This window comes from Buttiauxella agrestis ATCC 33320 (assembly GCF_000735355.1).
GTDB lineage: Bacteria > Pseudomonadota > Gammaproteobacteria > Enterobacterales > Enterobacteriaceae > Buttiauxella > Buttiauxella agrestis.
This window is the reverse complement of sequence record NZ_JMPI01000020.1, coordinates 1-230,686: the sequence shown is the minus strand read 5'-3', so window position 1 is coordinate 230,686 and position 230,686 is coordinate 1. Positions and strand designations below refer to the sequence as shown.

At 51.1% G+C, this 230,686-nt stretch carries 206 protein-coding genes, 1 other RNA gene and 1 other annotated feature; of the genes, 90 read left to right on the top strand and 117 right to left on the bottom strand.

Annotated features, from left to right (window positions below; genetic code table 11):
* Window positions 1-139: 139 nt before the first annotated feature.
* Genes entH through entC form a run of 6 tightly spaced genes read right to left on the bottom strand, consistent with a single transcriptional unit; the run spans window position 140 to window position 5,002 of the window.
* Complete coding sequence (gene entH / locus GBAG_RS04680; RefSeq protein ID WP_034493820.1) at window positions 140-556, bottom strand: proofreading thioesterase EntH; 417 nt, start codon at window positions 554-556, stop codon at window positions 140-142.
* The gene (gene dhbA, locus GBAG_RS04675; RefSeq protein WP_034493819.1) at window positions 557-1,309 is read right to left on the bottom strand and encodes a 2,3-dihydro-2,3-dihydroxybenzoate dehydrogenase; all 753 of its coding nucleotides are present in this window, start codon (window positions 1,307-1,309) and stop codon (window positions 557-559) included.
* A gap of 2 nt (window positions 1,310-1,311) precedes the next feature.
* A complete protein-coding gene (locus tag GBAG_RS04670) occupies window positions 1,312-2,166 on the bottom strand; it encodes an isochorismatase (RefSeq protein ID WP_034493818.1) in 855 nt (284 codons plus the stop codon).
* A gap of 14 nt (window positions 2,167-2,180) precedes the next feature.
* On the bottom strand, window positions 2,181-3,632 hold the full coding sequence (locus GBAG_RS04665; protein WP_425591291.1) for a (2,3-dihydroxybenzoyl)adenylate synthase: 1,452 nt from the start codon (window positions 3,630-3,632) through the stop codon (window positions 2,181-2,183).
* 38 nt (window positions 3,633-3,670) lie between these two features.
* A complete protein-coding gene (locus tag GBAG_RS23230) occupies window positions 3,671-3,796 on the bottom strand; it encodes a hypothetical protein (protein WP_425591290.1) in 126 nt (41 codons plus the stop codon).
* Window positions 3,797-5,002 (bottom strand): isochorismate synthase EntC, encoded by a 1,206-nt coding sequence (gene entC, locus GBAG_RS04660; protein ID WP_034493817.1) that lies wholly within the window; start codon window positions 5,000-5,002, stop codon window positions 3,797-3,799. It lies immediately after the preceding gene.
* 83 nt (window positions 5,003-5,085) lie between these two features.
* On the opposite strand from entC, the gene fepB reads away from it, so the two are divergent.
* Window positions 5,086-6,051 carry a Fe2+-enterobactin ABC transporter substrate-binding protein gene (gene fepB, locus GBAG_RS04655; protein ID WP_034493816.1) on the top strand — a complete coding sequence of 322 codons (966 nt, stop codon included), beginning with the start codon at window positions 5,086-5,088 and terminating at the stop codon, window positions 6,049-6,051.
* On the opposite strand, the gene entS is transcribed toward fepB, so the two are convergent.
* On the bottom strand, window positions 6,052-7,308 hold the full coding sequence (gene entS, locus GBAG_RS04650) for an enterobactin transporter EntS (protein WP_034493815.1): 1,257 nt from the start codon (window positions 7,306-7,308) through the stop codon (window positions 6,052-6,054).
* Window positions 7,309-7,420: 112 nt separating this feature from the next.
* Here entS and fepD point away from each other — a divergent pair, with 112 nt between their 5' ends.
* From fepD to GBAG_RS04625, 5 genes are all read left to right on the top strand, one after another.
* A complete protein-coding gene (fepD, locus tag GBAG_RS04645) occupies window positions 7,421-8,428 on the top strand; it encodes a Fe(3+)-siderophore ABC transporter permease (RefSeq protein ID WP_034493814.1) in 1,008 nt (335 codons plus the stop codon).
* Complete coding sequence (fepG, locus tag GBAG_RS04640; protein ID WP_034493813.1) at window positions 8,425-9,417, top strand: iron-enterobactin ABC transporter permease; 993 nt, start codon at window positions 8,425-8,427, stop codon at window positions 9,415-9,417. Before fepD ends, fepG begins: the two co-directional genes overlap by 4 nt.
* Window positions 9,414-10,214: an iron-enterobactin ABC transporter ATP-binding protein gene (gene fepC / locus GBAG_RS04635; protein ID WP_034493812.1), complete on the top strand. Its 801-nt coding sequence runs from the start codon at window positions 9,414-9,416 to the stop codon at window positions 10,212-10,214. Before fepG ends, fepC begins: the two co-directional genes overlap by 4 nt.
* Window positions 10,215-10,329: 115 nt before the next feature.
* Entirely contained in the window at window positions 10,330-10,644 is a 315-nt protein-coding gene (locus tag GBAG_RS04630) for a type II toxin-antitoxin system RelE/ParE family toxin (protein WP_034493811.1), read from the top strand.
* Between the two features lie 32 nt (window positions 10,645-10,676).
* Window positions 10,677-11,006, top strand: coding sequence for a HigA family addiction module antitoxin (locus tag GBAG_RS04625; RefSeq protein WP_034493810.1), 330 nt, complete (start codon window positions 10,677-10,679; stop codon window positions 11,004-11,006).
* Between the two features lie 70 nt (window positions 11,007-11,076).
* Here GBAG_RS04625 and GBAG_RS04620 read toward each other — a convergent pair whose 3' ends face one another.
* The 3 genes from GBAG_RS04620 to fes are packed head-to-tail and all read right to left on the bottom strand — an operon-like array spanning window position 11,077 to window position 16,470.
* Window positions 11,077-15,006, bottom strand: coding sequence for an enterobactin synthase subunit F (locus GBAG_RS04620; RefSeq protein WP_034493846.1), 3,930 nt, complete (start codon window positions 15,004-15,006; stop codon window positions 11,077-11,079).
* A 7-nt stretch (window positions 15,007-15,013) separates the two neighbouring features.
* A complete protein-coding gene (locus GBAG_RS04615; protein WP_034493809.1) occupies window positions 15,014-15,235 on the bottom strand; it encodes an MbtH family protein in 222 nt (73 codons plus the stop codon).
* A 17-nt stretch (window positions 15,236-15,252) separates the two neighbouring features.
* Window positions 15,253-16,470, bottom strand: coding sequence for an enterochelin esterase (gene fes / locus GBAG_RS04610; RefSeq protein WP_034493808.1), 1,218 nt, complete (start codon window positions 16,468-16,470; stop codon window positions 15,253-15,255).
* A gap of 280 nt (window positions 16,471-16,750) precedes the next feature.
* Between fes and GBAG_RS04605 the strand changes: the two genes are divergently transcribed.
* The 3 genes from GBAG_RS04605 (at window position 16,751) to gdhA (ending at window position 21,219) form a co-directional block, all read left to right on the top strand.
* Window positions 16,751-19,027 (top strand): TonB-dependent siderophore receptor, encoded by a 2,277-nt coding sequence (locus GBAG_RS04605; protein ID WP_034493845.1) that lies wholly within the window; start codon window positions 16,751-16,753, stop codon window positions 19,025-19,027.
* A 70-nt stretch (window positions 19,028-19,097) separates the two neighbouring features.
* Window positions 19,098-19,781 (top strand): enterobactin synthase subunit EntD, encoded by a 684-nt coding sequence (entD, locus tag GBAG_RS04600; RefSeq protein ID WP_034493807.1) that lies wholly within the window; start codon window positions 19,098-19,100, stop codon window positions 19,779-19,781.
* Window positions 19,782-19,875: 94 nt separating this feature from the next.
* Window positions 19,876-21,219, top strand: a complete 1,344-nt coding sequence (gene gdhA, locus GBAG_RS04595; protein ID WP_034493806.1) for an NADP-specific glutamate dehydrogenase — start codon at window positions 19,876-19,878, stop codon at window positions 21,217-21,219.
* An 88-nt stretch (window positions 21,220-21,307) separates the two neighbouring features.
* On the opposite strand, the gene opgB is transcribed toward gdhA, so the two are convergent.
* On the bottom strand, window positions 21,308-23,596 hold the full coding sequence (opgB, locus tag GBAG_RS04590; RefSeq protein WP_034493805.1) for a phosphatidylglycerol--membrane-oligosaccharide glycerophosphotransferase: 2,289 nt from the start codon (window positions 23,594-23,596) through the stop codon (window positions 21,308-21,310).
* A 435-nt stretch (window positions 23,597-24,031) separates the two neighbouring features.
* On the opposite strand from opgB, the gene ahpC reads away from it, so the two are divergent.
* Together ahpC and ahpF are read left to right on the top strand one after the other, a co-directional pair.
* Window positions 24,032-24,595, top strand: a complete 564-nt coding sequence (gene ahpC, locus GBAG_RS04585; RefSeq protein WP_034493804.1) for an alkyl hydroperoxide reductase subunit C — start codon at window positions 24,032-24,034, stop codon at window positions 24,593-24,595.
* A gap of 103 nt (window positions 24,596-24,698) precedes the next feature.
* Window positions 24,699-26,258 (top strand): alkyl hydroperoxide reductase subunit F, encoded by a 1,560-nt coding sequence (gene ahpF / locus GBAG_RS04580; protein ID WP_034493803.1) that lies wholly within the window; start codon window positions 24,699-24,701, stop codon window positions 26,256-26,258.
* Window positions 26,259-26,292: 34 nt separating this feature from the next.
* On the opposite strand, the gene GBAG_RS21820 is transcribed toward ahpF, so the two are convergent.
* Together GBAG_RS21820 and cysS are read right to left on the bottom strand one after the other, a co-directional pair.
* Window positions 26,293-26,955 carry a helix-turn-helix domain-containing protein gene (locus GBAG_RS21820; RefSeq protein WP_051873635.1) on the bottom strand — a complete coding sequence of 221 codons (663 nt, stop codon included), beginning with the start codon at window positions 26,953-26,955 and terminating at the stop codon, window positions 26,293-26,295.
* Between the two features lie 90 nt (window positions 26,956-27,045).
* Window positions 27,046-28,434, bottom strand: a complete 1,389-nt coding sequence (gene cysS, locus GBAG_RS04570; protein WP_034493802.1) for a cysteine--tRNA ligase — start codon at window positions 28,432-28,434, stop codon at window positions 27,046-27,048.
* A gap of 189 nt (window positions 28,435-28,623) precedes the next feature.
* Between cysS and ppiB the strand changes: the two genes are divergently transcribed.
* From ppiB to mnmH, 5 genes are all read left to right on the top strand, one after another.
* Window positions 28,624-29,118 (top strand): peptidylprolyl isomerase B, encoded by a 495-nt coding sequence (ppiB, locus tag GBAG_RS04565; RefSeq protein WP_034493843.1) that lies wholly within the window; start codon window positions 28,624-28,626, stop codon window positions 29,116-29,118.
* A gap of 14 nt (window positions 29,119-29,132) precedes the next feature.
* Entirely contained in the window at window positions 29,133-29,852 is a 720-nt protein-coding gene (gene lpxH, locus GBAG_RS04560; protein WP_034493842.1) for a UDP-2,3-diacylglucosamine diphosphatase, read from the top strand.
* Window positions 29,853-29,990: 138 nt separating this feature from the next.
* Entirely contained in the window at window positions 29,991-30,500 is a 510-nt protein-coding gene (gene purE / locus GBAG_RS04555) for a 5-(carboxyamino)imidazole ribonucleotide mutase (protein ID WP_034493801.1), read from the top strand.
* Entirely contained in the window at window positions 30,497-31,561 is a 1,065-nt protein-coding gene (gene purK / locus GBAG_RS04550; RefSeq protein WP_034493799.1) for a 5-(carboxyamino)imidazole ribonucleotide synthase, read from the top strand. The genes purE and purK overlap by 4 nt, the downstream gene beginning before the upstream one ends.
* A 123-nt stretch (window positions 31,562-31,684) precedes the next feature.
* Entirely contained in the window at window positions 31,685-32,782 is a 1,098-nt protein-coding gene (gene mnmH / locus GBAG_RS04545) for a tRNA 2-selenouridine(34) synthase MnmH (protein WP_034493798.1), read from the top strand.
* A gap of 31 nt (window positions 32,783-32,813) precedes the next feature.
* Here mnmH and GBAG_RS04540 read toward each other — a convergent pair whose 3' ends face one another.
* Genes GBAG_RS04540 through GBAG_RS04525 form a run of 4 tightly spaced genes read right to left on the bottom strand, consistent with a single transcriptional unit; the run spans window position 32,814 to window position 37,477 of the window.
* Window positions 32,814-33,716: a carbamate kinase gene (locus GBAG_RS04540; RefSeq protein ID WP_034493797.1), complete on the bottom strand. Its 903-nt coding sequence runs from the start codon at window positions 33,714-33,716 to the stop codon at window positions 32,814-32,816.
* Window positions 33,717-33,734: 18 nt separating this feature from the next.
* Window positions 33,735-34,544, bottom strand: a complete 810-nt coding sequence (locus GBAG_RS04535) for an oxamate carbamoyltransferase subunit AllH family protein (protein ID WP_034493796.1) — start codon at window positions 34,542-34,544, stop codon at window positions 33,735-33,737.
* Between the two features lie 2 nt (window positions 34,545-34,546).
* Window positions 34,547-35,806, bottom strand: a complete 1,260-nt coding sequence (locus GBAG_RS04530; protein WP_034493795.1) for a YlbE family protein — start codon at window positions 35,804-35,806, stop codon at window positions 34,547-34,549.
* Between the two features lie 9 nt (window positions 35,807-35,815).
* Complete coding sequence (locus tag GBAG_RS04525) at window positions 35,816-37,477, bottom strand: acyl-CoA synthetase FdrA (protein ID WP_034493794.1); 1,662 nt, start codon at window positions 37,475-37,477, stop codon at window positions 35,816-35,818.
* Window positions 37,478-37,772: 295 nt separating this feature from the next.
* On the opposite strand from GBAG_RS04525, the gene allD reads away from it, so the two are divergent.
* The 9 genes from allD (at window position 37,773) to GBAG_RS04480 (ending at window position 46,814) form a co-directional block, all read left to right on the top strand.
* On the top strand, window positions 37,773-38,822 hold the full coding sequence (gene allD / locus GBAG_RS04520; RefSeq protein WP_034493793.1) for an ureidoglycolate dehydrogenase: 1,050 nt from the start codon (window positions 37,773-37,775) through the stop codon (window positions 38,820-38,822).
* Window positions 38,823-38,837: 15 nt separating this feature from the next.
* The gene (gene allC / locus GBAG_RS04515) at window positions 38,838-40,070 is read left to right on the top strand and encodes an allantoate deiminase (protein WP_425591289.1); all 1,233 of its coding nucleotides are present in this window, start codon (window positions 38,838-38,840) and stop codon (window positions 40,068-40,070) included.
* 13 nt (window positions 40,071-40,083) lie between these two features.
* Window positions 40,084-40,869, top strand: a complete 786-nt coding sequence (gene allE / locus GBAG_RS04510; RefSeq protein WP_034493791.1) for a (S)-ureidoglycine aminohydrolase — start codon at window positions 40,084-40,086, stop codon at window positions 40,867-40,869.
* A gap of 339 nt (window positions 40,870-41,208) precedes the next feature.
* Window positions 41,209-41,595 carry a hypothetical protein gene (locus GBAG_RS21815; RefSeq protein ID WP_051873634.1) on the top strand — a complete coding sequence of 129 codons (387 nt, stop codon included), beginning with the start codon at window positions 41,209-41,211 and terminating at the stop codon, window positions 41,593-41,595.
* 1 nt (window position 41,596) lies between these two features.
* Complete coding sequence (locus GBAG_RS04500; RefSeq protein WP_034493790.1) at window positions 41,597-44,068, top strand: T6SS effector phospholipase Tle3 domain-containing protein; 2,472 nt, start codon at window positions 41,597-41,599, stop codon at window positions 44,066-44,068.
* Window positions 44,069-44,079: 11 nt separating this feature from the next.
* Window positions 44,080-44,838, top strand: coding sequence for a T6SS immunity protein Tli3 family protein (locus GBAG_RS04495; RefSeq protein WP_034493840.1), 759 nt, complete (start codon window positions 44,080-44,082; stop codon window positions 44,836-44,838).
* Window positions 44,835-45,590: a T6SS immunity protein Tli3 family protein gene (locus GBAG_RS04490; RefSeq protein ID WP_034493789.1), complete on the top strand. Its 756-nt coding sequence runs from the start codon at window positions 44,835-44,837 to the stop codon at window positions 45,588-45,590. Before GBAG_RS04495 ends, GBAG_RS04490 begins: the two co-directional genes overlap by 4 nt.
* A complete protein-coding gene (locus GBAG_RS04485) occupies window positions 45,587-46,336 on the top strand; it encodes a T6SS immunity protein Tli3 family protein (protein ID WP_034493788.1) in 750 nt (249 codons plus the stop codon). Before GBAG_RS04490 ends, GBAG_RS04485 begins: the two co-directional genes overlap by 4 nt.
* Before the next feature lie 10 nt (window positions 46,337-46,346).
* Window positions 46,347-46,814 carry a hypothetical protein gene (locus GBAG_RS04480; RefSeq protein WP_034493787.1) on the top strand — a complete coding sequence of 156 codons (468 nt, stop codon included), beginning with the start codon at window positions 46,347-46,349 and terminating at the stop codon, window positions 46,812-46,814.
* A 51-nt stretch (window positions 46,815-46,865) separates the two neighbouring features.
* On the opposite strand, the gene glxK is transcribed toward GBAG_RS04480, so the two are convergent.
* The 9 genes from glxK to allA all read right to left on the bottom strand — a co-directional run bounded on the left by glxK (window position 46,866) and on the right by allA (window position 57,485).
* Window positions 46,866-48,011, bottom strand: a complete 1,146-nt coding sequence (glxK, locus tag GBAG_RS04475; RefSeq protein WP_034493786.1) for a glycerate 3-kinase — start codon at window positions 48,009-48,011, stop codon at window positions 46,866-46,868.
* 26 nt (window positions 48,012-48,037) lie between these two features.
* Window positions 48,038-49,339: a uracil/xanthine transporter gene (locus GBAG_RS04470; protein ID WP_034493785.1), complete on the bottom strand. Its 1,302-nt coding sequence runs from the start codon at window positions 49,337-49,339 to the stop codon at window positions 48,038-48,040.
* 67 nt (window positions 49,340-49,406) lie between these two features.
* Window positions 49,407-50,768, bottom strand: coding sequence for an allantoinase AllB (gene allB, locus GBAG_RS04465; RefSeq protein ID WP_034493784.1), 1,362 nt, complete (start codon window positions 50,766-50,768; stop codon window positions 49,407-49,409).
* 62 nt (window positions 50,769-50,830) lie between these two features.
* A complete protein-coding gene (locus tag GBAG_RS04460) occupies window positions 50,831-52,294 on the bottom strand; it encodes an allantoin transporter (protein ID WP_034493783.1) in 1,464 nt (487 codons plus the stop codon).
* 131 nt (window positions 52,295-52,425) lie between these two features.
* On the bottom strand, window positions 52,426-53,304 hold the full coding sequence (glxR, locus tag GBAG_RS04455) for a 2-hydroxy-3-oxopropionate reductase (protein ID WP_034493782.1): 879 nt from the start codon (window positions 53,302-53,304) through the stop codon (window positions 52,426-52,428).
* An 88-nt stretch (window positions 53,305-53,392) separates the two neighbouring features.
* On the bottom strand, window positions 53,393-54,169 hold the full coding sequence (gene hyi / locus GBAG_RS04450; RefSeq protein WP_034493781.1) for a hydroxypyruvate isomerase: 777 nt from the start codon (window positions 54,167-54,169) through the stop codon (window positions 53,393-53,395).
* Window positions 54,170-54,180: 11 nt separating this feature from the next.
* Window positions 54,181-55,962, bottom strand: a complete 1,782-nt coding sequence (gcl, locus tag GBAG_RS04445; RefSeq protein ID WP_034493780.1) for a glyoxylate carboligase — start codon at window positions 55,960-55,962, stop codon at window positions 54,181-54,183.
* A gap of 96 nt (window positions 55,963-56,058) precedes the next feature.
* The gene (gene allR / locus GBAG_RS04440; protein ID WP_034493779.1) at window positions 56,059-56,877 is read right to left on the bottom strand and encodes an HTH-type transcriptional repressor AllR; all 819 of its coding nucleotides are present in this window, start codon (window positions 56,875-56,877) and stop codon (window positions 56,059-56,061) included.
* Between the two features lie 125 nt (window positions 56,878-57,002).
* Window positions 57,003-57,485: an ureidoglycolate lyase gene (gene allA, locus GBAG_RS04435; protein WP_034493778.1), complete on the bottom strand. Its 483-nt coding sequence runs from the start codon at window positions 57,483-57,485 to the stop codon at window positions 57,003-57,005.
* A gap of 197 nt (window positions 57,486-57,682) precedes the next feature.
* Here allA and allS point away from each other — a divergent pair, with 197 nt between their 5' ends.
* The gene (gene allS / locus GBAG_RS04430) at window positions 57,683-58,618 is read left to right on the top strand and encodes an HTH-type transcriptional activator AllS (RefSeq protein WP_034493777.1); all 936 of its coding nucleotides are present in this window, start codon (window positions 57,683-57,685) and stop codon (window positions 58,616-58,618) included.
* On the opposite strand, the gene ybbP is transcribed toward allS, so the two are convergent.
* A complete protein-coding gene (ybbP, locus tag GBAG_RS04425; RefSeq protein ID WP_034493776.1) occupies window positions 58,595-61,009 on the bottom strand; it encodes a putative ABC transporter permease subunit YbbP in 2,415 nt (804 codons plus the stop codon). The two genes, allS and ybbP, sit on opposite strands and share 24 nt — an antisense overlap.
* The gene (ybbA, locus tag GBAG_RS04420; RefSeq protein WP_034493775.1) at window positions 61,006-61,692 is read right to left on the bottom strand and encodes a putative ABC transporter ATP-binding protein YbbA; all 687 of its coding nucleotides are present in this window, start codon (window positions 61,690-61,692) and stop codon (window positions 61,006-61,008) included. The genes ybbP and ybbA overlap by 4 nt, the downstream gene beginning before the upstream one ends.
* Between ybbA and tesA the strand changes: the two genes are divergently transcribed.
* From tesA to GBAG_RS04395, 5 genes are all read left to right on the top strand, one after another.
* Window positions 61,660-62,289, top strand: a complete 630-nt coding sequence (tesA, locus tag GBAG_RS04415; RefSeq protein ID WP_034493774.1) for a multifunctional acyl-CoA thioesterase I/protease I/lysophospholipase L1 — start codon at window positions 61,660-61,662, stop codon at window positions 62,287-62,289. The two genes, ybbA and tesA, sit on opposite strands and share 33 nt — an antisense overlap.
* A gap of 28 nt (window positions 62,290-62,317) precedes the next feature.
* Window positions 62,318-63,088, top strand: a complete 771-nt coding sequence (locus GBAG_RS04410) for an SDR family oxidoreductase (RefSeq protein ID WP_034493773.1) — start codon at window positions 62,318-62,320, stop codon at window positions 63,086-63,088.
* A 57-nt stretch (window positions 63,089-63,145) separates the two neighbouring features.
* Window positions 63,146-63,994 carry a co-chaperone YbbN gene (locus GBAG_RS04405; RefSeq protein WP_034493772.1) on the top strand — a complete coding sequence of 283 codons (849 nt, stop codon included), beginning with the start codon at window positions 63,146-63,148 and terminating at the stop codon, window positions 63,992-63,994.
* A 111-nt stretch (window positions 63,995-64,105) separates the two neighbouring features.
* Window positions 64,106-65,020 (top strand): SPFH domain-containing protein, encoded by a 915-nt coding sequence (locus tag GBAG_RS04400; protein ID WP_034493771.1) that lies wholly within the window; start codon window positions 64,106-64,108, stop codon window positions 65,018-65,020.
* The gene (locus GBAG_RS04395) at window positions 65,017-65,463 is read left to right on the top strand and encodes an NfeD family protein (protein ID WP_034493770.1); all 447 of its coding nucleotides are present in this window, start codon (window positions 65,017-65,019) and stop codon (window positions 65,461-65,463) included. The genes GBAG_RS04400 and GBAG_RS04395 overlap by 4 nt, the downstream gene beginning before the upstream one ends.
* 64 nt (window positions 65,464-65,527) lie before the next feature.
* Here the strand turns inward: GBAG_RS04395 and cueR are convergent, their stop codons facing one another.
* Both cueR and GBAG_RS04385 read right to left on the bottom strand, forming a co-directional pair.
* On the bottom strand, window positions 65,528-65,929 hold the full coding sequence (gene cueR / locus GBAG_RS04390; protein WP_034493769.1) for a Cu(I)-responsive transcriptional regulator: 402 nt from the start codon (window positions 65,927-65,929) through the stop codon (window positions 65,528-65,530).
* A 66-nt stretch (window positions 65,930-65,995) separates the two neighbouring features.
* The gene (locus GBAG_RS04385) at window positions 65,996-75,490 is read right to left on the bottom strand and encodes an autotransporter-associated beta strand repeat-containing protein (protein ID WP_034493768.1); all 9,495 of its coding nucleotides are present in this window, start codon (window positions 75,488-75,490) and stop codon (window positions 65,996-65,998) included.
* Between the two features lie 316 nt (window positions 75,491-75,806).
* Here GBAG_RS04385 and copA point away from each other — a divergent pair, with 316 nt between their 5' ends.
* The 4 genes from copA (at window position 75,807) to GBAG_RS04365 (ending at window position 81,030) form a co-directional block, all read left to right on the top strand.
* Entirely contained in the window at window positions 75,807-78,314 is a 2,508-nt protein-coding gene (copA, locus tag GBAG_RS04380) for a copper-exporting P-type ATPase CopA (protein WP_034493767.1), read from the top strand.
* Window positions 78,315-78,445: 131 nt separating this feature from the next.
* Window positions 78,446-79,246: a TraB/GumN family protein gene (locus GBAG_RS04375; protein WP_034493766.1), complete on the top strand. Its 801-nt coding sequence runs from the start codon at window positions 78,446-78,448 to the stop codon at window positions 79,244-79,246.
* A gap of 208 nt (window positions 79,247-79,454) precedes the next feature.
* On the top strand, window positions 79,455-79,934 hold the full coding sequence (ybaK, locus tag GBAG_RS04370; RefSeq protein ID WP_034493765.1) for a Cys-tRNA(Pro)/Cys-tRNA(Cys) deacylase YbaK: 480 nt from the start codon (window positions 79,455-79,457) through the stop codon (window positions 79,932-79,934).
* Between the two features lie 208 nt (window positions 79,935-80,142).
* Window positions 80,143-81,030 carry an AraC family transcriptional regulator gene (locus GBAG_RS04365; protein ID WP_034493764.1) on the top strand — a complete coding sequence of 296 codons (888 nt, stop codon included), beginning with the start codon at window positions 80,143-80,145 and terminating at the stop codon, window positions 81,028-81,030.
* Window positions 81,031-81,117: 87 nt separating this feature from the next.
* Here GBAG_RS04365 and ushA read toward each other — a convergent pair whose 3' ends face one another.
* Window positions 81,118-82,770, bottom strand: coding sequence for a bifunctional UDP-sugar hydrolase/5'-nucleotidase UshA (gene ushA / locus GBAG_RS04360; protein WP_034493763.1), 1,653 nt, complete (start codon window positions 82,768-82,770; stop codon window positions 81,118-81,120).
* A 189-nt stretch (window positions 82,771-82,959) separates the two neighbouring features.
* On the opposite strand from ushA, the gene GBAG_RS04355 reads away from it, so the two are divergent.
* A complete protein-coding gene (locus tag GBAG_RS04355) occupies window positions 82,960-84,168 on the top strand; it encodes an MFS transporter (RefSeq protein ID WP_034493762.1) in 1,209 nt (402 codons plus the stop codon).
* A 223-nt stretch (window positions 84,169-84,391) separates the two neighbouring features.
* Window positions 84,392-86,068: a YbaL family putative K(+) efflux transporter gene (gene ybaL / locus GBAG_RS04350; protein ID WP_034493761.1), complete on the top strand. Its 1,677-nt coding sequence runs from the start codon at window positions 84,392-84,394 to the stop codon at window positions 86,066-86,068.
* Window positions 86,069-86,171: 103 nt separating this feature from the next.
* On the opposite strand, the gene GBAG_RS04345 is transcribed toward ybaL, so the two are convergent.
* From GBAG_RS04345 to GBAG_RS04315, 7 genes are all read right to left on the bottom strand, one after another.
* Window positions 86,172-87,476, bottom strand: a complete 1,305-nt coding sequence (locus GBAG_RS04345; RefSeq protein WP_034493760.1) for an inosine/guanosine kinase — start codon at window positions 87,474-87,476, stop codon at window positions 86,172-86,174.
* A gap of 62 nt (window positions 87,477-87,538) precedes the next feature.
* Entirely contained in the window at window positions 87,539-88,501 is a 963-nt protein-coding gene (hemH, locus tag GBAG_RS04340; protein ID WP_034493759.1) for a ferrochelatase, read from the bottom strand.
* 134 nt (window positions 88,502-88,635) lie between these two features.
* Complete coding sequence (gene adk, locus GBAG_RS04335; RefSeq protein WP_034458097.1) at window positions 88,636-89,280, bottom strand: adenylate kinase; 645 nt, start codon at window positions 89,278-89,280, stop codon at window positions 88,636-88,638.
* 179 nt (window positions 89,281-89,459) lie between these two features.
* On the bottom strand, window positions 89,460-91,334 hold the full coding sequence (htpG, locus tag GBAG_RS04330) for a molecular chaperone HtpG (protein WP_034493839.1): 1,875 nt from the start codon (window positions 91,332-91,334) through the stop codon (window positions 89,460-89,462).
* Window positions 91,335-91,449: 115 nt separating this feature from the next.
* A complete protein-coding gene (gene recR / locus GBAG_RS04325) occupies window positions 91,450-92,055 on the bottom strand; it encodes a recombination mediator RecR (protein ID WP_034493758.1) in 606 nt (201 codons plus the stop codon).
* Window positions 92,056-92,163: 108 nt separating this feature from the next.
* Window positions 92,164-92,841 carry an isochorismatase family protein gene (locus GBAG_RS04320; RefSeq protein WP_034493757.1) on the bottom strand — a complete coding sequence of 226 codons (678 nt, stop codon included), beginning with the start codon at window positions 92,839-92,841 and terminating at the stop codon, window positions 92,164-92,166.
* Window positions 92,842-92,912: 71 nt separating this feature from the next.
* Entirely contained in the window at window positions 92,913-93,779 is an 867-nt protein-coding gene (locus GBAG_RS04315) for a pirin family protein (RefSeq protein ID WP_034493756.1), read from the bottom strand.
* A 110-nt stretch (window positions 93,780-93,889) separates the two neighbouring features.
* Here GBAG_RS04315 and GBAG_RS04310 point away from each other — a divergent pair, with 110 nt between their 5' ends.
* Window positions 93,890-94,795: a LysR family transcriptional regulator gene (locus tag GBAG_RS04310; protein ID WP_034493755.1), complete on the top strand. Its 906-nt coding sequence runs from the start codon at window positions 93,890-93,892 to the stop codon at window positions 94,793-94,795.
* 56 nt (window positions 94,796-94,851) lie between these two features.
* On the opposite strand, the gene GBAG_RS04305 is transcribed toward GBAG_RS04310, so the two are convergent.
* The 4 genes from GBAG_RS04305 to GBAG_RS04290 all read right to left on the bottom strand — a co-directional run bounded on the left by GBAG_RS04305 (window position 94,852) and on the right by GBAG_RS04290 (window position 98,469).
* Window positions 94,852-95,181: a YbaB/EbfC family nucleoid-associated protein gene (locus tag GBAG_RS04305; protein ID WP_034458087.1), complete on the bottom strand. Its 330-nt coding sequence runs from the start codon at window positions 95,179-95,181 to the stop codon at window positions 94,852-94,854.
* 87 nt (window positions 95,182-95,268) lie between these two features.
* Window positions 95,269-97,185: a DNA polymerase III subunit gamma/tau gene (gene dnaX / locus GBAG_RS04300; protein WP_034493754.1), complete on the bottom strand. Its 1,917-nt coding sequence runs from the start codon at window positions 97,183-97,185 to the stop codon at window positions 95,269-95,271.
* Window positions 95,869-95,933 (bottom strand) — a sequence feature (DnaX frameshifting element). (Overlaps the previous gene by 65 nt.)
* A 228-nt stretch (window positions 97,186-97,413) precedes the next feature.
* The gene (apt, locus tag GBAG_RS04295; RefSeq protein ID WP_034493753.1) at window positions 97,414-97,965 is read right to left on the bottom strand and encodes an adenine phosphoribosyltransferase; all 552 of its coding nucleotides are present in this window, start codon (window positions 97,963-97,965) and stop codon (window positions 97,414-97,416) included.
* A 126-nt stretch (window positions 97,966-98,091) separates the two neighbouring features.
* On the bottom strand, window positions 98,092-98,469 hold the full coding sequence (locus GBAG_RS04290; RefSeq protein ID WP_034493752.1) for a DUF454 family protein: 378 nt from the start codon (window positions 98,467-98,469) through the stop codon (window positions 98,092-98,094).
* A 57-nt stretch (window positions 98,470-98,526) separates the two neighbouring features.
* Between GBAG_RS04290 and priC the strand changes: the two genes are divergently transcribed.
* Together priC and rsmS are read left to right on the top strand one after the other, a co-directional pair.
* Window positions 98,527-99,063: a primosomal replication protein PriC gene (gene priC, locus GBAG_RS04285; RefSeq protein ID WP_034493750.1), complete on the top strand. Its 537-nt coding sequence runs from the start codon at window positions 98,527-98,529 to the stop codon at window positions 99,061-99,063.
* A 32-nt stretch (window positions 99,064-99,095) separates the two neighbouring features.
* On the top strand, window positions 99,096-99,257 hold the full coding sequence (rsmS, locus tag GBAG_RS21985; RefSeq protein ID WP_072011137.1) for a pleiotropic regulatory protein RsmS: 162 nt from the start codon (window positions 99,096-99,098) through the stop codon (window positions 99,255-99,257).
* Between the two features lie 72 nt (window positions 99,258-99,329).
* Here the strand turns inward: rsmS and mscK are convergent, their stop codons facing one another.
* Entirely contained in the window at window positions 99,330-102,668 is a 3,339-nt protein-coding gene (gene mscK / locus GBAG_RS04280; protein WP_051873632.1) for a mechanosensitive channel MscK, read from the bottom strand.
* Window positions 102,669-102,811: 143 nt separating this feature from the next.
* The gene (gene acrR, locus GBAG_RS04275) at window positions 102,812-103,453 is read right to left on the bottom strand and encodes a multidrug efflux transporter transcriptional repressor AcrR (RefSeq protein ID WP_034493748.1); all 642 of its coding nucleotides are present in this window, start codon (window positions 103,451-103,453) and stop codon (window positions 102,812-102,814) included.
* 143 nt (window positions 103,454-103,596) lie between these two features.
* Here acrR and acrA point away from each other — a divergent pair, with 143 nt between their 5' ends.
* The 6 genes from acrA to GBAG_RS04245 all read left to right on the top strand — a co-directional run bounded on the left by acrA (window position 103,597) and on the right by GBAG_RS04245 (window position 110,588).
* Entirely contained in the window at window positions 103,597-104,796 is a 1,200-nt protein-coding gene (acrA, locus tag GBAG_RS04270) for a multidrug efflux RND transporter periplasmic adaptor subunit AcrA (RefSeq protein ID WP_034493747.1), read from the top strand.
* A gap of 22 nt (window positions 104,797-104,818) precedes the next feature.
* Window positions 104,819-107,968: a multidrug efflux RND transporter permease subunit AcrB gene (acrB, locus tag GBAG_RS04265; protein ID WP_034493746.1), complete on the top strand. Its 3,150-nt coding sequence runs from the start codon at window positions 104,819-104,821 to the stop codon at window positions 107,966-107,968.
* A 553-nt stretch (window positions 107,969-108,521) separates the two neighbouring features.
* Window positions 108,522-108,896 (top strand): Hha toxicity modulator TomB, encoded by a 375-nt coding sequence (gene tomB / locus GBAG_RS04260; RefSeq protein ID WP_034493745.1) that lies wholly within the window; start codon window positions 108,522-108,524, stop codon window positions 108,894-108,896.
* Between the two features lie 28 nt (window positions 108,897-108,924).
* Window positions 108,925-109,143 carry an HHA domain-containing protein gene (locus GBAG_RS04255; protein WP_034493744.1) on the top strand — a complete coding sequence of 73 codons (219 nt, stop codon included), beginning with the start codon at window positions 108,925-108,927 and terminating at the stop codon, window positions 109,141-109,143.
* Window positions 109,144-109,472: 329 nt separating this feature from the next.
* Window positions 109,473-110,027: a maltose O-acetyltransferase gene (gene maa, locus GBAG_RS04250; RefSeq protein WP_034493743.1), complete on the top strand. Its 555-nt coding sequence runs from the start codon at window positions 109,473-109,475 to the stop codon at window positions 110,025-110,027.
* 102 nt (window positions 110,028-110,129) lie between these two features.
* A complete protein-coding gene (locus GBAG_RS04245; RefSeq protein ID WP_034493742.1) occupies window positions 110,130-110,588 on the top strand; it encodes a YlaC family protein in 459 nt (152 codons plus the stop codon).
* 25 nt (window positions 110,589-110,613) lie between these two features.
* Here GBAG_RS04245 and ykgO read toward each other — a convergent pair whose 3' ends face one another.
* Window positions 110,614-110,754: a type B 50S ribosomal protein L36 gene (gene ykgO / locus GBAG_RS21980; protein WP_072011136.1), complete on the bottom strand. Its 141-nt coding sequence runs from the start codon at window positions 110,752-110,754 to the stop codon at window positions 110,614-110,616.
* A 296-nt stretch (window positions 110,755-111,050) separates the two neighbouring features.
* Here ykgO and GBAG_RS04240 point away from each other — a divergent pair, with 296 nt between their 5' ends.
* From GBAG_RS04240 to GBAG_RS04225, 4 genes are read left to right on the top strand one after another with little or no spacing between them, the layout of a single operon-like run.
* A complete protein-coding gene (locus tag GBAG_RS04240; RefSeq protein ID WP_034493741.1) occupies window positions 111,051-112,088 on the top strand; it encodes an isopenicillin N synthase family dioxygenase in 1,038 nt (345 codons plus the stop codon).
* 18 nt (window positions 112,089-112,106) lie between these two features.
* A complete protein-coding gene (locus GBAG_RS04235; protein WP_034493740.1) occupies window positions 112,107-112,916 on the top strand; it encodes a MetQ/NlpA family ABC transporter substrate-binding protein in 810 nt (269 codons plus the stop codon).
* Entirely contained in the window at window positions 112,913-113,704 is a 792-nt protein-coding gene (locus GBAG_RS04230) for a methionine ABC transporter ATP-binding protein (protein ID WP_081908374.1), read from the top strand. The genes GBAG_RS04235 and GBAG_RS04230 overlap by 4 nt, the downstream gene beginning before the upstream one ends.
* A complete protein-coding gene (locus GBAG_RS04225) occupies window positions 113,689-114,360 on the top strand; it encodes a methionine ABC transporter permease (RefSeq protein ID WP_034493739.1) in 672 nt (223 codons plus the stop codon). The genes GBAG_RS04230 and GBAG_RS04225 overlap by 16 nt, the downstream gene beginning before the upstream one ends.
* A gap of 68 nt (window positions 114,361-114,428) precedes the next feature.
* Here GBAG_RS04225 and GBAG_RS04220 read toward each other — a convergent pair whose 3' ends face one another.
* Window positions 114,429-115,799, bottom strand: coding sequence for a PTS transporter subunit EIIC (locus GBAG_RS04220; RefSeq protein WP_034493738.1), 1,371 nt, complete (start codon window positions 115,797-115,799; stop codon window positions 114,429-114,431).
* Window positions 115,800-116,103: 304 nt separating this feature from the next.
* Between GBAG_RS04220 and GBAG_RS04215 the strand changes: the two genes are divergently transcribed.
* Entirely contained in the window at window positions 116,104-117,303 is a 1,200-nt protein-coding gene (locus GBAG_RS04215; protein ID WP_034493737.1) for an enolase C-terminal domain-like protein, read from the top strand.
* Here the strand turns inward: GBAG_RS04215 and GBAG_RS04210 are convergent.
* The gene (locus GBAG_RS04210; protein WP_034493736.1) at window positions 117,291-118,013 is read right to left on the bottom strand and encodes a GntR family transcriptional regulator; all 723 of its coding nucleotides are present in this window, start codon (window positions 118,011-118,013) and stop codon (window positions 117,291-117,293) included. The genes GBAG_RS04215 and GBAG_RS04210 overlap by 13 nt on opposite strands.
* Window positions 118,014-118,156: 143 nt before the next feature.
* Between GBAG_RS04210 and GBAG_RS04205 the strand changes: the two genes are divergently transcribed.
* Window positions 118,157-119,722: an EAL domain-containing protein gene (locus GBAG_RS04205; protein WP_034493735.1), complete on the top strand. Its 1,566-nt coding sequence runs from the start codon at window positions 118,157-118,159 to the stop codon at window positions 119,720-119,722.
* Window positions 119,723-119,727: 5 nt separating this feature from the next.
* On the opposite strand, the gene norR is transcribed toward GBAG_RS04205, so the two are convergent.
* Window positions 119,728-121,242: a nitric oxide reductase transcriptional regulator NorR gene (gene norR / locus GBAG_RS04200; protein ID WP_034493734.1), complete on the bottom strand. Its 1,515-nt coding sequence runs from the start codon at window positions 121,240-121,242 to the stop codon at window positions 119,728-119,730.
* A 218-nt stretch (window positions 121,243-121,460) separates the two neighbouring features.
* On the opposite strand from norR, the gene norV reads away from it, so the two are divergent.
* On the top strand, window positions 121,461-122,900 hold the full coding sequence (gene norV, locus GBAG_RS04195) for an anaerobic nitric oxide reductase flavorubredoxin (protein WP_034493733.1): 1,440 nt from the start codon (window positions 121,461-121,463) through the stop codon (window positions 122,898-122,900).
* Entirely contained in the window at window positions 122,897-124,030 is a 1,134-nt protein-coding gene (gene norW / locus GBAG_RS04190) for an NADH:flavorubredoxin reductase NorW (protein ID WP_034493732.1), read from the top strand. Before norV ends, norW begins: the two co-directional genes overlap by 4 nt.
* A gap of 82 nt (window positions 124,031-124,112) precedes the next feature.
* On the opposite strand, the gene GBAG_RS04185 is transcribed toward norW, so the two are convergent.
* The 3 genes from GBAG_RS04185 to yczE form a co-directional block, all read right to left on the bottom strand.
* Window positions 124,113-124,466, bottom strand: a complete 354-nt coding sequence (locus tag GBAG_RS04185; RefSeq protein WP_034493731.1) for a DUF1428 domain-containing protein — start codon at window positions 124,464-124,466, stop codon at window positions 124,113-124,115.
* Window positions 124,467-124,574: 108 nt separating this feature from the next.
* Complete coding sequence (locus tag GBAG_RS04180) at window positions 124,575-125,396, bottom strand: GNAT family N-acetyltransferase (RefSeq protein WP_034493837.1); 822 nt, start codon at window positions 125,394-125,396, stop codon at window positions 124,575-124,577.
* A gap of 35 nt (window positions 125,397-125,431) precedes the next feature.
* Complete coding sequence (yczE, locus tag GBAG_RS04175) at window positions 125,432-126,046, bottom strand: membrane protein YczE (protein WP_034493836.1); 615 nt, start codon at window positions 126,044-126,046, stop codon at window positions 125,432-125,434.
* Window positions 126,047-126,136: 90 nt separating this feature from the next.
* Here yczE and yczR point away from each other — a divergent pair, with 90 nt between their 5' ends.
* Window positions 126,137-127,567 (top strand): MocR-like transcription factor YczR, encoded by a 1,431-nt coding sequence (gene yczR, locus GBAG_RS04170; RefSeq protein WP_034493730.1) that lies wholly within the window; start codon window positions 126,137-126,139, stop codon window positions 127,565-127,567.
* Between the two features lie 42 nt (window positions 127,568-127,609).
* Here the strand turns inward: yczR and GBAG_RS04165 are convergent, their stop codons facing one another.
* Complete coding sequence (locus GBAG_RS04165) at window positions 127,610-128,248, bottom strand: helix-turn-helix domain-containing protein (RefSeq protein ID WP_034493729.1); 639 nt, start codon at window positions 128,246-128,248, stop codon at window positions 127,610-127,612.
* 260 nt (window positions 128,249-128,508) lie between these two features.
* Here GBAG_RS04165 and GBAG_RS04160 point away from each other — a divergent pair, with 260 nt between their 5' ends.
* Window positions 128,509-130,485, top strand: coding sequence for an alkyl/aryl-sulfatase (locus tag GBAG_RS04160; RefSeq protein WP_034493728.1), 1,977 nt, complete (start codon window positions 128,509-128,511; stop codon window positions 130,483-130,485).
* Between the two features lie 170 nt (window positions 130,486-130,655).
* Here the strand turns inward: GBAG_RS04160 and ffs are convergent.
* Window positions 130,656-130,752: signal recognition particle sRNA small type (gene ffs / locus GBAG_RS21975), an RNA gene on the bottom strand.
* A gap of 172 nt (window positions 130,753-130,924) precedes the next feature.
* Between ffs and GBAG_RS04155 the strand changes: the two genes are divergently transcribed.
* Window positions 130,925-131,236 (top strand): MGMT family protein, encoded by a 312-nt coding sequence (locus GBAG_RS04155; protein ID WP_034493834.1) that lies wholly within the window; start codon window positions 130,925-130,927, stop codon window positions 131,234-131,236.
* Window positions 131,237-131,275: 39 nt separating this feature from the next.
* On the opposite strand, the gene GBAG_RS04150 is transcribed toward GBAG_RS04155, so the two are convergent.
* Window positions 131,276-131,851 carry a YbaY family lipoprotein gene (locus GBAG_RS04150; RefSeq protein ID WP_034493727.1) on the bottom strand — a complete coding sequence of 192 codons (576 nt, stop codon included), beginning with the start codon at window positions 131,849-131,851 and terminating at the stop codon, window positions 131,276-131,278.
* Between the two features lie 215 nt (window positions 131,852-132,066).
* Between GBAG_RS04150 and tesB the strand changes: the two genes are divergently transcribed.
* The gene (gene tesB, locus GBAG_RS04145) at window positions 132,067-132,927 is read left to right on the top strand and encodes an acyl-CoA thioesterase II (protein WP_034493726.1); all 861 of its coding nucleotides are present in this window, start codon (window positions 132,067-132,069) and stop codon (window positions 132,925-132,927) included.
* A 56-nt stretch (window positions 132,928-132,983) separates the two neighbouring features.
* Here tesB and amtB read toward each other — a convergent pair whose 3' ends face one another.
* From amtB to GBAG_RS04120, 5 genes are all read right to left on the bottom strand, one after another.
* Window positions 132,984-134,270, bottom strand: coding sequence for an ammonium transporter AmtB (amtB, locus tag GBAG_RS04140; protein ID WP_034493725.1), 1,287 nt, complete (start codon window positions 134,268-134,270; stop codon window positions 132,984-132,986).
* Window positions 134,271-134,302: 32 nt separating this feature from the next.
* A complete protein-coding gene (glnK, locus tag GBAG_RS04135) occupies window positions 134,303-134,641 on the bottom strand; it encodes a P-II family nitrogen regulator (protein ID WP_002891893.1) in 339 nt (112 codons plus the stop codon).
* A 243-nt stretch (window positions 134,642-134,884) separates the two neighbouring features.
* On the bottom strand, window positions 134,885-136,663 hold the full coding sequence (locus tag GBAG_RS04130) for a SmdB family multidrug efflux ABC transporter permease/ATP-binding protein (protein ID WP_034493724.1): 1,779 nt from the start codon (window positions 136,661-136,663) through the stop codon (window positions 134,885-134,887).
* Window positions 136,656-138,434, bottom strand: a complete 1,779-nt coding sequence (locus GBAG_RS04125; protein ID WP_034493723.1) for a SmdA family multidrug ABC transporter permease/ATP-binding protein — start codon at window positions 138,432-138,434, stop codon at window positions 136,656-136,658. The genes GBAG_RS04130 and GBAG_RS04125 overlap by 8 nt, the downstream gene beginning before the upstream one ends.
* Before the next feature lie 58 nt (window positions 138,435-138,492).
* A complete protein-coding gene (locus GBAG_RS04120; RefSeq protein ID WP_034493833.1) occupies window positions 138,493-138,954 on the bottom strand; it encodes an Lrp/AsnC family transcriptional regulator in 462 nt (153 codons plus the stop codon).
* Window positions 138,955-139,068: 114 nt separating this feature from the next.
* Here GBAG_RS04120 and GBAG_RS04115 point away from each other — a divergent pair, with 114 nt between their 5' ends.
* Window positions 139,069-140,115: a PLP-dependent cysteine synthase family protein gene (locus tag GBAG_RS04115; protein ID WP_034493722.1), complete on the top strand. Its 1,047-nt coding sequence runs from the start codon at window positions 139,069-139,071 to the stop codon at window positions 140,113-140,115.
* 42 nt (window positions 140,116-140,157) lie between these two features.
* Here the strand turns inward: GBAG_RS04115 and cof are convergent, their stop codons facing one another.
* Window positions 140,158-140,979 carry an HMP-PP phosphatase gene (gene cof, locus GBAG_RS04110; protein ID WP_034493832.1) on the bottom strand — a complete coding sequence of 274 codons (822 nt, stop codon included), beginning with the start codon at window positions 140,977-140,979 and terminating at the stop codon, window positions 140,158-140,160.
* Between the two features lie 102 nt (window positions 140,980-141,081).
* On the opposite strand from cof, the gene GBAG_RS04105 reads away from it, so the two are divergent.
* Entirely contained in the window at window positions 141,082-142,785 is a 1,704-nt protein-coding gene (locus tag GBAG_RS04105; RefSeq protein ID WP_034493721.1) for an SgrR family transcriptional regulator, read from the top strand.
* A 65-nt stretch (window positions 142,786-142,850) separates the two neighbouring features.
* Window positions 142,851-143,546 carry a 7-cyano-7-deazaguanine synthase QueC gene (gene queC / locus GBAG_RS04100; protein ID WP_034493720.1) on the top strand — a complete coding sequence of 232 codons (696 nt, stop codon included), beginning with the start codon at window positions 142,851-142,853 and terminating at the stop codon, window positions 143,544-143,546.
* Window positions 143,547-143,586: 40 nt separating this feature from the next.
* Here queC and GBAG_RS04095 read toward each other — a convergent pair whose 3' ends face one another.
* From GBAG_RS04095 to bolA, 9 genes are all read right to left on the bottom strand, one after another.
* Window positions 143,587-143,985 (bottom strand): YbgC/FadM family acyl-CoA thioesterase, encoded by a 399-nt coding sequence (locus GBAG_RS04095; RefSeq protein ID WP_034493719.1) that lies wholly within the window; start codon window positions 143,983-143,985, stop codon window positions 143,587-143,589.
* 122 nt (window positions 143,986-144,107) lie between these two features.
* Window positions 144,108-144,485, bottom strand: a complete 378-nt coding sequence (locus GBAG_RS04090) for a helix-hairpin-helix domain-containing protein (RefSeq protein WP_034493718.1) — start codon at window positions 144,483-144,485, stop codon at window positions 144,108-144,110.
* A gap of 151 nt (window positions 144,486-144,636) precedes the next feature.
* Window positions 144,637-146,508 (bottom strand): peptidylprolyl isomerase, encoded by a 1,872-nt coding sequence (gene ppiD / locus GBAG_RS04085; protein ID WP_034493717.1) that lies wholly within the window; start codon window positions 146,506-146,508, stop codon window positions 144,637-144,639.
* 236 nt (window positions 146,509-146,744) lie between these two features.
* On the bottom strand, window positions 146,745-147,017 hold the full coding sequence (gene hupB / locus GBAG_RS04080; RefSeq protein WP_034493716.1) for a nucleoid-associated protein HU-beta: 273 nt from the start codon (window positions 147,015-147,017) through the stop codon (window positions 146,745-146,747).
* 210 nt (window positions 147,018-147,227) lie between these two features.
* Window positions 147,228-149,582, bottom strand: coding sequence for an endopeptidase La (gene lon, locus GBAG_RS04075; RefSeq protein WP_034493715.1), 2,355 nt, complete (start codon window positions 149,580-149,582; stop codon window positions 147,228-147,230).
* A gap of 183 nt (window positions 149,583-149,765) precedes the next feature.
* Window positions 149,766-151,040, bottom strand: a complete 1,275-nt coding sequence (gene clpX, locus GBAG_RS04070) for an ATP-dependent protease ATP-binding subunit ClpX (RefSeq protein ID WP_034457994.1) — start codon at window positions 151,038-151,040, stop codon at window positions 149,766-149,768.
* Window positions 151,041-151,170: 130 nt separating this feature from the next.
* Complete coding sequence (clpP, locus tag GBAG_RS04065; protein ID WP_034457992.1) at window positions 151,171-151,794, bottom strand: ATP-dependent Clp endopeptidase proteolytic subunit ClpP; 624 nt, start codon at window positions 151,792-151,794, stop codon at window positions 151,171-151,173.
* A 338-nt stretch (window positions 151,795-152,132) separates the two neighbouring features.
* Window positions 152,133-153,431: a trigger factor gene (tig, locus tag GBAG_RS04060; RefSeq protein ID WP_034493714.1), complete on the bottom strand. Its 1,299-nt coding sequence runs from the start codon at window positions 153,429-153,431 to the stop codon at window positions 152,133-152,135.
* Between the two features lie 356 nt (window positions 153,432-153,787).
* Window positions 153,788-154,105 carry a transcriptional regulator BolA gene (gene bolA / locus GBAG_RS04055; RefSeq protein WP_034457988.1) on the bottom strand — a complete coding sequence of 106 codons (318 nt, stop codon included), beginning with the start codon at window positions 154,103-154,105 and terminating at the stop codon, window positions 153,788-153,790.
* Window positions 154,106-154,410: 305 nt separating this feature from the next.
* Between bolA and GBAG_RS04050 the strand changes: the two genes are divergently transcribed.
* From GBAG_RS04050 to GBAG_RS04015, 8 genes are all read left to right on the top strand, one after another.
* Window positions 154,411-154,989, top strand: a complete 579-nt coding sequence (locus tag GBAG_RS04050; protein WP_034457986.1) for a lipoprotein — start codon at window positions 154,411-154,413, stop codon at window positions 154,987-154,989.
* 48 nt (window positions 154,990-155,037) lie between these two features.
* Window positions 155,038-156,513, top strand: coding sequence for a muropeptide MFS transporter AmpG (ampG, locus tag GBAG_RS04045; RefSeq protein WP_034493713.1), 1,476 nt, complete (start codon window positions 155,038-155,040; stop codon window positions 156,511-156,513).
* A 474-nt stretch (window positions 156,514-156,987) separates the two neighbouring features.
* Complete coding sequence (gene cyoA, locus GBAG_RS04040) at window positions 156,988-157,935, top strand: cytochrome o ubiquinol oxidase subunit II (RefSeq protein WP_034493712.1); 948 nt, start codon at window positions 156,988-156,990, stop codon at window positions 157,933-157,935.
* 19 nt (window positions 157,936-157,954) lie between these two features.
* Window positions 157,955-159,946 (top strand): cytochrome o ubiquinol oxidase subunit I, encoded by a 1,992-nt coding sequence (gene cyoB, locus GBAG_RS04035; RefSeq protein ID WP_034493711.1) that lies wholly within the window; start codon window positions 157,955-157,957, stop codon window positions 159,944-159,946.
* Complete coding sequence (locus GBAG_RS04030) at window positions 159,936-160,550, top strand: cytochrome o ubiquinol oxidase subunit III (protein ID WP_034493710.1); 615 nt, start codon at window positions 159,936-159,938, stop codon at window positions 160,548-160,550. Before cyoB ends, GBAG_RS04030 begins: the two co-directional genes overlap by 11 nt.
* Complete coding sequence (locus GBAG_RS04025) at window positions 160,550-160,879, top strand: cytochrome o ubiquinol oxidase subunit IV (protein ID WP_034493709.1); 330 nt, start codon at window positions 160,550-160,552, stop codon at window positions 160,877-160,879. Before GBAG_RS04030 ends, GBAG_RS04025 begins: the two co-directional genes overlap by 1 nt.
* An 11-nt stretch (window positions 160,880-160,890) precedes the next feature.
* Entirely contained in the window at window positions 160,891-161,778 is an 888-nt protein-coding gene (gene cyoE / locus GBAG_RS04020; RefSeq protein ID WP_034493708.1) for a heme o synthase, read from the top strand.
* Between the two features lie 118 nt (window positions 161,779-161,896).
* Window positions 161,897-163,258: an MFS transporter gene (locus GBAG_RS04015; protein ID WP_034493707.1), complete on the top strand. Its 1,362-nt coding sequence runs from the start codon at window positions 161,897-161,899 to the stop codon at window positions 163,256-163,258.
* Window positions 163,259-163,352: 94 nt separating this feature from the next.
* Here GBAG_RS04015 and GBAG_RS04010 read toward each other — a convergent pair whose 3' ends face one another.
* Window positions 163,353-163,844 (bottom strand): YajQ family cyclic di-GMP-binding protein, encoded by a 492-nt coding sequence (locus GBAG_RS04010; RefSeq protein WP_034493706.1) that lies wholly within the window; start codon window positions 163,842-163,844, stop codon window positions 163,353-163,355.
* A 127-nt stretch (window positions 163,845-163,971) separates the two neighbouring features.
* Between GBAG_RS04010 and panE the strand changes: the two genes are divergently transcribed.
* A complete protein-coding gene (panE, locus tag GBAG_RS04005; protein ID WP_034493704.1) occupies window positions 163,972-164,886 on the top strand; it encodes a 2-dehydropantoate 2-reductase in 915 nt (304 codons plus the stop codon).
* The gene (gene yajL, locus GBAG_RS04000) at window positions 164,846-165,439 is read left to right on the top strand and encodes a protein deglycase YajL (RefSeq protein WP_034493703.1); all 594 of its coding nucleotides are present in this window, start codon (window positions 164,846-164,848) and stop codon (window positions 165,437-165,439) included. The genes panE and yajL overlap by 41 nt, the downstream gene beginning before the upstream one ends.
* Window positions 165,440-165,525: 86 nt before the next feature.
* On the opposite strand, the gene thiI is transcribed toward yajL, so the two are convergent.
* Entirely contained in the window at window positions 165,526-166,974 is a 1,449-nt protein-coding gene (gene thiI / locus GBAG_RS03995; RefSeq protein ID WP_034493702.1) for a tRNA uracil 4-sulfurtransferase ThiI, read from the bottom strand.
* A gap of 204 nt (window positions 166,975-167,178) precedes the next feature.
* Between thiI and xseB the strand changes: the two genes are divergently transcribed.
* From xseB to GBAG_RS03975, 4 genes are all read left to right on the top strand, one after another.
* Window positions 167,179-167,421 carry an exodeoxyribonuclease VII small subunit gene (xseB, locus tag GBAG_RS03990; protein WP_034493701.1) on the top strand — a complete coding sequence of 81 codons (243 nt, stop codon included), beginning with the start codon at window positions 167,179-167,181 and terminating at the stop codon, window positions 167,419-167,421.
* Complete coding sequence (gene ispA, locus GBAG_RS03985) at window positions 167,422-168,321, top strand: (2E,6E)-farnesyl diphosphate synthase (protein ID WP_034493700.1); 900 nt, start codon at window positions 167,422-167,424, stop codon at window positions 168,319-168,321.
* A gap of 71 nt (window positions 168,322-168,392) precedes the next feature.
* A complete protein-coding gene (gene dxs, locus GBAG_RS03980; protein WP_034493830.1) occupies window positions 168,393-170,255 on the top strand; it encodes a 1-deoxy-D-xylulose-5-phosphate synthase in 1,863 nt (620 codons plus the stop codon).
* 54 nt (window positions 170,256-170,309) lie between these two features.
* Window positions 170,310-171,284 (top strand): aldo/keto reductase, encoded by a 975-nt coding sequence (locus tag GBAG_RS03975; RefSeq protein ID WP_034493699.1) that lies wholly within the window; start codon window positions 170,310-170,312, stop codon window positions 171,282-171,284.
* An 83-nt stretch (window positions 171,285-171,367) separates the two neighbouring features.
* On the opposite strand, the gene pgpA is transcribed toward GBAG_RS03975, so the two are convergent.
* The 6 genes from pgpA to nrdR all read right to left on the bottom strand — a co-directional run bounded on the left by pgpA (window position 171,368) and on the right by nrdR (window position 175,461).
* Complete coding sequence (pgpA, locus tag GBAG_RS03970) at window positions 171,368-171,880, bottom strand: phosphatidylglycerophosphatase A (RefSeq protein WP_034493698.1); 513 nt, start codon at window positions 171,878-171,880, stop codon at window positions 171,368-171,370.
* On the bottom strand, window positions 171,861-172,838 hold the full coding sequence (gene thiL, locus GBAG_RS03965; protein ID WP_034493697.1) for a thiamine-phosphate kinase: 978 nt from the start codon (window positions 172,836-172,838) through the stop codon (window positions 171,861-171,863). Before thiL ends, pgpA begins: the two co-directional genes overlap by 20 nt.
* A gap of 62 nt (window positions 172,839-172,900) precedes the next feature.
* Entirely contained in the window at window positions 172,901-173,320 is a 420-nt protein-coding gene (nusB, locus tag GBAG_RS03960) for a transcription antitermination factor NusB (RefSeq protein ID WP_034457944.1), read from the bottom strand.
* 20 nt (window positions 173,321-173,340) lie between these two features.
* A complete protein-coding gene (gene ribH, locus GBAG_RS03955) occupies window positions 173,341-173,811 on the bottom strand; it encodes a 6,7-dimethyl-8-ribityllumazine synthase (protein WP_034493696.1) in 471 nt (156 codons plus the stop codon).
* A 79-nt stretch (window positions 173,812-173,890) separates the two neighbouring features.
* Window positions 173,891-175,006 carry a bifunctional diaminohydroxyphosphoribosylaminopyrimidine deaminase/5-amino-6-(5-phosphoribosylamino)uracil reductase RibD gene (ribD, locus tag GBAG_RS03950; RefSeq protein WP_034493829.1) on the bottom strand — a complete coding sequence of 372 codons (1,116 nt, stop codon included), beginning with the start codon at window positions 175,004-175,006 and terminating at the stop codon, window positions 173,891-173,893.
* A 5-nt stretch (window positions 175,007-175,011) separates the two neighbouring features.
* On the bottom strand, window positions 175,012-175,461 hold the full coding sequence (nrdR, locus tag GBAG_RS03945) for a transcriptional regulator NrdR (RefSeq protein WP_034493695.1): 450 nt from the start codon (window positions 175,459-175,461) through the stop codon (window positions 175,012-175,014).
* 151 nt (window positions 175,462-175,612) lie between these two features.
* Between nrdR and GBAG_RS03940 the strand changes: the two genes are divergently transcribed.
* Together GBAG_RS03940 and GBAG_RS03935 are read left to right on the top strand one after the other, a co-directional pair.
* A complete protein-coding gene (locus GBAG_RS03940) occupies window positions 175,613-176,173 on the top strand; it encodes a SadB/YajI family lipoprotein (protein WP_034493694.1) in 561 nt (186 codons plus the stop codon).
* Window positions 176,174-176,553: 380 nt separating this feature from the next.
* Window positions 176,554-177,447, top strand: coding sequence for a nucleoside-specific channel-forming protein Tsx (locus GBAG_RS03935; protein ID WP_034493693.1), 894 nt, complete (start codon window positions 176,554-176,556; stop codon window positions 177,445-177,447).
* 31 nt (window positions 177,448-177,478) lie between these two features.
* On the opposite strand, the gene GBAG_RS03930 is transcribed toward GBAG_RS03935, so the two are convergent.
* From GBAG_RS03930 to queA, 7 genes are all read right to left on the bottom strand, one after another.
* Window positions 177,479-178,198, bottom strand: a complete 720-nt coding sequence (locus GBAG_RS03930) for a helix-turn-helix transcriptional regulator (protein WP_051873631.1) — start codon at window positions 178,196-178,198, stop codon at window positions 177,479-177,481.
* A 68-nt stretch (window positions 178,199-178,266) separates the two neighbouring features.
* Window positions 178,267-178,632: a VOC family protein gene (locus GBAG_RS03925; RefSeq protein WP_034493827.1), complete on the bottom strand. Its 366-nt coding sequence runs from the start codon at window positions 178,630-178,632 to the stop codon at window positions 178,267-178,269.
* Between the two features lie 140 nt (window positions 178,633-178,772).
* Complete coding sequence (gene secF / locus GBAG_RS03920) at window positions 178,773-179,744, bottom strand: protein translocase subunit SecF (RefSeq protein ID WP_034493692.1); 972 nt, start codon at window positions 179,742-179,744, stop codon at window positions 178,773-178,775.
* 10 nt (window positions 179,745-179,754) lie between these two features.
* Window positions 179,755-181,602, bottom strand: coding sequence for a protein translocase subunit SecD (gene secD / locus GBAG_RS03915; RefSeq protein ID WP_072011135.1), 1,848 nt, complete (start codon window positions 181,600-181,602; stop codon window positions 179,755-179,757).
* A gap of 27 nt (window positions 181,603-181,629) precedes the next feature.
* Window positions 181,630-181,962, bottom strand: coding sequence for a preprotein translocase subunit YajC (gene yajC, locus GBAG_RS03910; RefSeq protein ID WP_034493690.1), 333 nt, complete (start codon window positions 181,960-181,962; stop codon window positions 181,630-181,632).
* A gap of 21 nt (window positions 181,963-181,983) precedes the next feature.
* Window positions 181,984-183,111, bottom strand: a complete 1,128-nt coding sequence (gene tgt, locus GBAG_RS03905) for a tRNA guanosine(34) transglycosylase Tgt (protein WP_034493689.1) — start codon at window positions 183,109-183,111, stop codon at window positions 181,984-181,986.
* An 81-nt stretch (window positions 183,112-183,192) separates the two neighbouring features.
* Window positions 183,193-184,263 carry a tRNA preQ1(34) S-adenosylmethionine ribosyltransferase-isomerase QueA gene (gene queA, locus GBAG_RS03900; protein ID WP_034493688.1) on the bottom strand — a complete coding sequence of 357 codons (1,071 nt, stop codon included), beginning with the start codon at window positions 184,261-184,263 and terminating at the stop codon, window positions 183,193-183,195.
* A gap of 104 nt (window positions 184,264-184,367) precedes the next feature.
* Between queA and acpH the strand changes: the two genes are divergently transcribed.
* Both acpH and GBAG_RS03890 read left to right on the top strand, forming a co-directional pair.
* On the top strand, window positions 184,368-184,949 hold the full coding sequence (gene acpH / locus GBAG_RS03895) for an ACP phosphodiesterase (protein ID WP_034493687.1): 582 nt from the start codon (window positions 184,368-184,370) through the stop codon (window positions 184,947-184,949).
* Between the two features lie 200 nt (window positions 184,950-185,149).
* Window positions 185,150-185,752, top strand: a complete 603-nt coding sequence (locus GBAG_RS03890; RefSeq protein WP_034457921.1) for a peroxiredoxin C — start codon at window positions 185,150-185,152, stop codon at window positions 185,750-185,752.
* A 60-nt stretch (window positions 185,753-185,812) separates the two neighbouring features.
* Here the strand turns inward: GBAG_RS03890 and GBAG_RS03885 are convergent, their stop codons facing one another.
* The 4 genes from GBAG_RS03885 to malZ form a co-directional block, all read right to left on the bottom strand.
* A complete protein-coding gene (locus GBAG_RS03885) occupies window positions 185,813-187,681 on the bottom strand; it encodes an amidohydrolase (RefSeq protein ID WP_034493686.1) in 1,869 nt (622 codons plus the stop codon).
* A 23-nt stretch (window positions 187,682-187,704) separates the two neighbouring features.
* Window positions 187,705-188,247 (bottom strand): antibiotic biosynthesis monooxygenase, encoded by a 543-nt coding sequence (locus GBAG_RS03880; RefSeq protein WP_034493685.1) that lies wholly within the window; start codon window positions 188,245-188,247, stop codon window positions 187,705-187,707.
* A 3-nt stretch (window positions 188,248-188,250) separates the two neighbouring features.
* Entirely contained in the window at window positions 188,251-188,892 is a 642-nt protein-coding gene (locus tag GBAG_RS03875; RefSeq protein ID WP_034493684.1) for a hydrolase, read from the bottom strand.
* 173 nt (window positions 188,893-189,065) lie between these two features.
* A complete protein-coding gene (gene malZ / locus GBAG_RS03870) occupies window positions 189,066-190,883 on the bottom strand; it encodes a maltodextrin glucosidase (RefSeq protein ID WP_034493682.1) in 1,818 nt (605 codons plus the stop codon).
* Window positions 190,884-191,056: 173 nt separating this feature from the next.
* Here malZ and GBAG_RS03865 point away from each other — a divergent pair, with 173 nt between their 5' ends.
* Complete coding sequence (locus tag GBAG_RS03865) at window positions 191,057-191,350, top strand: YicS family protein (protein ID WP_034493826.1); 294 nt, start codon at window positions 191,057-191,059, stop codon at window positions 191,348-191,350.
* A 51-nt stretch (window positions 191,351-191,401) separates the two neighbouring features.
* On the opposite strand, the gene proY is transcribed toward GBAG_RS03865, so the two are convergent.
* The 4 genes from proY to phoB form a co-directional block, all read right to left on the bottom strand.
* Entirely contained in the window at window positions 191,402-192,778 is a 1,377-nt protein-coding gene (gene proY, locus GBAG_RS03860) for a proline-specific permease ProY (protein ID WP_034493825.1), read from the bottom strand.
* Window positions 192,779-192,849: 71 nt separating this feature from the next.
* Window positions 192,850-194,172, bottom strand: coding sequence for a branched-chain amino acid transporter carrier protein BrnQ (gene brnQ / locus GBAG_RS03855; RefSeq protein ID WP_034493681.1), 1,323 nt, complete (start codon window positions 194,170-194,172; stop codon window positions 192,850-192,852).
* A gap of 457 nt (window positions 194,173-194,629) precedes the next feature.
* Window positions 194,630-195,922, bottom strand: a complete 1,293-nt coding sequence (gene phoR / locus GBAG_RS03850; protein ID WP_034493680.1) for a phosphate regulon sensor histidine kinase PhoR — start codon at window positions 195,920-195,922, stop codon at window positions 194,630-194,632.
* Between the two features lie 22 nt (window positions 195,923-195,944).
* Window positions 195,945-196,634 (bottom strand): phosphate response regulator transcription factor PhoB, encoded by a 690-nt coding sequence (gene phoB / locus GBAG_RS03845; RefSeq protein WP_034493679.1) that lies wholly within the window; start codon window positions 196,632-196,634, stop codon window positions 195,945-195,947.
* A 189-nt stretch (window positions 196,635-196,823) separates the two neighbouring features.
* Here phoB and sbcD point away from each other — a divergent pair, with 189 nt between their 5' ends.
* Window positions 196,824-198,041, top strand: coding sequence for an exonuclease subunit SbcD (gene sbcD / locus GBAG_RS03840; protein WP_034493678.1), 1,218 nt, complete (start codon window positions 196,824-196,826; stop codon window positions 198,039-198,041).
* Window positions 198,038-201,193 carry an exonuclease subunit SbcC gene (sbcC, locus tag GBAG_RS03835; protein ID WP_034493677.1) on the top strand — a complete coding sequence of 1,052 codons (3,156 nt, stop codon included), beginning with the start codon at window positions 198,038-198,040 and terminating at the stop codon, window positions 201,191-201,193. The genes sbcD and sbcC overlap by 4 nt, the downstream gene beginning before the upstream one ends.
* A gap of 68 nt (window positions 201,194-201,261) precedes the next feature.
* On the opposite strand, the gene GBAG_RS03830 is transcribed toward sbcC, so the two are convergent.
* From GBAG_RS03830 to mak, 7 genes are all read right to left on the bottom strand, one after another.
* Complete coding sequence (locus tag GBAG_RS03830) at window positions 201,262-201,546, bottom strand: type VI secretion system PAAR protein (protein ID WP_034493675.1); 285 nt, start codon at window positions 201,544-201,546, stop codon at window positions 201,262-201,264.
* Window positions 201,547-201,617: 71 nt separating this feature from the next.
* Entirely contained in the window at window positions 201,618-201,902 is a 285-nt protein-coding gene (locus GBAG_RS22670; RefSeq protein ID WP_156104853.1) for a hypothetical protein, read from the bottom strand.
* A gap of 319 nt (window positions 201,903-202,221) precedes the next feature.
* On the bottom strand, window positions 202,222-202,497 hold the full coding sequence (locus GBAG_RS03825) for a hypothetical protein (RefSeq protein ID WP_034493673.1): 276 nt from the start codon (window positions 202,495-202,497) through the stop codon (window positions 202,222-202,224).
* A 47-nt stretch (window positions 202,498-202,544) separates the two neighbouring features.
* Window positions 202,545-203,315, bottom strand: a complete 771-nt coding sequence (locus GBAG_RS03820; protein ID WP_034493672.1) for a M35 family metalloendopeptidase — start codon at window positions 203,313-203,315, stop codon at window positions 202,545-202,547.
* Window positions 203,308-204,309 carry a bacteriophage T4 gp5 trimerisation domain-containing protein gene (locus GBAG_RS22480; protein WP_051873630.1) on the bottom strand — a complete coding sequence of 334 codons (1,002 nt, stop codon included), beginning with the start codon at window positions 204,307-204,309 and terminating at the stop codon, window positions 203,308-203,310. The genes GBAG_RS03820 and GBAG_RS22480 overlap by 8 nt, the downstream gene beginning before the upstream one ends.
* On the bottom strand, window positions 204,284-204,832 hold the full coding sequence (locus tag GBAG_RS23225; protein WP_034493670.1) for a contractile injection system protein, VgrG/Pvc8 family: 549 nt from the start codon (window positions 204,830-204,832) through the stop codon (window positions 204,284-204,286). Before GBAG_RS23225 ends, GBAG_RS22480 begins: the two co-directional genes overlap by 26 nt.
* A 281-nt stretch (window positions 204,833-205,113) precedes the next feature.
* The gene (mak, locus tag GBAG_RS03805) at window positions 205,114-206,025 is read right to left on the bottom strand and encodes a fructokinase (protein ID WP_034493669.1); all 912 of its coding nucleotides are present in this window, start codon (window positions 206,023-206,025) and stop codon (window positions 205,114-205,116) included.
* A gap of 125 nt (window positions 206,026-206,150) precedes the next feature.
* Between mak and rdgC the strand changes: the two genes are divergently transcribed.
* Window positions 206,151-207,062: a recombination-associated protein RdgC gene (rdgC, locus tag GBAG_RS03800; RefSeq protein ID WP_034493668.1), complete on the top strand. Its 912-nt coding sequence runs from the start codon at window positions 206,151-206,153 to the stop codon at window positions 207,060-207,062.
* Between the two features lie 42 nt (window positions 207,063-207,104).
* Here the strand turns inward: rdgC and ppnP are convergent, their stop codons facing one another.
* From ppnP to GBAG_RS03775, 5 genes are all read right to left on the bottom strand, one after another.
* Window positions 207,105-207,398 carry a pyrimidine/purine nucleoside phosphorylase gene (gene ppnP, locus GBAG_RS03795; RefSeq protein ID WP_034493667.1) on the bottom strand — a complete coding sequence of 98 codons (294 nt, stop codon included), beginning with the start codon at window positions 207,396-207,398 and terminating at the stop codon, window positions 207,105-207,107.
* An 80-nt stretch (window positions 207,399-207,478) separates the two neighbouring features.
* Complete coding sequence (locus tag GBAG_RS03790) at window positions 207,479-208,156, bottom strand: AroM family protein (RefSeq protein WP_034493666.1); 678 nt, start codon at window positions 208,154-208,156, stop codon at window positions 207,479-207,481.
* A 277-nt stretch (window positions 208,157-208,433) separates the two neighbouring features.
* Complete coding sequence (locus GBAG_RS03785; RefSeq protein ID WP_034493665.1) at window positions 208,434-208,625, bottom strand: YaiA family protein; 192 nt, start codon at window positions 208,623-208,625, stop codon at window positions 208,434-208,436.
* Between the two features lie 44 nt (window positions 208,626-208,669).
* Window positions 208,670-209,194: a shikimate kinase AroL gene (gene aroL, locus GBAG_RS03780; RefSeq protein WP_034493664.1), complete on the bottom strand. Its 525-nt coding sequence runs from the start codon at window positions 209,192-209,194 to the stop codon at window positions 208,670-208,672.
* 79 nt (window positions 209,195-209,273) lie between these two features.
* The gene (locus GBAG_RS03775) at window positions 209,274-209,735 is read right to left on the bottom strand and encodes a YaiI/YqxD family protein (protein ID WP_034493662.1); all 462 of its coding nucleotides are present in this window, start codon (window positions 209,733-209,735) and stop codon (window positions 209,274-209,276) included.
* A 148-nt stretch (window positions 209,736-209,883) separates the two neighbouring features.
* Here GBAG_RS03775 and proC point away from each other — a divergent pair, with 148 nt between their 5' ends.
* A complete protein-coding gene (gene proC / locus GBAG_RS03770; RefSeq protein ID WP_034493660.1) occupies window positions 209,884-210,693 on the top strand; it encodes a pyrroline-5-carboxylate reductase in 810 nt (269 codons plus the stop codon).
* Between the two features lie 34 nt (window positions 210,694-210,727).
* Here the strand turns inward: proC and adrA are convergent, their stop codons facing one another.
* From adrA to GBAG_RS03745, 5 genes are all read right to left on the bottom strand, one after another.
* Entirely contained in the window at window positions 210,728-211,855 is a 1,128-nt protein-coding gene (gene adrA, locus GBAG_RS03765) for a diguanylate cyclase AdrA (RefSeq protein WP_410372456.1), read from the bottom strand.
* A gap of 90 nt (window positions 211,856-211,945) precedes the next feature.
* Window positions 211,946-212,263, bottom strand: coding sequence for a PsiF family protein (locus GBAG_RS03760; RefSeq protein ID WP_034493656.1), 318 nt, complete (start codon window positions 212,261-212,263; stop codon window positions 211,946-211,948).
* Between the two features lie 176 nt (window positions 212,264-212,439).
* Window positions 212,440-212,700, bottom strand: coding sequence for an anti-adapter protein IraP (iraP, locus tag GBAG_RS03755; protein WP_034493823.1), 261 nt, complete (start codon window positions 212,698-212,700; stop codon window positions 212,440-212,442).
* 158 nt (window positions 212,701-212,858) lie between these two features.
* Window positions 212,859-214,079, bottom strand: a complete 1,221-nt coding sequence (locus tag GBAG_RS03750) for a multidrug efflux MFS transporter (protein WP_034493654.1) — start codon at window positions 214,077-214,079, stop codon at window positions 212,859-212,861.
* A gap of 72 nt (window positions 214,080-214,151) precedes the next feature.
* Window positions 214,152-214,850 (bottom strand): extensin-like domain-containing protein, encoded by a 699-nt coding sequence (locus tag GBAG_RS03745; RefSeq protein WP_034493652.1) that lies wholly within the window; start codon window positions 214,848-214,850, stop codon window positions 214,152-214,154.
* Between the two features lie 133 nt (window positions 214,851-214,983).
* Between GBAG_RS03745 and ddlA the strand changes: the two genes are divergently transcribed.
* On the top strand, window positions 214,984-216,084 hold the full coding sequence (ddlA, locus tag GBAG_RS03740; protein ID WP_034493651.1) for a D-alanine--D-alanine ligase: 1,101 nt from the start codon (window positions 214,984-214,986) through the stop codon (window positions 216,082-216,084).
* 3 nt (window positions 216,085-216,087) lie between these two features.
* Here the strand turns inward: ddlA and GBAG_RS03735 are convergent, their stop codons facing one another.
* On the bottom strand, window positions 216,088-216,318 hold the full coding sequence (locus GBAG_RS03735) for a DUF2754 family protein (RefSeq protein ID WP_034493649.1): 231 nt from the start codon (window positions 216,316-216,318) through the stop codon (window positions 216,088-216,090).
* 272 nt (window positions 216,319-216,590) lie between these two features.
* Here GBAG_RS03735 and GBAG_RS03730 point away from each other — a divergent pair, with 272 nt between their 5' ends.
* Window positions 216,591-216,917, top strand: coding sequence for a DUF2755 family protein (locus GBAG_RS03730; RefSeq protein WP_034493647.1), 327 nt, complete (start codon window positions 216,591-216,593; stop codon window positions 216,915-216,917).
* Window positions 216,918-216,977: 60 nt separating this feature from the next.
* On the opposite strand, the gene GBAG_RS03725 is transcribed toward GBAG_RS03730, so the two are convergent.
* On the bottom strand, window positions 216,978-218,075 hold the full coding sequence (locus tag GBAG_RS03725; RefSeq protein WP_034493822.1) for a DUF1615 domain-containing protein: 1,098 nt from the start codon (window positions 218,073-218,075) through the stop codon (window positions 216,978-216,980).
* Between the two features lie 201 nt (window positions 218,076-218,276).
* On the opposite strand from GBAG_RS03725, the gene GBAG_RS03720 reads away from it, so the two are divergent.
* The 3 genes from GBAG_RS03720 to GBAG_RS03710 are packed head-to-tail and all read left to right on the top strand — an operon-like array spanning window position 218,277 to window position 221,492.
* Window positions 218,277-218,744 carry a MarR family transcriptional regulator gene (locus GBAG_RS03720; protein WP_034493645.1) on the top strand — a complete coding sequence of 156 codons (468 nt, stop codon included), beginning with the start codon at window positions 218,277-218,279 and terminating at the stop codon, window positions 218,742-218,744.
* 20 nt (window positions 218,745-218,764) lie between these two features.
* Window positions 218,765-219,946 carry an HlyD/EmrA/EmrK family protein gene (locus GBAG_RS03715; RefSeq protein WP_034493643.1) on the top strand — a complete coding sequence of 394 codons (1,182 nt, stop codon included), beginning with the start codon at window positions 218,765-218,767 and terminating at the stop codon, window positions 219,944-219,946.
* Window positions 219,947-219,956: 10 nt separating this feature from the next.
* On the top strand, window positions 219,957-221,492 hold the full coding sequence (locus tag GBAG_RS03710; protein ID WP_034493641.1) for a DHA2 family efflux MFS transporter permease subunit: 1,536 nt from the start codon (window positions 219,957-219,959) through the stop codon (window positions 221,490-221,492).
* Window positions 221,493-221,526: 34 nt separating this feature from the next.
* Here GBAG_RS03710 and sbmA read toward each other — a convergent pair whose 3' ends face one another.
* The 3 genes from sbmA to lpxP all read right to left on the bottom strand — a co-directional run bounded on the left by sbmA (window position 221,527) and on the right by lpxP (window position 224,346).
* On the bottom strand, window positions 221,527-222,744 hold the full coding sequence (sbmA, locus tag GBAG_RS03705; protein ID WP_034493638.1) for a peptide antibiotic transporter SbmA: 1,218 nt from the start codon (window positions 222,742-222,744) through the stop codon (window positions 221,527-221,529).
* A 98-nt stretch (window positions 222,745-222,842) separates the two neighbouring features.
* Window positions 222,843-223,364 (bottom strand): isochorismatase family protein, encoded by a 522-nt coding sequence (locus GBAG_RS03700; protein ID WP_034493635.1) that lies wholly within the window; start codon window positions 223,362-223,364, stop codon window positions 222,843-222,845.
* A gap of 55 nt (window positions 223,365-223,419) precedes the next feature.
* Complete coding sequence (lpxP, locus tag GBAG_RS03695) at window positions 223,420-224,346, bottom strand: kdo(2)-lipid IV(A) palmitoleoyltransferase (protein ID WP_034493634.1); 927 nt, start codon at window positions 224,344-224,346, stop codon at window positions 223,420-223,422.
* A gap of 431 nt (window positions 224,347-224,777) precedes the next feature.
* Between lpxP and ampH the strand changes: the two genes are divergently transcribed.
* Window positions 224,778-225,935: a D-alanyl-D-alanine-carboxypeptidase/endopeptidase AmpH gene (gene ampH, locus GBAG_RS03690; protein ID WP_034493632.1), complete on the top strand. Its 1,158-nt coding sequence runs from the start codon at window positions 224,778-224,780 to the stop codon at window positions 225,933-225,935.
* Window positions 225,936-225,968: 33 nt separating this feature from the next.
* Here ampH and GBAG_RS03685 read toward each other — a convergent pair whose 3' ends face one another.
* The 3 genes from GBAG_RS03685 to GBAG_RS03675 all read right to left on the bottom strand — a co-directional run.
* The gene (locus GBAG_RS03685) at window positions 225,969-226,589 is read right to left on the bottom strand and encodes a helix-turn-helix domain-containing protein (protein ID WP_034493630.1); all 621 of its coding nucleotides are present in this window, start codon (window positions 226,587-226,589) and stop codon (window positions 225,969-225,971) included.
* 149 nt (window positions 226,590-226,738) lie between these two features.
* Window positions 226,739-229,693, bottom strand: a complete 2,955-nt coding sequence (gene ehaB / locus GBAG_RS03680; protein WP_034493628.1) for an autotransporter adhesin EhaB — start codon at window positions 229,691-229,693, stop codon at window positions 226,739-226,741.
* 427 nt (window positions 229,694-230,120) lie between these two features.
* The coding region (locus tag GBAG_RS03675; protein ID WP_034493626.1) for an aldehyde dehydrogenase family protein at window positions 230,121-230,686 on the bottom strand (566 nt) is incomplete at its 5' end.

Sequence of the window (230,686 nt, the reverse complement as noted above, 5' to 3'; positions counted from 1 at the left end):
ACATCAGCTTGTTAAGGAGATCACGATGCGGGGTACGGCGGGGGAGAAAAGCTGCCGGATGACGCTGCGCTTATCCGACCTACGAATGACATGCGGTTTTGTAGGGTGGATAAGCCGCCAGGCGTCATCCACCACAAATTCACCCCATCGTCGCCGTCGTCAACCGACTCGTGCAACACCGCTTGCCGCGCGCGTCGAAGATGGCAATTTCCCACACCTGGGAAGTCTTCCCAAGATGCAGCGGTTTGCATACGCCGCGCACTGACCCGGATGCAACAGCGCGATGATGGCTGGCGTTTATCTCCGTTCCCACCACGCACTGCCCGTCAGTGGTCGTCAGAAATCCCGCCATCGACCCGAGGGTTTCTGCCAGCACCACCGACGCGCCGCCGTGCAGCAAACCAAACGGCTGCTGGGTGCGGTTATCGACCGGCATTTCCGCTTCCAGGCTTTCGTCGTCCATGCGTGTGTAAACAATACCGAGATGCTCAACCATCGTTCCGGCGCTGGTTTGGTTTAGCTCGTCGAGCGATAACTGCCGTTTCCAGAGACTCATTCAGGCTCCCAGCGTAGCGCCGCCGTCAATCACAATATCCTGCAATGTAATGTGGCTGGCGTGCGATGAGGCGAGGAACAGAATGGTGCTGGCAATTTCCTGCGGGCGAGCGATTTTGCCCAACGGAATGCCCAGTTTGAACTGATCCGGGAATCCCTGAATGCGCTGCTGCTCGGCATCCGGCGTTTTCCACAGCGTGCGCTGCATATCGGTATCGGTCGAACCGGGCGACACCACATTACAACGCACGCCGAACGGTGCCAGCTCCAGGCCGACCGTTAACGCCAGGCTTTTCAGCGCCGCTTTTGATGCGCCATACGCCGACATTCCGGTGCGCGGCGTATGGGCCGCGTCCGATGCGACGGTGACAATCGCGCCACTCCGCTGTTCGCGAAAACGTGGCATCACGGCGCGGAACAGATTGAACGCCCCGCCTACGTTTACGGCAAAAGTGTCCTGCCAGTCCTGCAACGCCAGCGCATCCGTTGCGCCCATGCGTAAAATACCCGCCGCATTTACCAGCACATCAAGCTGTGGCTCGTTGCTCAATAAACGCTGCGTAACGGCGGCAACCTGTTCGGCATCCGCCACGTTTAACACTTCAGTTTCAAATGGATAGACTTCCAGCGGGAAGGCCAAATCGAGGCCGACGACGGTCGCCCCGGCGTCGCTAAACGCCCTTGCGGTGTGATAGCCGATGCCTTTTCCCGCGCCAGTTACCCAAACGGTTTTGCCGCTAAAGTCGATTTTCATGCTTAGGAACCCCGCGAAAGCAGCGCCCACCAGGCGTCGATCGTCGGGTTTTTCGCCAGCATCACGAAATCAATATCCGTGTGAATTTTGCGCCAACGAGCCGCCAGCGCCATCATGCGCACCGAATCCAGACCGTAATCAATCAGGTTTTCGTCATCTTGCGGAATGTCGGATTCATCAAGCAATGGCAGCACGAGTTCACGCAGTTGCTCTTTATTCTGCGGTGCCGCTTCCGGCAATAAATCACGCGTCATCACCACGCGCCCGGAACGGCCTGCGGTGTATTTGAGCGCCATCATGTGTTCTTCGCGGCTGAAATCTGCCAGCGCATCGGCCACCATAAACGGTTTGATATCACGCATAAACGCGTCGGTTGCCGTCGTCATGCAGCCGATATGGGCGTACACGCCGCAAATAATCAGCTGATTGCGGCCCGTTTCTTTTAACACTTGCTCCAGCGGCGAGCGGACAAACGCGCTGTAGCGCCATTTGGTCAGCACCGTGTCGTGCTCGTCTGGCGCAAGTTCCGCGACCACTTTCTGACGCTCAGGATGTTTGTTTAAACCCGGTCCCCACATGTCGTTCAGCAGCGCACGATCTTCATCGCTTTGAGCGTTAGGTTGCGCGGTGTAATAGACCGGAATGTTGTGGCGTTTGCAGTAATCGCGCAGCACAGCGATGTTAGCGATAACCTGCTGGATCATCGGGCAATTATCGCCCCAGAAATCAATGAAATATTCCTGCATATCGTGAATCAGCAGCGCCGCACGCTCAGGCTCAAACGCCCAATTCACTTTGTTTTCCGGGATGTCGGCAGCCGTCGGTAAGGTGTATGCGTTCAGTTTTGGAATAGCCATAAATTCTCCGTCTATCAGGAAGCCAGTTGCTTATCAGCAATCAACTGGCGCAAACGTTTTTTGTCCACTTTGCCCACCGCAGTCAGCGGCAGGTTTTCAACGATTTCAATGCGATCGGGCAGTTTGAAGTCCGCAATGCCGAGCTCACGCAGATAACGGCGAATCTCTACGGCACGGAATGGGCGCAGGCCGACGATAAACGCGCAGCTTTTCTCGCCCAGCAGGCTGTCTTCCATCGAAACCAGCGCGGCATGAACGATCTCTTCGTGGCGCAGTAACAGGTTTTCGATCTCTTCAGCGGCGATCTTTTCTCCGCCACGGTTGATCTGATCTTTCTCGCGCCCTTGGACCGTGATGTAGCCGTCTTCGGCAATAGAAATCAGGTCGCCCGAGCAGTAGAAACCGTTGGCATCAAAGGCGCTGGCGTTGTGTTCCGGGCTGCGGTAATAGCCACGGAAGGTGTACGGCCCGCGCGTCATCAGGCGGCCCACTTCGCCGTGCGGCAATGCATTACCATTTTCATCTGCCACCCAAACTTCGTCGTCCGGGCACATCGGTACACCCTGGGTTTTGAAGATGTGCTCATTGTCGTCATCCAGGCGCGTGTAGTTCACCAGCCCTTCAGCCATGCCGAAAACTTGCTGTAGCTGGCAGCCAATTTCTGCCGGAATGCGTGCAGCCAGCGCTTCGCTTAAACGTGCGCCGCCCACTTGCAACAGTTCTAATGATTCGAGGGATTTATTGCTGCCCCACTCGCCAATCGCTTGCAGCCAGAGGCTGACAGCAGGCGGCACCAGCGCGGTGACGTTTATCTGGTGGCGTTCAATCAGCGGGAAGCAGAGCGTCGCGCTTGGGTCGTTTGCCAGCACCACGCGCCCACCGCCGTAAAATACGCCCAGCGAACCCGGTGAACTCAGCGCGTAGTTATGCGCCGCGGGAATCGCGCACAGGAAGCGGGTATTGGCATCAAAACGGCAGATTTCTACGCTGCGGCGAATGCTGTAGTAGTAATCGTTGTGCGTGCGTGGAATCAGTTTTGGCGTGCCGGTGCTGCCGCCGGAAAGCTGGAAGAAAGCCACTTCGTCAGCCGCCGATGGGGTGGCGACAAAGTTCTCTTCCGGCTCGCCGATCAATGCGCTCAGCGAACGTTCGCGATCGTTTTCATTAAGCAATACCGCCATGCGCAGCGAGGGATTTTGTTGGCACAGCGCATCAAGGAAATCATCGTGGGCGAACAAATTGTGTTTGCGATCGGCAATCACCACCGCCGGTTCAATTTGGCGGGCATATGCTTCCATTTCAGTGCGCTGATGGCTGAACAGCGCGTTCACCGGAGCCACGCCAATTTTCAGCAGCGCAAACAGCGTGATATATAACTCCGCCACGTTGCCCAACTGCACCAGCGCGGTTTCGCCATTGCTCAGGCCGCGTCGTTTTAGCGCACACGCAAGGCGAGTGGCGGCCAGTTCCAGCTCGCGGTAGCTGTAATGGCGCTCACCTTCAATTAACGCAATCGCGTCATTTTGGCCTGGCGGGTGAGAATATCGGTCAGCGGTAAATCCGCCCAGTAGCCTTTTTCGCGGTAGCGGGCAGCCAGGTCATCCGGCCAGCGGGTAAATTCGATAGCCATTTATTTAATTCCAAAAACGTTGAGCATGGTGGAAAGTTTGACGCCGGTTTCGCGCCATTCTGATTCGGGCGATGACGCCGGAACGATACCTGCGCCTGCGAACAGTCGCACTTGCTTACCGCCGACGCGCGCGCAGCGAATCGTCACCACCCACTCACCATTCCCCTCGGCGTCGCACCAGCCGACAATCCCGCCAAACAGTTCACGGTCAAACGGCTCAAGCTCGGCAATGAGTTTTTGTGCCGCTTCATGCGGGAAGCCACTTAACGCGGGCGTCGGGTGCAACAGACAAGCCAGAGAAAGTGCGTTGTCCTGGCTGTCTTTAATTTGGCCGTAAATCGGCGTGGCGAGGTGCCATAAGGTCGGCGTGGTGATTAATTCAGGCGTGTCGGAAAGCGTTAAATACTGGCTACGCGGCAGCAAAACATCATGCATCGCTTGCGTTACCAGGCCGTGTTCGTGGCGGTCTTTGGTGGAACGCAGTAACTGCGCACCAATTTCGCTGTCGCGCTGGATATTGTCTTTATCACGACGCGCCGAACCGGCGAGCGGCAAGGAGCTGAAATTCTTGCCTGATTTGCGTAACAGCAATTCCGGGCTGGCGCCCACCAGCGAGCTACCATCCGGCAACGGTACGTGGAAGTTATAGCTGGTCGGATTCTGGCTTATCAGGCGATTAAGCAGCGCGTCGAGATCAACAACCGCATCGGTTTCAATATCAATCAGGCGCGAGAGCACCACTTTATCAATATCCGGCTGGGCGGTAGCGGTGGCGGCATGGGCCACCATTTCCATAAATTTTTCTTGTTCAGGAATCGCCTGGCGCGAGGCAATATTCAGCGCCTGGCCGCCGCGTTTTTGGCAAGCCGCATCCTGATGCTGTGCGCGTGAAAACGGCTGCCAGCTTTCGGGGATGAATAATGCGGAAGGCTGGCGCGGGTCAAATGGGATAGCCCCTACGACAACAGGCTTTTCGATGCCGTGCTTGCGGGCGTTGTCGAATGCTTCGCGCAACTGAGTTTGCAGATGACCATGGGAATGTGCGCCGTCTAGCGCCGGGGTATCCAGACGGGTAAAGCAGCCGCTTGTGGAAAAACTGCGGTAAGGCGACATAAAGAAAAAGCTGTCTGCGCAATGCTTCACCGCTTGCCCTGGCGTGGATGTAAGCTGCTTTTCTTGTGGCGGCTTCGCCATTGACGTTTCCATGCATCCTCCGTAAAAACATGACAAAAGATAGTAATAATGATTATCATTTGCTTTTCGGTGTCGTAACCTAAAGAGAAAAGGACATGCTGTCAACAAAGGCTAAATTTTTTTTAACAATTCCCGCACTCGTACTATTGAGTTTGAGTCACCTCGCCCATTCCGCCGACTGGCCAAGAACCATTGCCGACAGCCACGGCTCGCACACGTTTGAACAAGCACCAGTGCGCATTGTGTCTACCAGCGTGACGTTAACCGGCTCGCTGCTGGCGATTGACGCGCCTGTGGTCGCAAGCGGTGCAACCACGCCAGGAAATCGCATGGCGGATTCACAAGGTTTCCTGCGCCAGTGGGGCGATGTCGCGAAAGCACGCAATGTTCAGCGTTTGTACATTGGTGAAGCAAGCGCCGAAGCGGTGGCCGCGCAAATGCCGGATCTGATTTTAATTAGCGCCACCGGCGGTGATTCTGCCCTCGCCCTTTACGATCAACTCTCTGCCATTGCCCCAACGCTGGTCATCAATTACGACGATAAAAGCTGGCAGGAGTTGCTCACGCAGTTGGGCGAAATCACCGGGCATGAAAAGCAAGCCGCCGCAAGAATTGCCAGTTTTGACAAGCAATTGAGCGAGTCCAAAATGCATATGGCGCTGCCACCGCAGCCCGTCACAGCACTCGTTTACACCCCAGCTTCACGCTCGGCAAACCTCTGGACGCAAGAATCTGCGCAAGGGAAATTGCTCCAACAGCTTGGCTTCACGTTATCCACTTTGCCGGTGGCGGTTCATGCCAGCCAAAGCATGGGGAAACGTCACGATATCGTGCAATTGGGTGGCGAAAATCTGGCTGCCGGTTTGAACGGTGAAAGCCTGTTCCTGTTCGCCAGCGATGAGAAAGACGCCACCGCGCTTGAAACTAACCCGCTGCTTTCACACATTCCTGCCGTGCAGAACAAGCGTGTGTATGCGCTGGGCACCGAAACCTTCCGCCTGGATTATTACAGCGCCACGCAAATTCTGGAGCGGATGAGCCAGTTGTTCGCCAGTAAGTAGCTATTTGACGGTTGCCGCTTCGGTTTGCTCCGGGGCGGCTTGCAAATAACCGCGCAATTGCACCAACACAATCGCCAATACCACGCCGCACAACGTCAATGCTAATCCGCCGTAACTCGCTGCTGCGACTGGCGTTAACGCCACCGTCATCCCGCCTAAAATCGCCGCCCCTATCGCATCGCCCGTCACATTCTGCGCCGTCCATAAACCGTTGATGCGCCCTAACATCCCGTCCGGCGTCAGCGTCTGAATTAAGGTGTATTGCAGTAATGAGCTGATAGCGCTGAGATAGCCAAACAGCGCGAGGCACGCCAGCCCAAGCCCCCAAACCGGCATCAGGCTAAAGACCCCAATGGAGATAAACGACACGATTCCCGTTCCCAGCATAATCATGCCCGGGCGAACGTGATGCGCGATACGCCCGCTGGTCAACGCGCCGATTGCCGCCCCCAGCGGAACGGCGGCGTACATCAGGCCGATTTGCGCCGCACTCATATTCCAGTGCCCGGCGAGTGCCGGATACAACACGCGCACCGCACTCGCCATCGTCAGCAGCGCGCCGACTAACGCAATGCCGCCGATAACCGGATGGCCGACCAGGAAACGCAGCCCGTTCCACAACGAGAGCAGCGGGTTTTCACGCGCCTGCGGCGGCGGTGCCAGCTTCGGCAAACTCAGCAGCGGCAATAACGTGATAAACGTGCCGACGGAGGCCAGCGCGTAGTTCCATACCACACCGCCTGACGCCAGAAGCAGTCCGCCAATCATGGGTGAAATCACTGAACCCAGGCGCACGGTGAGCATGGTTATCGCGCTCGCCTGCATTAAATTTTCACGCCCAACCAGCGCAGGAGTCGCCGCCAGAAGTGCCGTCACGCCCAGTGCGCCAAAGAATCCATCCCACACGCCAAGCAAGTAAATCGCCGCCAGCGAAGGTTCCGGCAACGCGGCGTTAATCGTCAGGCCAATAAAACCGACGCCACACGTGGAGCGGGCGAGCAAAATCAGACGGCGGCGTTCATGACGGTCAGCCAGCACCCCGCCCATCATCAGGCCGATAAACATCGCACTGCCGGTGAGCGTCACCGCGAGGCCGACTTGCAGCGAGGAGCCGGTCAGCGTCTGGATTTGTACCGGAACGGCAACACCGAGTAACCCCAGCGAAACAATGGAAATAAAGCGAGCAAGGAAGACGGCACGAAAAGCGGGATGAGTCTTGAGCAAACTGAGATTTAGCAGCAAAGAATTGCGGTTCATTACAGGGCCTTAAAGCGAATTTTTCTTTCCGGGTGCGAGGCGGCTCATGCTAACATAAACAAATAAGAGTGATAATGATAATAACTATCATTAATTTTCATGAAAGGGATTTATGTTATTTCCACGGCCATCAACACGCGTTGTGACGCTGCTGATTCTGTTTTTGCTGTTGCTCTTAATGGCGGTGATGAGTCTGCTTATTGGGGCAAAATCTCTGCCTGTTGAGGTTGTTATCAATGCGTTCAGCGGTCAATGCCGAAGTGCTGATTGCACTATCGTGCTCGACGCTCGCCTTCCGCGCACGCTGGCAGGCATTCTCGCAGGTGGCGCACTCGGCCTTGCCGGGGCGCTGATGCAAACTCTGACACGTAATCCCCTTGCCGACCCCGGCCTGCTTGGCGTCAATGCCGGGGCCAGTTTTGCCATTGTATTAGGCGCGGCGGTCTGGAGTTTTTCTTCACCGATTGCCCTGCTCGGCATGGCCTTTGCTGGTGCGCTGTGCGCAGCCCTGGTGGTGGCATTTACCGGAAGCCAGGGCGGCGGGCAACTCAGCCCGGTGCGTTTAACACTGGCGGGCGTTGCGCTTGCCGCCGTGCTGGAAGGCCTCAGCAACGGCATCGCACTGCTTAACCCGGTGGTTTACGACCAGTTACGTTTCTGGCAGGCCGGAACGCTGGATATTCGCACCCTCGAAACGCTGAAAATCATCGTGTTGCCGGTACTGGCAGGCTGCGCTATTGCCCTGTTTATAAGCCGTTCACTCAACAGCCTGAGCATGGGAACCGACACCGCCACCGCGCTGGGTAGCAAAGTTGCACGCACTCAATTGCTCGGTTTAATCGCCATCACGTTATTGTGCGGCAGCGCGACGGCAGCCGTTGGCCCGATTGCGTTTATCGGCCTGATGATGCCGCATCTTTCGCGCTGGCTGGTCGGAGCCGATCACCGCTGGTCGCTCCCTGTCACCCTGATTGCCACGCCTGCGCTATTGCTGTTCGCCGATATTGTTGGCCGCCTGCTGGTGCCAGGTGAACTGCGCGTGTCGGTGGTTAGCGCGTTTATTGGCGCGCCAATGCTGATTTATCTGGTGCGCCGCCAACGCAAAGGAGCGAATGCATGACCCGTCTCTCTCCTCGCTTACTGTTCGTCAGCCTGGCGCTATTGCTGTTCAGTTGCGCGTTAGGCGTGTGGAGCCTGGGCAGCGGCGTTTTACCGCTTTCGGTAGGCCAGGTGATTGACGCTCTGGCCGGTTCTGCACCGCGTAATGTTTCACTCGTCGTTGTCGAATGGCGCTTGCCCCGCGTGGTGATGGCGCTACTCATTGGCGCGGCATTAGGCGTGAGCGGTGCCATTTTCCAGTCGCTGATGCGCAACCCGCTCGGCAGCCCGGATGTGATGGGCTTTAACACCGGTGCCTGGAGTGGCGTGCTGGTGGCCATGGTGTTATTCGGCCAGCATCAAACCGCCATTGCTACCTCTGCGATGGTCGGCGGCGTTGTTACCGCACTGGTGGTCTGGCTGCTCGCGTGGCGAAACGGCATCGAAACTTTCCGCCTGATCATTATTGGTATCGGCGTGCGGGCGATGCTGGTCGCGTTTAATACCTGGTTACTGCTGCACGCCTCGCTTGAAACGGCGATTTCCGCCGGGCTGTGGAATGCCGGTTCGCTCAATGGGTTAACCTGGGGGAAAATCTTCCCGGCCGCACCATTAATGCTGTTGGCGTTGGTCGTTGGTGGATTGCTGGTACGGCGGATGCGCTTGTTGGAAATGGGCGATGACAGCGCCTGCGCGCTTGGCGTTTCAGTTGAGCGTTCGCGCCTGATGCTGATGTTAACCGGCGTGATTCTGACTGCCACCGCCACCGCACTTGCCGGGCCGATTTCGTTTGTCGCCCTCGTCGCGCCTCACATTGCGCGTCGCCTGAGTGGCACTTCGCGTTGGGGTTTACTGCAATCAGCGCTCTGTGGTTCGGCGTTATTACTGGCGGCAGATTTGTGCGCTCAACATCTTTTCATGCCGTATCAGCTGCCGGTTGGCGTGGTTACGGTAAGCCTCGGCGGTATCTATTTAATTGCCTTGTTGATTCAGGAGTCCCGTAAAAAATGAGCCAGATTTCCGCTCCACCGCGCCTGCATGGCGAACAGCTCACATTGGGATATGGCAATCATGTGGTCGCCGACGGTCTGACCGTTGCCATTCCTGACGGGAAATTCACCGCCATTATTGGCCCCAACGGCTGCGGGAAATCCACGCTGCTGCGCACCCTTAGCCGCCTGATGAAACCAATGCACGGCCAGGTGTGGCTCGATGGCAATGAAATCCACCGGTTTGCGACCAAAGAAGTGGCGCGCCGCGTGGGTTTGCTGGCGCAAAACTCCAGCGCACCGGGCGATATCAGCGTAGCGGAACTGGTGGCGCGTGGGCGATATCCACATCAGCCGATGTTTTCTCGCTGGCGCGAAGAAGACAAACAGGCGGTAGAACGGGCGTTAAAAGCGACGAATATTGAGGATTTGGCTGACCAACCCGTTGATACGCTTTCCGGCGGCCAGCGCCAGCGCGCCTGGATTGCGATGGTGCTGGCGCAGGAAACGTCCATTCTGTTGCTGGATGAACCTACCACCTGGCTTGATATCAGCCATCAAATTGATTTGCTTGAACTGCTGCGCGAACTGAACCAAAAGCAAGGTTTTACCCTTGCCGCAGTGCTGCATGATTTGAACCAGGCCTGCCGCTACGCGACTCACTTAATCGCGCTGCGAGATGGCAAAATTATCGCTGAGGGCGCGCCGACAGAGATTGTCACGCCCGAGCTTATCGAAGCGATTTATGGCCTGCGCTGCATGATTATCGAAGATCCGGTAGCGCATACACCGCTGGTCGTGCCGCTCGGGCGTGGGTGAAAATCAATCTAGTTAAAATGTTTGCGTAGCATCTCGCAAAGATGCACACTAGCACTGTGCAAGCATGCAATCCGTGTTTCAATGCCCCACTGATTTCTCAGATGGAATTAGCATCATGGAAAAGATGCGCACCATAGTTAGTTTCAGGGACTCGTGGCTTGAGGATTTCTTTCTTTTCACCAGGCAACACAGAAAGATTCCTCCTGATCTCGTCAGCGTTCTGGCGCGAAAACTAGATTTGATTAATGCCGCCGCGACCAGGCAGGATTTACGATCGCCTCCTGCCAACCGTTATGAAGATCTCAGGCCACCGCTCAATGGCTACTCTTCCATACGAGTCAACAACAAGTACAGACTGATCTTCATCTGGCAAGAGAGTAAAGCGCACGATATTTACCTCGATGATCACAGTTACAGATGGCACAGTTGAATCGGTCGATAACCGCACAATAAGGATTAAGTATGGTCCAGGCACAACGTAAACCAACCTCTGTCGGCGACGTGCTTCTTTATGAGTATCTCGAACCAACAGGCCTGCGAATTAACGATCTGGCTGATATGCTTCAGGTCCATCGCAACACGGTCAGTAAACTTTTAAATAACAACAGTAAACTCACCACTGACATGGCTTTCAGACTCGCAAAGGTATTTGAAACCTCAGTGGAGTTTTGGCTCAATCTGCAAACGAATGTGGATATCTGGGAGATCCAGAATGATCCCCGTACTCAGGAAGAAATCAGCCGCATCGTGACGCTCAGCGAAATGCTCAAACGTAAAACTCGTGCAGCATGAAATGAACGGTGGATGACGCTGTCGCTTATTCCCCCAACAAAATCAGGATAAGCGCAGCGTCATCCGGCGCTTACGCCAACACTCGCTGCAATACCGGCCCTATTTCCTCAAAAGATTTTGGGGAAATAATATCGACGTGGGCGCAGTCGAGACGGAAGACATCAAGCTCGGCAATCCACGGTGCCCAGGTTTTTTGCGGGTCCATTCCTTCGGGTAACGTTCTCTGGGCCACAAACAACGTCGCTTTCCCGCCAAACGGCACACTGTTTGCGGTCGTCAGCAGGCGCACCGCATCAGCGTAATTCCCTTCGATAGCCTGGAATAAAGCATCTGAAGTTTGTCCACGTTGTGCGGCGACAAAAGCCTCACGTTCGCGGTTGATTTCATCCAGCACCGCCGGATCGAGTTCGTTTGCCGCCTTTTCCGTCCAGTTCTGGGTTTCTGGTGGCCAGGTATCCAGCAGGCCGAGGAACGCGACTTCTTCCCCTGCCGCTTCGAGACGTGCCGCAATGCCTTGCGCCAGCGTGCCGCCGAGCGAATAGCCCATCAGATAATACGGGCCATGGGGTTGAAGCTCGCGCAGGGTTTGCAAGTGCGTTTCGCAAACCTGCGCCAGGTTTTCAGCTTGCTGCATCGGGCCATTCGGGCGCGGAGATTGAATGCCCGTAATCGACCAACGCGGGTCGAGATAACGCTGTAATACGCTAAATTGCCAGGCAAAGCCCGACGCTGGATGGAAGCAATAGAGCGTCGGCCCACTGCCTTTACGCAACGGCAGCACCGTATCAAAACCCGCGCGGCTGGCTTCTTCTTCGCTCTGAAGCTGCCCCAGAATTTCCGCAAGTTGGCCGACGGTTGACGCCACCATCACCTGCCCGACCGTGACTGGCCTTGCGAGTTTTTCGCGTAACTGTGCCGCCAGGCGCATCGCCAGCAGCGAGTGCCCGCCGAGGGCAAAGAAGTCATCATTAACCGAGTGAATATCGCAGTTTAAAAGCTGTGAAAATGCGTCGGCGATGGCGATTTCCAGACTCGATTCAGGAGCACGCCCGCTGCCGCGTAGCGCCAGTTCCGGCAAAGGCAGCGCTTTTCTGTCCAGCTTGCCATTCGCGCTGAGGGGGAAATCATCCAGCTGAATTAACGCCACCGGAACCATGTGTGCAGGCAGCAGGGCAGCCAGGCGTTCGCGCAGGGTGTCGAGAGCCAAAGCCTCGCCGGAGGCTGACACCAGATACCCCACCAGTTGACGGGCATCGCCGCCACTGACGGCATCTTTATTCAACACGCAAGCGTGCGTCACCGCCTGAGCAACGCCCGGCAGCGCCAGCATCGCCCGGTCGATATCACCCAGTTCGATACGCTGGCCGCGAATTTTCAGCTGATCGTCACTGCGCCCGAGATATTCCACAGCCCCGTCATCCAGCCAACGCGCGACATCACCTGTGCGATACATACGTTCACCTGCATCAAAAGGATCGGCCACAAAGCGGCTGGCGGTGAGATCCGGGCGCGATAAATAACCCTGCGCCAACTGGATTCCGGTGAGATACAGATCGCCTGCGATCCCCGGAGGTACGGGGCGCATCGCTGAGTCCAGAATGCGTAATCCGGTATTCCATACCGGCCAGCCAATCGGCACGCTGCTGCCTGAAACCCGCGCCAGCTCTTCGCCAAACGCCGGATACCAGCTGACATCAACGGCGGCTTCGGTTGGGCCATAGAGATTATGCAATGGTGCGTGAGTGAGTTGTTCCCACTGGCGGCAAAGTTCGGCCGGTAGCGCTTCCCCGCTACAAAACACCCGGCGCAGAGTGGCACATTTTGCTCTCGCGTCATCATTGGTTAGTGCCGCGACAAACGCCGCTAACATCGACGGTACAAAGTGCGTGGTGGTCACGCGGTAGCAGGCAAAAAGCTGCTGTAACGCTTCCGGGTCACGATGCGCTTCTGGCGGAGCCATCACCAGCTGCGCGCCAACGATATACGGCCAGAAAAATTCCCACACGGAGACGTCAAAACTGCACGGCGTTTTCTGTAAAACCACGTCCTCGCCATTGAGCGGATAGTGATTTTGCATCCACAAAAGACGGTTAACGATAGCCTGCTGCCCGACCATGACCCCTTTTGGTCGCCCTGTCGAACCGGAGGTGAAGATTACATACGCGGTGTGTTCCGGGCGTGAGAGATGAAGGATTTCCGGCACATTAGCCGTATCCATAATGCTTTGATAGCAGAAGGTTTTCAGACCATTTATGGCACTAAACCGCGGTAATTGAGAGTCAGAAGTCAGCAGTAGACGCGGAGCGGCATCTTCAAGCATCATCTGCAAACGATCGTCGGGATAACCGGTATCAAGCGGCAGCCAGGCCGCCCCGACTTCAACAATCGCCTGCAATGCGAGCGATAAAAACACCGAGCGCGACAGCGCGACAGCCACGACATCCCCCGGTTTCACGCCGCGTGAAATGAGTTCTGCGGCCAGCGCCTGCACTTGTTCGCGCATCTGGCGATAGTCGAACTGAGTGTTTTCGTCAGCCAGCGCGGGCGCATGGGGAGTTCTTGCGGCCTGCTCAGCAATTAACTGGCTTAACGTCGTGACCGGAACTGCCGTTTGCGTCGCGTTAACGCTTTCCAGCCGTTCGATTTCGCAAGGGTGCAGCAATTGCACATCCACACAACGTAATGCGGGACTGGCCGCAAACTGGCGTAAAAGAAGCGGTAAGCGGGCGATGTGCTGTTGCAACGTGGCAGCATCGTAGCGCTGCGCATTTGCCAGCAGTTCGAGGGAGAACTCACCCTGTTCGCTGATATACAGCGCAATTTCTAAATCACGCACCGGGCCGGAAGCTAATTGATGCGTAATGCCTTCGATGCCGTTGAAATCAAGGCGGTAATCGAACATTTTCAGGTTCAGCACCGGGCCATACAACGGCTCACCGTTGGTCACTTTCCCTGAATCACGCAGGATTTGTTCAGCATCGTAGCGCTGATAACGACGCAGGCTTTTGAGTTCTTTAGCAAGGTTTGCGGCGAATTCCGGCAGGGTAAAATCGGGTTCGATGCGTACACCAAACGGCAACACATTCAGCACTGGCCCGGTTGCACACAAAGCAGCAGACCCCATACGGCGCATAAAGATAAAGCCCGCGGAGTAATCAGCCCGCCCGCTTAAACGCCCGAGCCACAGCGCCACCAGCCCTAATGCCATATCGGCGGCCGTCAGGTTTTTCTGGCGGGCGTTATCCATCAGCAGGTGGAAATCTGCGCTCTCAAAACTCAGCGACTGGCGAATCAGTTGGGTGGAGGAGCCCAAATCTGTGAGTGGTTTTGCCGAAAGCGTGGCAGGCGGCGGTAGCTGGCGAGTTTTATCAGCCCAAAATGCCGCATCACGCATTCTGGCGTCGGTTTTGCGGTAATGCTCGTATTCTGCAACAACATCACTAAACGGGGTAAATGGGCTGGGTTCAGGATTTTGATTTTTACAATACGCACTGTAAATATTGGCAATACGGCGGGTAATTGCGGTGAAACTGAAGCCATCAACCACCAAATGGTGAAAACGTTGATACCAGAACCAGCGCGTTTCGCTGATACGCATGAGCTGATGATGATAAAGCGGTTTACCGCTGCTGATACGCAAATCCTGCTCAAGATCCTCACGCATCAGTGCCAGAGCAGCCGTTTCAGGTTCAGCGACGCCGCGTAAATCACGGCAAAACGGGGCTGTAAATGTTGCATCAGGATCGACCCACTGACGCGCCTCGCCGTCCACTTCACTAAAACGCATTTTCAGCGTATCCGCCTCGCTCATGCCCGCCACTATCGCCTTGCACAGCAGCGCTTCATTAAGCTCACCGTTAAGTTCGTCCCCGCAGTTTAATTCAATATAGTGCGCAACGCTCCACGCGTTGGCCTGGGGCGAAAGCTGATCGGCCATCCAGATGCCGGGTTGCGCCGCCACCAGCGGCAGGGTTTCGGTGGGTGCGAGTATCGGCGCCATGATTAATTCACTCACCTTTCACCTCTGCTTTCGCAAAGTTTGCCGGTTGTAATTGGGTCCAGTTAGCGAGCAGCCACTGATTGCACTCTTCATTTGATGCCGGTTCACAAACCACCTGCCAGCCATCGGGCAAGGCACAATGTTCGGGCCATAAGCTGAACTGGCTCACGGCATTTTCAAGGATGAAAAAACGACTCTGTGGCGAGTCGAAGGGGTTACTGAATTCCATACTTCATTCCACTCCTGTCAAAGAGACGCTTTCCAGAGCCAGGCTAAGCCGTTGATCAGCCCGCCCCGCCAGCAAAGCGCATCGTGTCCACCGTCAACCTGACGGTAGAAAACTGCTCGCTGTGTTTGTTGTAGTAAGGGATAAATTCGTTGATTAACCTGATGGATAAGAGGTTCTCTGACCCCTGCCTCAAGGTAAATTCGCAGCGGTTTGTCACAGACCAGCCCACCTTCGAGTCGCTGAATTAACTGCCCGCCCTGCGGGTTGCTTCCTCGGTTAGGCCACCAGTACGACCCGGATTGGCTCAACACGCAGCCAAATTGTTCTGGCCAGTGAAGTGCCGCATAAAGCGAGGAAAGCCCGCCAAAACTTTGCCCAGCCACCACGGTGGTTTCGGGGTTTTCATTCCAGCGAGTGAGGGTGCGCAGATGCGGTAATAACTCTTCCTGCAACGCCTGCCAAAACTGCGCATTGCACGGCAGTTCGTTGCTGCGGGTGTTGTTGTCGATAACATCAATCAGCACGTAAACCGCAGGCGGCAGCACTCCGGCGTCAGTTTGTGCCTGAAGCGCAGGCCACACCGGCATGCTTTCGGCCCAGAATTGGCCGTCGAGCAAAATCGCCAGTGGGCGCTCTTCGGGTTGTGCGTCACCGGTCGCAAAAATCCACACTTTGCGCTGATTTTTCAGACGCGGGCTGTCCCAGGTGATGCATTGCACTGCGCAATGCGGCGTGTTGGGCTTATCCCAACCAGGCTGCGGCGGCGCGTCAGGAAGATGGAGTGCGGACATCGGATGCCCGCGCCCGCCCAGCCAACTTTCCGGGTTCAGCGGATCGGCAATGGCTCGCGGCAGCAGTTTGCGCCAGCCTTCACGCAGCGCCATACGCGCCGGTTCGATACCCTCGAACGCTTGCGCGGGGAAATCCTCTTCGCAGACCGACGGGATAAAACAATAACTTCCGCGCCATGTGCTGCCGAGGCGAGTTTGCCACTGCCAGACATCCGTCCCCGGCACGCGTTCCAGAGTTTGCGGGCGAGATTTTTGGTGATGGTCGGTCACGCCGGTGATGTAAATCCAGACTCGCTTTATCGGTGAGGTTTTCTCGCAGCCTTGCGGATCACGCCACAAAAAACGCACCTCACACTGATTGTCACTTTTACAGGTAACGGCGGGGATCCCTTGCGCCTGTTTTTCCTGCCACCAGCACTCACTTCCTGTCAGCAAATTTGTCACTCGAGCATAACCTTATGAAATTATTGATAACGGTCAACAATCCTGAAATATATTGATAATACTATTGATAATTATTTTCATTTGCAATAGCGTATTTCCGCGCTTTGAGCTACCAGCTTCCGGGTGCAAAAACAATAAATTGCCGAACTTGAACGCACGATTCCCTCATTTCAGGGCGAATGCTGGATAGATCCCGGTATGACTAAGTGAAAACCATGCTGCGCCCGATCCCTATGGGAATGGAATGACACCGGGCGAAGCGGAAAAGCAGGCCGCCATAATGAATAATAAAATTAACTATTCCCTCGCGATGCTGATCAATCTGGGGATTTACGGGGTCGCCCAACCTGCCTTTGCGGCAGATCAAGCGGCACCGGCAACGGCGCAAGCCGCTGCATCCAGCAACGACGACTCGCTCACTCATGAAGACACTTTGGTTGTTACCGCTGCCGAGCAAAATTTGCAGGCGCCAGGCGTTTCGACCATCACAGCAGAAGAACTCAAAAAGCGCCCACCGGCGCGTGATATTTCCGAAATCGTTCGTACTATGCCGGGCGTTAACCTGACGGGTAACTCCACCAGCGGCCAGCGCGGCAACGGTCGCCAGATTGATATTCGCGGTATGGGCCCGGAAAACACGCTGATTCTTATTGATGGTAAACCCGTGACCAGCCGTAACTCTGTGCGTCTGGGCTGGCGTGGCGAGCGTGATACACGCGGCGATGCAAGCTGGGTTCCGCCAGAAATGGTTGAACGTATTGAAGTTATTCGTGGCCCAGCCGCCGCACGTTACGGCAACGGCGCGGCTGGCGGCGTGGTGAATATCATCACCAAAAAAGGCACCAACGAATGGCACGGTTCCTGGAACACCTATCTGAATGCGCCGGAACACAAAGACGAAGGTTCCACCAAGCGCACCAACTTTAGTCTGAATGGCCCGCTGGGCGGGGATTTCAGCTTCCGCCTGTACGGCAACCTCGATAAAACCCAGGCCGATGCATGGGATATCAACCAGGGTCACCAGTCTGAACGTACTGGTATTTACGCCGATACGCTGCCCGCCGGGCGCGAGGGTGTGATTAACAAAGACATCAACGGCGTGGTGCGTTGGGACTTTGCGCCAATGCAATCTTTGGAACTGGAAGCGGGCTACAGCCGCCAGGGCAACCTGTATTCCGGCGATACCCAAAACACCAACACCAACAAAATCGTTAAAGATAACTATGGCGAAGAGACAAACCGTCTGTACCGCCAGAGCTACTCTTTGACCTGGAATGGCGGTTGGGATAACGGCCTGACCACCAGCAACTGGGTGCAGTACGAACATACGCGCAACTCGCGTATGCAAGAAGGCCTGGCCGGTGGCACCGAAGGGATTTTCTCCAGCGATCAATTCAGCGATATCGATTTGAGCGACGTGCTGCTGCACAGCGATGTGAATATCCCGATTGATTTTATCGTGAATCAGAACCTGACGCTGGGCACCGAATGGAACCAGCAGAAGATGAAAGATTTGTCTTCAAACAACCAGACCTTCATGGGCGGGCCGGTTCCAGGTTCATCCAGCACTGGTCGTAGCCCGTATTCCCAGGCTGAAATCTTCTCGCTGTTTGCCGAAGACAATATGGAGCTGACGGACAGCACCATGCTGACGCCGGGCGTGCGTTTTGATCACCACAGCATTGTTGGCAGCAACTGGAGTCCGTCACTCAACCTGTCGCAAGGTTTAGGGGATTATTTCACGCTGAAAATGGGTATCGCCCAGGCGTATAAAGCGCCGAGTCTGTATCAAACTAACCCGAACTACATTTTGTACAGTAAGGGACAGGGTTGCTACGCAAGCAGCACTGGCGTGGGCTGTTACATGATGGGTAACGAAGACCTTAAGGCTGAAACCAGCGTTAACAAAGAGATTGGCCTTGAGTTCAAAAAAGACGGCTGGCTCGCAGGTGTGACCTGGTTCCGTAACGATTACAAAGACAAAATCGAAGCGGGCTATGCTCCTATCGGCCAGACCTCTTCCGGCAAAACCAAGACCGATATTTACCAGTGGGAAAACATTCCTAAAGCACTGGTAGAAGGGCTTGAAGGAACGTTAAACGTTCCAGTTTCCACCACGGTAAGCTGGACGAACAACGTCACCTATATGCTGGAAAGTAAGAACAAAGAAACCGGCGAGCGTCTTTCTGTTATCCCGGAATACACGCTCAACTCAACGCTGAGCTGGCAGATTCGCCAGGACGTTTCTGTGCAATCCACCTTTACGTGGTACGGCAAACAACAGCCGAAGAAATACAACTACAAAGGCCAGCCAGCAACGGGCCCAGAAACTAACGAAGTTAGCCCTTACAGCATCGTTGGCCTGAGCGGAACCTGGGATGCGACGAAGAATGTGAGCCTGACGGCGGGTATCGACAACCTGTTCGACGAGCGCCACTGGCGTGCGGGCAATGCCCAGACAACGGGTGGTGACAATGGTTATATGTACGGCGCAGGTGCCGCGACCTATAACGAGTCTGGCCGTACTTACTACGTCAGTTTGAACACGCACTTCTAATTACCTCACCCTAACCCTCTCCCTCAGGGAGAGGGTTAGGGTGAGGGTGAGGGTGAGGGAGAAACATCTCATGAAAACCCAGCTCACAAATTTCAGCTTCCCCAATACTGGGCAACGAATCGTCCGCGTGGATTTTGACGCCACAACCTTTCAGCCCGACGACCTGTTATGGCTGCCGCACCACCCTCGCTTATCCAACGCCGTTATTAAGCGCAAAGCCGAGCATCTGGCCGGAAGGATTGCGGCATCTGAAGCACTACGTTTTCATGGCGTAAATGACTATGTGCCGGGAATTGGCTTGCACCGTGAACCCTGCTGGCCGCCCGGATTCACCGGCAGCATTACGCACAGCGGCAATGTGGCATTCGCGACGGTGGTGGCTGATTCTGCGGATATGCGCGAAGGCATCGGTATCGATTATGAAGAAATTATTGCCCCAAACATCGCCGAAGAAATTCATGGCGGGATTATAGATTGCGCAGAAAAAGAACTGTTGCGCCAATCCCCTTACCCTTTCCATTACGCATTAACCATGGCCTTTTGCGCAAAAGAAAGTTTATTCAAAGCTATGTTCCGCCATGTGGGTCGTTACTTTGATTTCTCTTATGCATCAATAAGTAAAATAGATGACACGCAATTGATTCTGACCCTCAACCATTCACTTGGGCCATACAAAAAAGGAAATAAATTCATGATTATATGGAATAATGACGCAGGGAAATTAATAACACTAATACAGCTCGGGCGGCAATAAAAAGAAATCGCTTGCGGTTCAGTAATAAGTGAATGTTATATTCGAAGAACACAACGCATATATAACATCTATTATTACAAGGACTTTTTGGACTATGGAAAACACGCTTTCCCTCGAATCATTCCTGACCTCTGTTCAACAACGCGATCCAAACCAACCCGAATTTGCCCAGGCAGTACGTGAAGTCATGACCACGCTCTGGCCGTTCCTGGAGCAAAATCCGCAATACCGCCATTCGGCACTTTTAGAGCGCCTTGTGGAACCTGAACGCGTGATTCAGTTCCGCGTGACCTGGGTTGATGATAAGAATCAAGTGCAGGTAAACCGCGCCTGGCGCGTGCAGTTCAGCTCCGCCATTGGCCCATTTAAAGGAGGAATGCGTTTCCATCCCTCCGTTAACCTTTCGATTCTGAAATTCTTAGGCTTTGAGCAAACCTTCAAAAATGCCCTGACCACGCTGCCAATGGGCGGCGGTAAAGGCGGCAGCGACTTTAACCCGAAAGGCAAAAGCGAAGGCGAAGTGATGCGTTTTTGCCAGGCACTGATGATGGAGTTGTATCGCCATCTGGGGCCAGACACTGACGTACCGGCAGGCGATATCGGCGTTGGCGGGCGTGAAGTGGGCTTTATGGCGGGAATGATGAAAAAGCTCTCCAACAATACTGCCTGCGTGTTTACCGGCAAGGGTTTGTCATTCGGCGGCAGCCTGATTCGCCCGGAAGCCACCGGTTACGGGCTGATTTATTTCACTGATGCAATGCTGCAACGCCACGGGCTGGGCTTTGAAGGCATGCGCGTGGCGGTTTCCGGCTCCGGCAACGTTGCGCAATACGCCATCGAAAAAGCGCTGTCATTGGGCGCTCGGGTCGTAACGGCGTCTGACTCCAACGGTACCGTCGTCGATGAAGCGGGCTTTACCACCGAAAAACTGGCGCGTTTGACAGAGATTAAATCCAGCCGCGACGGACGCGTGGCCGATTACGCCCGCGAATTTGGTCTGAAATATCTCGAAGGCCAGCAACCGTGGAGCGTTCCGGTTGATATCGCGCTGCCATGTGCCACGCAAAATGAGCTGGATACCGAAGCGGCACGCACGCTTATCGCCAACGGCGTGAAAGCGGTGGCTGAAGGGGCAAATATGCCCACCACTATTGAGGCGACGAATCTGTTCCTTGATGCGGGCGTATTGTTTGCACCGGGTAAAGCAGCCAACGCCGGTGGTGTGGCGACATCTGGCCTGGAAATGGCGCAGAATGCGGCACGCCTGGGCTGGAAAGCGGAGAAAGTGGATATTCGCCTGCACCACATCATGCTTGATATTCACGAAGCCTGCGTGAACTACGGCGGCGAAGAAAAACAAACGCATTATGTTCGCGGCGCGAATATTGCGGGCTTTGTAAAAGTGGCCGACGCGATGTTAGGCCAGGGCGTTCTGTAAGTATTTGATGTAAATGGTGGATGACGCTGCGCTTATCCACCCTACGTTTCTTTGCGTAGGTCGGATAAGCGCAAGCGTCATCCGACAACTACGTGGCGGGCACGACTTTAATATCTTCCATACCAATCCCCAGCTTACGCGGCTCATGGCCAAGAATATTGCCTTCATTGGATAACTTCGGCTGCGGCGGGATAATTTCCAGCAGATGACTGCGCTCCGGGTTATCAAAATGCAAGGTAGTGGTACTTAATTCTTCGCCAAGCGTGAGTGTCTGCTGCTGGTTTCCGACTTTCACCGGCACTGGCTGGCCAATATTCGGGCCGAACGCTTTAGCCGTAATCACCAGGTCAAATTTCTCTGGCAGCGGTTCGGCATATTCAATTTTCACTTCCGGTGCCAGATTAGCATTTGACCAGCGCCCCCACTCTTCCGGGCGTGAGATCCCGCTAAACTCTTTGACGTTATCTGGCGCGCCCGGCACGTTGAAAATAAAGCTATCGGCCTGATAGCGAATGGCATTTTCATCCACTTTGAGTAACGCGACATTCTTTTTAAAGCGCGTTTTGTCGATATCCTGTCTGGCGAATTCAACCGCATGTTGTTCCTGCTGCTGTTCGATTAAACGCACCGTGGGTTGACCGCCCATTTGCCCCTGAGCCACGCACAGCCCGGTGGAAAGTGCCAGTTTTGAATCCCACAGACGCGCCATTTTAAAACAGCGATCGACCCAAATGAATTTATCGTTTTCTTTAAAGTCAGCCAGTTGATAACGCAGCGGCGCGGAATATTCGCTTTCAGGCAACGGCTCGATTTTTTTATCCAGAATACGCAGCAACAAAGGCATTTTGAAATGTGCGCCAGAGTAGCTGAAGGTATTTTTCTTCTGGTCAATTTCATACTGAGTAATGGTTTTCGGGAAATTCCACAGATCGATAACGTCTGGTTTCCACTCCATCACTTTTTCTTTGACGTTAAGGAAGACAGATGCAATCGACTGCCCGGATAAACTGCTGCGCCCTAACCCAAGGTAATTATCACCGCCCAGAACATCCAGCACCGTCGCTCCGTTATCCAGAGTGCTGCGTTTAACGGGCACCAAATCAGCCTGCGGTTTATCACCACGGAGAATAAAGAACAGGTTATTACGCTCGTGCTGATTGAGGTATTTATATGCAGTATTGTTCATTGCCAGATGGTCAGAACTCACCACAATCACGGTATTTTTAAAATATGGTGAGGCCTTTATTTTTTCGATAAGAGCGGCAATATGTTCCTGGCTACAGGCCACTGCGCTAAATGACTGGTTTTCTTTGCCGTCAAAATTATAGCTGCGGCGTTTACAGGTTTTTGAGATAAAACCGTCCGGGTGATGAGTATCAACCGTGAGCGTAAACAGCGAGAAACGCTTATTCGCTTTCGACAATTCCACATATTTCTCAAAGACTTCATCCAGTACTGTATCGTCATAAAAACCCCAGTTGTTGCGGTACTGCGGGTCAGCAACCATGGTTTTCAGCTCTTGCGCGCCGTACATGTGGTCAAAGCCGTGAGATTGTAAAAAGACGTCTTTGCCTGCAAAGCGTAAATCTGCGCCCTGCATAAAATAGTTTTCATAACCAGACGCTTTCAGGATATCGCCCAGGCAAATATTCTTCGGGAAGAAACTCGATAACGAAGCGGATGAATTCCCTTCGAATGGCGCAAATAATGGAATGCCGCATTGCGAAGCGACCATTCCGGCAATTGTGTAATCGGTGCCCGGTAATTGCATGGTATGGCTGAAATCTATTCCTTCATTTTTAAGCCCGGTTAATTCCGGTGCTAAATCAGGGAATAATTCAGGTTCGAAATAGGTGCGTTCAAGACTTTCGCCATAAATATAAACCAGGTTGAGTTTTGGATTTTTAATCCCCCCCTGCGGAACCTGATAATACACAGCGAAGTCGGAATCACCCGAACGCGTTTGTGATTTCACCAGCTCAGCCACCTGACGAAAAGCCGGCGACGCATCCACCGAGGCCAGCGCCAAAACCAGCGCCAGCAAGCTGTAGCCAAAATGATGCGGATAACCTTTTCGGCGGCGTAAAACCCAGGTCAACGCGCCAAAAACCGCCACCAGCGCAACAAATACCCCCACGCCCGGCAGGATGTATTTACCAATTCCGGCTCCGGTCATGCTGCTGGTCAGCGTGTACAGTACTGCGTCGTTAATCCCTTCACCGGTAAAGTAATTACTGGCAACAAAAGTGACGTTCAGGACAATATACAGACCCAAAATAAAAAGGATGACGCTAAACCACCAGATATTGCGTCCAGCTTTAGCGGCATACACGGCGATGGCTGCAACAAACAACACAATTGAAAGCATTTCCGACAACGCCTGACCCTCGAAATAAACGCGCTCACTGGCGCAAAGCTGTATTCAGTCATTTCTGAAGGCTAAATCTAACGTTGTTGTCACGTTCCTGCAATTTCCATGACATGAAAGTGTGCTGCATTTCGGAATTGTTCGGGTTCTGTTGGCAAGATGAGTCAATGATCAATAGCTGGCAGCTATTACAATCATCGTTAATACAACGATTAGGTCGATTGACCGATACGCGGCATCAATGATTTAATCCCGCCGCTGTTATGATTTTTTAAAGTGGAATTGTAACGCGCAACAAATATAGGCCACCCGGCAACGGGTGGTTTTTTTTTGCCTGTCGCTCAGGTTGTTAGGTTATACCTTTTGATTCGATACAGCCTACCCATTAGAACCAAATGCTTATATTCGGTACCTTTCTCCCATCGCAAAACGGAGGAAGTACAGATGTCTTTAATTAATACAAAAATCAAACCATTCAAAAACAGCGCTTTTAAAAACGGTGAATTCGTTGAAGTTACCGAGCAGGATGTAGAAGGTCGCTGGAGCGTTTTCTTCTTCTATCCAGCTGACTTTACTTTTGTTTGCCCAACTGAATTGGGTGATGTTGCTGACCACTATGAAGAATTCCAGAAACTGGGCGTGGATATCTACTCTGTTTCCACCGACACCCATTTCACTCACAAAGCATGGCACAGCAGCTCTGACACTATCGCGAAAATCAAATACGCGATGATCGGCGACCCAACTGGCGCACTGACTCGTAACTTCGAAATCATGCGTGAAGACCAGGGTCTGGCTGACCGCGGCACCTTTATTGTGGACCCACAGGGCATCATTCAGGCTATCGAAGTGACTGCGGAAGGCATTGGCCGTGACGCATCTGACCTACTGCGCAAAGTGAAAGCCGCTCAGTATGTGGCTTCTCACCCAGGTGAAGTTTGCCCGGCCAAATGGAAAGAAGGCGAAGCGACTCTGTCTCCGTCCTTAGATCTGGTCGGTAAGATCTAAAAAATAATAAGACAATAAACACCTGCAATAAGCAACTTAGTGGTGGGCAGCGCGCAAGCCTGTCCACCCTGCTTTTTCTCGCCAATACAACAGGGAGACACACATGCTCGATATTAATATGAAAACTCAACTCAAAACTTATCTTGAGAAGCTCACCAAACCTGTTGAGTTGATTGCAACACTTGATAACAGCGTCAAGTCTTCTGAATTAGGCGCTCTGTTGGCGGATATTGCGGGATTATCCGACAAGATTACGTTCACCATTAATAACGATTTGCCGGTGCGCAAACCGTCATTTTTGATTACCAATCCAGGCTCCGATAAAGGCCCGCGTTTTGCCGGTTCCCCACTCGGCCACGAATTTACTTCTCTGGTTTTAGCTTTGCTGCAAACCGGGGGACACCCGTCGAAAGAGTCGCAGGATTTGCTGGAGCAAATTCGTGAAATCGACGGCGATTTCCATTTTGAAACCTATTACTCGCTCTCCTGCCACAACTGCCCGGACGTGGTGCAAGCGCTTAACCTGATGAGCGTGTTGAACCCGCGTATCAGCCACACGGCGATTGATGGCGGCGTTTACCAGAATGAGATTACGGATCGCAATGTCATGGGCGTACCCGCGGTATTCCTGAACGGTAAAGAGTTCGGACAGGGGCGCATGACGCTGGCTGAAATCGTCAGCAAAATTGATACCGGGGCTGAAAAACGTGCTGCCGAAGCGTTGAATAAACGCGAGGCCTACGATGTGCTGATCGTCGGCAGTGGCCCGGCAGGTGCGGCGGCGGCAGTGTACTCCGCGCGTAAAGGCATTCGCACCGGTCTGATGGGCGAGCGTTTCGGCGGCCAGGTTTTAGATACCGTTGATATTGAAAACTACATTTCAGTGCCAAAAACTGAAGGCCAGAAACTGGCTGGCGCACTGAAAGCGCACGTTGATGATTACGACGTTGACGTTATCGACACGCAAAGCGCCAGCAAACTGATCCCGGCGCAAACCGAAGGCGGATTACACCAGATTCAAACGGCCTCGGGCGCCACACTGAGCGCACGCAGCATCATCATTGCGACGGGTGCAAAATGGCGCAACATGAATGTGCCGGGCGAAGAACAGTACCGCACCAAAGGCGTGACGTACTGTCCGCACTGCGACGGCCCGCTGTTTAAAGGCAAACGCGTGGCGGTGATTGGCGGCGGCAACTCCGGCGTGGAAGCGGCGATTGACCTGGCGGGTCTTGTTGAACACGTTACGCTGTTGGAATTTGCCCCGGAAATGAAGGCCGACCAGGTCTTGCAGAAGAAACTTCGTAGCCTGAAAAACGTCGATATTATTTTGAATGCCCAAACGCTGGAAGTGAAAGGCGACGGCAGCAAAGTGACTGGACTGAAGTATCAGGATCGTGTGACACAAGAAGTGCATGATATTGAGCTGGCAGGTATTTTCGTGCAAATCGGTCTGTTGCCAAACACCAACTGGCTGGAAGGCAGCGTTGAACGTAACCGCATGGGTGAAATCATCACTGATGCTAAGTGCGAAACCACGGTGAAAGGCGTATTTGCGGCGGGTGACTGCACCACCGTCCCATACAAACAGATTATTATCGCCACCGGCGAAGGTGCCAAAGCCTCTCTAAGCGCGTTTGATTATCTGATTCGCCATTCATAATAAAAAGCGGCTCATCATTCGATGGGCCGCTTTTTTAATATTCTTTTGGCAAATATTTTACCGTCACCAGCTTTCCGCGCTTTATCTCAACATAATCCCCACGGCGTAACTCACCCAGAATCGCCATGATGGTGCTTCGGGCAAGTTGCGTACGTTCCTGAATAAAGTCCGCCACATTAATATTGCAGCGCATCTCAGGCGCCAGGGTTTGAAGTTCAATTAATTTATTGCGCACCATGACATACGCCGACACACCTACCAAATGCTCTTCACGCAGGGAGTAAATCTGCAAAAACCATGAAAGAATGCTCGCGACCGGTTCCCATAACTGTTGTTGCGTAAAAATGGCAAATGCCTGATCGGCTGGCACAACGCGCGCCGTACACGTTTCTTCAACCTTTAAAAACCAGCCACCCCGTGGCCTCATACATTCTGCAATGCCAAAAATCAGCTCTCCGCGAACCGAAGAAAGCACCAAACCGTCAACGCTACGAATAGCGCTGAAATGCCCGTCGGCAAATAAATAGAGGGATTTTTCATTTTCCCGAATAGCGTAAATCTCATCCCGAGAATGAAAAATTTGATCGGTTCCCACCGCGCTAAGCGCCTGACGCAACAACGCTATTTCAGTGACTGGACGAGGGGGATAAAACGATGGATAGCTGTGGCCGCTGTTTTGATTATTTACCGTATCCATGAATAGACCTTTTTTAATTCTTATCTCCAATATAATAGCTGATAAAAAAAGCGGCCTAAGCCGCTTTCTGTATTATTGAGGGAATAAAAATTACTTGCGACGCCAGGTGGTACCCTGCGCACCGTCTTCCAGCACGATACCCATTTCATTGAGGCGGTCACGAGCCTGGTCTGCCAGCGCCCAGTCTTTAGATTGACGCGCATCGTTACGCTGTTTGATAAGCGCTTCGATTTCAGCCACTTCGCTGTCATCGGACTGCGCCCCGCCTTGCAGGAACGTTTCTGGATCTTGCTCAAGCAAGCCCAGCACGCCCGAAAGCTGGCGTAACGCCGCCGCCAGGCCATTTGCCGCAGCCAAATCTTCTGTTTTCAAGCGGTTCACTTCACGCGCCATATCAAACAGTACGGAATAGGCTTCCGGCGTATTAAAGTCATCATCCATCGCTTCACGGAAACGTGCTTCAAACGCTTCGCCACCGGCAGGCTGAACATTTGAATCTGTGCCGCGCAGTGCAGTGTACAAACGCTCCAGAGAAGTACGCGCCTGTTTCAGGTTTTCTTCGCTGTAGTTCAACTGGCTACGATAGTGGCCGGACATCAGGAAGTAGCGAATGGTTTCCGCGTCGTAATATTTCAGCACGTCGCGCACGGTAAAGAAGTTGCCCAGTGATTTGGACATTTTCTCGCGATCGACCATCACCATGCCTGAGTGCATCCAGGTATTAACGTATTCGCCGCCGTGCGCACAGGTGGACTGCGCGATTTCGTTTTCGTGGTGCGGGAACATCAAATCTGAACCACCACCGTGGATATCAAAATGGTTGCCGAGCTGTTTGCAGTTCATCGCCGAACATTCGATGTGCCAGCCTGGACGGCCCTCGCCCCACGGCGACTGCCAGCTTGGCTCGCCCGGTTTAGACATCTTCCACAGCACGAAATCCATTGGGCTGCGCTTAACGTTCGCTTCGACTTCAACACGAGCGCCAGCTTGCAGTTGATCCAGATCCTGACGCGAAAGCTTGCCGTAATCCGCGTCAGTTTCCACGGAGAACATCACGTCGCCATTGCTGGCAACATAGGCGTGATTACGCTCGATAAGCTGTTCAACAATTTCGATGATGTCTGGGATATGTTTAGTGGCGCGAGGCTCGCTGTCCGGGCGCAAAATGTTCAGCGCGTCGAAATCGGTATGCATTTCAGCCACCATACGATCAACCAGCGCCACAAAATCTTCGCCGTTTTCGTTAGCGCGTTTGATAATTTTGTCGTCGATATCAGTAATGTTGCGCACGTATTTCAGCTTATAGCCGATAAAACGCAGGTAACGCGCAACCACATCGAAGGCAACAAAAGTACGACCATGTCCGATATGACACAAATCGTAAACGGTGATACCACACACGTACATGCCAACCTCTCCGGCATGAATAGGTTTGAATTCCTCTTTTTGGCGACTCATTGTATTGAAGATTTTTAACATCAGGGGATTCCATGTAAGTGTGTCGAAACGGTGCAATTGGCTATATTAAACCATAATTTTACCCAGAGGCAGTGTGCTTTGCGAGGATATAGCTTACTGACTCACAGTGTACAGTTATGCTATAACAACCACCTTGTGTGGCGGCACCGTCTGCCGGAACACTGTCTGACTAAATATAGGATGCACAGCATGGTTACTTTTCATACTAATCACGGCGATATCGTAATCAAAACTTTTGATGATAAAGCGCCTGAAACTGTTAAAAACTTCCTCGAGTACTGCCGCGAAGGTTTCTACGCCAACACCATTTTCCACCGTGTGATCAACGGTTTTATGATCCAGGGCGGCGGTTTTGAACCGGGTATGAAGCAGAAAGAAACCAAAGACACCATTCAAAACGAAGCGAATAACGGCCTGAAAAATACCAAGGGCACGCTGGCAATGGCTCGTACCCAGGCGCCACATTCTGCAAGCTCCCAGTTCTTCATTAACGTAGCGGATAACGATTTCCTGAACTTCAGCAGCGAAAGCATGCAAGGTTGGGGTTATTGCGTGTTTGCCGAAGTCGTTGAAGGCATGGACGTAGTAGAGAAAATCAAAGGCGTGTCCACGGGTCGCAGCGGTATGCACCAGGACGTTCCTAAAGAAGACGTGGTTATCACTAGCGTAACCGTAAGCGAATAATTCGCCCGATGGCGATGACGCTTTTTATCGCAGATTTACATCTGTGTTCAGAAGAACCGGCGATCACCGCCGGTTTTCTGCGTTTTCTGGCAGGCCGCGCTCGGGAAGCAGACGCGCTTTATATCCTTGGCGATCTCTTTGAAGCCTGGATTGGCGACGACGATCCGGAGCTGCTGCACCGCCAAATCGCGCTAGCCATCAAAGACCTGGTGGATTCTGGCGTGCCTTGCTTCTTTATTCATGGCAACCGGGATTTCCTACTTGGCAAACGTTTTGCCCGCTTAAGCGGTATGACGCTGCTGCCAGAAGAAAAAATCGTTGAACTGTATGGCCGCAAAATATTGCTGCTGCACGGCGACACGCTATGTACTGACGACCACGGTTATCAGGCGTTCCGCAAAAAAGTCCACCAGCCCTGGCTGCAATGGTTATTCCTCGCCCTACCGCTGTTTATCCGCAAACGCGTCGCCGCCAAAATGCGTGCTGACAGCAAAGCCTCAAATAGCAGTAAATCCATGGCGATTATGGATGTGAACCCGCACGCGGTTATCGACGCCCTCGAACGCCATCAGGTGCAATGGATGATCCACGGTCATACCCATCGCCCGGAAATTCATCCGATTTCAGCCAATGGTAAACCCGCGTTTCGCTGCGTGCTTGGCGCATGGCACACGCAGGGATCGATGATTAAAGTCACAGCCGAAGACGTAGAGTTAATTCCTTTCTCCTTTTAAATAAAATCACCTCTTTTTGCCGTTTTGTTAACCACGCAACCGTTTTCCTTGCTCTATGTTCATGGTATTCTCTGAGCCCTTCTGACCGACCGAGCCACGTTCGGTGATGTTTGCATACCCACAGGAGTTTTGAGACGCATGTCCTCCAACCAGACCCCAGCGCGTATCGCCATTGTCATGGGTTCCAAAAGTGACTGGGCTACCATGCAGTTTGCCGCAGAAATCCTCACCGCCCTTGAAGTCCCGCACCATGTAGAAGTGGTTTCCGCACACCGCACTCCCGATAAACTGTTCAGTTTTGCCGAACAAGCAAGCGACAACGGTTTGCAGGTGATTATTGCGGGTGCAGGCGGAGCGGCACATTTGCCGGGCATGATTGCGGCGAAAACTCTGGTCCCCGTGCTGGGCGTGCCCGTTCAAAGTGCGGCATTAAGCGGCGTAGACAGTCTCTATTCTATTGTGCAAATGCCGCGTGGTATTCCCGTCGGCACGCTGGCGATTGGCAAAGCAGGTGCTGCGAATGCCGCGCTGCTGGCCGCTCAAATTCTTGCCCTGCATGACAGCGGCTTGCATCAGCGCCTGCAAGCGTGGCGTCAAAGTCAGACTGACGAAGTGCTGGAAAACCCGGATCCACGGGGTGACGCATGAAACGCGTCTGCGTATTAGGTAATGGTCAGTTAGGCAGAATGCTGCGCCAGGCGGGTGAACCGCTGGGCATCGCCGTTTATCCGGTTGGCCTTGATGCCGAACCTGAAGCTGTGCCATTTGCACAAAGTGTTATTACCGCAGAAATTGAGCGCTGGCCTGAAACCGCCCTCACCCGCGAATTAGCGCGTCATAACGCGTTTGTGAATCGCGATGTTTTCCCGATTATCGCCGACCGTCTGACACAAAAGCAGCTATTCGATAAGCTCGAACTGGCTACCGCACCGTGGCAACTGCTCTCTGGCCGTGATGAATGGACGAGTGTTTTCCAAAATCTGGGTGAATTAGCCATTGTGAAACGCCGCGTTGGCGGTTACGACGGGCGCGGGCAGTGGCGTTTACACAGCCATGAAACCGATCAGTTGCCTGACGATTGCTATGGCGAGTGCATCGTTGAGCAAGGGATTAACTTCTCGGGTGAAGTTTCGTTAGTAGGCGCTCGCGGTCACGATGGCACAACCGTGTTCTATCCGCTGACGCACAATCTGCATCAGGACGGCATTCTGCGCACCAGCGTGGTGTTCCCACAGGCCAACATTGAGCAGCAGCAACAGGCTGAAGCCATGCTTTCGGCGATTTTGCACGAGCTGAATTATGTTGGCGTGATGGCGATGGAGTGCTTTATCACTCCCGCCGGGTTGCTGATTAACGAGCTTGCGCCGCGCGTACATAACAGCGGGCACTGGACGCAAAATGGCGCATCCATCAGCCAGTTTGAACTGCATCTGCGGGCGATTGTGGAACTGCCACTGCCGCAACCTGTGGTGAACTCGCCTTCAGTGATGGTCAATCTTATCGGCACCGACCTGAATTACGACTGGCTGAAACTGCCGCTGGTCCATTTACACTGGTACGATAAAGAAGTGCGCGAGGGCCGCAAAGTCGGCCATCTTAACCTGAACGACAGCGATACCGGCAGACTGAGCGCTTCTCTCGAGGCACTGGTACCTTTGCTTCCAGCGGAATACGCCAGCGGCATTGCCTGGGCGCAAAGTAAGTTCTAATCACAGTAGCGGGTGGCATTTTTGCTCACCCGCTCTGCCCCTCAATTTCCCCAGCCTTTCTTTTCTATACGCGAAAGCGCACAATCCACGGCGTTTCTGGCCTCACTCGCTCTAAGGTTTTATATGCAAAACGCTCGTCCTGATACTCAAAATTATGACCATCTGCTGCGCAACGGTACGGCGCTTATCGACGTGCGCGCGCCGGTTGAATTCAGCCAGGGGGCGATGCCTGGCGCGCTGAATTTACCGCTGATGACCGATGAAGAGCGAGCAGCCGTAGGCACTTGCTACAAGCAGCATGGGCAGCAGGCGGCGGTGAAATTAGGGCATAGTCTGGTTCATGGCAAAATCCGTGAGGCGCGTTTGCAAAAGTGGCTTGCCGCATGCCGCGAAAATCCGCAGGGTTATCTGTGTTGCGCACGCGGCGGGATGCGTTCGCATCTGGTTCAGCAATGGTTACGCGAAGCGGGTGTTGACTATCCGCTGGTCGAGGGCGGTTATAAAGCACTGCGCCATTACGCAATGGACGTGATTGAAACCCGCTCGCGCTGGCCGATGATTTTGGTCAGCGGTAACACTGGCGGGGGCAAAACCATTCTGATTCGCTCATTGCCAACCGGCGTTGACCTTGAAGGGTTGGCGCACCATCGTGGTTCCTCATTTGGCCGCACGATTGTGGAACAGCCCTCGCAAACGAACTTTGAAAATAACCTTGCTGTTACCCTGCTGAAGAAAAGTGACGGTGGCGAAGTCACCTGGGTTATCGAAGATGAAGGCCGCATGATTGGCTCGCGCCATATTCCGGAATGCTTCAGAGAGCAGATGCTACGCTCACCGATTGTGGTGATTGAAGACCCGTTTGAGCAGCGTTTAGAGCGCCTGAAAACCGAATATTTCCAGCAAATGAGCAGTGCGTTTTTGTCGATTCATGACGAAGAAACGGCCTGGCAAAACTATGCCGAATATTTGCATCATGGCCTGTTTGCTATACGCCGTCGTTTGGGGCTGGAGCGTTTTGCTCAGTTCAGCAAACATCTGGATAACGCGCTGGAATTGCAACGTAAAACCGGTTCCGTTGAGGGGCATCTGGCCTGGCTTGCGCCACTGCTCGAAGAGTATTACGACCCGATGTATCGTTACCAGCTCAGCAAAAAAGCGGGAAATATTGTGTTTCGTGGCGACTACAGCCAGGTCGAATCCTGGCTGCGCAGCCGGACGTAACGCGGACAACTTGCGTCATCCGCCATAAAACTTACATTGCGATGCAGGTTCCGGCTTCACCCGCCAGAATCTGTTCAATCTGATCCAACGCCCCAATCCATGCTGGTTTGTTGTGCTGGCGAACAAAACTGCTGACCGCCGCCACTTTTGGCCCCATTGAACCATCCGATTTAGCAAACGGTGCCAGCGCGTCGGGTGTTGCCCGGCGAATTGCCCGTTGCTGTGGCGTACCCCAGTTTTCATACACCGCATCGGCATCAGTCAGAATCAGTAGCCCGTCCGCGTCAATCTGTTGCGCCAGTAACGCCGCCGCCAGATCTTTATCAATCACCGCTTCCACACCTTCCAGCCCATTTTTGCCTTCGACCATCGCCACCCCGCCGCCACCGCTGCACACCACCATATGGTTATGTTTTAACAGCAGCTCGATGGCTTCGCTGTCGATAATTTTAAGCGGCGCTGGTGACGCCACGACGCGGCGAATATAACGGCCATCGGCTTTCATCAGCCAACCGTGTTGCGCTTCAAGGACGGGTTGTTGCTCCGGGGAATAAACCGGGCCGATGAACTTTTCGGGTGATGTAAACGCCGGATCATGGCGGTCCACCAGCATACGCGTCAACACGGCGGTAACTGGCGGCATATGCGGTTGCTGCGCCATACGCTGCGCCAGCATATAGCCAATCATGCCCTGGCTTTCGGCCACCAGCACATCGAGCGGATAAGCCGCGACCTCTTTATACGCCTGGTTTTGCAGTGCCAGCAGCCCTACCTGCGGGCCGTTGCCATGCACCACTGCGACGCGAAAATCTTTCGCCAGCCGCGCCAGCGCACTCGCCACTTTATCAATATTGCGGTACTGATTTTCCACGCTCAGCGCTTCACCACGCTGTAGCAACGCGTTCCCGCCAAGAGCTACGACTAAAGTTTTCATCACATATCCTTGTAAACGTTACAGTACGACCCGCTGCCCTAACCAAAAACCCAGCAAAGTATCCGCGCCCGAAGTGTGTCCCAGCGATAACAATTGCCGGGTGGCAAACGGCAGGCGAGCCGGTGAAGTTAATGAATGTGCAAAATGCAGTAATGGCGAGGAGAACACGCCCTGTGCGGCAAAGCGCAGATAGTTAACGCTCACTTGCGTTGTCGTCGCGCGTAAATCAACGGAGGCGTCAAAAAAATGCGCGCCGCATTCTGCACTTAACCGGCGGTGATACCACCCTGCCAGCAACATGCCGACCAGAATATCGTCGTGGGTCGGCGTCAAACCTGGCCCTTTCCCGAGCATCCGACACCAGTTCACCACCTTGCCTGCAAGCGACGCGCGGAAACTACGTTGAAACTGGCGTAACTCCACGGGTAACGGCTGGCTGGCAATCGTAGAAAGCGGGCCATAAAGCCCGGTTTCCGCATTGCAATACAACAGCGAGGTTTGCAAACAGGGTACAGCCGGGTTATCCGGCAGGCGAAGCGAGCACTCACGTTGCGGCGCAACCAGATGATATCCGGCTAAATTCAGCCCCTTTTCGGTAACGCTGATTGGGGTATCACGCTTGAGTGCCAGTCGCAGGCGCTGATGATCGTCATGGCGCAGCACCCATCCCATCGGGCTGACACCTTCACCGGCGCGGTGCAGCGTTAATAATGCGCCGTCGTTGGCGGCCAGATTAATGGTGCGCGGGTAGACCCCCGTGACCCGCCAAAGCTGGCGGAATGCGGGAGCCTGACGACTCCGCAGCAACGGTAATAAGCACTCGCTCACTTTTATTCCACACCCAAAGCTTCAGCCAACGCCTCAAGCGCCTGCTCAAAACAGGCCAGCGGCGCACGCACCGTACCCGCGCCAATCTGCCCGACTCCCGCGTCTTTATGGGCGATACCGGTGTTGATTAGCGGCGTAATCCCCGTTTCGACGATGCGACGAATATCCAGCCCCAGACACGCGCCCTGGAAATCCCAGCCTGGAATCGTGAGTTGCATATTGCGCTCGAGGAAAATCTCCGCCATTTCTTCGGATACGGTCTGCGCCGCGTCCATACCGCCCGCGCCCACAAAGCGCGTCACGCCGGGTGCTGCAATCATTGCCGCGCCGCCGATGCCGAAGGTTTCGGTAATGGCACTATCACCCATATCCGGGTTGGCCTGCTCCTGGGAATAACCGGTGAAGAACAACCCCTGCGGCGTATTGACGGGAGCCGTGAACCAGCGGTCGCCCAGGCCGCTAACGCGAATACCGAACTCATGCCCGTTGCGCGTCATCGCAGTCACAATGCTGCCCGCTTTTATTTCCGCTCCGGCGTCCATTGCCGCTTTGCAGTACGCCATCGCCAGGTTCAGGAAGAACTGATCGGTAACGCTAAGGAAATCCATCACTTGCGCAAGCTCGGTTTTATCGTGATTCAGGCGGATAATGTGCGGTGCCAGCGTGCGCATCAGCAATGCGGAGGTCGCGATATTACGCTGGTGAAACTCATCGCCCATCGTGATGCCCTGCGCCATCATGGCGGTGAGGTCAATCCCACGTTCCATTTGCGAAAGTGCGGCGCTCAATACCGGAGCCAGCACATCACGCATCCAGCGATGGCGCGCCTGTACGTCTTCTCCATAGGCACCAAAACGCATTACTTTGCCGATACCTTCGTTGAGATTGCAGTAGGCGCGATTGCCGTCAGTGATATTTTCCACCACCAGCATCGGCATATGTGCCGAAGTAATCCCGCCCATCGGGCCAACGGCATTAACGTGGTGGCAAGGCACAAAAGTGACATCACCCCCCTCCAGTAGTTGCAGCGCCTGCACCTCATCTTTTGCCCAGCCTTCGAACAGGCATGCGCCGATGCAGGCCCCTTTCATTGGCCCGGTCATGTTTTCCCATACCATGGGCGGCCCGGCGTGCAGCAGCGTCATGCCGCGATTTAGCACGCTAATCAGCGATGCGGCAGGTTTAACATCCAGCCAGTGTGGGCGGGCTTTGCGAATACGTTCAATCACTGCGGTGTTGGCTTGCGCCACAGATGTCGTCATAACAACCTCTTAGTGTAAACGAGCTAATAAACGGGCCAGATGAGGATTGCCACCGGCAATCGGCGCCCACTGGAAATGCACCACGGCGGTAGATGTCGCCTGTAAATCCTGAGCAAAGCTGCGCAGCCCGGCATTGATCACCGCCACGCCATCGAGCAGTGAAGGTGCGGATTGCTCGGCTTGCGCGGGAGCGGAAGCGATAAGCGAACTCGCAAGCTGCGTGGCCTGCGGCAAGGTGTCCATCACCATCACGCCCGCATCACGCAAAATTGCGCGTTGTTGCGAGCGGCACTGTGGGTCTTGTTCCGTTCCCGTGACGGTAGCGATAATCGCCAGTGGCGTAGCGCGTTTGGCTTTCAGCGCACAAATCGCTTCGGCAAGCGTAGCGGCGGGGTTTTCCTGAGCGCCGTAACCGATCACCACATCAAGCAATAACACGCCGACTTCCGGCTGGTTCGCCAGGTCTTTGATCATCTGATTGCGCGTTGACGGGTCAATCATCGGGTGCGGCTTACCGACGGTGTAGAAATCATCCCCCAGATCGATGACCCGGTGGCCGTCAGCATCAAGCATGGTGCCGTGATGGTGCGCGTCGTCGGCCTCCACACCCAGCTGTTCGGCCAGCAACATCGCGGTTTCCGCAGCCAGCGTGCCGCCGGTAAACAAGCCGCTGATTTTGCCGCCGACCACATTGGGTGAAAGCGCCCGCGCACGTTCAACGCTGCCGAGCAAGCATGCAATACGCGCTGCTTCGTCAATGGTGTCAGCAAACCAGATATTGCCATCACGCTTGAGCGCTGATTTATGGCCGAGGAACAGCGCTACCACCGGCTTGCTTTGCGCCTGCATCGCCGCAATGACCTTTTTACGAATCGCTTCTGCAGGGGGTTTTGAGACAAAGGCCAGCACCTGACTTTGCGCATCGTGACTCAGCATCTCTAACGCTGTTAACGCGCTAATGCCGCCCACCTGTGCCGATAAATCTCGCCCGCCCAGTCCTAGGGCGTGGGTGATCCCTTCGCCGCCGAGTGCAATCTGCGAAATCAGCTCCTGAATACCGGTACCGGATGCGCCAATCACGCCGATGTTGCCCTGCGGCATCACGTTGGCGAACGCCAACGGCGTACCCGCCACAATGGTGGTGCCACAATCTGGCCCCATCACAATCAAACCTTTCTCGCGGGCTTTGGTTTTCAGCGCGATTTCATCTTCAAGCGAGACGTTATCGGAGAAGATCATCACGTTCTTGTCGCTGTCCAACGCCTGGTTTGCGAGTTGTGCCGCATATTCCCCGGCGATAGAAATCAGTGCCAGATTGGCTTTAGGCAGCTTCTGGCAGGCACTTTCCCAACGCCTTGCCTGCACCAGTTTTTGCCCGTTGCCGCCAGCCTGCCCGGCGCTTTCCAGAGCAGAATCAAGCTGCTGGCAAATGAGTTGCACAATCGCAGCATCTTCATTCTCACTGCGAATGGCCACACAAATATCGTTAGGCGTTGCTCCAGTAAAATCTTTATGCCAGAAGCCTGTGTTTTCGAGCAGCGTCTTATTAGCAGGCGTGCCCATCATTACCGAAACATCATCGACACCTTCGGTTTCGCTCAGCTTGCGGGAAATAAGCATTAAGCTGACCGAATCCTGAAAACATCCTTTCTTAATAAAGGCGTGAATCATTGATAATTCCTCATCACCGAAAAGCCTGTTGAATGGCTTGCAGGTTATTTCCTCAATGAATTAATTAAGGTGACAAATATCACAACAAATTTATTAGCAAAGTTATTCAAATAGTCATACGGGAATTGTTTAATATTATCTGCATATCTATTAATTAAAATTAATTACAGAAAACACAGCCATCTTCAAATTAATTCTAACAATAAAAATAACCCTATTGAGATCACAATTTTTATCATTCCAGCGGGTATGTTATGGCGGAATTAAGCTCTATGGGTAACAGAAAGGAAGACAGATGAAAATCAGTCGGGAAACACTCCAGCATCTCATCATAAACAAATTATCCGCGGCCGGACTCAAGAAAGACCATGCGGCTACCGTGGCAGAAGTGCTGGTCTATGCCGATGCTCGTGGGATTCACTCTCACGGGGCGGTACGTGTTGAATACTACGCACAGCGCATCTCGCAGGGTGGAACAAACTGTAATCCGCAGATCCGCTTTGAACAGACTGGCCCATGCTCCGCCATTTTGCATGGTGACAACGGTGCCGGCCAGGTGATAGCAAAACTGGGTATGGAACACGCCATCAGCATGGCGAAAGAGAACGGCGTGGCGGTGGTTGGTATTCGTAGTATGGGCCACAGCGGGGCGCTTTCGTACTTTGTGCAACAGGCTGCAAAAGCCGGTCTGGTCGGGGTTTCAGTTTGTCAGTCCGACCCGATGGTGGTGCCGTTTGGTGGCGCAGAAATCTATTACGGGACGAATCCTCTGGCGTTTGCGGCCCCCGGTGAAAACGATGATGTTGTCACGTTTGATATGGCAACGACCGTGCAGGCATGGGGCAAAATTCTGGACTCGCGGGCGCGTAATACGCCAATTCCGGACAGCTGGGCGGTGGATAAAAATGGCCAGCCGACCACCGATCCGTTTGCCGTTCATGCTTTACTGCCAGCCGCTGGGCCGAAGGGCTACGGGCTAATGATGATGATTGATGTGCTTTCCGGCATTTTGCTTGGCCTGCCGTTTGGCAAACAGGTCAGCTCAATGTATGACGATTTAAGTGCCGGGCGTAATCTTGGTCAATTACATATTGTGATTAACCCTGACTATTTTGGCGGCAGTGATTATTTCCGCAGAGCAATAACGCAAACCATGCAGCAATTAAATGCGGTTAAACCCGCTCCGGGATTCTCACAAGTTTATTATCCTGGTCAAAACCTGGATATTTACGAGAAAACGACAGCGCGTGAAGGCATCGAGATCGTTGAAGAAATTTACGAGTATTTAATTTCCGATGCGTTATATACCCGTTCTTATGAAACCAAAAATCCTTTCGCGCAATAATTAAGGATAATCATCATGACTTCGTTTCAGTCTGACATAGAAGAAACATTGCCCTGGCTTTCGTCTTTTGGTGCCGCACCTGACGGCGGAATAACGCGTTTGCTTTATTCCCCGCAGTGGCTTGAAGCGCAACAGCAGTTTAAATCGCGCATGCAGCAAGATGGTCTGCAAACTCGCTTTGATGAAGTCGGCAATTTATATGGCCGCATCAATGGCACGCGTTACCCCGAAGAGGTGATTCTGAGCGGTTCGCATATTGACTCCGTGGTTAACGGCGGCAATCTGGATGGGCAGTTTGGTGCTTTAGCGGCGTGGCTTGCGATTCGCAGGCTTTATAAAACCTACGGCGCACCGCTACGCACCCTGGAAATGGTGGCGCTGGCAGAAGAAGAAGGGAGCCGTTTCCCTTATGTATTCTGGGGCAGTAAAAATATCTTCGGCCAGGCCGATCCTGAAGATGTGCGCCACATTGCAGACGCCAAAGGTATTCCTTTCACTCAGGCGATGAGTGAATGCGGCTTCACCCTTGCCGCCGCCCCACTAAAACCACGGGCTGATATCAAAACCTTTGTGGAATTGCATATTGAGCAAGGGCGTATTCTGGAAACCCATCAACAAGAGATTGGTGTAGTTACCGCGATTGTCGGCCAACGTCGCTACACCGTGATGTTGAGCGGTGAGTCAAACCACGCGGGCAGTACGCCGATGAGTTATCGCCGCGACACGGTTCATGCCTTTAGCCGCATCTGTTGCGAGAGCATTGCAAAAGCACAAGCGATGGGCGACCCGCTGGTGCTGACCTTCGGCAAAGTGGAACCGCAGCCCAATACCGTGAACGTAGTGCCAGGAAAAACCTGTTTCACCATTGATTGCCGCCATACCGATGCCGCCCTGCTCAAAGCCTTTACCGGGGAGCTTGAGGCCGATATGCGCCGTATTTGTGATGAGATGAATATCGGTATTGATATTGATTTGTGGATGGACGAAGCCCCGGTGCCAATGGATACGCATTTGGTGGATAAACTGGAAACCATTTGCCAGTCCGAAAAGCTGAATTATCGCCTGATGCACAGCGGAGCCGGGCACGATTCACAAATTTTCGCCCCACAGGTACCGACCTGTTTAATTTTCATGCCGAGCATTGGCGGTATTAGCCATAACCCCGCAGAAGCAACACATATAAAAGATTTGGCCGCAGGGGTGAAAACCCTGGCGTTAATGCTTTACGAACTGGCTTATAAAGAATAAGGAAGAAAAAGAAATGGGTTATCTTAATAACAACACGGGTTACATCAGCGATTTACTGGCTTCGCGCTCCATTATTAAACGTGGCAACTACGCGTTAATTACGCCCGACGGTTTGGTGAAAAATATTATTCCCGGTTTTGAAAACTGCGACGTAACCATTTTATCAACGCCTAAACTGGGTGCGACCTTTGTCGATTACCTGGTGACGCTACATCAGGATGGCGGGAACAATATCGGCTTTGGCGGCGACGGCGTTGAAACCTTTGTTTATGTTATCGACGGCGCTATCAAAGCCCGCGCTGGCGAACAGAGCTTCACACTCACACAAGGGGGTTATTTATATTGCCCGCCTGATACCGCAATGACTTTTATTAATAATCACTCGCAAGACAGTCGCCTGTTTTTATATAAACGCCGCTATATTCCAGCTAACGGGCACAAAGCTCATATCGTCAGCGGGAATGTGAATCAGCTTGAGCGTATTGAATATGAAGGCATGAGCGACGTGATTTTGCAGGATCTGCTGCCGAAAGATCTCGGCTTCGATATGAACATGCACATTCTGTCATTTACTCCGGGCGCATCCCACGGCTATATCGAAACCCACGTTCAGGAACACGGTGCCTATATCCTCAGCGGTCAGGGCGTTTACAACCTCGATAACGAATGGATACCGGTAAAACAGGGCGATTACATTTTTATGGGCGCTTATTCATTGCAGGCGGGTTATGGCGTGGGACGCGGTGAAGCATTTAGTTATATCTATTCAAAAGACTGTAACCGTGATGTAGAGATTTAAGGTTTTTGTCGGATTTGAATGTCGGATGACGCTGCGCTTATCCGACCTACGAAAAACTGATTTTATATGATTTTTCTTAGCTTGTCGGTTTGGCCACGGATAATACCGTGGCCTTTTTTTATGCCGCGAATAGAAACAATTATTTATCCTGTATGTTTTCCTACCCAACAAAATCAATCGTCGTGACACTCGTCACAGTTATTGTTTACCTTCAGCTCTACGTTTACCTACTTCTTAAATTCATATCATTTTGATTTTATTATATTTATTAAAGTTATGAGTGATATGAAATTAACTAGCCAGCTCAATGAATCCATGTTTTGTTGAAGGAATAACTTGATGGCAACTGATGGCACCCGCTTTACCTTCACCGTGGGGCGCACTCCGGCGAACACCTTTGCGGTGGTGGGCTTTAAATTAAAGCAGTCTCTCTCTTCGCTATTCACTCTGGATATCACCGTCGCCTGCAACGATCCGGCTATTGGCTTTAAAGCCATTCTCGATGAATTCGCGCTGCTCTCCATCTGGCAGGCACAGTACAAGGAAGAAGGTGCCGACCTGTCGTATCAGCATCCGGACTGTGCAAGCCTTGTGATGCATCTCGCGCAAACAGCATGGCGGCATATGAATACAAAAGAAAACACGACGGTTTTAGTCTTAAGCAGTTCGGATGACAGCCAGCGACATGCAGTCGTTCTTAGCCCAGTAAACCAGGGAAGGAATTAGCATGATTACGATTAATATCAATGGACTGACACTGTGTCATAAAGGTAGCGGCGGGGTAACGCACAATACCTTGCCTGATGTCTGTAAAACGCCCCCACTTGCTATTCCTGTACCTTTCGAAAACGAAGCGTACTCACGCGACCTGATTAAAGGCACCAGCAGCGTTTTTGCCGATGGCGGCAATATGATTGCAAATTTTGGTTCGTGCTTTGCGAAAAGTGTATTTGATGAACCTGGTAGTATGGGTGGCGTAAAGTCCGGCACTAATCTGGCAGAGGCTGACTGGATAAGCCACTCATTTGATGTGTTTTTTGAAGGCAAACCAGCCTGCCGCCTGACAGATAAAATGTTTATGAATCATCGTAATACGGTGAATATGGCGGGTCTGATGCAAGACTCACTTCCTGAAGTAGATATGGACAGCGAGGTTCTTATCAACTCAGATGGGAATGACAACGCGACTGACGATAAAGACAAACCTCAGCCTATGCCCTGCATTGTTATTCTGATTCACGGTGTTAATGATGTGGGCGAAGCCTACCAGAACCAGGACGAAGGGATTTGCGCCGGGTTAAATGCCCGACTCGGACGTGATGATTTACATCCGCATGACTGGATCCCGGATAAGTTTAAAATTTCAGATACCGATGGCAACGCGGAAAGTAAAAACGATGCTGTGCTGCAGAAAACATGTGCAGGCGAAATCAACCGCTCACCTATTATTCCGTTTTACTGGGGATATCGCCCTGTCAATCATAATACCTGGAAAGCAGATCAGCTGCGCTATCGCGAAGACCTTAAAAACAAAGGGAATGATGCTGATATCCCATACGACACCTATCTTAACGATGATGGAAGGATAAAAGAACAACATAATAATGAGCAAACCGATAACCTGTTTAATTGGTTAGACCGTACAAATGCAAAAAATGGCGGCACTTTTGCCAACGCCACTACCAACATTCCCGATATGTTTGGCCCAGGTGCGACGGGTAAAATTTTGGAAATAGTGGGCGAGCTCAATTCCCGCGGAGGGCCGTTTGGGGATGGCGACTGGAGCCACCCGATTTATCAGAACCCCCATCGAATCTATCAGGCTTATGCAGCACGCCGTCTGGCGGATTTGATTATTGATATTAGACGTAACCCGGGTACTGAAAAAGATACTATAAATATTGTGGCGCATAGCCAGGGCACTATTATCACCATGCTGGCGAATATGTGGGTCAATACTGAAGGCCTTGCTCCGGCAGACTGTGTCGTCCTCAACCATTCACCTTATGCACTGGAAAACCGTTGGCTTGAAAACGCCCTACCGGGTAACCAGCAAACCAGTAATGGCCGCCTGAATACGCTGGCTCATTTTTGTAAATTAATGGCGAAAAACCCCCACTATAAAATGGGAAATATCCCGCACACCCCAGATTATAAGCAAAAACTAAAAGATAGCGGATGCCTGCCAGAAGCGTCTTACCAGTCACTGTGGAATAATCCACAATACAGCCGCAATAATTTTGGCATGGTCTACAACTATTTTTGCCCAAACGACCAGATTGTTTCCATGAAACCGATTCAAGGTTTTGGCTGGCGCGGTATACCTGATGAAATGAAATCTCAACTCGGCAATAACCTTTGGCAAAGAGTATTCTGTCGGGGAGAGACTGTGGGTGATAAGACCGGGTTTCATTTTCAAATGCCAGCTCCGAAGTCAGATGATTCAAAATATACCGGTTTTACCTTTCGTGATATCACCATCAATGCCCCTCTGCTCCCCAAGCCTTTCGTCTTTAAATTGATGGGTGAAGGGCATGAATATAAAGCTCCGCTCAGTGGAAATGATCCGGCCATTGCTAAAGCGGCTATGAAAGCGGAAAGATTTATCTCGCAAACGGTGGAAGCCCCGAACACCCGTAACTTCTATTATTTAAATAATCATCAATATCTTAATGAAGTTCAATGTAAAGAAATCGGCAAAATACACGATTGGGATGTAGTGAAGGGCATCGTTAACGGCCAGAATGGTTCTACACAGAAGCTTGTTGTGAAACGCAGAATGACAGAGGAAGAACTGAAGGCAGCGGTAAATATGGATTCTATATATAGTCAGCACTCATCTATTGTTGCCAATGATAAAGTGCCTGCCCATTCAATGACCTACGATTTAGCGATAGGAGAATGTAAAGCATTTGAACAGAAGGAATTCTGGAAAAGATTGTTGCTCCGTGCTGACTGGCGCAGAGAAGAAAATCCTATAGCAGATGAACGTAAATATTATCAGGATGGTATTTTGCCTTTCGAACACATGAAAAAATTCATGAATAAACCTGAGCTTCCTAAGGGAATTCCACTAGGTGATGCAGGTGTTGATAATGACTACGGCCCAAGAGAAGTGCCTAAGATCAAAGACAAACATTCAACGGAAAATACAACGAACGAAATATTACAATGGGATATGCCTGAAGCGCAGGAATGAAAAGGAAATATATGCAACAGGGAAAGCTAGTAATACTTGTGATGGTAGCCTTAATTACGGCATGTCATGCAAAACAAAAATCACCACCTACTCAGGTAGTGTACCGATTTGACGATCATCGTTATCTGGAATTAACCGGTTATCACTGTGAGGGTGGCTTACGTTATATCGATACCGAGCGTAATATTCAGCACCAGATTTACGACGTATCCGATGGATATCGTATTTTTACAAAGACATTTATTCATCCTTCAGAGCGTTACATTGCAATTACTTCCTATGAGGGGGGGGGATTCGCTATATCAAAAGATTATGGAAAAACCTGGGATGGAGCGAGCTACTCTCCTGGTGGCGGAGCTATAAAATATGGTGATGACCGCCCCCAACGAGAAGAAATTGAATCATTCACCGTCGTCAACGATCAAGGTTTTATGCTGACAAAAAAAGGTGATCTCTATCTGAGTTCAAAACCCTTTGATGACCCCAGGCTGGAACCTGGTGGGAGTGGTATTGATTACACATACACCTACAGAGGAGACACTTCAAAACACCACCTGGAACCAATCAATTCATCAGTTGGTAGTCTCTGGGGAAAGAACTACGTCTCCTGGATATCAATACAACTCCAGGACCCGTGGCAAACCTTCGCATATCAAACCAATTTCCAGAACATCCCCAATAAAGTCCCCGAAGTCAAAAACTACAAGGGCTGGGACCATATGCGCTGCAATCCGGATTTAGGTCTTGAAGCGTCGGAACAACAAAAATGAAACCGATTAAAAACACGTTGCTAATTGTGGGAATAGTATTACTTACGGCCTGTCATGCGAAACCCAAATCACCACCTACTCAGGTAGTGTACCGATTTGACGATCATCGTTATCTGGAATTAACCGGTTATCACTGTGAGGGTGGCTTACGTTATATCGATACCGAGCGTAATATTCAGCACCAGATTTACGACGTATCCGATGGATATCGTATTTTTACAAAGACATTTATTCATCCTTCAGAGCGTTACATTGCAATTACTTCCTATGAGGGGGGGGGATTCGCTATATCAAAAGATTATGGAAAAACCTGGGATGGAGCGAGCTACTCTCCTGGTGGCGGAGCTATAAAATATGGTGATGACCGCCCCCAACGAGAAGAAATTGAATCATTCACCGTCGTCAACGATCAAGGTTTTATGCTGACAAAAAAAGGTGATCTCTATCTAAGTTCAAAACCCTTTGATGATCCAAGGCTTAGAGAAGGTGGTGGAGGTATTGAATACAGTCGTTACTATCATGGCGTATTAAAACATGATCGCTTAATGCCTGGCCGTTCAGGCCTGGGCTGGGGGCGTGAATATTTATCCTGGAATTCAGTCAATAGTCCTGAACCATGGGTCATTGACGCCTACAAACCTAACTGGCAGAACATCCCCAATAAGGTCCCCGAAGTCAAAAACTACAAGGGGTGGGACCATATGCGCTGCGACCCGGATTTAGGTCTTGAAGTGTCGGAACAACAAAAATGAAACCGATTAAAAACACCTTGCTATTTGTGGGAATAGTATTACTTACGGCCTGTCATGCAAAACCCAAACCCCCACCCACTCAGGTAGTATACCGATTTGATGATCATCGTTATCTGGAATTAACCGGTTATCACTGTGAGGGTGGCTTACGTTATATCGATACCGAGCGCAATATTCAGCACCAGATTTACGACGTCTCCGATGGATATCGTATTTTTACAAAGACATTTATTCATCCTTCAGAGCGTTACATTGCAATTACTTCTTATGAGGGGGGGGGATTCGCTATTTCAAAAGATTATGGAAAATCCTGGGATGGAGCGAGCTACTCTCCTGGTGGCGGAGCTATAAAATATGGTGCTTCTTATCCTATACGCGAAGAAATTGAATCATTCACCGTCGTCAACGATCAAGGTTTTATGCTGACAAAAAAAGGTGAACTCTATCTGAGTTCAAAACCCTTTGATGATCCCCGGCTGGAACCTGGTGGGAGTGGTATTGAGTACACAATCACAACAGGCAAAGGAAAAACACAAAAAGAGTTAATTCGTCCGGGGGAAGGTGGTGGTGCGTGGGGGGAAAACTACCTATCGTGGAACTCCATTTTAGGGCCAGACTCCTGGACAATTTATGCTTACAGATCCAATTTCCAGAACATCCCCAATAAGGTCCCCAAAGTCAAAAACTACAAGGGCTGGGACCATATGCGCTGCAATCCGGATTTAGGGCTTGAAAAACAACAGTAAGGATACAAAGATGTTAGGGATTATTAAGAAAGTAAACATAATATTATTCTCAGGATTACCAGTAATATCCTCTCCGTTGCTGGCATGTCCAGATATGCAGGGCAGTTACAACACGGAAAATAATGGCACACAGATTTATCTGCATAATAATGGACTTCAAAAATTAAACGCGGTGATTGATATCCCTGGTCATCCTCTGCAGGCTAAAACAGCAGTATTCGTTAGCGAAGAAGATCGCAATGCGCAGCCTTATCAGGCATTACCGGAATGTACGCTTTCAATTGATGGATTCGGTTATCTTCTTCCACATATGAAAGGAAAAATATTTCGGTTACACTTTGACTCACAGGATTATGAGAAAGTATTTAACACCGATTATATTTTAAAGTTAAGTGATATTCCTGCCGAAAATATCGGAGTCAATAAAACTGCATCAACCATCCCCGACAAGGCGCTTACCGCATTAAATAAACATTGATTACATCGATAGCGATAAAATCCTGGCCACGGATAATACCGTGGCCTTTTTTTATGCCGGAATCGCCTGCCCCAACTTCATCGCCTGAGCGATATTCCGCGCGCAATGTTGCAGGTTAATTTCCCCCTGCAATAACACGGTGGCTAGCGGAGCAAGGCGCGGGAGGATGCTGAATACAGCGTCGATACCATGCTGATGCACCACTTCTACACCTTCCCCAAGTACACCGGCCATGCCGATAACGGGTACACCGAGGCGGTGAGCCACTCGCGCAACACCGATTGGCGCTTTGCCGCCGACGGTCTGGCTGTCGATGCGCCCTTCGCCGGTGATCACTAAATCAGCGCCTTCGAGTACCTGTTCAAGGTTGACCGCATTCATAATGATGTCGATGCCCGGTTTCAATTTGCCGCCGAGGAAAATCTCTGCCGCAACGCCCATGCCGCCAGCCGCTCCGCCGCCGACAATCGCGTTAATATCACGCCCCGTCTGCGCTCCCAGAATTTCAGCCAGATTTGCCAGCCCATTATCAAGCTGGATGACCATTTCCGGCGTCGCCCCTTTTTGTGGGCCGAAGACCGTAGCCGCCCCTCGCGGCCCGGTGAGCGGGTTATCCACATCGCAGGCAATTTCGAAATGACATTCTTTGACTCGTGGGTCTATTTGCTGCTGGTCGATGCGGGAAAGTGAATTCAACGCCCCGCCGCCCGCGGCCAGTTCGTTGCCATCAGCATCGTAAAAATGCACACCCAACGCCTGCGCCATGCCGATACCGCCGTCAACGGTCGCGCTGCCGCCGATACCGAGAATAATGTGGCGGATACCCGCATTGAGCGCGTGTTTGATAAGCTCCCCGGTGCCAAAACTGGTGGCAGACATCGGGTTACGCAGTTCGGGTTCCACCAGCATTAATCCACTGGCCGCCGCCATTTCAATCACCGCCGTGCGCCCGTCCCCGGTGACGCCATAGAATGCCTCTACCGGTTGGCTCATTGGCCCGCTCACGGTCAGCGTCACAAGTTTGCCGCGAGTGGCCGCAATCATCGCTTCTACCGTCCCCTCCCCGCCGTCGGCAATGGGTAGGCAGACGTATTGGGCCTCCGGGAAGATTTCCTCAAACCCTTTTTTAATGGCCTGCGCCGTGCGTTCCGCGCTCAGGCTTTCTTTAAATGAATCCGGTGCAATCACAATTTTCATTATTTATTCCTTAACAATGTGGGGCGTTATTTCACGCGATCCCAGGGAAAGAGGTTTTCCAGCACCACAGCAAGCAGCACCCCCATCAACAGGCCGTTGCTGAGTAACGGACGCACCAATAACGGAAGCTGCTGCAAATACGCCCCCGGGACGCCCATCAAAAACACGCCGCAGAACAGCGGAATAGCGATGCGATAAATGTTGCGTGAGTTCAGCGTGGTGAGATTTACAAACAGCAACGACGACCACAGCAACGGCAGGTACGCTACCAACATCACGGCACTGCTAATCGTGAGCGGAATAGCGCAGAAAAAACGCGTCAGCGGTGGAAAAAGACCAATCAACAAAAACAGCAGGCTGCCAACAACAAATGCGCGGCGCGTCGCATCCTGGGTTTGAGTAATCAGGCCAATTGAGGAGACGAACGGCGAGAAAGGAATCACACCCAGCGGTGCACCCATTAATGTCATCGCGCCAGAAACAACAAAACTGCGCCGGTATAGCGCAGGCATGGCAGGCGTGTTGCCATAGAAAGTGTCGCTGCCACGGATCGCGCCAAACGTGTTGGAGATATTCACCAGCCCCGTCAGCACAGCGGTGATCACAATGCCGGGTTTGATATCCAGCGAATGCCCGAGCGGGAACCATTGCCAGCTCTGGTTTTGTGTGATGACGTGAGTATTCCCAAACCAGCAAACGTAAATGCCCCAGCCCAGAATGGTGCCGAGCAAAACGGCAAATTTCCCGATGCGCTGCGGGAGAATCACAATAAAGGTGACGATAAAAATCACCACCGCCACGGCGAGGGAAAATGCCGCTCCGTTGAGATCAACCGGCCCGTTCACCGCACCAAACGGCAGCCCAAGCATGCCTTTAAAAAAGATGGTGGTAAGCTGCGCGCCGAGTAAAAACATAAACACAATCATTACGGCCGGGCGAAAAAGCCTGGCAAGCCACGGCCCTAATCCGCTAAACCCAATCACCATCGTCAGAACACCCGCCAGCGCAATGCCCAAAGCGAGGCTGCCGCCAATCGAAGCCAGCGGCGTTCCTTGCGCGGACTCAGCCAGCGTGAGAGTTAAAATCGTGCCCCACCACAGGCCACCCGGCCCTTCCATCAATGCACGACGATGGCCAAAAAAAGCCTGAAGCAGGCAAGCCAGCGCGGTCGTCAAAAAAGAATACTGCGTCAGCACAAATGTCGTGGCGGAAGTGAGATGAAATGCGGATTGCAACGTCGGCGGGATAACCACCGTATTGCAGAAAATAAAGAAGAACCACTGAAAACCAGACAGCCAGGTGTCCCGGCTAAGACGCACAGCTTCCATAATTCCACCCTGTAAAATGACAAAAAAGCCGCGCCCGGGATCAACGAGCGCAGCTGCAAGTAAACGATTACTGCTGGTGTTTCAGAATGAATTTACCGATTGGTTTCGCGCCAAATCCGCTTTCAATGTCGTAAATCACCTCACCACGCAGAATAGTTTTCAGGATACGTGCGCCGATGGTGCGACCGACGTAAGGGCTAACTTTGTGGCGATATTCCAGATCTTCGTTTTTCAGCACGTAAGACGAGTTCGGCTGGATGAACACCAGATCCGCATCTTTGCCCGGCGCGATATGGCCTTTATGTTGCAAACCAAAGATATCTGCCGCATTGCCGGACATCAGTTTGGCGAACGTTGGCAGCGACATGCCGCGCTTTTGCACCGCTTCATCAAACATCACATCCATACAGCTTTGTAGGCCAGCAATGCCGCCCCAGGCCTGCATGATGTTGCCTGCTTTCATATCCGGCGGGCATGGTGAGTGGTCAGAAACCAGGCAGTCGATTTCACCGTTGAACAGTTTTTCCCACATCCCTTTCTGGTTTTGCGCATCGCGAATTGGCGGCGAGCATTTTGCCAGGGTGCCGATTTCTTCAAACTGATCGGTATCGAGCACAAAGTAATGCGGGCAGGATTCGCAGGTAACATCCTGGCCTTCCTGACGTGCGCGAGTCACTTCAGCCACGCCTTCCGGGCTGCTGACGTGGCAAACGTGCAGGCGGCAACCGGCAACTTTTGCCAGGTACAAAATGCGGCGAATCGCTTCGACTTCGGTGAAGACCGGGCGTGAGGCCACATAGTCATGGGCAGTAACACGGCCTTCGCGTTTTGCTTCGTCACCCAATTCATCACAAATCAGCGCGTTTTCGCAGTGCACTAATACTGGCTGACCCAATTTTCCGAGCTTCTGAGCGCCTTTGAAGAACTGGAAGTCGTTCACGTCGCGGAAGTCGTTGTCGATACCGCGATCGCCACAGGTTGCCACGAAGCATTTGAAGCCAACCACGCCGACTTCGTCCAGTTCATGCAGACGGTCGATGTTGTAAGAAACCAGGCCACCGAGCTGCGCAGCATCAATGGTCAATTTGCCTGCGGCGGCATCGAATTTCATTTCAATGCTGGCGCGGTCAACCGTAGCAGGGAGCTGGTTGAGCGGCATTTCGATCATTGTGGTGATGCCGCCTTTAGCCGCAGCACGTGTGCCAGTGGCGTAGCCTTCCCAATGGCTGCGGCCTGGTTCAGAAATATGGGTGTGAGCATCGACCATGCCAGGCGCAACTATCAGACCGGTAGCATCCATCACCTTCGCTGCGCCGTTCAGACCATTGCCGATGGCGGCTATTTTGCCGTCTTTAACGGCAATATCGGTAACTAATGCTTCGTTGTCTAAAATGACGGTGCCGTTTTTAATAATCAGATCGTAAGACATATACTTCTCCTTGTAAGGGTACGTATTTTTATTAAGTACAGGGGTAAGACGTTATTTTTATATCAAGCTGCTTTATGTTCGGTAGATATTCCTGGTGCGTCGCGTTTTTTCAGCAATACGTATAAAACGAAAGCGGTAATCACACCCACAAACCATGACACGCGTGACAATGGCTCAAACAGGGGAATAAATTTCCCGCCTAACGAAAGCACAACCGCAATTAAAGTGACGGAGAACGCCGTGACGTTAAAACCATTATCGTAAAACTTATAATCACCGGCTTTGGTATATAAAGTATCCAGATCAATTTGCGAACGCATGACAATAAAGTAATGTGCCATCATCACGCCGATTACCGGCCCTAACATTCCACCGATAATATCGAGGAATAAATAGATGCTGCTTTGGTTTTCCATTAACTTCCATGGGCAAATCAGCAGGCTGATAATACTGGCAATGAGCACACCATTTTTATAGGTCAGTTTGGTTGGAGCAATGGCCGCAATCTGGTATCCCGCAGGGATGATATTACCCGTGGCATTGGTTGAAATCGTGGTCATCAGAATGACTAACACCGCGAAGAATGAGGCAAACAGGCTGTCCCACTTCTGTACGATATCCAGCACGTTCCATGTGTCTTCGCCGTAGTGAATACTGGCCCCAGCGATAATACACACACCGGCCACCGCGAACAGAATGTAGGCCACCAATAATCCTAAAGTTTGCCCTAGTGCCTGCTGACGGAAGCTTTGCGCATTCTGGGTAAAGTCAGATGCACTCACTGCCGGTGCCGCCCAAACCGCCACTACGGCGTTAATCACCACCAGGAACAGGAAGCCACTATTTTCTGCTTTCTGAACACCTGCGGGGACGTAGTCCAGAATAGGTTGAATCCCCACCAGGGAAATAGCCCAAATAGCCATGCCGCCGAAGACGATGTAAATACAAGGGTTGAGAACCGCAGTGAATTTATTGAGCACTCCACCACCACCAAAACCAATGGCGACGTTGATTGCCCAGAAGAACAGGAAGGCAATCAGGCCCGGCAAATTAAGACCCAGGATATTGAAATCGCCACCGAGGGAGAGGAAGCCTGGCCAGATTTTGCCAATCAGAATTAAGAAGGCGAGCGAACCGGCATAGCATTGCAGGCCGAACCACATAATCGCTGCAATCCCACCACGTAAAATGCCGGGGAACAGTGAACCGCGCACGCCATAGGAAGCACGTAAAATCATGGCAAACGGCACGCCGTATTTGGTTCCTGCTGCGCCGTTCATTACCATGACAAAAGCAATAAAAAACGCGCTCAGAATAATTGCCAACATAATACTTAATGTGGATAACCCTAATATAAAGAAGCCGCCGACCATGACATAGTTTGGAACGTTATGAACTGACCCCATCCATAGGGTGAAATAGTTAAATGCTTTCCAGGTTTGTTTCTCTTTTTCTTTTGGAAGAAGATCGTCACTATAACCCCTGGCCCGATAAAGCTCTCTTTGCTGCTGTTCCTGTCTTTCCATATATCCCTCTACTAATCACGTAATAAAAACGCTATGGGCTTAGCTTTTCGGAAACACATATAAAACAAAAAGAAAAAAGTTAACTCTATTGGCACTGCGCCTCTTTGTGCGCAGTGCTTATATTTCAACAATCAGGAAATTTTGTGATTCGCCATTAATTCCAACGACTCAATTAATGCAGAATGGTCTAGCTGGCTACCGCCATTCGCCGCACAGGTATTAAATAATTCCTGGCAGGTGGCTGTATTTGGCAATGTAATCGCCAGGGCTTTGGCACTTTGTAGCGCCAGATTTAAATCTTTCTGGTGTAGTGCAATTTTAAAACCAGGCGCAAACGTCCGTTTGATCATGCGCTCGCCGTGAACTTCGAGAATACGTGAAGACGCAAATCCACCCATTAATGCCTGGCGAACGCGTGCAGGGTCAGCTCCGGCTTTAGAGGCAAACAGTAAGGCTTCAGAAACCGCTTCAATATTTAACGCCACGATAATCTGGTTTGCCACTTTGCAGGTTTGACCGTCGCCATTCCCACCCACCAACGTAATGTTTTTGCCCATCACTTCGAACAACGGCTGCACACGTTCAAACACTTCTGGCTTGCCACCCACCATGATGGAAAGCGTGCCTTCTTTAGCTCCCACCTCGCCGCCAGAAACCGGTGCATCAAGGTATTCGCCACCGCGTTCAATCACCTTTTGAGCAAAGCGTTTGGTTTCGATAGGCGAAATTGAACTCATATCAACAATGGTTTTGCCCTTCAGTGAAGCCTGGGCACAACCTTCAGGCCCAAACAGCACCTCTTCGACCTGCGGTGTATCTGGCACCATGATAAAAATGATGTCTGATTTTTCTGTTACGTTGCGCGCCGTTTCGCAGTTTTCAGCCCCTAATGAATAGAGTTTGTCTGAAACGGGGCCAATAGTGCAAACGCGAAGCTTATGCCCCACTTGCGCCAGGCGCTGTGCCATCGGCGTGCCCATAATACCCAGACCAATAAAACCAAGATTCATTGTTTCATTCCTTTCAGGTTATTTCAGGCAATAAGTTTCCCTGCCACAAAAGTGGTCATATTCTTATTGCCTGTTTATTTAATTAGGACTAACGGTACAGATTAATCCAGGACATCCCTTCTTCGGTGGTGGTTTTCGGTTTATATTCACAACCCACCCAACCGTCATATTCTAATTTATTAATTAGCGAAAAAAGATAATCATAATTAATTTCACCGGTTCCTGGCTCACCACGCCCAGGATTATCTGCTAATTGTATATGGCCAATTTTTGCTGATTTCCCCGTTAGCGTATTGGCTAACTCCCCTTCCATACGTTGCATATGATAAATGTCATATTGCACGCGTATGTTATCGCAACCAATTTCATCAATCAGGTCGATAGCCTGCTGGGTTCCGGTGAGGTAAAAACCTGGCATATCGAAATGATTGAGCGGTTCAATCACTAACAGAATGCCTTCTTTTGCCAGTTCACTTCCGGCGTAACGCAGATTTTCAACCAGAGTCTCGCGGACTTTTTCAGCACTTACCCCTGCTGGCGTTTTCCCGACCAGGCAATTGATTTTGCTGTTGCCCAGCGCTTTGGCATACAAGATTGCAGCTTGTACACCACTGCGAAACTCAGCTTCACGCCCCGGAATACAAGCAATACCACGCTCTCCTTTATCCCAGTCACCCGCCGGTAAGTTATGTAGCGTGTGCTCAAGTCCGTTAGATTTTAACTTTTCCTGCAACACCGCAACGCTGTATCCATACGGGAACATAAATTCTACGGCTTTAAACCCTGCCGCTGCGGCGCGTTCAAAACGGTCAAGAAAATCATATTCCAGAAACAGCATCGATAAATTAGCCGAAAAACGTAGCATGATATTCTCCGTTATTCATATTTCATAAAGCAGGTTTCAGTCGGTGCGTCCGCGGCACTTTCAGCAGTGGCTTCAAATTCATTAACGTTATCCAACTCGCTTCCCATTGAAATATTGGTGACGCGCTCAAGAATAACTTCCACCACAACTGGCACGCTGTATTTCGCCATTAACTCTTTTGCCTGCTCAAATGCCGGAGCAATATCTTCCGGTTTAAATACGCGAATCGCTTTACAACCTAAACCTTCAGCGACTTTGACGTGGTCAACACCGTATCCATTAACTTCTTCAGAGTTAATATTTTCGAAGGCTAACTGGACGCAATAATCCATATCGAAGGCGCGCTGTGACTGGCGAATAAGACCTAAATAGGCGTTATTCACCACAACATGGATATACGGAATATTGAATTGCGCGCCGACAGCCAACTCTTCAATTAAGAACTGGAAGTCATAATCGCCGGAAAGTGCAACGACACTACGTTTTGGATCGGCGACACAAACACCGAGCGCGGCCGGAATTGTCCAACCCAGCGGACCTGCCTGCCCGGCATTAATCCAGTGGCGATCGTGGAAAACATGCAGCATCTGCGCCGCGGCAATTTGCGACAGGCCGATGGTGGTGACGTAGCACGCCTCGCGGCCAAATGCTTTGTTCATCTCTTCATAAACGCGCTGCGGTTTGACCGGCACATTGTCGAAGTGAGTCTTGCGCAGCAGGGTACGTTTGCGCTGCTGGCAATCGGCAATCCATGCTTTGCGATCCGGTAAGCGCCCTGCTTTTTTCAGCTCTTCTGCGACGTCGACCAACAAGGTGAGAGCCGCTTTTGCGTCAGAAACAATGCCGAGATCCGGGCATAACACGCGGCCAATTTGCGTTGGCTCAATGTCGATATGCACGATTTTGCGACCGGCAGTGTATTTCTCAACCGAGCCGGTGTGACGGTTCGCAAAGCGGTTGCCGATACCAAACACCAGGTCAGAAGCCAGCAGAGTGGCGTTGCCATAACGGTGCGCAGTTTGCAGCCCAACCATGCCCGCCATCAGTTCGTGATCGTCCGGAATCGTGCCCCAGCCCATCAGCGTAGGAATGACCGGAACCTGGGTAATCTCCGCAAACCGTTGCAACAATGCCGCCGCATCCGCATTGATAACGCCACCACCAGAAACGATAACCGGGCGTTCGGCCTGCATCAGCATCTCAAGTGCTTTGACGATTTGCTTGCGCGAAGCTTCAGGTTTGTAAACTGGCAGCGGCTCATAGGAATCTGGATCGAATTCGATTTCCGCAACCTGCACGTCAAACGGTAAGTCCACCAGCACAGGGCCTGGACGACCAGAGCGCATTAAGTGGAACGCCTGTTGCAATACACGTGGCACCAGCGCAGGTTCCAGAACCGTCACGGCCATTTTGGTGACAGGCTTGGCGATAGATTCGATATCCACCGCCTGGAAATCCTCTTTGTGCAAACGTGCACGCGGAGCCTGGCCGGTGATGCAAAGAATTGGAATAGAGTCAGCAGAAGCGGAATAAAGTGCGGTAATCATATCCGTACCCGCCGGGCCTGAAGTACCAAGGCACACGCCAATGTTACCGGCTTTAGCGCGGGTATACCCTTCCGCCATATGGGATGCCCCTTCAACATGGCGAGCAAGGACATGGCGAATGCCGCCATGCTGACGCATTGCCGAATAGAATGGGTTAATCGCCGCACCGGGTACGCCAAATGCGGTATTCACACCTTCTTTTTCCAGGACATACATTGCCGCATCGACGGCTTTCATTCGGGCCATGGTACTTTTCCTTTTTTGATTTCATTGTTGGAAACTTTTTCCAACTTGAAGTGAGTTCAAAAAAATCCCGCACACAGACTGACGGGAATTTTGTTTCTAGCGTGCCGGAGTATTCAGACCCAGCGCCGCACTAATATCAGTTGCCGTATCGCGAACTAATTCGCCCAGGTTTAAAAATCTTTCCGGCGTTAATCTGGAGCTTGGGCCAGAGATGGAAATGGCCGCGACTACGTTGCCGGTACTGTCGTATATCGGTGAGGCTATGCAATTTAGCCCCAGAACATGCTCTTCTTTATCAACGACATAACCACGTTCACTGGAAAGCTGCAAATCCTTCTTCAGCTGATGCAGGTCTGCAAGCGTTCCCGGCGTAAAACTCTTAAGCCCGGTTTTCACTATCAGGTCCATCAGCTCATCTTCCATCAGTGGATAGAGTAATGCTTTACCCGCACCGGACGCATGAAGCGGCAGGCGGCTACCCAGTGGCGCACACATGCGCACCATTGACTGGCATTCGAGTTGGCCAATCAGCACCGCTTCGCCACCGTTACGAATCGCAACGTTGACCGTCTCCCCTGAATGCACCATCAGGCGGCGCATGAAAGGTGCCGCAACGGATAACACATCCCGGTTGTGGATATAGGCCGAACCGACGTTAAACACGCCAAGACCGATATGCCACCAGCCTAACTGGCTGTCCTGATAGATAAAATCGGCATTCTCCAGCACTTTAAGTAAGCGAAAAGTGGTGGATAGAGGCAATTCGAGGTTTTCGGCAATATCAGTAACCGAAGAGCTGCCACCCGCCTGCGCCAGATACTGCAAAATGGCGATGCCGCGTTCCAGTGCCTGCGCGCCTTTCTGCGAGCCGGACTCCGGTTGGCTTGGTCGTCCGCGACGTCTTAATTCAGTCATTCTTCTATTATCTCCCACCCCAGAAACTTTACGGGAAGCGTGCTACGTCAATGAATTTAACGCGCCATCTTATGAAAGATACTTTGAAGCGTCACGGGATTTATCCTAAATAAAACGGGATAAAATCAGCTCAATACCAGTTCTTTTGGCGCAACATTCACTAAATCGCAATTATCGCTACCGCCGCGATCCACCGTTAAAAAATCCGTCACTTTTTGCCATGCAAACAACGGGTGATGCCAGACGTTACGATGATAGTTCACACCCTGACGGCCATCGGTGATAAATCCGAGCATAGTTTCAGGATCTGGCTGCTCATCTCCCAGTGCTACCACCACGATAAAACGCTCGCCGTTAAGGGGAATAAACGCCTGCGAGCCAAGTGGATGGCGTTCGAGCTGCGTGACGGTTATTGGCATTTCCAGCGGCTGGGCGCGGTTGATGCTGACGAGGGCACGATCCTGATGGAGGATCTCAACCAACGCCAAATCGTGATAGCGCTCGGTTTGCCCGTTATTGATATGGAAAAATTCCTTTCCTTCGGTTCCGATAACGTCGCCATAAGGCGAAAAAGCCTCTTGAGTCAGAGGTAACAACTTGAGTTTCATTCCGTGTTCCTGCTCCTGTTGATCCTTTTGCCATTTATGTTGATCAAAATGGCACCGCTGACAGCAATCTAAAACCTAACCTCGCTTGATGCAATATTAAATTGGAATATTTTTCCAACAATGAGATTTACACCACATCATTTTTAAGGTCAATATGCAAATATCATTAAAAATCATTGATATATAAAGGTCTGATAATGCTTGACCAGGAAACCATCCGCACCTTTCTCACCGTGGCCGAAACCGCCAGCTTCTCTAAAGCGGCTGAGCGTTTACACAAAACCACGGCGACGATCAGCTATCGCATTAAGTTGCTTGAAGAAAGTACGGGTGTGCCGTTGTTTCAGCGAACGACGCGCAGCGTTCTGCTGACCACGGCGGGCATTCACTTGCTGGAGCGTTCGAAAGAGTGGCTGGCGTGGCTCGATGCCATGCCCGGTGAGCTTAAGCAAATCAATGATGGCGTAGAACGTCAGGTCAATATTGTTATCAATAACTTACTGTATGAACCTGCGGCGATTGCTACTCTGCTTGCACATTTAGTAGCGCGTTTTCCGCTGACGCAATTCACCCTTTCACGCCAGATTTATATGGGTGTCTGGGATGCGTTATTGCATGGAGATTTTTCGCTGGCGATCGGCGTGTCGGGAACTGAAACGCTGTCCGAAACCATCAGCCTGCTGCCGCTTGGGGAGATCGACTGGGTGTTTGTGCTGGCGGCACACCATCCGTTAGCTCACGAAACAGGGCCGTTAAACGAGGCTAAACTGCGCCAGTATCCGGCGATTAATATTGAAGACAGTGCCCGTCACATCACCAAACGCGTGGCATGGCGACTGACCGGGCAAAAAGAGATTCAGGTTTCAGATTTGAGCACTAAAATTGCCGCGCACGTGGCGGGTGTGGGAATTGGATTTTTGCCCAGAAAATTGTGCCAGCGCTATCTGGATAGCGGCGAACTGGTGACGCGCACCATTCCGGCGATGCGCCAGCCTTCCCCGCTCGGCCTGGCCTGGCATCATGCGCAGGCCGGGAAAGCGGCGCTGGAAATTGTCCGTTTGTTTGAGGAAAACGCCAGCACCATTCAGGGCTTTTTAACGCCATTAAACTCAGGCAACAAACTGGCGGAATAACGCTTTGCCTTTTAGCAATCGCACGCCCAGCCAGCCGCCACACACCGAAAGTAACAGCGCACCGGTCAGAGGCAGAATGACCCACAACCGCCAGTCCGGTTCCCATGGGAAATCAAACACGCGGGTTTGCAGCAGGCCGAGCGCGGTTTCAGCGCCAATGGCGGCCACCAGCCCGGAAACCAGTCCTAATACCGCAAATTCACACCATAACGTGGTGCGCAGCAGGCGTTTCCCCGCCCCTAACGTGCGATAAACCACCAGTTCCTGATGCCGCTGGCGCATTCCCACCTGCACTTGCGCGAGCAACAGCAGCACGCCACAAGCCGTCACCAGCACCACCATCACTTCCAGCGCCCGACTCACCTGTTCCAGCACTTGCCCAACCTGGCGCAGAATCGCCCCGATATCCAGCAAACTGAGCGTCGGGAACTCACGGTTGAGCTGGGTTAGCACGCCATTTTTACCCTCCAGACGGAAGCTGGTCAGCCAGCTTTGCGGCTGGTTATCTAACGCACCCGGCGGGAAGATAAAGTAGAAGTTAGGCCGCAGGCTTTCCCAGTCAACTTTACGCAGGCTGGAAACTTTGGCGGAGAAATCCTGGGTATCGCCCATAAAGGTGACGGTATCGCCAAGTTTGATCTTCAGGCGTTTAGCCACGCCTTCATCCATGGAAACTTCGCCCGCTTTTGGCGGCCAACTCCCCGCAAGAATTGGGTTATGCGTCGGCTTCTGGCTTTGCCACGTCAGGTTTAGCTCGCGGTTAAGCGCTTCGTCAGGGTTGCCTTCGGTGGATTTACCGTTAATTGCCGTCATGCGCACGCGCACAATCGGGTAGAACGACTCGGGGATAATCTGGTGTTCAGCCAAAAATTCTTTCACCGGCTGCACCTGCTCGGTGGCGATGTTGAGCAGGAAATAGTTCGGGCTTTCCGGCGGCAGTTGTTGCTGCCAGCGATCGAGCAGATCGCCTCGTAGCACCAACAGTAACGCCAGCAACATAAACGACAGTGAGAACGCCGCCAGTTGGCTGAGTGTCGCCCACGGCTGGCGCAGCAATCGGTTCACAGCCAGGCGCAGCGCGAGATTTTTTAGCGTCAGCTTTTTGAGCAGGCGCAGCACGCCCCAACCGACAATACCGCATAGCGCCGCCAGAACGACCGTACCCGCCAGCACCGCCCACAAAAGCGTGCTGCCGCCCATCAGCAATGCCAGTAACGCCACCACCACGAGAGTGATAATCGGCAGGTAGATTTTCAGCGGCCAGACATTTGCCACGGCATCCCGGCGCAAAACCCGCAGCGGCTGTGTTGCCAGCAACAGGCGATAAGGACGCAAACCTACGAGCAACGAAATAACCACCATCGAACCGATTGCCCACACCCACGGCCAGAGGCTCGCTGGCGGTAATGCCGCCGGTAAAACAGGTTTAAGCAGGCGCATCAGCACCGCTTCAAACACTAATCCAGCCGCGCCTCCGGCAATCGCCGCCAACGCCAGAACCATTAACCACTGGCCGATAATCAACTTGCGCAGCGCCGCACGCCCTGCCCCAAGCGTTTTCAGGATAGCGACTAAATCGTAACGGCTGCGGCAGTAATGGTTCATCGCCACAGCGACAGCAGCCACCGCCAGCAGCAGCGTCAGGAGTGCGGAGAGCAGCAAGAATTGTTGTGAGCGCTCAAGGGATTTGCCCAGCGCTCCGTCATCTTGCTCCATGCCGTACCAACGCTGTTCCGGTTTCAGGAGCGGCACAACAAACTTTTCAAACTTATCGAGTTGCTGCGGCGTGCCACCAAATTTATAGCGCCAGGTGATGCGGCTTCCCGGCTGAACCGCGCCGGTTTTTTCCACATCCGCGAGGTTCATCATTAAACGCGGTGCCATCTGGAACGGATTAAAGCCCGAGTCCGGCTCCTGAATCACTTCGCCCGCAATAAGCAAAGTGGTGTCGCCGACCTCCAGTGAATCACCAACTTTGAGATTGAGCAATGCCATCAGACGCGGCGCCAGCAGCACGCTTCCCGGCTCGGGTTTCAGCCCAGGCGGATTGGTATCCAGCTCGCCATACATCGGATAAACATCATCGACGGCTTTAACAGATGCCAGTTGCGGTGTGTCTTTGGCAAACGTCATGGTCGCAAAAGTCAGCTGCTTGCCAACTTTCAGCCCCTCTTTTTGCGCCCTTTCCAGCCATTCTTGCGGCACTTCACGTGCGCTACGCAATGCGCGGTCGCCCGCCATAAAGTCACGGCTTTGCTGGTTTAGCCCTTGCTCCATGCGGTCGCTGATATTGCCCAGCGCCAGCACACACGCCACCGCGAGGCTTAAAGCCAGCCAGACAATCAGTAGTGATGGCGAACGCCATTCACGCCAGAACCAACGGGCAATCATGCCTCCTCCCACAATTTACCTTCGCGCAGGCGCAAACGGCGGTCGCAACGGGCTGCAAGTTGTTCATCGTGGGTGACCAGAATCAGCGTGGTGGCGAAATCTCGATTCAGTGAAAAGAGGAGATCAGCAATTCTGTCGCCGGTCTGGCGGTCAAGGTTGCCGGTCGGTTCATCGGCAAACAACACCGCAGGCCGCCCGTTAAAGGCGCGAGCCAAAGCCACGCGCTGTTGCTCGCCACCGGAAAGCTGTGCCGGAAGGTGATCAAGACGTTTGCCAAGACCAAGTTGTTCGAGCAATGCTTTCGCCTGCGCGCGGCTGGAAGAATCTTTTTCACCGCGTAGCAGCCCCGGGAGTTCGACGTTTTCCAGCGCGTTGAGGGTCGGCACTAACATGAATGACTGGAAGACAAAGCCGACGTTTTTCGCCCGCAGCGCCGCGCGTGCTTCTTCATCCATGCTGTGTAACGGCTGGCCACACAGGTGAACTTCCCCTTCGCTGCCATCATCAAGCCCGGCGAGAATCGCCAGTAGTGTAGACTTCCCGGAACCTGACTCACCAATTAAGGCAATGGTCTGCGCCGGTTTGACAACCAGCTCAACTCCGGTAAGGATGGAAAGCTGATGCTCCCCCAGACCTACGGACTTACTAAGATGATGAACTTCAACAATGTTTTCCGCTGGCATTTGCCCTTCCTGTTTCTGGCTTTGATGGCCTTTCGCGCCGCGCATGCGGACACGTTGTTGATATTAGGTGATAGCCTGAGCGCGGGTTACCGGATGTCGGCGACGGCGGCCTGGCCTGCCTTGCTGGATAAGAAATGGAACCAGCAAAATACTAAAGTCGTGAATGCCAGTATCAGTGGCGACACCGCGCCACAAGGGCTGGCACGATTACCGGCACTGCTGAAGCAACATCAGCCTCGCTGGGTATTAATCGAACTGGGCGGCAACGATGGTTTGCGCGGTTTTCAACCGCAAGCCATCGAAAAAAGTCTGCGCCAGATTATCAACGATGTAAAAGCGGCGAACGCTCAACCATTGCTGATGCAAATACGTCTGCCGGCAAACTACGGTCGTCGTTATAATGAGTCGTTTAGCGCTATTTATCCGCAACTTGCCAAAGAGTTTTCGATTCCTCTGCTGCCATTTTTTATGGAGGAGGTCTATCTGAAACCGCAATGGATGCAGGATGACGGTATTCACCCGAATAGCGATGCGCAGCCGTTTATCGCCGACTGGATGTCTTCTCGTCTGGCACCTTTAGTTAACCACGACTCATAAACAATCGGGACGTTCATCGGGTAAAGTTATGCAAAAATCAGTTTTAATTACAGGTTGTTCCAGCGGAATTGGCCTCGCTTGCGCCCATGAATTGCACAAGCAGGGGTTTCGCATTCTGGCCGCCTGCCGAAAACCCGAAGATGTTGAGCGCATGAACCAGGCTGGGTTTACCGGCGTGCAGCTCGATCTCGACTCGCCTGAAAGTGTGCAAGCAGCGGCGGCTAAGGTTATTGAACTCACCGGGAATCGTCTGTACGGGCTGTTTAATAATGGCGGTTACGGCGTTTACGGCCCGCTACAAACCCTTTCCCGCGAACAGCTTGAGCAACAGTTTTCGACCAACTTTTTTGGCACCCATCAGCTCACCATGCTGCTGCTTCCGGCGATGTTGCCGCACCGTGAAGGGCGCATTGTGATGACCAGTTCGGTGATGGGGCTGGTTGCAACGCCTGGGCGTGGTGCCTACGCTGCCAGCAAATACGCGCTGGAAGCCTGGTCTGACGCGCTGCGAATGGAACTGCATCACAGCGGCATTAAAGTCAGTTTGATTGAACCTGGCCCTATCCGCACTCAGTTCACGCAAAATGTGAATCAAACGCAATCTGACCACCCGGTAGAAAACCCTGGGATTGCCGCACGCTTTACGCTCGGCCCGGAAGCGGTAGTGGAAAAAGTGCGCCATGCTTTTGAAAACCCGAAGCCGAAATTGCGCTATCCGGTGACGCTGGTCGCCCACGCTTTAACGTGGTTGCGCCGCCTGTTGCCGGCCCGCATGTTAGATAAAATTTTACGTGGTTAGTTGAAGCGTTTGCCGCCAACCCCCATGTAAAAGCAAATCTTTATAAGGAATTGATTTATGTCTTACAACGTCGACATTACCGAAGCGAACATGCACCAGGTGCTGGAACAGTCTGTTACTACGCCTGTTCTTTTCTATTTCTGGTCTGCTCGTAGTCAGCATTGTGAACAGCTCACGCCGGTTCTGGATAAACTTGCCGCACAGTATCAGGGCCAGTTTATTCTTGCCAAAGTGGACTGCGATGCCGAGCAAATGGTCGCTTCACAGTTTGGTTTGCGCAGCATTCCAACCGTTTATCTGTTCCAGAATGGCCAGCCGGTAGACGGTTTCCAGGGGCCACAGCCAGAAGAAGCGATTCGTGCGTTGCTGGAAAAGGTTCTGCCGCGTGAAGAAGAGCTGAAAGCGCAAGAAGCGATGTTGTTGATGCAAGAAGGCAAACACGCCGAAGCGCTGCCGCTACTGAAAGATGCGTGGCAGCTCTCAAATCAGAACAGTGAAATTGGCTTGATGCTGGCGGAAGTGCAGATTGCGCTGAACCGTAGCGAAGACGCAGAAGCGGTGCTGAAAACTATTCCGTTGCAGGATCAAGACACGCGTTATCAGGGCCTGGTCGCGCAGATTGATTTGATGAAACAAGCGGCTGACACGCCGGAAATTCAGTTGTTGCAGCAGCAAGTGGATCAAGATCCTGAAAACGCACATCTTGCCAGCCAACTGGCGTTGCAACTGCATCAGGTTGGGCGTAACGAAGAAGCGCTGGAATTGTTGTATACCCATCTGAAGAAAGATTTAGGTGCGGCCGATGGGCAAGTACGCAAAATGCTGATGGAGATTCTGGCGGCATTAGGCACCGGTGATGCGCTGGCATCAAAATATCGCCGCCAGATGTATTCGCTGCTGTATTAATTAGTCGGAAGACGCTGAAAAAACCGTTGGGTTAATTCAGACCAGGAAGTCGCTGAATGTTTCTGCGTTAGGGGTTAGACTTACATCAAATAAACAATGGAGGTTTTTTTGATGTTAATCGTCATTCCCGTACTGATCCTCGTCGCGCTGATTATCGTCGGCGCCGGGGTAAAAATCGTGCCGCAGGGCTACCAATGGACCGTAGAACGCTTTGGCCGTTATACCAAAACTCTGATGCCAGGCTTAAGCCTTGTGGTGCCGTTTATGGACCGCATTGGCCGCAAAATCAATATGATGGAGCAAGTGCTGGATATCCCTTCCCAGGAAATCATTTCCAAAGATAACGCCAACGTCGCCATTGACGCGGTGTGCTTTATTCAGGTTGTCGATGCCCCGCGCGCGGCGTATGAAGTCAGTAATCTTGAGCTGGCAATCATGAACCTCACCATGACTAACATTCGTACCGTGCTGGGTTCGATGGAACTGGACGAAATGCTGTCGCAGCGCGACAACATCAACACCCGTCTGCTGCATATCGTGGATGAAGCGACCAATCCATGGGGCATCAAAATCACCCGTATCGAGATTCGCGATGTTCGCCCACCGGCTGAATTGATTGATGCGATGAATGCGCAGATGAAAGCCGAACGAACCAAGCGTGCTTATATTCTGGAAGCCGAAGGGATCCGTCAGGCTGAAATCGTGAAGGCCGAAGGTGATAAGCAGTCGAAGATCCTGAAAGCTGAAGGTGAACGCCAGTCCGCGTTCTTGCAGGCGGAAGCCCGTGAGCGTAGTGCTGAAGCAGAAGCAGCGGCGACGAAAATGGTTTCTGAAGCTATTGCTGCTGGTGATATTCAGGCGATTAACTACTTCGTCGCCCAGAAATATACCGACGCGCTGCAACAGATTGGTTCGGCCAATAACAGCAAAGTGGTGTTGATGCCGCTCGACGCCACCAGCCTGATGGGCTCAATTGCCGGTATCAGCGAACTTATCGCACAAAGCGGTACCGAGCGTAAAAAATGATAGCCCTGCTGTTTACCCACTCGCATATCTTCTGGCTCACGCTGGGCGGCTTGCTGCTGGCGGCTGAAATGCTCGGCGCCAGCGGTTATTTGCTGTGGAGCGGAGTGGCGGCTGTACTCACCGGTTTACTGGTGTGGATTGTGCCGCTCGGTTGGGAATGGCAAGGCGTGTGCTTTGCGATTCTCACACTGGTTGCGGCCTTTCTGTGGTGGCGCTGGCTCTCGACGCGTAAACAGCAAGAACCCGGCGAAGTGCTCAATCAGCGCGGCCATCAGTTGGTTGGCCGCCGTTTGCGGCTGGAAAATACGCTGGTGAATGGCCGCGGCCATATCCGCGTTGCAGATAGCTCATGGCCAGTCATGGCAGACAGCGATTTAACGGCAGGCACAGAAGTGATTGTGACCGCAGTTGAAGGTATTACGTTGAAAATACAGGCGCTTTAGGTCGGGCTTTGTCGGATGACGCTACGCTTATCCGACCTACAACTGCTACACCGCCTACAACCATCTATTGTTTATGGCAGCAGCCCGCAAGATTATTAATAATCGGGCAATCCGCGCTGTCGTCTCCAGGGCATGAATCCGCCAGCGCCATCAACTGTTGGCGCATTCCCTGAAGCTCCGAAATCACCTTTTCGATGTCTGCGACTTTCTGCAAAGTGCGCGCTTTCACGTCAGCACTATGGCGGGCCGGATCGTTGAACAGATTCACCAGTTCACGGCATTCTTCAAGATTAAAGCCCACCTGGCGGGCCTGGCGCAGTAACGTCAGCTCATCCAGATGCTTTTGCGTATAGCTCCGGTAGCCGTTGTCAGAACGCAGCGGCGCTGTAACCAGACCTTTCTCTTCGTAAAAACGAATCGCTTTGCTGGTTAAGCCGGTTTTTTTCGCAACATCACTGATGTTCATGTTTCCTCCTGAATTTCCGTCGACGGAAGTATAACCCCTGCCCTCGGTTGGGCGCAGGGGGTTTTATCAGAAGCGAATTTTTATACCAACCGATGCGGAGATATCAGAGTCCACTTGAGTATCGCCGCCGTTATCCCAGGTTTTGCCCACTTCAGTATAAGTCTGCACTTCTGCGGTCACGGCCCAGGTCGCTCCCACTGCGGCTTCGGTGGTCTGGAAGCGCTGATTGGCATCAATTTTCGTGGCCCCGGCGCTGTTTGCCGTATTGCGGTACGTCACGCTATCTTGTCCGTCCGACAATTCCTGCCAGTAGTTAACCCGAATATACGGTTTTACTTTGCCGTAATCGGTGTCGTAATCCGCCGCCAGACGCACGCCGAGACGACCGATCACCGCACCGTCAGCCTCAACCGACACTTTAGTTCTTGCCGGGTCTTTTAGCGTCACGTCATCAAAGTCGCTGTATTGATAGATGAGCTGCGCCTGCGGTTCAATCAGCCAGTTACTGTTCCAAAGCTGCCACGGTTTGCCGACCTCGACCGACGCCACAAACGAGTTGCCGTCAGGGTTGTAAGTCTCCCGGTCGTTCATATTTTTCAGGTCAACGGAGTGATAACCATACTGCAAGACGTTATCGACATAGAAACCGTTGGTGTCCGTCCAGGTACCGTAACCACCCAAATAAGACGAGAAGGTCGAGTTGTACGCCGCACCGCCGCTCATCCCGGTAATGCCATTGATGGAGCTGTCGATATCCATAAAGGTGGTGTACAAACCGGCACGCCATTTATCGTCCTGATAGAGATCCAGCCCCATTTGCATACCGTTATAGTTAGTGCTGCTCTGGGATTGGGTCGGATCGTCATGTTTCTGATCGACCGATTTCACGATGTAACGCGCCCAGAATCGGCCGTCCTGATCTTCAGGGACTCCTGCCTGCCACGGTTGCTCGTCGCCAACTCGCTGGTGAAGTGTGCCAAGCACGGCCAAATCGGCCTGGCGGATAATCGCCCCGAGCGTGTCGAATCCAGGAACATCCGGGCGATAACCTGCGCGTAAGAACCAGTCTTCACCTGCGCCCTGTTGGTTTCCGGCAAACAGCTGGTATTCCCAGGCTCCGGCGGTGAGCACATCGCCGCCGATATTAAAGGCATCTTTGGTGGTTTGCGCCGTCGTCGTCGCACCATTCACCGCTTCGACCACCAGGATACCGTCGCCCGTGGTCGGTTCGCCGAGCTGACTGACGTCAATATCCAGCAGCGTGCTGCCTGTAGCCGTACCGCCGTTGATCACCAGATGGTCGGCAACGCCAGGGCTGTGTTGCTGTGCGGCAATTTTCAACGTGCCATTCAGCCCGACGTAATCGCCGTTGACGGTCAATGTTGAACCGACATCACCGCCACGCAGATTTACCGTGCCCTGGTTCACCAGATTAGCCACGGTCTGGTTGTGGCCGCCGGTATCAAGCGTCGCCCCGCTGCTGACAATATGTGCTGATTGACGGCTGAAGCTATTGCGGCTCGCTGCCGCTAATGTGCCTTTCTCCACAAGTGTAATGCCGCTCCAGGTATTTCTGCCATTGAGGAAAGTGGTGCCGCTGCCTTGCTGCAAGACTTGCCCGCTGCCAGAAATATTGCCGTTGAGGGTTACGTTATCAGAGCGGTTAATCGCCAAAGTCGCGTCATCGACAATATCGCCGCCGACGCTGCCCCCGGTTCCGCCGTTGCCCAATTGCAATGTGCCGTTGCGGATAGTCGTTTGCCCGTCAAATGTGCTGTCTTGCGTCAGCGTCAGTTTACCGTCGCCCTGTTTGGTTAAGGTGCCGCTGCCGGTGACTGCACTGAGCAGCGAAACTGAATTACCGTTGGTATCAACCGCCCCGCCACCGTTTGAAAGCGTGACCACCCGCGCGGTATCGAACGCCGCGCCGTAGCGTAATGTCCCGCCGCTCAGGCCAATTCCCGTTCCCGCGGCCCCCAGATTATTGTCGGCAGAAACTTGCAGTACCCCGCCGCTGACTTGTGTTCCGCCCTGGTATTGGTTGTTGCCACCCAGGATTAACGTACCGAGATCGGCTTTATTGATACCGCCTTCTCCGTCGATAACGGAGTTAATGGTCGCGGTGTAACGCGCACCCAGAAGAGTACCGTCGCCAACGCGAATCACCGTGTCGGCGGTATGCGTGGTGATGTTATCGCCACCAATCACATAGCCGTTGGTGGTAAATTGCGCCCCGCTGATGGCCACTTCACCAAGGCTGGTGTCAACCGTGACATTCCCCGCCTCGCCGCCAAACACGGCAAACGATCCGTTGCTGTATGGCGTATTAAAGCGGCCATCTGGCGTGGTGACATCGGTGGTCCAGTTGTCGTTGCCGGTGTTGTTTTGCCAGATGCCATCGCCGCCGTTAATCACGCCGTTGTTTTTAAGCGATCCCCCCGTGCCACCCGCCCCGTCCCAGAAGCGCATGACCGCTCCCGTACGGTTCACCAGGTTAACCTGGCCATCAATGGACGTTTGCACGTAGAGATCGTCTGCCGCCGCAGGCGCTGTGCCAATATCCAGGATGTTGTCGGTCAGCGCGCCGGTGTAGTTGAAGACGCGATAAACGCCGACATCAAAGGATCCGCCCGGTGTCTGGGTAATATTCAGTTTGCCGTTAAGGTTAAGGTCGCCATTGATATTAATCAGATCGTTAAGTGAGCCGCCGACGGTAAACGGCCTGCCGAACTGGAAGTCGACCTGCGAATCCTGGTTGAGCGTTAATGCGCCCATCTCCAGTACGCCAACGCTTGCAAGATCCTGGCCCGCCGCCAGATGACCGCCGTTATCAACTTCTACGCTGCCACCCAGCACGCCCGCACCGCCGAGAGTTGCGCCACTGTTGACGGTAGTTTTTCCGGTTGCTGCGGCTTGATTACCGTTTATCAGCAGTACGCCCTGTTGTGCGTTGGCGGTGCCAGTCCAAGTATTGTCGGCGGTGAGATTTAGCGTGCCGCTGCCGGTTTTCACCAGATTTCCGCTGCCGCTGATAATGCCGCTGATGGTGTCGTTACGACTTAACGCCCCTTCGACCAGTGTTGCCGCGCCAAGAACCACGTTACCCGCACCCGATAACGAACCGACCGAGGTGCTTGCCAGCGCCGCGCTGATGTCCACCAGCCCGCCAGCAAGGTTGGAGATCACCGCCCCTGCGCCCTGGGCGCTGTCAGCAAACGTGACTTGTCCGCTGTTGGTGACGGTCGCGGAACCTGCGTCTGCGTTTTCGTTCAGCGCCAGGCGTGAAGTGGCATCGACCGTGACGTTGGTATTGTTGCCCTGGCTGTTGCCGTTAAATTCCGCGTTACCGCTGTTGGTCAGATTAATAGTGCTTTGCCCCGCTCCTGCGATGTCATTAAACGCCAGAGTGGAATTGTTGACTGCAAAGGTGTGCGTCTGTCCAGAAGCGGAGTTGTTGAGGTTTACGAGCGCAAGATTGGTCATTGAGATCTGGCTGTCAGCTTTACCAAATGCACCCGTGGTATTGGCGTTAACCGTCAACTGCCCGTTACCATTTTTGCCAATAATGGTGGTGTTACCCTGATAGGTGTTCGCCACCCCGAGCTCCAGTAGGCCATTGTTGGCACCGCCGAAGGTGTCTTTGATGGTCAATGGGCCATCGCCACCAATCACGCCGCCGGGTGTGAACGTGTTGGCGAATACATCCAACGCACCGCCATACGTACCGTCGACGAAGAACAATCGCGGGGTACTCAGGGTGGCCCCCGCCTGGAAAGTCGCCCCATTTTTCAATAGCACTGAATTGCTGGTCGCGCCCAGGGCGCTGTCATTGGTGATGTTGAGCGTACCGTTCCACACTTCAACCCCGCCGGTAAACAGGTTATCCCCCGTCAGGATAAGACGACCAGGATCTGTTTTTAACAAACGGATATTGCCATCAGCCAGATCATTCTGAACCAGGTCGACATTAATGACGGTGGTGATATTTGCCCCTGTCGCGCCATCCCCTACTCGTATCGCAAAATAGCTGTCAGCATGTGTGGCACCTTGCGCTTCGTAACTATTATCCGGCGGGAAGTCGCCAGGAGGATTGGTGGCAGTAAATTGCAGTTGCGAATCTGGCCGAGCCGGGTCGGCGTTGAGAATGTAGCCATTGGAGGTAAATTGCATGCCAGAGGTAAGAACCGTACCGAAGGCGTTACTCACGCGGACTTCGTTAGCTTGCCCCTGGAAGACCGCAAACGCATCCTGCGCCCACGGCGCATTACCGTCCCCATCACTTTGCGTCCAGTTATTGCTGGTACCCGAAATCTGTCTTGTCCAATAACCAAAACCACCATCGACCTTATTATTACCCGAGGTTCCGTCACCATGGTTTTCGGCGACTGCATCGTTATCGCCATCCCAGTACTGTAGCTGGCGGCTAGGATCAACGAAGTTAAGCACCAGGTTGACCTGTTTGGCGATGTTGGTCTGAATCGCGTAATTATTCGCGTCATTTGGCGGGAGTGAGCCAATCGTCATCACATTGTTGAGCAGCGTGCCGCCATAATTAAACAGGCGATACACACCTGGCAGGAAGTCGCCACCATCCGTCAGTGCAACATCCAGCACCCCATCGAGGGTCAAATTCCCTTTGACCTCAACCAAATCGTTGAGCGAACCGCCGGGCACGTAAGGCTGGCCGAGTTCAAACTGGCTGTTCGTCGTGTTTGATAATGTGAGATTTTTATTGATGGTTAAGGTGCCGACGCCGCCATCCCCCGGAGTCAGCCGGGTAAGCGCATCAAAGACGACATCGCCGCCGATAGTTCCCGTCCCGCCTAATGCCGCATTGGTATGAACGGTTGTCAGGCCAGTTGCCAGGCTTTGATTGCCCTTAACCAACAACGTGCCCTGGTTTACTTCAGTAGCGCCCGTCCAGGCATTGGCTCCACCAAGACGCGTCGTGCCTGCTCCATCCTGATGGAACGCACCACTACCCGAAATCACACCGTTAAGAAGAATATCGTCAGAACGATCAATAGTCAGAATACCGTCGTCGGTGATGTTAGTTGTTTGGGACAAACTCCCCACCGTTCCGCCGTCACCGAGCGCCAATTCTGCCCCTGCGCCGATCCAGGTATTTCCGGTGTAAGTGTTCTCGCCAAGCAGCGTGGTTTTACCCGCGCCGATGCGTTCCATTCCGCCGCTGCCGCTGATAATACCGCTGTAAATCTGGTCGCCAGCGCCATCAAAAGAGAGCAGGCTCGTCGCGCCGGAAGTAGAAACATTGTAGTTATGCAGGGTAGCATCACCGGGTGTCGACGCGCTGTCGCCCGAGCGCAGCGTTGCGCCGTTGTTGATGTTGATTGCCTGAGCGCCCGAGAGCGTCAGGTCATCAACAATACGCGCATCGGTGGCATCGCCATCCAGGGTCAAGGTGCTCCAGCCGGTGCCAATATTGGTGCCTTTTACCAGGTCGTCCGCGGTAAAACTTCCCAATAACGCAGGGGCGGTTCCCTGATGCGTCCCGTTGAGCGTCAACGTATTATTGGTGCCGCCTTCGCTGAGAATGTGCGTGACGTTTGCCAGGGACACATCGCCAAGCGTGGCGCTGTCGTTACCATCCCCACCGGTAAAGGTGACGCCGCCGGTATACGCGCCCGCCGTCCAGCTAAACTGGTCGTTACCGCTGCCTAACACAATTTCGCCACGGGTATTCGCACCCGCACCGCTCAATGCCACTACGTCGTTGCCATCCCCGGTCAAAATCGCCTGCGCCGTGGCATCAGCCGCCAACAACGAGCCGCTGTTATTCACGGTGGTATTGCCGCTGCCTGACGCATCAATGACAGGGGCGCCCGCGCCCAGACTGGTAATATTACCGGTGTTCGTGATGGTACGGCTGGCGCCCGCCACACCATCGGTTGCGACAATTGCTGACCCTGCGCCCGCCGCCATATTGATGGTCGCGCCAGACGTCACGTTATCTGATGTTCTTGCCAGAATCCCGACGCTGCCCGCGCCATCACCGTTGATGGTGTAGCCGTTATCAATGGTGAGATTCCCGGTCGTTGGGTCGCCGTTCGCATTCATAAAGGCAAAGCCCTGGCCGTTTCCGGAAACGTTTAGCGTGTTACCGGCACCCGCCGCACTAAACGTGACCGCCGTGCGGATCGCCGGGCCATTGGAGGCGTTAATCGTTACGCCATTAAGGTTGATGTTCGAGGTGTCAGCGTTGTTATTAATCCCGGCACCGCTGCCAGAAATATCAATAACCGTATCGGTCGCGGTAAATGATGTCGCGCCGGAGTCCATTCTCACGCCATCGGCGCCACCGGAGGCGGTGATATGATTGCCCGTTCCGTTGACCGTCAGATTCGCACCCGTACCAATTAACTGTACTGCCGCCAACCCGCCAGTGGCATTAACGGTGCCAAGACGGTTCACCACCGCATTCGCCCCACCGACGCGCAACCCAACATTGCCGCTACCGGTCGCGCCGCTCACGCTAATCGTATTGTTATTGGTCAGCACTCCGTTGTTCTGGATATTGACGCCAATATTATTGGTACCCAAAACGCTGACCGGCGCGTTCACAATCGCCGAGCCATTATCGTGCAGAAGGATCCCGGTACTGTTCGTTCCATTTAACGCAATCCCCGTGCCATTAAGAGTTAATTGCCCGAGGTGCGAAACGTTGTAACCGGTAATACCGCTTTGCGAAGAAAGCGTTGTCGTCGCCGCATTCGATGTAACGAGCGTAATTAATTCTTCGGGGTCGATGGTACTGTCGATATTGTAATTACGCCCATCAAGCACAACGGCTGTGGTGTTATTCCCACCTAATACAATGCCGCCATCACTAATTGTCCCTTGCGCGCCACCGGTGACTTTTACCCCGATGGCACCATTACCATTGACGTTAATTTTCGCCGTACCGGTATCGAGTGTCGTTTTAGTCCCGCTGTTTTCATCCAGACCGTTGGCGAATATCCCGGTCGCATTTTCGCCGGAAACAGTCAGTTGATAACCCGCCGCCGACCCGCTGCCAGCAAACGTCGCGCCATGGTCTACCGCGAATAATATCGAATCTTTCTGGCCGTTATCATTGATAGCCGCGCTGCCGATATTAATTTGCGCTTCATTGCCCCAGGCGTAGTAGCCCATCTGTTGGGTGTTTTCAAAGGTGAGCGTTGAGTCAGCATTAATATCAATTTGCGCATCTCCGCGCGCGTGAACACCAATTGCCCCGGCCGATAACAAACGAATGGTGGAGTTCAGGTTAACCTGGGCATGTTGTGTATTCAGCCCTTCGGCGTAAACCGCATAATTGCGATAAGTATACGGTTGCCCGTCGCTACCCCCGGTATCCCCGGCGGTCCCTACAGTAATAGTGCTGCCATCCGTCGAACTGACTGTCGCCCCTGCTTTTTGCGCCAGCACGTTAATGGCGATGTTGTTATCACCATCAACGTTAATATCGCCGTTGTGCGTCACGGTGCCGGTGTTGTCGGCAACATTCAGGCCATAGTTTGCCGCCGCCGAACCGTTAGTCAGCTTCCCTAAAACATTAATTGTGCCGTTGTTGGTTATCGCCCCGGTCGCACCCTGCACGGAAATCCCGGCAGCGTTACGGATATTTTCTTCCAGCGTGATAGTGCCGGTGTTATTTACCGCCCCGGAACTTTGCGTGTGAATACCCGCAGAAAGATCGCCGCCCGTCATCGGAACTGGCGTTGGCGCGGTGGCATCGAAAACAGGCGTCACGCCGAGGTAGATATTCCCCGCGTTCGTCAATGTCGCGCCATCTTGCAGGAAGATACCGTACCCGCCCGCTCTCCCGCCTGCATTCTTGCTATTGCCCACCAGCGCAATGGTGGCGTCGGCAGCGTTGGTGACAGCCGTCGTACCCGATGCGCTGATCCCGCGCGCATTGTTGGTGGTGGTATCTGTTATCGCGACATTAATATGACCATTGTTGGTTAATGTACTGGTGCCGCTACCCTGCATCCCCACGCTGCCCGCGTTAGAGACATTTTGATTGTTGCCGTCCTTTTCAATAAACAACCCGGCGTTCAATGTGCCGTTGTTGATTGCGCGGGCGTTAGTGGTCAACATGCCGACTGACGTTGGGCTGCTGCCGCTGCTACGCCATGCGTTGATCGCACCGTCGTTAGTGATAATCGCGTTCGTATCGGCGCGCATGACCGCTGAGGCACCATCCACGGCGAGGCTGCCATCAGCCATGACCAGCCCTGAAGCATTGCCTCCGGTGGCATAAATTACGTTTAAATCCCCGGAGCCAAGCGTTGCGTTATTGGTGTGCCCGCTTTTGTCATCCCAAACGTGATAGGTCAGATTGATGCTGGTGTTTTCCTCTTGCGCCAGCATTCCGGTAATAATCGCGTCGTAGGTATTTTGCGCTTCAACCGTTGAGTCAATGACTTCGCCGTTGACCGAGGCCCCCGCCGTCAGCCAGTACTGGATTTGCGGCTTGCCGGCATAATCCCCCTGGCCTACCAGGAAATCATTAACCTCTGCGATATCAGACGATGAGTTAATGGTGAATGTTTTATTTCCCAGCAAAACTACTCGCGGCCCAATTTGCTCGTAGTTGGGCAGCGTGATAGTGAAATCGTATTTTGCACTTTGCGCACCAAGCTGTTGTGTATCGCTTTGAAGCACAATCGCCGGACGGAAAACAATATAGTTATCCGAAAGCCACTGCGTGCTGCTGGCAACACCCGCGCTGCCATCAGCTTTCGCCAGCACAGAGTTTTTGGTCAGTAAATTAATGGTATTGGCAGCGGCTGAAATAGGCGTGGTGGTATCGCTCGAACCGACATTGATATTGGCCTGTCCACCCGTTGACGCCACTGAGGCAATACCAAAATTATTAAAGATACGAATAGAATTATGATCATAAACGGGTAAAACCATTGCGCTTACGGCGGTGTCATCGGCGGAAATAAAAGTCGATGAATCATAAACACTGACCACCTGGTAGCTGCCGTCCAGGCCCGGAACTTCAACATTCAGTTCCTGACTTTCTTGTGGAACAGCCGGAGATGGGGAATAGGTGTACTGGCTAATATTGGCTTCAGTTATCGTGGTGGCGGCACCTGTCGAATCTGTTGCCTCAATAACGGTGATGCGGTCAGGGTCAGTCCCTGAGCCGCCCGGCAGCGCATTGAGCACGGTGACGCCAGTGCTCGCACCGTTAGAACCGGCGGCAATAAACGGTATTGGGCCATTGATATTCAGGACGGTACCTGGAATATAGTGGTTTGGCTGAACTTGATTATCAATCGTGAAGGCAAATCCGGTATCACGAACGGTATCGTAATTAATCCCCTGATTTTCCGGGAATAAATAAGTGGGATACGCGGTTATCCATGTCACATCGTCCGCAATGGCGTAGCTTGTATAACTCCCGGTTAGCACGAGCGCCGCTGCTAATAACTTTTTCCCACCCCGCCCCGTTTTGCTCCCTTTTTTCCCACCCCGGGATATTTCTGCAACGGCAATATAGCTGTTGGCAACATGGCTCCAGACTAATCGATATATATTATTCATAAGCAATCTCTGCATGGCCACAAAAGTAATAACGCGCTGAAACATAAAGACAACGACAAACACGTGTCGAAATACTTTAAGTAACAGTAGTACATGGCGGTGCAATGAAAAGCTGGCAGGAGAAAAAGTATTACTTAACTCATACTGCCTCACATAATGCTTTGAAAATATGATGCAAATAGATGTCCGAAAGCGGGTAACGGTTATTTATCAAGGCATGACACGGGAAATAACCAGAAATATTAAACTGCATCGCTTGACCTTCCCCTGAGGGGAAGGTTTACGCTTACCTTACTTTCAAAAAAGGAGTCTGAAAATGTCTCATGTTATCGATCTAAACCTTGATGGTTTGACCTGTGGCCACTGCGTCAAACGCGTTAAAGAAAGCCTGGAGCAGCGCCCTGACGTTGAGCAGGCTGATGTCACACAAACTCACGCCAGCGTGACCGGAACGGCATCCGTTGATGAGCTTATCAACACCGTGAAACAAGCCGGGTACGAAGCGACAGCGGCCAGCCACCCAAAGTCTGATCCGCTGACAGAGTCATCAATCCCGTCGGAAGCACTGACAGCGGCTAATCCCTCGCTTCCGGCAGCCACCGAAGATAACGACGATAGCCAACAGTTGTTGATCAACGGGATGAGCTGTGCAAGTTGCGTGACCCGGGTACAAAGTGCGTTGCAAAACGTCCCTGGTGTCAGCCTTGCGCGGGTAAACCTTGCCGAGCGCAGCGCCCTGATTATGGGCACTGCCTCCGCCGAATCTTTAGTTAAAGCGGTAGAAAGTGTTGGCTATGGCGCTGAAGCCATCGAAGACGATGCGAAACGCCGCGAACGCCAGCAAGAAACCGCCAACGCTGCCGTTAAACGCTTCCGCTGGCAGGCGATTCTGGCGCTGGCCGTCGGCATCCCGGTCATGATTTGGGGAATGTTTGGCGACAACATGATGGTCACCGATGACAATCGTTCAATATGGTTGGCAATCGGCCTGGTCACTTTAGGCGTGATGGTCTTCGCTGGTGGGCACTTCTACCGCAGCGCATGGCGCAGTTTGCTCAATAAAACCGCCACCATGGACACGCTGGTAGCCCTGGGAACCGGCGCGGCATGGATTTATTCCATTACCGTGAATATCTGGCCGCAGCACTTCCCGATGGAAGCTCGCCACCTTTATTACGAAGCCAGCGCCATGATTATCGGCCTGATAAACCTCGGGCATATGCTGGAGCAACGCGCACGCCAACGCTCATCTAAAGCGCTGGAACGCCTGCTGGATTTAACCCCGCCGACGGCGCGCGTCGTCACCGAAGAAGGCGAAAAGACGCTGCCGCTGGCAGAAGTGACCGCAGGCATGATTCTGCGTTTAACCACGGGTGATCGCGTGCCGGTTGATGGGGAAATCACCCAGGGCGAGGCGTGGTTTGATGAAGCGATGCTGACCGGCGAGCCGGTGCCGCAGCAAAAATCGAACGACGAACCGATTCATGCGGGCACGGTGGTGCAAGACGGCAGCGTATTGTTCCGCGCCACCGCCACCGGCAACCATACAACGCTTTCACGCATCATTCGTATGGTGCGCCAGGCGCAAAGCAGCAAGCCGGAAATCGGCCAACTGGCGGATAAAATCTCGGCGGTATTTGTTCCGGTTGTGGTACTGATTGCGCTGTTTAGCGCCGCCATCTGGTACTTCTTCGGCCCGGCTCCGCAAATTGTTTATACGCTGGTGATTGCCACGACGGTGCTGATTATTGCCTGTCCTTGTGCGCTCGGCCTGGCAACGCCGATGTCGATTATTTCTGGTGTGGGTCGTGCCGCGGAGTTTGGCGTGTTGGTACGTGATGCCGATGCCCTGCAACGCGCCAGCACGCTCGATACCATCGTGTTTGACAAAACCGGTACGCTGACCGAAGGCAAGCCGCAGGTTGTCGCGATGAGCAATGACAACGGCTGGTCAGAGAGTGAGGCATTAAGGCTGGCAGGCGCACTGGAACAAGGCTCAAGCCACCCGCTGGCACGTGCGATTCTCGATAAAACCGCAGGCGTGGAATTGCCGCAGGTGAATGCGTTCCGCACTTTGCGCGGGCTGGGTGTTAGCGGTGAAATCGAAGGGCGTCAGTTATTACTCGGGAACAAAGCGCTGCTGGTTGAACAAAACGTCGATACCACAGCTTTGGACGCAGAGATTGAAGCCCAGGCAAGCCGTGGCGCCACACCGGTTCTGTTGGCAGTCGACGGCAAACTCGCGGCACTGTTTGCGATTCGTGACCCGCTTCGTGCCGATAGCGTCAGCGCGCTGCAACGCTTACATCGTAACGGTTATCGCCTGGTGATGTTGACTGGCGATAACCCAACGACCGCTAACGCCATCGCTAAAGAAGCAGGCATCGACGAAGTGATTGCAGGTGTATTGCCGGATGGCAAAGCCGAAGCGATTAAAAAGCTGCAACAACAGGGCCGCCAGGTCGCTATGGTCGGTGACGGGATAAACGATGCGCCTGCGCTTGCGCAAGCCGAAGTGGGGATTGCCATGGGCGGCGGCAGCGATGTGGCTATCGAAACCGCTGCAATCACGCTGATGCGCCACAGCCTGGTGGGTGTCGCCGATGCGCTGGCGATTTCCAAAGCCACGCTGCGCAACATGAAGCAGAATCTGGTAGGCGCGTTTATCTACAACACGCTGGGGATCCCAATTGCCGCCGGGATTTTGTATCCGCTGACCGGAACGTTGCTCAACCCGGTAGTGGCAGGCGCGGCGATGGCACTGTCGTCGATTACGGTAGTCAGTAACGCTAACCGCCTGCTGCGCTTTAAGCCGAAGGACTGAATGTCGGATGGCGCTACGCCTATCCGGACGACGAAAACACAACGACCTTCCCCACGGTGTAAAAACCGTGGGGAAATTTGCACCCGACTCATCGCAGCGGTAGCATGACTTTTTAGCCAGGGAATCTGCAAATGGGTCTGCTATCGCGAATTACCGCATTGTTTTCAAGCCTTTCAACTCCCCACTATCCCTGGCCTGCTCTGGATATTGTTCTGCCCGGCGATCGCCATCTGCATCTGGTTGGCAGTATTCACATGGGCACGCGCGATATGTCGCCGCTGTCCGAAAAGCTCATCGACAAGCTCAGAGACGCGGATGCGCTGATTGTCGAAGCAGATATCACCCAAAGTGGTTCTCCTTTCCCGCAACAATCCAACGAGCTTCCTCTCGAACAGCGCTTGTCTGCCGAAAACTGGGCGCAAGTCGTGTCGTTAATTCAGGAACTGGATATCCCCCTGAGCCAGATTGAAACCCAGCCCGCCTGGCAAATTGCGCTGGTGCTGCAAGCTCATCAGGCGCAGCGACTGGGGTTACGGGCGAATTACGGGATAGATTTTCAGATGCTGGAAGCGGCAAAAACCATGGCGATCCCAGTTATCGAGCTTGAGGGCGCTGAACATCAGATTGATATTCTCACCCGTTTACCCAATGGCGGAATGCCGCTGCTAACCGATACGTTGACCCACTGGCACACCAATGCCCGGCTGCTGCAAATGATGATTAGCTGGTGGCTGGAAACTCCGCCGCAGCGTGGGAATGTGGCGCTGCCCAATACGTTTGGCGATGAGCTATACGATGTTCTTATGCATAGGCGTAATCTTGAGTGGCAACATTTTTTGCAGCAGTTACCTGCCGGACGCTACGTCGTCGCCGTCGGTGCGTTGCATCTTTATGGGAAGGGAAATCTGCCTGAGCTCTTGAAAACCAGATAAAAAAACGGCCAATATCGCTATCGGCCCGTCAAAGAGGAATTTCTATATTGTTGTAATTATGCTGGTCGAATAAACGACCAGATGAATAATTGTCGCTCAATGTGACCATTAACGCTATCACTATTGAGTGAGATTATAGTAATTAAAACATATATCACGCAGCTTAATAATTCGTGCGCTTTTCAGACAAAAGCACTAAGAAGGTGACATGACGCCCGCAGTAAAACTTCTCGAAAAAAACCGTGTTCCATTTCAGTTACATGCTTACGATCATGACCCGAGCGAAACCAATTTTGGCGATGAGGTGGTGCGTAAACTCAGCCTCAATGCAGAGCAAGTGTACAAAACGCTGCTCGTGGCTATTAACGGTGATATGAAGCATCTGGCGGTCGCTGTGACCCCGGTTTCCGGGCAGCTCGACTTAAAAAAAGTTGCTAAAGCGTTGGGCGCAAAAAAAGTGGATATGGCTGACCCCATGGTGGCACAGCGGATTACCGGTTATCTGGTTGGCGGCATCAGCCCGCTGGGGCAGAAGAAACTGCTGCCTACAGTTATTGATGCCGCTGCTCAGGAATTTTCGTCTATCTATGTTTCAGGCGGCAAGCGTGGGCTGGATATCGAACTGGCCGCGGCCGATCTGGCAAAACTGCTGAAGGCTACTTTTGCCGAAATAGCCCGCCGCGATTAGCGGTTTATACCCAAAATAATTCGAGTTGCAGGAAGGCGGCGACGCAGTGAATCCCCGGGAGCTTACTTAAGTAAGTGACTGGGGTGAGCGAGGAAAGCCAACGCACATGCAACTTGAAGTATGACGGGTATATTCCTCCTAAAAGAGCAATTTCAGTCAGGACGGCGCAACGAGTGACTGGCAAAGTGAACGCCTTGAGGGAGGAATAATGAAAAAATCCAGACACCAGCTTTACGCCCGACGTTTTGAGCAAGTATTTGCCTATATTGAACAGCATCTTGATAGCCCGTTAACCGTCGAGCAACTGAGCGAAGTGGCCTGCTTTTCGCGTTTTCATTTCCATCGGCAATTCAGTCAATTCTGTGGCATCAGTATTAGCCGTTACATCACGTTAATGCGGCTGAAACGGGCCTCTTTCCGGTTGGTGAGCCATCCGCAGGAAAGAGTGATTAATATTGCCCTGGATGCCGGATTTGAAAATCCTGAATCATTTTCCCGTGCCTTCAAAAACACTTTCGGCCTGACCCCCGTCGAGTTTCGCAAAGATCCCGTGTGGGTTGACTGGCAAGTACATTTTCAATTTCCCGGACGGGAAAATCAGCAGAGGTTAGAAAATATGGACGTGAAAATTATTACTGTCGAACCGATGGATGTCGCGGTGCTGGAACATCTTGGCGACCCGATGCGCGTCAATAATACGGTCGCAAGTTTTATCGAATGGCGCAAAGAATCAGGACTTTCGGACTACATCACGCAAGGAACGTACGGTGTGCCTTACAGCGATCCCGCCACCACGCCAGGTGAGGAGTTTCGTTTTGATGTGTGTGGCGAGCTAATCCCGGAGGCGAACGGTCTGGTGCCTGAAAATCCACAGGGCGTTATCAGCAAAAAGCTGCCCGGCGGGCGTTGCGCGGTGGTTCGGCATGTTGGCGCTTATGAGCGAATCAGCGATAGCGTTTACTATCTTTATCGCCAATGGTTGCCCAATAGCGGTGAGGAGTTACGTGATTTTCCGGTCTATTTCCGCTACCTGGAGCTGGATAAAAACCACCCGGAACATGCGCAGCAGACCGATATTTTGTTGCCGTTGAAATAGCGCCCTCACCCTGGCCCTCTCCCCAAGGAGAGGGAGTAAAGAAGTGATCCCCTCTCCTGGGGGAGAGGGTTAGGGTGAGGGGAAAAGTTACTTCCAGCTCACCTCGCCTTTCGGCTCGAAAGCATTAACATCGAGCGGAGAATTCTTCTCGATGTACTGTTTCAGCACTTCTGCATCCACAAAACCGGTATTTACGTAACCTGGTTTTTTATCAATAGCCGGATAACCATCCCCGCCGGAGGCGTTAAAGTTTAGCGTCGCCATACGGTAGGTTTTTGCCGGGTCGATCGGTTCACCTTTGATTTTCAAATCTTGCAGACCCGTAGCAGTTGCCACAAAGCTGACATTTGCGAACTGAGGATAAGCGCCCGAATCAGGTTTTTTCTGCGACACCGCACTCAAATAATCCGTCGCTTCTTTACCGGTCATATCGGTATAAACCACAGTGTTACCAAACGGCTGAACCTTGAGGACGTCTTTATAAGTGATGTCGCCCGCTTCAATCGAATCGCGAATACCACCGCCGCTCATTACCGCGAAATCAGCACCGGTACGGTCCATTTGTGCCGCCAGCAGCAGACGCGCCAGGTTAGTTTGCACGAAACGCACTTTGCTGCGATCCCCTTCCAGGTGGCCGTTTACGCTACCCACTTTTACGTTCAGTTGCGCCTGACCTTTGTTCTGGAATGGTGTCAGCAAGGAGAGCATTTGCTGGTTTTCCGGGATTTGTGGCGTGTAGAGCACGCGCTCACTTTCCCCGTTATCGTAGGTGATTTTCTTTTTCAGGTTGATAGGGATCAGCTGGTAATGCACCAGTTTCATCTCGCCGTTACGGAATTCGAAATCCGCGCGGCCCACGTATTTGCCCCACTCATGCGCCTGAACAATCCAGATGCCATTTTGCTGGTCTGGTGCACATGGCGTACCCGGCACGTAATCAACCTGCTTTTTGTTTTCCGCTGCCATACAGACCGGGTTTTGCGAATGCCCGCCGACAATCATCGTCAGCGCACCCGCAGGCAGGCTACGAGCCATCTCGACATCGCCTGGCGCGTTTGAACCATGATCGCCATTATCGTAGTGACCCATATGAGTTGCGGCGATCAGCACATCTGGCTTTTCAGTGGTTTGCAGTTCCTGAATCACCAGTTTTGCTTCGTCAGCCGGTTTACGGAATTCGATATCGGTGAAGTTTTCCGGGTTACCAATTTTTGCCGTGTCGTCGGTGGTTAAACCGATAACCGCGATTTTAATGCCCTGCGGCTTGAAAATAGCCCACGGTTTAAACAGACGCTCGCCGGTGCTTTTCTGGTAAATGTTGGCCGAAAGCAGCGGGAATTTTGCCCATTTTTCCTGCTGGCGTAAAACCGTCAGCGGCTTGTCGAATTCGTGGTTGCCGATAGCCATTGCATCGTAACCAATCAGGTTCATACCACGAAAATCAGGTTCCGCATCTTGCAAATCGGACTCAGGAACGCCGGTATTAATATCACCGCCGGACAGCAACAGCACGCTGCCGCCCTGTTCCGCCACCTCTTTACGAATGCTATCCACCAGAGTTTTTTGTGCTGCCAGGCCATATTCAGCGTGTTCATTACGCCAGAAATGACCGTGGTGATCGTTGGTGTGCAAAATGGTGATGTTATAAGTTTTATCTTTTTCCCAGGCCAGTGCAGATGCGCTGGTTAAGCTGACTGCCATTAGCAGCGCGGTGGTCACCCCTTTCACTACGAACTTCATCGCAAATCTCCATATTTAATAAATGCTTTCGCACCAATAGCAGAACCCTAATAGCATAGACAAATAACTTTTCACTCTTGTGACTTTCTTCGTCCCTTTCCTGCAGGTATGTTAGCTGGGTAATGATTTCCTACGGTTCCATCAGTGAACTGGGTTAAAAAACAATCAATTCAATAATTACAGGTATTTATGGCAATCTCGGAACAAACTCTCGCGTCAACGGAGCCGCAAAAGGCTCGCACCGCGTTTGGCATTCTGGGGGCAATTAGCCTCTCCCATTTGCTCAACGATATGATTCAGTCGCTGATTCTGGCGCTCTACCCGCTGCTACAAAGCGAGTTTTCGCTAAGCTTTGTGCAAATTGGGATGATCACGCTCACTTTCCAGGTGACATCATCGCTACTCCAGCCGGTAGTAGGATACTACACCGACAAATACCCGATGCCGTGGTCGTTGCCGATTGGTATGTGCTTCACACTTTGCGGCCTGGTTATCCTCGCCATGGCGGGCAGTTTCCCGATGGTGCTGCTGGCTGCGGGCCTTGTTGGCACAGGCTCATCGGTATTCCACCCGGAATCTTCACGCGTGGCTCGTATGGCATCCGGTGGCCGTCATGGTCTTGCGCAGTCACTCTTCCAGGTAGGCGGCAACTTTGGTAGCTCGTTAGGGCCACTGCTGGCTGCGCTGATTATCGCGCCATACGGTAAAGGCAACGTCGGCTGGTTCGTTCTCGCGGCCCTGCTGGCGATTATCGTGTTGTTGCAAATCAGCCGTTGGTACGCCGCACAGCATCGTATGACGAAGGGCAAAACTGCCGCTCCGGTGGCGAACCCGCTACCGCGCAAGAAAGTGATTCAGGCGGTGTCTGTTTTGCTAGTGCTGATTTTCTCTAAGTATTTTTATATGGCGAGTATCAGCAGCTATTACACCTTCTACCTGATGCACAAATTTGGTTTGTCGGTGCAAAATGCCCAGTTCCATCTGTTTGCTTTCCTGTTTGCGGTAGCGGCGGGGACGGTCATTGGCGGGCCGGTTGGGGATAAGATTGGCCGTAAATACGTGATTTGGGGTTCGATTCTTGGCGTCGCGCCATTCACCCTGTTCTTGCCGTATGTCTCCCTGGAATGGACGGGGATTCTGACGGTGATCATCGGCTTTATTCTTGCCTCTGCATTTTCGGCCATTCTGGTTTATGCGCAAGAGTTGATGCCAGGACGTATCGGTATGGTTTCCGGGCTGTTCTTCGGCTTTGCGTTTGGTATGGGTGGCCTCGGGGCCGCGGTACTGGGTCTGGTTGCCGACCATACAAGTATCGAATTAGTCTATAAAATATGTGCTTTCCTGCCACTTCTCGGCATATTGACCATATTCCTGCCTGACTATCGCCATAAGTCATAGTTATAAGGGCCGGAGAAACTCTCTGGCCCTTCACCACTTCCACATTCCGCCAGACCTTTCCTAAATTAAACGTACAAAATACCCATCAGGCACTTATTTTTGTCTAAATGCGCCTTTTCTAAAGAAACTATCTATTTAGCACACACATCGTTTAAAAAATTGTCATAAACTAAATGTTATATTTTGGACATATTGGATCTGATTAACCACGAAAGGAGACGGAATGCATCACGCCACCCCGCTTATCACCACCATTGTCGGCGGCCTTGTACTGGCCTTTTTGCTCGGTATGCTCGCCAACAAACTACGTATATCACCCTTGGTGGGCTATTTATTAGCTGGGGTACTGGCCGGCCCTTTTACGCCAGGCTTTGTCGCAGATACTAAACTGGCGCCCGAATTAGCTGAACTGGGCGTTATCTTGCTGATGTTTGGCGTCGGTTTGCATTTCTCTCTGAAGGATTTGATGGCGGTAAAGGCCATCGCCATTCCCGGCGCTATCGCCCAAATTGCTGTGGCGACGCTACTGGGTATGGCGCTTTCATCGCTGATGGGCTGGTCGCTGATGACCGGCATCGTGTTTGGCCTGTGTCTTTCCACCGCCAGTACTGTGGTGCTGCTACGCGCCCTTGAAGAACGGCAATTAATCGACAGCCAGCGCGGTCAAATCGCTATTGGCTGGCTGATTGTTGAAGATCTGGTGATGGTGCTGACTCTGGTTCTGCTGCCAGCCGTTGCCGGGATGATGGAAAAAGGCGACGTGGGCCTCGCCTCTTTGTCGCTGGATATGGCGTTTACCATCGGCAAAGTGGTGGCGTTTATTGCGATTATGTTGATTGTTGGCCGCCGCCTGGTGCCGTGGATTCTGGCGCGAAGTGCGGCAACCGGTTCGCGCGAGTTGTTCACACTTGCGGTTCTGGCGCTGGCGCTGGGTATCGCGTTTGGCGCTGTTGAACTGTTTGATGTGTCGTTTGCACTCGGCGCATTCTTCGCCGGTATGGTGCTCAACGAATCTGAACTCAGCCACCGTGCGGCCCACGACACTTTACCCCTGCGCGACGCGTTTGCGGTGCTGTTCTTTGTTTCGGTCGGGATGTTATTCGACCCGATGATTTTGATTCAGGAACCGCTCGCCGTGCTGGGCACCGTGGCGATTATCGTATTTGGTAAATCCCTCGCGGCATTCTTCCTGGTGCGCCTGTTCGGCCACTCGCAACGGACTGCATTAACCATCGCTACTAGCCTTGCGCAGATTGGTGAATTCGCCTTTATTCTTGCAGGGCTGGGCATGGCGCTGAATCTGCTGCCGCAAACCGGGCAAAATCTGGTGCTGGCCGGGGCGATTCTGTCGATTATGCTCAACCCGATTTTGTTTGCGATTCTTGAGCGCTACCTGGCTAAAACCGAAACGCTGGAAGAGCAGACGCTGGAAGAAGCTATCGAAGACGAGAAGCAAATTCCGGTCGATATTTGCAATCATGCCCTGTTGGTTGGGTTTGGGCGCGTGGGGAGTTTGCTGGGTGAGAAATTAATGGCGCAGGGCATTCCACTGGTGGTGATTGAAACCTCCCGCAGCCGCGTTGATGAACTGCGCGAGCGTGGGATTCGGGCGGTGCTGGGAAATGCGGCCAACGAAGAGATCATGAATCTTGCGCATCTTGATTGCGCTCGCTGGTTATTGCTGACGATCCCCAACGGTTACGAAGCCGGTGAAATCGTCGCGACCGCACGCACCAAATGCCCGGACATCGAGATTATTGCCCGCGCGCATTATGACGACGAAGTGGATTACATTACCGAACGCGGCGCCAATCGGGTGGTTATGGGTGAGCGTGAAATCGCGAATACGATGATGGGGTTGTTGGAGAAACCTGTCGTGCAGGAAACCGTGTCGGGATAATTTTTGATGAAGCCGTGTCGGATGGCGCTTCGCTTATCCGACCTACGAAAGAGTGTTGTAGGGTGGATAAGCGCACGCGTCATCCACCTTCCAGACTAAGGACTTAACGCTCCCAGTAAGACTCTTCTAAGCTATCTTCGCGCTCTGGCAAGCCACGCGTCAGGCGCGGAGAGTGCTGATTCAACACCTGATAACTCACGCGATTCGCGTATTTACACACCTGAGCCAAAGACGAATACGTCAGCCACGTAAACTGGTGTTTGCTGGAATTCGGCACGTTGGAGCGATGATAGTTGTTCGCCGTAATATCATGCAGCAGTGCCGCCAGTGCGCCGTCGCCCGCGCCATTGGTGTTCATGATTTTCTCAGGCCCGCCCATGTATGGCGCGATGTGCGAGAAAATACGCATCGGGTTCTGGCAATCTTTATGGCGCATCGCACGGCTAAATTCGTACTGGTTAAACTCAGCAATCGCGCCCGGCAGCAATGGATGCTGGGTGGTGCGTTTTGCTGATTCTTCAGTAAAGGCCGCCATATACAAACCTACTGGCCCGGCGGTACAGAGCACTAAATCAACCCAATCCAGCGCTTTATCCGCCGCCAGCAGCGGGTCGTTTTCGCCCGTAAGCGCCAGCCCTTCTTCTTCGTTCATCGCCAGAATGGAGACGTGTTCTTTGAGGAACGCCTGCCACCACTCCGGATTTTCCGCGATAACGTATTTTGTGCCGAGCGTCAGTACCACCGGAACGTTGTACTTTTTCGCATAGGCGATGGCCTGCATGGTGGCTTCCGGCATCGGCTCGCCATCTTTGCAGCGCACCAGGTAGGAAGTCAGAACCAGTGCAGACGCGCCCGCAATCACCTCTTCCGGAATGCTCTCAGCGCGAAGCTGGTTCATGTGGCCAGGGCTTATCGCAAATGTCCGTTCGCCCTGCTCGCCAATCAACGTGAAGCAACGACCAATCGCGCCATTCACGCCTTGCAGATAGTTGAGATCGGTTCGGCTGGAGGTGTTGCACAGGTAGCGGTAGGCATAGCTACCAATTTCGATATTGCTGCACATCACGCCCAGTAAAACGGAGCGGTCGTCGGCTAATACCGAATAGTTGTGCATGGTGTTACCGATGGTGCCACCGGCAAACTGATGAGTAATCAGATCTTTTTGCACCAGTTCCTGATACAGCGCTTCTGCAACATCATCTTCAATAACCAGAGAGTGCCCGAAACTCAAACCGTAACGATGAACAAATTCGTCGTCCACTTTGGCTTCGATATCCACCAGTGTTTGGTCAATCCCAACAATCCAGGAAGTGCCAGTTTCATGTTCAGGTTGAGCCTGTTGCAATAAAGGATCGCGTGCGCTGACAGGGAAGTAGTGTTTGGATTTACGTTTGCCGGGAAATTTCATGATGTTGTTCAAAGTCGCTAATCAGGCCGGAAATGGTAGCACATTAACGGCCCTAAGCGAGATCAGCGATATTTCTGCACCAGGTTCATCATCATTGCAATGTGGGCCGGGTCGTCATTCAGAGCAGGAATATATTCATATTTGGTGCCGCCTGCTTCGAGGAACACTTCGCGGTTTTGTACCGCCATTTCTTCGAGCGTTTCCAGGCAGTCAGCAGAAAAACCAGGACACATAACCTGAATATGTTTTATCCCTTTCTCAGGCAACATTTTCAGGGTTTCGTCGGTATAAGGCATCAGCCATGGCTCACGACCAAAACGCGACTGGTAAGTCATCATCACTTTTTCTGGCGGCAGTTCGAGGGCTGAAAGTAATTCGCGGGTGGTGTCGCGGCAACGCTGCGGGTAATCGTCCCCTTCGTTGGCATAACGCTGGGGAATGCCGTGGTAGGAAAGGAGCAACAAATCTGGCTCGCCGTGCTTTGCAAAAGATTCTCTGACCGATGCCACCAGCGCGTTGATATAAGACTCATCATCAGCATAATCGCGAATCAGGGAAATCGACGGTAGCGAGCGATAGTCGGCAAAAATGCGCCCTAATTCATCCCAAACCGCGGCGACCGTCGAGCAAGAAAATTGCGGATACAGCGGCAGCACCACGATGTGATCGACGTGATGCGACATCAACTCTTCCACCGCACTTTTCAGCGACGGCGTGCCATAACTCATACCGAGTGCGACGGGGACATCTGGCAATTGCGCGGCAAGTGCAACCTGCTGACGACGGCTATAAACCAGCAGCGGCGAGCCTTCATCCATCCATACTGACTGATAAAGTTTGGCAACACGTGAAGAACGCAGCGGTAAAATCACGCCGCGCAGCAGCGGCCACCAGAGTAAACGTGGAGTATCGACAACGCGCTTATCGCTGAGAAACTGGCGTAAATAGCGCTTCACCGCAGCGGGAGTCGGTGCATCAGGCGTACCCAGGTTTGCCAGTAAAATACCCACTTTTTCCTGATTCATTTCCGCTCCTTATCAACAAATTACTGATAATTGTAACGTAAAAGCGGCGCAGGAGAACCGATTACAGCGAAAGGGCAAAATTTGGGTAAAAAAATACCAGGAACAAGCCCTGGTATTTTTATCTCAGCAACGAATTAGCCGAGGATTTTAGCCAGCTCTGCGCTCACTTCGGTCACTTTACGGGTGCCGTCGATTTTCACGTATTTGGTGTTACCGGCTTCAGCTTCTTTGCTGTAGTAGGAGATCAGCGGAGCGGTCATCTGATGGTATTCCACCAGGCGCTTACGCACAGTCTCTTCCTGATCGTCTTTACGGGTAGTCAGCTCTTCGCCTGTTGCGTCGTCTTTACCTTCCACTTTTGGTGGATTGAAGGTGACGTGATAAACGCGGCCAGATGGCGCATGTACGCGACGACCAACGATACGCTCAACAATCAGTTCGTCAGGTACTGCGAATTCCAGAACCACATCTACATTGATGCCCGCTTCTTTCATGGCATCAGCTTGTGGAATAGTGCGTGGGAAACCATCAAGCAGGAAACCGTTGCGGCAATCTTCCTGGGTAATACGTTCTTTAACCAGAGCGATAACCAGTTCATCTGTAACCAGTTTACCGGCATCCATGATGTCTTTTGCTTGTTTGCCCAGCTCTGAGCCAGATTTCACTGCAGCACGCAGCATGTCGCCAGTGGAGATTTGCGGAATGCCATATTTCTCCATGATGAACTGAGCCTGAGTTCCTTTACCTGCGCCCGGAGCGCCAAGCAGAATAATACGCATTGCGTAATTCCCCATTCGTTTGGATTTTTGATTATTTAAAGCAGAGGCGATGACCTTACCATTAAAGGCGTATTCACCTCAAGAATAGCGGGGCTTGTGAGCGCTGTTAGTTGATTGGAAATGCCCTCACCCCGGCCCTCTCCCTCAGGAGAGGGGAAAACCAGAGTGAGGGGTAAATATTACGAAACTAACAGCTGATTCATACGACGGATAAACTGGTTTGGATCTTCCAGCGTACCGCGTTCAGCCAACAGTGCCTGGTCGAGCAGTAATTCGACCCACTCGCCGAACTGCGCTTCGTCCTGGGTATCCGCGACGCGTTTCACCAGCCCGTGATCCGGGTTCAGCTCAAAAATGTACTTCACTTCCGGCACTTCCTGGCCCGCAGCGGCAAACAATTTCGCCATTTGCGTGCTCATGTCGTTGCTGTCGGTGGTGACGATGGCTGGTGTGTCGGTCAGACGGTGCGTCAGACGCACTTCTTTCACGCGCTCACCGAGCAAGGTTTTCACGCGGTCAACAAACGGCTCAAGGGCTTTTTCAGCTTCTTTCGCTTCTGGTGTTTCTTCGTCGGCCATTTTTTCCAGCGACTCGTCAGTTTTGCTGACTGACTGGAACATTTTGCCGTCGAATTCGGTCAGATAGCTCATCATCCACTCGTCGATGCGGTCAGAAAGCAGCAACACTTCGATGCCTTTCTTACGCAGCAATTCCAGATGCGGGCTGCTCTTCGCGGCGGCGTAGCTGTCGGCAGTGATGTAGTAAATCTTCTCCTGCCCTTCTTTCATGCGCGACACGTACTCTTCCAGCGAAACGGTTTGCGCCGAAGTGTCCGTGTGAGTTGAAGCAAAGCGCAGCAGTTTAGCAATAGCTTCCTGGTTTGCGTTGTCTTCAGCAGGGCCTTCTTTCAGCACCAGGCCGAAGTTTTTCCAGAAGGTCTGGTATTTTTCGCTGTCGTCTTTCGCCAGTTTTTCCAGCATCTGCAATACGCGTTTAGTCAGCGCACTACGCAGGTTTTGCGTCACACGGCTGTCTTGCAGAATTTCACGCGACACGTTCAGCGGCAGGTCGTTGGAATCTATCAGACCGCGCACGAAACGCAGGTAGTTCGGCATAAACTGTTCAGCGTCATCCATGATGAACACGCGCTGCACGTACAGCTTCAGGCCGTGTTTATGGTCACGGTTCCACATGTCCCACGGTGCCTGAGACGGGATGTACAACAGGCTGGTGTACTCTTGCTTCCCTTCCACGCGGTTATGGCTATAAGTCAGCGGGTCGGTGAAGTCATGCGCCACATGTTTGTAGAACTCGTTGTATTCTTCGTCTTTAATTTCAGACTTGCTACGGGTCCACAGCGCCTGGGCTTTGTTGATTTTTTCCCAACCGATGATGGTTTCGCCGTCTTTTTCTTCGCGGGTTTCGATCTCAACCGGCAAGGCGATGTGGTCAGAGTATTTGCTGATGGTCGAACGCACGCGCCAGTCATCTAAGAACTCATCTTCACCTTCGCGCAGATGCAGGGTAATTTCAGTCCCGCGATCGGCTTTGGTGATGTCTGCAACGGTATATTCGCCCGCGCCTTCAGATTCCCAGAACACCGCTTGATCAGCAGGAACGCCTGCCGCACGGGTGCGCACGGTGACTTTATCCGCCACGATGAATGCCGAGTAGAAACCCACACCGAACTGGCCGATAAGCTGGCTATCTTTCGCCTGGTCAGAACCCATGGATTCGAGGAACGCTTTGGTACCCGATTTTGCAATCGTCCCGAGGTGATCGATCGCTTCGTCGCGCGTCATACCGATGCCGTTGTCGGCAATGGTCAAAGTGCGTTTTTCTTTATCAAAAGAGACACGCACGCGCAGCTCGCCGTCACCTTCATACAGGTCTGCCTGAGACAATGCGCGGAAGCGCAATTTGTCTGCCGCATCAGAGGCGTTGGAGATCAGCTCACGCAGGAAAATTTCTTTATTTGAGTAGAGGGAGTGGATCATCAGGTGCAGAAGTTGTTTCACTTCAGACTGGAAGCCACGAGTCTCTTGTCCTTTCATGGTCATTGATACCTCAACAAAATCAAAATACGCAGGGGTTTAAAACGTTGAGGGTGATATGAGGACAGAAAAGAGGGTTTTCAAGCGGGAAGTATAAGAAACTCCCCGCAAGTGGTTAGAAATTAATCTTGTGACGCCCTGCCAGAGAATGCGACAAAGTCGTGCCATCGACCATTTCCAGCTCGCCGCCGACCGGCACACCGTGCGCGATACGGCTGGCATCAACACCATATTGCCCGCAAAGTTCGGCGATATAGTTTGCAGTGGCTTCGCCTTCTACTGTCGGGTTGGTGGCGAGGATCAGCTCTTTGATGGTTTCGGTTTCCAGGCGTTGCTCAAGCCTGTCGAGACCAATGTCCTGCGGGCCAATTCCGTCAAGCGGAGAAAGATGGCCCATCAGCACAAAATAGCGGCCGGAAAACTGGCCTGTCGCTTCAATGGCGTGAATATCCGCGGGCGTTTCTACCACGCAAATTTGGCCGTTTTCCTGGCGGCGAGGGTTGGCGCAAATGGCGCAAACTTCTTGTTCGGTAAAAGTACGGCAATCAGAACAATGGCCAATTTCTGACATCGCACGAGTTAATGCTTGAGCAAGACGCATGCCACCACTGCGGTCACGTTGCAAAAGCGCGAACGCCATACGTTGGGCAGACTTTGGGCCGACGCCTGGCAGGCAGCGCAGGGATTCCATAAGGGTGGTAAGTAAAGGACTGGTTTGCATCGCTCAGACTTCTGAAAAAAGAGTGGACCATAGCCTAACATTAGCCCCGCGCGAGGGCATAGGAAAAGATATTCCCCCTGCGCGATGTCTCGCAAAGGGGGAAATTATTTAACCGCGCTGCGAGTCCAGTTGCTCTTGATTCGTCACCACATCTTGTGCTTTCTGGTAGCTTTCCATCAGCAAACCGTACTCAATAAATACGCCGCCCCACAGGTTTGCCCATTCCATTGCATCATCCCGATTCCAGGTGTGCTGGATTTCAGCCACGACGGCTGCGGTATCCATTGGCACGACACCGGCCTGAACGACACGCGCCAACGTCACTTCCTGCGCCATTTTGGAGTAGGTGCCAGAGGCATCAATCACCGCGAAGACTTTGAAGCCTTCTGCCACCGCACTTATCGCCGGGAAAGCCATGCATACGCTGGTCACTGTACCGGCAATAATCAAGGTTTTGCGCCCTGTGGCTTTGACTGCTGCCACGAAATCAGGGTTGTCCCAGGCGTTAATTTCGCCTTTACGTGGGACGTACTGAGCGTGTGGAGCGTACTGGTGAATCTCAGGAATCAGCGGGCCGTTCGGGCCTTGCGGCACAAAAGCGGTGGTGATAACCGGAATATTGGCCAGCGTGGCGATTTTAGCCAACACGGTTGCATGGGTGCGTAAAGTTGGCATCGGCATGTCGTGCACCAGTTGGAAAAGACCGCTCTGGTGGTCGATAAGCAGCATTACCGCGTCGTTTGCATCAATTGTAGGGATTTGTCCGTTAAAGTTTGCAGGTGTCATGTTCAGATCCTCTTAGGGTTCAATCATCGTGTTGAAAAAACGGCTACCAAAACGGTAGCCGCTTAGGTTAGTTAAACTTTCTGGCCAAATTTGCCCTGGTTAAAGTCATCAATGGCCTCTTTGATTTCTTCACGGGTGTTCATGACAAACGGCCCGTATCCCACCACTGGCTCGTTCAGCGGCTCACCGCTCAACACCAGCACAACCGCATCGGTATTGGCTTCAAGCGTGACGGTTTCGCCTTTGGCATCCAGCACCACCAATTGCGCCTCACGAGCCACCTCCAGTCCGTTGACCAGCACGGTGCCTTTGAGCACCACCAGTGCAGTGTTCCAGCCGTCTGGCAGCGTTAAATGCGTGGTACTTTGTGCATTCAGGCGCATATCCAGCACACGCAATGGAGAAAACGTGCGTGCCGGGCCTTTTGCGCCATCCATTTCACCGGCGATAACTCGCACCTGGCCTGCGTTGTCTGGCAGCGTCACGACCGGAATATCCGCGTCGGTAATCGACTGATAGTTCGGCGGTGTTGACTTGTCTTTGGCTGGCAAATTGACCCACAGCTGAACCATTTCAAGCCGACCGCCCTTCTCGCTGAAAGCCGGTGAGTGGAACTCTTCATGCAAAATGCCACTACCTGCCGTCATCCACTGCACGTCGCCGGGGCCAATCACCCCACCGCTACCGGTGGAATCGCGGTGAGCCACTTCGCCTTTGTAGACGATGGTGACGGTTTCAAAACCGCGATGCGGGTGGACATCAACACCGCGCTGGCCTTTGTTGCTCGGTTTAAAATCAGCCGGGCCTGCGTAGTCCAGCAGCAAGAACGGACTGAGCTGTTTTTCAAATTTTGAATAAGAAAACAGTGAGCGAACCGGGAATCCATCGCCCACCCAGTGGGACGCTGGTGCTGAATAAACGCCAAGAATTGATTTCATCGTTATCTCCATTGAGTGTCGATTTCTGTTGAGATAAAGCTTACTCATAAGACGAATTCCCCGGTAGACTCTGAAAATGAACTCAGCGTTCCATATATAGGACAATGGCAATGCAAGATCTCAACGACCTGTGGTATTTCGTGCAAGTGGTAGATAACGGAGGGTTTTCTCCGGCAAGCCGCGTTATTGGTATTCCGAAATCACGCTTGAGTCGCCGTATCGCGCTACTGGAAGAAAGTCTGGAGACCCGTCTGATTCAGCGTTCAACGCGCAGCTTTACCGTGACGGAGGCCGGGCAGATTTTTTATCGTCATTGCAAGGCGATGATTATTGAAGCCGAGGCCGCACAGGAAGCGATTAACACGCTGCGTGCCGAACCTCGCGGGCTGATTCGCCTGACCTGCCCGATTACGCTGCTGCATGTGCATATCGGCGACATGCTGGCGCGATTTATGACGCTGTATCCGCAGGTCACCGTGCAACTCGAAGAAACTAACCGCCAGGTTGATGTGCTAAATGAAAACGTCGATTTAGCGGTGCGGGTGCGCCCATTGCCACTCGACGATAGCGATCTGGTGATGCGTAAACTGGCGGATCGCGGGATGTGCCTGGTTGCCAGCCCTGAACTGGTGGCGCGTTTTTCAAAACCTCAGTCCCCTGCCGATCTTCAGCACTGGCCGAGCCTTGCGCTGTCAAAACCGCAGCAAGTTTACCGCTGGTGCCTGTTTGGCCCTGATAATCAGGAAGTGACGCTGCACCATAAACCGCGCTTTGTGACCACCGATATGATTGCGCTGAGAGCGGCGGCTCTGGCGGGTGTGGGGATTGTTCAGTTACCGATGTTGATGCTTAACAAACAGATTGCCGACGGGAGTCTGGTGCGACTGTTACCGGAGTGGCGAGCAAGGCGAGAGGTGATTCATCTGGTGTTTCCTTCCCGGCGCGGTCAGTTACCGGCGGTCAGGGCGCTGATTGATTTTCTGGTGGAGAGTTATGCGGCGTTCGAGGAGGAGTGAGAACGCGAAACGCCCTCACCCCAGCCCTCTCCCGCAGGAGAGGGAGAAAAACAAAATCAGAATGGCATTTTGAAGCCTGGTGGCAACTGCATCCCGCTGGAAACGCCAGCCATTTTCTCTTTCTGCGCTTCGCCAATACGACGAGCGGCATCGTTGAAGGCTGCAGCAACCAGGTCTTCAACCATTTCTTTGTCGTCTTCCATCAGGCTTGGATCGATTTCGACACGACGGCAGTTGTGAGCACCGTTGATGGTGACTTTAACCAGACCCGCGCCAGATTCGCCTGTGACTTCCATTTGGGCGATTTCTTCCTGAACCTGGGCCATTTTTTCCTGCATCTGCTGGGCTTGCTTCATGATGTTGCCCAGACCGCCTTTTCCAAACATAGTCTTCTCTCTTTTGCTCGGGCCGACTAACCGCAGAGTACGATTATCGGCTATCAGGGTTTACAACAAACCGGGTGAGCCGGTTTGTCAAATTGGTCGAATACTGTCTTCATCCAGTTCCGCATCAAAGAAACGACGCAGCGTCTGGATGTTGTTGTCAGCACTCATTGATTCCCGTGCCTGCGCCAGCTTCTCTTCGTAGATGGCCTGACGCCACTCCAGCGGGGTGCGTTGTGCGAGATTATCATCTTCAATAATAGTCAGCTCAACTGTTTCGCCACTAAAATCACTCATCGCATCGGCCAGCGTTTTCATAGCCGATGGCGAATTGAGGTGACGTAACGCCGGGCGCAGATGCAGACAAACGCGGTTGCCGTCCTGTTCTTTCCAGGCATTTAGCGCCAGTTGTTGCACTAACTTCGGCAACACAAGTTGGCTAATTTCAGCTGCCCAACCGTCGCGTTCTATGGCTTCGAGTGCCAGTTTCTGCGCAAGTTCCGGGGTTTTCTCATGCTCGAGCGCCCGCTTCAATGCTTTTGGTGTCGCGACCGGTTCTTCGACGACATCAGAAACGTTCTGCGATACCCAGCGATAAGCCTCTGGCTTCGGCGCGGGTTTTTCTTCAACTGTTGCGGGCCGGGACTGAATGCGCTCGGTGACCGAGGCTAAACGTTCCAGTGCGGTATTCTTCGCCGGCCGCGCTACATTTTGCGCTGCCGGCTCATTCTTTTTTGCTTTGTTGGCTCCCTGCTGGCGCATTAGCTGTGTTCGCGCTTGCAGCACCTGACTTGTGGTGTCTGGCAGCGTCGTTTCACTTTGCCGTGGCGGCGGGGCCGATGTTTGTTGGCGTACCGGAACAGGGTTTATCACCGGAATACTCGGTGCCTGTCGCGGTTGTTCAGGTTCGGGTAAAGGTTTGCGCGGATGGAACGCCAGCGCACGCAGCAACGTCATTTCAATGCCCATGCGGCGATCAGGTGCCCAGGACAACTCTTTGCGCCCAATCAGCAAAGTCTGGTAATAAAGCTGCACTTCGGCAGGCGGCACAACGCGAGCCAGCTCACGCATACGTTGTTCAATGGCAGCCATGTCTGTGCCTAACGCGGCAGGTGAAAGCTGAACCATCGCCACGCGATGCAGCAGACTCAGCATTTCCACCAGCAGTGCTTCCCACTCAACACCCCGCCCGGCGGCATCATTCAGCAAGCTCATGACGCGCTCGCCATCGGCATGAATCATCGCTTCAATTAACGACAGCGCCTGGTCATCGTCGAGCGTGCCGAGCATCGCGCTCACCGCGGCGGTGGTCACATGCCCGTCACCGCTGGCAATGGCCTGGTCGGTGAGGCTTAACGCATCACGCAGGCTGCCATCTGCGGCACGGGAGAGCAATTGTAGCGCACGCGTTTCACATGGGATTTTCTCTTCGCCAAGAATATGTTCCAACTGATGGCGGATTTGTTCGACATCCAGCGCTTTCAGGTGGAATTGCAGGCAGCGAGAAAGAATAGTGACCGGCAGCTTTTGCGGATCGGTAGTCGCCAGCAAGAATTTAACGTGTGATGGCGGCTCTTCCAGCGTCTTCAACAAGGCGTTGAAACTGTGGCGGGAGAGCATGTGCACTTCATCGATGAGATAGACTTTAAAGCGGCCACGCGCCGGGGCGTACTGAACGTTGTCCAGCAAATCACGGGTGTCTTCTACTTTGGTGCGCGAAGCGGCGTCAATTTCAATCAGGTCAACAAAGCGACCTTGTTCTATTTCACGGCAGTTATCGCACACGCCGCAAGGAGTGGCAGTAATGCCGGTTTCGCAATTTAACCCTTTCGCCAGCAAGCGAGCGATGGAGGTTTTCCCCACGCCGCGCGTCCCGGAAAAGAGATAAGCGTGGTGGATTCGGCCCATGGATAAGCCATTAGCCAGCGCAGTCAGAACGTGTTGCTGGCCGACAACATCAGCAAAAGTTTGTGGCCGCCATTTGCGGGCTAAGACCTGGTAGCTCATACGAGATAGGCTCTACATCGCGGGTGTGAATTCAGGGGGTAATGCTAACATAAGCCTCACCCATCGGGCGAGGCTTCTATACCCATCATCCTTCAAGCTGCAGGTGTGTTGGCTGCATACGCTCATCCCAGTCACTTACTCAAGTAAGCTCCATGGGATTCTCGTCCTTGCCGCCTACCTGCAACTCGAATGCTAACGGGTATAGTTTGGGGAATATGGAGGCTGAACTTAGTGGCCAGGGAACAGTACGAGGCTGTAGCTTTTCACGCCCATTTTTTCCAGGCGCTGCTCACCACCAATATCAAACAGATTGATGATAAACGCCGCGTCAGTCACTTCCCCACCCAAACGGCGGATAAGTTTGACGGTTGCTTCAATGGTGCCGCCGGTTGCCAGTAAGTCATCGACCACCAGAACTTTGTCGCCAGGCTGGATTGCATCAACGTGGATTTCCAGTTGATCGGTGCCGTATTCCAGCTCGTAGTTTTCAGCGATAGTTTCGCGTGGCAGTTTACCAGGCTTACGAACCGGCACGAAGCCGACACCTAATTCCAGCGCAACCGGTGCACCAAACAAGAAGCCACGCGCTTCAGTACCCACCACTTTGGTGATACCGGCGTCTTTAAAGCGTGAAACTAATAATTCAATGCTGGTGGCGTAGGCTTTCGGATCTTCAAGCAAGCTGGTAACGTCACGGAATAAGATCCCAGGTTTTGGATAGTCTGGAATGCTTTTGATGCTGTTTTTCAGATATTCAAGCTGCTGCGCAGTCGCGGTCATAATTAATGCCTGCTAAAAACATGATTCTAACAAAGCACGAGACTGCTTATTAATCAGTCATACCGTGCTCGAAAACGGTCGAATTTACTGGCTGGCACCAACAATTGCAACCACCGCAAATGCGGTTTATGGCTTTTGTTGCTTTTCGTCAATTACCGGCATGCGCCACATAAAGAACAGCAGCGCACACATCATCAACAATAATAGTAGCCTGACCCAAAGAATGTTGACCAGGTAAAGGGATACCGCAAAAGTTAACACGATGAAAATCAATGCCCTGGGTTTTGCTCCCGGCGGCAGTGCACGATGATTTTGCCAATGGCGGATATAACTGCCAAACCATGAGCGATACAATAGCCAGTGGTGGAAACGCGGCGATGAACGAGCGAAGCACCAGGCCGCCAGCAGTAGAAATGGGGTTGTGGGAAGTAAAGGCAAGACAACACCCAACGTCGCAAGGACTACCGCCAGCCAACCAATGATGATTAATATTGTCCGTTTCATTCAGTATTCCATCGATAACCTGGCGCTTAAACACGTACACCACTGGAGAGTCATTTTGTGAAAACCGCTTCGCTGTTACAAGCTTTGAATACTCGCGTCGCGGAACTCGCGCAAGCCATAGCGCCCGTCTCATTACAACGCGCCTCGCAAGCCCGTTTCGATAGTAAGCTGTTTTCGACCCACAGCACGCAACTTAAAGATTATCTCAGCGAAGTTCAGGCAAATCTTGAACAGTTACAGCTTAGCGTGAAAGTGGGCCGAACGGAGCAAGTTGCCTATCTTGCTGAAAAACTGGTGGCGCAAATCGCTGCGTTACAGCGTGAACTGGCGACCGTCAAAATGCGAAAAAACGATCCGCAACCCGTGGTTGCCGAGAATTTATATGAAAAGCTCTCGACGCATCAGGATTACGAACGTCGTATCCAGATTATGATTAGCGATCGCGAAAGCCAGCTTTCGTTGCAGGCAACGCTTGCCGGACAGCAAAAACTCCAGAAGGAATTGGCCGCGCTCGAGGGGCGTTTGCAGCGCTGCCGTCAGGCACTGACTCGTATAGAGCGTGCCATCGAAAGGCGAGAGCGTGGGCTAAGCTAATACCCAAAATACACATTAACGAGACTAACGATATGTCGCTGGATAACGCACCAGAAGAAGTCAAACTTGCGGTCGATTTGATTATGCTGCTGGAACAACATGAAATCCCGACGGAAACCGCGCTCGCAGCACTTGAGATTGTCCGTCAGGATTTTTTGCGTAAGCGGGAAGAACAAAAAGAAAACGGTGGATAAGCGTAAGCGTTATCCACCCTACAAAAGCTTTACCGTAGGCCGGATAAGCGCAGCGTCATCCGGCACAGCATCTCATTTCCCGTTGTTATCGCGCTTCACCTCGGTCAGTTCATCGCCTTTATCATTACGCAGATGCACTTCCAACTGGTTGAAGGCGATGTTAATTCCGTTCTCACGGCACAGACGATCAATGCTCCGGTTCAGCTCATCGACGGTATAACTGCGGTCGCGCAGTTCACGCACATACAGACGTAACTCATGATCGAGTGTGCTGGCACCAAAGGTGGTGAAGAACACGGTTGGCTCAGGATCGTGCATGACCTTTGGATGATCATGAGCCGCTTTGAGTAAGATCTCGCGCACTTTATCCAGATCGGATCCATACGCAACGCCCAGCCGAATCACCACTCGCGTGATGGTATCGGTCAGCGACCAGTTGATCAGGCGCTCCGTGACAAACGCTTTGTTCGGAATGATCACTTCTTTACGGTCGAAATCGGTAATCGTTGTGGCGCGAATACGGATTTTGCTGACGCTACCGGAGAAAGTGCCGATGGTGACGGTATCGCCAATACGCACCGGGCGCTCGAAGAGAATAATCAGACCGGAAACGAAGTTACCGAATATCTCCTGCAAGCCAAAACCGAGGCCGACCGACAATGCCGCCGCCAGCCATTGCAATTTATCCCACGACACACCGAGAGAACCAAAGATGGTCATCGCCCCGACGGCAATAATCACATAGTTCAGAATCGTGGTAATGGCGTACGACGCGCCCTGGCGCATTTGCAGACGCGAGAGCACCAGCACTTCCAACAGGCCGGGTAAGTTGCGAATCAGCACCCACGCAATGGCAAAGGCAATCACCGCAAATAACAGACTGCCCATGGTGACGTGCTTCACGATGGCGGCACCGGCTTCAGTCCCGTTGTAGCTCCAGAGCTGGATGCTATCGAGATAACCGAATACCCCGAACAAATCTGACCAAATGGTGTAGAACACGATGGCAAACAGTGCGAACAGCGCAATGATGGCCAGACGCATGGTTTGCTGGTTGATTTGGTCGAGTGCCAGCGGAGGCTCTTCTACCGGCTCACCGCCTTCTGCGCCCTCTTTCACCAGGTTTTCACGGCGTAATACCGCGCGGCGATAGGCCATGCGGCGTGCCGCAACGCTCAGCCCGCGCAGTACGGTCTGGTAAACCAGATTCCAGATAAGGATCAGGTAGATGGTTTCAATCCAGCGGCCCGCCAGGCGTAAGGTGGTATAGAAATACCCCATCGCCGTCAGCACCATTAACACCACGGGTACCACGCCCATCATCGTGACGGTAAACAATTGAATGGTGTGGTTGTTTTTGTTGCGCCAGTTTTCACGGCACATTGGGAACACCAGGGCGGCAATGAGCAGCAGGTTGAAGAAGATAATTAACTGCCCAAGCGCATCTTCCACCAGGTGCAGCGGAGAACGCTCACCCAATACCGACCAGAATAATAACGGTAGTAACGCACAACCAATACGCACTAGCTGGCGACGATAGTGGCTGCACAATTGCGGCGCCATATTAAAGTGGCTCACGGCCACACCGTTGGTAGAAAGCACTTGATACGTTAAGCCGAACACTAACCAGGACAGAGAAAGCTGTTTGCAGAACGCCAGCATGGATTCACTGATATTCATCTCCATACCAGCAAATACCAGCCCGATGGAGTAAATAACCAGCGCACCGGGCAGGACTTTCACCAGGGTGAGTGCAATAGCTTTTGGCGTCAGCATCTGGCTGTCGTTGCGCAGTTGTCCTACCCGACTCGCCTGTTTTTCCAGGTAGCGATCAATCGCTTTAAATTTCCAGCGAATGATACCGGCCAGTAATAATGCCGGAATCATCAGCAACAAGATGGCGATGATTTTTAACGAGCTTTCTGGCCCCTTCAGGTTAATGCGGGCGCTTTTAAACTGATCGCGTATTGATGAAGGCAATGATTTCAGCCAGTCCCAATCCATTGGCTTATTACTGGTCACCCAGAAAATCTGCTCGGTCAGAATTTGATCGAGCGATTTCGTGACGTTTTGCAGTTGCTGCTTATTGTTTTGCAGATTGATAGCCAGCATGAGTTGCATGCCGAGCTGTTTGTTCAGTTGGTCGAGCAATTCGCGACGCGTATCCAGAACTTGTAATAACGCTTCATGAACGTCAGGCGTCACTTCATCGATGTGCCCGTCTTCAATTTTCTGCACCAGTTCGTCTGGTTGAAAAAGGGCATCACGCTGCTGGTTGACATCAAACTGTTCGAGACGAATATCCGCAATACGGTTGGTCAGGTCTTCGGTGTCTTCCGCTGACGGCAAGTTTTGCTGCTGTTGTTGGTAAAGGATACGTGACAACAGCAGGCTGCCTTTCAGGACGGCAATTTGCTCTTTGAGGTTACGTTCAGATTGCAGCGCCCGGTCGAGGGTATTTTTGATGCGGATGCTCGGCGGCACCATTTCATTGGCGTGCTGAGTGGCATCAATCAAACGCTGGCTTAACTGGTGGTTGATATCCAGCTCTTGTTTCACCAACGGGTTTTGCTGAATTTTAACCGTATCTTCAGAGTCTATCGCTTCCTGCGCTGTCTGCTGTGTCAGCGTTAAACGCTTGCTGCTGACCGCTTTTTGCAGCAGTTGCAGCGTGTGCTCCAGCTGATTGATATGGGCGTTGGTGTAGTCGCGTTGTTTTTGCAGCGCATCCTGCAAGATGGTGTTGCCTTTCAGGCTGTCGCGCTGTTGATCGAGTTGCGCATTAAGCAACGCCTGTTGAGTCAGTAACAAGGTTTGCTGGCTTGGGCGCAGCTCTACCGCACCGGGCGTGACGCCGTTCAGACGGTTACGGATGGTTTCAAGCTGGGCCGAGACCGTCATCATCGCATTTTGCACACGCTCGGGCTGCGTTTGCAGGGATATAAGCTGGCTGTTCCAGGTGGCTAAATCGCTTTGCGAATTCTGTAAATCCGTCATCAAATCATTCAGACGCGATTCAAGCTGACGCAAATTTAACGATTCAATTTCGGCCTCTTCCGCAGCCTGATTTTCACGCTGGTTTTTGAGTTCGTTCAACGCCTCGGTGGCTTTGCGCAGCGCTTTTGGCGCTTCGGTTACCTGCTGATGAAGTTTTGCTGTTTCATCCTTGACCCGATCAATTTTGTCCAACGCTTCAAGCGTTTCATTAAGATCTTGCTGGGTGAGTTTGTCATTTGGCGACAGCGTTTTTTGCTTATTCAGCGCGTTGAGCTGGTTTTGAATTTCTTCGCGGCTTGGGAGATCGCTGGAATTACTTTTCGCCCAGACTGGCTGCGCCAATATACAAAACAGGCTAACCAAAGCGATGAGTAAAAACCGCGCGGAAACACGACGTGAATACAGTGAACTCATGAGTTGCGGCATAGTTTGACAGTGTTTAAAAACTGGCCGAAAAGGTTGGCGAGTTAGAGACGAAATACGAGCCGCAAGATTAGCACGTCTTTTCGGAAAAACCTTGGGCAACTATGTTCAGAATTACCCTATTAATCCTATTTTTAGTGTGGACTTGATCGCAGGGTTGGGCAGTTTTGGAACATTTCCAATAATATAGCCACGTAGTCTTCCGCCTGACCGTGAAGATCGAAGCTGTCGGGCGCAACTAACCAGTTTTCAATCAGCCCGGTAATGTAACTACGAAGAAGGATAACAGCGTGGGATAGGCGTAGGTTTTTTGGTAACATCTCTGCATCAATGCAACGCTGTAAACTGCTCTCGATTCTTTCATTACCTTCCATATAAAGTTCGCGCCTGGCCTGTTGTAAAACAGCCAGTTCCCCGACAAATTCACATTTATGGAAGATGATTTCAGTCATCAGGCGGCGGCGTTCATCGGCGACAGTTGCTTGTAATATGTAAATAAGTAACTCTCTGACAACAGAAAGTGGATCGTCAGGAAATTTTGCCTGATACTCAGTTTCTAAGTCACCAATACTGGATTCCGTTAGCTCCCAGATTTCATTAAACAAATCCGACTTATTTTTGAAATGCCAGTAGATTGCACCACGAGTGACACCAGCTGCCTTTGCGATATCCGCCAGCGAAGTTGCGGAAACACCGTGTTGGGAAAACAAGCGGATTGCAACATCCAGAAGATGTTGGCGGGTCTCTAGTGCTTGTTGTTTGGTTTTTCGTGCCATAAGTGGGTGAAATTAAGGTAGTTAGATTTACATACATTTGTGAATGTATGTACCATAGCACGACGATAATATAAACGCAGCAATGGGTTTGTGGACACTTGATCCATTGAACAACTTTGAAATCGGACACTCGAGGTTTACATATGAACAAAAACAGAGGGTTTACGCCTCTGGCGGCCGTTCTGATGCTCTCAGGCAGCTTAGTGCTTACAGGATGTAATGACAAAGAGACACAACAGAGTGCCCCGCATACCCCAGAAGTGGGTGTGGTGACTTTGAAAAGTGCTCCTTTGCAGATAACAACAGAGCTACCGGGCCGTACCAGCGCTTACCGTATTGCAGAAGTCCGTCCACAGGTCAGTGGCATCATCCTGAAACGTAACTTCGAAGAAGGAAGTGAAATCAAGGCTGGCGTTTCGCTGTATCAGATTGACCCTGCAACATATCAAGCTGCGTATGACAGTGCAAAAGGCGACCTCGCGAAAGCACAGGCAAGTGCAAACATTGCTCAGCTGACGCTTAAACGTTATCAGAAACTTTTGGGTACTAAGTACATCAGTCAACAAGATTACGACACCGCGCTTGCCGATTCTCAACAGGCAAATGCATCCGTCGTTGCGGCTAAAGCCGCCGTTGAATCTGCTCGTATCAACCTTGCTTACACCAAAGTGACTTCACCTATTAGTGGTCGCATTGGCAAATCTTCTGTAACAGAAGGCGCACTGGTTACCAGCGGACAATCTGCTGCGTTAGCAACCGTACAACAGCTCGACCCTATCTATGTTGATGTGACCCAATCCAGCAACGATTTCTTGCGCCTTAAGCAAGAGTTAGCTGACGGCAAACTGAAACAAGAAAACGGTAAAGCTAAAGTCAAATTAGTCACCAATGACGGTATCACTTTCCCGCAGGAAGGCTCTTTAGAGTTTTCTGACGTGACGGTTGACCAAACCACCGGTTCTATCACTTTGCGTGCCATCTTCCCGAATCCAGATAAAACGTTACTGCCGGGCATGTTTGTTCGCGCACAACTGGAAGAAGGTACTAATCCAAATGCACTGTTAGTTCCGCAACAAGGTGTGACTCGTACACCGCGTGGCGATGCTTCAGCAATGGTTATTGGTAAAGATGACAAAGTGGAAGTGCGCAATATCACTGCATCTCAGGCTATCGGCGACAAATGGCTGGTTACTGAAGGGTTGAAGGATGGCGATCGCGTTATTGTAACCGGTTTGCAAAAAGTGAAACCCGGTGTTCAGGTGAAGGCGCAGGAAGTGGCGGCAGAGAATAAAGGCCAGGATCAAGCAGCCGCTGGCGCACAGTCTGAACAAACGAAGTCTTAACTTAAACAGGAGCCGTTAAGACATGGCTAAGTTTTTTATCGATCGCCCTATTTTCGCCTGGGTAATCGCCATCATTATTATGTTGGCGGGTGGGCTTGCGATCATGAAATTGCCTATCGCGCAATATCCAACCATTGCGCCACCGGCAATTTCTATCTCTGCAAACTATCCAGGTGCTGATGCGAAAACGGTGCAGGATACTGTGACTCAGGTTATCGAACAGAACATGAACGGTATCGATAACCTGTTGTACATGTCCTCTTCCAGTGATTCCTCGGGTTCTGTCACCATCACCATTACCTTCGATTCCGGCACTGATGCCGATATCGCGCAGGTTCAGGTGCAGAACAAATTGCAACTGGCAATGCCGCTGCTTCCACAAGAAGTCCAGCAGCAAGGTGTAAGCGTTGAGAAGTCCTCAAGTAGCTTCCTGATGGTTCTGGGTATGATCAATACCGACGGTTCCATGACACAGGAAGATATTTCGGACTACGTTGGCGCAACCATTAAAGACCCAATCAGCCGTACTCGTGGTGTGGGTGACGTTCAGCTGTTTGGTGCACAGTACGCGATGCGTATCTGGATGGACCCGAACAAACTGAACAATTACCAGCTCACGCCGGTAGATATTATTAACGCTATCAAAGCGCAGAACGCCCAGGTAGCAGCAGGTCAGTTAGGCGGTACTCCGCCGGTTAAAGGCCAGCAACTTAACGCCTCAATCATTGCTCAGACCCGTTTGAAATCTGCCGATGAGTTCAGCAAAATTTTGCTGAAAGTGAATCAAGATGGCTCACGGGTTCTGCTCAGAGATGTGGCAAAAGTTGAGTTGGGCGGCGAGAACTATAACGTTGTCGCGCGTTTCAACGGACAGCCTGCGTCTGGTTTAGGTATCAAACTGGCAACCGGTGCTAACGCCCTGGATACTGCCAATGCGGTACGTGCCACCGTAGAAAAACTGCAACCGTTCTTCCCGGCAGGCTTGAAAGTCGTCTACCCATACGACACCACGCCGTTCGTTAAAATTTCTATCAAAGAGGTAGTCAAAACCCTCGTTGAAGCCATCGTGCTGGTGTTCCTGGTAATGTATCTGTTCTTGCAGAACTTCCGCGCCACATTGATTCCAACGATTGCGGTACCAGTGGTACTGCTGGGGACGTTTGCCATCCTTGCCATCTTTGGCTATTCGATAAACACCCTAACGATGTTCGGGATGGTGCTTGCGATAGGCCTGTTGGTAGATGACGCCATCGTCGTAGTAGAAAACGTTGAGCGTGTGATGGTGGAAGAAGGATTGCCACCAAAAGAAGCCACGCGCAAATCAATGGAACAGATTCAGGGCGCTCTGGTCGGCATCGCGATGGTTCTGTCAGCGGTATTTATACCGATGGCGTTCTTCGGCGGTTCCACAGGGGCAATCTATCGTCAGTTCTCTATTACCATCGTATCGGCAATGGTGCTTTCTGTACTGGTAGCAATGATCCTGACACCAGCACTTTGCGCCACTCTGCTCAAGCCGATTGCGAAAGGCGAACACCACGAGAAGAAAGGCTTCTTCGGCTGGTTTAACAACATGTTCGACAAGAGCACGCATCACTATACCGACAGCGTCGGTAACATTTTGCGTAGCACCGGTCGTTACCTGGTGTTGTATCTGCTGATAGTGGTTGGCATGGCCTTCCTGTTTATTCGCCTGCCAAGTTCCTTCTTGCCAGACGAAGACCAAGGCGTGTTCCTGACCATGGCGCAGTTGCCTGCGGGTGCAACGCAAGAACGTACACAAGCTGTTCTTGATGATGTGACCAAGTACTACCTTGAAAAAGAGAAAGACAACGTTAACTCTGTATTTACCGTTAACGGCTTTGGCTTCTCAGGACAAGGGCAGAACACCGGTCTGGCATTCGTATCCTTGAAAGACTGGGACGAGCGTCCGGGTGAAGAGAATAAGGTTCCAGCGATTGCTGGTCGCGCAAGCGCCGAATTCTCGAAAATCAAAGATGCCATCGTGTTCGCATTTAACCTGCCAGCTATCGTAGAACTGGGTACTGCAACGGGCTTCGACTTCCAGTTGATTGACCAGGCAAACCTTGGACACGAAAAACTGACTCAGGCACGTAACCAGTTGTTTGGCGAAGTGGCAAAACATCCTGACCTGTTAGTGGGCGTACGTCCAAACGGTCTGGAAGATACGCCGCAGTTCAAAGTCGATATCGACCAGGAAAAAGCACAGGCATTGGGCGTTTCTATCAGTGATATCAACACCACGCTGGGTGCAGCATGGGGTGGTAGCTACGTGAACGACTTCATCGACCGTGGTCGTGTGAAGAAAGTTTACCTGATGGCTGATGCGCCATTCCGTATGCTGCCAAGCGATATCAACAGCTGGTATGTTCGCGGTTCTACCGGCCAGATGGTGCCATTCTCTGCGTTCTCAACCGCGCACTGGGAATACGGTTCACCGCGTCTGGAACGTTACAACGGTTTGCCATCCATGGAAATCCTGGGTCAGGCAGCACCGGGTAAAAGTACCGGTGAAGCGATGGATCTGATGCAGGAACTGGCGAGCAAGTTGCCAACCGGTATCGGCTACGACTGGACGGGTATGTCTTATCAGGAGCGTTTGTCTGGTAACCAGGCCCCTGCCCTGTATGCGATTTCCCTGATTGTGGTATTCCTGTGTCTGGCTGCATTGTACGAGAGTTGGTCGATTCCATTCTCGGTTATGCTGGTTGTTCCGCTGGGTGTTGTGGGGGCATTACTTGCCGCAACCTTACGTGGTCTGACTAACGACGTGTACTTCCAGGTAGGCCTGCTGACAACCATTGGCTTGTCGGCGAAGAACGCGATACTTATCGTGGAATTCGCCAAAGACTTGATGGAAAAAGAAGGTAAAGGCCTGATTGAAGCGACACTCGAAGCTGTACGTATGCGTCTGCGTCCGATTCTGATGACCTCACTGGCGTTTATCCTCGGTGTAATGCCGCTGGTAATCAGCTCCGGTGCTGGCTCCGGCGCACAGAACGCGGTAGGTACGGGTGTAATGGGCGGGATGGTGACAGCAACTGTCCTGGCTATCTTCTTCGTGCCGGTGTTCTTCGTGGTGGTACGCCGCCGCTTCAGCAGCAAGTCTGAAGATGTTGAACACACTCACGCAGTTGAGCATCACAAGTAAGACTAAGTTCTGCATCTAAAAGGCCGCGCAAGCGGCCTTTTTTATTTATGTTGAGTCTTATTTGTCATATTAATTAATAATTAGCGTCGTCGGTTTTTCCGACGATAAGTTTCAAAATGTTGCAATATAAACCCTGCAAATCCTGAGTCTGTGGCAAGATATTACTTAATTTTTCTGCAAAACCCGCAAAATCGAATCATACTTATTTATTAGGATAAATCTTAAGCGATAACTAATATACATCGCTTAAGATTCACATCGAGCAACATAAAATTAACCTCTTGAAAATAAACTATTTCTTGAAGTGGTCTTTTTGGTTCATTTATAGGAAAAAGCTTTTAAAAAACGTGAAAGTCTTAATAAACATTGCGTTAGGGTAAACGGCTTTTCAGCAAATGTAATTTTTCGTAATACCGAAAGGAAATCTGGTACAGATTGATTTATAGTAAAAGTATATGGAATAATCGTTGTAATTGATCCCCACCTCATCCAGGTGTGTCCACCCCAACGCGTTATGTTTATCAAATTTTTGTTCGATAAAAGGGGCTGCATTATGGACGAATACTCACCAAAACGGCATGATATCGCGCAGCTTAAGTTTCTCTGCGAAAACATGTATCATGACTGCCTTACCAACCTTGGCGAGAGTAATCATGGTTGGGTTAATGATCCTACTTCGGCCATTAACTTGCAGTTGAATGAATTGATTGAGCACATTGCGGCATTCGCACTTAATTACAAAATTAAGTACGATGATGAGAGTAAATTGATTGAACAAATTGATGAATATTTGGACGATACATTTATGCTGTTCAGTAACTACGGTATCAATGCCCAGGATCTTCAGAAATGGAGAAAGTCTGGAAACCGATTATTCCGATGCTTCGTTACTGAGAGCCGCGCAAACCCAGTAAGCCTCTCCTTTTAAACTATTACAAGATGTACAAGGTGACTTCATGACTACAAAACCATTAACAAAGACCGATTATTTGATGCGCCTGCGACGCTGCCAAACAATTGATACATTAGAACGAGTGATTGAAAAGAATAAATACGAATTATCAGATAATGAATTGGCAGTATTTTATTCAGCCGCAGACCACCGTCTGGCAGAACTGACCATGAATAAGCTTTACGATAAAATACCGCCTTCTGTATGGTCATTTATTCGTTAATACTTCTGAATCGTTATTACGTTTAGGCATTTAGATTGACATGCTGTTACACCATCGGCCAGCAGAAGTTATATCCTGGTTAGCAACGCCTGGCGTGGCTAAGTAGCAATATTATTCTGGACAGTATCGTTATGCTCAAGGCTCGATATTCCTCGCTTTACCTGTAAGGCCTGCTGGAGCAATGCGTCTGCAGCTTTCCTTTATCTTTGATTGTTAAGATTCACATTTAACTGTGTGATTACAGTCACAAAATGAAAGAGCGCTCTCATAAATAACAAACTAATCGCTTACGTTAACCGATGTCCCAACTATTTATTAAAGGCATCTCCGTGAGTGAAGAAAAACAGAAAATGATAGCAGGCGAGCTTTATCGCCCTGCTGACACGCAACTTCGTGCCGATCGTGTTAATGCTCGTCACTTGATTCACCGCTTTAATCACACTGCCCCTGATGAGCAAGCTGTTCGCGCCGAATTACTGGGTCAATTGCTTGGTCAAAGCCTCGATGCATATATTGAACCGTCGTTTCGATGTGATTATGGTTACAATATTTTCCTCGGCAAAAACTTCTACGCTAATTTCGACTGCGTAATCCTCGACGTTTGTCCGGTTCACATTGGCGACAATTGCATGCTGGCCCCTGGCGTCCATATATACACCGCCACGCATCCACTGGATGCCGAAACCCGCAACAGCGGTGTTGAGTTCGGTAAACCCGTCACCATTGGGCATAATGTCTGGATTGGCGGACGCGCAGTGATCAACCCTGGCGTGACCATTGGCGATAACGTGGTGGTTGGCTCAGGCTCCGTGGTAACGAAAGATATTCCAGAAAACGCAGTCGTCGCCGGGAACCCAGCGCGGGTAATTAAAATGCTCGACTAACTGTTATGCTTTTTTTTGGCAGAACTGTTACTTTTTTACCCCTGGTGGGGTTCTTAGAATAACAGTTCTCTGCCTGTAGCGTTTCTGTTCAAAAGGCCCATCATGACTGAAATTCAGCGTCTGCTCACCGACACCATTGAGCAACTCAACACCGATGAAAAACGCGATAATCGCCCACGTTTTAGCATCAGCTTTATTCGCAAACATCCAGGTTTGTTTATCGGCATGTGGATAGGTTGGTTTGCCACACTGTGGGTGATGCTGGAATCGGACACTCTGTCAGGATCGGTCTGGTTATTGGTGGTGTTGTTTGCGCTGCTAAACGGCTTTTTCTTTTTTGATGTGAATCCGCGCTATCGGTACGACGATATTGATGTGCTGGATCTTCGCGTTTGCTACAACGGCGAGTGGTATAACACGCGCAATGTGCCGCCAACGTTGATTGATAAAATCCTGCAATCCCCTGGTGTTGACGAACAGAAAAAATCGCTGCTGCATAAAATGGTTTCCACCAAAGGCGAACTCTCTTTTTACGATATCTTTTCGCTCGCCCGTTCCTGAAAACAAGGGGCCAAAGCCCCTTCTCTTAACGCCGCTTCTTCCTGCCCTGCACCGCTTTAAAACGCGGATTACTTTTGCAAATCACATACAACCGCCCTTTGCGCTTCACTATCTGGCAATCCGGATGGCGCTGCTTAGCACTGCGTAACGAATTTAAAACCTTCATGTCCACACCCTTTATTGTTACTTTATAACATAACAACAAGATAAAAGATGAGCGACCAAAACGCAAGCCAGTTTGTCTGCAAAACCCGCCATAGCTAAATCCCGCAAAAGCTTAGAACCCCGCGCGACAATATCTTAGAAGATAACAATATTGGGCGGCGTGACATGCTTGCGGCAATGTAACTTCCATGAACACCACATCGTTTCAGAAGGGATAAATCATGAATCAGTATTGTTGTTGTCGGGCGAGAAAATCAGAACGTATCAAGAAAACATCTGAAATAAGCGGAGTCCATGATGAGCAAAACAACGATCCAGACATTGCCAATACTCGATCTCTTAGCCCTTGAGGGCACAGCCACTGACCGCGCTGCTTTTCTTGAACAACTGCGCCTGGCGGCTCGTGATATCGGTTTCTTCTATTTAATTAACCACGGCATTAGCCCCATACTGCAACAGGCCGTTCAGGATGAAGCACAACAGTTTTTCACTTTGCCAGAAGCTGAAAAGCAGAAAGTGGCGATGATCCACTCTCCTCACTTTCGCGGTTATAACCGCGCCGCCAGTGAATTAACACGTGGCAAACCTGACTGGCGCGAACAGTTTGATATCGGCGCTGAGCGCCTGGCACTTTCCATCAATGAATCCCAACCCGGCTGGCTGCGGCTGCAAGGGCCAAACCTGTGGCCGGAATCGCAACCAACCCTGAAACCAACCCTTTTGCAGTTTCAACGCGAGATGACTGCCGTCGCGCTCAAACTGTTGCGCACCTTTGCACAAGCGCTGAAATTACCGGCTGACAGCTTCGACAATCTCTATGGCAACAAGCCCAACGAACACATCAAGCTGATTCGCTATCCTGGCAAGTCCGCAACCGATAGCAATCAGGGTGTGGGGGCGCATAAAGATTCCGGCTTCCTGAGCTTTTTACTGCAAGACCAGCAGCAAGGTTTACAGGTAGAAGTCACGCCTGATAACTGGATAGATGCCGCGCCACTGCCCGGTAGTTTTGTGGTGAATATTGGTGAGTTGTTGGAACTTGCGACCAACGGCTATTTACGAGCCACGGTTCACCGTGTGATATCGCCGCCACCGGGGCAAGAACGCCAGTCCATTGCCTTTTTCCTCGGCGCTCAACTCGACGCCGTTGTGCCGGTTTACGCCCTGCCGCCTGAACTGGCGCAACAGGCTTTAGGGCCGGAGAGCGATCCACATAATCCATTGCTCCGTGACGTCGGCTGGAACTATTTAAAAGGCCGCCTGCGTTCGCACCCTGACGTGGCAGAACGTTATTACCCGGATGTCTTGCGTAACAGCACTGAACTCATCGCTTAAACAATAAAGGAAAACACCATGAAAAATGCCGCTTTTAAACTGGCAGGGGTCGCGCTGTCTTTGACTCTGGCTTTCAGCGCTCACGCCGCAGAAACCTTACGCATTGCCGCAGATGCTGTGCCACATGCAGAAATTCTGGCCTTCGTGCAAAAACTCGATCCTAATTTAAAACTCAAAGTGGTGGAGCTGAGTAATGGCGTGAATGCCAACGAATTGCTGGCGAATGGCGATGTCGATGCTAACTACTTCCAGCATGTGCCGTACTTACGCGACCAGGAAAAAGCGCTGGGTAAAAAATTCGCCGTTGCCGCTACCGTTCATATTGAACCACTGGGGATTTACTCGCACAAATACAAAGACCTGAAATCCGTGCCGGATAATGCCACCCTCGCGCTGCCTAATAACGTCACTAACCTGAGCCGCGCTCTTTATTTGTTGCAAGACAAAGGGTTAATTACCCTGAAGCCGGAATTTAAAGATGCTGCGCAAAACCAGGCCACGCCGCGTGACATCGCCAGTAACCCAAAACATCTGAAGATTGTTGAAATCGAAGCCCCGCAATTACCGCGTTCACTTGATGATGTGGATCTGGCGGTGATCAACGGTAACTACGCGCTGGAAGCCGGTTTAACGCCGTCAAAAGACGCGCTGGGACTGGAAAGTGCGACCCATAATCCGTATGCCAATATTCTGGTGACTAACCCGAATTTAGCCAACGATCCGCGCATCAAAGAACTGGCGAAAGATCTGCAATCACCGCAGGTTGCTGAATTTATTCGTACGCAGTTCAACGGGTCTGTTATCCCGGTTGCCACGCCACAGTCATGATTACGCTTGAACGGCTGAGCAAAGTGTATGCCGGAGGAGGCCAACCGGCACTGGATGATGTCTCACTGACTGTGCCAGATGGTGCAATCTACGGCATTCTCGGGCGTAGTGGCGCAGGGAAAAGCACCTTGATTCGCTGTTTGAACTTGCTGGAGCGGCCCACGTCGGGCCGCATTCTGATGCACGATGTGGATATCACTACGCTGAATAATCGCGAGCTGCGCGCTCATCGCCAGCGCACAGGAATGGTGTTCCAGCATTTTAATTTAATTCATGCCCGAAACGTGGCGGACAATATTTCCGTCCCGCTGGAAATCGCCGGGCAGCCGCATGAAATACGCCAGCAACGGGTTCATGAGTTGCTCGAATTAGTGGGTCTGAGTGATAAAGCCCACGCTTTCCCGTCGCAACTGTCTGGCGGGCAAAAACAGCGCGTGGGAATTGCACGTGCCCTTGCCGCTCACCCCGATGTGCTGCTTTGCGATGAGGCAACCAGCGCGTTAGATAGCGAAACCACCGCGTCTGTGCTGGCGTTGCTGATGGACATTAATCGCAAATTGGGCGTCACTATCGTGCTGATTACCCATCAACTGGAGGTGGTGAAGGCGATTTGCGATCACGCGGCATTACTTGAGAACGGCAAGTTAGTCGAAAGCGGCTCGCTGTCTGATTTACTGGTCAGCCCCTACTCCCGCCTGCGCCAGGCATTGCTCCCTGGCGACGCGGCAGAAAAAGCATTTTTACGCCGACTCGGCGTTTCAGGGAGAGTGTTATGCGAAGTCGCTTAGCCTGGGAAGATTTATGGCCATTGCTGCTCGACGGCACACTCGACACGCTCTACATGGTCGGACTTGCGGCCCTGTTTACGGTGATTATCGGTTTGCCGTTGGGTGTGCTGTTATTTCTCACTCGTCGCGATGGCGTATTACCCGCACCAAAACTGAATCAGGTTATCGGTAGCGTGGTGAATGTCGGGCGTTCGCTGCCCTTTATTGTGCTGCTGATTGCTCTGATCCCCTTCACGCGATTAATCGTCGGCACCACTCTGGGCAGCACCGCAGCGGTGGTGCCGATTACCATTGGCGCATTCCCTTTCTTTGCGCGTGTGGTTGAAAACGCCTTAGATGAAGTCGATAAAGGCCGCATCGAAGCCATTCTATCGATGGGCGGCAATGTGTGGCATATCATCGGCAAAGTGCTGTTGCCCGAAGCGTTACCCGCATTGTTGGCCGGTATCACACTCACCGTTGTGATGCTGATTGGTTTTTCTTCTATGGCGGGCGTTATTGGCGGGGGCGGCTTGGGTGATCTTGCGATTCGTTATGGTTATCAGCGCTTTAATGACCAGGTGATGATTGGCACCGTGGTGATTCTGGTGGTGATGGTTCAGCTTGTGCAAAGTATGGGTGACCGCCTGGTGCGCCGCCTCGCGCACCGGCGTTAAAACGTCCAGTAGGATGGATTAGCAATCTTTCGTAGGGCGGATAAGCGTAAGCGTCATCCGCCAGTTTTTCAGACTTTCTCGCGCACCAGCAAGGTGGTCAACGTAAACGATAATCCCAATGCCAGCGCCACGCCCATTAAAGCAAAGATAAAATACGGGCCGATATACGCGGGCAGGCTAAAAATGCTCGATAAAATATAGCCATACAAACGAACACCGAAGAAAGCAATGAATGCCGAGGCGATGGAGCTTGCCACAGTGGCGGCAATAAACGCTTTCTTATAGCGTGTCAGCACGCCAAATAACGCAGGTTCGGTAATCCCCAGCAGGGCAGAAATCGCCGCAGGTAACACTACGGCCCGCTCTTCACGTGATTTACTTTGCATCCAGATAGCAAACGTCGCCCCGGCAATCGCCATATTTGCCATAAACATCATCGGCATCAGCATGTCATAACCACGGTCGGTGAAGTTTTGCAGCGCAATAGGCGTCATCGCGTGATGCATACCGGTTAAAATCGCCACCGGGCGAATAGCCCCCACCACCAGTCCGGCAAAACTTGCCGAAACCCCAAACAGCCCTTCAATAAACCACGCGAGTGCTTTACCCAGATAAATCCCCATCGGCCCGATCACCACCAGCGCAACCAGGGCGGCCAGGAACAACGTGAGCGTTGGCGTAAAGACGGTTTTTAGCACGTCCGGCATAAATCTATCCACCCAACGGTGGATGTAACTCAATGCCAGCACTGAGAAAATTACCGGAATCACACTCGATGCGTAGTTAAAGACCGAAATAGGCACTACGTTCAAAAAGTAGAACGCATCAACGGCATTCGGTGCATGGCTCGCCAGCGATTTTGCCGCTTCAATCAGCGACGGATACATCAAACAGGCGGCTACCGCAGCGGCCAGGTACTCGTTGGTTTTGAAGATACGCGCGGCGGAAATGGCGAGGAAGAACGGTAAAAAATAGAACACCCCGCTGGCAATCAAATCGATGACGATAACCGTATCGCTTTTTGCCGAAACCATTTTAAGCGCAATCAATCCTGCCAGCAGGCCTTTGATCATCCCGGCGCCAGCGATAGCGGGGACAATCGGGCCAAACACGCCCGACACGGTATCCATAAACATCGACACCAGACTTTTGCGCGTTCTCTTCTCGCCAGCTTGAGCGGTTTGTTCAGGCGATGAACCGAGCGCCGTGGTCAGTTGTTCGTACCAGGTATTGACCTGCGGGCCAATGATTATCTGAAATTGGTCGCTCTGGATTTGCGCCCCCAAAACACCCGGTATTTTTTTAATTGCTGACTGATCAATTTTATTTTCATCGACCAGAGAGAAGCGCAAGCGCGTCATACAGTGCCAGGCCTTACTAATATTATCCGCACCGCCAATCAGGTGAATAATATTATTAATGGCATCACGAGTCCCCATCTGTCACTCCCAAAGAATTGCTTATTGTTATGTGTTGAATGCCATTGATGTTAGGGAATCACAACCATGAAAACAAACCAATAAACTTTGACCACTGTCACACTTAGCCGCCATGAAAGGCATAAAACAGCGTTACAGAACAAATTGGTATGGTTTTATTACACATCACGCCCCTTTTCCTGACCAATAAAAATAAGCAAAAAAAATGATTTACCGGCACTCAAAAATAAGGTGATAGTAATAAACAGAAGCCTTAAATCTGATGAGCAATTGACCGTTATTAAAACGCGTTTGGAGTAATCTCGTGCTACCAACCATTATTGAAAATATCGAATGCTTTATTACCCGCCCCGATCGTCATAACCTGGTGACTGTGCGCGTGACGACCAATAAAGGCGTCACCGGCCTGGGCTGTGCCACTTTCCAGCAGCGCCCACTTGCGGTAAAAACCATGGTTGATGAGTACCTCAAACCGCTGCTCATCGGCCGCGATGCCAATAACATCGAAGAGCTGTGGCAAATGATGACGGTCAACGCCTACTGGCGCAATGGCCCGGTCATCAACAACGCAATGGCAGGTGTTGATATGGCCCTGTGGGATATCAAGGGCCAGCTTGCCAATATGCCGCTGTATCAGCTATTTGGTGGCAAATCGAAGGACGCTATTGCAGCTTATAGCCACGCCGCGAGTGAAACGCTGGAAGGTTTATATCTCGAAGTGGACAAACTGCTGGCGCAAGGTTATCGCTACATCCGCTGCCAGCTTGGGTTTTATGGCGGCACACCGCAGGGTTTACATGCCACGAAATCCCCGACGCCAGGCGCCTATTATGACCAGGATGAATACATGGCCAACACGGTGGCGATGTTTAAAGCGCTGCGTGAGAAATACGGCAACCAATTCCATATTCTTCATGATGTGCATGAACGCCTGTTCCCACAACAAGCGGTGCAACTGGCAAAAGCGCTGGAACCCTATCAGCCGTGGTTTATCGAAGATATTCTGCCGCCTCAGCAAAGTGCCTGGTTAGAACAGGTTCGTGCGCATTCCTCCGTTCCGCTGGCAATGGGCGAGCTATTCAATAACCCGGCTGAATGGCATGATTTGATTGTGAATCGACGCATCGATTTTATTCGCTGCCACGTTTCGCAAATTGGTGGGATTACGCCTGCGCTGAAGCTCGCGGTTCTTTGCCAGGCATTTGGCGTGCGCCTCGCCTGGCATGGCCCGTCAGACATGACGCCGATTGGTGTTGCCGTGAATACCCATTTAAATATTCATCTGCATAATGCCGCTATTCAGGAATTCATTCCGAACAAGCCAAATACTGAATCCGTGTTCCCGGGCGCCCCCGTAGCGGAGCAAGGATATATTTATCCGTTGGAAAAACCGGGTATTGGTGTCGGGTTCGACCAGCAAAAAGCAGAAGCCTTTCCGGTGGAATATCGCCCGCACGAGTGGACGCAAAGCCGCTTACCCAATGGCGCGATTCACACGCCTTGAGTTCCCTGGCGATAAGCTAAATTATCGTGGTTATAGGGGGTGACGTAGGTGCAGGAATAATTGATATCAACGATATCGCTAATTTCGAACACGCGTCCCCCTTCAAGAATTCCCCGGTTGATGATACGCATCGCCGGGCTGCCCTTTTTACACTCCAGCAATGCTGACTGTTCTTTGTTAATTGCCACAGCCTGATAACTGGTTAATAAATGAGAGATCCGAAAACCTTTACTCAGCACATATTGTTGAATCGACCGTTCAATAACCTTCTGATTCAAATCAGGAAAATCCTTGACCGGCATGCGCGATATTTCAATTTGTACTTTCTGGTTATCGACATAGCGCAGGCGGCAAAACTGCCAGATATACTCATCGGCACCCAGACCAAATACCTGCTGCTCCTCAAGACCGGGTAATTTTTTATGCAGATTCACCATCCGAAAAGCCATCTGGTCAAAACGTTTTTCAGTGATGGAGTTATATACCAGCGGATTATTACGTGCCTGTGGATTAATCCAGATACCGGAACCCTGAATAATTTCGACGACGCCAATGCTGACCAATTTTTCCAGCGCTTTGCGAATAGTGAAACGCGAAACATCATATTCCGCGGCAAGCTGGCGCTCGGGCGGTAATTTGCGCCGCTGATTGTCGTTGTGCTGGTAAATTTTGCTTAACAGATCCTGGATAACAAACTCTTTTTTCTTCATGTCCGATTCACCAGCCGCTGATTTGCATGATGTTTAAATAGCCCAGTTTGAAGTAAAACATAACATCCCGTATTGAGCTGAGATAGACTAACCTCGTCTATGGAAACCATTATAAAAACTAACCTCTTAACGGAGCTTAAAGAATGACATCTCGCAAGCTCATAAGCCTGGTAAGCGGTGTACTGATTCTGGCAGTTCTGTCCCCTATTCTTCTCAGTGTCTATTTCGCACATCGTAATGCTGAAGAGGTTTTCCACGAGGAATTAGCCGAATTTGCCGATCACGCCATGTATCGCACCGGCAAAGTCATCGATCAGGCAGTGGCGGCCGTAGATGAAATCAACCTGGTCAATGATAATTCGTGTTCAAAAGCCCATACAGATGCCATGCATCGCATCGCGCTTAAATATCGCTACGTGCAAGAAGTCATGTTTCAGGATAATAACCATATTCTCTGCACGTCGCTGGTGCCTTACGGTGATAGCACTTTAATTGGCAGACCGGATCGTATTGGCCCCAATGGTTTTAATGCCTGGTACACCACCCCACCCGCACCGGGATTTAAACGGAAAATGGTGTATATCGGGAAACTGCCACATCTGGCGCTTATCGATCCGATGTCGTTTATTGATATCCTGCCGTTCGGAAAATATACCTTAAATATCGCCATGGTGGGTTTGGGTCAAAACCTGCTTATTGCCAGCAATAGCCACTATGTGCCTGATGAATGGCGCATTCCGCTTGCCCTGGGCCTCGATGAGTTTCAGACTGACGACGATTTTTACATTATCCGCCGCGATAACGATCTTGGGCTGGCAATGATTACCTGGGCATCGCGAGAGCCGATGAACGGCGTCTGGTATGAACAGCTTTTCATCTGGCTCCCTATTGGTCTGGTCATTAGTCTTGCTGCGGGGATATTCCTGATTAGCATCCTGCGACGTTTATTATCGCCGCGCAATCGACTGATGGATGCCATTAAAAATCATGAAATCAGTGTGGTGTATCAGCCTATTGTCCATCTGCAAAGTGGTGAAAGTGTTGGCGCTGAAGCCCTGATTCGCTGGCAGCAACAAGATGGTTCGATGCTTAATCCGGATGCGTTTATTCCCCTGGCAGAGCAGACTGGGTTAGTGACGCAATTAACCGAACAAGTCATTGAGTTAATATTTATCGAGCTGGGGGAGTGGCTTTGCCAGCATCCTGACCACCATATTTCGGTTAATTTAGGTGTACGCGATATTCGTAGCCTGCATATTCTGGAGGTTATTCAGCCTTATTTGGTTCGGTATTCTGTCAAGCCGGGACAAATCGCATTTGAAATTACCGAGCGTGGTTTTGCTGATCCAAAAATAACTGCGCCGATCGTTGCGCAATATCGTCAAGCCGGACACGCCATCTACATTGATGATTTCGGGACGGGATACTCAAGCCTGAGTTACTTGCAAGATCTTGACGTCGATATTCTTAAAATCGACAAGTCATTTGTTGATGCCCTCGAATATAAAAACGTCACACCGCATATTATTGAAATGGCCAATGCATTGGGTATTTTGATGGTAGCCGAAGGGATTGAAACCCCGCGCCAGGCCACCTGGTTACGCGAACAAGGCGTGCAGTACGGCCAGGGCTGGCTGTTCAGTAAAGCCCTGGCAAAAGATGAATTTATCCAATGGGTTGAGAGTTATCGCGCCAAAGTGGCGAAATAAGCCGGTTATTTAACCCCCAGGCGTTTAGCCAGGCGGTGTAAATTCGCCACGTCCAACTGTAACTGGCGGGCGCATGCAGCCCAATTCCCCGCGCAGGACGCCAGAGTGCTGATAATAATCTGACGCTGGAAATCATCCGTTGCGGTGCGCAAATTATCCACCAGCGGCGCTGAAACAGCAGGCTGACTCACGGATTTGGGTTCACTATCGGCTAACTGGAAATGCTGCGGTTGCAACCAAATTTCACCGTCCGGCTTACCTGAACGCGCCAGTACCGTGGCTCGATAAAGCGCATGTTCCAGTTCGCGAATATTCCCCGGCCAGTCATATCGGCGGAGCAGATTACGGGCAGCATCGCTCAAAGCCACCTGCTTGAGTCCCATTTTCACGCGGCTTTGCTCGCAGAAAAACCCTGCCAGCAAAGTGATATCATCGCCACGCTCGCGCAGTGGCGGCACATGCAGCGGAAACACGCTTAAACGGTGGAATAAATCGGCCCGAAACGCCCCTGCCAGCACATGTTGCTTAAGGTCACGATTGGTCGCCGCCAACACTCGCACGTTCACTCTTTGGCTGCTGTCATCGCCCACGCGCTGAATATCGCCATATTGTAAAACCCGCAGCAATTTCGCCTGAAGCGTTAATGGCAACTCGCCGATTTCATCCAGGAACAGCGTGCCGTTGTCTGCCATTTCAAACTTGCCGGTTCGATGATGAATGGCTCCGGTAAACGCCCCTTTTACATGGCCGAATAATTCACTTTCCGCCACGCTTTCCGGCAGTGCCGCACAGTTGAGATACACCAGTGGATTCGCCGCACGCGCCGAGCCACTGTGAATAGCACGCGCCACCAGCTCTTTCCCAACGCCAGTTTCCCCGGTGATCAGCACATTCAAATCAGAACCAGCAACGATCTCGATCTCTTTCTTGAGTTGCAACATTCCCGCAGATAAACCAACCATTTCAGCGCTGTTGCTTTTCGTGCTGATGGGGGCGCTCGTCGCAGCAGGTGTTTGATTTTCAAGTTGTTCCATCAGCAATGCGTTATTCAGTGCTCCCGCAGCGAGCACGCTAATTAACCGTAACTCTTCATCACTGAAATGGTCGAATTGCAGCGGGTCCATACCGTCAACCGTTAACGCACCAATCAAATTTTGATCGGCAAACAGCGGCAGCCCAAGGCAAGCATGCACTTTTAAATCTGTATGGTCGGGAATCAGCCCATCGTAAGGGTCAGGTAATTCGCTATCCGCCGGAAAACGCACCACATCACCCGCGCGAGCAATCGCCTCAAGGCGCGGATGTGCGTCCAAATCAAAACGCCGGCCGAGCACATCCTGCGCCAGTCCATCAATCGCCAGCGGGCGAAACTGCCGCGCTTCGTAACGCAATAATGCCGTGGCATCCCCGCCTAAAAGCTGGCGCAAAGTGCGAATCAAACGGGCAAAACGATCCTGGTGAGAAATGCCGCTTTGCAGGTCGATGGCGATATTGGCAAGCGAAGTAATAGACAGGCTCATGAGCGGCTCCAGATTGGAAAAGATTAACGTTACCGCGTAATAGTCAAAATGACAAAGTCATTGTCATAAAGACAATTTTAATGACTGTCTTTATGACACTAAAACTTTAAGGGTGTTTATAAATAATAATAAAAATCAAACAATTAAAAAGTTGGCACGCCGATTGTAATACATCAAATACGAGCATCATTTTTTAATTATTTTTGAGGGTATTTTCAATGGCGATTCAGGTTAAAAACAACATCCAATGGGTAGGTCAACGTGACTGGGAAGTGCGTGATTTTCATGGCACCGAATATAAAACACTGAAAGGCAGCAGCTATAACAGCTACCTGATTCGTGAAGAAAAAACCGTACTGATTGATACCGTTGACCACAAGTTCAGCCGCGAGTTTGTGCAAAATCTGGCGGCTGAAATTGACCTGAATACGCTTGATTACATCATCATTAACCATGCGGAAGAAGACCACGCAGGCGCACTGACTGAGCTGATGTCGCGGATACCGAACACGCCAATTTACTGTACTGCCAACGGCGTGGACTCTATCAACGGGCATCACCATCATCCTGAATGGAATTTCAATGTGGTAAAAACCGGTGACAGTCTGCATATCGGCAACGGCAAACAACTCATCTTCGTTGAAACCCCCATGTTGCACTGGCCAGACAGCATGATGACCTACATGACGGGCGATGCAGTGCTGTTCAGTAACGATGCCTTTGGTCAGCATTACTGTGATGAGCATCTGTTTAACGATGAAGTTGATCAGGGTGAATTGTTCGAACAATGCCAACGTTATTACGCCAACATTCTTACCCCGTTCAGCCGCCTGGTGACGCCGAAAATCACTGAAATCCTCGGCTTCAATTTGCCGGTGGATATGATTGCGACATCCCATGGCGTGGTGTGGCGCGACAACCCAACGCAAATTGTGGAGCTGTATTTGAAGTGGGCGGCGGATTATCAGGAAGATCGCATCACGATTTTCTACGACACTATGTCCAACAACACTCGCATGATGGCGGATGCGATTGCGCAAGGCATTACGGAAGTAGACCCACGCGTGGCGGTGAAAATTTTCAATGTCGCCCGACATGATAAAAATGAAGTTCTGACAAACGTGTTCCGCTCCAAAGGCGTGCTGGCCGGAACATCCACGATGAATAACGTAATGATGCCAAAAATTGCCGGTCTGGTAGAGGAGATGACCGGGCTGCGTTTTCGTAATAAACGTGGCAGCGCCTTCGGCTCCCACGGCTGGAGCGGCGGCGCGGTAGACCGTCTTTCCACCCGTTTGCAGGATGCCGGTTTTGAAATGTCGCTCAGTTTGAAAGCGAAATGGCGTCCGGATATTGATGCGCTGGAAATCTGCCGTGAGCATGGCCGCGAAATCGCCCGTCAGTGGGCATTAACTCCGCTTGTTTCTGCCCCCGCTTCCGTACCGCAGGAAAGCGTGGTTGAAGCGACTACCTGCGCTGATTCAGGCCCACGAATGCAGTGCAGTGTCTGCCAGTGGATTTACTGTCCGCAAACCGGGGAACCGATGCAGGATGTAGCACCGGGAACGCCGTGGGCCGATGTACCAGATAGCTTCCTGTGTCCGGAATGTTCATTGGGGAAAGACGTCTTTGATGTGCTGGCAACGGAGGCAAAATGAAACATGGCATTGTGATCGTCGGTTCGGGCTTTGCAGCCCGTCAACTGGTCAAAAATATCCGTAAGCATGACGCGCAGATTCCTGTGCGCATGATTGCCGCCGATAGCATGGACGAGTACAACAAACCCGATCTCAGCCATGTCATCAGTCTGAATCAACGTGCTGACGACCTCACCCGGCAGCGTGCCGGGGAGTTTGCCGAGCAGTTTAATTTAACGCTCAATGCCAACAGTTGGGTGTCCGAAATTAATACTCGCGAGCGCCTGGTAAAATGTGGCGACCAGCAATGGCCGTACGACAAACTGGTGCTGGCAACCGGCTCGAGCGCCCTGCTCCCGCCGATTGAAGGCAAAGAGCTGATGCTCACGCTCAATAGCCAACAAGAATATCTGGCCTGCGAATCGTCATTACGCGAGGCGAAGCGCGTGATGATTCTGGGCGGCGGTTTGATTGGCACAGAGCTGGCGATGGATTTTTGCCGCGCCGGGAAGCAGGTTATTTTGCTGGATAACGCCTCCAGCTTGCTCGCCTCGCTGATACCTGCGGAAGTCAGTAGCCGTTTGCAGCAGCGACTGAACCAGATGGGCGTCGAACTGCTGTTTAATCAGCGCCTTGAGTCGCTGAAGCAAACATCACAGGGAATCAATGCGGCATTGAGCAACGGGCGGACTATCTGCGTGGATGCCGTAGTGGCCGCGATCGGCCTGCGTCCAAACGTTGGTCTGGCGCAGCATGCCGGGCTGGCGGTGAACCGGGGGATTGAGGTAAACCGCCAGTTGCAGACGTCAAATGAGAATATTTACGCCCTCGGTGATTGTGCGGAAATCGACGGAAAAGTGCTGCCATTCCTGCAACCGATTCAGTTTAGTGCGATGACCCTTGCCAAAAATCTACTGGGAGCAACAGACGGTCTGGCCCTTCCTGCAATGCTGGTGAAGGTGAAAACGCCGGAGCTACCTTTACATCTGGCAGGGGAAACGCAACGCAGTGATTTGACCTGGCAAATCACCGCCGAGCCACAGGGTCTTATCGCCAAAGGGTATGATGAGGCGCAACAGTTACGGGCGTTTATTGTCAGCGAAGCGCATATGAAACTGGCGTTTGGATTATTGCGGGAATTACAGATTTAGCGGGTAATCATACGGGTGACGCAGGCTTCCTGCGTGAGGCGGATAATATCTGCGTCACCCCTTTCCTGACTTATTGAAAAGTCTACTCGTCAAGAATTGGCGCAAAGCCACCATAAATCATACGCTTGCCATCAAACGGCATCGACTCACCAAACTCTTTCATCCGTGGGTCAGACATCATTTTCGCATTCGCGGCATCACGTACTTCTTTGGATGGGTACTCAATCCAGCTAAACACCACTTCTTCGCTCTCTTCGGCTTTCACTGCCATACGAAAATCAGTGATCTTGCCATCGGGCACATCGTCAGCCCAGCATTCAACAACGCGTAATGCACCAAATTCTTTAAATAACGGTGCGGCTTTTGCGGCTAACTGCTTGTATTCATCCTTCTTTGCTGCGGGTACAGCAACTACGAAACCATCAACATAACTCATTGTGAACCTCCACGGTGTGGGAAGTACGGCAGACCATACGGGTAGATAATTTCTACCCGTGATGATTACGATTGATAAGTTTAGTCGTTAAGAATGAATGCTTCCTGCTTAAAGATTGAGCAGCATTTCATATTGCGTACAGGGATCCTGACGGAAACCGCTGCTTTCGAAAAGTGGGGCGAAAGATTCCGGGATGGCCGTGGCGGTAAAAATCCCCGGAAAACGCTCGCGTAAAAGCGTCAGCAATTTTTTGGCCTGCCCCTGGCCACGTGCTGTTGGTTCAACATAAAGCATACGCACTCGTGGCGGCTGGGGAGAAGTCGCGACCATCGCGTAAGCCACGTCGTTCAGCACATAGGCTTTGCCGGGTAATTTATAGAGCGTCTCGGGGGCGGTCAGCCACGGCAAACGCTGACCGGAATCCGTCATCATTTTTTTCGCCATGACCATCGGGTCGATTTCTTGCAGCTCGCCCGTTTCGGTAAACAGCGTCGAATTCACCGCATTGAACCCCACCAGCGTCTGCTGGCGCACGAACCCCATGCGTTCATACAGCGCCAGCCCCCCGTCGTTACCGACAATCACCTCCAGCCACATCTTTTTATCGCCACGCGCACGCGCTTCATTGATTAATTGCTGCATGAACTGTTTGCCAAAACCCTGACCGCGTAATTCAGGGCGAAGTGCAAATGCCGCCAGGCGGCTGGTTTGCCCACGGCGAGTGATGATTGCCAGCGCTTTCGGTTCACCGTCTTGTGTCCAGACTCTGCTGTCGTTAAAACTGATATCTTCGGCACTAAAACGCGACGCGAAAGTTTCACCATCGATGGTAAAAGGGACTAAATATCCTTCAAAACAATGAGAAAGAATTTCAGCCAATTGATAGCTATTCCAGTTCGCCGCCGCGTTACTCATGACCTTGTTGTGCATTGCTACCTCATCGGATGGTGTGTTTTTCATCCACATTAGGGCACAACAGTCGGTTCGACCAGGCTTTTTTCCCGCTGAATATGAATGCGAAACCACGGCAAACAGAGCTGAATAAGCGGGCCAATGGCCAGCGCATATAACACGGTGCCGACGCCAAATGTGCCACCCATCAGCCATCCCGCCAGTAAAACCGTTAACTCAATCGCCGTTCGCACACTGCGCACTGACCAGCCGGTACGGGCGTTAATCCCGGTCATCAGACCATCGCGTGGGCCGGAACCAAACCCGGCGCCAATGTACATACCGGTCGCTATCGCATTGACCAGAATGGCCGCCAGCAGTAAAACACTGCGTGCCACTAACGATTCAACCGGTGGCATCAGTGCTAACGCGGCATCCGCAGCAAGACCGAGAACGATCACGTTGCTGACTGTCCCCAGGCCCGGTTTCTGGCGCAGCGGGATCCACAGCAGCAACACCAGCGCCCCAACCACGATCATCACCATGCCAATATTTAAAGAAAAGATCCGCGCCACGCCAAGGTGGAATACGTTCCAGGGATCGGCCCCCAAATTTGCCCGCACGAACATAGCCGTGGAAACTCCGTACAACACCAGTCCGGTATACAGTTGCAGCAAGCGACGAGCGATCATGATCTTTACCTCAGAAATCTGTTATGGCTTTACTTTTATACAAAATGGATATGAAATTAAGGTCCAGTTATAAAAAAGTGGATTGCTATGGCACAGCGCAGAACGGGATCGTCATCACTGGTAAAATTGCTGGGGAACTGGCATCAGGATTTACCGCGTACGCCCGTTTATCGGCAACTGGCGGACGGGCTACGGCTGTTGATTCTGGATGGTCGCCTGCCGTTGGATAGCCGCCTGCCAGGGGAGCGCGAGCTGGCTACAGCGCTGGGGATTAGCCGCACGACGGTAGCAACGGCTCTGGCGCAACTGCGTGATGAAGGTTATCTGGCTAGCCGCCAGGGTTCGGGTTCGATCACGATGCTGCCAGAAAGCGGGCAAACTGTTTCACCGCTGCCAGGACGTGCCGCCACGCTGGATTTATCGACCGCCGCACTCAGCGCCGGGCCGGAGATTCATCAGGCCTATGCTAATGCCCTGATTGCGCTGCCAGAACATCTCGGCAGCACCGGTTACAATCAGCAAGGCTTGCCTGAACTGCGCGAAGTTATCGCGCAACGCTACGCTGCACGCGGGCTACCGACAACTGCCGATCAGATTATGATCGTCAACGGTGCGCTAAGTGGTTTTGGCCTGATTCTGCGCTTGCTGACCGGGCCTGGCGACCGTGTAGTTATCGACAATCCCACGTACCCGATGGCGCTTTCAGCCATTAAGGGCGCATCGTGCCGGGCCGTTCCCGTCAGCCTGACCGAAGACGGTTGGGATACGGATGGGCTGGCGGCAACCATCGCACAAACATCGCCGCGCCTGGCCTATTTGCTGGCCGATTTCCATAACCCGAGCGGGCGTTGTATGGATGCTGACACACGTGCCGCTATCGCTGAGATTGCCGCCCGAACGCGCACCACCATTGTGGCCGATGAAACCATGGTCGACCTGTGGTACGACGCTCCACCGCCATCACCGCTCGCCACTTTCGACGATGCAGATCGGGTGATTACGTTGGGTTCTGCCGGGAAAAGTTTCTGGGGCGGTTTGCGCCTGGGCTGGATACGCGCCAGCACGCGAACCATTGCGTCTCTGATTCAAATCCGCGATTCATTGGATTTAGGCTCACCGGTTCTTGAGCAACTTGCCGCCATTCACTTGTTCAGTGAAGCCGAAACCTTCCTGCCTCAACGCCGCGCATTATTGCGAGAACGCAGGGATGCCTGTGCGCAAACTATTAAAGAGCTGTTCCCGGAGTGGAAAATCACCGTCGTGCCGCAAGGCGGTCTGTCCTGGTGGATTGAATTACCCAAACCGCTGGCAACAGTATTCGCGGCAAGTGCAGAGTCAATCGGGATACGCATTGGCGCAGGGCCTCGCTTTGGGACTGACGGCGCATTTGAGCGATATTTACGGTTACCGTTTACGCTTGAACCGACGCAAATGCGTGCAGCCCTGGAACGATTAAAACCGCTTTGGGATAACCTGGCGCAAACTGGGAATGAATATATAAGAAGAGTGGTGGTTTGAGCGTCCAGATAATACAGATAGCCATGTGATTTATTACAATCATTAGTATCCATCCGGCAAGACTTTGTTTATTGACAGCAGCTTTCCATTCTTCATCGTAATATATCCACCCTCTTTTAAATCAGCCAGCACTCTGAATACATGAGTACGAGATAATTTGGTGCGACGTATAATAAAATTCGCCAGACCTTCACTTTCTTTGGGGTAGGTTTTAGCTCTGTAGAGATAACGGTACAACATGGGTTTGATTGTTTGATAGCTGGTGAGTTGCTTTCTCTCAGCGTGTAATTCAAGTGAGAAAATGGTCATGAAAATCAAAATATTTGATAATACCTGCATATTTTCAGTGCTTTGAAAGAAAATATTATCAAAGTTCTCGTAAGAAATTTTAACGACTTTCACTGGTGTCATGCATTTATATTCAAAACTCAGTAGCGGACAATAGCGCTCCATCAAACCAATGGGCATAAAGTCAATCGCATTGCCAATAGTGAGTTCACTTTCTGCATGTAGAATAGCAACAGAACCTTCAACCGGAACATAAATAAAACCTGGCGTCAGATCTAATTTTTTAGTTACGTCAAAAATCAATGGTTCTCCACTTTTGCAGATATCATTAACCTGACCCTCCATGTTCAGCGACTTATAATAACGATGAATATTTTCGAAGCTAGCTGCCATAACATATCCAATATATATCATCAGTAATTATAGTATAGCGCCATCAAATCAAAATGTCTGTACAAAATGAAAGGCGTAATTCCATCTAAATAGCAAAATAAACTGTAGTCCCATATGGTACTACTTCATCATTATGTAATCGATTAAAGTTGACGAAGTGGTAAACATACAGGTTTTTCAAACCAGTTTATTCAAAATAAAGTGAAGTCTAAAAAATATTTCTTATCTTTTAGACTTTATTAAGTTTAGAGGTTGAATTAATGAGACTGAATCTAATAGCCACAAGCCTGATTGCTGCAGGTTTACTGACATCGCTGTCAGTCAGCGCTGCAACGCCAGCGCCAACAAAAGATGCAACTGCTGCAACTCAGCAAGCGAATGAAGCACTTTACAATCAGCTGCCTTTTGCTGATAAAACTGATTTTGCCAATGCGCATAAAGGCTTTATCGCCGCCCTCCCGCAAGAGGCTATAAAGGGCGAGAAAGGCAATGTTATCTGGAACCCGCAGCAGTACGCTTTTATTAAAGAGGGCGACAAAGCACCAGCGACGGTTAACCCGAGCCTGTGGCGTCAGTCCCAGCTAGTTAATATTAGCGGTCTATTTCAAGTGACAGACGGTGTTTACCAGATCCGTAACCTCGACCTTTCCAATATGACCATTATTGAAGGTAAAACCGGGATTACCGTTGTCGACCCGCTGGTTTCTGCCGAAACAGCTAAAACGGCAATGGATCTGTATTACAAAAATCGCGGCAAAAAACCCGTTGTCGCGGTTATTTTCACCCACAGCCACGTTGACCACTACGGTGGTGTGCGGGGTGTGGTAGATGAAGCTGATGTCAAAGCGGGTAAAGTGAAACTTTATGCTCCGCAAGGCTTTATGGGTGCCGCAGTTGACGAGAACATTATGGCGGGTAATGCCATGAGCCGCCGTGCGAGCTATATGTATGGCAATCTTTTACCTGCCGATGCAAAAGGCCAGGTCGGTGCGGGCTTGGGTACCACCACTTCTGCCGGTACAGTGACATTACTGGCGCCAACAAACTACATCACTCACACCGGCCAGGAAGAAGTGATCGATGGTTTGACTTACGACTTTATGATGGCGCCTGGTTCGGAAGCGCCGTCAGAAATGCTGTGGTATGTCAAAGAGAAGAAGATGATAGAAGCAGCGGAAGATGTCACCCATACGCTGCACAACACGTATTCTCTGCGCGGCGCGAAAATCCGCGATCCGCTGGCATGGTCTAAATATATTAATGCAGCCATAGATCGCTGGGGCAGCGATGCTGAAATCATTATCGCTCAGCACCACTGGCCAACCTGGGGTCAGGAAAATGTTGTCAACCTGATGAAAGGCCAGCGCGATATGTATCGCTACATCAATGACCAGACGTTGCGTATGGCGAACGAAGGCCTGACCCGCGATGAAATCGCAGCCAACTTCAAACTCCCACCGAGCCTCGAGAAAACCTGGGCTAGCCGTGGCTATTACGGCTCCGTCAGCCACGACGTTAAAGCCACCTATGTGTTCTACCTCGGCTGGTTCGATGGCAACCCGGCAACACTTGATGAACTGCCGCCAGAGCAATCAGCGAAGAAATTCGTGGAATATATGGGCGGAGCAGACAGCATTCTGCAAAAAGCGAAGTCTGATTACCGCCAGGGTAATTACCGCTGGGTGGCTCAGGTCGTGAGCAAAGTCGTATTTGCCGATCCCGATAACAAGGCTGCGCGTGAACTGGAAGCGGATGCGCTGGAGCAAATGGGGTATCAGGCAGAATCCGGCCCATGGCGTAACTTCTATTTGTCGGGGGCACAGGAACTGCGTAATGGTGTGGTCAAAGCTGCAACACCAAATACCGCAAGCCCGGATACCGTTCGCGCCATGACGCCAGAAATGTTCTTCGATTATATGGCTGTGCATATCAACGGTGAGAAAGCGGCTAATGCCCACGCGGTGCTGAACTTTAACTTCGGCGACCAGGGCGGGAAGTACAAACTGGAACTGGAAAACGGTGTGCTTAACCACACGCCAAATTCAGCAGCCACTAATGCTGACGCCACAATTAATGTTTCCCGCGATACGCTCAATCGCATTGTGTTGAAAGAAGAAACATTGCAACAGGCGAAAGAGAAAGGTGATGTAAAAATCACTGGGGATGCAGGAAAACTGGATGAAGTACTGGGTTATATGGACAAGTTTGATTTCTGGTTCAATATTGTAACGCCTTAACCGTTCCACCAAAATAAGTAGTCTATAACTTGAATGCCCTGTGACGTCAGTTGCGGGGCATTTTTATTGCTTTATCGGTTTGCGCTTTAAGGGGATGAAGTTAAAACAGAATAATGCAGAGACAGGCTTAAGTATGTTGGAGTTTTACATGCACCAGAATTGGGTGGGGGCCCTGCCAGCTACATCCCGGCACACGCGTCATCTGCTGCGGCTGCTTCCTTCCGGACCTGACCGAATTCACAAATTAGCATTGCGGGAGAACCAACAGGGCCCCCATTGAGAGCGCTAGTTACCTAACGCGCTGGCGCATTATCCATGTTGCCCTATGCAATTGCAAGCAACGAGCGGTCAGGTGTTGGTTTCTTGCGCAGCCTGCGTTTTGCTTCCTTGTTTGATGGCCGGCGATTATCCTGTACAGCAGGCGTTTACGAGGTTTGCTATGGATAACAATGATTCATTCCCGATGCGGGTTTTCCAGATTATTGCTGCTATTCCAGAAGGTTGCGTCACAACTTATGGCGATGTCGCACGTCTGGCGGGATCTCCGCGTGCGGCAAGACAAGTCGGCGGCGTTCTCAAGCGTTTACCCGAAGGCAGCAAACTGCCGTGGCACCGAGTGGTGAATCGCCACGGGCATATTTCCCTGACCGGCCAGGATTTACAACGCCAACGGCAAGCCCTGCTTTCAGAAGGCATTATGGTTTCTGGCGATGGGAAAATTGATATGGAACGTTATCGCTGGAATTACTGAAAAGCGCCTCGGGCGAGGCGCTTCGCATTACGGTGAAGATCAGAACTGCGTTGGCGCAGGAACCGCTGCAGAAGGATTCACCTGAGTCGGTGAAGTTGATGGAACCGTTGTCATCGCACCGCCACTGGCCTGAACAGGAACCGCCGTTTGCTGGACCGGCACCAGCGTCAGATCGACTTTTTTCCCGCCCTGGTTAATCACCGGCTGAATAGTATCGGTGATAAACATCAGTTTATCGTTCACGGTAATCGCCGCACTCAGGATAATTCGCGCATTCGGCTGAATATCGGCTGGGTTAAACGGCAGCACAAAGCTGAACGGTGACTGCTTCCCTTCCGTGCGAACGGCTTTCTGTGACAATACCCGTGACGGCGCATCAGCCATAGAGGCATCAGACAGCGTGACAGTGAGTACCGCATCCGGTGGTAAAGCGACTTTCTGACGAATCCATACCGTACCGGAAACATTAGGCTGTGCAATATCAGACTGCGCAGTTGCTGCTGCCGAAGTTGTTGTAGCGGCAGGTGCAGGCGTTGGGATATCAGCGCTTTTCTGCGCGCATCCCGCCATCGCTACGGCAATGGCTAAACCACTTAACGTGTGCACAAGTTTCATTGATTTGTTCTCCTTATTATCAATGCACCAGCAGGCCGTAGGCCCACGAGTAATGAGTGGTTAAACTTACTTATCACGCTAAGTGTGGCACATATAACTGGTTTTTGCCCAAAAGCGAAACCGATCGTCAGGTCGGGCCACTACGTGGCGATTGCAGGAAACCTGTTATAATCAGGCCAATTGCACGATTTTATTTATTTTATTGAGGACCTTTTATGAGTCAGGCGCTCAGCAATTTATTGGCATTACTCAATCTGGAAAAGATTGAAGAAGGTATTTTTCGTGGCCAGAGCGAAGACTTAGGTTTACGTCAGGTGTTCGGTGGGCAGGTAGTTGGCCAGGCGTTGTATGCCGCCAAAGAAACCGTGCCGGTTGACCGTCTGGTGCACTCATTTCACAGCTATTTTTTGCGTCCCGGCGATAGCCAGAAACCTATCGTTTATGACGTTGAAACCCTGCGCGACGGGAATAGTTTCAGCGCCCGCCGCGTGGCTGCGATTCAAAATGGCAAACCGATTTTCTACATGACCGCGTCTTTCCAGGCGCCAGAGCCGGGCTTTGAACATCAAAAAACCATGCCTGCTGCCCCGGCACCTGAAAATCTGAAATCAGAAACTGAAATTGCGATGGCATTTGAGAAACTTCTGCCTCAAACGCTGAAAGAAAAGTTTCTGTGCGAGAAACCGCTGGAGATTCGCCCGGTGGTTTTCCATAACCCAATGCAGGGCCATGTTGATGAGCCGGTACGCCAGGTGTGGATGAAAGCTAACGGTAAAATGCCTGCCGATTTGCATGTACATCAGTATTTGCTCGGATATGCGTCGGACTTTAACTTCCTGCCTGTCGCCCTTCAGCCGCATGGCGTCGGTTTCCTCGAACCGGGAATGCAGGTCGCCACCATCGATCACTCAATGTGGTTCCATCGCCCGTTCGATATGAACGATTGGCTGCTGTATAGCGTGGAAAGTACCTCCGCCTCGAGTGCTCGTGGCTTTGTGCGCGGGGAGTTTTATTCTCGTGACGGGGTGTTAGTGGCATCGACGGTGCAGGAAGGAGTGATGCGCAAGCGGGGTTAATCCTGAAAGCATAAAAAAAGCGGAGCCTGTGCTCCGCTTTTTTATTGACGCGTTACTTATGCGTTGTAAGCATTCTCGCCGTGGCTATTAACGTCCAGACCTTCGCGCTCATGCTCTTCTGGCACGCGCAGGCCGACAGTCAGGTCAGCAACCTTGAAGCCGATGAAGGCGACTACCGCAGACCACAGAATCGTCACACCGATACTTTCCAACTGCACCAGAACTTGATGGCCCATGGTCACGCCTTCTGCGTAGCCCACACCGCCAAGGGATGGAGAGGCGAAGATACCGGTCATGATGCAGCCAACAATACCGCACACGCCGTGGACACCGAACACATCGCAAGGGTCATCAACACGCAGCCATTTCTTCAGCAGCGTCACGCCCCACAAGCCCGCCAGACCCGCCACGATACCGATAATCAGTGCGCCGCCGACACCAACATAACCACATGCTGGAGTGATACCGACCAGGCCTGCAATGGCACCGGAACACGCGCCCAACAGAGAAGGTTTGCCACGCAATGCCCACTCGCCGAAGACCCAGCCCAGCACCGCAGCCGCTGTTGCAACAACCGTGTTCACGAACGCCAGGGCTGCGATTTCGTTTGCAGCACTGGCTGAACCGGCGTTGAAACCGAACCAACCGAAGTACAGGATTGCCGTACCGGTAAACACCATCGGCAAGTTGTGCGGTTTGAAGGCTTCTTTACCGTAACCCACACGTTTGCCAATCAGGTAAGCGCCCACCAGGCCTGCAACCGCGGCGTTGATGTGAACCACTGTACCGCCTGCGAAGTCCATCGCGCCGTGCGTTGCCAGTAAACCGCCGCCCCAAACCATGTGTGCAATTGGCAGGTAAGACAGCGTCAGCCAAATCACCACAAAGATAAGCACCGCAGAGAAACGAATACGTTCAGCCAGCGCACCGACAATCAGTCCAACGGTGATACAGGCGAAAGACCCCTGGAACGCAACGTGAATATACTGGTAGAAAGAACCGGTCAGCGCGGTGAGCTGGATGTTTTTGAGCATCACCCAGTCGAAGTTACCGAAGAAACTTCCGCCCGTGCCGAAGGTTAATGAGTAGCCGTAAACCACCCACAGCACACAAACCAGTGCAAATGTGACCGTAATTTGCGTCAGCATCGACAGCACGTTTTTGGAACGAATCAGGCCGCCGTAAAACAGCGCCAACCCAGGAATTGTCATAAACAGCACCAATGCGGTGCTAATCATCATAAAGGCGTTGTCTGCTTTATCGGCCACAGCGGGTGCCGCCAGAGCGATTGATGGCGCAAGTGCCAGGGCTACAACGCCTAAGATAGAGGCTAATTTCTTCATTTTTCCATCCCTTTCACGAGTGGCTAAGACGATTACAGTGCGGCTTCGTCGGCTTCGCCGGTACGAATGCGGATGACGCGTTGCAGTTCGGCAACGAAAATTTTCCCATCGCCAATTTTGCCGGTGTAGGCAGCTTTGCTAATAACATCAATTACTTCGTCGAGTTGATCGTCGGCAATTGCTACATCAATTTTCACTTTTGGCAGGAAATTGACGCTGTATTCAGCACCGCGGTACAACTCAGCGTGACCTTTCTGGCGACCAAAGCCTTTCACTTCGGTGACAGTCAGCCCTTGAATACCGATTGAAGACAGCGCTTCACGCACATCTTCGAGTTTGAACGGTTTAATCACCACGGTAACTAGCTTCATAGATCCTCTCCAGTGAGAATTGGCAAACGACACGATTTAGATAAAGCAAAGGTCATGCCAAAATTGAAAAACAGTTTTTCCAGCGCGTTGAGCTGCGCCAAATGGGGATTTTAAGGAGAGAAATAACGATGACTGGGATTAAGAAAGTTCTTAGAAAATAAAAACGCACCATTTAAGTGCATGGTGCGTTTCAGTTCTGCACCAACGGCGATAACCATTGGTTTTATGCGTGATTTTGGTGCATCACGCAGTGGCGGGTTCTTCGCGCGTAGCGGCGGCTAATTCTTCGCCAGCCAGTTGCAGCTGGTACATTTGCCAGTATCGCCCTTGCGCAGCCAGTAATTCACGGTGTGTGCCGCGCTCAACAGCCTGCCCACGATGCAGCACCATAATGGTATCGGCATCGGTTATCGTCGATAAACGGTGCGCAATCACCACAAGTGTGGTGTGCTCGCGGACAACCGCCAGCGCCTGTTGAATAGCCTGCTCGGTGCCGGAGTCAATATTAGCCGTGGCTTCATCGAGGATCAGGATCTGCGGTGCATCCACCAGCACTCGCGCCAGCGCCAGTAACTGCTTTTGGCCAACGGACAAATTATTGCCCTGCTCACCCAGACGCGTGTGAATGCCTTCGCTCATGGTGCGCGCCAGTTCCGCAAGCTGCACGGTTTCAAGTGCCTGCCAGACTGCCGCTTCGCTGATGTCGCGCCCAAGCGTGACGTTTGCAAAGAATGAGTCCGCCAGCACCACCGGATCTTGTTGCACCATTGCCACACCCTGGCGCAACACGCTGTGGCTTAAGGTATCGAGCGGGCGACCATCAAGACGAACTTCGCCTTTTGTCAGCGGGTAATAGCCCATCAATAAGTTGGCGAGAGTACTTTTCCCGCTTCCGGTGTGCCCGACGAGCGCCACAAAACTACGCGCTGGAACATCCAGATTAATGTCCTGCAATACCAGGCGATCGCCACGGTATGAAAACGACACGTTATCCACTTCGATGCGACCACTTTCCAGCGGGCGATTGTCGTTGCCGTAATCCTGACGCTTGCCGTCCATTAACTCAAACACACGCTCACCAGCAACCACCGCCTGTTGCAGCATGGATTGTTGGGTGGTGAGTTCGATTAACGGTTCGTTAAGACGCCCCAGATAGTTGATAAAGGCATACAGCACGCCAACTTCAATCGTGCCGACAGAAGTAAAACCGAACAGTATCAGCAGGCCGCAAAGAACCATCGCGGAGAAAAGACTCAGCAACGGGCGCAGTAAAAAACCATCGAGGCGCAGGGTTTGCATCCGTGCCAGATAATGTGAGCGGCTGGCGGCATTCATGCGCTCGCCAAAACGCGCCTGCTGGCGGAATTGCTGGATAACGCTCATGCCGGAGATGACTTCGTTAAAGCCATCGTTGATATCAGCCAGATAGCTGCGCACGCGGCGCACAATTGGCGTGCTGTAGCGCTGATAAATAAACATCACGATAATCACTGCTGGGAAGATAGTGATAGCCACCGTCGCCATGCGCCAGTCGAGAGTGAACATCGCCACCAGCATCGCGCCAATCAGCGCTGCACTGCGCAAAACAGTCGCAACGACGGTGACGTACAAATCACGGATCACTTCAGTATCGTTGGTAACGCGAGAGATCAACTGCCCAACCGGCTGAGTATCAAAAGTGCTGAGCGGCTGGCGCAGTGCGGCATCCATTACGTCGGTACGCAGCTTTTGCACCACGCCCACAGCGGCCTGGTTAAATAACAGTGCCTGCCAGTAATGCAGACCCGCGGCTGAAATAGATAAAAATAAATACGCCGTGGCCAGCCCGGCCACTGCCGCAATCGGCAGGCGATGTTCAGACACCATGTTGTCGATGAAGTAACTCACCAGAATGGGGCCTGTCACTTCGGCTGCTGCGGCAATCCACAACATAACCACAGCCCCCGCAAGCGGTTTACGCCAAGGAGAGCCATAAGCCAGCAGGCGTTTTATGGTTGGCCACTGCTTGATTGCCTTACGCATTGGCGGGTTCCTCATCGGCCGTATTTTCTGGCGCGTCATCCAGCGCCGCTTCCAGTTGTTGATAACGATACATGTCGCGATACCAACCCGGCATTCCCACCAGCGCATCGTGATTCCCGCGCTGCACGATATGCCCGTGCTGCATCACCAGAATTTCCGAGGCTTCGGTCAGCGCCGACAAACGGTGTGCGCTGATGATCACCGTGCGGTTTTCACCCCACTGACGCAAATTGTGCAGGATCTGGTGTTCAGTGCGCCCATCAACCGCCGAAAGAGCATCGTCAAGAATCAAAATTTCTGCATCGAGTAATAACGCCCGCGCGATAGAGATACGCTGTTTCTGGCCGCCAGAGAGCATCACACCACGCTCGCCAACTTCCGTTTCGTAACCTTGCGGCAGACGCAGAATATCGTCATGCACGCTGGCAAGCCTGGCGACGTGTTCAATTTCTTCCTGCGTCGCGCCCGGTTTGCCAAGCGCAATATTGCTGGCAACGGTATCGGAGAACAGGAACGGCGTTTGGTTCACAACGGCCAGACGGCTACGCCAGGAATCAAGCTTCATCTGTGGCAATGCAATGCCGTGGAAGCAAATTTCGCCCTGGTCGATATCAAAGTGACGCTGGAGGAGCGAGAGAATAGTACTTTTCCCGGCGCCTGTCGGCCCGCAAAGGCCAAGCATTTCGCCCGGCTTCAAGGTGAAAGAGACGTTTTCAAGCGTCGGGCGCGTGGTTTGTGGGTAATGGAACGCCTGAATATTCGCTTCTACCGTGCCGCGCCCCGCCGGAGCTTCTTGCTCACCATCAACCACTGACGGCGCTTCGGCTAACATGCTGCGGATACGGCTGTACGCCGCACTACCGCGCTCAACGATATTGAACATCCACGCCAGCGCCAGCATTGGCCAGATCATCAGCCCAAGATACATCACGAAACTGGTCAATTGGCCGAGTGTCAGCGTGCCCTGAATAACCATCCAACTTCCGCCGCCAATCGCCAGCAGGTTTGCCGTGCCGATAGTGATGTAAATCGTCGGATCGAAACGCGCATCCACGCGCGCGACTTTCATGTTTTTCGCTCCGGCATCTTTGGCTTCGGCGGCAAACAGCGCGGACTGGCGGTCTTCCAGACCAAATGCTTTGATCATACGGATACTGGATAAACTTTCTTGCGTGCGGTCGTTGAGCGTTGAGAATGCGGCCTGTGCGAGTTTGAAACGGTGATGTAACTGGTCGCCATAACGCTTAATCACCAGCGCCATAATGGGCATCGGCAGCAGCGCCAGCAGCGTCAATTCCCAGCTGATTTGCGTCGACATAACAATCAACACCGCGCAGCCCATCACCAACGAATCCACCAGCGTTAATACGCCCTCGCCTGCGGCAAACACCACGCGATCGACATCGTTGGTGGCTCGCGCCATTAAATCCCCAGTGCGGTGGCGCAGGTAAAACTCGGGATGCTGGCGGCTTAACTGGCGGTAATAATCTTCGCGAAGTTCCACCGCGAGTTGGTAAGACGCGCCAAATAGCAGCACGCGCCAGACGTAACGCAACATGTAGACAACGACCGCGATGACCAGCATGACGCCAATCCACATCAGCACGTCGCTGCCTGAAAGTGTGTGTTGGGTGACGCCATCAACAATCACGCCCACAAGTTTAGGCGGCACAAGTTGCAGGATGGCAATGATAATCAGCAAGGCAACCGCCCCGAGATAGCGTCGCCATTCGCGGGTGAAGTACCAGCTTAGTTGAGCAAATAATCGCACGCAGTCAGATTCCTGAGAAATACTAGTGAAATGCTATTGAAGGCCGGGAGCGCGGGTTTCAACGCTCTAATGGCAAAGCCGTGGTGTATTTTATCTGTTCCATGGCAAAACTCGAAGTGACATCGCTTAAACCAGGAATACCGTTCACCAGCCGTTTGTAAAAATCGTCGTATCGTTTCATGTCTTCTACCTGCACACGCATCAGGTAGTCATACTCCCCTGCCATCCGCCAAAAACCGAGCACTTCGGGCATTTCGGCAACCACTGATACAAATTTGCAGTACCACTCACTGCTGTGATGCTGGGTTTTAATGAGCACAAAAGCGGTCAACCCAAGGCCCAGTTTTTCGGGATCGAGTAATGCGACTTTTGCCCGGATAACACCGTCGTCTTCAAGCCGTTTCAGGCGTTTCCAGCAGGGGGTGGTGGTCAGATTAACGGCATCAGCGAGAGCCTGCAAAGAGAGGGTGCAGTCGATTTGCAACAAGGATAGCAGCTTACGGTCAATTTTATCTAACATGGCGACCTCAGGGAGAAATTTTTTCTCCATTTAATTCCCTGGGAAGGCTAAAAGGCAACTTTTTTATCCTGTTTTTGCATTACTCTAAGCACAAATAGACAAACGGATACGACCATGACCAGCAACTGGGTAAACCACGCTATTAGCGAAATTAACGCCGATTACCAACGCTCCGCCGATACACATTTGATTCGCCTTGCGCTGCCTGGTTTCCCCGGTATTCAGCTGTACCTGAAAGATGAAAGCACACACCCGACCGGCAGCCTGAAACATCGCCTGGCGCGCTCGCTGTTTTTGTACGGTTTGTGTAACGGCTGGATTAAAGAAGGCACCACGATTATTGAAGCGTCTTCCGGTTCAACTGCTGTGTCCGAGGCCTATTTTGCCCGTCTGCTAGGTCTGCCGTTTATCGCAGTCATGCCAGCCTGCACCGCAAAACGCAAAGTGGAACAAATCGAGTTTTATGGTGGTCGTTGCCATTTCGTGGAGAGCGCGTGTGAAATCTACGCCGCATCTGAAATGCTGGAGCGCGAACTGAACGGCCATTATATGGACCAGTTTACTTACGCTGAACGTGCCACCGACTGGCGCGGCAATAATAACATTGCCGACAGTATTTTCCGCCAGATGGAACATGAACCGCATCCGGTCCCGGAATACGTGGTGATGAGCGCGGGAACAGGCGGCACATCGGCCACTATCGGTCGCTATTTACGTTACCAGGGTTATCCAACAAAACTGACCGTTGTGGACCCACAAAATTCAGTGTTTATGGATTACTGGCAGAACCGGGATTGTAGCTTACGCAGCGCCGTGGGTAGCAAAATCGAAGGGATTGGTCGCCCGCGCTGCGAGCCTTCGTTTATTCCGGATGTGATTGACGACATGATGCGCGTGCCAGATGCCGCCAGTATTGCCACCATGCAATGGCTGGAAACTATTCTGGGTCGTAAAGTTGGCGCCTCCACCGGAACGAATATGTGGGGCGTACTGCAACTGGCTGCGCGTATGCGTGACGAAGGACGTACCGGTTCGATTGTGACGCTGCTTTGTGATAGCGGCGAACGTTATCTGGAAACCTATTACAACGCGGAATGGGTGAAGGCGAATATCGGGGATGTCGCGCCGTGGCGTGCTGAAATTCTGGATTTGATTAAGTAAAAAATTGGCCGGGCTAAATGCCCGGCCTGCTGCAAGGTCTCTTCATTCGGGGGAATAAGTGAGATTTGGTGTATCCAGCCAATGCGTCAAATAATGAGAAACTGCCTGCTTGTTACAGTGACCAATAACAGGTAAATGCGGTAAATCTGCTTTCAGTTGCGCCATCGCGTTGCCCATGATCAAACCATGACCCACGCTTGAGAGCATTTCGCGGTCGTTCATCGCATCGCCAAACGCCATACAATCTTTCATCGTCAGGCCAAGATGCTGACTTAATACATTCAGCGCCGAGCCTTTATTGCAGCCTGTCGGTAACACTTCCAGGCAATCTACTGCCGAGAAACAAAGAAACGCTTTATCGCCCAGTGCTTCATTCAACTGGATTTTCAAACGGCGCAGATCGTCGTGATCGCCGCAGAAACAGATCTTCGTCACCTGATGTGAAGGTAAACGCTTAAGATCCGTCAGGCGGTATTTGAAACCGCTGTAGACATGCGCTCGCAGTAATTCAGGGATCTCGTTTTGCGTCATCCACCCGGTATCGTTAAATACATGCATGCTCGCCTGGGTTTCCCAATGGCTGTGCAGGACAATTTCTGCCGCTTCCGGGGCAAGATCTTGCCTGTGCAACAACTCTCCTTCCGTCGAATGGATGCGCGTCCCGTTTCCGGTAATTAAAAATGCCTCGAGTGATAACGTGCCCAGAATATGGCGCATTTCCAGCACATGGCGACCGGTAGCAAACGCGAGAGTCATTTGGCGTTCTTCCCGCAGACGGTTCAGGGTGCGTAGCGTTTCATCACCCAAATGATGATTGGGCATTAACAACGTACCATCCATATCAAATGCAGCCAGACGAGCCATGTTTACTCCGATTTGTGACATCTAAAACACTGCTGGCAGTATCACCTGGCATATACGGAACTAATAGTGAATACTTTCTTAAAATTGTTCCGGGTTTATCTCATGCGCTTGTTAAATCGACTCAATCAGTTTCAACGTTTGTGGCAACCCTCGGCGGGAGAACCTCAACAAGTTACGGTGGCTGAACTGGCGGCGCGCTGTTTTTGCAGCGAGCGTCATGTGCGGACTTTGCTTAACCAGTTGCAGGACGCGGGCTGGCTGACGTGGCATGCACAGTCAGGGAGAGGAAAACGCGGCACGCTGAGTTTCCTGGTCACGCCTGAAAGCGTGCGCTCAGGCATGATGGAACAGGTTCTGCACAAGGGACAACATCAGAATGCGCTGGAGCTGGCACAAATTGCGCCTGAACAGTTACGCCAGCTGCTGCAACCGTTTCTCGGCGGGCAGTGGCAAAACGATACTCCAACGCTGCGTATTCCGTATTACCGGCCACTGGAACCCTTGCAGCCGGGGTTTCTGCCTGGCCGCGCCGAACAACATTTAGCCGGGCAAATCTTTGCCGGACTGACCCGATTCACCTCAAATAGCCCGGTTCCGCAGCCCGATCTCGCCCATCACTGGCAAGTATCGGAAGATGGTTTGAATTGGTATTTCTTCATACGCTCCACATTGCACTGGCACAATGGGGAGCCGGTGGAAACGACGCAATTACAGCAACGGTTGATGATGCTTTTGACACTTCCGGCAATGCGACGCCTGTTTGTCAGCGTAAGAAGCATCGAACTGACCCATACACAGTGCATCCGTTTTATTCTGCATACCCCTGATTACTGGCTGGCTCACCGACTGGCAAGTTATTGCAGCCGTCTGGCACATCCTGAAGATAACCAAATGGGATGCGGGCCATTTCGACTCAGCAGCTTTAAAGAAAATCTGGTGCGCATTGAAAGTTTCGAGTCCTACCATCTCTGCCATCCGCTGCTTAAAGCCGTGGAATACTGGATTACTCCACAGCTTTTCGATACTGAACTGGGCACCAGTTGCCGCCATCCGGTGCAAATCGCCATCGGGCAGCAAGATGAACTGGTACATCTAAGGCCCGTCAGCAACAGTATCAGCCTTGGGTTTTGCTATCTGGCGGTCAAACAAAACAGCAATTTGTCTCCGGAGCAGGCACGTTTCCTGATGCAGATAATTCACCAGCAGCAGTTGATCGCCAGCCTGCCGGTAGATGAATCGCTGATCACCCCAAGCGTTGAGATGATCCCCGGCTGGAAGATCCCCGAGTGGGACTCATGTAAAACCGTCCCCCTGCCACCGCGATTGACACTGCTGTATCATTTGCCGGTTGAGTTACATGTTATGGCGCAACAGTTGAAAACCCATCTGGCTGATTTAGGCTGCGAACTGAATCTGGTCTTTCACGACGCCAAAAACTGGACGGGTTGCGAAGCCCTGGTACAGGCCGATTTAATGATGGGCGACCGCTTGATTGGCGAAGCTCCGGTTTACACGCTGGAGCAGTGGTTACGCAGCGATGTTATCTGGCCTGCTATTCTCACGGAAACTCAGTACACCCATCTGCAAGCCACGCTTGATGCCGTACAAGTTCACCCTGAAGAGAGCGCCCGTCATGTCGGGTTGCAGGAAGTGTTCAGCGCGTTAATGCGCGATGCGATAGTGTCGCCGCTGTTTAATTACCGCTACCAAATCAGCGCGCCGCCAGGCGTTAACGGCATTGAGTTGAATGCCTGGGGCTGGTTCGATTTTACGCAAGCATGGTTGCCACCGCCGACAATGGTGTGAAGAAGCTGGGCAGCCAATACGTCCACGCGTTACCATATATTTTTAAGTGATTAACAGGATTACTCATGAAACGTGCAGTTGTCGTCTTTAGTGGTGGCCAGGATTCCACAACCTGCCTGATTCAGGCCTTACAGCAATATGATGAAGTCCATTGTGTGACGTTTGATTATGGCCAACGCCACCGCGCTGAGATTGACGTTGCCCGCGAATTAGCGCTGAAATTAGGCGCTCGTGCCCACAAAGTTCTGGATGTCACATTGCTGAACGAACTGGCTGTCAGCAGCCTGACGCGCGATAACATTCCTGTGCCTGATTACGACCCGCAAGAAAGCGGCATTCCCAGCACCTTCGTTCCAGGGCGCAATATTTTGTTCCTGACGCTGACCGCAATTTATGCGTATCAGGTTGAAGCCGAAGCGGTTATTACGGGCGTTTGTGAAACAGATTTCTCTGGCTACCCGGATTGTCGCGATGAGTTTGTGAAAGCGCTGAACCATGCTGTCAGCCTCGGTATGGCTCGTGATATCCGTTTTGAAACTCCACTGATGTGGCTTGATAAAGCAGAAACCTGGGCGCTGGCTGATTACTGGCAGCAACTGGAACTGGTGCGTAACGACACGCTGACCTGCTACAACGGGATTCAGGGCGACGGATGTGGTGAATGTGCGGCCTGTCACTTACGAGCTAACGGCCTGAACCACTATCTGGCGGATAAACCCGCGGTAATGGCGGCGATGAAAAAGAAAACCGGCCTCAAATAATTCAATGGGCGTGGTGTTTACCACGCCTTTACTGATCCCGCTATTCCATCATTTGCACGAGTTTCTCGCGCAATTCCCCTTCCAGCGGAACCGACTTCTGCGTTTTCAAATCAATGCAGACGAAAGTCAGCAGCGCATCTGCCACTATCTCACCTTCTGGTTCCAGCTTCACAACCTGACTCAATACGCCGCTTTTGCCGTTGAGTTGCTGCAAGCTACTTTCGATGCGTAGCAAATCACCCAATACCGCAGGGCGGCGATAGTTAATATTGATATTGACCACGATGAACGCGATGTTGTGTTCCGTCATCCACTGGAAACCAGCCGTATTTTCCAACCCTTCCCAACGAGCCTCTTCAAGGAACTCAAGGTAGCGGGCGTTGTTTACGTGCTGGTAAACATCCATGTGATAACCACGGACTTTGATATGTGTCTGCATAGCGCTAAAACCCTATCTCTAATTTTAATAGTCAGGTGAGGTAAACAGGCCATACGCAACTGGTATGACCTGTTTTTAGCATAGCAAACTTTCTACGCTACGCGAGCGTTCAGCACTAAGCGTTAAAGCTTAATGTGAGACAGATTGCGTTCTACCAACGCACTGCCAATCCCTGGCACCTCCTGAAGCTGTTCGAGCGCTTTGAATGGACCATATTCTTCGCGGTAGCTCACAATAGACTGCGCCTTTTTCAAGCCGACGCCGTTCATTGCCTGCGCCAGCGCTTCCGCACTGGCGGTGTTAATACTCACTACGCCATCGTCAGCATCGCCGGGTTTAGCAACCGTTACGGGAGTGGCTGGGGTTTTATCAGTGTGTTGTTGTGCTGTGTCGTTTTTAACGACAGCCGGTGCGGCTGCAGCCGGGGTACATGTGCTTGCGCCAATAAGTGCCACGGCAATACACATTGCTTTAAGTCCGGTTTTGAATCCTGTTTTCATGCTGTTTCTCCTTGTATGTTGACAGCGAGGCCACCTTACTCGGGGAAAAAAACAGGAACAATTGGCAATCTTCAAATGTGGAAAAGGCCGCGAAAGCGGCCTTTGATTGTTGCAGAGCGTTGCAGTTTACTGCGAGTAACCTCGAAGAGTATTACTGCTGTTCGATGCTGTCGCCCATCTTAATTTTCGCTTCTTTGCGCAGACTGGTCATCAACGCTTCGAAAGAGATTTGCGCATTGTTCTGGGTAATCCCCTGAACCATCGCTTTTTTCTGCTCAGCTGGCATATCACCGGCTTTCACTTCATCCACAGCCAGCAGAACGACGTTGCCCTGCATGTCGTTAGCCACGCCATAAGAAGGTTTGTCCTTGGCAGGTAACGGCAGTGAGAAGGCCGCCTGGCTGATAGGATCCTGGCCTGTACGCACGACAGTTTTTGCCGTACCGAAGCTCAAGCCCGCAGCTTTCATCGCTTCATCGCCTTTGCCCATTTTCAGAGCATTCAGCGTTTTGTCAGCATCCAGTTTCGCTTGTTGTTCCGCTTTCTGGAATTTAACCTTCGCGATAACCTGGTCACGAACTTCCGCTAACGGTTTAATGGCTTCGGCTTTATGTTCAGCGATACGAATAACGAACGCACGATCACCATCAACAGTGATGATGTCAGAGTTCATACCCGGAGTTCCGTTCGCACCCACCAGACCACCATTGAAAATGGCATCGGAAACAGGCTTGAAGTTCAGCTCTGCCGGTAAGTTATCGTGACCGAACCAGCCAGTCTCAACCGCTTTAACGCCAGCCACTTTTTCAGCACTTGCCAGAGATTCGTTATCGTTGCTTGCCGCGTCGCTCACTTTTTGTTGCAGCGCGTAATAAGCATCAACTGCTTTATCTTGCTTCACTTTCGCTGCAATCACGTCTTTAACTTCAGACAGCGGTTTGGTTTGCGCAGGCTGGATGTCATCAAGACGCACAACCAGGAAACCGACTGAAGATTTGATAACACCGGACAACTGGCCTTTGTCTTTCAGACCGGCATTTTTCAGCTCATCAGGAGTCGTACCTGACTCCAGCCAACCCATGTCACCGCCGTTACGGGCAGAGATGATGTCAGCAGATTTTTCTTTTGCCAGGGCCGCGAAATCACCGCCTTTATTCAGTTCATCCAGAACCGCTTTAGCTTCTGCTTCAGTTTTGGTCTGAATCACGCTGTAACGGTTACGTTGAGGTTGAGTGAACTCGTCCTGATGCTGGTCGTAGTAGGACTGAATATCTGTATCCGCCACTTCAACTTTCTGAGAAGCGGCATCAAGCATGATGTAGCTTACTTTGAACTGTTCAGGGGCGATGTATTGGTTTTTGTTTTGCTCGTAGCTGGTGTTGATTTCCTGCTCGGTCACTTCTTGCTTCGCTGCCAGAGCATTCACATCAATGGTCGCTTCACGAACAACACGTTGCTGTGATACCAGGGCTGCCAGCTCGTCAGTTTCACCTGCCAGCATGAAATCAGTACCGACAACGGCGTTGATCAACTGCTGCGTCGTTAGCTGGTTACGCAGCGCTTGTGCGTATTGGTCGGCAGTCATCCCCATGTTGTTGATGATTGCGGTATAACGGGCGTTATCAAATTTACCGTTATTCTGGAAAGCGGGCTCTTTGAAGATAGCGAGTTTGATTTGTTCGTCGCTAATGCCAAGACCAAGATGTTTGGCGTATTGATCCATTAACGCTTCATCAATCAGGCGTGACAGCACTTGCTGGCGCATCTGCTTGATGTAGCCTTCATTGCCAGCCAGTACAGAGAATTGTTCGCCAAGTTGCTGCTGTTGGCGATTACGTTCGCTGGCAACGGCATTTTCAAACTGACCACGGCTGATTTCCTGGCCATTCACTTTTGCGGCGTAGTTGGCACTTCCGCCAATCAGGTATCCACTCACGCCAGTCAAAATGAATGACACGATAATGATCCCGAAAATTATCTTGATTACGAGGCTGTTGGCCGCCGTACGTAAATTGTCCATCATGGTGTAACAACACTCCACTGTAGTGTGAATGGTAAACCCAGCGCAGTCGCTAAATGGGCATCCCTGAATACGCGTACTGCTGTGCCGCTGCGTGCAAGCGGGTATTGTGACAAGAAAACAGGTTCAAATCATCAAACATGCGCAAAATTAACAGCCATGCATAAAAAAAGGCACATCTAACGATGCGCCCTGACCTAACTTTACTAGATTAACCTTGCCCTGAAGCGGACGATAAATCAGTTAACCGCTTCTTTCAGCGCTTTACCAGCACGGAACCCTGGGACTTTTGCAGCAGCGATAGTGATTTCTTTACCGGTCTGAGGGTTACGGCCTGTACGGGCAGCACGCTCTTTAACAGCAAAGGTACCAAAGCCAACCAATGCCACGTCTTCCCCAGATTGCAGAGATTCGGTAACAGAAGCAATCACAGCGTCTAATGCACGTCCAGCCGCGGCTTTAGAAATATCAGCACCTGCGGCAATTTTGTCTATCAGTTGAGATTTATTCACTCTTCTCTTCCTCTCTTTATAATTTATATCGCACCAGTATCCTTCAAAGTGCGACCGCGCAGCAGTTATATCAGGCCTGTCATGCCCTTACAACACCCGTTGTTAATGGCACGCATCACCAGCAGTCTAAAGTAGCGATACAAAAAAAAGCTGGCAAGTGACAATTCACCAGCCAGCTCTGATTTTATGCACTGAATATGCGTCAGGTCACTATTTTGCGGTGACGACCTGCATTCCGTAAGGCTCATTCTGCAAGGCAAGAGCCAAAACTTCCTCGATTCGCTTCACCGGATGGATATCCAGGTCGGCGAGAACGTTGTCAGGAATCTCTTCCAGATCACGTTTATTTTCATCCGGAATCAGAACAGTTTTAATGCCGCCACGGTGTGCCGCCAGCAGTTTTTCTTTCAAACCGCCGATTGGCAGAACCTGACCACGCAGTGTGATTTCGCCGGTCATCGCCACATCTGCACGAACAGGATTACCTGTCAGGCAAGATACCAGCGCGGTACACATCGCAATACCCGCGCTTGGGCCATCTTTCGGCGTCGCACCTTCCGGTACGTGAACGTGGATGTCGCGTTTTTCATAGAAATCAGCATTGATGCCTAATTTCTCTGCACGCGCGCGCACCACGGTCAGTGCAGCCTGGATAGACTCCTGCATAACTTCACCCAAAGAACCGGTGTAAGTCAGCTTGCCTTTGCCCGGCACACAGGCGGTTTCGATAGTCAGCAAATCACCGCCAACTTCGGTCCACGCAAGGCCTGTTACCTGACCTACGCGGTTTTCGCTGTCTGCACGACCATAGTCAAAGCGCTGCACGCCAAGGAAATCTTTCAGGTTATCGCCGTCGATTTCGATGTGTTTGAGCGTTTTATCCAGCAGCAACTGTTTAACCGCTTTACGACACAGTTTGGAAATTTCACGTTCCAGACTACGCACACCTGCTTCACGCGTGTAGTAACGAATGATGCCGGTAATAGCGCTATCGTGAACGGTAATTTCGCCTTTTTTCAGCGCGTTGCGTTCAATTTGCTTGGTCAGCAGGTGTTGTTTAGCAATATTCAGTTTTTCATCTTCGGTGTAACCGGACAGACGAATCACTTCCATACGATCCAGCAATGGCGCCGGAATATTCATGGAGTTGGACGTTGCTACAAACATCACATCGCTGAGATCGTAATCCACTTCCAGATAATGGTCGTTGAACGCCACGTTCTGTTCCGGATCAAGCACTTCAAGCAGAGCAGATGCCGGATCGCCACGCATATCAGAAGACATTTTGTCGATTTCATCCAACAGGAATAATGGGTTTTTAACGCCCACTTTCGCCATTTTCTGAATCAGTTTTCCCGGCATGGAACCGATGTAAGTACGACGGTGCCCACGAATTTCAGCTTCGTCACGTACGCCACCCAAAGCCATGCGCACATATTTACGTCCTGTCGCACGTGCGATGGACTGACCCAGTGAGGTTTTACCTACACCTGGAGGCCCTACCAGGCACAAGATTGGCCCTTTGAGCTTGTTAACGCGGCTCTGGACTGCGAGGTATTCCAGGATACGATCTTTCACGCGCTCAAGGCCGTAGTGATCGGTATCGAGGACTTCCTGCGCCTGACGCAGATCTTTTTTCACTTTACTGCGCGCATTCCATGGAACCTGCACCATCCAATCAATGTAACCACGAACCACGGTAGCTTCCGCAGACATTGGCGACATCATTTTCAGTTTTTGCAGTTCCGCTTCGGTTTTTTCACGCGCTTCTTTCGGCATTTTAGCCGCGTCGATTTTGCGTTTTAGCGCTTCGTTTTCATCTGGCGTGTCGTCCATTTCGCCGAGTTCTTTCTGAATGGCTTTCATTTGCTCGTTCAGATAGTACTCACGCTGGCTCTTTTCCATCTGCTTTTTAACGCGGTTGCGAATGCGCTTCTCAACCTGCAGCAGATCGATTTCCGACTCCATCATGGCCATCAGATATTCAAGACGTTCGTTAATATCGGACATCTCAAGAACGGACTGTTTATCAGTCAGTTTCAATGGCATATGGGCCGCAATGGTGTCAGCCAGACGAGCAGGATCATCAATGCTATTCAGCGATGTCAGCACTTCTGGCGGGATTTTTTTGTTCAGCTTGATGTAGCCTTCAAACTGACCAATTGCGGTGCGCACCAGCACTTCCTGTTCGCGCTCTTCGATAGCTGGCGAATTCAGGTACTCAGCCTGCGCTGAGAAATGGTCACCGTTGTCAGAAAGCGTGGTGATACGCGCACGCTGTAAACCTTCAACCAGCACTTTTACCGTGCCGTCTGGCAGTTTCAGCATTTGCAAAATGGATGCGACGGTTCCCACTGAGAACAGGTCATTAACACCTGGCTCATCTGTCGAGGCTTCTTTCTGCGCCACCAGCATGATTTTTTTATCATGATCCATGGCCGCTTCCAGGCAACGAATGGATTTTTCTCGCCCGACAAACAGTGGAATTACCATGTGCGGATAAACCACCACATCGCGCAATGGCAATACGGGGATTTCAATGCGTTCAGAACGCTCAGGATTCATAGAGCTCTCTCTTAGTTAAGGTCCGCCTGGTGATGGGGCAATGCCTCCGCTTTTATGGCATCACCAACAAGTAAGTCAGTATATTGGGATGTTTCCCGCACATTCAATGGCAGGAATGAAGGAAAAGCAAAAGGGGGATATAAATCCCCCTTTTTATACTAACTGACTGGTTATTTTGGCGAATTATTCACCGGATGCTTGTTGCGCTTCTGGCTTACCATAAATTAATAATGGTTTGCTTTGACCGTCGATGACGGACTCGTCAATCACCACTTTCTCGACGTCTTCCATGGAAGGAAGGTCGTACATGGTATCGAGCAGTGCACCTTCAACGATGGAGCGCAGACCACGAGCACCGGTTTTACGTGCCATTGCTTTCTTGGCAATCGCATCCAGCGCTTCGTCGCGGAATTCCAGATCCACACCTTCCAGATTGAACAACGCCTGATATTGCTTAGTCAGGGCGTTTTTCGGTTCTTTCAGGATTTGGATCAGTGCTTCTTCGCTCAGTTCAGTCAGCGTTGCAACCACTGGCAGACGGCCGATAAACTCAGGGATCAGACCAAATTTGATCAGATCTTCCGGCTCAACCTGGCCCAGTAACTGCCCTTCAGTCGCCTTCTGAGACTTACCTTTTACGGTCGCACCAAAGCCGATACCAGAACCGGTTTCGACACGGTTAGCGATAACTTTGTCGAGGCCTGCGAATGCACCACCACAGATAAACAGAATCTTGGAGGTATCAACCTGCAAGAATTCTTGCTGTGGATGTTTACGTCCACCCTGCGGTGGAACCGCTGCAACGGTACCTTCGATAAGTTTCAGCAACGCCTGCTGCACACCTTCACCAGACACATCACGAGTGATGGACGGGTTATCAGATTTGCGGGAGATTTTGTCGATCTCATCGATATACACGATACCGCGCTGTGCTTTTTGCACATCGTAATCACATTTTTGCAGCAGTTTCTGGATGATGTTTTCAACGTCTTCACCCACGTAACCCGCTTCGGTTAACGTTGTGGCATCTGCCATGGTGAATGGAACATCCAGCAAACGCGCCAGGGTTTCAGCCAGCAGGGTTTTCCCGCTACCCGTCGGCCCGATGAGCAGAATATTACTTTTGCCCAGTTCGATACCGTTGGTGCTGTCGCCGTTACGCAGACGTTTGTAATGGTTATAAACCGCAACCGCCAGGACTTTTTTAGCCTGTTCCTGACCGATGACGTAATCATCGAGATGGTGACGGATTTCATGCGGAGTCGGCAGCGCACTACGCTCGCGGTGCGGTGCGACCTCTTTAATCTCTTCGCGAATAATGTCGTTACATAAGTCGACACACTCATCGCAGATATACACTGACGGCCCGGCAATCAGTTTACGCACTTCATGCTGGCTTTTGCCGCAAAAAGAGCAGTAAAGCAGTTTGCCTGAACCGTCTTTGCGCTTATCTGTCATCGGTAAAACCTCTTTTCTGTTTCTTTGCACCGTACGAGACGGTGCAAGTGCCATTCTACGGCGCAGCCAATCGTAAGCGCACTATGAGCCACTACAGTAACTATAGTATACGGCTCACTGTTATCGGGCATTAGCTACGGTGAGTCAGGATTGAGTCAACTAAGCCGTACTCTACCGCCTCACTTGCTGCGAGGAAACGGTCACGCTCTGTGTCTCTCTCTATTTCTTCAAGAGATTTGCCCGTGTGTTGCGCCATAAGTTCGTTCATACGCGCTTTGACTTTCAGGATTTCACGCGCATGGATTTCGATATCCGTTGCCTGCCCCTGATAGCCACCCAGCGGCTGGTGAATCATGACTCGTGAGTTCGGCAAGCAGAAACGCTTACCTTTAGCACCAGCGGTCAGCAGGAAAGCCCCCATAGAACAGGCCTGTCCCATACAGATAGTGCTGACATCCGGCTTAATAAATTGCATCGTATCGTAGATAGACATCCCAGCGGTAATGACGCCACCTGGTGAGTTGATATAGAGATAGATGTCTTTTTCTGGGTTTTCTGCTTCCAGGAACAGCATCTGCGCTACGATAAGGTTAGCCATATGGTCTTCGACCTGGCCTGTCATAAAGATGACACGTTCCTTGAGCAAGCGGGAATAGATATCGTATGAACGCTCGCCACGCGATGTCTGTTCAACAACCATCGGCACCAGGGCCATATGGGGTGCAAATTGATCTCTTTCGCCACTGTATGACATTTCCGTCTCCTGGAATAATTGAGCCTTCGATACTTGCTGCACTGATTCTACTTGAGACGATAAAAGAAGACTACGCTCCTTAAAAGAAGACTAAGCTCCTTGCGTCTCCAACCTTAAATGGACGGATTATCAGTCAGGGGTTCTGTTTTCTAGCCATACCCGTATTTATGGGGATGAGCTTACCCTGTTTCAAGCATAACAACCTTTTCTTGTTACGCTAACCCTGAAACTGCGTTTTATTGATGTGTTTTCAGGGAGTCACTGATAAAAAAAGCCCGCCACCATTGGGTGACGGGCTTGATGCAGCAATATTTTGGCGATGATGCCAAAAATTATGCTTACGCTTGTTGGTTCATCAGTTCGCTAAAGGTAGTGGCTTTTTCAGACACTTTCGCTTTAGACAGTACTGCTTCAACAGCTTGTTCTTCCAGAGCAACATTACGCATGTTGTCCATCAGTTCTTTGTTTTTGCCGTAGAACTCGATAACTTCAGTCGGATCTTCGTAGGCAGAAGCCATTTCTTCGATCAGACCTTTAACGCGTTCTTCGTCAGCTTTCAGCTCGTGGGTACGAATCACTTCGCCCAACAGCAGGCCAACAACTACGCGACGTTTAGCTTGTTCTTCGAACAGTTCACGTGGCAGTTCCAGCGCTTGTTTCTCGTTGCCACCAAAACGCTGAGCAGCCTGGCGACGCAGAACGTCGATTTCGCTGTCGATCAGTGCAGCTGGAACGTCGATGTTGTTCGCGTTAACCAGACCGTCGATTGCTTGAGACTTGATGCGGTTACGCACTGCGCCTTTCAGCTCACGATCCATGTTTTTACGAACTTCGGTACGCAGACCCGCAACTGAACCATCTTCAACGCCAAAACGTTTGATGAATTCTTCAGTAAATTCTGGCAGTTCACGCTCTTCAACTTTCTTCAGAACGATCTCGAACTTAGCCGCTTTACCTTTCAGGTTTTCAGCGTGGTAGTCTTCCGGGAAGGTCACTTCGATAGTGAACTCTTCGCCAGCTTTGTGACCAACCAGGCCTTCTTCGAAACCAGGGATCATACGACCCTGGCCCATTGCCAGTACGAAGTCAGACGCTTTGCCGCCTTCGAATACTTCGCCGTCTACAGAACCGGTGAAGTCGATGGTAACGCGGTCTTCTGCAGTTACAGCAGCGTCAGAATCTTTCCAGGTCGCCTGCTGCTTACGCAGGGTGTCCAGCATTGCATCAACGTCTTCGTCAGTCACTTCAACAACCGGTTTTTCAACTTCGATTGCTTCCAGACCTTGCAGCTCAACTTCTGGGTACACTTCAAACTCAACCGCGTAGGTGAAGTCTTCGCCCAGTTTGTATTCGCCTGGAACGTAGTTTGGTGCGCCAGCTGGATTAATTTTTTCTTTGATGATCGCGTCAACGAAGTTGCGGCTCATCAGTTCGCCCAACACGTCCTGGCGAACAGAAGCGCCATAGCGTTGTGCGATAACAGTCATCGGCACTTTTCCTTTACGGAAACCGTCGATACGGGCTTTCTTTGCCACGTTGACCAGCTCGCTTTTTACAGCGGTTTCGATGCTGTCTGCAGCGATAGTAATCGTGAGACGGCGGCCAAGGCCCTGAGTGGTTTCAACTGAAACTTGCATCTTGTTACCTCAAAAAATCACAGTGCTCGGTCAACTCTGGAAGTGCTCATTTGCGCTCCACAGAACCGGGATGCCTTCTGAATCAGAATCACATTCCCTGTCGTCAGAATCGTCCCGAAGACATTCCGAAAAATAAGACGCAGCATTATAGCGGCATCACCAAGGTGAGTCGAGAACGGCAACACAGTGTTGCTGCGGCCCTTTTCACAGTTCTTTTGGATTTATTGTCCTGCCCCTGGAAAAACAAGGGTTATTTCAGACAAAACAAAACGGCCCGCAGGCCGTTTTGTAAAACACGATTCATATACCGCAACATAAAGGAAAAGTTCCCTTAGTTGCAAGCCTGAAGGTTAACTTCAGGCGATTGAACCTGCTCCACGACAAGGTGGGGAGGCGAGAATAGTGTCATGCAATCCTTCCCATTCCTTAATGGTATAGGTGTGCAGGGCCAGCGCATGCACTGTGGACGAGAGTTCCGCACTTAAAGTGCCATAAATCATACGATGACGATTTAAAAAACGCTCACCCACAAAACGATCGCTGACCAGAACCACTTTAAAATGACTCTCTGAACCCGCCGGGACATTGTGACGATAGCTTTCATCCGCGACTTCCAGGATCACGGGTTCAAACGCTGCCCTTAATTTTGATTCTATTTGCTCGCGCATCATCATGAACTTTCTCCTCGACTACGTAGAGATGCCACTCATCCCTTTAAATGTTAGCCGCTTTTAGCCGTTTTATTAACGGAATTCCAACAATTATTTAGCTTTCGTCCTATTTTCTGAGCCAAGCCCCTGTAGCTTAATGTGATTACGGCACTAATTGGGGGCAAAGTGGTCAGATAGCTTTGCAACCGCTCAGAAAAAGCGCAACGCGATGAAATTACGTGCGTTAGCTACTTCCACTGGGCAACCGCAGTGTTATGATGGCGTGATTTTTTATCTGCCTGCCCCTTGAGTACATTGAGATAGCGAACATGTTAAAAAAATTATTATTCCCGTTGGTCGCCGTATTTATGCTGGCCAGCTGCGCAACACCACCAACGACCATTGATGTTTCTCCGACGATCAGCTTGCCACAGCAAGACCCAAGCCTGATGGGCGTAACTGTAAGCATCAACGGTGCTGATCAACGTAAAGACCAGGCGCTGGCGAAAGTCACCCGTGATAACCAACTGGTTACGCTGACTCCATCTCGTGACCTGCGCTTCTTGCTGCAAGAAGTGCTGGAAAAACAGATGACTGCACGTGGTTACATGGTTGGGCCAAACAGCCCGGTTGATCTGCAAATCATCGTAAACCAGTTATTTGCTGACGTGTCTCAGGGCAGCGTGCGCTACAACATCGCCACTAAAGCTGACATCGTGATCATTGCGACAGCAAAAAATGGCAACAAGATGACCAAAAACTACCGTTCTAGCTATAACGTAGAAGGGGCGTTCCAGGCTACCAACAAGAATATCGCCAACGCGGTGAACTCCGTATTGACTGATACCATTGCTGATATGGCTCAGGACACCAGCGTTCACGACTTTATTAAGCAGAACGCTCGTTAATCAATACCCCACCAGCCCGTGTCATGCGGGCTGGCTGTAGAGCAAAGTATGCCCAACCATTATCTGCGTCTCTTCCAGCAACCTAAATCAGCCATTCTTCTGATTTTAGGCTTTGCGTCCGGCCTCCCTCTCGCCCTCACCTCCGGCACGCTACAAGCATGGATGACGGTGGAAAACATCGATCTTAAAACCATTGGTTTCTTCTCGCTCGTCGGGCAAGCCTATGTGTTTAAGTTTCTGTGGTCGCCGATTATGGACAGATATACGCCGCCGCTGCTGGGGCGTCGTCGTGGTTGGCTGCTGATTACCCAAGTCTTGTTATTGATTGCTATTGCGGGCATGGGCTTCCTTGAACCCGGCTCGCAGTTGCGTTGGATGGCGGCGCTAGCGGTCATCATTGCTTTCTGCTCGGCTTCACAAGATATTGTCTTTGACGCCTGGAAAACCGATATTCTTCCGGCAGAAGAACGCGGCACGGGCGCAGCAATCAGTGTGTTGGGTTATCGCCTGGCGATGCTGGTTTCTGGTGGTTTGGCGCTCTGGCTTGCGGATAGATACCTCGGCTGGCAAGGCATGTATTGGCTGATGGCGGCATTAATGTTGCCTTGTATCATTGCCACTTTGTTTGCGCCTGAACCGACTGATGCGATCCCCGTTCCAAAAAGCCTTGAACAAGCCGTTGTCGCCCCTTTGCGTGATTTCTTTGGGCGCAATAATGCCTGGCTTATCCTGCTGCTGATTGTGTTGTACAAACTCGGCGATGCGTTTGCCATGAGTTTAACGACCACGTTTTTGATTCGCGGTGTGGGTTTTGATGCCGGTGAAGTCGGCGTCGTGAATAAAACGCTGGGGCTGATTGCCACCATTATTGGCGCATTGTACGGCGGCATTTTGATGCAACGCCTGTCGCTGTTCCGCGCGTTGCTGATCTTTGGCATTTTGCAGGCGGTGTCCAATGCGGGTTACTGGATCCTCTCGGTGACCGACAAAAATATGATCAGCATGGCGAGCGCTGTCTTCTTTGAAAATCTCTGCGGCGGGATGGGTACGGCAGCATTTGTCGCCCTTCTGATGACACTGTGTAATAAATCTTTTTCCGCGACCCAATTCGCTTTGTTATCGGCTCTTTCGGCTGTAGGTCGTGTTTATGTCGGGCCAATAGCCGGTTGGTTTGTTGAAGCCCAGGGTTGGCCTACGTTTTACTTATTTTCCGTGGTCGCCGCGGTACCCGGCATCTTGCTGCTTTTAGTTTGCAAAACGACGCTGGAATATACGCAAAATAACGATAGCTTCATTCCACGCAGTGAATTTTCATCGGCCTATCGCATTGCGCTTCGCGCATTAATGCTGGGCTGCGCACTTCTCGCGGTGTGGTTGGTTGTGTTGATTACCAATGCCATCGGCCTCACAAACTGGGCCTTCAACATTCAGTTCCTCGAATGGGGGGCATTATTTGCAATTGGGGGGATTTTGTTTGGTGGGCTGCTTGATTATCTGGCTTTGCGAAAAACGGCGTTGGTCTAAAACCGCCAGATAAATATTAATAATAAGTTTCGACGCGTGACTATATTGTTCAATTAATACGCAGACAATAAGTTGAGTGAATTATTTCCCGAAAGCAAGACTCTTTTTTTACATAATTAGCAGAGAAATTATTTTCACCCTGCCTTTAACCGATTCAGCTTTTGGTTAATTAAATTTGTAGATCAATTCGTTTGTCAATTGATGCTAACTTGTTAAATTTATGTTTAACAAAATGATTGGTTATACCAATTAACCTGTACTATTTATGGCAACATAGGTTTTCGTTATAACCTTGCCGGGCCGCGGCCTATCTCGAGATTTTACAGTTTGTTGCATTCTATGTGACATTGTTGGCAGAACCCAGTAACACCACACTGACACTATGCCATTCATGTTTACAGTAATGTAACCTTCCCGTAAAATGCCTCCACACTTTAAACGACAATTAGAGCTCCCCGGAATTGAGGTCGTTAAATGAGACTCAGGAAATACAATAAAAGTTTGGGATGGTTGGCATTAATTACAGGCACTTTTTTACTGAGTGGCTGTGATTCTGCACTTCTGGACCCCAAAGGACAAATTGGACTGGAACAACGTTCATTGATACTGACAGCGATCGGTCTGATGTTGATAGTCGTTATACCCGCTATCGCAATGGCTATCGGTTTTGCCTGGAAATATCGTGCATCAAACAAAAACGCCAAATACAGCCCCAACTGGTCGCACTCGAACAAAGTTGAAGCTGTGGTCTGGACGATTCCTATCCTTATCGTCATCTTCCTCGCGGTACTAACCTGGAAAACCACGCACGCTCTTGAACCAAGCAAACCGCTTGTTCACGATGCGAAGCCGGTGACCATCGAAGTTATCGCTATGGACTGGAAATGGTTCTTCATCTACCCAGAGCAAGGTATTGCTACGGTCAATGAAATTGCCTTCCCGGCCAACACCCCGGTGGAATTCAAAATCACCTCTAACTCGGTGATGAACTCCTTCTTTATTCCGCGCCTGGGCAGCCAAATCTACGCAATGGCAGGTATGCAAACTAAATTGCACCTGATTGCAGACGAATCAGGCACCTACGACGGTATTTCGTCTAACTACAGCGGTAAAGGTTTCTCTGGGATGAAGTTCAAGGCAATCGCCACCCCAGATATGGACACCTTTAACCAGTGGGTAGCTAAAGCCAAACAGTCTCCGGAAGTCATGAACGATATGGCAACTTACGAGAAACTGGCACAGCCTAGCGAATACAACAAAGTCGAATACTTCTCCGCTGTTAAGCCAGATTTGTTTAAAGACGTTATTAACAAATTCATGGGGCACGGGAAGAGCATGGACATGACCCAACCTGAAGGCGAGCATGCAGCGCACGAAGGAATGGAAGGCATGGACATGAGTCACGCGGAAACCTCTCACTAAGGGGCCGAGGAATAATACGATGTTCGGAAAACTTACACTGGATGCAATCCCATACCATGAACCCATTGTCATGGTTACGGTGGCAGCAATTATCGTCGGGGGACTGGCGCTAGTTGCAGCTATCACTTACTTCGGTAAGTGGGAATATTTATGGAAAGAGTGGTTCACCTCGGTTGACCACAAACGCCTCGGCATAATGTACGTGATTGTCGCAATCGTCATGCTTCTGCGTGGCTTTGCTGACGCCATCATGATGCGTAGCCAGCAGGTTCTGGCTTCCGCCGGAGAAGCAGGTTTCTTGCCACCTCATCACTACGACCAGATCTTTACTGCCCACGGCGTAATCATGATCTTCTTCGTGGCGATGCCATTTGTTATCGGCCTGATGAACATCGTCGTGCCGCTGCAGATTGGTGCGCGTGACGTTGCCTTCCCATTCCTGAACAACCTGAGCTTCTGGTTCACTGTTGTAGGCGTGGTGTTGGTTAACCTGTCTCTTGGGGTGGGTGAATTCGCACAGACCGGTTGGGTGGCTTATCCGCCGCTATCGGGCATAGAGTACAGTCCCGGGGTCGGCGTCGACTACTGGATATGGGCACTCCAGCTCTCGGGTATCGGTACGACATTAACGGGTATTAACTTCTTCGTGACTATCCTGAATATGCGTACGCCTGGCATGACTATGTTCAAAATGCCGGTGTTTACCTGGGCTTCGCTGTGTACCAACGTACTGATTATCGCGGCATTCCCAATCTTTACCGTGACCGTCGCACTGTTAACCCTTGACCGCTACCTTGGCACCCATTTCTTTACCAATGATATGGGTGGCAACATGATGATGTATATCAACCTCATCTGGGCATGGGGCCACCCGGAAGTTTATATCCTGGTACTGCCTGTGTTTGGTGTGTTCTCCGAAGTGGTTGCGACATTCTCGAAAAAACGCCTGTTCGGTTACACCTCTCTGGTGTGGGCGACCATCGCGATTACGGTACTGTCGTTCATCGTTTGGCTGCACCACTTCTTCACCATGGGCAGCGGCGCGAACGTCAACGCCTTCTTCGGTATCGCCACAATGATCATCGCCATCCCAACAGGGGTGAAGATCTTCAACTGGCTGTTCACCATGTATCAGGGTCGTATCGAGTTCAACTCCGCGATGCTGTGGACCATTGGCTTCATCGTCACCTTCTCTATTGGTGGCATGACCGGTGTTCTGTTAGCGGTTCCGGGTGCTGACTTCGTACTGCACAACAGCCTGTTCCTGATTGCTCACTTCCATAACGTGATTATCGGTGGTGTGGTATTCGGTTGCTTCGCTGGCCTGACTTACTGGTGGCCAAAAGCCTTCGGCTTCACCCTGAACGAAACCTGGGGTAAACGTGCCTTCTGGTTCTGGATCATCGGCTTCTTCGTCGCATTTATGCCGCTGTACGTGTTGGGCTTCATGGGTATGACCCGTCGCCTGAGTCAACAGATTGATCCACAGTTCCACACTCTGCTGGTTGTTGCAGCTTGTGGTGCGGGCCTGATTGCTCTGGGTATTCTGTCTCAGCTGATTCAGTTCTACGTCTCTATTCGTGACCGTGAGCAGAACCGTGACCTGACAGGTGACCCGTGGGGTGGCCGTACGCTGGAGTGGTCAACTTCTTCCCCTCCTCCGTTCTACAACTTTGCTCACTTGCCGCACGTTCATGAACGTGATGCATTCTGGGAAATGAAAGAGAAAGGCGAAGCGTACAAGCAGCCAACGCACTATGAAGAAATTCATATGCCACGTAACAGCGGTGCGGGCATCGTGATTGCCGCGTTCGCTACCGTGTTTGGTTTCGCGATGATCTGGCACATCTGGTGGATGGCGATTGCAGCGTTTGCAGGCATCATCATCACCTGGATTGCGAAAAGCTTCGACGAAGATGTGGATTACTACGTTCCGGTTGCGGAAGTCGAAAAACTGGAAAACCAGCACTTCGATGAAATTACCAAAGCAGGGCTGAAAAATGTCAACTGAAACTCTCACTCACGCTAACGCCCACGCTGCGGAGCATGGGCATCACGATGCAGGAACCAACAAAGTCTTTGGTTTCTGGATCTACCTGATGAGCGACTGCATTCTGTTCTGTTGCTTGTTTGCTACCTATGCCGTTCTGGTGAACGGCACTGCCGGCGGTCCGACAGGGAAAGACATTTTCGAACTGCCATTTGTGCTGGTTGAAACTGCCCTGCTGTTATTCAGCTCCATCACCTACGGCATGGCGATTATCGCCATGAACAAAGGCAACAAGAGCCAGGTTATTTCCTGGCTTGCGATGACCTTCCTGTTCGGTGCGGGCTTCGTCGCGATGGAAATCTATGAATTCCATCATCTGATTGTGGAAGGTTTCGGGCCGGATCGTAGCGGCTTCCTGTCAGGCTTCTTTGCCCTGGTCGGTACGCACGGTCTGCACGTAACTTCTGGCCTGGTCTGGATGGCGTTGATGATGTTCCATGTCTATCGCCGCGGCTTGACCAGTGCTAACCGCACTCGCCTGATGTGCCTGAGCCTGTTCTGGCACTTCCTGGACGTAGTATGGATCTGCGTATTCTCGGTTGTTTATCTGATGGGGGCGATGTAATGAGCCATTCAAATGAACACGCTGGCGCCCACCACGGTAGCGTTAAAACCTACATGACAGGTTTTATCCTGTCGATCATCCTGACGGCAATTCCGTTCTGGATGGTCATGACAGGTACTGCCTCCCACGCCGTGATTCTTGGCGTGGTGCTGGGTAGTGCGGTAGTACAGATTTTGGTTCACCTGGTGTGCTTCCTGCACATGAACACCTCTTCTGAGGAACGTTGGAACCTGGTAGCCTTTGCCTTTACTGCGCTAATAATTGCCATTCTGGTGGTCGGCTCTATCTGGATTATGTGGAACCTCAACCAGAACATGATGGTTCACTAAGAGCAGCCTATATGATGAAGCGGTACCTACAAGTCACTAAACCAGGAATTATTTTCGGCAATTTAATTTCTGTCATTGGCGGATTTTTACTGGCCTCAAAGGGCAGTATTGATTACACCCTGTTTATCTCCACCCTGGTTGGGGTGTCGTTGGTCGTGGCATCGGGTTGTGTTTATAACAACTTTATTGACCGCGACATCGACCGCAAAATGGAGAGAACCAAGAACAGGGTTCTGGTCAAAGGCCTGATTGCGCCGAAAACCTCGCTGGTATACGCCACCTTGTTGGGTATTGCTGGCTTCATGCTGCTGTGGTTTGGTGCTAACCCGCTGGCCATGTGGTTAGGCGTGATGGGCTTTGTGGTTTATGTCGGCGTTTATAGCCTGTACATGAAGCGCCACTCCGTCTACGGCACGCTGATCGGTAGCCTGTCCGGTGCCGCACCGCCGGTTATTGGTTACTGCGCTGTCACCAATGAATTTGATGCCGGTGCTTTGATCCTGCTGGCTATCTTTAGCCTGTGGCAGATGCCGCATTCCTATGCGATTGCCATCTTCCGCTTTAAAGATTACCAGGCCGCTAACATTCCAGTGTTGCCGGTGGTTAAAGGGATTTCGGTCGCAAAAAACCACATTACGGTTTATATCATCGCCTTTGCCGTCGCAACGTTGATGCTGTCACTGGGCGGTTATGCCGGATGGAAATATCTGGTTGTAGCCGCCGCAGTAAGCGTCTGGTGGTTAGGCATGGCATTGCGTGGGTATAAAGTCGAAGACGATAAAGTCTGGGCGCGCAAACTGTTCGTCTTTTCAATCGTTGCCATCACTTCACTCAGCGTAATGATGTCAGTCGACTTTATGGTGCCAGATTCACAAAATCTGATGACTTACGTCTGGTAAGTCGTGAACCTCTTAAAAGGGCGCATTTGCGCCCTTTTTTATTTGTGTTAACAATCTATCCATTTACCCTCCTTTTCCCACGCACTACACTAAGGCCGGCTTTTTATCAGAGGTGGTAATGAACGATTATAAAATGACGCCCGTCGAGTTACGTGCGACGTGGGGTTTAGGCACGGTATTTTCACTACGCATGCTCGGCATGTTTATGGTGCTCCCGGTTCTTACCACTTATGGCATGGCACTCCAGGGCGCGAGCGAAGCGCTGATTGGTATCGCCATCGGTATTTATGGCCTCGCACAGGCTATCTTCCAGATTCCTTTTGGTCTACTTTCCGACCGAATTGGGCGCAAGCCGCTGATTATCGGCGGACTCTTAATTTTCGTGCTGGGCAGCGTTATTGCCGCACTTTCTGATTCCATCTGGGGCGTGATCCTCGGCCGCGCATTGCAAGGCTCCGGCGCGATTGCCGCTGCGGTTATGGCCCTACTTTCAGACTTAACCCGCGAACAGAATCGCACCAAAGCCATGGCGTTTATCGGCGTCAGCTTTGGCGTCACTTTCGCCATTGCCATGGTGCTCGGCCCAATAATCACTCATAACCTGGGCTTAAATGCGCTGTTCTGGATGATTGCGATTCTGGCGACCTGCGGCATTTTAATCACCCTTTGGGTGGTGCCGAATTCTAAAAGCCACGTGCTAAACCGTGAGTCCGGCATGGTGAAAGGCTGCTTTAGCAAAGTGCTGGCAGAACCGAAATTACTCAAGCTGAACTTCGGCATCATGTGCCTGCACATCATGTTGATGTCGACGTTTGTCGCCCTACCCGGTCAACTCGAACAAGCCGGTTTCCCGGCCTCCGAGCACTGGAAAATCTATTTGTGCACGATGCTCATTGCTTTCGCATCGGTCGTTCCCTTTATCATTTATGCGGAAGTAAAACGCCGCATGAAACGCGTTTTTGTTGGCTGCGTTGCGCTACTGCTGATTGCTGAGATTGTGCTGTGGGGTTCCGGCCCGCATTTCTGGGAACTGGTGTTAGGCGTGCAGTTGTTCTTCCTCGCCTTTAACCTGATGGAAGCCATCTTACCGTCACTTATCAGCAAAGAATCGCCAGCCGGTTATAAAGGCACAGCGATGGGAATTTACTCCACCAGCCAGTTCCTGGGTGTGGCGATTGGCGGTTCATTTGGCGGCTGGATTGACGGATTATTTGATTCGCAAACCGTTTTCCTCGCGGGCGCATTGCTGGCAATGATTTGGTTGCTGGTAAGCAGCACGATGACTGAGCCACCGTATGTCGCAAGCTTGCGTATTGAATTACCAGAAGATGTGGCCAATGACGAAACGCTGAAGCAGCGTTTGCTGGCACAACCAGGCGTTAGTGATGTGAATATTATTGCGCAGGAACGCAGTGCTTACGTGAAGATAGACAGCAAACTGACAAACAGGTTTGAGATTGAGCAGTTGGTAAAAGGGTAAAAACACCCCTCACCCTACCCCTCTCCCACAGGGAGAGGGCCTTTGATCGGTTTTCCCCCTCTCCTGGGGGAAAGGGCCGGGGTGAGGGCGTAAATCAGTCGCGGAAGTTTTTAAACTGGAACGGCTGCCCCAAATCACCGCCACGAACCAGCGCCATTGCGGCCTGTAAATCGTCGCGAGATTTGCCCGTTACACGCAGCTCCTCGCCTTGAATCTGCACCTGAACCTTGGTTTTGCTGTCTTTAATCAGCTTCACAATTTTCTTGGCAATCGCAGCTTCAATGCCCTGTTTGAGCTTCGCTTCAACGCTCCAGGTTTTACCGCTGTGCACGAACTCTTCCGGCACATCAATTGAAGCCCCTTCGATACCGCGCTTAAGCAGCTTGGCACGAAGAATATCCAACAGCTGGTTGACCTGGAAGTCAGACTCACTGGCTACTTTAATGGACTGATTTTTCTCATTCAGTTCAAATGTCGCCGGTACATTGCGGAAGTCAAAACGAGTAGCAACCTCACGCTCCGCGTTTTCAATCGCGTTACGCACTTCCTGGATATCAATTTCAGACACAATGTCAAAAGATGGCATGCTTTCTTCTCCCTCTCTTTTTGTTGCGTTGCATAATACCTGCTGGGCCACGCAAAACAACCCGTTAAAGCAGTAGAGAGCTCTGTATAATATAGATTAAGACAAACATCTGCTGGCAGGAGGCAAAATGAAAATCACCGTACTGGGTTGCGGTGCACTTGGCCAACTTTGGCTGGCATCACTTTATAAGCAAGGACATGAGGTTCAGGGATGGTTGCGTGTGCCGCAGCCTTTTTGCCATGTCAATGTACTCGAAACCGACGGTAGCGTGTTTAACCAAACGCTGACGGCCAACGATCCTGATTTTCTCGCCAGCAGCGAATTATTGCTGGTCACACTTAAAGCCTGGCAGGTTTCCACTGCGGTGAAAACACTCGCAGCGCGGCTTCCCATCGCCTGCCCAATTCTGCTTTTGCACAATGGAATGGGTACGCTTGAGGAACTCGCCACACTATCTCAACCGTTATTGACTGGAGTCACTACGCACGCAGCACGTCATGATGGCAATATGATTATTCACGTTGCTAACGGCATCACGCATATTGGTCCCGGCAATGCAGCAGGCAACGATTTTAGTTTTCTGGCCGATATGCTGCACCACGCTTTACCGGAAATAGCCTGGCACAACAATATTATGGCGGCTAACTGGAAGAAGCTGGCGGTGAACTGCGTGGTTAACCCGCTCACCGCGCTCTACAATTGCCCTAATGGGGAATTGCGTCACTACCCTGGCGAAGTGAGCCAAATTTGCAATGAAGTCGCGATGGTGATGGAACGTGAAGGCCACCATACATCAGCCGAAGCGCTGCTTTTTTATGTCGAAGAAGTTATCGAAAGCACCGCTGCGAACATCTCTTCGATGCTTCAGGATGTTCGGGTGCAACGTCACACCGAGATTGATTACATTACCGGTTATTTACTGCAACGCGCGCGCGCCCATGGCCTTTCAGTGCCGGTGAACAGCCGCTTGTATGAGCTGATTAAGCGTAAGGAGAATGAGTATGAGCGCACGAGCACTGGTTTGCCTGGCTCCTGGAACTGAAGAAACGGAAGCCGTTACCACCATCGATCTTCTGGTGCGAGCCGGAATCAGCGTGACGACCGCCAGCGTTGCCAGTGACGGAAATCTCACGATTGTCTGTTCACGAGGGGTAAAACTGCTGGCAGATGCCCCGCTGGTTGAAGTGGCGGACGGTGAGTTCGATATCATCGTGTTGCCGGGCGGCTTAAAAGGTGCGGAATGTTTCCGCGACAGTCCACTGCTGGTTGAAACCGTGCGCCAGTTCCATCTTTCCGGGCGTATCGTGGCCGCGATTTGTGCCGCAGCTGGGACGGTTTTAGTTCCGCATGAATTATTCCCAATAGCGAATATGACAGGTTATCCGGGTCTGAAAGAGACGATTCCGGAAGCACAATGGCAGGATAAACGTATCGTCTGGGACCCACGCGTCAATCTGCTGACCAGCCAGGGGCCGGGTACGGCAATAGATTTCGCGCTGAAGATTATTGATTTGCTGGTGAGCCGTGAAAAAGCTCATGAGGTTTCACAGCAATTGGTGATGGCGGCGGGAATTTACAGTTACAGGGATTACTAAACCACCCTCACCCTGGCCCTCTCCCTGAGGGAGAGGGGAAAAACCGTTCTTCTCCTGGGGGAGAAGGCTGGGATGAGGGCGTGGAATTAAGCGCGATAAACCTTCACGTTCTCAAAACCTTGCTCACGCAGATACAGCGCCTGCAAACGGCTCATCACGCCACGGTCGCACCACAGCAAATAAGTTTTGCTCTGATCCAAATCGCCAAAAGCAGTGCTGAGTTTGTAGAATGGCAGCGACGCCACTTCCACACCTTCTGGCTTAAATGGCTTATCGTCTTGTTCGTCGATAGAACGAATATCCAGCAACACGTCATTCGGGCCAAATTCGCCAACGGTTTCAACTTCCGTTACCACTTCTTTGCTCTGATTGGCAATTTCACGGATGTCGATGTTGGTAGCTTCTTCAACGACACGATCGAGAATCGAGAAATCGAAGTTGGCTTCTTCTGCTTCAATCTTCGCCTTCACTGCTTTTACGGTCGGGCTTTTCGAGATAACACCGCAATATTCCGGCATGGTACGAGCGAAATCAGCGGTACCGATTTCACGCGCCAGATCGATGATGTGCTCTTTATCGTGAGAAATAAGCGGGCGCAGAATCAGCGTATCGGAAACGTTGTCGATTAAACGCAGGTTGGTCAGCGTCTGGCTGGAAACCTGGCCTAGCGCTTCGCCAGTAACCAGTGCCTGCACGCCGTAGCGCTCTGCAACACGGGAAGCCGCACGCACGAACATACGTTTAAGCACCACGCCCATCTGGCCGTCTTCGACTTTCTCGAGGATTTCGCCAACAACAGGTTCAAAGTTGATCGCCACGAAACGCACGCGGTGGGAGCTGCCGAAACGGTTCCACAGATAATGCGCGACTTGTTTAACGCCGATTTCATGCGCCGCACCACCGAGGTTAAAAAAGCAGTAATGCACGCGGCAACCGCGACGCATCAGCATGTAGCTGGAAACACCGGAGTCGAAACCACCAGAAATCAGCGATAACACATCTTCTTGCGTGCCAATCGGGAAACCACCGATACCTTCATAACGCCCTTTCACCAGCAGCAGACGGTCGTTTTCAATTTCCAGATTAACGGTCACATCAGGCTTAGTCAGTTTTACACGCGCCGATTCAATGTGCTGATTCAGGCCACCGCCGACGTAACGTTCAACTTCAATCGAACTAAACTCATGCTTACCACGACGTTTCACTCGCACGCAGAAGGTTTTTCCTTCCAGTTGCTCACGATAAAGCTCCAGCGCCTGTTCGAAGATATTATGCAAATCGGTAAACGGCACATCTTCAACTTCAAGAATGTGGTGGATACCAGGAATGCGGGTCAGCGCTTCACGAATGGCGATGCGCTGATTTTCATCTTTAGCGCGAACTTCAATGTTGTCCCAATGGCGAACAACCGCCAGGTCTTCATCGTAGTGCTTTAAAACGTTGCGAATGTTCCCGGTGAGCATCTTAATAAAGCGTATGCGCACAGATTGACTCTTGATGGTGATTTCCGGGAACAATTTAATGATAAACTTCATGGCGGCTTAGATTCGTTGATGAGCCAGGCATGACTAATCATGCGGGCTGGAAGACTTAAAGAACTGCAACGGCGAGTTGCCGCTGCATCCGAGGCGCGCAAGTATATCACTAACCTCTGCTAACCAACATGCTCATGGTTACTTGCTTGTCAGTTTCCGCTACCATTGCAGAGTCGCAAAAATTATTAGAGTCAGACATTCACTATGCCGAAAAAAACCGAAGTCCCGGCCAGTTTTGAAACTGCGCTTGTGGAGCTTGAGCAGATTGTTACTCGTCTGGAGAGCGGAGATTTAGCGCTCGAAGAGGCGTTAAATGAATTTGAACGTGGTGTGCAACTTGCGCGCCAGGGTCAGGTGAAACTGCAACAGGCAGAACAACGCGTACAAATCCTGCTAAACGATAGCGAAGACGCCCCACTCAAGCCTTTTACCCCGGATAACGAGTAAATGGATTTTAACCATCAGTTGCAGGCCCACGCAGAACGGGCCAACGATGCGCTGCTGCGTTTTCTGGCACCGCTACCGTTTCAGAACACTCCTCTGGTTGAGGCAATGCATTATGGCGCATTATTTGGTGGGAAGAGACTCCGCCCTTTTCTGGTCTATGCGACCGGAGAAATGTTCGGCATAGCGCAAGAAACACTGGATGCGCCTGCTGCGGCAGTTGAGTGCATCCATGCATATTCTTTGATTCATGACGATTTACCCGCCATGGATGATGACGATCTGCGTCGTGGGCAGCCCACCTGTCACATTAAATTTGGTGAAGCCAGCGCGATATTAGCCGGAGACGCTCTGCAAACGCTGGCGTTTTCTATACTCAGTGATGCCCCTATGCCTGGTGTTGCTATTGCTGATCGATTAGCGATGGTGAAAGAGTTGGCAGTGGCTAGCGGTGTGGCGGGAATGTGTGGCGGCCAGGCGTTGGATCTTGAAGCCGAAGGCAAGCATGTCGATTTGCAAAGCCTCGAGCGTATTCATCGTCATAAAACCGGAGCGTTAATTCGTGCCGCTGTTCGCCTGGGCGCGTTGAGTGCCGGTGAAGCTGGCCGTAACGCACTGCCATTGCTGGACCGTTATGCAGAAAGCATCGGCCTGGCATTCCAGGTTCAGGACGATATTCTCGACGTTATCGGTGATACCGCAACATTGGGTAAGCGCCAGGGCGCCGACCAGCAACTGGGTAAAAGCACTTATCCGGCATTGCTGGGGCTAGAAAATGCCAAAACTAAAGCGTGGGATCTTTACCAGGATTCTCTGAGGGCGCTGGAAGGCTTGGCTCGCCAGTCGTTAGACACTACCGCACTGGAAGCGTTAGCGAGCTATATCATCCAACGTGATAAATAATTATTAACTTACCCTTTGGCATTCAGGCGCAGGCTTGAAGGATGAAGGGTAAAAACCACGATGAGTTTCTAATGAGTTTTGATATTGCCAAATACCCGACCCTCGCACTGGTGGAGTCAGCCCCTGAGCTACGCCTGTTGCCAAAAGAGAGCTTGCCGAAACTTTGTGACGAGCTGCGTCGTTACCTGCTCGATAGCGTAAGCCGCTCCAGCGGGCACTTTGCCTCTGGTCTTGGCACGGTAGAACTGACCGTGGCGCTTCACTATGTGTATAACACACCGTTCGACCAGCTGATCTGGGATGTCGGTCATCAGGCATATCCACACAAAATCATTACTGGACGTCGTGACAAAATTGGCACCATCCGCCAGAAAGGCGGCCTGCATCCGTTCCCATGGCGTGCCGAAAGTGAATATGACGTTCTGAGTGTGGGTCACTCGTCCACCTCCATCAGCGCCGGAATCGGTATCGCTGTTGCCGCTCAGAAAGAAGGCAAAGACCGCCGCACCGTGTGCGTGATTGGTGATGGCGCGATTACGGCAGGCATGGCTTTTGAAGCGATGAACCACGCCGGGGATATTCGCCCGAACATGCTGGTGATCCTCAACGACAACGAAATGTCGATTTCCGAGAATGTCGGGGCCTTGAACAACCACCTCGCACAACTGCTTTCAGGCAAACTCTATTCATCTCTGCGCGAAGGCGGCAAGAAAGTCTTCTCTGGCGTACCGCCAATTAAAGAACTGCTCAAACGCACCGAAGAACACCTGAAAGGCATGGTCGTTCCTGGCACTTTGTTTGAAGAGTTAGGTTTTAACTATATTGGCCCGGTTGACGGACACGATGTGGTCGGGCTGGTTAACACGCTCAAAAACATGCGTGACCTGAACGGCCCGCAATTCCTGCACATCATGACCAAAAAAGGTCGTGGTTACGCGCCAGCGGAAAAAGACCCTATCAGCTTCCATGCGGTGCCTAAGTTTGACCCGCAAAGCGGCACGCTGCCAAAAGCATCTGGTGGCCTGCCGAGCTATTCAAAAATCTTTGGTAACTGGCTGTGCGAAACCGCCGCCCATGACGACAAACTCATGGCCGTGACGCCAGCAATGCGCGAAGGCTCGGGCATGGTTGAATTTTCACGCCAGTACCCGTCGCAATATTTTGATGTCGCCATCGCCGAACAGCACGCCGTAACATTCGCCGCAGGTTTGGCGATTGGCGGTTACAAGCCGGTTGTCGCCATTTATTCGACCTTCCTGCAACGTGCTTACGATCAGGTGATTCACGACGTCGCTATCCAGAAACTGCCGGTGTTGTTTGCCATCGACCGCGCCGGAATTGTCGGTGCTGACGGGCAAACCCACCAGGGCGCGTTTGATATCTCCTTCCTGCGCTGCATTCCGGAAATGGTCATCATGACGCCAAGCGATGAAAACGAATGCCGCCTGATGCTACATACGGGTTACCACTACAACGACGGCCCATCTGCCGTGCGTTATCCGCGTGGAACCGGGACGGGCGCTGAGTTGCAACCTTTGGAATCACTGCCAATCGGCAAAGGCGTGAAGAAACGCGCAGGTGAAAAAGTCGCGCTGCTGAACTTCGGCACTCTGTTGCCAGAAGCCGAGGCCGTTGCGCAGTCACTTAACGCAACGCTGGTCGATATGCGCTTTGTGAAGCCGCTCGATGAAGCGCTGATTCTTGAACTGGCTGGCTGCCACGAATCGTTAGTGACCATTGAAGAGAATGCCATTATCGGTGGGGCTGGCAGTGGCGTGAATGAAGTGCTGATGGCTAATCGTAAAGTGGTTCCGGTTCTCAATATCGGTCTGCCGGATTACTTTATTCCGCAAGGCACGCAGGAAGAAGCGCGCGCCGCCATCGGTCTTGATGCAATTGGTATGGAAACCAAGATCCGCGACTGGCTCAAATAATCCCCTGCTCCACTCCTGCTATGCTTAAAGAACCTGAATAGCCGGAGTGGAACCATGCAATACAACACGTTAGGAAAAACAGACCTCAAGGTTTCCCGTCTTTGCCTGGGTTGCATGACCTTTGGTGAGCCAGACCGTGGCAATCACGCCTGGACGCTTCCCGAAGAGAGCAGCCGCCTCATCATCAAGCACGCCATCGATAACGGCATTAATTTCTTTGATACCGCCAATAGTTATTCCGACGGTAGCAGCGAAGAGATTGTCGGGCGCGCTCTTAAAGATTTCATGCGTCGCGAAGATGCCGTTCTCGCCACCAAAGTGTACTTCCCGGTCGGTGATTTAGCGGAAGGCCTTTCGCGTCCACAAATTATGCGTTCGATAGACGACAGCCTGCGCCGCCTCGGCACCGATTATGTCGATCTGCTGCAAATCCACCGCTGGGATTACAACACGCCCATTGAAGAGACGCTTGAAGCGCTCAATGACGTGGTGAAAGCGGGTAAAGCGCGTTATATCGGCGCGTCCTCGATGCACAGTTCACAACTCGCGCAGGCGCTGGCCTTACAGGATCAACATGGATGGGCGCGTTTCGCCACCATGCAGGATCACTACAATCTGATCTATCGTGAAGAAGAACTCGATATGCTGCCGCTGTGCTACGAACAAGGGATCGCGGTGATCCCGTGGAGTCCACTGGCTCGCGGTAAATTGACTCGTCCGTGGGGCGATACCACGGCACGTTCAGTGTCCGATGAGGTTGGTAAAAATCTCTATGACGCCAGTAAAGATAACGATGCCATGATTGCCGAACGCCTGGCGAATGTCGCCGATGATAAAGGTGTGTCACGTGCGCAGGTTGCACTGGCATGGCTGCTGAGTAAACGAGGTATTGCCGCACCGATTATTGGCGTTTCTCGCGAACATCAGTTGGATGATTTGCTTGGGGCGGTGGATTTAACGCTGAAGCCAGAAGAAATTGCCGAGTTGGAAACGGTTTATCAACCGCATGAGAGGGTTGGATTTAAGTAACCCCCTCGCCTCTCTGTGGGAGAGGGAACTTCGGCTTTCTCCCTCTCCCTCAGGGAGAGGGCCGGGGTGAGGGTTAGTTCAAATCAGAACAAACCAATCGGCCAATGGTGACCAATCAGGTAAATAATCCCCGCAGCAACCACGCCTGCGACAATATCATCCACCATAATCCCCATGCCGCCGTGAACGTTGCGATCGAACCAACGGATAGGCCATGGCTTCCAGATATCAAGAATACGGAAAGCTAAAAATCCTGCGGCCACCCAGCGCCAGTCGTTAACAGGCAGCGCCATCAGGGTAATCCACATGCCAATAAACTCATCCCACACGATGCTGCCGTGGTCATGAACGCCCATGTCGCGTGCGGTCTGATGGCAAAGATAAACACCGATACAAATACCCAGCATGATGACCATGGAATAGACCTGCCACGGCAGGAAAGTCATCAAATACCAGAACGGGATCGCCGCAAGCGACCCCACTGTGCCAGGCATAATCGGGCTTAATCCACTGCCAAAACCGGTAGCAAGTAAATGCCACGGATTGCTGAGCTTGAGACGGCTTTTAGCCACATCTTTAGAGCGGAGCAAAGTGATCGTATCCTTTTAAGTCCAGCGTAACCGGTTTGCCATTTTGCAAAAACTGTAGCCCTTCAGACTCAGGCCCAACCTGACCGATACAGGTAAATGGAATCCCCAGATTGCCTATCGCAACATCCAGTGCGCCACGGTTCATTTCCGGGACCGTAAAGCATAACTCGTAATCTTCGCCACCCGAAAGCGCCCACTGCAACGCACGTTCTGCGCTGACGTTTTCTTTTAAGGCGGTCGAATATGGCAGAGCGTCGAGATCGATACGCGCCCCGCACTCGCTGGCTTTAAGGATATGACCTAAATCGGAAATTAGCCCGTCAGACAGGTCAATGGCGCTGCTCGCTAAATCACGTAATGCCTGACCATGCAGGATTCGCGGCGTCGGTCGCAAATGGCGCTTTTTCAGGTAAGCAGAGTGTGTAGCCTCTTTAACCGCTAAACGGTCCTGCAAAATAGCCAGACCTGCGGCGCTATCGCCCGGTGTACCCGTCACGTAAATCCAGTCGCCAGGACGTGCGCCGCTGCGTTTTAAAGCACGCCCCGCTGGCACGAGGCCATGAATGCCTAGCGTCATCGCGAGTGGGCCACGCGTGGTGTCGCCGCCAATCAGCTGCATATCGTAGTAATCGAGTTGTTCAAACAGGCTGTCGCTGAAGGCTTCAAGCCAGCTTTCATCGACTTCAGGAAGGGTAATAGCCAACGTCAGCCAGGCCGGATCGGCGCCCATAGCAGCCAAATCGCTCAAATTAACCGCCAGCGCTTTGTAGCCTAAATCACGAGGGTCAATATCCGGCAGGAAGTGGATGCCTGAGACTAGCGTATCGGTGCTGATCGCGAGGACTTGCTTCTCGGCTATCGTCAGCAATGCACAATCATCGCCGATTCCGGTTTCCACATCGCGACGGGAACTGCTTACGCGATCAAAATAACGGGCAATCAGAGAAAACTCACCGCATGCCATGCGTAATGCCTCTGAGTTTAATAAAGGAATGAAAAATAGGCCGGGGTTAACCGGCCTGGAGATTATTTCTTGCGGGGACGAATTTGCGGAGCAGCTTTATCAAGTACACCATTCACGAACTTGTGGCTGTCTTCGGCGCCGAAGGTTTTCGCAAGATCGATGGCTTCGTTAATCGCCACTTTGTACGGCACGTCATCACGCTTAGCCAGTTCAAACAGTGCGATACGCAGAACCGCTTTTTCTACCTGACCCAACTCTTCGAGCTGACGGGACAGATAAGGCTTCATTAGCCCATCCAGATACGCGCTGTTAGTAGCCACCCCGACCAACAGTTCGCGGAAGTAGTTAACGTCAACGTCTTTGACGTCCTGTTCCGCCAGGAACTGGTATTCGACATCAGCGATGTCATTTCGAGATAACTGCCAGGAGTAAAGCGCCTGAACGGCACACTCACGGGCACGGCGACGAGCAGCAGGTTTCACAGATTTCCCCTTACAAAAAATCAGGCCTTGATGGCTTTCAATACATTAATCATTTCAAGCGCGGTCAGTGCAGCTTCTGCACCTTTGTTACCGGCTTTTGTGCCAGCGCGTTCGATGGCTTGTTCAATACTTTCAGTGGTCAGCACGCCAAAGGCGACTGGAATACCCGTTTCCTGAGCAACATGCGCCAGGCCGTTGCTGGCACCACCAGCAACGTATTCAAAGTGAGCTGTGCCGCCACGGATAACCGTACCCAGCGCAATCACTGCGTCATAACGCTTGGTTTTCGCCAGTGCGTCTGCCGCCAGTGGCAACTCATAAGCACCCGGAACCCAGACCACGGTGATATTTTCATCTTTAACCTGGCCAATACGTTTCAGGGCGTCAATCGCACCGTCAAGCAGGCTGTCATTGATGAAGTTATTAAAACGCGCGATGGTGATGGCGACGCGAGCGTCTGGAGTAGCAACGGCTGCTTCAATGATGTTCATATTCTTCCTTTCCGGTTCTGTTTAGCCCCGTTAGGGGGGCGGATTTTATCATAATCTTTTCGCGGCTGCTTACGTTTTACTAACGCGCGTATCGCGGTGTCAAATGCAGGCACAAATCTGGGCCGACCTGACGAACTTCGCTAAAGCTAAATTCGGGCGCATCAGCGAGTTTTTCAAGCCCTGGCAGGTTACACAGGCCACGCGCATCATTGCCTAATAATTTTGGCGCAACGTAGACAATCAGTTCATCAACAAGACCTGCCTGCAGCAGCGCGCCGCCGAGGGTGGCGCCCGCCTCTACCCAAATAGAGTTTATCTGGCGCTTGCCCAGCAGCATCATCATCACCACCAGATCCAGATGGCCGTTATGCTCCGGCACGATAAACTGCTCAACCCCTTCGGGCCACGTTTGCTGGTCTGCATTGCATCGGGCAAGCCAGGTCTCTCCTGTTTGCGTGATAATTTTATGCTCTAGCGTCACTCGATTTTCACGGTCCAGAATAATGCGTGTTGGCTGACGCAGGTTTTCTTCGTGATAAACCGCCTGTGTGGCGCTATCTAATTCATTCCAGCGTACGGTTAATGAAGGGTTATCCGCCAGAACCGTGGCACTGCTGCTAAGAATCGCGGCACTTTGCGCACGCAGACGCTGCACATCGCGGCGTGATTCAGGCGAAGTGATCCACTGACTTTCGCCGCTCGCCATGGCGGTACGTCCGTCCAGCGATGCACCAAGTTTAAGTTGAATATAAGGGAAGCCAGTACGCATACGCTTCAGGAAACCGCGGTTAATGGCCTCGGCTTCATTCATCATCAAGCCGTGACTGACATCAATGCCAGCCTGTTGCAGACGGTACAAACCTCGCCCGGCAACTTGCGGATTCGGATCCTGCATCGCGGCAACCACTCGCTTCACCCCCGCAGCAATTAAAGCATCGCAGCAAGGCGGTGTGCGCCCATGGTGGCTGCAGGGTTCCAGAGTGACATACGCCGTCGCACCTTGTGCTTTGTCGCCCGCCATACGCAGCGCGTGAACTTCTGCATGAGGTTCGCCCGCACGAAAATGAAAACCTTCGCCAACGATTTCGCCATCTTTGGCAATCACACAGCCAACATTCGGGTTTGGCATGGTGGTGAAACGTCCGCGCTTTGCCAGTTGCAGAGCACGCGCCATAAATTTTTCATCAAGCGACATCAGCATTAATCCTGTAAGCGGGCAATTTCTTCGCCAAATTCACGGATATCTTCAAAGCTGCGATAAACCGAAGCAAAGCGGATATAGGCCACTTTATCGAGTTTTTTGAGCTGCTCCATCACCAGATTACCGATCATTTTGCTCGGCACTTCACGCTCGCCGGTGCCACGTAATTGGGATTTGATATGGTTTATCGCCATTTCTACGTCATCGGAACTGACAGGGCGCTTTTCCAGCGCTTTTAAAAAACCGCTGCGCAGTTTGTCTTCATTAAAAGGCTCACGAACATCATTACTTTTCACCACACGCGGCATAACAAGTTCTGCCACTTCAAACGTCGTGAAACGTTCATTACAAACCAGGCACTGACGGCGACGACGCACGGAAGACCCTTCGCCGACAAGCCGGGAATCAATCACTTTGGTGTCTACTGCGAAACAGAATGGGCAATGCATGGCGCGTCCTGAATGATTTTTCAAATGAAGAATAGTTTACCGCGAAGTAGCGGTAGTACAAAGGCAACGCCACGTAATGCTAAGAAATATGACTTTTCATTCCTGCCAGACTACGCTTAAATCAGGACGAAACTTTAAGGAAAAATTAGCGATGACAAAGAGTTACCTAAGAATTCTCCTGGTTAGCAGCTTGGTAAGCCTCAGCGCCTGCGCCCAACAAACTGAAGTCCGCCAGATGAAGAATGAAGTGGGTTCGTTAAATAAAGAAATGACCCAACTCACCGACCAGACCGTCAAGCTGACGCAACAAAATTCGCTCAATGCCAAATCAACAACTGGCGTTTATTTGCTACCCGGCTCCAAAACGCCCGCTCGCCTGAACAGCCAATTGGGCAATTTGCAAATGTCTCTGAGCAGCATCACGCCTGAAGCCAACGGCAGCCGGGTGATGCTCATCATTAAGGGCGAGTCGAACGATCCGCTGCCTGCTTTCACTGGCAAAGTAGAATGGGGGCAGATTCAGGGCACGACCGATAACTACCAGGAAGTGAACGTTCAGTCGCAACAATTCAGCGCACCTGCCAGCGTCTTAGCGCCGAGCGATGTCAGCATTCCATTGCAACTTTCAGGGCTTTCACCAAATCAACCCGGTTTCGTGCGTATTCATGACATTCAGCCGGTAGACCCTTCACAGGCATTGCCCGCGCAATAATCTCCGCAACCCTCACGCCAGTGGGGGTAAACCTCAGTAACATCTGCGTTTTTTGTTACATCTTGCCAGAGAAAGTGTGACAAATGGCCTACCGTACCGCCAATAAATCCAGTGATCTGAATCACATATATTTGTAACTTTGCCTCATGCATTTGCTTAAATTTACGAAGCAGGTAGAATCTCGCCCGTTTTTAATGTGCGCAAACGTGAACGCAATCGATTACGCATGTGGCGATAATGTGAAATGAAACATATTTTTGTGAGCAAGGATTTCTATAATAGGCGCGTCAATAAGAAACCAGCTGAATGGTTGATGACCTTGGTGATCACTCACCTCCTGCCCTCACGGGATTCATGTAAAAACAGTGGCATAAAATATTATGAAAAAAATTATTTTGGCGGCTAGTACCGTCCTGGCGCTTTCAAATTCTTTCACGGCTCAGGCCGACGATGCAAAAAATACTGAATACCTCTCTGATTGGTGGCACCAAAGTGTCAACGTGGTAGGCAGCTACCACACGCGTTTCGGACCAAAAATCACTAACGACGTCTACCTGGAATATGAAGCGTTTGCCAAAAAAGATTGGTTAGATTTTTATGGCTACATCGATATTCCAAAAACCTTCGAGTGGGGCAACGGCAACGATAAGGGCATCTGGGATGACGGTTCTCGTATGTTTATGGAGATTGAACCCCGCTTCTCTATCGACAAGCTGACCGGCACTAGCCTGGCATTTGGTCCATTTAAAGAATGGTACATCGCCAACAACTATATCTACGATATGGGTGCTCACGGCGACGATGCCAGCAAACAAAACACCTGGTATATGGGTCTGGGTACCGACATCGACACCGATCTGCCGATGAGCCTGTCTCTGAACGTGTATGCAAAATACCAGTGGCAGAACTATGGCGCGTCCAACGAAAACGAGTGGGATGGCTACCGCTTCAAAGTGAAATACTTTGTGCCGATTACTTCCCTGTGGGGCGGTAACCTGAGCTACATCGGCTTCACCAACTTCGACTGGGGTTCAGATCTGGGCGATGACAACTTCATCGACAATAAGGGCAAACACGCCCGTACCAGCAACTCCATCGCTTCCAGCCATATCCTTGCGCTGAACTACGATCACTGGCATTACTCTGTGGTTGCTCGTTACTGGCACAACGGTGGTCAGTGGGCAGATAACGCCAGCCTGAACTTCGGTGATGGTGATTTCAATGTGCGTTCTACCGGTTGGGGTGGTTACCTGGTTGTAGGTTACAACTTCTGATAACCGTCTGAATCATCGAAAAGCCGATCCGCTATTTGCCGATCGGCTTTTTTGTGTCTGGTAAACAGCCTTCGCTATGCTGCAAATTAATGAAGTCAGCCAGAGAACGATCGGGCCGCTCAGCAAAGTACTCACCAGTGAGCGTCACCGAAAGGCACCTGTCCAACCGGAAACTGCGGTAATCTTCACGCGTTTCACACCAGGCCACCAACAACCAAACTTCGCCCCAGAAGGTCAGTCCGAGCGGATGTACTTTTCTGCTCGACGCATTTCCCTTTTCATCCCGGTAGCTCAGATTCACCACCTGCAGTTTGCCGATAGCGGCATGAAAAACGTCAAACCAAATTTTTACCTGCGGATACTTATTAAAATCCGGCGAGATAATCCGGCATCGCTCCGCCACTGCGCGTCGTTGTGGCGTCAGTATCCCCAGCAGCTTTTCTTCCGCTGTTCCGGCATTTTGCGCCAGAGTTTCACCACTCCACGTTTGAACTAAACGAATAGCCGCCACTAAGGCTTCCACTTCGCCGGGAGTAAACATCAGCGGTGGTAAATCGTAACCGGGCAATAACCGGTAGCCGCAACCCGCCTCCCCTTCAACAGGAACGCCTGAAAGGGAAAGATCGCGAATATCACGATAAATGGTGCGCTCAGAAACTTCGAGCCGCTCCGCAAGCATGGCTGCCGTAGACAAACGCCGCCCGCGCAGGATCTGGACTATCTGAAAAAGGCGGTCAGCTCTTCGACTCATAGGCCTCCCTGGTGATGGTTATGCCTGCCGATTAATCAGCAGGCATTGCTCGTTGAGTATATCTGTCCTTACGCGGGTTGATGTAACCCAACTCGATTCCCTTCACTATCTAAAATCAGCGCAAAAGTACCAATATCATCAGGCAAAACTTGCGGACCAAAAACACATTCACCGCCAGCTTTTGCGACTCGTTCAAGCATGGCCGTTAAATCAGAAGCATGCAGGTAAACCACAGACCCTTGCGCGGAAGGTTTAAACGCATCCGCCTTCAGTAATGCACCGCCAGGATTGGGTTTATCGTGTGGGAATATGGCCATCTCCATTCCGGGCATCGATTCGCGATGAAATTTAGCTGTAAAAACAGCCTCATAAAATGCTGTAGCCCGTTCAAGATCCTGCACAGGGATTTCAAACCAATTGATGATAGTGTTCATTTTTAACTCCTCAATGGTGATGTTCAACATTGAGTCTACCCAGCCCCTCCTGACAGCCTACTGTCAGGAGACTTTTGCTCAGGCGAAAAAAAACCGCAGCACCAGGGCTGCGGTTTTACTATCAGTGAACGACCTGATGATTAAGGCAGAATCGACGGCTGATCCGCGCCTTCTTTCTCTACTTTCTGCTGTAGCATGTGCTCACGCTTCATGCCCAGTTTCAACGCCAGTGCAGACGCGACGTAGATAGAAGAAACCGTACCGATAGAAACACCGATGAGCATCGTCAGTGAGAAGCCTTTCAGCATTGCTCCACCGAAGAGATACAGCATCAGAATCACGACTAAGGTAGTACCAGAAGTAATCAACGTACGATGCAGCGTTTGCGTCAAAGAAACGTTGAAGATTTCATAAGGTGTACCGCGACGAATCTTACGGAAGTTCTCACGAATACGGTCCGATACTACGATACTGTCGTTCAGTGAGTAACCGATAACCGACATCAACGATGCAACGATTGTCAGGTCAATCTCAATGTGGAATAGCGACAGCACGCCCAGAGTAATCACCACGTCGTGCATCAACGCAATAACCACACCCGCAGCCAGACGCCATTCAAAGCGGAAGCCAACATAAACCAGAATTGAGATAAGCGCGGCTAACAACGCCAGTGCCCCATTCTGAGCCAGATCCGCCCCAACACTTGGGCCGACAAATTCGATACGTTTTACGCCAGCATTCTGGTTAGTCGCTTCGTTAATAACCTGAACAACCTTGCTGCCCAGCACTTGCCCACCGGTTTCCCCTTGGGCAGGTGGCATGCGCACCATGATGTCACGGCTGCTACCGAAGTTCTGAACCAGCGGCTCCGCAAAGCCCGCTTTTTGCAGTGCTTCGCGCATCTGGTCTAAATCTGCTGGTTTTTCCAGCGAGATTTCGATAACCGTACCGCCAGTGAAATCCAGACCCCAGTTAAAACCTTTCACACCGATAATGGCGATAGAAAGGATTAACAGGAACCCGGAGATACCGAAAGCCCAGAAATCCCAGCGCATAAAGTCATGGACTCTACGGCCGTAGTTTAATTGTTCAACAGTATATTCCTGTGCCACAACGCACTCCTCAGATAGACAGCTTGTTGATGCGTTTGCCGCCGTACAACAGGTTTACGATGGCACGGGTACCGACGATGGCGGTAAACATGGACGTCGCCACACCAATACCGGTTGTGATTGCAAAGCCTTTAATTGCCCCGGTGCCTACGGCATACAGGATGATGACCTTGATAAGCGTCGTAATGTTGGCATCGAAGATAGAGCTGAACGCGCCCTGGTAGCCTTCGTGGATAGCCTGTTGTACCGAGCGCCCGTTACTAAGTTCTTCCTTAATACGTTCGTTTATCAGTACGTTGGCATCCACCGCCACCGCAAGGGTTAACACGATACCCGCAATACCTGGCATAGTGAGCGTCGCCCCTGGTAACAGGGACATAATCCCAACAATCATCACCAGGTTAACCAACAGCGCTGAGGTCGCAATCAGGCCAAACTTCTTATAGAAGAACAGCATAAAGATGATTGAAACGGCCAGACCTGCCAGACATGCTTCCAGACCTTGCTTGATGTTTTCCATACCCAAAGTTGGGCCGATGGTACGCTCTTCAACAATCTGAATAGGCGCAATCAACGCACCAGCACGCAGCAGCAGAGAAAGCTGACGCGCTTCGTTCGGGTTGCTGATGCCGGTGATACGGAAGCTGTTACCCAGACGTGACTGAATGTTTGCCACGTTAATAACTTCTTCTTGTTTCGCCAGAATCGCACGACCGGTTGCATCTTTCTTTCCGCTGTCTTTGTACTCCACAAACAGAGTCGCCATCGGTTTGCCGATGTTGTCTTTGGTGAAGTTAGACATGATGTTACCGCCAGCACTATCGAGTGAAATATTCACCTGAGCCTGGTTGTATTCATCGGTGCTGGAAGTCGAGTCAGTGATGTGGTCACCGGTCAGAATCACACGCTTGTACAGGACAACCGGCTGACCTTCACGGGTATCTTTCACTTCGGAATCGCCCGGCACACGGCCAGAAGCCGCAGCGGAAGCATCTACGTTAGTGTTAACCAGACGGAATTCAAGCGTTGCAGTCGCGCCCAGAATCTCTTTCGCACGTGCTGTATCCTGAATACCTGGCAGTTCAACGACGATGCGGTCCGCACCCTGACGTTGTACCAGAGGTTCAGCCACACCCAGTTGGTTTACACGGTTACGCAGAATATTAATGTTCTGCTGAACGGCATATTCACGCGCTTCGCTCAGGCGAGCATCTGTCATTACAGCACGCATTGCGTTGCTGCCCTGAGCAGAAATCACCAGATCACGATGGCGTGGAGTTAAATAAGAGATAGCGTCATCGCGCGTTTTGCTGTCACGGAAGACAACATTAACACCATAGTTATCGGCTTTACGCACGTTGGTGTAAGCGATGCTCTTGTCGCGCAAATCGGTGCGCAAGTTATCAATGGTCTGCTCCTGGAGTTTACTCAGGGCGGTATCCATATCAACTTCCATCAGGAAGTGCACGCCACCACGCAGATCAAGACCGAGTTTCATCGGTTCTGCGGAAATGGCAGATAACCAGCGAGGAGTAGCTGGAGCAAGGTTAAGAGCGACAACGTATTTATCGCCAAGGACGCCCATCAGCGCTTCACGAGCACGCAGTTGCGTGTCAGTGGTATCAAAGCGTGCAAGGATCGCACCTTCTTCCAGCGCCACAGACTTAGCGGTTATTTTTTCTGCGTTTAAGGTGTTCTGGACCTGGATCAGCGTTTGCTCACTGGCGGCGACGCCGCGCGCGCCAGTGATCTGAACTGCCGGATCCTCACCATATAGGTTGGGAAGTGCGTATAGCAGACCGACGGCAAAGACGACGATCAGCATGATGTACTTCCACAAAGGATAGCGGTTTAGCACGGTAGTTCCCTTAGGGAAAAACGAATATTACAGCGCCTTCATAGTGCCTTTCGGCAGAACGGCAGCTACGAAATCACGCTTGATAACGACTTCGGTAGTGTCGTTCAGTGCGATAGAAATATAGCCAGTTTCAGCTACTTTCACTACGCGACCGACCAGACCACCGGTAGTCAGCACTTCATCCCCTTTAGAGATGGAGTCCATCAGCTTTTTATGCTCTTTAGTACGTTTTTGCTGTGGGCGCAGGATCATGAAATAGAAGATCAGACCAAATACCACCAGCATAAGAATCAAAGAGTACGGGCTACCTTGCGCAGGTGAAGCACCTGCGGCTACCGCATCAGAAATAAAAAAGCTCATTAAAAATCCCTCATTATTAAATTAATCAACATTCAAAGGTGGAACTGGTTTACCGATTCGCTCGTAAAAATCACTCACGAAGTGCTCTAATTTACCCTCTTCAATGGCCTTGCGTAAACCAGCCATTAAACGCTGGTAGTAGCGCAAGTTATGAATCGTGTTGAGCCGCGCGCCGAGTATTTCGTTACAACGGTCAAGATGATACAAGTAGGCACGTGAATAATTGCGACACGTATAGCAATCACACTCAGAATCCAGCGTCGAAGTGTCATCTTTATGCTTCGCATTACGGATTTTCACCACGCCGTCGGTGACGAATAGATGGCCATTACGTGCATTACGGGTTGGCATCACGCAGTCGAACATATCAATACCGCGACGAACACCTTCAACCAAATCTTCCGGTTTACCTACGCCCATAAGGTAACGAGGCTTGTCCGCAGGGATTTGTGGGCAAACATGCTCCAGAATACGGTGCATGTCTTCCTTCGGCTCACCTACTGCAAGGCCGCCGACAGCGTAGCCATCAAAGCCAATCTCTACCAGACCTTTTACCGAGATATCTCGTAAATCTTCGTAAACGCTGCCCTGAATAATGCCAAACAGCGCATTTTTATTCTCAAGAGAATCAAAGCGATCGCGACTGCGCTGTGCCCAACGCAGAGACATCTCCATTGAACGCTTAGCGTAATCCCAGTCAGCCGGGTACGGCGTACATTCATCAAAGATCATGACGATGTCAGAACCGAGATCGTATTGAATTTCCATAGATTTTTCAGGATCGAGGAAAATCGCATCGCCGTTGATTGGGTTGCGGAAGTGCACACCAGCTTCGGTAATCTTACGGATATCGCCCAGGCTGAACACCTGGAAACCGCCAGAGTCAGTCAGGATTGGGCCTTTCCACTGCATGAAATCATGTAAGTCACCGTGCAACTTCATGATTTCCTGGCCAGGACGCAGCCACAGATGGAAAGTGTTGCCCAGAATAATTTGCGCACCAGTGGCTTCAACTTCTTCCGGCGTCATCCCTTTTACAGTGCCGTAAGTGCCAACTGGCATAAAAGCTGGCGTTTCTACTACGCCACGGTCAAACACCAGGCGGCCACGGCGGGCGCGTCCATCGGTGGTATCTAATTCAAATTTCACATTTTCTCCTGCATCAGATAAACAGTCTGATGATTAAGCCAATACGCCGTTGGCGATAGCCAGCGGCGCAAAATTCAATGATTAAGCGCCAGGGCGCTCATTAATCGCCTGCGGATTGTACGTGATGAACATGGCATCCCCGTAACTAAAAAAGCGATATTCGGAACTTACGGCTTCTTTATAGGCGTTCATGGTGTTTTTATAACCAGCAAACGCGGAAACAAGCATGATCAGCGTCGATTCCGGCAGGTGGAAATTGGTCACCAGCGCATCAATCACTTTGTATTGATAACCTGGATAGATGAAAATTTGTGTGTCGCCAAAGAAAGGTTCGATCAGGTCATTTTTTGCTGCCTGAGCCGCGCTTTCTAACGAACGAACGGATGTGGTGCCAACCGCGATAACGCGATTACCACGTGCTTTACAGGCCAATACAGCATCAACGACATCTTGAGGCACTTCCGCATATTCGGAATGCATGATGTGGTCTTCGATGCTATCAACGCGCACTGGCTGGAATGTCCCGGCTCCTACGTGCAGCGTGACAAACGCCTGCTCAATACCTTTATTGCGCAGCGCTTCCAGAAGTGGTTCATCAAAATGCAGGCCAGCGGTCGGTGCGGCTACAGCCCCCGGTTTCTGGCTGTACACGGTTTGATAAAGTTCGCGGTCAGACTCTTCATCCGGGCGGTCGATATACGGCGGCAGCGGCATATGGCCGATGCTGTTTAAGATATCAAGCACGCTGCGCTCATCTTCAAACTGCACTTCAAACAGCGCATCGTGGCGCGCAACCATGGTGGCATGTACGCTTTCATCATCGCCCAGCAACAATTCAGCGCCCGGTTTCGGTGCTTTAGAGGCGCGGATATGCGCGAGAATGCGCTTGTCATCCAGCATACGCTCTACCAGCACTTCAATCTTACCGCCGCTCGCTTTACGGCCAAAAAGGCGTGCCGGGATGACGCGGGTATTATTAAAGACCAGCAAATCTCCAGGGTTGAGCTTGTCGAGCAGATCGGTGAAAGTGCCATGCGTTAAATTACCCGTCGGCCCTTCCAGCGATAGCAAACGACACCCACTACGCTGTGCTTGTGGATAATGGGCAATCAAGGATTCAGGTAATTCAAAGGAAAAATCGGCAACACGCATGGTTTAGAACTCAAGACTTAAAAAGTGGCGCTACAGTCTAGTGCCAGGGGGCTTTCCCTGCAAGGAATAAGCCTCCCCTTAGGCCATTTACGAATAAGGTTACTATGAATTTTCTCGCCCATTTACATCTCGCAAGTCTTGCTGACAGTTCCCTTCTCGGAAATCTGCTGGCTGATTTTGTGCGTGGAAACCCGGATGAAAGTTTCCCAGGCGATGTAGTGGCTGGCATCCGAATGCACCGCCGTGTGGATGTTCTGACCGATGGTTTACCGGAAGTGGCGATTGCGCGGCAATGGTTCCGCCCGGAAACCCGACGCGTCGCACCAATAACGCTTGATGTGATGTGGGATCATTTTGTGTCACGCCACTGGCAAACCCTGAACCCAGCGATCCCTCTGCCGGAATTTGTCGCTTATGCACGCGCCAGGATCGAACCCTTCCTGTCAGATACCCCGCCCCGCTTTATCAATCTTAATCAGTACTTGTGGGACGAGCGCTGGCTCGAGCGTTACAGCGACATGGCGTTTATTGCGAATGTTCTCAATGGGATGGCGTCGCGTAGACCAAAACTCGATGCTTTGCGAGCCTCCTGGCAGGATCTCGATACCCATTATAACGAACTTGAGGAGCTGTTCTGGCAGTTTTACCCACGCATGATGGAACTGGCCGAACGAAAGAATTTGTAGCCTGTCGCAGCACCACGATTAAATACTTGCCCTTTTACTAAAAAGGGCTATTTTGGATCGCCGCTATGTGAATATTCATTTTTTGATAGGTAAATCCTATCTGATTAATTGGCGCAGTATGCTTGAGTTAGAGGGATTGCCACCCCTATACTCCCCCCGTTGCGTTAACACTCACTTTAACAAAATTAACAGGAGTACATATGGTCCTGGTTACTCGTCCAGCCCCTGACTTTACCGCTGCAGCCGTTCTCGGCAGTGGCGAAATCGTTGAAAACTTCAACTTCAAAGCACACACCAATGGTAAAACCACCGTTGTGTTCTTCTGGCCAATGGACTTCACTTTCGTGTGCCCGTCTGAACTGATTGCGTTCGACAAGCGTTACGAAGAATTCCAGAAACGTGGCGTAGAAGTCGTTGGTGTATCTTTTGACTCCGAGTTCGTTCACAACGCATGGCGTAAAACCCCTGTTGAAAACGGCGGTATCGGCGAAGTGAAATATGCGATGGTTGCTGACATTAAGCGTGAAATTCAGAAAGCTTATGGCATCGAACATCCAGACGCAGGCGTTGCGCTGCGTGGTTCTTTCCTGATCGACAAAAACGGTATCGTGCGTCACCAGGTTGTTAACGACCTGCCGCTGGGCCGTAATGTTGATGAAATGCTGCGTATGGTTGACGCGCTGCAATTCCACGAAGAGCACGGCGAAGTGTGCCCAGCTCAGTGGGAAAAAGGTAAAGAAGGCATGAACGCGTCTCCAGACGGCGTTGCTAAATACCTGAGCGAAAACGTTTCTAGCCTGTAATCGCTAAACGTTTTTGCCAAAAAGGCCGCGCAAGCGGCCTTTTTTAATGGTTTTTTCTGCTCAAAACGCAAAACAAGAACAGCCCATCACGCCCCAGAATGCCCCTTCATCAGAAACCGGTATCGCCGATTTACGCGCTGCGTCATGTTGATGACCATGCACATTACAGCTCCCACAACATTGATGAACTTGCGCGTTCATGCCCACTTTTGCCGCTGCGGGCGGTTCGGCTCGATAGTGCCCAGGCACATTTACGACGGGCGACCATTCGGGTAACACGGGAATCGGAGGAGGAGCCAGCGGCGTAAACGTGCCTGCGGCATAAACCACTTTGCCATCCACCAGCGTCAACACCGACTCGATGACTTTAATTTCCTCTTCTGTCACTTTGAAATAATCTTTTGAAAGGACGACTAAATCGGCCAGTTGCCCGGCTTTAATACACCCTTTTTTGCCTTGTTCGCTGGAAAACCACGCACTGCCCGCCGTCCATAATTCAAGCGCCACATCACGCGACAGACGGTTATTGTCGTCATACATTTGCATTCCACCCACGGTACGCCCGGAAACCAGCCAGTACAGCGCCGTCCATGGGTTATAGCTCGCCACACGCGTGGCATCAGTGCCAAGGCCGACAGGTAGTTCCGCAGCCAGCATTTTGGCTATCGGCGGTGTCTGTTTAACCGCTTCTGCTCCGTACCGTGCGGCGTAATATTCCCCCTGAAACGCCATGCGATGCTGAACGGCAATCCCGCCGCCTAACGCCTTAACACGCTCGATATTCTTTTCAGTGATGGTTTCTGCGTGGTCAAAAAGCCAGTGCAAACCGTCAAACGGAATATCGCGATTCACCCTCTCAAACACATCCAACATGCGGCTGATGGACTCGTTATAAGTCGCATGTAGACGGAACGGCCAGCGATGCTCAACCAGATGGCGCACCACACGTTCCAGCTCTTGTTCCATCCCGTCGGGCAAATCCGGGCGCGGTTGCAAGAAATCCTCAAAGTCGGCGGCGGAAAAGACCAGCATTTCTCCGGCGCCATTGGCGCGATAGAAATCCGTCCCCTGCCCCGGTTTGAGCATATCCGTCCATTTTTCAAAATCCTCCAGCTCATGCTGCGGACGCTGAGTAAAAAGGTTATAGGCGATACGCACCGTCATCTGTTTTTGCGCATGAAGCTGGTCGATTATCTGGTAATCCTCCGGGTAATTCTGGAACCCGCCCCCGGCATCAATCGCGCTGGTGATGCCCAGCCGGTTGAGTTCGCGCATAAACTGGCGCGTCGAATTTACCTGCATTTCCAGCGGTAATTTCGGCCCTTTTGCCAGCGTTGAGTACAAAATCATCGCATTCGGTTTGGCTATTAACATTCCGGTTGGATTGCCATTGCGGTCGCGCATGATTTCGCCACCCAGCGGATTTGGCGTCTCTTTGGTGTATCCCACTGCTTTTAACGCGGCCTGGTTTAACAGTGCGCGGTCGTAGAGATGCAACACAAAAACGGGCGTATCCGGTGCAGCCTCATTGAGTTCTTCAAGCGTTGGCATACGGCGCTCGGCAAACTGAAATTCCGTCCAGCCGCCGACTACGCGCACCCATTGCGGGAATGGCGTGCGTAAAGCCTGCTCTTTCAACATACGCAGTGCATCTGCAAGGGAAGGCACACCTTCCCAACGTAATTCGAGGTTGTAGTTCAGCCCACCGCGAATCAGATGCAGATGCGAGTCATTGAGACCGGGAATGACGGTATGACTTTTGAGATCGACCCGTTGCGTTTGCTCGTCAGCAAAACTCATTACCCATGATTCGTTACCCACAGCGATAATCTTGCCGTCTTTTATCGCCACCGCTTGCGCCAACGGCGCTTCGCTATCAAGCGTGTGAAATTGTCCGTTTGTGAGAATTAATGAAGCAGATTGCGACATAACCTGTTCTCCGCAGTGAAACGTTATTTTTTCAACCAGCCCGCAAACAGCCGCGTCATACCTGGCATCCAAAGCCAGACCACCAGCGCGACAACCAGCGCATCGTTAATGAGGTGCAACAAAAGCGAGCCATGCCAGGACGGAAAAATCACAGCGGTGATTCGCGGGACAACATTGGTGCTGGGGAAGATCACCGCCAGCGTTATCAGGAATTGCTTCCACTTTGCCGGACGTTTTACGGTCGGCGTTTCCGGGGTAAACCAAAAAACGTTTTCGGTGCGTACTTCCAGATGATCGTCCTGGCTCAGGATCGGTTTGATCTCATCGACGAGCGCTTCCCGCTCCGCCGATTTCGTCCAGGCGGTGAGATTTTCCAGGGTGTCGAAGCGGATAACGATGTTGTAAATATCATTTCCTGTGGTTGGGCGAATAACATGTACGCCAAGATGCCCAGGATAGCGCGCCGCCGCAGGCATGATTTTCGCGAGCCACTCTTCGTAACGCGTAGACTGCCCCGGTATCAGGGCGTGAGTAATTACCAGCGTGACCGTGTTGTTGTCAGCCATCTGTCAGGCTTTCCGTTCCGGTGCGCCATGAACCATGGTGTAGGCGTAATCAACCCCCATGCCATATGCGCCGCTGTGCTCACGCACCAGGTCCATCACCGCATCGTAGGTATCGCGGCGTGCCCAATCACGTTGATATTCGAGCAGCACTTGCTGCCAGGTGACGGGCACAGCGCCGGCCTGCACCATACGGTCAATCGAGCGCTCGTGCGCATCAACAGAAGTCCCGCCCGAAGTATCCGTAACGACGTAAACCTCAAATCCTTCCTCCAGCGCCATTAATGCCGGGAAAGTGAGGCACACTTCTGTCCATAGTGCAGAAATCACCAGTTTTTTGCGCCCGGTCGCTTTCACCGCCGCGACAAAAGCGGCGTCCTCCCATGAGTTCATGGAAGTACGTTCGATAGGCGTAATTTCAGGATGTACCGCCAGCAGTTCAGGCCAGATATAGCCGCTAAAGCTCTTGGTTTCAACCGAGGTGAAAATAGTGGGAACGTTGAAAATCTTGCCGGCTTTGGCGAGCGCTACCGTGTTGTTTTTCAAGGTCTGGCGATCGATATTAGCAACACCAAACGACATTTGCGGTTGGTGATCGATAAAGATCAGTGTGGAGTTAGTTGGGTCGAGAAGTTCACGTATAGACATCAGGTTTCCTTAAATTTCATCAGAATAATTAAGGAGAAAGCACGCAGTGCTGCCTCCCAATTGGCATGAGATCTGGAAATGTCTAACTTAATCGGGTCTTAAGCAGGGGGACGAAGAATAAGAATAGCACCGGTTTCCCCCTGCGCATGGCAAAAGGGAAACCGGTTACAGAATCACTGGCAACGCCACACCGAAACAGAAACTTCAGGCAACGAAAGTTGATGATTTTCAAAACTCGCTTCACCTTCAAGCTGAGTCCAGGCTTTGTTGTTTAGCAATGGCTCCCACGGCAAGTTAACCGCCGTTTCTTCACCCCGGTTGATTGCCACCAGTACCCGCTCGCCCTGATAGACACGAACAAATACCACCACATCACCCTGAGCATAAATGACCTGGCAACCACCGTGGCGCAAAGCGCGACTTTTGTGGCGTAGCTTTCCAAGACGTTGGTAAAGTGCGAGCAAATCCAGATCCTGATGATCCGGGTTCCACGGGAAAGGCTTACGACAGAAGGGATCGTTGTTGCCATCCAGGCCCACTTCATCGCCATAATAAACGCACGGCACGCCTGGCCAGCAATACAGCCACACCACGGCCAACGGCAAGCGCGCAGCATCTTTGCCAAGGATCGACTTGAAACGCGCGGTATCATGGCTATCGAGCTGGTTAAACATCCGCAGTTGCTGCTGGTGAGAAAGCCCGGCGCGATACTCATCCATCCACGTCATGCAGGTTTCGGCGTTGATATGTTGCGGATCGTAGGAAATATCCGTGTTCGCAAGGAATCCCCAGATAGGGAAAGTAAAACCACGATAGTTCATCGCCGCATCTTCGGCATCGGTCTGCAACCACTGACGCGCATCGCCAAAGTGCTCGCCCAAAATATACGCTTCTGGATGGGTTTCTTTTGCCGCTTTGGTGATACCGCTGACATGCAGCAGATTATTCTTCGCACCACCCGCTTCGCCGAGCATGTGCACCACATCAAGCCGCCAACCGTCGATGCCCCATGGTTCCCGCAACCAGTGGCGCACGATACTGTCTTCGCCCTGGTAAATCTCGTCAACCAGCGAAGCTGACTGGTAATCGAGCTTGGGCAAACTGGAATAGCCGAGCCAGTCGAGCGCGCGCCCGTCTTGGTTATAGCTGTAAAAATCCCGCCAGGGTGATTGTGGATTGTGGCTGGCCCCAGTGCTATGCGTTTGCTGGCGATCAAACCATTGATGAGTGTCGCCGCTATGGTTGAATACACCGTCGAGCATCAGACGCATACCGTAACGCTGCGTATTTTTCCGTAGCCGCAGGTACGCGTGATCGCCACCAAACTGGACATCAACGTGGCGGTAATCCTGCGTATCGTATTTATGGACGCTCGGCGCGGTAAAGATCGGATTGAGATACAGCGCGGTGATGCCCAGCATCTTGAGATACGGCAGGTTTTCGCTGATACCGTCCAGATCGCCGCCATAGAACGTTGATCCACCCGCGTCCGCGATCAACGGTTCATCCCAGTCACGCAAGATAATGTCGCGTTTGGCGGCGTGGTGATAATAAACCTGATCCTGCTCCGGCGTGCGTTGCTCGCTGCGGGCGAAACGATCGGGGAAAATCTGATAGAAAACCTGATCCTGCACCCATTGCGGGCCATCATCCGGAAGATCGACCGCAAATTGCTCGAGGCGCGCTGGAGGAATAGAACTCAAACCTTGCGGCGTAAACCAGCGCTGTTTATCCAGCCACAGCAGCTTAAAGCTGTAGCGGCGACGCGGCTGGCCTTCGGATAAATCAATCACACCACGCCAGGCGACCACCCCACTTTCAGGAGCCGCTTTCTGACGAGTCATTTGAAGCGAGGTTTCTTCGTTATCTTTTTCATAGCGCAAAACGACTCGCTGCGGTAAGTCGGTGCCGGAAACCCATAACGTGATGTGCAGCTTATCTTTACGTGTTTGTATGAAAGGGGGCACCGGGAGGTGCCAGGCATTCAACATAATCGTGTCCCCAGATAATTAATTTGCGCCACCTTGCCACAGCGTAGCTGGGGATCACTCATCATTGCTATTTTTATTGGGGGAGGAATACGGGGGTGGAGAAATTAAGCCGTTTGCTTAATAAGTTAGCGCTACCTATAGTGAGAACATTCTCACTGCCTGAGGAAATTGAAATGTCTATCGCCCGCAACCTCACCCTGTTTCTTTTCGTCATTTACTCGGCCAATACACTCGCCAGCTCGCCGTACGAAGGTCTGGAATTTGGCAAGTATAAACAACAGATTACGGTTGACTTAAAAAAGACCTGCCATCCACAAAAGAAAATGTCGGATGAAGCGTGGGGGAACAAAATCCTCTCCAACGAAGATAATAAGCGGTATATCCGTGATGCGAGGATTGCTCTGGAACGCAATAACGAGAAAAACTACTGGGATGCGATAAGTAAGGTCGAGTGCCCGGAGATGTAGTGATACGGCGGATGACGTTTTACGCCATCCACCGTTAATCGGTGCTTAAACTCAGCTGTTGCTTTCGCTCGCGGCCAATATCTGGCGGCGTTTAAACATCCAGCCCACCAGCAGCATCACAATCCATACGCAGCCCACATATAGTGAGATGCGAGTGTCTGGATGCCAGCCAATTAACCCAATGATAAACACCAGGAAGATCAGGCCAACGATGGTGGTTGCAATCCCACCCGGAACCGGGAATTTCAGCGCTTTGGTTTCTTCTGGTGAAAGCTTGCGACGGAAAGCGATTTGCGACAGCAGAATCATTATCCATACCCATACCGTGGCAAAAGTTGCCAGCGATGCAATCACCAGGAAGACGTTTTCTGGAATCAGATAGTTCAGTACCACTGCCAATAACAGCGCAAAGCACATTACTAATACCGTCACCCAAGGGATGCCATGACGTGAAGTTTTAGCGAACACTTTCGGTGCACTGCCCTGCTCCGCCATGCCGTGCAACATACGCCCCACACCAAACACGTCGCTGTTAATCGCTGAAAGGGACGCGGTAATCACTACGAAGTTCAGAATACCTGCCGCAGCGTTAATCCCCATATGCTGGAAAGTCAGCACAAACGGGCTACCTTCTGTTCCCACCAGGTTCCACGGGTAAATGGACATGATGACAAACAGCGTACCCACGTAGAACACCAGGATACGCAGTGGTACGGAGTTGATAGCGCGCGGGATAGATTTTTGCGGATCTTTCGCTTCGCCAGCCGTAATACCGATGATTTCAATGCCGCCATAGGCAAACATCACCATCTGCAACGACATAATCATGCCTATCCAGCCATTGCTGAAGAAGCCGCCGTTGGTCCACAGATTGTGGATCCCTGTCGCCTGACCGCCGTTGCCAATCCCCCACACGATGATGCCAATACCGGCAGCAATCATGATGATGATGGTGGCAACTTTGAAGAACGAGAACCAGAATTCAAGCTCGCCGAACACCTTCACGCTCATCAGGTTGATGGCGCAAATGATTAACACCACGCTCAACACCCAGACCCAATGCGGCACCGCCGGGAACCACAGCCCCATGTAGATACCAAACGCGGTGACATCCGCAATTGCCACAATCAGGATTTCGAAACAGTAGGTCCAGCCGGTGATATAGCCTGCCAGCGGGCCGAGGTTATCTTGCGCATAGCGAGAGAAAGAACTCGCTGATGGGTTATGAACCGACATCTCGCCCAGCGCGCGCATAATAATATATGCCGCCACACCACCGATGATGTAAGCCAGCAACACACTAGGACCAGCCATTTTGATAGCGTCTGCCGAGCCATAAAACAGCCCGGTGCCAATTGCCGAACCCAACGCCATAAAGCGTATGTGCCGGGTACTCAAGCCGCGCTTGAGTTTATTAGCGTTTTCCATTGATTCCACACCCTGCTTAACAATAAAAAAACCACGGAGCAAAGCCCCGTGGTTAAAGAAAATCAAAAATTTTAGTGGGCGGTTGAAGCCACCTGTCGCCCTGCGGCGCGGTCCCAAATGATGGCGAGAACCACCATAATCACCGTTGGCGCTAACCATGCCAGCCCCTGATCGGCTAGCGGCAAACGTGCGGTCCACGCGGGCAAAATATCACTGATTGCCGATGATTTAATCCCATCAAGAATACCAAACAAGGTGCTGATGAGCATTGCTGGAGCAATCACGCGGGTTGAGTTATGCCACCACGGACGGGTAAAGCTCAACACCACCAACGCGATACACGGCGGGTAAATTGCCGTCAGCACTGGAATTGAAACCTGAATCAGATGGCTTAAACCCAGGTTGGAAACCACCATTGAGAACAGGCCCAGGATAAATACCAGCGAGCGATAAGACAGCGGCAAATACTGGCTGAAGAATTCAGCACACGCACATGTCAGGCCAATTGCCGTGACCATGCAAGCCAGGAAAATCAAGGCTGCCAGGAAGAAGCTACCTGCGCCACCGAAGGTATGAGCCACATACGCATGCAGAATTGCGGCACCGTTCGCGTTTTGATCGGCAACCAATGTTGCGCTGTCAGAACCCAGGCGGAACAGAGCCAGATAAATCAGCGTTAAGCCAACACCGGCAATCAAGCCAGCCCAAATGGTATAGCGCGTCAGCAGGCGGGATTCAGTCACCCCACGCGAACGCGCGGCGTTGACAATCACTATGCCGAACACCAGCGATGCCAGGGTATCCATGGTGAGATAACCATTCACGAAGCCGTTTGAGAACGCAGCATTCTGATACGCTTCAGTCGCCGTGCTGATACCGCCCGCAGGCCACAGCATTGCGCCCGCAGCCAACGCCAGCAGCGCGACAATTTTTACCGGGGCCAGCACATGGCCAACGGTGTCTAAAAGTTTGCCCGGATACAGCGAAACGCCGATCACAATCGCAAAGTAAACCAGGCTGTAGATAAACAGCGGTAACTCACCGGTGCCGACCAACGGGGCAATTCCCACTTCAAAAGAAACGGTAGCAGTACGCGGCGTGGCAAACAGCGGCCCAACAGCCAGATAGCAGATAGTGGCTAACAACACACCAGCACGGCGGCCAATTGGTGAGCTGAGGCTATCAATGCCCCCACCGACACGAGCGATGGCGACAATAGTTAGTACCGGCAGACCTACAGCCGTTACCAGGAAGCCAAGTGATGCAATCCAAACGTGTTCACCCGCTTGTAGCCCCACCATAGGAGGGAAAATGATATTGCCTGCGCCGACAAACAGCGCAAAGGTCATAAAGCCCAGTGCGAGGATGTCTCGAGATTTCAAATGATGGGTCATAAAATATTTGCAGCCTGTGGATGTGTGGTGTTGAAAGTATTCAAATTTTTATACCTGTTAACTCGGCATAAAAGCGGCAATCAGTAGACTCGACAGCGGAAAATCCTTTCCGGGATCGGTGGAGAAGAATAGTTGTTTGAATTACCACTCATATCCAGTCGGTCTGCCAATCACAGGGCGGCAATTAAAACGCTTATAGCGTTTGAAGGCAAGAACGGATCCAGAAACCAGATTGATATCCTTTAATTAACAACATATTTAGTGAATCTGATTAATCATAAGAAAAGATTATGGTCTTTTGTGTGGTTAAATTATAAACAATCGAGGATTTTTTATTAACATGTGGGCAAAAAAAACACAGGCCAGAAAACTGGCCTGTGGAAAGTTATTTTGACACTTATTGCGCTAATGTCGGATGACGCTTCGCTTATCCAGGCGACGAAAACTGATTATCAGTCTATTTCTCGCTAACGATTAACCGCTCGGGCAAAACAAAGGAAAACGTCGAACCTTTGCCCGGTTGGCTTTCAATATTCAGGCGTGCGTCATGGTGACTTAAAGCGTGTTTGACTATCGCCAGCCCAAGCCCGCTGCCGCCCGTCTGACGCGAACGCGCTTTGTCGACGCGGTAAAAACGCTCCGTCAGGCGCGGAAGGTGTTCTGCTGAAATCCCCGGACCATTATCAGTCACGCTAAAACTTGCCCCACCCGCCACGCGTTTCCAGCTCACCGTAATATGCGTGCCTTCTGGCGTATGGTTGACCGAGTTATAAACAAGATTGGAAATCGCACTCCTGAGTTGCTCGTCATTGCCAAAGACTTTGAGCGTGGGGTCGATATCAAATTGTATCGTCTGCCGTTCATGGCTGAGAGTTTGCGCCTCACGTTCTACAACACGCAGCATCAGCGGCACATCAATCTTTTCATTGAGCACCATGGCCGGAGCGGCTTCTATTTTTGAAAGCGTCAGAAGCTGCTTAACCAACCCTTCCATGCGCGAAGTTTGCTCGCGCATCGTGCCTAATGCTTTCTCACGCAGCGGTCCTTCAAGCGTCTGGTCCTGCATCATCTCCAGATAACCTTGCAGCACCGTGAGCGGCGTTCGCAGTTCGTGGCTGACGTTAGCAAAGAAATTACGTCGCGCCCCTTCAAGCTGGTGCATCTGAGTCACATCTCGCGCCACCAGCAGCCACTGCTCATCGCTGTAGGGCATCACACGGAACTCCAGATGGCGGCCCGTATTGAGTACCAAAGTTAACGGTCGTGAAAACTCTTTTTGCGACAGATAGCGAGTAAATTCCGGGTAGCGCAATAAGTTAAGGATGTTCTGCCCGTTATCGTCCGGCCAGCGTAACCCCAGCAATTGTTGCGCCAGACCGTTACACCAAAAAATCGTCCCTTCTTCCGTGGTCAGAACCACCGCATCGGGCAGAGATTCGGCTCCGCTACGAAAACGCTTAATCAGATTGCCTAACTCTTTGCGGCGCTTTTTGTTGCGCAGCTGCATCTGATGAAGACCGTACAACAGGGGATCCCAACTCCCGCGCCCTGGCGGCGGCGTCATACTGCGATCCACCCACAGCCACCACGATAAACGCAGTAAATTCCAGAAATGCCAAACCAGCAGTCCGGTGACTGCCAGTAATAAAAACCACGGTAAATGGCCGAAAATAAGACCTAAGATGGCGGCGGGTATGCAACAGAGCACCAGCTCCATCACCAGCCTTTTCCATGACAACCTTTCCAGCACGCGTCATTCTCCTGACAAGGAATTAAAAGCGGGTTGAGAACCGATAACCCGTACCGCGTACTGTTTGTACCATTCTGTCATGTCCACTATGTTCAAGCGCTTTGCGTAACCGCCGAATATGTACGTCCACCGTTCGGTCTTCGACATAAACATTGGTGCCCCATACATGATTAAGCAGTTGCTCACGGCTATACACCCGTTCCGGGTGTGTCATAAAGAAGTGTAATAATTTAAATTCTGTTGGCCCCATATCCAACGGGTTCTCACCAGTCATGACGCGGTGCGATGACGGATCAAGGCTCAGTCCGTGCATCTCAATCACCTCTTCCACCGCCATCGGAGAGATGCGGCGCATCACAGCTTTAATGCGTGCCACCAGCTCCTTCGGGGAAAACGGTTTGGTAATATAGTCATCGGCTCCAACTTCAAGCCCTCGCACGCGGTCTTCTTCTTCGCCACGCGCCGTCAGCATCATGACAGGGATTTCACGTGTTAATGCTTCACGTTTCAGATGCTTAATGAATTGAATACCTGAACCACCCGGTAACATCCAGTCCAGTAAAATTAAATCCGGAAAGGGTTCGATAAGCAGATTCACTGCACTGTCATAATCTTCCGCTTCTACAGGATGAAAACCGTTTTGTTCGAGCACAAAGCTCACCATTTCACGGATTGGAGCTTCATCTTCTACGACTAAAATACGCTTCGCCATGATTCGCCCTGCTCAAGGAATAATTATTGTTGTTTCAATGCGGTGCCATTATGCGTCAGATTTATGACAGATTTATGAAAAACATAAATGCCTGGCGACTCATCACAATGAATTATGACACTCAATTGTGTCGTTCTTGCTCATCCGCTTTATAATCCCGCCACGCTTTTTTATGCCAAGGGACAACCAATGCGCATTATTCACACATCAGACTGGCATCTTGGTCAAAATTTTTATACCAAAAGCCGTGGGCCAGAGCACCAGGCGTTTCTTGAATGGTTGCTGCAAGCCGCAGTCGAGCATGATGTGGATGCGATAATTGTCGCAGGCGATATTTTTGATACCGGCTCGCCGCCGAGTTACGCGCGCGAATTGTATAACCGTTTTGTGGTGCAACTGCAGCAAACGGGCTGCTCCCTTGTGGTGCTGGCGGGAAACCACGATTCCGTTGCCACGCTGAATGAATCTCGTGAATTAATGGCGTGCCTGAATACTTATGTCATCGCCAGTGCGCGGCATGATGCCAGCCAGCAAGCTATCGTACTCAACACTAAATCGGGCGAACCGGGTGCCATTCTTTGTCCGATTCCGTTCCTGCGCCCCCGGGATATTCAAAACAGCCAGGCGGGACTTTCCGGCCACGAAAAGCAGCGTTCGTTGATGGAAGCCATCAGCGAACATTACCAACAGTGTTACACCGCCGCCTGCGAATTACGCGCTGATGCGAAGCTGCCGATTATCGCTACCGGCCATTTAACCACCGTGGGCGTAACCAAAAGCGATGCGGTGCGCGATATTTACATCGGCACACTGGATGCTTTCCCGGCGCAGCATTTCCCGGCTGCCGACTACATCGCACTCGGCCATATCCATCGCGCCCAACTCATTGGTGGCACTGAACATATTCGCTATAGCGGCTCGCCCATCCCGTTAAGTTTTGACGAAACGGGCAAGAACAAAAGTGTTTATCTGGTTGAGTTTGCCGAAGGCGTGCTTCATGAAGTGACTCCGCTAACGGTGCCTGTCAGCCAGCCTTTAGCAGTCATCAAAGGTTCTCTGAGTGAAATCGAGCAGCAACTCGCGCAGTGGCGCGATGCACCAGCAGAACCCAAAGTTTGGCTGGATATTGAAATCGCTACCGAAGAATATCTGCATGATATGCAACGCCATATTCAGCAATTAACCGAAACGCTCCCCGTCGAAGTGGTGTTGCTGCGCCGCAGCCGCGAACAGCGCGAGCGCGTTATCGCCCAGCAACATAAAGAAACGCTGAGTGAACTGACGGTTGAAGAGGTTTTTGAGCGCCGCCTGGTTCAGGAAGACACCTCCGAAGAACGCGCACAACGTTTGCGAACGCTATTTGCCCAAACGGTGGCGAGCCTGCATGACGTGGAGGAAGAAGCATGAAAATCCTTAGCCTGCGCCTAAAAAATCTCAACTCCCTGAAAGGGGAATGGAAAGTCGATTTCACCCGCGAACCGTTCGCCAGCAACGGTTTGTTTGCCATAACCGGGCCAACAGGAGCCGGGAAAACCACGCTGCTCGATGCGATTTGTCTCGCGCTTTACCACCAGACACCGCGCCTCAATACCGTCACGCAATCGCAAAATGATCTCATGACGCGCGACACCGCCGAATGCCTGGCGGAAGTGGAATTTGAAGTAAAAGGGGTTGCCTATCGTGCATTCTGGAGCCAGAACCGGGCGCGCAATGCGGCCAACGGCAATCTACAAGCCCCGCGTGTCGAGCTTGCAGAAATGGCAAGTGGCAGGATTATTGCCGATAAAGTGAAAGACAAACTTGAGGTTACGGCCAAACTCACCGGTCTGGATTACGACCGTTTCACCCGCTCAATGATGCTATCCCAGGGCCAGTTTGCTGCGTTCTTAAATGCCAATGCCAATGACCGCGCCTCTTTGCTCGAAGAGCTGACCGGAACTGAAATTTACGGCACCGTTTCTGCGGCGGTGTTCGAGAATCATAAAAATGTGCGCAGCCAGCTTGAGAACCTGCAAGCGCAGGCCGCTGGCGTGGCATTGTTAAGTGAAGAGCAGCACCAGCGGCTTTCTGAGAGTTTGCAGACCTTGAGCGCTGAAGAAAAAGCGCTACTCGCAGAACAAATGAAACTCCAGCAGCATCAGCAATGGCTAGGCCAACTGACGCAGTTCACGCAAAAACATGCGCAGGCAGAACAATCGTTGAATGCGGCGAACCGGGCAATAGAAGCTGCCGCCCCAGAATTAGATAAACTGACTCGCGCACAACCGGCAGAAAAACTGCGCCCTGACTGGCAACGTTTGCAGGAGTTGCAGGCAACGTTGCAAAACACACATGCTCAGTGTGAAGAAGTGAATGCTCGCTTACATCAGGCGACAGTACGACGCCAGCAGACACGGCAGGCTGCCGCAAGCATGGCTGCTAAACTCACGCAGGAAAGCACGCAACTCCAGGAATGGCTGAAATCTCACGACCGATACCGCCAATGGGGGACTGAGCTGGCGGGCTGGCGCATGGGGTTTGGTCAGCAGCAGCGTGAGGCTGAAAAACTACAGGAATTGCAGCGTAATATCGATTCAAGCCAGAAGAAACTCGAACTTCTGCCAGTCGCTGAAATGTCTATCAGTGCTGATGAAGTAAGTGCCTACTTACAAGCAACGATGGCTGCACGTCCGCAGCGCCAGCAGCTCGCCACATTACAGCCTCAATTTTCATCGCTTCTCAAACGCAAATCGCAGCAACAACAAGAGATTGCCGCCCTCGAAAAACAAATTTCCGAGGGTGATGCGGAGCTGGTTTTAAAGCGCCAGCAATATAAAGAACGCCGCCAGCATGAGAGTGATCTCGAGAAAGTGTGTGAGCTTGAACTGCGTATCGTCAGCCTTGAAGCCGAGCGCGCTCGTTTACAGCCTCATCAACCTTGCCCTCTGTGCGGCTCGACGCAACATCCGGCGGTCTCTGATTATCAGGCGATTCAGCCCGGAGAAAATCAGCAGCGGCTAGCCGAACTTAAACGTGAAGTTGCCATTCTTGCGGAAGCAGGCTTTGCGATGAAAGGCCAGCTTGATACACAGCGTAAACAGCGCGAAAACCTGCTGGCGGCTATCACTGCGCTGAATGAAGAAGAAAACGGATTGCGCTTACGCTGGCAACAACTGTGCGCAAATCTGCAACTGACTCTCGCGCCAGAAGACGACCTCCAGCAGTGGCTGGAAAGTGAAGAACAGCGCGAACAACAGTTACATCACTTAAGCCAGCGCATTGTGCTGGAGGAGCAGCTTGCTCAGACACGTGCTCAACACGCTAAACTCGTCGCTGAAATTGCTATACAGCGCGAAGCAATCACTACCGCGCTTAATAACGCTGGGCTGCAATACCCGACGCCTGGCGAAGAGAATAACTGGCTGGCGGAGCGTCAGCAGGAATTACAACAGTGGCAACAGCGCAATGAACAGCTTCCCCGCGTGCAACAGCAACTGACGTTGCTGGAAAACGTGCTCAGTACATTTATAGACGATGGTACTTCGCCTGCGCCGCTATCGGAAAACGAACAGAATGAGGCATTACAGAACTGGCATAGCCTGCACAGTAATTGTATTGCGCTGGAAAGCCAGTGGCGGACGCTGCAACAGCAACACAAGCAAGAAGAAACGCGCGTTGCTCAGGCAAGCGAGCAATTCCTCGCAGCACTCGCCGCCAGCCCGTTTGCCGATGTGCAAACATTCCAGGCGGCGTTGCTGAATGAAGCCGAATGCCAAAGACTCGAACTTAAAAAACAACAGCTTGAGCAACAACTTCAGCAGCAGACCGTGCTCTTCGGGCAGGTTGAAAAAGCATTGGCAGAACACAAATCTGCACGCCCGGAAACGCTGGTTGCCGATGTCGAGCTTAATGCCCTGCAAGACCAACTGACGCAATGCAATCAGCAGCTGCGCGACAACACGACACAGCAGGGGCAAATTCAGCAACAGCTCCGCCATGACGCAGAAAACCGCCAGCGCCAGCAAGGGTTGATGCAGGCTATTGTTGAGTGCCAGCAGCAAGTTGAAGACTGGGGCTATCTCAATGCGCTGATTGGTTCGAAGGAAGGTGACAAATTCCGTAAATTTGCCCAGGGACTGACGCTCGATAACTTAGTGTGGCTGGCAAACAACCAGCTCAACCGTTTACACGGGCGCTATTTGCTGCAACGCAAAGACAGCGAAGCGCTGGAGTTGCAGGTGGTCGATACCTGGCAGGCCGATGCGGTGCGCGACACTCGCACGCTTTCTGGCGGAGAGAGTTTCCTGGTCAGTCTTGCACTCGCGCTGGCACTTTCTGACCTGGTCAGCCATAAAACACGAATCGACTCGCTATTCCTTGATGAAGGTTTTGGCACACTGGATGCAGAAACGCTGGATACCGCGCTGGATGCGCTCGACACGCTTAATGCCAGCGGTAAAACCATCGGTGTTATTAGCCACGTCGAAGCGATGAAAGAGCGTATTCCGGTACAGATTAAGGTGAAGAAGATTAACGGATTAGGCGTAAGTCGGCTGGCGAAAGAGTTTGCGGTCGGGTGATCCCTCTAACTTTCTGGAATGGACGGCTTCCATCTAAGAAGCCGTATTCTGATAGCACCGCCTGATGCTCAGCCAATATTAACCGTACTACCACCAATAACAACGCCACCACAATCAATAGCATCACCGGCTCTCGCTGCGGGAAGACCATCAATAAATACGGTGCCTGAACCACACGCTATTTTACGCGGGTGAAGCGGATGTTCAGGTTTGTCATGGGGTGTCAGTGGATCGCCCATTCGGGCTGCCGGTAACCCGTCAATGGATACGGTTGGTGAACCCGCTGTGATGACAGTTTCGCGGTAGCCATCATGTTGGGAGCCTTTGTCATTGAGTTTTGCGGCGAAGGGCATATTCTATCTCCGGGATTGTTTAATGGTTTCACATCAAAATATTAATATAGAAATATATTAACTCTATCAAATCAGTCTTCATCAAACAGAGACTTGATTTTTCTTCCATCAATTTCCACACTAACCTGATTAGACATTATGTTAATTTCATTATCATTATTTATGCCGTCAAAATTGACCATATAAAAAATATTTTTCATTCCCTCTTCTTTGTATTGATACCCTCCACATAGCCTACTATATTTGTAAGCATAAATAGTCTCACCAGTTAAATAACAGTCATATATTTCCATATCAATTATTGTAAACAAATAGTTGTATATATCGCGTTCTACAAACCATTCATCATTAACCAAATTATATTCTGCAGTTCCAATCTCATAATTTTTTTATCGTGAAAAAATTCAAAACTATCATTGAGCATTACTGTATATGAAAAGGTCTCTCCTGGTTGAAATTCAGCCCAGTCTTCCTTATCAAAATTACCACCGTAATCACACATTGAACCTAAATAATCCAGTAATATATTGCTGGTAGTTACGAAAAAACCTGAGCCACATGACATGGATTTAGCTACACCGTGTTTGTTAGGTTTCTCAGATGATAAATACAAAGGGAATTCTATTTTCCGAATATAAAAAGTTTTAGTACCGAGATTTTTAATGGTAACCGTTGCTAAAACATCATTGTTCTTTTGTTCAATCGAAAGGCCAATATCGGCATTAAATTTTGTGTTTTTATATATTTTTTAAAATCAAAAACAGTATATTCATCATATTTTTCGTTCAGAAAATGAACCTCCGCCTTTTCATAGTCTGTACCATTGAACCCTCGCTTACCATACCCATATTTCATAACTGTTAAATCACCGGCAACCAACTGAAATGATAATAAAAAAAATACCCCTATAAGCGGAAGACTTAATGATTTATTTTTAACGATATGTAACATTCCCTTGTCCTTATATGATCGTGTTTGGTTGTCAAACTATCAAAGGGTTATACTATTATTTCAAAATATTTTTCAATGTTATAAGAATTATCAAAAACATTCTCGCTTCCCTTATCTATAAGTTTCATCGCCCCGGACTGGTGCTCTATAAGGGTCCACTTATCCTCTTCTGTTGGCTCCCTTCTGTGACCATCAACATCGTAATCAACTGTACCCATTCCTCCTAAGGAAGAATCGACAAATTTCTTCTTAAAATGACTTATTTCATGGCACAGTGTAGATACACGAGAACTCTCTCCCATTACCTCTCCACAAGCCCTCATATTTTTAGCATTTATTCTCCCAGTAAAATTTATCCCTATATTTACTTTGTAGTTATCTTGTTGTTCTGGATTTACATAAGCACAAAATGTATCCGGAAGATTGGGGTCTCGGGGGATTTTAGAATTGGTTGGAGCCTCAGGGTTATCAGGATCATAGATTAAATTGATATAACTATCGGTTGTTAATTTTTTCTTAATCTCGCAAAGCCTTCTGATGCAATCTTTCATAACATCTAATGCTTTTATTTCAACAATATTTTCGACTCCTTTTATCGGCATGTTTACATGAACCAATCGTGCACCTTTGGAGCCAAATATAGCGTAAAATTCCTCTTGCTCGTCATTACCCCAGTTTTCAAGATCTTTTTTCCTTCGCGCCAGCACTCTATCCATGGCTTCGCCAGCCTCTTTCATCATTGCATTGAAATCATTAATTTTACATTGATTAATGATTGTTGTTTTCTTTGATGGTTTTCCTTTTGTTGTATTACTCATTTTCATCTCCCCAAAATGTATCAAAGTCAGGACTAAACAGTTTAATTTCTATCTCGTTGTCATCATCTTGTATAAATAATTCCGTATTACCCTCTTTATCTGTTACTCCTTCCTTCTGTGCTCCATCAGCGAAATAAGCAATATATTTTATGTCGATATAAGGAGAACCATCGGTATCTTTAAAGTTAAACAAGATCTTATATTCATCAGGTTCATCCTCATCTTTTGGCTCATCCTGCTCACCTGAGCCATCGCCACCGGAATCTCCACCACCACCTTCGTCACTATCCTCCGGCGACTCATCTGCCGAATCATCCTCATCGCCCAGACGGCTCAGTACCGCCGCCTCCAGGGTCTTCACCGCTGTCCCCGGACTTCCCCCACCGTTAAGATTGATTTTCAGCCCGGTGATATCCACGCCGCCGGGATGAATGACAATGAATGAGCTGCCCATTTTCAGCGTGATTTTGCTGTTGCTCTGCAACACGATGTCACCCTGCGCATCCACACCCAGCGCACCCGCCACTTTCTGCGCCTGGTCACCTTTCACTTCCAGGCTGTGACTGCCCTTCACCAGGCTGATATGGTCTTTTGTCGTGCTGTGCTGCTGGCTGCCTTTTACCGTGACTTTACGGTCGCGCTCCACGTACAGATTGTCATCGCGCCCGCTGTTTACCGTCCGGTCGCGGGTGACTTTCAGCGTCTGGTCATTGCGCACGGTGATGCTGCGGTCGTGCGCTACGGTGATTGTCTGGTCGTGCCCGGCGACGCTCTCCTTGCCGATTTTCACCGTCTGCCCCAGCCCGACCGTGACCTGCTGGTTATTGCCGATGGTTTCTGTATGGTCGACTTTCACATTGGTGTCGCGGTTATTCAGCACCACCGTTTTCATGTCCTTCTGGGCATGCATCGACAGCAATTCCTGGCCGGTCTGGTCCTCGAACATCAGTTCGTTGTATCCATTACCCTTATACGTCTGCGAGCGTATCGCCATCTGGGTTTTCGTCCCCGGCAGGTCGCCCGGTGCACGGTTGGCGGCGTCGGGCGATGAAATCGTAATCCGACTCCATAAACTGCACACAGAATTCGCGTGCCGGATGCGGGCGGCGGAACAGCGCGTCATGCGTGCGGATACGCATTTCTTTGAGCAGTTTGGCAAAAATATACTGGATGTCGTAGTTCTGAAAGCTGCGGCAGTTCTGCCGTTGTGAACTGCGCCAGAACTCGGGTCGTACCGTCATGCGGTAGAGCGTCTGGTGTTTACCGCTGTCACCCTGTTCGCAGAAGGTGACGATACCGCGCACCCGGCGCTTGATCACATCGCCCTGCCAGATGGTGAGCAGCGCGAATTCATCGAGAATAGCTTTAAAGCCAATCGCCGGGTCATTGCAGGCGACGGTGATCTCCAGGCTGAACAGGGAGGAGAGGGACTGCTTTAGCGTAAAGTTCACCACCGCAAAGGTGTCCGCAGGTGTACGCCCGGCGGTGAAGGTAAAGCGGGCGCCGTCTGAGGCCATGATGGAAGTCCTTTCCTGTCCGTGGAGTTATTGACCAGAGCACATAGTCGAAACTGAATCATAACCCTGATAAATATAATAAAATCAACAATATAATGGACGTGAAAGATAAGATTGGAAGAGCGAGATGACTGTGACAGGTGTCACATAAAAGAAAATAGGGAAACCTACAAATGGTTCAGGCGTTCAATAGATTATTTTTTGCCGGATGTCGCTAACGCTAATCCGACCTAAGTATGAGATCTCACAGGACGGATTAACGCAGCGTCATCCACCAGCTTTTACTTCTCCAGCGGCCACAACCACGCCGCACCGCGTACGCCGCTGGAGTCGCCATGAACCGCTTTGCGAATCGGGGTTTCGCATTCACCGCCAAAGACCCACGGCTTCACTAGCTGCGGCACTGTTTTGTACAAACGTTCGTTGTTACTCATACCGCCGCCGAGCACGATCACATCGGGATCAATAATATTGACAATGTGGGCCAGTGATTTTGCCAGGCGCATTTCGTAGCGAGCGATCGCCAGTTCTGCAACCGGATCCTGTTGCTCGACTAAATGCATGATCTCATTACCCTTAAGGGCATGACCACTCAAACGAAGGTAATCTGTACCGAAGCCCGTGCCGGAAATAAAGGTTTCGATACAGCCTTGTTTGCCGCAGTAGCAAGGCACTTCCTCGCGAAAACGCAATTCGTCTTCATCCATCCATGGTAAAGGGTTATGGCCCCACTCACCCGCCGTACCGTTGCCGCCAATCAGGCTACGCCCGTTAATGGCGATGCCCGATCCACAGCCTGTACCGATGATCACCGCGAAAACCATTGCCGCACCGGCTGCAGCCCCGTCGGTTGCTTCAGAAACCGCCAGACAGTTAGCATCATTAGCAAGACGAACTTCACGCTGCAGAGCATCACACAGATCTTTATCGAAAGGTTGGCCGTTAAGCCAGGTTGAGTTGGCATTTTTGACCACGCGGGTATAAGGCGAGATCGAACCGGGTATACCGATACCTACGGTTCCAGTCTCACCAGTGGCCTCTTCTGCCAGGCGCACCAGCTCAACAATCGTGCCGATAGTCTGCTGGTAATCGTTTTTCGGCGTTGGCAAGCGATGGCGGAAAAGTTGTTTCCCGTCGTTGGCCAGAGCGATAACTTCTGTTTTTGTTCCACCTAAGTCGATACCAATACGCACGGCGATGCCCTCATTTAATTATTGTTATCAATAGAATAGAAGTGCAGCCCCGTAAAGGCAATGAAACACAGCGCCCGATTCGTTATCATGCCCGCTGCGTTTAACTGACAGTCCGGGAAATAATCATGGTGTGGTTCAAAAATTTAATGGTTTACCGTTTAAGCCGTGACATCACGCTTTCAGCGGATGACATGGAAAAACAGTTGGCCGCGTTTACTTTCACCCCTTGCGGTAGCCAGGATATGGCCAAGACCGGCTGGGTGTCGCCGATGGGTTCGCACAGCGATGCATTAACCCATGTTGCCAACGGGCAGATTGTGATTTGCGCCCGTAAAGAAGAAAAAATTCTCCCGGCTCCGGTGATTAAACAAGAACTGGAAGCGAAGATCAGCCGCCTTGAAGCCGAACAAGCTCGTAAGCTGAAAAAAACCGAGAAAGATTCCCTGAAAGATGAAGTGCTGCATTCTTTGCTGCCACGCGCTTTTAGTCGTTTCAATCAAACCATGATGTGGATTGATACCGTAAACGGTTTAATCATGGTGGATTGTGCCAGTGCCAAGAAAGCAGAAGATACTCTGGCGTTGCTGCGTAAAAGTCTTGGTTCGTTGCCAGTGGTGCCGCTTGCGCTCGAAAACCCAATTGAGCTGACACTGACCGAATGGGTTCGCTCAGGCGACGTACCTCCCGGCTTTGCGCTAATGGATGAAGCCGAGCTGAAAGCCATTCTTGAAGGCGGCGGTGTGATTCGTTGCAAGCAGCAGGACCTGGTTTGCGACGAAATTGCCGCACATATCGAAGCCGATAAAGTGGTCACTAAACTGGCTCTTGACTGGCAAGAACGTATTCAGTTTTTAATTGCTGACGACGGTTCGATTAAGCGTTTGAAATTTGCGGATACTATCCGTGAACAGAACGATGACATCGACCGCGAAGATTTTGGCCAACGTTTTGATGCTGATTTTATTCTGATGACAGGTGAATTAGCGGCGTTGATCAAAAGCCTGGTTGAAGCGTTAGGCGGCGAAGCCCAGCGCTAAAATCCGTTCCCTCTTCCCTATGGGAAGAGGGAAATAAATACATTATTTGTCGGCCAGATAACGGCAAAGATAGGAAGTCGGTTCAGCGACTTGTAAATGGAATTCACTGTGCCCAGGAACATGGAACACGGTGCCCGCAGCATACGTTTTCCATTCGGTTTCGCCCGGCAGTAAAACATGCAATGCCCCACTCACCACTGTCATTTCTTCTGGTTGAGCTGTGCCAAAAGTATATTCACCTTCAGCCATGACCCCAACACTTGCGCGGCCAGTGCTGCTGCTGGTAAACCCAATAGATTTCACTTTACCGGAAAAGTACTCATTACTTTGAAGCATGACCAGGCCCTTTTAAAAATAGTTGAAAAAACAATATAGAGGGGAACTTAAGAGCCTGTCACGCAAATTATTGCCTGCCGTTAAGCGAGCAATTCCGACGCCAGCCGAGCAATCAGCACGTTCGATAACAATACCGGAACATCCAATGATTTTTGCAGCAAATCACGATGTTTTTGATGAAAACCCAGGCAATCCAGAAGCAGTACATCCGCACCATCTGCTACCAGTTTCTTTCCTGCATCGATTAGATCCTGTTCCGTTCCATGAATCGGATTCGCCAATTCATACAGCGGTTCACTCTCTAAAAGTTGCCATTTTTGGCTCTGGAATTTAAGCATTTCAGGCACCGGGATAATAATCCCGACCTGATGCCCGACGACAATCGAGGCTACCAGCGGCGGGATGATGCGCTCTGGCTCCAGCAAAATACCTTTACGTACCGTTAGATTGGCAAAACGGTGTGAACTCATGAGTAAAATGACATCGAAACCCTGGTTATCCAGTACTTCAAGCACGTCCTGTAACGCACGCTCTACTTTCTGCTTCCCCAAAGAAATCAGAAGATTACCGGATAAAAGAGTGAGTAAAGGTTCTTCACCTGCCTCCGGAGCATATTCCGCCATCACTTCGTCATGCGAAAGATTACCAAGCAAGCTGAATAGTTTGATTTGATCAGCAGAAATGTGATCCGTGAGTAGCGGCAGGATTTCACTGACCGGAACAACGCCGATGGTGATAATTGCCAATGTTTGTTTCATGTTTCGTTCCGCCCTTGTCCCATATCAGCCCCTCACTGCTGCGCTGGTATCTTTCCTGTGAATGATACTCTGCTGAAGGTCGTTCAATAATTAACCACAAAGCGTAGCAGCATAATTGCAGAGCATCTGCCGGAATATTCAACGAAACGCCAACGACATTAGTACAACATCACGATAATTATTTTTTAACAAATGGATTAACTGAAAGATGTGATTTATCGCAGGTCATTGAGTTAATTCAAAAGAGGGAGAAGATGCGGCATCCTTGCCAGTGACACTAGGTTTTTTGCGGATCTTCGTAACGCCGCTTAGCATCCCGCGCTTCTTGTTCTGTTTCATGCTCGCTAATTAGCGTGTCAGGATGGGGATGGTCGGCACGAAGTTGATACCAGGTCACTGTTTGGTCCGTTGCGCCTTTTTCAACGGCAACAATTCGCGCTTCCCGTGGATATGGAGGATTGCTCGCCATCGCTCTTCCTTAGGTTATGGATGAGCGTTAAGTATAGACAATGATTAGCTGGCATGAGCCGTATGCAATGCCGCCAGCACCGCGGCGACGATTTCTTCAGGGGAACGCGTGGCATCAACAACATGGTGTGCGGCCTGGTTATAGAGCGCTTCACGGGCCGCAAGCACTTCGACGATTTCATCGGTAATCGGCCTACCGGTAAGCGTAGGACGCTGGCCTTCTTCCGGGAAAGCTTCTAAGCGTGAGGCCAGGATTTGCGCCGGTGCACGCAGGTAGATAACCACGCCGTGCTCGCGCATAAACTGACGATTGCTTTCGGCCAGCACCATGCCGCCCCCGGTCGCAATAACCGTACCTGGCGCCGTAACGCTTTGCAGCGCACCAGACTCACGGCGACGAAAACCGTCCCACCCTTCTTGTGCGACGATATCGGCAACGCTCATTTTGGTGGTCGTTAAAAGGTAATGGTCGGTATCAACAAAGTTACAGCCCAATGCCTGCGCTAATGCAACACCCACGGTTGTTTTGCCACAACCTCGTGCGCCGACTAAATAAATGGGTTGAGTCATCGGTGGCTAATCCTTAGAAGTCCGCCAAAGAGTGTCATCATACCAGCAAGCTAGTACGCGGTGTAGAATTACATCGGTATTAAGCGCTTTTAGAGCGACTGGCCACAAGCAGCCACTTTTCGAGTTCGTTCGCAAATAACTGACGGTCACGCTGATTAAGGCTGTCAGGCCCGCCGGTCTGCACACCACTGGCTCTCAATGTATCCATAAAATCACGCATCGTAAGGCGTTCACGAATGGTGGCAGGAGTGTAAAGTTCGCCGCGAGGATTGAGCGCAATCGCGCCCTTTTCCAGCACATCGGCAGCCAAAGGAATATCCGCCGTCACCACTAAATCGCCTTTTTCACAGCGCCTGACAATTTCGTTATCGGCCACATCAAAACCCGATGCCACTTGCAGGCTACGAATAAAACGCGAAGGCGGCGTTTTCATTCCCTGGTTTGCCACCAGAGTTACCATGGTTTGCGTGCGTTCAGCGGCACGAAACAACACTTCTTTTATCACTTTTGGACACGCATCTGCATCCACCCAAATTTGCATCACGACTCCTGATTGCCGACGCTGATGGATGGGATCTTGCCGTGCTTTTTCAGAATCGCAAACTTTATCTTTGCCTGCGGTTAGCCGAAGCCAGTGAAATCACGTTAAGCTATGCTCATCACACAACTCAAAACGATGGAGTGAGACTTTGGATAAGAAAATTGGATTTATCGGTTGCGGCAATATGGGAAAAGCCATTCTTGGTGGTCTGATAGCCAGTGGGCAAGTGCTTCCAGGCAACATCTGGGTCTATACACCATCGCCCGATAAAGTCGATGCCTTGCGCGAGCAATACGGTATTAATGCCGCGCAAAGTGCACAGGAAGTTGCTCAAATTGCCGATATCGTTTTCGGTGCGGTGAAGCCCAATGTGATGCTAAAAGTGCTCGGTGAAGTCAATTCCAGCCTGAATAAAGATACGGTGGTGATTTCCATTGCCGCAGGCATCACACTGGATTCGCTGGCAAAAGCCCTGGGACACGACCGTAAAATTATCCGTGCCATGCCCAATACGCCAGCCCTGGTGAATGCCGGGATGACCTCAATCACGCCAAACGCGTTAGTCACCTCTGAAGATATTGCCGATGCGGTGAATATTTTCCGCAGCTTTGGTCTTGCTGAGGTGGTGTCGGAAACCATGATTCACCCGGTTGTGGGCGTGAGCGGTTCCGCCCCGGCATATGTGTTTATGTTTATTGAAGCGATGGCTGATGCTGCGGTACTGGGCGGAATGCCGCGTAAGCAGGCTTATCAGTTCGCGGCACAAGCGGTTATGGGTTCGGCGAAAATGGTTCTGGAAACCGGCCAGCATCCGGGCGAGTTGAAGGATATGGTCTGCTCACCCGGCGGAACAACGATTGAAGCGGTAAAAGTTCTGGAAGAAAAAGGGTTCAGAGCTGCTGTGATGGAAGCCGTGGTGAAGTGTATGGCGAAGTCTGAGCATTTAGGTAAATCGTAATCCTTATGCCCTCTCCTGCTTTCAGGTGAGGGCTTTATGCTGCTATATCAGCCACTTCAGTACGGCTTCGTCCAAGTTTTTTAGCTTTATACAACGCCACATCTGCCGCTTTTAACCATTCTCGATAGTTCACCATGTGCTTATTGAACTCCGCAACGCCCACGCTTATGCGCAGCGGTACATGAGGTGCTCGCGGTAAACGAAACTCGTCGAGATAGTCACGAACGCGAGCCATCGCCTGGATTGCACTTTCTTGCGGCGTCCCTGACATAATGACCCCAAACTCATCGCCACCGAACCGCCCTATCACATCGGTAATTCGCAGGCTAAGCTGCAAATGTTCAGTAATGGCGAGAATGGCTTCATCACCCACATCATGTCCAAATGAGTCGTTAATCGATTTGAAGTGGTCGATATCAATGAGCAATAGCGTCGCACTACGTTGATAACGTTGGCAGTTGTCATACTCGCCGTGCAGCAAATGCTCCCAGTGACGGCGGTTATATACCCCAGTCATACCATCGCGAGTGCTCATTTGCATCAACCTGCGTTTATGTTCCGAAAGTTTGAGCGCGGTGCGGTAACTGACGAGGCCAAAGTAAACGGGATAAACAAGCAGAAACGGCAGGCAAATCCATACCTGTGATGGCATGGTTTCCAGATTAAGAGGAATGCGTGCCAACCCTAGCGTTAACAGGCAACTCAGCAAGATCACCCCAAGCCCCATCCCAAACAATTTTACCCCACCACAGCCCACGTTGTTCATGCACAACATGGTGAAAATCAATGCCGAAGGAAGCGCATTCAGCCCCATGACGGCAATCCACACGCCACCCATTAATGAATCAACCATTAAATTGCGGATTTCTGCCCGGGCCGGGTCGCTCGAGCGATCGGCAGTTTGCCAGGCAAAATGCGGCCAGATAAAGCCATAAGCGACCAATAACAACCACCACCAACCGGACACTGGCTGCAAAACTAATACCGAAGAGACACAGAAAAAACCTGTCGCTAAGCCAATGATTCTTGGGATGTACAGGCGGCGGGCGAACCGTCGACCCGAGCGGTGCCTGTCTTCGTCAAGGTACGTTGAGCTTTCCATAATTCCCCCAGGAAGCCATCTACCAGAGCTGAATTCATCATTCATGATATTTAGGAATATTCTGAAACATTTGCCGTAATTATAGAAACTCAGGCCAGGGGGGAAGTATGATTTTTCGGGTGAGTCAGCGAACCGACTCACCCATTTAGGTTATTTGATTTGTTTTTTCAGGCAATTACTCATGAAAGTTTTTCGCGCATCGCCTGATAATGTCTGTTTGCCCGCCTGAGCATTACAATCTTTCATTTTCTGCTGCTGCGGAGTCAGACTCTTATCTGCTGGCTCTGACTGGCTGTTCTTCAGGCAGTTGCTCATGTAAGTTTTGCGTTCATCACCTTTCAGGGTTTGTGATGTGGCTTGCTGGTTACATGAAGTCATGCGTTGCTGTTGCGGAGTCATTGCTTTATCTGCTGCGGTTGCGGCCCCAACAACACCTGCCAGTAACACCATCATTAATACTGTTTTCATAGCACCATCCTTTTTATTGTGGTGCTTTAATTTTGGGTCGAGGTTTCCGAAAAGGCGAATATCCCAACGCTATAAGGGAAATTAAATGGGTTTAGTTAAAGAATAAAACCATGAACTGTCGTTTTACTTTAACTTCCCTTAATAATAAAAAACTTCAGCGATAGTGACGCAGGCAATCAATTCCGCGGTTGGGTTAACAGCTTATCTAAATATTGCTTTAGAAGGTCAGTATCACGCTCCGTTACCGCTTCGGTAGGTCGGACTTCATTTAGCGCGCTTTGAATATGGGTGACCATGGCCTGCCGATCATTCTTATCCATTCGGCAAAGCATGGCAGTAACAACTATTTCCAGGGCTTCAATTTGTGCGACAAACTCTTTTGACTCTTCTTCTTTTTCGGCGAGTTTAGACAGTAACTCAGAGATGAGATTCTTCATATTTATTGCCCAAAGGGATACGAAGCATGACGTTAACATTCTGATTTCATGTTGCATAGAGGGAGGCGAGACTATTTTTATACGGCTCTGCAAATATGTGTCAGAGAGCAAAAAAAATAGTATTACCCGTTATTTAGCATCTAAAAATAACTCTGAAATCATGGCGCGATCTCATTTCTTTTTTCGTCTTGTTGCTTTTTACGCTGCAACATTACAGCTAATTGCCAAACGTTGAGCAATACCACCACTGCCGTTGCAATAAATACCCATCGAAAACCGGCCATCGCAGAAACACCGGCCCCAATTAATGGCCCGACAACATTACCAAGATACATAAACGATTGATTATAACCAAATATCCGGCCTGTCACCTGATCGCTTGAATATTTCACCAACAAGGTTTGCACAGCCGGTAACATAGCCCCATCAGCAAAACCAAGTAAAAAGCGTAATACAGCTAGCTGCATCGGGGATGTCACCCATGACATAGCAAAAAATAATATCACTGAAAAAATTAGCGTCGCCATTAATACTCGGGCTGTACCGATTCTGTCGCCTAACTTTCCGAGTCGGGGGGCAGAAATAAGCGCGGATATACCCGGCACTGCGGCAATAAATCCACTAATAAACGCGATATTGTTACTTTCCGGAGACAGATGTTTTATAAAAAGCGCGAGTATCGGGCCAATAGAGCCATTACAAAGTTGTATGACCATGGTGGTGACAAACAGGCTAATCATTAATTTGGGATAGGGTAAGGAAGCGAATACTGCTTTGCCGGATAAACGGTTTGCTTTGCTGATATTAGGACGCCCCCCTTCTTTGATCAGAAATAATGTCACTAAAAAGCTGACCATCAACAATGCCGCGGTGACGTAAAACACCATCCGCAAACCAAGGGTGTCGGCCATATAGCCTCCCAAAAGTGGGCCGACAATCACCCCACTGATTTGCGCCGTAGAAAGTGTGCTCAAAGCCCAGCCGCTGCGCTCACGCGGAACTTGAGAAGCCACTAATGCCATGGCATTGGGAATATATCCGGAAGTCAGCCCCATCACGGCGCGTAAAATAAACAGTTGCCAGACGTTGGTCGCAAACGCCTGCAATAAAATAGCCACCGCCATACCCAGCGAGGCTCGCAGTAACATCAGTTTTCGACCTTTACGATCGGCAAGGCTGCCCCACATCGGCGACACTATCGCCGAGACCAGAAAGGTTACGCTGAATGTAAGCCCGGACCACATGGATAACGCTTCATGAGAAGTCACGCCGAGCTGCTCAACATAGAGCGGTAAAAAAGGAAGAATTTGGCTAATGGCGAGGCCGGTAAAAAAACAACCAAACCATACCGAGATAATATTGACCTTCCAGGATTCCATACGGGGCACGCTTAATTAGTGGGGTAAAAAAAGCCAGGCTGAATACTGTGAAGTTTATCATACAAATATAGGTTATCTACAAAGGCCATAACCCCGCATACCCAGGTGGAAATGGTCAGCATGTGCCGCATTGTATTCCGGGCCGAGTGAGTTGCCAAAATATGGGCAGCCGTTTTCAAACGCAGCGTGAAGATATTCCCGCCCTTTCCCATCTGAACGCCAGCCTTTCAGAATGCTGATTTGTTGCTGGTTGGCAAAGCCAAATCCGCTGATATCGAGCGCATCCGCCGTAGCATGCTCGCTCAAACGCGCGCCTTCACGATTGTAAATGTTGCGGCAGGCAAAACTCCCTAAATGATTGATATGAGTGAGTCGGCTGCCAAATTCACTCTGCGCTAACGGTACGGCGCGTTGATGAACAAACATCGTGCTGCTCAGTGCCAATGGGCAGCTGGCCAGAAAACTACTACTGAGCGCAACACTGCCAAAATTTTGCACGCGTACGGTATCGGTCAGCGGGCAATTTCCTGTGGTATCGGACACGCTACGGAAATTGAGTTGCCCGCGTTGTTTCGCCTGTTGTAACAGGGCGAGACAAGCCTGCGGATGGTTAGCCAAAGCCCGGAGTTTGTAGTGTGTGACAAGCGTTGGCGGGTCGTCAATAGAAAGCGGAGCAAAGGGATTGTACTGCGCGGGCACACGCTCATAGAGCCAAAAGCCTGTCGCGGCCACGATGACCATGCCAATAACAATCGTCACTCCTTTCACCATCCCATCACCTGATATTGTTTACGGAATAATCATTATAGAAGTTGAGCCGTTTTAAGCGTCAGGAAGCACATGAATCCTCGTAATGAGCGTGGTATGTTGTCCGCCTTTGTACTGTTTAAGGATGGGTTTGGGCATGGCAAAACTGCGGGTTGGGATTGTGTTTGGGGGCAAGTCAGCTGAACACGAAGTATCGCTACAGTCGGCGAAGAATATTGTCGACGCCATTGATAAATCAAAGTTTGAGGTGGTGTTACTGGGCATTGATAAAAAAGGCCAGTGGCATGTCAATGATGCATCCAACTATCTGTTAAATGCAGAAAACCCAGCATTGATTGCCCTGAATCGCTCAGGAACCAATGTTGCCGTGGTGCCAGGCCAAACAGAGAATCAACTGATTGAGTCCTCCTCCGCGCAGTTTTTAGCACCTGTAGACGTTATTTTCCCGATAGTTCACGGCACGTTGGGCGAAGATGGCTCCCTGCAAGGGATGCTACGCATGGCGAACCTTCCGTTTGTCGGTTCTGGCGTGTTAGGTTCAGCCGTAAGCATGGATAAAGACGTGACCAAGCGTCTGCTACGCGATGCTGGGCTGAATATCGCTCCGTTTATCACGCTGACCCGCGCCAACCGCAACAAGATTAGCTTCGCAGAAATTGATGCGAAACTGGGCCTGCCACTGTTTATCAAACCTGCCAACCAGGGTTCATCCGTCGGCGTCAGCAAAGTGAATAACGCGGCACAATATGAAACAGCTGTCGCCTTAGCTTTCGAGTTCGACCATAAAGTTGTGGTTGAAACCGGGATTAAAGGCCGTGAAATTGAATGCGCGGTATTAGGCAATGACGAACCTCAAGCAAGTACCTGCGGCGAAGTCGTGGTAAGCAGCGATTTTTATTCGTATGACACTAAATATATTGATGATAAAGGCGCACAAGTTGTTGTGCCGGCGGCGATTTCAGCCGACATCAACGATAAAATTCGTGACATTGCGGTGCGTGCTTATCAGACGCTGGAATGCAGTGGAATGGCGCGTGTTGACGTATTCCTGACTGACGATAATGAAGTTATTATCAATGAGATCAATACGCTGCCAGGGTTTACGAATATCAGTATGTATCCAAAACTCTGGCAGGCGAGCGGCTTAGATTATCAAACGCTGATTACACGTTTGATTGAACTGGCTCTCGAGCGAAACCTGCAAGATTGCGCGTTGAAAAGTTCAATTACCGCCTAAGACTTAATCTTTCGCCGTCGTCGGTTCTTCAGGTTCCGGGCGACGGCGAATAATAAATCCCGCCAACCAGAAGCAAATCACCCAGGTTACCAACCCGACTGCATAATTCTGCCAGCCTTCGGTTTTAAACCCCAACAAGCCAATCACACCGTTCAAAATAAAGATGAGACCAATCGCCACGGCATAGTAGTGCCAGTCACGGCGCATTTTTGAAGACAATGTTTTAGCAGACATGATGCAACCCGTCAGGATAAAGAGAGGGCTTATTGTGGCATAGCCCACGGCGAGAAACCGCACGTAAATGCGGGCTAAACAGGATTTTGTTACGTGAATTTCACATAAGTTACAGATATGTGATCTCAGACATACATTCACAAACCAGGAGCATTCCGCACGTTAAATTACCAACAATCTGATATTGACAATGCATATGACCTGCCAAACTCAACGCAATTGAAGTATCAGGCCGCAGCCTGAATCGTTTTACTGTTGCATGGGAGGTCGTGATGGCTGATATGAGTTTGTCGAAACAGGTTGTTCCTGTAATAACCACGATTTCAACAACCAAAACAGAGAGATCTACCCGGAGTAATCTGGCATACGCTGCGTTCATTTTGCTGTGCTTTTGGGTTGGAATGCAGATTCTGAGTCTGATGGCTCACGCCCCGGGCGTGCTTGAGCACCTTGCCCAAGGTAATGATACTACCCGCCCACGCATTGAAATGGGGTTCATCGTCAGCACTGTATTTGGTGTAGTGCCGTTTCTCGCCGGTTGTGCACTACTGGGTGTGGTGAGCCTGGTGCTGAAGTTCCACCATCGTTTTCACTTTTAAATCAATCCATAGTTAAATCAATGAATATACGCAGGGCTATCTGCCCTGCGCAGTCAAATATCAACGTTTCATACACGCTGCCCGTCGTTCATCGACCCGCTTTGCAAACCATGCCGTCGTCAGATTACGGGTGATTTTCGGACTTTCCAGCGTAATTCCCGGCAACATTTCTCGCGGCAATTTCTTACCGGATTTCTTCTCTGCTATCGCATAAACCTGCTGATATAAATCCGTTTTTTCAAAGTCTATGCTGTCGCCTTTTTGCAAAGCCCGGTGAATTTGGCTTTCGCTCATATCAAGCTTGCTTGCCAGCTTCCTGACCGCCAGCTCAGTGCTGCCCGCTTTGTCGGTGTTATACAAAATTAAATCGCCATCTAACGCCAGTTTTACACCGGTTGCCTTGCTGACGGCATTCTGGAACGCCGCGTTGCGACTGGCGTACCATCCCGCATTGAAATCTGCAAAGCGGTATAGTGGCTGAGTGTAACTCGCCGGGTAGTTCAGCAGATGGTAAGTGCCGAACCACAACCCGCCGCGACGAGTAAACACTTCCTGCCGCACGGTTCCTTCCATTTTCCACGGGTAGCCGCTGGTGTGTTGTTCGGCAAACGCGATGCTGACTTGCATAGGGCCACCGGTATGAACCGGATTGAGATTACCAAACAGTTTTTGCCCCATCGGCACCATATCGATGAAATCATCAAAAATCGCGCTCAGTTGCCCCTCGGTTTTAACGTTATCCAGTCGTTCGCTGTAGCTCTTGCCGTTGGGTGATTTGATGAGTAACGCGGTGTGAACCAGAAACGCTGGGATATGCATTTTTTCAGCACGGCGGTCAATTTCCTTCCAGGCAATTTTACTCAAATTGGGGACTGCCGGGTCAGCCACGAGATTAGACTCCTGCTGCGCCACCGCCAGCACAGAGCAGATATTCTCTTCGCTTGGGGCGATATCCTGGCTCTTAAACGTGGTTGCTAAATCTTTCGCCCAGCTATTTCTGTCTTTTACGCTGACAGGGATTTTTTGCTTTACCACTGTTTCGACATCAACCGGTTTAGTGGTTTCCGAAACGGAAGGCGCAGTTTTAGTGGTACAACCCGCCAGCACGAAAAGCGCGCTAAGGCTTAAAGCAAAAAGACCATGTTGCCTGTTTAACATACTCATATCGTTCCATTTTGATTGTTTTTATCGAGTCAGACGAAACAATAACAGTTATGCGGCAAGGCGTTTATCAGAGTTTGGCTTATAGTTAATGAACCTCCTGGCACTGACAAAATGTGCGCTTTTCTTGACACAAACTTGACAATTAGTTGCCTGGTCAGTAATTTCAAATGTAATTACTGACCAGGCAACTAATTCATGAGCAACAATCTGAATTTAAGCGACGATAAAATCGACAACAAATTCCACCTCGGTTTACTCATTCATCTCGCAAATCAATTTAAAGATCAGCTTATCAGCCAGTATTTCTCCGGCATGGATATTACTGCGGCACAATTTAAGGTGTTGATTAGTATCTATAAAGGCGTAACCAGCCCCGTTATTATCAGCAAAAACCTGGTGATGGATGCTGGTGCCATGAGCCGCATGATTGAGCGTATGGTCAAGCGTGAACTGATTGTTCGTCACCCAAATCCACAGGATAAGCGCCAGGTGATTCTGGCTCTAACCGACAAAGGCCAACTGATCTGCGATCGTTTTCAAAATGAAGCGCTTGCCTCAATCATCAGTGACCTTACCGCACGCCTGACGCAGGATGAATCCCAGCAACTGGTCGCATTGATTACAAAAATGCTGCCGGATGACATTACTGCGCCACATCGATAACACCGTATAAAGGCCAAAAGATGGAAACCAATCCAGAAGTGCACGTTGAGCGTTCCAGTAAGCGCAAACGTAATTTTATTATTTTTATCCTGATTCTAGTGCTGGCAGCCGCGGGTTGTCTGGCCTGGTATATGTTATATGCGCGTTACTACGAGTCGACAGACGATGCCTATGTAAACGGCAATCAGGTCATGCTCACTCCGCAAATTAACGGCACGGTGACGCAAGTGACGGCTGACGAAGGGGATTACGTTGAGAAAGGCCAACCGCTCGTTTTGCTTGATCCCAGCGATACCAAAATAGCACTGCAACAAGCGGAAGCCAGTCTGGCAAATACTGTACGGCAGGTTCGTGGTTTATACAGCACCGCGGATAACTACCGGGCGCAAGTTGCCGCGAAACAGGTGGCCCTGCAAACCGCTCAAAATGACTATGCGCGTCGTCAGAAAATTTTCTCAACTGGCGCAATTGCTGCAGAAGATCTTTCGCATTACCGCGATGCAGTTACCAGCGCACAAAGTGATTTAGCCGCCGCGCAACAGACATTGCGGACCAACCTTGCGATGGTCGACGATACCGTGATTGATACCCACCCGGAAATCAAAACCGCCGTTGCAACGCTTCGCCAGCGTTACCTTGATAATGCACGTACCACGATTGTGGCCCCTGTTAGCGGTTACGTCGCTAAACGCGCGGTGCAACTGGGTATGCGCGTCACTTCAGGCACAACGCTGCTGGCCATCGTGCCGCTTAATGAAGTTTGGGTGGATGCCAACTTCAAAGAAAGTCAGATGAACACGATGCGTCTGGGGCAAAAAGTCACGATCAACGCCGATTTATACGGTGATGACGTGGAATATCACGGCACCATTGAGAGCCTGGGCATTGGTACCGGCAGCGCGTTTTCCCTGCTGCCAGCTCAGAATGCCAGCGGCAACTGGATCAAGATTGTTCAGCGTTTACCAGTGCGTATTACGCTAGATCCGCATGATATGCAGAAGCATCCGCTGCGTGTGGGTTTGTCGATGAATGTCCGCGTAGATATTCGCAATAATGAAGAGGGTCATTTGCTGCCACAGCAAACGGTTAGCACGCCTCGTTTCACCACGGATGTCTATCAAGATTCGCTGGAAGCGGCTGACAAACTGGTGACGAAAATCCTTCATGACAACAGTAATGCGGTAGCGTCAAGCGCCCATTAAGAGAGACGTTATGCAAGATAAGGCTGCATTTACGCCTCCCAATATGTGGCTGGCGGTGCTCGCGCTATCGCTGGCAACATTTATGCAGGTGCTGGACTCCACCATCGCAAACGTGGCGTTGCCCACTATTGCCGGTAATCTCGGTGTGAGTGCGGATCAAGGCACATGGGTCATCACCTCGTTTGCGGTATGTAACGCCATCGCTCTGCCGCTCACCGGCTGGTTTACCCGTCGCTTCGGGCAACTGAAGCTGTTTATCGGCTCGGTGGTGATGTTCACCCTCACCTCGTTCCTGTGTGGCTTTGCCCACAGTATGACCGAGCTGATTTTCTTTCGCGCTCTGCAAGGTTTCTTCGCCGGGCCGATGTTCCCAATGTGCCAGACGTTATTGCTGGTGATCTTCCCTTCCAGCAAACGCAGTATGGCGCTGGCGTTGCTGTCGATGGTGACGGTCGTTGCGCCTATTGTCGGCCCGATTACCGGCGGCTGGATTACCGATAACTACTCGTGGCCATGGATTTTCTATATCAACGTACCGATTGGGATATTTGCTTCGATTGTGGTCTGGACGCAGATGCGTGCTCGCGAAGAAACCACGACTCACGCGCCAATCGACTATATCGGTATCGCGCTATTGGTTCTGGGCGTGGGGCTGTTGCAGGTGGTGCTGGATAAAGGCAACGATCTGGACTGGTTCTCCTCAACGCACATCATCATTATGTCGGTGATTTCGGCGATTTCGCTGGTGTCGTTTGTTATGTGGGAGCTGGGCGAGCGGCACCCGATTGTGAACCTGCGCCTGTTCAAAGATCGGAACTTTGCTATCGGTACGCTTTCACTGACATTGGGCTATGCGGCGTTCTTCGCCATCAACATTATTCTGCCGCAGTGGTTACAAACGCAGATGGGTTACACAGCGATTTGGGCTGGTCTTGCTGCCGCACCAATGGGTGTGCTGCCGCTTATCATGACGCCGATCATCGGGCGTTACGCAACCAAGTTCGACCTGCGTATTCTGGCCTCGCTGTCATTCCTGACCATGGGGGCTTCGTGCCTGATTCGCGCGCAGTTTAATACCGACGTGGATTTCCGCACCATCGCTGAAGTGCAGCTGTTTATGGGGATTGGCGTGGCGTTCTTCTTTATGCCGATTACCACCATTGTGCTGTCGAATCTGAACGGTGCAGAAGTCGCGGAAGGTTCAGGCCTTGCAACGTTCTTCCGCGTGCTGGGTGGTTCTTTCGCTTCGTCATTGACGACCTGGATTTGGTCGCGCCGTGAAGTCTTCCACCATGCGAACCTTACTGAGAGCGTCTCCAACTACAATCCAGCAGCGGTGGATTATCTGGATAAAATGGGTGGAGCAACGCAGCAACACATGGCGTTTATAGACAAAACTATTGAGCAGCAGGCCTACATGATGTCGACCATCGACTACTTCTGGATTTTAGGTTGGGGGTTTATGGCGCTGATTATCGTGATTTGGTTTGCCCGGCCGCCGTTTGTTCGTTCGGGCGCACCGAGCGCACCATCTGCAGGGCATTAAATCAAACGGGCGGAATTTATCCGCCCGTTTTCTTTTAGACTATCTCACCCGCTTCTTCGACAGGTATATCCTGCAAAGTGCGCTCGAAACTGCGCAGACGCTTGTAGATGGACATCAGTTCCACCAGCGTAGTCCACGAGTTAATTAGATACTGGAATGCACTGCGCACGCGGTCGAACACATTGGTTATTTGCGTCATTAGACCAAGGGTAATCGTTCCGGCCACAATAGACGGGAACAGCAAAATGAGCCCGAAAATATTATCGACTTGCAGATAGAGAATACGGGCAATATTAAAGTAAGTGTAATGGAAATAAAGGCGGAAATAATTCTGTCTCACCGCATTATAGAGAGCTTTAATCGTCGGAGGCGCTGCGCGTGATGGATCATCTTCGCCATAAACCAGCTCTTTACGATAAGCAGCTTCAACACGCTGATTATTAAACTGCAATCCAGGTAATTTAATCCCCACAACCGCCAACAGGCCGGTTCCCATCACAGACCAGACAATCGCCGCAATAACCAGCCCATACGGTAAATGCCCTACGAGCGGCAGTTCTGGCACGTGAGGAGAAAGCGCGACAAGCACAGGAAGAAAGGCTATCAGGGTCATGATCGACTGCAATAAGCTGACCCCCATATCTTCGAGCGTAGAAGCAAAGCGCATGGTGTCTTCCTGCACACGCTGCGCAGCACCTTCAATATGTCGAAGGCGTTGCCAATGCTCCATATAATATTCGTTCATTGCCGTACGCCAGCGGAAAATATAGTGGCTAATAAAGAAGTTATTTAACACCGCAACGGTCACTGAAATTAACGCAATGCCGAGAAAAATACCTAGCTCACTGTAAAACTGGCTGATAGTGACTTTATGAGGAGCACTGAGCGCCTGCTGAATCAGATCGTAAAATGGCGCATACCAGGCGTTAATGGCAACGCTCACTTCCACTAAAAACCAGGTGACGAACACAATGAGTGCTGAACCAAGTATCGACCAGCGCTGCCAACGATGCGGGGAATAAACAGACCAAAATAGATAAAACAAGCCCACACTAACAGCATAGAAACCGTAGAAAACCAGCGATTTTAATGACCAAAAACGCGCAGCACTAATAGGATCCTCATTTGAGGCTCCGGCCAAACGTTGAAGCCAATTGCCTCCGCCAGCTTGCCAGAAAACAACGGCGATCATCGCCCAAATAAAAGCCGACAGAAAAAAGGCTGTCGGACGAGGGAAAAACGATTTAAACATCTACAACACTCCTGAAAACAAACTCTTATTGTTATGACCACCCGGGCGCGATAAGGCTCGCTCAATGTTGTATCAAGAGATGTCAGGCTAAGGGTGCTTTACCAGTCGGTGAGGATATCTGCGGTCGTTTTTACTCGCAGAGTATTTCCCGGAATCGTAAAGTTGCGCCAGACATCGTTGTAATGCTCGATCAACACTTCGGCAAGAGCCGCCGGACGATTTGCTGTGGTATGGGCATCAAGGGCGACAGTCATAGCATAACCACGGCTGGCTCCATTTTTAATAGTAGCGTCAACGCAATAATCCGTTGCACAACCACACACCACAAATTCGTTTATTTGATGACGGGTGAGAACTTCTTCAAGGTCTGTGCGATAAAACGCATCGCATGCAGTTTTGGTGATATAAAGCGCATCAGCAGGTTGATGAAGTTCGGGCAACAAAGCAAATGCCGCTGTCCCTTGCTCCAGCCCTTGTTCAGTATGCTGGATAAAAATGACTTTATCGGCGGCGTCGATCAGCTGGTTAATGCGTTTCGTACACATTTCACGATTATGACGAGGGGCATCAAACACCCCATTCTGCATATCAATAACCATTAGTACACGTAGGGCTGCCATGATTTCGCTCTCTTCGTCTCAGAAGGAAAGAGCGTAGCACAACCCGGTTTGAGCATTAAACGGTATAAAGTTTAGGTGCGCCAGGTGGTCGGGTTTTGAAACGACGATGCAACCACAGGTACTGTTCAGGTGCACGCATGATTTCGTGTTCAATTTTACGGTTCATGTACTCAGCGGCAGCTTGTTCATCATCAATCGGGTAATCGTCCATTTCCGCCCCAATAACCAGCTGATAGCCTGAGCCATCAGATTTGCGGTATAGCACAATCGTGAGAAGTGCGGGCTTTGCCAGACGGGCAATGGTGTAAGTCCCGTTGGTCGTTGCAGCCTGCGGTACGGCGAAGAAGGGTGCAAATGAACTGCCTTTCGGGCCGTAATCCTGATCGGGTGCAAACCACACCGCTTCACCGGATTTCAGCGCCTTCACCATGCCTTTTAAGTTGCGTCTGTCGATCATGGCTTTATTGGAACGCGAACGCCCACGGGTTTGAACATATTCCATCGCTTTATTGTTATGCGGGCGATACATCGCCATCATTGGACGGCAAAGACCCATCACACGGCCCCCTAGTTCCAGCGACATAAAATGCACGCCGATAGCCAGCACGCCTTTCCCTTTGTCGCAAGCGGCGGTGATATGCTCAAGCCCGCTGACATCAAACCATTTGCGAACCCGCGCATCAGACCAGAACCAGGCCATACCCGTTTCAATCAACCCCATCCCCAGCGAGGAGAAATTCTGCTTTACGAGTTTATCAATTTGCTCGTCGCTGTAGTGTGGGAAGCAAAGTTTGAGGTTCTGGCGGGCAATGGAAACCCGGCGTTTAAGGAAACGCATTGACGCCCGGCCAATTACGTCACCCATTTTCAGTAATACGGGATAGGGTAGTTGTACCCAAAGCCACAAAATAGCCAGACCAAACCAGGTCAGCCAATAGCGGGGGTGAAGGAGATCTTTTCGGAAAAACTGTTTGCTAGACATTATCAACTTCTGTATGCGTGATTAGTGTGTATCGCATAAGGAACTGAATCATTAGCGGTACAGCGATTGCCATGACTAAGACGCCACCCGGCGGTAATAGTTGCAGCACGGTCATTATAGTGGCTCTGATGATACGCATTTTCTAATCAAGCCATGTATAGATGTTGTCAGTTTTTTTGCGAATTTCGTCCTATTCCGTCAGTTATAGGAGTTATAAGCTGTTTGTCGCTCATAAAAGAACCTAAGAATGTCTGATTTTATCTTTTACTTTGTTGGCAGCGCAGGCGAATTAACGCACAAAAAACTCGCTGAAATGCCACGTTACGTTTTTTCTCATCACATTCCTCATTTTCCACGTTTGCGCAGCGCTGTAGAGTAGTATAAATACGATCAATCAATATCGCTCCACTTCGTCTAATGGGTTACCTGCGTTGAAAATTCGTCTCCCGCGCTTAGCTGCGCTCGTTATTGCCGCGCTGCCAATTTTGAGCTTTGCACAAACTTCACCCGATCCTGTTTTTGCTTCAGATATTACAGACCGTTATGCCAATCATATTTATTACGGTACTGGTGCGACTGGTATGGCGATGGTGGTGATCGATGGTAATCAGCGCGTTTTCAGAAGCTTCGGTGAAACCAGGCCTGGCAATAACGTTCGCCCGCAACTGGACTCGGTTATCCGCATTGCTTCCCTGAGCAAGCTAATGACCAGCGAAATGTTGGTCAAAATGTTAGATCAGGGCAAAGTTCAACTGAATGATCCGTTGAGCAAATACGCTCCCGCAGGTGCCAGAGTTCCCACATACAACGGTAAACCTATCACTCTGGTGAATCTGGCAACACATACCAGTGCTTTACCTCGCGAACAGCCCGGCGGTGCCGCTCATCGCACCGTGTTTACCTGGCCCACGCGCGATCAACGTTGGAATTGGCTTGCCACTGCGAGTTTAAAAAGTGCTCCTGGAACTATCGCCTCTTATTCAAATTTAGCTTTTGATTTGCTTGCGGACGCGTTGGCACGTGCAGCCGGGAAGCCTTATCCCGCTTTATTTGAAGAACAGATTACCCGTCCCCTCGGCATGAAGGACACCACATTCACGCCCTCGCCCGATCAGTGCAAACGCTTGATGGTGGCGGAAAAAGGAGCCAGCCCTTGTGATAACACTCTCGCAGCCATTGGTAGCGGCGGAGTTTATTCCACACCAGACGATATGATGCGTTGGATGCAACAATTCCTGACTTCTGACTTCCACCGTCGCAATACCCAAGCCGACAGAATGCAGACTCTTATCTATCAACGTGCGCAATTGACTAAAGTTATTGGTATGGATGTACCGGGAAAAGCAGATGCTTTAGGACTGGGTTGGGTGTATATGGCACCTAAAAAGGGTCGTCCGGGTATTGTGCAGAAAACTGGCGGCGGAGGCGGTTTTATCACCTATATGGCGATGGTTCCAGAAAGTAATGTGGGTGTTTTTGTCGTTGTCACTCGCTCACCATTAACTCGTTTTGTGAATATGAGTGACGGTGTGAATGATTTAGTTTCAGAATTAAGCGGTTTCATACCACAAGTAAATCCAGCATCTTAATAACTGAGCAGGTCGATAAATCGACCTGCTTTTTTAATAACTACTTGGTAAATGACTCACTGATTTCAGCTTGCCTTTTTCCATCTCAATATAGTTTCCTTTGCGAAGCGCGGACAATATTTCCGCAATGACTGAGCGTGATATTTTTGTTCTTTTTTGTATAAAATTAATCACGCCTGTACGGGCTCGAAGATCGGGACTCCATGAGTCCATCAAAAGTAAAGTGGCCCGAATTTGTGAATAAGTAGTGGCTCCGACGAAGTTAGCATCACGCTGCTCAAAACTGCGTAAAAGATATGTTGTCCAGTGACATGCTTGTTGCCATAATTTATTTTTTTCTATGACCTCAAAAGCCTGACTTACTGGAAGAGAAAAGCCCTGACAATCGGTTTGAGTTGTTATGCGATATTCAATATGAGACTTATGAAATACATTCGCCATGCCGATTAATGTTGGTGAAGAAACAAGCTCCATCAAAACATCATTTTTTTCTCTGTGTAATAGAATACTCCCCTCACTAAAAAACAATATTAATGCCTCGCCTTTTTCATTGAACATACTAAATTCACTGTCCGCTGGCACGGTAAACATCTTGCCAACCCCCACCAACCTGCTGCGAATACTTTCGAGCTGGGTCAATGGTTTTGTATACATAATAGATATTCCTTTATCTTGGGGGGAGGTTAATAAAATGCCCGTCACTATTAGAGACAGGCATTTATTATAAACATTTAACTCGGATTAGATATAATATTAATGAGGCGCAAGAAATTATATCTCTGAACTAAGCTATTTCTATATTATTACCAGGTGTACTTCACACCCACATTCGCAGACCAGTCTTGATCAACATCACCACCACCCAGGTAGTTAGTGTCAGCATAAGCAGCGAAGTTTTTGGTGAAGCTAAACTGAGTACCTAATCCTACACGAACGGCAGAACCTTCAACTCCATTGTCTATGCTATCACCATTCACATCAGCACTATTGCTGTTTGAATCGTCATAGACATAAGCCAGTTTGAAGTACGGGGTCAGAGCCTGATCACCATAGTCGAAGGTATAACCAGCATCCATACCTAACTCATAACGCATGCTATCGTAAGACTGGCTACCCACTTTCATATCATTGCTAAGTTGGTAGTTGTCACCATCCTGGAACAGGCCAGAGATAGAAGCATATGGAGTCAAATAGCCGTGCTGATCAAGTTGCAGATCGTAGCCCAGCTTCATACCAAAGCCCCAGGCATCAGAAGAAGCATCTCCGCTAACCGCAGCACCGTTGCTCATGGTAGCCGATAAATCATTGCTGTAATGGCTATAGCTCAACGTTGAATCAAGGAAGATGTTGTTCTGGAAGCGAGCAGAGGAATAGATACGGGCAGACTGGCTGTCCTGATCAACCTGGCCGCTGTTATCACTGATATCGCCTTTAGCAAAACCTGCCGCAGCACCAACAGTCCACTTAGCACTGTTACCTTCAACCACAGTATCCAGGCCAACCATGATGCCATTAACATCCTGGTCATAGTTCAAGACGTTAGTATCGCCGGAGAAACTACCACCGATGTAAGTGACCCATGCACCGCCAGCATCAGCTGTTGGCGTATGGCGACCATTTGCCAGGCGTGTTGCCAGAGCATCTTGCTCCAGGTTCCAGATGTTGGTATTTGCAGAAGGGATACTTAACGCCATGTTGGCGTAGTCAGTCAATCGATCCTGCTTCAGAACAACGCTGTTACCATTCTGCTCAGCTTGATACGTGTAAGCACCCAGGTCTGCTTTGTTGGCCGCAGAGAAGGTCGCAGTGCTATTGTTGTCGTTCACATAGATCAGCTCGTTACCGTTATAGTCACCGACTGAGCCCTTACCAGTTGCGTTGTCAATACGCACTTTATAGTTACCGGTTGCGGCAGCAACGTTGTCACCAACATTATCGACTTCGTTCTGACCTGCTTCTGACTGATCAACATCATAAGCGTCGCCATTACCGTTAATGGTCAAGTGACCATCAGAATTCATGGCGATCACACCGTAGCCGTAGTTAGACTGAGAAGTGTCGTTGGTACGGTCATTGCTCAAGTCAGCATCCAGCACATAACGGTTGCTGTGAATGTCGAAAGTACCCGCGTGGATATTACCGGAAGCATCAGTAGTGCTGGTCACGTTCAGTACATCAGTACGGAATGAGCTTGAGCTTGACTGATCGGTATTCACATCAAACAGACCATCGTTGGTTACAGTGATGGTGTTTGCATACAAAGCAGCATCACTCACATTCCAGCCAGCAGAAACATCATTAGCCAGAGATACGGTACTGTTGTCGATAGTCAAAGAGTCAGTTGCAACATGACCATCTTCCCCGATTTTCAGAGCAGAACCGCCGGTCAGAGTAATCGAGTCAGAAACCAAAGAGGAATCAGCCACATTTACCAAAGAACCGCTGTTAATATTCAGCGTATCAATCAGAGATGCTTTGGTAGTATCCCATTCTGAACCACCGTTCAGCGTTACGTTGAACAGGCCGCTCTGATAAACTTCGTTACCAGCAACATGACCTTCATCATATGCAGTATCAGCGTTATCGATACCGTAAGTTGATGATGGCCACAGGCTATTAGCTGCGATATCGATTAGTGTTGCAGTTGCATCAGTGCCTGGTGCATAAGTATAAGAGTCATTGACACCATCTTCATCAGTATCAATTTCAACCTGATGTACAGATATGGCTGCGCCAACCCATTTGCTACCGTTATTCAGGGTAACATCCATGCGATCAGTGCCATCCCAACCGTTAGTATCAACATTGGCATCGGTATCACGATAAGAATCAGCACCGTTCGGGAAGAAGTTCTCATCAAAGTTGCTTGAGAAGACAACATCACCCATCAGCGTAGAATTGCTGAGGTTTACGGTTGTCTGCATGGCATTGTCAGCATACGGGCTCGCAATAGCTGCGATCGCAACATCATCAGCAGTAGGAGTATTACTATAATCACTTGCATTGCCAGTGTTTCCAAACCACCCAGATGAACCTTCATCCGTCCAGGAACCGGAAGTCACGGTAGAATCAGCGACAGTAATTGTATTATTGAACACCTCACCACTGTTTACGCCAGTGCTAACAGTATTGTCATCAATATCTTCCCACTCATAGCCCTGAGTCAGGGTTATGCCCGCGACGTGTGAGTTATTTTGAATGACAAGATCAACTTCCTGATTCAGAGTGATCGCCGTACCCATATCGTATACATCTACAACATGCGTATCTGCTGCGTCATTATACGTGCCGTTGTAAGTGTAATATTCGTAGTTGTCATCAATTGTTGAATTATCAACGGTCAATGCTAGTCGGTCATAGTTATAATCCGCTGTACGACCATCGGCACAGTCCGTGGTCATACACTCAGAAGTGATCATACCGTGAATGGTACTGTTTTTGATTGTCAGGCTATTATCATTGGTGTTGGTAGAAATACCATCATCCAGATAGTACGTGGAAATAACACCATTTACAGTAGAGTTAGTGATTACCGGATAAATATCACCATTGTAGAAGCTATCAGTATCATAGTTATTCCAGCCGGCATATCCCTGATAGTAAACACCATCGGTATAAGTAGAATCATTGTAGTGAACGAAAGTATTGTATGTCGTACCGGAGACATCATTACTTGCAGCACTTGCCTGAGAGGCAATTGCCAAAGTGCAGGCCACTGCTAGTTGAGATACAACGAGTTTCTTTTTCCAAGAATGCATTTGTCATCCCTCCCAAGGGACTTAATCTTATGTTGGTCCATCAATAGTCAATGCAGTAAGCAGTTAACACCAATACGTGTAATTGTATTAGCCAGGAGGATTATTATGTTCCTAAAGCAATTCGTTCAATTAGTTTCTTGATTAAGTACGGAAACAAACTAATAACACAACGTAACCAACAAAAATAAAAACATAAACCACACAAATAACAAACCCTCTTTTCCCACAACCTCGAAAATATAAACAACCAATTATTTAATATGGCAATTTAATTAACTGGAAAAAATAGAATGTTAATTGAGAGGTATGTTTTAAAAAAAACATCCTAACTTCAAGAAGAATAGTGAGTAAAAGTGATGACTGAAATCAAAAGAGGTAATACATCATCTTATAATTTCCAGATTTAGATGTATTACCTTTATATAGATTAAACGCGGATAGTATCGTCGCCGAAACCGATCCATTTGTATGTCGTCAAAGCTTCAAGTCCCATCGGGCCACGAGCATGAAGTTTCTGTGTACTCACTGCCACTTCCGCACCCAGTCCAAACTGGCCACCATCGGTGAAACGAGTTGAAGCGTTCACATACACTGCTGAAGAATCAACCTCATTCACAAAACGATTTGCATGGCTTAACGTACGCGTCAGGATCGCATCGGAATGCTGTGTGCCATGCTCGCGAATATGTTCAATCGCGCCATCTATATCTGCAACAACTTTCACATTCAGATGCAACGACAACCATTCGTCGTCATAATTTTCTGCTTTCACCGGTACCACTTCTGCAGGGCCATTTTGCAAAACAGGCAAAGATTTTTCATCAGCATGTAGCGTGACACCGGATTTTGCCATTTGCTGACTAAATACCGGTAAGAAAGCCCCGGCAATGCCTTGATGTACCAAAATCGTTTCAACCGTATTACAGGTACTCGGCCGCTGTGTTTTCGCATTAACGATGATATTGAGTGCTGGAGTAAATTCAGCGCTTCCAT

Bases quoted from the DNA above. Each gene is read 5' to 3' on its own strand.
- GBAG_RS04235 (WP_034493740.1), top strand. From the start codon at position 112,107: ATGAAAAATGCCGCTTTTAAACTGGCAGGGGTCGCGCTGTCTTTGACT.
- GBAG_RS04615 (WP_034493809.1), bottom strand. From the start codon at position 15,235: ATGGAATTCAGTAACCCCTTCGACTCGCCACAGAGTCGTTTTTTCATC.
- queA (WP_034493688.1), bottom strand. From the start codon at position 184,263: ATGCGTGTTGCCGATTTTTCCTTTGAATTACCTGAATCCTTGATTGCC.
- GBAG_RS04375 (WP_034493766.1), top strand. From the start codon at position 78,446: ATGGGTCTGCTATCGCGAATTACCGCATTGTTTTCAAGCCTTTCAACT.
- thiI (WP_034493702.1), bottom strand. From the start codon at position 166,974: ATGAAGTTTATCATTAAATTGTTCCCGGAAATCACCATCAAGAGTCAA.
- mscK (WP_051873632.1), bottom strand. From the start codon at position 102,668: ATGAGTTCACTGTATTCACGTCGTGTTTCCGCGCGGTTTTTACTCATC.
- ushA (WP_034493763.1), bottom strand. From the start codon at position 82,770: ATGAAGTTCGTAGTGAAAGGGGTGACCACCGCGCTGCTAATGGCAGTC.
- GBAG_RS03700 (WP_034493635.1), bottom strand. From the start codon at position 223,364: ATGGCAGCCCTACGTGTACTAATGGTTATTGATATGCAGAATGGGGTG.
- GBAG_RS04345 (WP_034493760.1), bottom strand. From the start codon at position 87,476: ATGAAATTTCCCGGCAAACGTAAATCCAAACACTACTTCCCTGTCAGC.
- GBAG_RS03785 (WP_034493665.1), bottom strand. From the start codon at position 208,625: ATGGCGAGCAATCCTCCATATCCACGGGAAGCGCGAATTGTTGCCGTT.
- htpG (WP_034493839.1), bottom strand. From the start codon at position 91,334: ATGAAAGGACAAGAGACTCGTGGCTTCCAGTCTGAAGTGAAACAACTT.
- GBAG_RS04410 (WP_034493773.1), top strand. From the start codon at position 62,318: ATGCAAAAATCAGTTTTAATTACAGGTTGTTCCAGCGGAATTGGCCTC.
- GBAG_RS04605 (WP_034493845.1), top strand. From the start codon at position 16,751: ATGAATAATAAAATTAACTATTCCCTCGCGATGCTGATCAATCTGGGG.
- dxs (WP_034493830.1), top strand. From the start codon at position 168,393: ATGAGTTTTGATATTGCCAAATACCCGACCCTCGCACTGGTGGAGTCA.
- GBAG_RS03760 (WP_034493656.1), bottom strand. From the start codon at position 212,263: ATGAAAACAGTATTAATGATGGTGTTACTGGCAGGTGTTGTTGGGGCC.
- GBAG_RS04355 (WP_034493762.1), top strand. From the start codon at position 82,960: ATGGCAATCTCGGAACAAACTCTCGCGTCAACGGAGCCGCAAAAGGCT.
- GBAG_RS04470 (WP_034493785.1), bottom strand. From the start codon at position 49,339: ATGGAAGCTGTGCGTCTTAGCCGGGACACCTGGCTGTCTGGTTTTCAG.
- GBAG_RS23225 (WP_034493670.1), bottom strand. From the start codon at position 204,832: ATGGCCTCAGACGGCGCCCGCTTTACCTTCACCGCCGGGCGTACACCT.
- GBAG_RS03880 (WP_034493685.1), bottom strand. From the start codon at position 188,247: ATGGCTGACAACAACACGGTCACGCTGGTAATTACTCACGCCCTGATA.
- GBAG_RS04320 (WP_034493757.1), bottom strand. From the start codon at position 92,841: ATGACACCTGCAAACTTTAACGGACAAATCCCTACAATTGATGCAAAC.
- ampG (WP_034493713.1), top strand. From the start codon at position 155,038: ATGCCCAACCATTATCTGCGTCTCTTCCAGCAACCTAAATCAGCCATT.
- GBAG_RS04205 (WP_034493735.1), top strand. From the start codon at position 118,157: ATGACATCTCGCAAGCTCATAAGCCTGGTAAGCGGTGTACTGATTCTG.
- rdgC (WP_034493668.1), top strand. From the start codon at position 206,151: ATGGTGTGGTTCAAAAATTTAATGGTTTACCGTTTAAGCCGTGACATC.
- GBAG_RS04155 (WP_034493834.1), top strand. From the start codon at position 130,925: ATGGATAACAATGATTCATTCCCGATGCGGGTTTTCCAGATTATTGCT.
- allR (WP_034493779.1), bottom strand. From the start codon at position 56,877: ATGACTGAATTAAGACGTCGCGGACGACCAAGCCAACCGGAGTCCGGC.
- rsmS (WP_072011137.1), top strand. From the start codon at position 99,096: ATGTCGCTGGATAACGCACCAGAAGAAGTCAAACTTGCGGTCGATTTG.
- apt (WP_034493753.1), bottom strand. From the start codon at position 97,965: ATGACCGCGACTGCGCAGCAGCTTGAATATCTGAAAAACAGCATCAAA.
- GBAG_RS04210 (WP_034493736.1), bottom strand. From the start codon at position 118,013: ATGAAGAAAAAAGAGTTTGTTATCCAGGATCTGTTAAGCAAAATTTAC.
- ybaK (WP_034493765.1), top strand. From the start codon at position 79,455: ATGACGCCCGCAGTAAAACTTCTCGAAAAAAACCGTGTTCCATTTCAG.
- GBAG_RS04365 (WP_034493764.1), top strand. From the start codon at position 80,143: ATGAAAAAATCCAGACACCAGCTTTACGCCCGACGTTTTGAGCAAGTA.
- gdhA (WP_034493806.1), top strand. From the start codon at position 19,876: ATGGAAAACACGCTTTCCCTCGAATCATTCCTGACCTCTGTTCAACAA.
- ddlA (WP_034493651.1), top strand. From the start codon at position 214,984: ATGGCAAAACTGCGGGTTGGGATTGTGTTTGGGGGCAAGTCAGCTGAA.
- GBAG_RS03940 (WP_034493694.1), top strand. From the start codon at position 175,613: ATGACAAAGAGTTACCTAAGAATTCTCCTGGTTAGCAGCTTGGTAAGC.
- mnmH (WP_034493798.1), top strand. From the start codon at position 31,685: ATGCAAAACGCTCGTCCTGATACTCAAAATTATGACCATCTGCTGCGC.
- glxR (WP_034493782.1), bottom strand. From the start codon at position 53,304: ATGAATCTTGGTTTTATTGGTCTGGGTATTATGGGCACGCCGATGGCA.
- GBAG_RS04670 (WP_034493818.1), bottom strand. From the start codon at position 2,166: ATGGCTATTCCAAAACTGAACGCATACACCTTACCGACGGCTGCCGAC.
- fepC (WP_034493812.1), top strand. From the start codon at position 9,414: ATGAGCCAGATTTCCGCTCCACCGCGCCTGCATGGCGAACAGCTCACA.
- lpxP (WP_034493634.1), bottom strand. From the start codon at position 224,346: ATGTCTAGCAAACAGTTTTTCCGAAAAGATCTCCTTCACCCCCGCTAT.
- cysS (WP_034493802.1), bottom strand. From the start codon at position 28,434: ATGTTAAAAATCTTCAATACAATGAGTCGCCAAAAAGAGGAATTCAAA.
- ribD (WP_034493829.1), bottom strand. From the start codon at position 175,006: ATGTCGCTTGATGAAAAATTTATGGCGCGTGCTCTGCAACTGGCAAAG.
- GBAG_RS03750 (WP_034493654.1), bottom strand. From the start codon at position 214,079: ATGGAATCCTGGAAGGTCAATATTATCTCGGTATGGTTTGGTTGTTTT.
- GBAG_RS04490 (WP_034493789.1), top strand. From the start codon at position 44,835: ATGAAACCGATTAAAAACACGTTGCTAATTGTGGGAATAGTATTACTT.
- ybbA (WP_034493775.1), bottom strand. From the start codon at position 61,692: ATGCCAGCGGAAAACATTGTTGAAGTTCATCATCTTAGTAAGTCCGTA.
- GBAG_RS03830 (WP_034493675.1), bottom strand. From the start codon at position 201,546: ATGCCCTTCGCCGCAAAACTCAATGACAAAGGCTCCCAACATGATGGC.
- proY (WP_034493825.1), bottom strand. From the start codon at position 192,778: ATGGAAAACGCTAATAAACTCAAGCGCGGCTTGAGTACCCGGCACATA.
- yczR (WP_034493730.1), top strand. From the start codon at position 126,137: ATGGCACAGCGCAGAACGGGATCGTCATCACTGGTAAAATTGCTGGGG.
- lpxH (WP_034493842.1), top strand. From the start codon at position 29,133: ATGACGCTTTTTATCGCAGATTTACATCTGTGTTCAGAAGAACCGGCG.
- ybaL (WP_034493761.1), top strand. From the start codon at position 84,392: ATGCATCACGCCACCCCGCTTATCACCACCATTGTCGGCGGCCTTGTA.
- xseB (WP_034493701.1), top strand. From the start codon at position 167,179: ATGCCGAAAAAAACCGAAGTCCCGGCCAGTTTTGAAACTGCGCTTGTG.
- allB (WP_034493784.1), bottom strand. From the start codon at position 50,768: ATGTCTTACGATCTGATTATTAAAAACGGCACCGTCATTTTAGACAAC.
- recR (WP_034493758.1), bottom strand. From the start codon at position 92,055: ATGCAAACCAGTCCTTTACTTACCACCCTTATGGAATCCCTGCGCTGC.
- allS (WP_034493777.1), top strand. From the start codon at position 57,683: ATGCTTGACCAGGAAACCATCCGCACCTTTCTCACCGTGGCCGAAACC.
- allE (WP_034493791.1), top strand. From the start codon at position 40,084: ATGGGTTATCTTAATAACAACACGGGTTACATCAGCGATTTACTGGCT.
- aroL (WP_034493664.1), bottom strand. From the start codon at position 209,194: ATGACTCAACCCATTTATTTAGTCGGCGCACGAGGTTGTGGCAAAACA.
- ehaB (WP_034493628.1), bottom strand. From the start codon at position 229,693: ATGCATTCTTGGAAAAAGAAACTCGTTGTATCTCAACTAGCAGTGGCC.
- purK (WP_034493799.1), top strand. From the start codon at position 30,497: ATGAAACGCGTCTGCGTATTAGGTAATGGTCAGTTAGGCAGAATGCTG.
- hemH (WP_034493759.1), bottom strand. From the start codon at position 88,501: ATGAATCAGGAAAAAGTGGGTATTTTACTGGCAAACCTGGGTACGCCT.
- GBAG_RS04105 (WP_034493721.1), top strand. From the start codon at position 141,082: ATGCGCTTGTTAAATCGACTCAATCAGTTTCAACGTTTGTGGCAACCC.
- GBAG_RS03875 (WP_034493684.1), bottom strand. From the start codon at position 188,892: ATGTCTATACGTGAACTTCTCGACCCAACTAACTCCACACTGATCTTT.
- GBAG_RS04185 (WP_034493731.1), bottom strand. From the start codon at position 124,466: ATGAGTTATGTTGATGGTTTCGTAGTTGCTGTACCCGCAGCAAAGAAG.
- GBAG_RS03730 (WP_034493647.1), top strand. From the start codon at position 216,591: ATGGCTGATATGAGTTTGTCGAAACAGGTTGTTCCTGTAATAACCACG.
- norR (WP_034493734.1), bottom strand. From the start codon at position 121,242: ATGAGCCTGTCTATTACTTCGCTTGCCAATATCGCCATCGACCTGCAA.
- GBAG_RS04620 (WP_034493846.1), bottom strand. From the start codon at position 15,006: ATGGCGCCGATACTCGCACCCACCGAAACCCTGCCGCTGGTGGCGGCG.
- GBAG_RS04480 (WP_034493787.1), top strand. From the start codon at position 46,347: ATGTTAGGGATTATTAAGAAAGTAAACATAATATTATTCTCAGGATTA.
- yajC (WP_034493690.1), bottom strand. From the start codon at position 181,962: ATGAGCTTTTTTATTTCTGATGCGGTAGCCGCAGGTGCTTCACCTGCG.
- cof (WP_034493832.1), bottom strand. From the start codon at position 140,979: ATGGCTCGTCTGGCTGCATTTGATATGGATGGTACGTTGTTAATGCCC.
- GBAG_RS04025 (WP_034493709.1), top strand. From the start codon at position 160,550: ATGAGCCATTCAAATGAACACGCTGGCGCCCACCACGGTAGCGTTAAA.
- GBAG_RS03715 (WP_034493643.1), top strand. From the start codon at position 218,765: ATGGAAACCAATCCAGAAGTGCACGTTGAGCGTTCCAGTAAGCGCAAA.
- GBAG_RS04015 (WP_034493707.1), top strand. From the start codon at position 161,897: ATGAACGATTATAAAATGACGCCCGTCGAGTTACGTGCGACGTGGGGT.
- GBAG_RS04530 (WP_034493795.1), bottom strand. From the start codon at position 35,806: ATGACGACATCTGTGGCGCAAGCCAACACCGCAGTGATTGAACGTATT.
- allD (WP_034493793.1), top strand. From the start codon at position 37,773: ATGAAAATCAGTCGGGAAACACTCCAGCATCTCATCATAAACAAATTA.
- cyoB (WP_034493711.1), top strand. From the start codon at position 157,955: ATGTTCGGAAAACTTACACTGGATGCAATCCCATACCATGAACCCATT.
- GBAG_RS04240 (WP_034493741.1), top strand. From the start codon at position 111,051: ATGAGCAAAACAACGATCCAGACATTGCCAATACTCGATCTCTTAGCC.
- ppnP (WP_034493667.1), bottom strand. From the start codon at position 207,398: ATGCTTCAAAGTAATGAGTACTTTTCCGGTAAAGTGAAATCTATTGGG.
- GBAG_RS03820 (WP_034493672.1), bottom strand. From the start codon at position 203,315: ATGAGTAATACAACAAAAGGAAAACCATCAAAGAAAACAACAATCATT.
- allA (WP_034493778.1), bottom strand. From the start codon at position 57,485: ATGAAACTCAAGTTGTTACCTCTGACTCAAGAGGCTTTTTCGCCTTAT.
- GBAG_RS04030 (WP_034493710.1), top strand. From the start codon at position 159,936: ATGTCAACTGAAACTCTCACTCACGCTAACGCCCACGCTGCGGAGCAT.
- acpH (WP_034493687.1), top strand. From the start codon at position 184,368: ATGAATTTTCTCGCCCATTTACATCTCGCAAGTCTTGCTGACAGTTCC.
- GBAG_RS03685 (WP_034493630.1), bottom strand. From the start codon at position 226,589: ATGTATACAAAACCATTGACCCAGCTCGAAAGTATTCGCAGCAGGTTG.
- brnQ (WP_034493681.1), bottom strand. From the start codon at position 194,172: ATGACCCATCATTTGAAATCTCGAGACATCCTCGCACTGGGCTTTATG.
- GBAG_RS04460 (WP_034493783.1), bottom strand. From the start codon at position 52,294: ATGGAAAGACAGGAACAGCAGCAAAGAGAGCTTTATCGGGCCAGGGGT.
- GBAG_RS04225 (WP_034493739.1), top strand. From the start codon at position 113,689: ATGCGAAGTCGCTTAGCCTGGGAAGATTTATGGCCATTGCTGCTCGAC.
- GBAG_RS21815 (WP_051873634.1), top strand. From the start codon at position 41,209: ATGGCAACTGATGGCACCCGCTTTACCTTCACCGTGGGGCGCACTCCG.
- ahpC (WP_034493804.1), top strand. From the start codon at position 24,032: ATGTCTTTAATTAATACAAAAATCAAACCATTCAAAAACAGCGCTTTT.
- fepB (WP_034493816.1), top strand. From the start codon at position 5,086: ATGCTGTCAACAAAGGCTAAATTTTTTTTAACAATTCCCGCACTCGTA.
- GBAG_RS04130 (WP_034493724.1), bottom strand. From the start codon at position 136,663: ATGCGTAAGGCAATCAAGCAGTGGCCAACCATAAAACGCCTGCTGGCT.
- fepD (WP_034493814.1), top strand. From the start codon at position 7,421: ATGTTATTTCCACGGCCATCAACACGCGTTGTGACGCTGCTGATTCTG.
- GBAG_RS03925 (WP_034493827.1), bottom strand. From the start codon at position 178,632: ATGAACACTATCATCAATTGGTTTGAAATCCCTGTGCAGGATCTTGAA.
- phoB (WP_034493679.1), bottom strand. From the start codon at position 196,634: ATGGCGAAGCGTATTTTAGTCGTAGAAGATGAAGCTCCAATCCGTGAA.
- GBAG_RS03975 (WP_034493699.1), top strand. From the start codon at position 170,310: ATGCAATACAACACGTTAGGAAAAACAGACCTCAAGGTTTCCCGTCTT.
- acrB (WP_034493746.1), top strand. From the start codon at position 104,819: ATGGCTAAGTTTTTTATCGATCGCCCTATTTTCGCCTGGGTAATCGCC.
- cueR (WP_034493769.1), bottom strand. From the start codon at position 65,929: ATGAACATCAGTGATGTTGCGAAAAAAACCGGCTTAACCAGCAAAGCG.
- sbcD (WP_034493678.1), top strand. From the start codon at position 196,824: ATGCGCATTATTCACACATCAGACTGGCATCTTGGTCAAAATTTTTAT.
- GBAG_RS03735 (WP_034493649.1), bottom strand. From the start codon at position 216,318: ATGTCTGCTAAAACATTGTCTTCAAAAATGCGCCGTGACTGGCACTAC.
- GBAG_RS04290 (WP_034493752.1), bottom strand. From the start codon at position 98,469: ATGAAACGGACAATATTAATCATCATTGGTTGGCTGGCGGTAGTCCTT.
- ispA (WP_034493700.1), top strand. From the start codon at position 167,422: ATGGATTTTAACCATCAGTTGCAGGCCCACGCAGAACGGGCCAACGAT.
- GBAG_RS03720 (WP_034493645.1), top strand. From the start codon at position 218,277: ATGAGCAACAATCTGAATTTAAGCGACGATAAAATCGACAACAAATTC.
- GBAG_RS04120 (WP_034493833.1), bottom strand. From the start codon at position 138,954: ATGTTAGATAAAATTGACCGTAAGCTGCTATCCTTGTTGCAAATCGAC.
- GBAG_RS04095 (WP_034493719.1), bottom strand. From the start codon at position 143,985: ATGCAGACACATATCAAAGTCCGTGGTTATCACATGGATGTTTACCAG.
- dhbA (WP_034493819.1), bottom strand. From the start codon at position 1,309: ATGAAAATCGACTTTAGCGGCAAAACCGTTTGGGTAACTGGCGCGGGA.
- purE (WP_034493801.1), top strand. From the start codon at position 29,991: ATGTCCTCCAACCAGACCCCAGCGCGTATCGCCATTGTCATGGGTTCC.
- gcl (WP_034493780.1), bottom strand. From the start codon at position 55,962: ATGGCCCGAATGAAAGCCGTCGATGCGGCAATGTATGTCCTGGAAAAA.
- lon (WP_034493715.1), bottom strand. From the start codon at position 149,582: ATGAATCCTGAGCGTTCTGAACGCATTGAAATCCCCGTATTGCCATTG.
- iraP (WP_034493823.1), bottom strand. From the start codon at position 212,700: ATGAAGAATCTCATCTCTGAGTTACTGTCTAAACTCGCCGAAAAAGAA.
- GBAG_RS22480 (WP_051873630.1), bottom strand. From the start codon at position 204,309: ATGGCGATACGCTCGCAGACGTATAAGGGTAATGGATACAACGAACTG.
- GBAG_RS04405 (WP_034493772.1), top strand. From the start codon at position 63,146: ATGTCTTACAACGTCGACATTACCGAAGCGAACATGCACCAGGTGCTG.
- GBAG_RS03935 (WP_034493693.1), top strand. From the start codon at position 176,554: ATGAAAAAAATTATTTTGGCGGCTAGTACCGTCCTGGCGCTTTCAAAT.
- GBAG_RS04165 (WP_034493729.1), bottom strand. From the start codon at position 128,248: ATGGCAGCTAGCTTCGAAAATATTCATCGTTATTATAAGTCGCTGAAC.
- bolA (WP_034457988.1), bottom strand. From the start codon at position 154,105: ATGATGATGCGCGAGCAAATAGAATCAAAATTAAGGGCAGCGTTTGAA.
- allC (WP_425591289.1), top strand. From the start codon at position 38,838: ATGACTTCGTTTCAGTCTGACATAGAAGAAACATTGCCCTGGCTTTCG.
- GBAG_RS04315 (WP_034493756.1), bottom strand. From the start codon at position 93,779: ATGAAATCAATTCTTGGCGTTTATTCAGCACCAGCGTCCCACTGGGTG.
- entH (WP_034493820.1), bottom strand. From the start codon at position 556: ATGAGTCTCTGGAAACGGCAGTTATCGCTCGACGAGCTAAACCAAACC.
- clpP (WP_034457992.1), bottom strand. From the start codon at position 151,794: ATGTCATACAGTGGCGAAAGAGATCAATTTGCACCCCATATGGCCCTG.
- GBAG_RS04310 (WP_034493755.1), top strand. From the start codon at position 93,890: ATGCAAGATCTCAACGACCTGTGGTATTTCGTGCAAGTGGTAGATAAC.
- tesA (WP_034493774.1), top strand. From the start codon at position 61,660: ATGATGAACTTCAACAATGTTTTCCGCTGGCATTTGCCCTTCCTGTTT.
- GBAG_RS03745 (WP_034493652.1), bottom strand. From the start codon at position 214,850: ATGGTGAAAGGAGTGACGATTGTTATTGGCATGGTCATCGTGGCCGCG.
- GBAG_RS04090 (WP_034493718.1), bottom strand. From the start codon at position 144,485: ATGAAAACAGGATTCAAAACCGGACTTAAAGCAATGTGTATTGCCGTG.
- GBAG_RS03790 (WP_034493666.1), bottom strand. From the start codon at position 208,156: ATGAAACAAACATTGGCAATTATCACCATCGGCGTTGTTCCGGTCAGT.
- glxK (WP_034493786.1), bottom strand. From the start codon at position 48,011: ATGAAAATTGTGATTGCACCGGATTCATTTAAAGAAAGCCTGAGCGCG.
- GBAG_RS04625 (WP_034493810.1), top strand. From the start codon at position 10,677: ATGGTCCAGGCACAACGTAAACCAACCTCTGTCGGCGACGTGCTTCTT.
- tesB (WP_034493726.1), top strand. From the start codon at position 132,067: ATGAGTCAGGCGCTCAGCAATTTATTGGCATTACTCAATCTGGAAAAG.
- entS (WP_034493815.1), bottom strand. From the start codon at position 7,308: ATGAACCGCAATTCTTTGCTGCTAAATCTCAGTTTGCTCAAGACTCAT.
- GBAG_RS04495 (WP_034493840.1), top strand. From the start codon at position 44,080: ATGCAACAGGGAAAGCTAGTAATACTTGTGATGGTAGCCTTAATTACG.
- GBAG_RS03710 (WP_034493641.1), top strand. From the start codon at position 219,957: ATGCAAGATAAGGCTGCATTTACGCCTCCCAATATGTGGCTGGCGGTG.
- GBAG_RS03725 (WP_034493822.1), bottom strand. From the start codon at position 218,075: ATGTTAAACAGGCAACATGGTCTTTTTGCTTTAAGCCTTAGCGCGCTT.
- GBAG_RS04385 (WP_034493768.1), bottom strand. From the start codon at position 75,490: ATGAATAATATATATCGATTAGTCTGGAGCCATGTTGCCAACAGCTAT.
- tomB (WP_034493745.1), top strand. From the start codon at position 108,522: ATGGACGAATACTCACCAAAACGGCATGATATCGCGCAGCTTAAGTTT.
- ribH (WP_034493696.1), bottom strand. From the start codon at position 173,811: ATGAACATCATTGAAGCAGCCGTTGCTACTCCAGACGCTCGCGTCGCC.
- queC (WP_034493720.1), top strand. From the start codon at position 142,851: ATGAAACGTGCAGTTGTCGTCTTTAGTGGTGGCCAGGATTCCACAACC.
- GBAG_RS04050 (WP_034457986.1), top strand. From the start codon at position 154,411: ATGTTAAAAAAATTATTATTCCCGTTGGTCGCCGTATTTATGCTGGCC.
- GBAG_RS23230 (WP_425591290.1), bottom strand. From the start codon at position 3,796: ATGGCTATCGAATTTACCCGCTGGCCGGATGACCTGGCTGCCCGCTAC.
- entD (WP_034493807.1), top strand. From the start codon at position 19,098: ATGAAAACCCAGCTCACAAATTTCAGCTTCCCCAATACTGGGCAACGA.
- GBAG_RS03825 (WP_034493673.1), bottom strand. From the start codon at position 202,497: ATGTTACATATCGTTAAAAATAAATCATTAAGTCTTCCGCTTATAGGG.
- nrdR (WP_034493695.1), bottom strand. From the start codon at position 175,461: ATGCATTGCCCATTCTGTTTCGCAGTAGACACCAAAGTGATTGATTCC.
- GBAG_RS03930 (WP_051873631.1), bottom strand. From the start codon at position 178,198: ATGAGTCGAAGAGCTGACCGCCTTTTTCAGATAGTCCAGATCCTGCGC.
- cyoA (WP_034493712.1), top strand. From the start codon at position 156,988: ATGAGACTCAGGAAATACAATAAAAGTTTGGGATGGTTGGCATTAATT.
- GBAG_RS04180 (WP_034493837.1), bottom strand. From the start codon at position 125,396: ATGCACAACAAGGTCATGAGTAACGCGGCGGCGAACTGGAATAGCTAT.
- ykgO (WP_072011136.1), bottom strand. From the start codon at position 110,754: ATGAAGGTTTTAAATTCGTTACGCAGTGCTAAGCAGCGCCATCCGGAT.
- ppiD (WP_034493717.1), bottom strand. From the start codon at position 146,508: ATGATGGACAATTTACGTACGGCGGCCAACAGCCTCGTAATCAAGATA.
- GBAG_RS04400 (WP_034493771.1), top strand. From the start codon at position 64,106: ATGTTAATCGTCATTCCCGTACTGATCCTCGTCGCGCTGATTATCGTC.
- GBAG_RS04220 (WP_034493738.1), bottom strand. From the start codon at position 115,799: ATGGGGACTCGTGATGCCATTAATAATATTATTCACCTGATTGGCGGT.
- cyoE (WP_034493708.1), top strand. From the start codon at position 160,891: ATGATGAAGCGGTACCTACAAGTCACTAAACCAGGAATTATTTTCGGC.
- GBAG_RS03890 (WP_034457921.1), top strand. From the start codon at position 185,150: ATGGTCCTGGTTACTCGTCCAGCCCCTGACTTTACCGCTGCAGCCGTT.
- acrA (WP_034493747.1), top strand. From the start codon at position 103,597: ATGAACAAAAACAGAGGGTTTACGCCTCTGGCGGCCGTTCTGATGCTC.
- adk (WP_034458097.1), bottom strand. From the start codon at position 89,280: ATGCGTATTATTCTGCTTGGCGCTCCGGGCGCAGGTAAAGGAACTCAG.
- ppiB (WP_034493843.1), top strand. From the start codon at position 28,624: ATGGTTACTTTTCATACTAATCACGGCGATATCGTAATCAAAACTTTT.
- GBAG_RS21820 (WP_051873635.1), bottom strand. From the start codon at position 26,955: ATGGATACGGTAAATAATCAAAACAGCGGCCACAGCTATCCATCGTTT.
- GBAG_RS04150 (WP_034493727.1), bottom strand. From the start codon at position 131,851: ATGAAACTTGTGCACACGTTAAGTGGTTTAGCCATTGCCGTAGCGATG.
- ybbP (WP_034493776.1), bottom strand. From the start codon at position 61,009: ATGATTGCCCGTTGGTTCTGGCGTGAATGGCGTTCGCCATCACTACTG.
- GBAG_RS04010 (WP_034493706.1), bottom strand. From the start codon at position 163,844: ATGCCATCTTTTGACATTGTGTCTGAAATTGATATCCAGGAAGTGCGT.
- yajL (WP_034493703.1), top strand. From the start codon at position 164,846: ATGAGCGCACGAGCACTGGTTTGCCTGGCTCCTGGAACTGAAGAAACG.
- GBAG_RS04245 (WP_034493742.1), top strand. From the start codon at position 110,130: ATGACTGAAATTCAGCGTCTGCTCACCGACACCATTGAGCAACTCAAC.
- GBAG_RS03775 (WP_034493662.1), bottom strand. From the start codon at position 209,735: ATGCAAATTTGGGTGGATGCAGATGCGTGTCCAAAAGTGATAAAAGAA.
- sbcC (WP_034493677.1), top strand. From the start codon at position 198,038: ATGAAAATCCTTAGCCTGCGCCTAAAAAATCTCAACTCCCTGAAAGGG.
- GBAG_RS04630 (WP_034493811.1), top strand. From the start codon at position 10,330: ATGGAAAAGATGCGCACCATAGTTAGTTTCAGGGACTCGTGGCTTGAG.
- norV (WP_034493733.1), top strand. From the start codon at position 121,461: ATGGCGATTCAGGTTAAAAACAACATCCAATGGGTAGGTCAACGTGAC.
- GBAG_RS04230 (WP_081908374.1), top strand. From the start codon at position 112,913: ATGATTACGCTTGAACGGCTGAGCAAAGTGTATGCCGGAGGAGGCCAA.
- entC (WP_034493817.1), bottom strand. From the start codon at position 5,002: ATGGAAACGTCAATGGCGAAGCCGCCACAAGAAAAGCAGCTTACATCC.
- dnaX (WP_034493754.1), bottom strand. From the start codon at position 97,185: ATGAGCTACCAGGTCTTAGCCCGCAAATGGCGGCCACAAACTTTTGCT.
- GBAG_RS03865 (WP_034493826.1), top strand. From the start codon at position 191,057: ATGTCTATCGCCCGCAACCTCACCCTGTTTCTTTTCGTCATTTACTCG.
- malZ (WP_034493682.1), bottom strand. From the start codon at position 190,883: ATGTTGAATGCCTGGCACCTCCCGGTGCCCCCTTTCATACAAACACGT.
- ahpF (WP_034493803.1), top strand. From the start codon at position 24,699: ATGCTCGATATTAATATGAAAACTCAACTCAAAACTTATCTTGAGAAG.
- GBAG_RS03885 (WP_034493686.1), bottom strand. From the start codon at position 187,681: ATGTCGCAATCTGCTTCATTAATTCTCACAAACGGACAATTTCACACG.
- panE (WP_034493704.1), top strand. From the start codon at position 163,972: ATGAAAATCACCGTACTGGGTTGCGGTGCACTTGGCCAACTTTGGCTG.
- sbmA (WP_034493638.1), bottom strand. From the start codon at position 222,744: ATGTTTAAATCGTTTTTCCCTCGTCCGACAGCCTTTTTTCTGTCGGCT.
- GBAG_RS04160 (WP_034493728.1), top strand. From the start codon at position 128,509: ATGAGACTGAATCTAATAGCCACAAGCCTGATTGCTGCAGGTTTACTG.
- amtB (WP_034493725.1), bottom strand. From the start codon at position 134,270: ATGAAGAAATTAGCCTCTATCTTAGGCGTTGTAGCCCTGGCACTTGCG.
- GBAG_RS04115 (WP_034493722.1), top strand. From the start codon at position 139,069: ATGACCAGCAACTGGGTAAACCACGCTATTAGCGAAATTAACGCCGAT.
- copA (WP_034493767.1), top strand. From the start codon at position 75,807: ATGTCTCATGTTATCGATCTAAACCTTGATGGTTTGACCTGTGGCCAC.
- GBAG_RS04500 (WP_034493790.1), top strand. From the start codon at position 41,597: ATGATTACGATTAATATCAATGGACTGACACTGTGTCATAAAGGTAGC.
- GBAG_RS04395 (WP_034493770.1), top strand. From the start codon at position 65,017: ATGATAGCCCTGCTGTTTACCCACTCGCATATCTTCTGGCTCACGCTG.
- GBAG_RS04525 (WP_034493794.1), bottom strand. From the start codon at position 37,477: ATGATTCACGCCTTTATTAAGAAAGGATGTTTTCAGGATTCGGTCAGC.
- glnK (WP_002891893.1), bottom strand. From the start codon at position 134,641: ATGAAGCTAGTTACCGTGGTGATTAAACCGTTCAAACTCGAAGATGTG.
- hyi (WP_034493781.1), bottom strand. From the start codon at position 54,169: ATGCTACGTTTTTCGGCTAATTTATCGATGCTGTTTCTGGAATATGAT.
- fepG (WP_034493813.1), top strand. From the start codon at position 8,425: ATGACCCGTCTCTCTCCTCGCTTACTGTTCGTCAGCCTGGCGCTATTG.
- GBAG_RS04305 (WP_034458087.1), bottom strand. From the start codon at position 95,181: ATGTTTGGAAAAGGCGGTCTGGGCAACATCATGAAGCAAGCCCAGCAG.
- GBAG_RS04255 (WP_034493744.1), top strand. From the start codon at position 108,925: ATGACTACAAAACCATTAACAAAGACCGATTATTTGATGCGCCTGCGA.
- GBAG_RS04485 (WP_034493788.1), top strand. From the start codon at position 45,587: ATGAAACCGATTAAAAACACCTTGCTATTTGTGGGAATAGTATTACTT.
- GBAG_RS04540 (WP_034493797.1), bottom strand. From the start codon at position 33,716: ATGAAAACTTTAGTCGTAGCTCTTGGCGGGAACGCGTTGCTACAGCGT.
- clpX (WP_034457994.1), bottom strand. From the start codon at position 151,040: ATGACAGATAAGCGCAAAGACGGTTCAGGCAAACTGCTTTACTGCTCT.
- tig (WP_034493714.1), bottom strand. From the start codon at position 153,431: ATGCAAGTTTCAGTTGAAACCACTCAGGGCCTTGGCCGCCGTCTCACG.
- thiL (WP_034493697.1), bottom strand. From the start codon at position 172,838: ATGGCATGCGGTGAGTTTTCTCTGATTGCCCGTTATTTTGATCGCGTA.
- acrR (WP_034493748.1), bottom strand. From the start codon at position 103,453: ATGGCACGAAAAACCAAACAACAAGCACTAGAGACCCGCCAACATCTT.
- norW (WP_034493732.1), top strand. From the start codon at position 122,897: ATGAAACATGGCATTGTGATCGTCGGTTCGGGCTTTGCAGCCCGTCAA.